The sequence below is a fragment of the Crossiella cryophila genome (genome assembly GCF_014204915.1).
GTDB lineage: Bacteria > Actinomycetota > Actinomycetes > Mycobacteriales > Pseudonocardiaceae > Crossiella > Crossiella cryophila.
In genome coordinates this window covers 1,531,763-1,759,204 of sequence record NZ_JACHMH010000001.1, presented here as the reverse complement: position 1 = coordinate 1,759,204, position 227,442 = coordinate 1,531,763, and the positions used below count along the sequence as shown (strand labels likewise).

At 71.0% G+C, this 227,442-nt stretch carries 204 protein-coding genes, 1 tRNA gene and 4 riboswitches (2 of these 209 only partly in view); of the genes, 92 read left to right on the top strand and 113 right to left on the bottom strand.

From position 1 onward, the window contains the following. Positions 1 to 178 carry the beginning of an ABC transporter ATP-binding protein gene (locus tag HNR67_RS08295; protein ID WP_185001489.1) on the bottom strand. Its footprint begins 701 nt before the window's first position, so 178 of the gene's 879 nt are visible here — the first part of the coding sequence; its start codon is at positions 176 to 178; the stop codon falls past the left edge of the window. Between the two features lie 69 nt (positions 179 to 247). Here HNR67_RS08295 and HNR67_RS08290 point away from each other — a divergent pair, with 69 nt between their 5' ends. Both HNR67_RS08290 and HNR67_RS08285 read left to right on the top strand, forming a co-directional pair. Further along, on the top strand, positions 248 to 1,150 hold the full coding sequence (locus HNR67_RS08290) for an arginase family protein (RefSeq protein WP_185001488.1): 903 nt from the start codon (positions 248 to 250) through the stop codon (positions 1,148 to 1,150). 53 nt (positions 1,151 to 1,203) lie between these two features. Then, a complete protein-coding gene (locus HNR67_RS08285; protein WP_185001487.1) occupies positions 1,204 to 2,490 on the top strand; it encodes a hypothetical protein in 1,287 nt (428 codons plus the stop codon). On the opposite strand, the gene HNR67_RS08280 is transcribed toward HNR67_RS08285, so the two are convergent. Beyond that, a complete protein-coding gene (locus HNR67_RS08280) occupies positions 2,433 to 3,794 on the bottom strand; it encodes an MFS transporter (RefSeq protein ID WP_312986769.1) in 1,362 nt (453 codons plus the stop codon). The two genes, HNR67_RS08285 and HNR67_RS08280, sit on opposite strands and share 58 nt — an antisense overlap. Before the next feature lie 64 nt (positions 3,795 to 3,858). Continuing rightward, positions 3,859 to 4,512, bottom strand: a complete 654-nt coding sequence (pdxH, locus tag HNR67_RS08275; RefSeq protein ID WP_185001486.1) for a pyridoxamine 5'-phosphate oxidase — start codon at positions 4,510 to 4,512, stop codon at positions 3,859 to 3,861. Positions 4,513 to 4,607: 95 nt separating this feature from the next. Between pdxH and HNR67_RS08270 the strand changes: the two genes are divergently transcribed. From HNR67_RS08270 to sepH, 3 genes are all read left to right on the top strand, one after another. Then, on the top strand, positions 4,608 to 5,810 hold the full coding sequence (locus tag HNR67_RS08270; protein WP_246492478.1) for a citrate synthase 2: 1,203 nt from the start codon (positions 4,608 to 4,610) through the stop codon (positions 5,808 to 5,810). 104 nt (positions 5,811 to 5,914) lie between these two features. Then, a complete protein-coding gene (gene serC, locus HNR67_RS08265) occupies positions 5,915 to 7,051 on the top strand; it encodes a phosphoserine transaminase (protein WP_185001485.1) in 1,137 nt (378 codons plus the stop codon). Between the two features lie 169 nt (positions 7,052 to 7,220). Continuing rightward, entirely contained in the window at positions 7,221 to 8,192 is a 972-nt protein-coding gene (sepH, locus tag HNR67_RS08260) for a septation protein SepH (protein ID WP_185001484.1), read from the top strand. Positions 8,193 to 8,311: 119 nt separating this feature from the next. Here the strand turns inward: sepH and HNR67_RS08255 are convergent, their stop codons facing one another. Next, on the bottom strand, positions 8,312 to 8,893 hold the full coding sequence (locus HNR67_RS08255) for a DUF2537 domain-containing protein (RefSeq protein ID WP_185001483.1): 582 nt from the start codon (positions 8,891 to 8,893) through the stop codon (positions 8,312 to 8,314). Positions 8,894 to 8,904: 11 nt separating this feature from the next. Next, the gene (locus tag HNR67_RS08250) at positions 8,905 to 9,723 is read right to left on the bottom strand and encodes a TrmH family RNA methyltransferase (protein WP_185001482.1); all 819 of its coding nucleotides are present in this window, start codon (positions 9,721 to 9,723) and stop codon (positions 8,905 to 8,907) included. Between the two features lie 215 nt (positions 9,724 to 9,938). Here HNR67_RS08250 and HNR67_RS08245 point away from each other — a divergent pair, with 215 nt between their 5' ends. Continuing rightward, positions 9,939 to 11,438, top strand: coding sequence for a glutamate-cysteine ligase family protein (locus tag HNR67_RS08245; RefSeq protein ID WP_185001481.1), 1,500 nt, complete (start codon positions 9,939 to 9,941; stop codon positions 11,436 to 11,438). A gap of 61 nt (positions 11,439 to 11,499) precedes the next feature. Here the strand turns inward: HNR67_RS08245 and HNR67_RS08240 are convergent, their stop codons facing one another. Further along, entirely contained in the window at positions 11,500 to 13,107 is a 1,608-nt protein-coding gene (locus HNR67_RS08240; RefSeq protein ID WP_185001480.1) for an ABC-F family ATP-binding cassette domain-containing protein, read from the bottom strand. A 46-nt stretch (positions 13,108 to 13,153) separates the two neighbouring features. Further along, complete coding sequence (locus HNR67_RS08235) at positions 13,154 to 14,290, bottom strand: hypothetical protein (RefSeq protein WP_185001479.1); 1,137 nt, start codon at positions 14,288 to 14,290, stop codon at positions 13,154 to 13,156. An 82-nt stretch (positions 14,291 to 14,372) separates the two neighbouring features. On the opposite strand from HNR67_RS08235, the gene HNR67_RS08230 reads away from it, so the two are divergent. The 6 genes from HNR67_RS08230 to HNR67_RS08205 are packed head-to-tail and all read left to right on the top strand — an operon-like array spanning position 14,373 to position 19,851. Further along, positions 14,373 to 15,050 carry a hypothetical protein gene (locus HNR67_RS08230; RefSeq protein WP_185001478.1) on the top strand — a complete coding sequence of 226 codons (678 nt, stop codon included), beginning with the start codon at positions 14,373 to 14,375 and terminating at the stop codon, positions 15,048 to 15,050. After that, the gene (locus tag HNR67_RS08225; protein ID WP_185001477.1) at positions 15,047 to 16,018 is read left to right on the top strand and encodes a heme/hemin ABC transporter substrate-binding protein; all 972 of its coding nucleotides are present in this window, start codon (positions 15,047 to 15,049) and stop codon (positions 16,016 to 16,018) included. Before HNR67_RS08230 ends, HNR67_RS08225 begins: the two co-directional genes overlap by 4 nt. Then, positions 16,018 to 17,049 (top strand): FecCD family ABC transporter permease, encoded by a 1,032-nt coding sequence (locus tag HNR67_RS08220; protein ID WP_185001476.1) that lies wholly within the window; start codon positions 16,018 to 16,020, stop codon positions 17,047 to 17,049. The genes HNR67_RS08225 and HNR67_RS08220 overlap by 1 nt, the downstream gene beginning before the upstream one ends. Next, positions 17,046 to 17,858, top strand: coding sequence for a heme ABC transporter ATP-binding protein (locus HNR67_RS08215; RefSeq protein WP_185001475.1), 813 nt, complete (start codon positions 17,046 to 17,048; stop codon positions 17,856 to 17,858). The genes HNR67_RS08220 and HNR67_RS08215 overlap by 4 nt, the downstream gene beginning before the upstream one ends. Positions 17,859 to 17,872: 14 nt before the next feature. Further along, positions 17,873 to 19,351 (top strand): beta-propeller fold lactonase family protein, encoded by a 1,479-nt coding sequence (locus HNR67_RS08210; protein ID WP_185001474.1) that lies wholly within the window; start codon positions 17,873 to 17,875, stop codon positions 19,349 to 19,351. Next, on the top strand, positions 19,348 to 19,851 hold the full coding sequence (locus HNR67_RS08205; RefSeq protein ID WP_185001473.1) for a hypothetical protein: 504 nt from the start codon (positions 19,348 to 19,350) through the stop codon (positions 19,849 to 19,851). Before HNR67_RS08210 ends, HNR67_RS08205 begins: the two co-directional genes overlap by 4 nt. A 529-nt stretch (positions 19,852 to 20,380) precedes the next feature. Here HNR67_RS08205 and HNR67_RS08200 read toward each other — a convergent pair. Then, complete coding sequence (locus tag HNR67_RS08200) at positions 20,381 to 21,049, bottom strand: hypothetical protein (protein ID WP_185001472.1); 669 nt, start codon at positions 21,047 to 21,049, stop codon at positions 20,381 to 20,383. 73 nt (positions 21,050 to 21,122) lie between these two features. On the opposite strand from HNR67_RS08200, the gene HNR67_RS08195 reads away from it, so the two are divergent. Beyond that, on the top strand, positions 21,123 to 21,983 hold the full coding sequence (locus tag HNR67_RS08195) for a helix-turn-helix transcriptional regulator (RefSeq protein WP_312986763.1): 861 nt from the start codon (positions 21,123 to 21,125) through the stop codon (positions 21,981 to 21,983). A 5-nt stretch (positions 21,984 to 21,988) separates the two neighbouring features. Here the strand turns inward: HNR67_RS08195 and HNR67_RS08190 are convergent, their stop codons facing one another. Genes HNR67_RS08190 through HNR67_RS08180 form a run of 3 tightly spaced genes read right to left on the bottom strand, consistent with a single transcriptional unit; the run spans position 21,989 to position 24,764 of the window. Beyond that, positions 21,989 to 22,762, bottom strand: coding sequence for an ABC transporter ATP-binding protein (locus tag HNR67_RS08190; protein WP_185001470.1), 774 nt, complete (start codon positions 22,760 to 22,762; stop codon positions 21,989 to 21,991). Continuing rightward, a complete protein-coding gene (locus HNR67_RS08185; protein WP_312986762.1) occupies positions 22,759 to 23,790 on the bottom strand; it encodes a FecCD family ABC transporter permease in 1,032 nt (343 codons plus the stop codon). Before HNR67_RS08185 ends, HNR67_RS08190 begins: the two co-directional genes overlap by 4 nt. Then, on the bottom strand, positions 23,787 to 24,764 hold the full coding sequence (locus HNR67_RS08180) for an ABC transporter substrate-binding protein (protein ID WP_185001469.1): 978 nt from the start codon (positions 24,762 to 24,764) through the stop codon (positions 23,787 to 23,789). The genes HNR67_RS08185 and HNR67_RS08180 overlap by 4 nt, the downstream gene beginning before the upstream one ends. A 28-nt stretch (positions 24,765 to 24,792) precedes the next feature. Then, a riboswitch (cobalamin riboswitch) is annotated at positions 24,793 to 24,904 on the bottom strand. Positions 24,905 to 25,044: 140 nt separating this feature from the next. On the opposite strand from HNR67_RS08180, the gene HNR67_RS08175 reads away from it, so the two are divergent. Next, a complete protein-coding gene (locus HNR67_RS08175; RefSeq protein WP_185001468.1) occupies positions 25,045 to 25,668 on the top strand; it encodes a superoxide dismutase in 624 nt (207 codons plus the stop codon). 167 nt (positions 25,669 to 25,835) lie between these two features. Here HNR67_RS08175 and HNR67_RS08170 read toward each other — a convergent pair whose 3' ends face one another. Further along, entirely contained in the window at positions 25,836 to 27,185 is a 1,350-nt protein-coding gene (locus tag HNR67_RS08170) for an MFS transporter (protein ID WP_407645120.1), read from the bottom strand. A 3-nt stretch (positions 27,186 to 27,188) separates the two neighbouring features. Next, entirely contained in the window at positions 27,189 to 27,620 is a 432-nt protein-coding gene (locus HNR67_RS08165) for a MarR family winged helix-turn-helix transcriptional regulator (protein WP_312986759.1), read from the bottom strand. A 184-nt stretch (positions 27,621 to 27,804) separates the two neighbouring features. Here HNR67_RS08165 and HNR67_RS08160 point away from each other — a divergent pair, with 184 nt between their 5' ends. Next, positions 27,805 to 30,471: a ricin-type beta-trefoil lectin domain protein gene (locus tag HNR67_RS08160; RefSeq protein ID WP_185001465.1), complete on the top strand. Its 2,667-nt coding sequence runs from the start codon at positions 27,805 to 27,807 to the stop codon at positions 30,469 to 30,471. On the opposite strand, the gene HNR67_RS08155 is transcribed toward HNR67_RS08160, so the two are convergent. Continuing rightward, entirely contained in the window at positions 30,468 to 31,925 is a 1,458-nt protein-coding gene (locus HNR67_RS08155; RefSeq protein ID WP_185001464.1) for an NCS2 family permease, read from the bottom strand. The two genes, HNR67_RS08160 and HNR67_RS08155, sit on opposite strands and share 4 nt — an antisense overlap. A 54-nt stretch (positions 31,926 to 31,979) precedes the next feature. On the opposite strand from HNR67_RS08155, the gene HNR67_RS08150 reads away from it, so the two are divergent. After that, positions 31,980 to 32,261, top strand: coding sequence for a DUF2530 domain-containing protein (locus HNR67_RS08150; protein ID WP_185001463.1), 282 nt, complete (start codon positions 31,980 to 31,982; stop codon positions 32,259 to 32,261). Positions 32,262 to 32,296: 35 nt separating this feature from the next. Here the strand turns inward: HNR67_RS08150 and HNR67_RS08145 are convergent, their stop codons facing one another. Then, on the bottom strand, positions 32,297 to 35,227 hold the full coding sequence (locus HNR67_RS08145; protein ID WP_185001462.1) for a sacsin N-terminal ATP-binding-like domain-containing protein: 2,931 nt from the start codon (positions 35,225 to 35,227) through the stop codon (positions 32,297 to 32,299). Beyond that, entirely contained in the window at positions 35,224 to 36,129 is a 906-nt protein-coding gene (locus HNR67_RS08140; RefSeq protein WP_407645119.1) for a DUF3027 domain-containing protein, read from the bottom strand. Before HNR67_RS08140 ends, HNR67_RS08145 begins: the two co-directional genes overlap by 4 nt. Before the next feature lie 56 nt (positions 36,130 to 36,185). Here HNR67_RS08140 and HNR67_RS08135 point away from each other — a divergent pair, with 56 nt between their 5' ends. The 3 genes from HNR67_RS08135 to HNR67_RS08125 all read left to right on the top strand — a co-directional run bounded on the left by HNR67_RS08135 (position 36,186) and on the right by HNR67_RS08125 (position 39,252). Beyond that, positions 36,186 to 36,971 carry a glutaminyl-peptide cyclotransferase gene (locus HNR67_RS08135; protein ID WP_185001460.1) on the top strand — a complete coding sequence of 262 codons (786 nt, stop codon included), beginning with the start codon at positions 36,186 to 36,188 and terminating at the stop codon, positions 36,969 to 36,971. Between the two features lie 7 nt (positions 36,972 to 36,978). Next, complete coding sequence (locus HNR67_RS08130) at positions 36,979 to 38,595, top strand: MFS transporter (protein WP_185001459.1); 1,617 nt, start codon at positions 36,979 to 36,981, stop codon at positions 38,593 to 38,595. Between the two features lie 174 nt (positions 38,596 to 38,769). Beyond that, entirely contained in the window at positions 38,770 to 39,252 is a 483-nt protein-coding gene (locus HNR67_RS08125; protein ID WP_185001458.1) for a DUF2771 family protein, read from the top strand. Between the two features lie 24 nt (positions 39,253 to 39,276). Here the strand turns inward: HNR67_RS08125 and HNR67_RS45570 are convergent, their stop codons facing one another. Next, entirely contained in the window at positions 39,277 to 39,666 is a 390-nt protein-coding gene (locus HNR67_RS45570) for a cold-shock protein (protein WP_185001457.1), read from the bottom strand. Between the two features lie 238 nt (positions 39,667 to 39,904). Beyond that, complete coding sequence (locus HNR67_RS08115) at positions 39,905 to 40,603, bottom strand: HAD family hydrolase (protein ID WP_312986756.1); 699 nt, start codon at positions 40,601 to 40,603, stop codon at positions 39,905 to 39,907. Between the two features lie 83 nt (positions 40,604 to 40,686). On the opposite strand from HNR67_RS08115, the gene HNR67_RS08110 reads away from it, so the two are divergent. Together HNR67_RS08110 and HNR67_RS08105 are read left to right on the top strand one after the other, a co-directional pair. After that, a complete protein-coding gene (locus HNR67_RS08110) occupies positions 40,687 to 41,289 on the top strand; it encodes a TetR/AcrR family transcriptional regulator (protein WP_312986754.1) in 603 nt (200 codons plus the stop codon). Between the two features lie 3 nt (positions 41,290 to 41,292). Next, the gene (locus HNR67_RS08105) at positions 41,293 to 42,237 is read left to right on the top strand and encodes a R2-like ligand-binding oxidase (RefSeq protein WP_185001456.1); all 945 of its coding nucleotides are present in this window, start codon (positions 41,293 to 41,295) and stop codon (positions 42,235 to 42,237) included. Here the strand turns inward: HNR67_RS08105 and HNR67_RS08100 are convergent. Beyond that, positions 42,221 to 43,069 carry a helix-turn-helix domain-containing protein gene (locus tag HNR67_RS08100; protein WP_185001455.1) on the bottom strand — a complete coding sequence of 283 codons (849 nt, stop codon included), beginning with the start codon at positions 43,067 to 43,069 and terminating at the stop codon, positions 42,221 to 42,223. The two genes, HNR67_RS08105 and HNR67_RS08100, sit on opposite strands and share 17 nt — an antisense overlap. Before the next feature lie 102 nt (positions 43,070 to 43,171). Between HNR67_RS08100 and HNR67_RS08095 the strand changes: the two genes are divergently transcribed. Next, the gene (locus HNR67_RS08095; RefSeq protein WP_185001454.1) at positions 43,172 to 43,642 is read left to right on the top strand and encodes an SRPBCC family protein; all 471 of its coding nucleotides are present in this window, start codon (positions 43,172 to 43,174) and stop codon (positions 43,640 to 43,642) included. Positions 43,643 to 43,660: 18 nt separating this feature from the next. Here the strand turns inward: HNR67_RS08095 and HNR67_RS08090 are convergent, their stop codons facing one another. Together HNR67_RS08090 and HNR67_RS08085 are read right to left on the bottom strand one after the other, a co-directional pair. Continuing rightward, positions 43,661 to 44,035, bottom strand: coding sequence for a hypothetical protein (locus HNR67_RS08090; protein ID WP_185001453.1), 375 nt, complete (start codon positions 44,033 to 44,035; stop codon positions 43,661 to 43,663). A gap of 101 nt (positions 44,036 to 44,136) precedes the next feature. Continuing rightward, positions 44,137 to 45,138, bottom strand: coding sequence for a Gfo/Idh/MocA family protein (locus HNR67_RS08085; RefSeq protein ID WP_185001452.1), 1,002 nt, complete (start codon positions 45,136 to 45,138; stop codon positions 44,137 to 44,139). Between the two features lie 32 nt (positions 45,139 to 45,170). Between HNR67_RS08085 and HNR67_RS08080 the strand changes: the two genes are divergently transcribed. Together HNR67_RS08080 and HNR67_RS08075 are read left to right on the top strand one after the other, a co-directional pair. Continuing rightward, the gene (locus HNR67_RS08080; RefSeq protein WP_185001451.1) at positions 45,171 to 45,941 is read left to right on the top strand and encodes a PhzF family phenazine biosynthesis protein; all 771 of its coding nucleotides are present in this window, start codon (positions 45,171 to 45,173) and stop codon (positions 45,939 to 45,941) included. Positions 45,942 to 46,008: 67 nt separating this feature from the next. Beyond that, positions 46,009 to 46,407, top strand: a complete 399-nt coding sequence (locus HNR67_RS08075; protein WP_185001450.1) for an SSI family serine proteinase inhibitor — start codon at positions 46,009 to 46,011, stop codon at positions 46,405 to 46,407. Here HNR67_RS08075 and HNR67_RS08070 read toward each other — a convergent pair. After that, the gene (locus tag HNR67_RS08070) at positions 46,404 to 48,032 is read right to left on the bottom strand and encodes an AMP-binding protein (RefSeq protein WP_312986750.1); all 1,629 of its coding nucleotides are present in this window, start codon (positions 48,030 to 48,032) and stop codon (positions 46,404 to 46,406) included. The two genes, HNR67_RS08075 and HNR67_RS08070, sit on opposite strands and share 4 nt — an antisense overlap. A gap of 134 nt (positions 48,033 to 48,166) precedes the next feature. Between HNR67_RS08070 and HNR67_RS08065 the strand changes: the two genes are divergently transcribed. Then, the gene (locus tag HNR67_RS08065; RefSeq protein WP_185001448.1) at positions 48,167 to 48,349 is read left to right on the top strand and encodes a hypothetical protein; all 183 of its coding nucleotides are present in this window, start codon (positions 48,167 to 48,169) and stop codon (positions 48,347 to 48,349) included. A 2-nt stretch (positions 48,350 to 48,351) separates the two neighbouring features. Here HNR67_RS08065 and HNR67_RS08060 read toward each other — a convergent pair whose 3' ends face one another. Genes HNR67_RS08060 through HNR67_RS08050 form a run of 3 tightly spaced genes read right to left on the bottom strand, consistent with a single transcriptional unit; the run spans position 48,352 to position 50,442 of the window. Next, positions 48,352 to 49,107, bottom strand: a complete 756-nt coding sequence (locus HNR67_RS08060; RefSeq protein ID WP_185001447.1) for a maleylpyruvate isomerase family mycothiol-dependent enzyme — start codon at positions 49,105 to 49,107, stop codon at positions 48,352 to 48,354. A gap of 26 nt (positions 49,108 to 49,133) precedes the next feature. Then, positions 49,134 to 49,904, bottom strand: coding sequence for an HAD-IIA family hydrolase (locus tag HNR67_RS08055; protein WP_185010328.1), 771 nt, complete (start codon positions 49,902 to 49,904; stop codon positions 49,134 to 49,136). Positions 49,905 to 49,953: 49 nt separating this feature from the next. Continuing rightward, entirely contained in the window at positions 49,954 to 50,442 is a 489-nt protein-coding gene (locus HNR67_RS08050; RefSeq protein ID WP_185001446.1) for a MarR family winged helix-turn-helix transcriptional regulator, read from the bottom strand. 179 nt (positions 50,443 to 50,621) lie between these two features. Here HNR67_RS08050 and moaA point away from each other — a divergent pair, with 179 nt between their 5' ends. Further along, positions 50,622 to 51,665: a GTP 3',8-cyclase MoaA gene (gene moaA, locus HNR67_RS08045; protein WP_185010326.1), complete on the top strand. Its 1,044-nt coding sequence runs from the start codon at positions 50,622 to 50,624 to the stop codon at positions 51,663 to 51,665. Between the two features lie 11 nt (positions 51,666 to 51,676). Continuing rightward, positions 51,677 to 51,922 carry a MoaD/ThiS family protein gene (locus HNR67_RS08040; RefSeq protein WP_312986749.1) on the top strand — a complete coding sequence of 82 codons (246 nt, stop codon included), beginning with the start codon at positions 51,677 to 51,679 and terminating at the stop codon, positions 51,920 to 51,922. Positions 51,923 to 51,957: 35 nt separating this feature from the next. On the opposite strand, the gene HNR67_RS08035 is transcribed toward HNR67_RS08040, so the two are convergent. Next, positions 51,958 to 54,942, bottom strand: coding sequence for an AfsR/SARP family transcriptional regulator (locus HNR67_RS08035; protein WP_185001444.1), 2,985 nt, complete (start codon positions 54,940 to 54,942; stop codon positions 51,958 to 51,960). Continuing rightward, positions 54,932 to 58,144, bottom strand: coding sequence for an AfsR/SARP family transcriptional regulator (locus HNR67_RS08030; protein WP_185001443.1), 3,213 nt, complete (start codon positions 58,142 to 58,144; stop codon positions 54,932 to 54,934). Before HNR67_RS08030 ends, HNR67_RS08035 begins: the two co-directional genes overlap by 11 nt. 133 nt (positions 58,145 to 58,277) lie before the next feature. Here HNR67_RS08030 and HNR67_RS08025 point away from each other — a divergent pair, with 133 nt between their 5' ends. Then, positions 58,278 to 59,144 (top strand): phosphatidylinositol-specific phospholipase C/glycerophosphodiester phosphodiesterase family protein, encoded by an 867-nt coding sequence (locus tag HNR67_RS08025; protein WP_407645118.1) that lies wholly within the window; start codon positions 58,278 to 58,280, stop codon positions 59,142 to 59,144. A gap of 237 nt (positions 59,145 to 59,381) precedes the next feature. Continuing rightward, a riboswitch (cyclic di-AMP (ydaO/yuaA leader) is annotated at positions 59,382 to 59,521 on the top strand. A 19-nt stretch (positions 59,522 to 59,540) separates the two neighbouring features. After that, positions 59,541 to 60,209: a LysM peptidoglycan-binding domain-containing protein gene (locus tag HNR67_RS08020; RefSeq protein ID WP_185010324.1), complete on the top strand. Its 669-nt coding sequence runs from the start codon at positions 59,541 to 59,543 to the stop codon at positions 60,207 to 60,209. 73 nt (positions 60,210 to 60,282) lie between these two features. Here the strand turns inward: HNR67_RS08020 and HNR67_RS08015 are convergent, their stop codons facing one another. From HNR67_RS08015 to HNR67_RS08000, 4 genes are all read right to left on the bottom strand, one after another. Continuing rightward, complete coding sequence (locus HNR67_RS08015; RefSeq protein WP_185001441.1) at positions 60,283 to 61,230, bottom strand: molybdenum cofactor biosynthesis protein MoaE; 948 nt, start codon at positions 61,228 to 61,230, stop codon at positions 60,283 to 60,285. Beyond that, positions 61,209 to 61,694, bottom strand: coding sequence for a cyclic pyranopterin monophosphate synthase MoaC (gene moaC / locus HNR67_RS08010; RefSeq protein WP_185001440.1), 486 nt, complete (start codon positions 61,692 to 61,694; stop codon positions 61,209 to 61,211). Before moaC ends, HNR67_RS08015 begins: the two co-directional genes overlap by 22 nt. A 26-nt stretch (positions 61,695 to 61,720) precedes the next feature. Beyond that, positions 61,721 to 63,115: an NAD-dependent malic enzyme gene (locus HNR67_RS08005; RefSeq protein ID WP_185001439.1), complete on the bottom strand. Its 1,395-nt coding sequence runs from the start codon at positions 63,113 to 63,115 to the stop codon at positions 61,721 to 61,723. A gap of 114 nt (positions 63,116 to 63,229) precedes the next feature. Further along, entirely contained in the window at positions 63,230 to 63,415 is a 186-nt protein-coding gene (locus tag HNR67_RS08000; RefSeq protein ID WP_247761532.1) for a hypothetical protein, read from the bottom strand. Between the two features lie 72 nt (positions 63,416 to 63,487). Between HNR67_RS08000 and HNR67_RS07995 the strand changes: the two genes are divergently transcribed. Continuing rightward, the gene (locus HNR67_RS07995) at positions 63,488 to 65,743 is read left to right on the top strand and encodes a helicase-associated domain-containing protein (RefSeq protein WP_185001437.1); all 2,256 of its coding nucleotides are present in this window, start codon (positions 63,488 to 63,490) and stop codon (positions 65,741 to 65,743) included. A 289-nt stretch (positions 65,744 to 66,032) separates the two neighbouring features. Then, entirely contained in the window at positions 66,033 to 66,776 is a 744-nt protein-coding gene (locus tag HNR67_RS07990; RefSeq protein ID WP_185001436.1) for a hypothetical protein, read from the top strand. Positions 66,777 to 66,840: 64 nt separating this feature from the next. Here the strand turns inward: HNR67_RS07990 and HNR67_RS07985 are convergent, their stop codons facing one another. The 4 genes from HNR67_RS07985 to HNR67_RS07970 are packed head-to-tail and all read right to left on the bottom strand — an operon-like array spanning position 66,841 to position 71,795. Further along, positions 66,841 to 67,446, bottom strand: a complete 606-nt coding sequence (locus HNR67_RS07985) for a GTP-binding protein (protein WP_185001435.1) — start codon at positions 67,444 to 67,446, stop codon at positions 66,841 to 66,843. Then, complete coding sequence (locus HNR67_RS07980) at positions 67,427 to 68,032, bottom strand: DUF742 domain-containing protein (protein ID WP_246492477.1); 606 nt, start codon at positions 68,030 to 68,032, stop codon at positions 67,427 to 67,429. Before HNR67_RS07980 ends, HNR67_RS07985 begins: the two co-directional genes overlap by 20 nt. A 24-nt stretch (positions 68,033 to 68,056) precedes the next feature. After that, on the bottom strand, positions 68,057 to 68,479 hold the full coding sequence (locus HNR67_RS07975) for a roadblock/LC7 domain-containing protein (protein ID WP_185001434.1): 423 nt from the start codon (positions 68,477 to 68,479) through the stop codon (positions 68,057 to 68,059). A 37-nt stretch (positions 68,480 to 68,516) separates the two neighbouring features. Continuing rightward, positions 68,517 to 71,795 carry a nitrate- and nitrite sensing domain-containing protein gene (locus HNR67_RS07970; protein WP_312986740.1) on the bottom strand — a complete coding sequence of 1,093 codons (3,279 nt, stop codon included), beginning with the start codon at positions 71,793 to 71,795 and terminating at the stop codon, positions 68,517 to 68,519. Positions 71,796 to 72,311: 516 nt separating this feature from the next. On the opposite strand from HNR67_RS07970, the gene HNR67_RS07965 reads away from it, so the two are divergent. Further along, positions 72,312 to 73,295, top strand: a complete 984-nt coding sequence (locus HNR67_RS07965; RefSeq protein WP_185001433.1) for an ABC transporter substrate-binding protein — start codon at positions 72,312 to 72,314, stop codon at positions 73,293 to 73,295. A gap of 9 nt (positions 73,296 to 73,304) precedes the next feature. Here HNR67_RS07965 and HNR67_RS07960 read toward each other — a convergent pair whose 3' ends face one another. From HNR67_RS07960 to HNR67_RS07940, 5 genes are all read right to left on the bottom strand, one after another. Next, positions 73,305 to 74,795, bottom strand: coding sequence for a tripartite tricarboxylate transporter permease (locus HNR67_RS07960; protein ID WP_185010319.1), 1,491 nt, complete (start codon positions 74,793 to 74,795; stop codon positions 73,305 to 73,307). 50 nt (positions 74,796 to 74,845) lie between these two features. Then, positions 74,846 to 75,811, bottom strand: a complete 966-nt coding sequence (locus HNR67_RS07955) for a Bug family tripartite tricarboxylate transporter substrate binding protein (protein ID WP_185001432.1) — start codon at positions 75,809 to 75,811, stop codon at positions 74,846 to 74,848. Between the two features lie 80 nt (positions 75,812 to 75,891). Beyond that, positions 75,892 to 77,406: a tripartite tricarboxylate transporter permease gene (locus tag HNR67_RS07950; RefSeq protein ID WP_185001431.1), complete on the bottom strand. Its 1,515-nt coding sequence runs from the start codon at positions 77,404 to 77,406 to the stop codon at positions 75,892 to 75,894. Continuing rightward, positions 77,403 to 77,945 carry a tripartite tricarboxylate transporter TctB family protein gene (locus HNR67_RS07945; RefSeq protein ID WP_185001430.1) on the bottom strand — a complete coding sequence of 181 codons (543 nt, stop codon included), beginning with the start codon at positions 77,943 to 77,945 and terminating at the stop codon, positions 77,403 to 77,405. Before HNR67_RS07945 ends, HNR67_RS07950 begins: the two co-directional genes overlap by 4 nt. Further along, positions 77,942 to 78,937, bottom strand: coding sequence for a Bug family tripartite tricarboxylate transporter substrate binding protein (locus HNR67_RS07940; protein WP_185001429.1), 996 nt, complete (start codon positions 78,935 to 78,937; stop codon positions 77,942 to 77,944). The genes HNR67_RS07945 and HNR67_RS07940 overlap by 4 nt, the downstream gene beginning before the upstream one ends. Positions 78,938 to 79,189: 252 nt before the next feature. On the opposite strand from HNR67_RS07940, the gene HNR67_RS07935 reads away from it, so the two are divergent. Continuing rightward, positions 79,190 to 80,851 carry a DNA repair helicase XPB gene (locus tag HNR67_RS07935; RefSeq protein WP_185001428.1) on the top strand — a complete coding sequence of 554 codons (1,662 nt, stop codon included), beginning with the start codon at positions 79,190 to 79,192 and terminating at the stop codon, positions 80,849 to 80,851. On the opposite strand, the gene HNR67_RS07930 is transcribed toward HNR67_RS07935, so the two are convergent. After that, a complete protein-coding gene (locus HNR67_RS07930) occupies positions 80,844 to 81,506 on the bottom strand; it encodes a glycoside hydrolase family 75 protein (protein WP_185001427.1) in 663 nt (220 codons plus the stop codon). The genes HNR67_RS07935 and HNR67_RS07930 overlap by 8 nt on opposite strands. Positions 81,507 to 81,697: 191 nt before the next feature. Here HNR67_RS07930 and HNR67_RS07925 point away from each other — a divergent pair, with 191 nt between their 5' ends. Then, positions 81,698 to 83,347, top strand: a complete 1,650-nt coding sequence (locus HNR67_RS07925; protein WP_185001426.1) for an integrase — start codon at positions 81,698 to 81,700, stop codon at positions 83,345 to 83,347. Here the strand turns inward: HNR67_RS07925 and HNR67_RS07920 are convergent. Beyond that, positions 83,344 to 84,348 (bottom strand): alpha/beta hydrolase family protein, encoded by a 1,005-nt coding sequence (locus HNR67_RS07920; RefSeq protein WP_185001425.1) that lies wholly within the window; start codon positions 84,346 to 84,348, stop codon positions 83,344 to 83,346. The genes HNR67_RS07925 and HNR67_RS07920 overlap by 4 nt on opposite strands. Positions 84,349 to 84,404: 56 nt before the next feature. On the opposite strand from HNR67_RS07920, the gene HNR67_RS07915 reads away from it, so the two are divergent. Further along, positions 84,405 to 85,265, top strand: a complete 861-nt coding sequence (locus tag HNR67_RS07915; protein ID WP_185001424.1) for a PaaX family transcriptional regulator C-terminal domain-containing protein — start codon at positions 84,405 to 84,407, stop codon at positions 85,263 to 85,265. Here the strand turns inward: HNR67_RS07915 and HNR67_RS07910 are convergent. Then, complete coding sequence (locus HNR67_RS07910; RefSeq protein ID WP_185001423.1) at positions 85,234 to 86,343, bottom strand: CapA family protein; 1,110 nt, start codon at positions 86,341 to 86,343, stop codon at positions 85,234 to 85,236. The two genes, HNR67_RS07915 and HNR67_RS07910, sit on opposite strands and share 32 nt — an antisense overlap. 98 nt (positions 86,344 to 86,441) lie before the next feature. Here HNR67_RS07910 and HNR67_RS07905 point away from each other — a divergent pair, with 98 nt between their 5' ends. Then, positions 86,442 to 86,672, top strand: a complete 231-nt coding sequence (locus HNR67_RS07905) for a PspC domain-containing protein (RefSeq protein ID WP_185001422.1) — start codon at positions 86,442 to 86,444, stop codon at positions 86,670 to 86,672. On the opposite strand, the gene HNR67_RS07900 is transcribed toward HNR67_RS07905, so the two are convergent. The 10 genes from HNR67_RS07900 to HNR67_RS07855 all read right to left on the bottom strand — a co-directional run bounded on the left by HNR67_RS07900 (position 86,673) and on the right by HNR67_RS07855 (position 97,791). Continuing rightward, entirely contained in the window at positions 86,673 to 88,262 is a 1,590-nt protein-coding gene (locus HNR67_RS07900; RefSeq protein WP_185001421.1) for a beta-N-acetylhexosaminidase, read from the bottom strand. Continuing rightward, the gene (locus HNR67_RS07895; protein ID WP_185001420.1) at positions 88,259 to 89,101 is read right to left on the bottom strand and encodes a carbohydrate ABC transporter permease; all 843 of its coding nucleotides are present in this window, start codon (positions 89,099 to 89,101) and stop codon (positions 88,259 to 88,261) included. The genes HNR67_RS07900 and HNR67_RS07895 overlap by 4 nt, the downstream gene beginning before the upstream one ends. Beyond that, entirely contained in the window at positions 89,098 to 90,048 is a 951-nt protein-coding gene (locus HNR67_RS07890; protein ID WP_312989541.1) for a carbohydrate ABC transporter permease, read from the bottom strand. Before HNR67_RS07890 ends, HNR67_RS07895 begins: the two co-directional genes overlap by 4 nt. A 20-nt stretch (positions 90,049 to 90,068) precedes the next feature. After that, positions 90,069 to 91,358, bottom strand: a complete 1,290-nt coding sequence (locus HNR67_RS07885) for an extracellular solute-binding protein (protein WP_185001418.1) — start codon at positions 91,356 to 91,358, stop codon at positions 90,069 to 90,071. Positions 91,359 to 91,551: 193 nt separating this feature from the next. Beyond that, positions 91,552 to 92,223, bottom strand: coding sequence for a copper homeostasis protein CutC (locus HNR67_RS07880; protein ID WP_407645116.1), 672 nt, complete (start codon positions 92,221 to 92,223; stop codon positions 91,552 to 91,554). Positions 92,224 to 92,267: 44 nt separating this feature from the next. After that, on the bottom strand, positions 92,268 to 92,909 hold the full coding sequence (locus HNR67_RS46135; RefSeq protein WP_185001417.1) for a TNT domain-containing protein: 642 nt from the start codon (positions 92,907 to 92,909) through the stop codon (positions 92,268 to 92,270). Between the two features lie 860 nt (positions 92,910 to 93,769). After that, positions 93,770 to 95,392, bottom strand: a complete 1,623-nt coding sequence (gene groL, locus HNR67_RS07870; protein WP_185001416.1) for a chaperonin GroEL — start codon at positions 95,390 to 95,392, stop codon at positions 93,770 to 93,772. A gap of 201 nt (positions 95,393 to 95,593) precedes the next feature. After that, positions 95,594 to 96,790 carry a protein kinase domain-containing protein gene (locus tag HNR67_RS07865; RefSeq protein WP_185001415.1) on the bottom strand — a complete coding sequence of 399 codons (1,197 nt, stop codon included), beginning with the start codon at positions 96,788 to 96,790 and terminating at the stop codon, positions 95,594 to 95,596. A gap of 28 nt (positions 96,791 to 96,818) precedes the next feature. Continuing rightward, positions 96,819 to 97,025: a cold-shock protein gene (locus HNR67_RS07860; protein WP_185001414.1), complete on the bottom strand. Its 207-nt coding sequence runs from the start codon at positions 97,023 to 97,025 to the stop codon at positions 96,819 to 96,821. A gap of 82 nt (positions 97,026 to 97,107) precedes the next feature. After that, positions 97,108 to 97,791, bottom strand: coding sequence for a TIGR00266 family protein (locus HNR67_RS07855; RefSeq protein ID WP_185001413.1), 684 nt, complete (start codon positions 97,789 to 97,791; stop codon positions 97,108 to 97,110). A gap of 93 nt (positions 97,792 to 97,884) precedes the next feature. Between HNR67_RS07855 and moeA the strand changes: the two genes are divergently transcribed. From moeA to HNR67_RS07825, 6 genes are all read left to right on the top strand, one after another. Next, positions 97,885 to 99,081 (top strand): molybdopterin molybdotransferase MoeA, encoded by a 1,197-nt coding sequence (moeA, locus tag HNR67_RS07850; RefSeq protein ID WP_185010315.1) that lies wholly within the window; start codon positions 97,885 to 97,887, stop codon positions 99,079 to 99,081. A 55-nt stretch (positions 99,082 to 99,136) separates the two neighbouring features. Beyond that, complete coding sequence (locus HNR67_RS07845) at positions 99,137 to 101,020, top strand: M48 family metallopeptidase (RefSeq protein WP_185001412.1); 1,884 nt, start codon at positions 99,137 to 99,139, stop codon at positions 101,018 to 101,020. Positions 101,021 to 101,122: 102 nt separating this feature from the next. Further along, on the top strand, positions 101,123 to 103,039 hold the full coding sequence (locus tag HNR67_RS07840; RefSeq protein WP_221489805.1) for a M48 family metallopeptidase: 1,917 nt from the start codon (positions 101,123 to 101,125) through the stop codon (positions 103,037 to 103,039). A gap of 61 nt (positions 103,040 to 103,100) precedes the next feature. Then, positions 103,101 to 103,814, top strand: a complete 714-nt coding sequence (locus tag HNR67_RS07835; RefSeq protein ID WP_185001410.1) for a phosphatidylserine decarboxylase — start codon at positions 103,101 to 103,103, stop codon at positions 103,812 to 103,814. Position 103,815: 1 nt separating this feature from the next. Next, positions 103,816 to 104,787 carry a CDP-diacylglycerol--serine O-phosphatidyltransferase gene (gene pssA / locus HNR67_RS07830; protein ID WP_185001409.1) on the top strand — a complete coding sequence of 324 codons (972 nt, stop codon included), beginning with the start codon at positions 103,816 to 103,818 and terminating at the stop codon, positions 104,785 to 104,787. A gap of 10 nt (positions 104,788 to 104,797) precedes the next feature. Beyond that, a complete protein-coding gene (locus HNR67_RS07825) occupies positions 104,798 to 107,020 on the top strand; it encodes an AAA family ATPase (RefSeq protein ID WP_185001408.1) in 2,223 nt (740 codons plus the stop codon). 21 nt (positions 107,021 to 107,041) lie between these two features. Here HNR67_RS07825 and HNR67_RS07820 read toward each other — a convergent pair whose 3' ends face one another. Together HNR67_RS07820 and HNR67_RS07815 are read right to left on the bottom strand one after the other, a co-directional pair. Beyond that, positions 107,042 to 107,683, bottom strand: a complete 642-nt coding sequence (locus tag HNR67_RS07820) for a LytR C-terminal domain-containing protein (RefSeq protein ID WP_185001407.1) — start codon at positions 107,681 to 107,683, stop codon at positions 107,042 to 107,044. A gap of 46 nt (positions 107,684 to 107,729) precedes the next feature. Beyond that, positions 107,730 to 108,062 carry a DUF3263 domain-containing protein gene (locus HNR67_RS07815; RefSeq protein WP_185010313.1) on the bottom strand — a complete coding sequence of 111 codons (333 nt, stop codon included), beginning with the start codon at positions 108,060 to 108,062 and terminating at the stop codon, positions 107,730 to 107,732. Positions 108,063 to 108,184: 122 nt separating this feature from the next. Between HNR67_RS07815 and HNR67_RS07810 the strand changes: the two genes are divergently transcribed. The 6 genes from HNR67_RS07810 to thiD all read left to right on the top strand — a co-directional run bounded on the left by HNR67_RS07810 (position 108,185) and on the right by thiD (position 114,567). Then, the gene (locus tag HNR67_RS07810; RefSeq protein WP_185001406.1) at positions 108,185 to 108,757 is read left to right on the top strand and encodes a peptide deformylase; all 573 of its coding nucleotides are present in this window, start codon (positions 108,185 to 108,187) and stop codon (positions 108,755 to 108,757) included. A gap of 1 nt (position 108,758) precedes the next feature. Then, positions 108,759 to 109,985 (top strand): hypothetical protein, encoded by a 1,227-nt coding sequence (locus tag HNR67_RS07805; RefSeq protein WP_185001405.1) that lies wholly within the window; start codon positions 108,759 to 108,761, stop codon positions 109,983 to 109,985. Positions 109,986 to 109,989: 4 nt separating this feature from the next. Continuing rightward, positions 109,990 to 110,970, top strand: coding sequence for a hypothetical protein (locus tag HNR67_RS07800; RefSeq protein ID WP_185001404.1), 981 nt, complete (start codon positions 109,990 to 109,992; stop codon positions 110,968 to 110,970). Positions 110,971 to 110,992: 22 nt separating this feature from the next. Then, the gene (locus HNR67_RS07795; RefSeq protein ID WP_185001403.1) at positions 110,993 to 111,922 is read left to right on the top strand and encodes a YncE family protein; all 930 of its coding nucleotides are present in this window, start codon (positions 110,993 to 110,995) and stop codon (positions 111,920 to 111,922) included. Positions 111,923 to 111,946: 24 nt separating this feature from the next. Further along, positions 111,947 to 112,078, top strand: a riboswitch (TPP riboswitch). Next, positions 112,070 to 113,722, top strand: a complete 1,653-nt coding sequence (gene thiC / locus HNR67_RS07790; RefSeq protein WP_185001402.1) for a phosphomethylpyrimidine synthase ThiC — start codon at positions 112,070 to 112,072, stop codon at positions 113,720 to 113,722. (Overlaps the previous riboswitch by 9 nt.) Then, complete coding sequence (gene thiD, locus HNR67_RS07785) at positions 113,719 to 114,567, top strand: bifunctional hydroxymethylpyrimidine kinase/phosphomethylpyrimidine kinase (protein WP_185001401.1); 849 nt, start codon at positions 113,719 to 113,721, stop codon at positions 114,565 to 114,567. Before thiC ends, thiD begins: the two co-directional genes overlap by 4 nt. A gap of 54 nt (positions 114,568 to 114,621) precedes the next feature. Here thiD and thiG read toward each other — a convergent pair whose 3' ends face one another. The 3 genes from thiG to thiO form a co-directional block, all read right to left on the bottom strand. Further along, on the bottom strand, positions 114,622 to 115,383 hold the full coding sequence (thiG, locus tag HNR67_RS07780) for a thiazole synthase (RefSeq protein WP_185001400.1): 762 nt from the start codon (positions 115,381 to 115,383) through the stop codon (positions 114,622 to 114,624). After that, complete coding sequence (thiS, locus tag HNR67_RS07775; protein WP_185001399.1) at positions 115,384 to 115,584, bottom strand: sulfur carrier protein ThiS; 201 nt, start codon at positions 115,582 to 115,584, stop codon at positions 115,384 to 115,386. Beyond that, positions 115,581 to 116,681, bottom strand: a complete 1,101-nt coding sequence (gene thiO / locus HNR67_RS07770; protein ID WP_185001398.1) for a glycine oxidase ThiO — start codon at positions 116,679 to 116,681, stop codon at positions 115,581 to 115,583. Before thiO ends, thiS begins: the two co-directional genes overlap by 4 nt. Then, positions 116,676 to 116,787, bottom strand: a riboswitch (TPP riboswitch). (Overlaps the previous gene by 6 nt.) Before the next feature lie 45 nt (positions 116,788 to 116,832). Between thiO and thiE the strand changes: the two genes are divergently transcribed. After that, a complete protein-coding gene (gene thiE, locus HNR67_RS07765) occupies positions 116,833 to 117,486 on the top strand; it encodes a thiamine phosphate synthase (protein ID WP_185001397.1) in 654 nt (217 codons plus the stop codon). 115 nt (positions 117,487 to 117,601) lie between these two features. On the opposite strand, the gene HNR67_RS07760 is transcribed toward thiE, so the two are convergent. From HNR67_RS07760 to HNR67_RS07740, 5 genes are all read right to left on the bottom strand, one after another. Further along, positions 117,602 to 118,786, bottom strand: coding sequence for a S1 family peptidase (locus tag HNR67_RS07760; RefSeq protein WP_185001396.1), 1,185 nt, complete (start codon positions 118,784 to 118,786; stop codon positions 117,602 to 117,604). A 205-nt stretch (positions 118,787 to 118,991) separates the two neighbouring features. Next, a complete protein-coding gene (locus HNR67_RS07755; RefSeq protein WP_185001395.1) occupies positions 118,992 to 120,116 on the bottom strand; it encodes a S1 family peptidase in 1,125 nt (374 codons plus the stop codon). 356 nt (positions 120,117 to 120,472) lie between these two features. Next, positions 120,473 to 121,393, bottom strand: a complete 921-nt coding sequence (locus tag HNR67_RS07750; protein ID WP_185001394.1) for a hypothetical protein — start codon at positions 121,391 to 121,393, stop codon at positions 120,473 to 120,475. Between the two features lie 124 nt (positions 121,394 to 121,517). Further along, complete coding sequence (locus HNR67_RS07745; RefSeq protein ID WP_185001393.1) at positions 121,518 to 122,984, bottom strand: MFS transporter; 1,467 nt, start codon at positions 122,982 to 122,984, stop codon at positions 121,518 to 121,520. A 44-nt stretch (positions 122,985 to 123,028) separates the two neighbouring features. Further along, complete coding sequence (locus tag HNR67_RS07740; RefSeq protein WP_185001392.1) at positions 123,029 to 123,781, bottom strand: GntR family transcriptional regulator; 753 nt, start codon at positions 123,779 to 123,781, stop codon at positions 123,029 to 123,031. 224 nt (positions 123,782 to 124,005) lie between these two features. On the opposite strand from HNR67_RS07740, the gene HNR67_RS07735 reads away from it, so the two are divergent. From HNR67_RS07735 to HNR67_RS07715, 5 genes are read left to right on the top strand one after another with little or no spacing between them, the layout of a single operon-like run. Next, positions 124,006 to 125,286, top strand: coding sequence for an extracellular solute-binding protein (locus tag HNR67_RS07735; RefSeq protein WP_185001391.1), 1,281 nt, complete (start codon positions 124,006 to 124,008; stop codon positions 125,284 to 125,286). Positions 125,287 to 125,290: 4 nt separating this feature from the next. Further along, positions 125,291 to 126,274 carry a carbohydrate ABC transporter permease gene (locus tag HNR67_RS07730; protein ID WP_185001390.1) on the top strand — a complete coding sequence of 328 codons (984 nt, stop codon included), beginning with the start codon at positions 125,291 to 125,293 and terminating at the stop codon, positions 126,272 to 126,274. Continuing rightward, positions 126,271 to 127,104, top strand: a complete 834-nt coding sequence (locus tag HNR67_RS07725; protein WP_312986716.1) for a carbohydrate ABC transporter permease — start codon at positions 126,271 to 126,273, stop codon at positions 127,102 to 127,104. The genes HNR67_RS07730 and HNR67_RS07725 overlap by 4 nt, the downstream gene beginning before the upstream one ends. A gap of 6 nt (positions 127,105 to 127,110) precedes the next feature. Next, the gene (locus HNR67_RS07720) at positions 127,111 to 128,562 is read left to right on the top strand and encodes a glycoside hydrolase family 3 N-terminal domain-containing protein (protein ID WP_185001389.1); all 1,452 of its coding nucleotides are present in this window, start codon (positions 127,111 to 127,113) and stop codon (positions 128,560 to 128,562) included. Then, entirely contained in the window at positions 128,559 to 129,614 is a 1,056-nt protein-coding gene (locus HNR67_RS07715) for an SIS domain-containing protein (protein ID WP_185001388.1), read from the top strand. Before HNR67_RS07720 ends, HNR67_RS07715 begins: the two co-directional genes overlap by 4 nt. A 288-nt stretch (positions 129,615 to 129,902) precedes the next feature. Here the strand turns inward: HNR67_RS07715 and nagA are convergent, their stop codons facing one another. Beyond that, complete coding sequence (gene nagA / locus HNR67_RS07710) at positions 129,903 to 131,093, bottom strand: N-acetylglucosamine-6-phosphate deacetylase (RefSeq protein ID WP_185001387.1); 1,191 nt, start codon at positions 131,091 to 131,093, stop codon at positions 129,903 to 129,905. Positions 131,094 to 131,329: 236 nt separating this feature from the next. On the opposite strand from nagA, the gene HNR67_RS07705 reads away from it, so the two are divergent. Next, complete coding sequence (locus HNR67_RS07705) at positions 131,330 to 132,004, top strand: FadR/GntR family transcriptional regulator (RefSeq protein WP_185001386.1); 675 nt, start codon at positions 131,330 to 131,332, stop codon at positions 132,002 to 132,004. Here the strand turns inward: HNR67_RS07705 and HNR67_RS07700 are convergent. From HNR67_RS07700 to HNR67_RS07660, 9 genes are read right to left on the bottom strand one after another with little or no spacing between them, the layout of a single operon-like run. Then, a complete protein-coding gene (locus HNR67_RS07700) occupies positions 131,954 to 132,847 on the bottom strand; it encodes an amidohydrolase family protein (RefSeq protein WP_185001385.1) in 894 nt (297 codons plus the stop codon). The genes HNR67_RS07705 and HNR67_RS07700 overlap by 51 nt on opposite strands. Further along, positions 132,844 to 133,839 (bottom strand): aldo/keto reductase, encoded by a 996-nt coding sequence (locus HNR67_RS07695; RefSeq protein ID WP_185001384.1) that lies wholly within the window; start codon positions 133,837 to 133,839, stop codon positions 132,844 to 132,846. Before HNR67_RS07695 ends, HNR67_RS07700 begins: the two co-directional genes overlap by 4 nt. Then, entirely contained in the window at positions 133,836 to 134,144 is a 309-nt protein-coding gene (locus HNR67_RS07690; protein ID WP_185001383.1) for an L-rhamnose mutarotase, read from the bottom strand. The genes HNR67_RS07695 and HNR67_RS07690 overlap by 4 nt, the downstream gene beginning before the upstream one ends. Further along, positions 134,144 to 135,139 (bottom strand): ABC transporter permease, encoded by a 996-nt coding sequence (locus HNR67_RS07685; protein ID WP_185001382.1) that lies wholly within the window; start codon positions 135,137 to 135,139, stop codon positions 134,144 to 134,146. The genes HNR67_RS07690 and HNR67_RS07685 overlap by 1 nt, the downstream gene beginning before the upstream one ends. Then, positions 135,129 to 136,643, bottom strand: coding sequence for a sugar ABC transporter ATP-binding protein (locus tag HNR67_RS07680; RefSeq protein WP_185001381.1), 1,515 nt, complete (start codon positions 136,641 to 136,643; stop codon positions 135,129 to 135,131). Before HNR67_RS07680 ends, HNR67_RS07685 begins: the two co-directional genes overlap by 11 nt. Further along, on the bottom strand, positions 136,640 to 137,677 hold the full coding sequence (locus HNR67_RS07675) for a sugar ABC transporter substrate-binding protein (protein WP_185001380.1): 1,038 nt from the start codon (positions 137,675 to 137,677) through the stop codon (positions 136,640 to 136,642). The genes HNR67_RS07680 and HNR67_RS07675 overlap by 4 nt, the downstream gene beginning before the upstream one ends. A gap of 34 nt (positions 137,678 to 137,711) precedes the next feature. Further along, on the bottom strand, positions 137,712 to 138,467 hold the full coding sequence (locus HNR67_RS07670; RefSeq protein ID WP_185001379.1) for an SDR family NAD(P)-dependent oxidoreductase: 756 nt from the start codon (positions 138,465 to 138,467) through the stop codon (positions 137,712 to 137,714). After that, on the bottom strand, positions 138,464 to 139,765 hold the full coding sequence (locus HNR67_RS07665; protein WP_185001378.1) for an enolase C-terminal domain-like protein: 1,302 nt from the start codon (positions 139,763 to 139,765) through the stop codon (positions 138,464 to 138,466). Before HNR67_RS07665 ends, HNR67_RS07670 begins: the two co-directional genes overlap by 4 nt. Position 139,766: 1 nt before the next feature. After that, complete coding sequence (locus HNR67_RS07660) at positions 139,767 to 140,633, bottom strand: fumarylacetoacetate hydrolase family protein (protein WP_185001377.1); 867 nt, start codon at positions 140,631 to 140,633, stop codon at positions 139,767 to 139,769. A gap of 118 nt (positions 140,634 to 140,751) precedes the next feature. Between HNR67_RS07660 and HNR67_RS07655 the strand changes: the two genes are divergently transcribed. Next, on the top strand, positions 140,752 to 143,784 hold the full coding sequence (locus tag HNR67_RS07655; RefSeq protein ID WP_185001376.1) for a S8 family peptidase: 3,033 nt from the start codon (positions 140,752 to 140,754) through the stop codon (positions 143,782 to 143,784). On the opposite strand, the gene HNR67_RS07650 is transcribed toward HNR67_RS07655, so the two are convergent. Beyond that, positions 143,776 to 144,378, bottom strand: coding sequence for an HAD family hydrolase (locus tag HNR67_RS07650; protein ID WP_185001375.1), 603 nt, complete (start codon positions 144,376 to 144,378; stop codon positions 143,776 to 143,778). The two genes, HNR67_RS07655 and HNR67_RS07650, sit on opposite strands and share 9 nt — an antisense overlap. A gap of 117 nt (positions 144,379 to 144,495) precedes the next feature. Here HNR67_RS07650 and HNR67_RS07645 point away from each other — a divergent pair, with 117 nt between their 5' ends. Next, positions 144,496 to 145,458 carry an N-acetylglucosamine kinase gene (locus tag HNR67_RS07645; RefSeq protein WP_185010308.1) on the top strand — a complete coding sequence of 321 codons (963 nt, stop codon included), beginning with the start codon at positions 144,496 to 144,498 and terminating at the stop codon, positions 145,456 to 145,458. Here HNR67_RS07645 and HNR67_RS07640 read toward each other — a convergent pair. Next, on the bottom strand, positions 145,445 to 146,122 hold the full coding sequence (locus HNR67_RS07640) for a DUF3159 domain-containing protein (protein ID WP_185001374.1): 678 nt from the start codon (positions 146,120 to 146,122) through the stop codon (positions 145,445 to 145,447). The genes HNR67_RS07645 and HNR67_RS07640 overlap by 14 nt on opposite strands. A gap of 191 nt (positions 146,123 to 146,313) precedes the next feature. Here HNR67_RS07640 and HNR67_RS07635 point away from each other — a divergent pair, with 191 nt between their 5' ends. From HNR67_RS07635 to HNR67_RS07610, 6 genes are read left to right on the top strand one after another with little or no spacing between them, the layout of a single operon-like run. After that, positions 146,314 to 147,585 carry an ROK family transcriptional regulator gene (locus HNR67_RS07635; protein ID WP_185001373.1) on the top strand — a complete coding sequence of 424 codons (1,272 nt, stop codon included), beginning with the start codon at positions 146,314 to 146,316 and terminating at the stop codon, positions 147,583 to 147,585. A gap of 16 nt (positions 147,586 to 147,601) precedes the next feature. Then, complete coding sequence (locus HNR67_RS07630; RefSeq protein WP_185001372.1) at positions 147,602 to 148,942, top strand: extracellular solute-binding protein; 1,341 nt, start codon at positions 147,602 to 147,604, stop codon at positions 148,940 to 148,942. 4 nt (positions 148,943 to 148,946) lie between these two features. After that, complete coding sequence (locus HNR67_RS07625) at positions 148,947 to 149,930, top strand: carbohydrate ABC transporter permease (RefSeq protein WP_185001371.1); 984 nt, start codon at positions 148,947 to 148,949, stop codon at positions 149,928 to 149,930. After that, positions 149,930 to 150,826: a carbohydrate ABC transporter permease gene (locus HNR67_RS07620; protein WP_185001370.1), complete on the top strand. Its 897-nt coding sequence runs from the start codon at positions 149,930 to 149,932 to the stop codon at positions 150,824 to 150,826. The genes HNR67_RS07625 and HNR67_RS07620 overlap by 1 nt, the downstream gene beginning before the upstream one ends. A 2-nt stretch (positions 150,827 to 150,828) precedes the next feature. Next, the gene (locus tag HNR67_RS07615) at positions 150,829 to 152,094 is read left to right on the top strand and encodes a 6-phospho-beta-glucosidase (protein ID WP_185001369.1); all 1,266 of its coding nucleotides are present in this window, start codon (positions 150,829 to 150,831) and stop codon (positions 152,092 to 152,094) included. Continuing rightward, on the top strand, positions 152,091 to 153,146 hold the full coding sequence (locus HNR67_RS07610) for an N-acetylglucosamine kinase (protein ID WP_185001368.1): 1,056 nt from the start codon (positions 152,091 to 152,093) through the stop codon (positions 153,144 to 153,146). The genes HNR67_RS07615 and HNR67_RS07610 overlap by 4 nt, the downstream gene beginning before the upstream one ends. Positions 153,147 to 153,192: 46 nt before the next feature. Here HNR67_RS07610 and HNR67_RS07605 read toward each other — a convergent pair whose 3' ends face one another. Continuing rightward, a complete protein-coding gene (locus HNR67_RS07605; RefSeq protein WP_185001367.1) occupies positions 153,193 to 154,083 on the bottom strand; it encodes a hypothetical protein in 891 nt (296 codons plus the stop codon). A gap of 145 nt (positions 154,084 to 154,228) precedes the next feature. Between HNR67_RS07605 and HNR67_RS07600 the strand changes: the two genes are divergently transcribed. Continuing rightward, positions 154,229 to 155,029 (top strand): SGNH/GDSL hydrolase family protein, encoded by an 801-nt coding sequence (locus tag HNR67_RS07600; RefSeq protein WP_185001366.1) that lies wholly within the window; start codon positions 154,229 to 154,231, stop codon positions 155,027 to 155,029. Positions 155,030 to 155,479: 450 nt separating this feature from the next. Here HNR67_RS07600 and HNR67_RS07595 read toward each other — a convergent pair whose 3' ends face one another. Together HNR67_RS07595 and HNR67_RS07590 are read right to left on the bottom strand one after the other, a co-directional pair. Next, complete coding sequence (locus HNR67_RS07595; protein ID WP_185001365.1) at positions 155,480 to 158,290, bottom strand: AfsR/SARP family transcriptional regulator; 2,811 nt, start codon at positions 158,288 to 158,290, stop codon at positions 155,480 to 155,482. Continuing rightward, positions 158,287 to 161,106, bottom strand: coding sequence for an AfsR/SARP family transcriptional regulator (locus HNR67_RS07590; protein ID WP_185001364.1), 2,820 nt, complete (start codon positions 161,104 to 161,106; stop codon positions 158,287 to 158,289). The genes HNR67_RS07595 and HNR67_RS07590 overlap by 4 nt, the downstream gene beginning before the upstream one ends. Positions 161,107 to 161,256: 150 nt before the next feature. On the opposite strand from HNR67_RS07590, the gene HNR67_RS07585 reads away from it, so the two are divergent. Next, the gene (locus HNR67_RS07585; RefSeq protein ID WP_185001363.1) at positions 161,257 to 162,348 is read left to right on the top strand and encodes an ADP-ribosylglycohydrolase family protein; all 1,092 of its coding nucleotides are present in this window, start codon (positions 161,257 to 161,259) and stop codon (positions 162,346 to 162,348) included. Position 162,349: 1 nt separating this feature from the next. Here the strand turns inward: HNR67_RS07585 and HNR67_RS07580 are convergent, their stop codons facing one another. The 4 genes from HNR67_RS07580 to HNR67_RS07565 all read right to left on the bottom strand — a co-directional run bounded on the left by HNR67_RS07580 (position 162,350) and on the right by HNR67_RS07565 (position 168,678). Further along, entirely contained in the window at positions 162,350 to 163,987 is a 1,638-nt protein-coding gene (locus HNR67_RS07580; RefSeq protein WP_185001362.1) for a hypothetical protein, read from the bottom strand. 111 nt (positions 163,988 to 164,098) lie between these two features. Beyond that, positions 164,099 to 166,552 (bottom strand): family 20 glycosylhydrolase, encoded by a 2,454-nt coding sequence (locus HNR67_RS07575; RefSeq protein ID WP_185001361.1) that lies wholly within the window; start codon positions 166,550 to 166,552, stop codon positions 164,099 to 164,101. Between the two features lie 140 nt (positions 166,553 to 166,692). Continuing rightward, positions 166,693 to 167,718 (bottom strand): L-glyceraldehyde 3-phosphate reductase, encoded by a 1,026-nt coding sequence (gene mgrA, locus HNR67_RS07570; protein ID WP_185010307.1) that lies wholly within the window; start codon positions 167,716 to 167,718, stop codon positions 166,693 to 166,695. Between the two features lie 729 nt (positions 167,719 to 168,447). Further along, entirely contained in the window at positions 168,448 to 168,678 is a 231-nt protein-coding gene (locus HNR67_RS07565; protein ID WP_185001360.1) for a hypothetical protein, read from the bottom strand. 481 nt (positions 168,679 to 169,159) lie between these two features. Between HNR67_RS07565 and HNR67_RS07560 the strand changes: the two genes are divergently transcribed. Next, positions 169,160 to 169,960 carry an FHA domain-containing protein gene (locus HNR67_RS07560; RefSeq protein ID WP_185001359.1) on the top strand — a complete coding sequence of 267 codons (801 nt, stop codon included), beginning with the start codon at positions 169,160 to 169,162 and terminating at the stop codon, positions 169,958 to 169,960. A gap of 12 nt (positions 169,961 to 169,972) precedes the next feature. Beyond that, entirely contained in the window at positions 169,973 to 170,332 is a 360-nt protein-coding gene (locus tag HNR67_RS07555) for a hypothetical protein (RefSeq protein WP_185001358.1), read from the top strand. An 11-nt stretch (positions 170,333 to 170,343) separates the two neighbouring features. Here the strand turns inward: HNR67_RS07555 and HNR67_RS07550 are convergent. Further along, positions 170,344 to 170,416, bottom strand: a tRNA-Thr gene (locus HNR67_RS07550). A 176-nt stretch (positions 170,417 to 170,592) separates the two neighbouring features. Between HNR67_RS07550 and HNR67_RS07545 the strand changes: the two genes are divergently transcribed. From HNR67_RS07545 to HNR67_RS07530, 4 genes are all read left to right on the top strand, one after another. Further along, positions 170,593 to 172,020 (top strand): alpha,alpha-trehalose-phosphate synthase (UDP-forming), encoded by a 1,428-nt coding sequence (locus HNR67_RS07545; protein WP_185010305.1) that lies wholly within the window; start codon positions 170,593 to 170,595, stop codon positions 172,018 to 172,020. A 70-nt stretch (positions 172,021 to 172,090) separates the two neighbouring features. Continuing rightward, positions 172,091 to 174,619 (top strand): trehalose-phosphatase, encoded by a 2,529-nt coding sequence (otsB, locus tag HNR67_RS07540; protein ID WP_185001357.1) that lies wholly within the window; start codon positions 172,091 to 172,093, stop codon positions 174,617 to 174,619. A gap of 75 nt (positions 174,620 to 174,694) precedes the next feature. Next, positions 174,695 to 175,603 (top strand): PD-(D/E)XK nuclease domain-containing protein, encoded by a 909-nt coding sequence (locus HNR67_RS07535; protein WP_185001356.1) that lies wholly within the window; start codon positions 174,695 to 174,697, stop codon positions 175,601 to 175,603. 53 nt (positions 175,604 to 175,656) lie between these two features. Then, on the top strand, positions 175,657 to 177,120 hold the full coding sequence (locus HNR67_RS07530) for an alpha/beta hydrolase (protein WP_185001355.1): 1,464 nt from the start codon (positions 175,657 to 175,659) through the stop codon (positions 177,118 to 177,120). Here the strand turns inward: HNR67_RS07530 and HNR67_RS07525 are convergent. Continuing rightward, on the bottom strand, positions 177,104 to 177,727 hold the full coding sequence (locus tag HNR67_RS07525; RefSeq protein ID WP_185001354.1) for a TetR/AcrR family transcriptional regulator: 624 nt from the start codon (positions 177,725 to 177,727) through the stop codon (positions 177,104 to 177,106). The two genes, HNR67_RS07530 and HNR67_RS07525, sit on opposite strands and share 17 nt — an antisense overlap. Positions 177,728 to 177,875: 148 nt before the next feature. Between HNR67_RS07525 and HNR67_RS07520 the strand changes: the two genes are divergently transcribed. Then, a complete protein-coding gene (locus HNR67_RS07520; RefSeq protein WP_185001353.1) occupies positions 177,876 to 179,096 on the top strand; it encodes a pentapeptide repeat-containing protein in 1,221 nt (406 codons plus the stop codon). On the opposite strand, the gene HNR67_RS07515 is transcribed toward HNR67_RS07520, so the two are convergent. Together HNR67_RS07515 and HNR67_RS07510 are read right to left on the bottom strand one after the other, a co-directional pair. Further along, the gene (locus tag HNR67_RS07515; RefSeq protein WP_185001352.1) at positions 179,062 to 180,162 is read right to left on the bottom strand and encodes a LacI family DNA-binding transcriptional regulator; all 1,101 of its coding nucleotides are present in this window, start codon (positions 180,160 to 180,162) and stop codon (positions 179,062 to 179,064) included. The two genes, HNR67_RS07520 and HNR67_RS07515, sit on opposite strands and share 35 nt — an antisense overlap. A gap of 123 nt (positions 180,163 to 180,285) precedes the next feature. Continuing rightward, a complete protein-coding gene (locus tag HNR67_RS07510) occupies positions 180,286 to 181,344 on the bottom strand; it encodes a LacI family DNA-binding transcriptional regulator (protein WP_185001351.1) in 1,059 nt (352 codons plus the stop codon). A 191-nt stretch (positions 181,345 to 181,535) separates the two neighbouring features. On the opposite strand from HNR67_RS07510, the gene HNR67_RS07505 reads away from it, so the two are divergent. The 7 genes from HNR67_RS07505 to HNR67_RS07475 all read left to right on the top strand — a co-directional run bounded on the left by HNR67_RS07505 (position 181,536) and on the right by HNR67_RS07475 (position 188,639). Further along, positions 181,536 to 182,795 (top strand): extracellular solute-binding protein, encoded by a 1,260-nt coding sequence (locus tag HNR67_RS07505; RefSeq protein WP_185001350.1) that lies wholly within the window; start codon positions 181,536 to 181,538, stop codon positions 182,793 to 182,795. A gap of 71 nt (positions 182,796 to 182,866) precedes the next feature. Then, positions 182,867 to 183,748 carry a carbohydrate ABC transporter permease gene (locus tag HNR67_RS07500; RefSeq protein ID WP_185010303.1) on the top strand — a complete coding sequence of 294 codons (882 nt, stop codon included), beginning with the start codon at positions 182,867 to 182,869 and terminating at the stop codon, positions 183,746 to 183,748. Next, on the top strand, positions 183,748 to 184,605 hold the full coding sequence (locus HNR67_RS07495) for a sugar ABC transporter permease (RefSeq protein ID WP_185001349.1): 858 nt from the start codon (positions 183,748 to 183,750) through the stop codon (positions 184,603 to 184,605). The genes HNR67_RS07500 and HNR67_RS07495 overlap by 1 nt, the downstream gene beginning before the upstream one ends. 122 nt (positions 184,606 to 184,727) lie before the next feature. Further along, positions 184,728 to 185,837 (top strand): ABC transporter ATP-binding protein, encoded by a 1,110-nt coding sequence (locus HNR67_RS07490; protein ID WP_185001348.1) that lies wholly within the window; start codon positions 184,728 to 184,730, stop codon positions 185,835 to 185,837. 164 nt (positions 185,838 to 186,001) lie between these two features. Then, positions 186,002 to 186,952 carry a metal ABC transporter solute-binding protein, Zn/Mn family gene (locus HNR67_RS07485; protein WP_185001347.1) on the top strand — a complete coding sequence of 317 codons (951 nt, stop codon included), beginning with the start codon at positions 186,002 to 186,004 and terminating at the stop codon, positions 186,950 to 186,952. Next, complete coding sequence (locus HNR67_RS07480) at positions 186,949 to 187,773, top strand: metal ABC transporter ATP-binding protein (protein ID WP_312986695.1); 825 nt, start codon at positions 186,949 to 186,951, stop codon at positions 187,771 to 187,773. The genes HNR67_RS07485 and HNR67_RS07480 overlap by 4 nt, the downstream gene beginning before the upstream one ends. Further along, positions 187,770 to 188,639 (top strand): metal ABC transporter permease, encoded by an 870-nt coding sequence (locus tag HNR67_RS07475; RefSeq protein ID WP_185001345.1) that lies wholly within the window; start codon positions 187,770 to 187,772, stop codon positions 188,637 to 188,639. Before HNR67_RS07480 ends, HNR67_RS07475 begins: the two co-directional genes overlap by 4 nt. On the opposite strand, the gene HNR67_RS07470 is transcribed toward HNR67_RS07475, so the two are convergent. The 3 genes from HNR67_RS07470 to HNR67_RS45565 form a co-directional block, all read right to left on the bottom strand. Further along, a complete protein-coding gene (locus tag HNR67_RS07470) occupies positions 188,603 to 189,136 on the bottom strand; it encodes a hypothetical protein (RefSeq protein ID WP_185001344.1) in 534 nt (177 codons plus the stop codon). The two genes, HNR67_RS07475 and HNR67_RS07470, sit on opposite strands and share 37 nt — an antisense overlap. Before the next feature lie 9 nt (positions 189,137 to 189,145). After that, positions 189,146 to 189,769 carry an alpha/beta hydrolase family protein gene (locus tag HNR67_RS07465; RefSeq protein WP_185001343.1) on the bottom strand — a complete coding sequence of 208 codons (624 nt, stop codon included), beginning with the start codon at positions 189,767 to 189,769 and terminating at the stop codon, positions 189,146 to 189,148. Between the two features lie 71 nt (positions 189,770 to 189,840). Continuing rightward, positions 189,841 to 191,172 (bottom strand): alginate O-acetyltransferase AlgX-related protein, encoded by a 1,332-nt coding sequence (locus tag HNR67_RS45565; protein WP_185001342.1) that lies wholly within the window; start codon positions 191,170 to 191,172, stop codon positions 189,841 to 189,843. A 108-nt stretch (positions 191,173 to 191,280) separates the two neighbouring features. Between HNR67_RS45565 and HNR67_RS07455 the strand changes: the two genes are divergently transcribed. Together HNR67_RS07455 and HNR67_RS07450 are read left to right on the top strand one after the other, a co-directional pair. After that, complete coding sequence (locus tag HNR67_RS07455; protein WP_185001341.1) at positions 191,281 to 191,844, top strand: GNAT family N-acetyltransferase; 564 nt, start codon at positions 191,281 to 191,283, stop codon at positions 191,842 to 191,844. Beyond that, positions 191,822 to 193,300, top strand: coding sequence for an SAM-dependent DNA methyltransferase (locus HNR67_RS07450; protein WP_185001340.1), 1,479 nt, complete (start codon positions 191,822 to 191,824; stop codon positions 193,298 to 193,300). The genes HNR67_RS07455 and HNR67_RS07450 overlap by 23 nt, the downstream gene beginning before the upstream one ends. Here HNR67_RS07450 and HNR67_RS07445 read toward each other — a convergent pair. From HNR67_RS07445 to HNR67_RS07420, 6 genes are all read right to left on the bottom strand, one after another. Further along, a complete protein-coding gene (locus HNR67_RS07445; RefSeq protein WP_221489799.1) occupies positions 193,290 to 196,040 on the bottom strand; it encodes an SGNH hydrolase domain-containing protein in 2,751 nt (916 codons plus the stop codon). The two genes, HNR67_RS07450 and HNR67_RS07445, sit on opposite strands and share 11 nt — an antisense overlap. Beyond that, positions 196,040 to 197,749, bottom strand: coding sequence for a glycosyltransferase family 2 protein (locus tag HNR67_RS07440; protein ID WP_185001338.1), 1,710 nt, complete (start codon positions 197,747 to 197,749; stop codon positions 196,040 to 196,042). Before HNR67_RS07440 ends, HNR67_RS07445 begins: the two co-directional genes overlap by 1 nt. A gap of 150 nt (positions 197,750 to 197,899) precedes the next feature. Beyond that, entirely contained in the window at positions 197,900 to 199,336 is a 1,437-nt protein-coding gene (locus HNR67_RS07435; RefSeq protein WP_185001337.1) for an MBOAT family O-acyltransferase, read from the bottom strand. A gap of 59 nt (positions 199,337 to 199,395) precedes the next feature. Further along, positions 199,396 to 200,361, bottom strand: coding sequence for a 23S rRNA (guanosine(2251)-2'-O)-methyltransferase RlmB (rlmB, locus tag HNR67_RS07430; RefSeq protein ID WP_185001336.1), 966 nt, complete (start codon positions 200,359 to 200,361; stop codon positions 199,396 to 199,398). Positions 200,362 to 200,365: 4 nt separating this feature from the next. After that, positions 200,366 to 201,757: a cysteine--tRNA ligase gene (gene cysS, locus HNR67_RS07425; protein WP_185001335.1), complete on the bottom strand. Its 1,392-nt coding sequence runs from the start codon at positions 201,755 to 201,757 to the stop codon at positions 200,366 to 200,368. Between the two features lie 83 nt (positions 201,758 to 201,840). Then, positions 201,841 to 202,512 (bottom strand): HAD family hydrolase, encoded by a 672-nt coding sequence (locus HNR67_RS07420; protein ID WP_185001334.1) that lies wholly within the window; start codon positions 202,510 to 202,512, stop codon positions 201,841 to 201,843. Between the two features lie 102 nt (positions 202,513 to 202,614). Here HNR67_RS07420 and HNR67_RS07415 point away from each other — a divergent pair, with 102 nt between their 5' ends. Next, on the top strand, positions 202,615 to 202,755 hold the full coding sequence (locus HNR67_RS07415) for a hypothetical protein (protein WP_185001333.1): 141 nt from the start codon (positions 202,615 to 202,617) through the stop codon (positions 202,753 to 202,755). Here the strand turns inward: HNR67_RS07415 and HNR67_RS07410 are convergent. From HNR67_RS07410 to HNR67_RS45560, 3 genes are all read right to left on the bottom strand, one after another. Beyond that, on the bottom strand, positions 202,745 to 204,019 hold the full coding sequence (locus HNR67_RS07410) for an MFS transporter (protein WP_246492474.1): 1,275 nt from the start codon (positions 204,017 to 204,019) through the stop codon (positions 202,745 to 202,747). The two genes, HNR67_RS07415 and HNR67_RS07410, sit on opposite strands and share 11 nt — an antisense overlap. Positions 204,020 to 204,434: 415 nt before the next feature. Beyond that, entirely contained in the window at positions 204,435 to 204,575 is a 141-nt protein-coding gene (locus HNR67_RS07405) for a hypothetical protein (RefSeq protein WP_185001331.1), read from the bottom strand. A 301-nt stretch (positions 204,576 to 204,876) separates the two neighbouring features. Continuing rightward, positions 204,877 to 205,002, bottom strand: coding sequence for a hypothetical protein (locus HNR67_RS45560; RefSeq protein ID WP_281403229.1), 126 nt, complete (start codon positions 205,000 to 205,002; stop codon positions 204,877 to 204,879). Between the two features lie 84 nt (positions 205,003 to 205,086). Here HNR67_RS45560 and HNR67_RS07400 point away from each other — a divergent pair, with 84 nt between their 5' ends. Then, entirely contained in the window at positions 205,087 to 205,782 is a 696-nt protein-coding gene (locus HNR67_RS07400; protein WP_312986689.1) for an HAD family hydrolase, read from the top strand. Positions 205,783 to 206,591: 809 nt separating this feature from the next. On the opposite strand, the gene ispF is transcribed toward HNR67_RS07400, so the two are convergent. The 3 genes from ispF to HNR67_RS07385 are packed head-to-tail and all read right to left on the bottom strand — an operon-like array spanning position 206,592 to position 208,292. Then, positions 206,592 to 207,062 carry a 2-C-methyl-D-erythritol 2,4-cyclodiphosphate synthase gene (ispF, locus tag HNR67_RS07395; RefSeq protein ID WP_185010299.1) on the bottom strand — a complete coding sequence of 157 codons (471 nt, stop codon included), beginning with the start codon at positions 207,060 to 207,062 and terminating at the stop codon, positions 206,592 to 206,594. After that, positions 207,062 to 207,775 carry a 2-C-methyl-D-erythritol 4-phosphate cytidylyltransferase gene (gene ispD, locus HNR67_RS07390; protein WP_185001330.1) on the bottom strand — a complete coding sequence of 238 codons (714 nt, stop codon included), beginning with the start codon at positions 207,773 to 207,775 and terminating at the stop codon, positions 207,062 to 207,064. Before ispD ends, ispF begins: the two co-directional genes overlap by 1 nt. Before the next feature lie 28 nt (positions 207,776 to 207,803). Next, positions 207,804 to 208,292, bottom strand: a complete 489-nt coding sequence (locus HNR67_RS07385) for a CarD family transcriptional regulator (RefSeq protein WP_065915127.1) — start codon at positions 208,290 to 208,292, stop codon at positions 207,804 to 207,806. A gap of 343 nt (positions 208,293 to 208,635) precedes the next feature. Between HNR67_RS07385 and HNR67_RS07380 the strand changes: the two genes are divergently transcribed. Together HNR67_RS07380 and radA are read left to right on the top strand one after the other, a co-directional pair. Continuing rightward, positions 208,636 to 209,355: a copper chaperone PCu(A)C gene (locus tag HNR67_RS07380; RefSeq protein ID WP_185001329.1), complete on the top strand. Its 720-nt coding sequence runs from the start codon at positions 208,636 to 208,638 to the stop codon at positions 209,353 to 209,355. Positions 209,356 to 209,393: 38 nt separating this feature from the next. Next, complete coding sequence (gene radA, locus HNR67_RS07375; protein ID WP_185001328.1) at positions 209,394 to 210,770, top strand: DNA repair protein RadA; 1,377 nt, start codon at positions 209,394 to 209,396, stop codon at positions 210,768 to 210,770. Between the two features lie 184 nt (positions 210,771 to 210,954). Here the strand turns inward: radA and HNR67_RS07370 are convergent, their stop codons facing one another. After that, positions 210,955 to 212,142: a hypothetical protein gene (locus HNR67_RS07370; RefSeq protein ID WP_185001327.1), complete on the bottom strand. Its 1,188-nt coding sequence runs from the start codon at positions 212,140 to 212,142 to the stop codon at positions 210,955 to 210,957. Continuing rightward, positions 212,139 to 212,732 (bottom strand): RNA polymerase sigma factor, encoded by a 594-nt coding sequence (locus HNR67_RS07365; RefSeq protein ID WP_185001326.1) that lies wholly within the window; start codon positions 212,730 to 212,732, stop codon positions 212,139 to 212,141. Before HNR67_RS07365 ends, HNR67_RS07370 begins: the two co-directional genes overlap by 4 nt. A gap of 96 nt (positions 212,733 to 212,828) precedes the next feature. Here HNR67_RS07365 and disA point away from each other — a divergent pair, with 96 nt between their 5' ends. Then, a complete protein-coding gene (gene disA / locus HNR67_RS07360) occupies positions 212,829 to 213,908 on the top strand; it encodes a DNA integrity scanning diadenylate cyclase DisA (RefSeq protein ID WP_312986684.1) in 1,080 nt (359 codons plus the stop codon). Here disA and HNR67_RS07355 read toward each other — a convergent pair whose 3' ends face one another. Next, positions 213,909 to 214,607, bottom strand: a complete 699-nt coding sequence (locus HNR67_RS07355) for a hypothetical protein (RefSeq protein WP_185001325.1) — start codon at positions 214,605 to 214,607, stop codon at positions 213,909 to 213,911. A 207-nt stretch (positions 214,608 to 214,814) separates the two neighbouring features. Between HNR67_RS07355 and HNR67_RS07350 the strand changes: the two genes are divergently transcribed. Continuing rightward, positions 214,815 to 215,306, top strand: a complete 492-nt coding sequence (locus tag HNR67_RS07350; protein WP_185001324.1) for a beta-class carbonic anhydrase — start codon at positions 214,815 to 214,817, stop codon at positions 215,304 to 215,306. On the opposite strand, the gene HNR67_RS07345 is transcribed toward HNR67_RS07350, so the two are convergent. After that, entirely contained in the window at positions 215,303 to 216,721 is a 1,419-nt protein-coding gene (locus tag HNR67_RS07345) for a short-chain fatty acid transporter (RefSeq protein WP_185001323.1), read from the bottom strand. The two genes, HNR67_RS07350 and HNR67_RS07345, sit on opposite strands and share 4 nt — an antisense overlap. A gap of 42 nt (positions 216,722 to 216,763) precedes the next feature. Between HNR67_RS07345 and HNR67_RS07340 the strand changes: the two genes are divergently transcribed. Next, positions 216,764 to 217,651 (top strand): HhH-GPD family protein, encoded by an 888-nt coding sequence (locus tag HNR67_RS07340; protein ID WP_185001322.1) that lies wholly within the window; start codon positions 216,764 to 216,766, stop codon positions 217,649 to 217,651. Here the strand turns inward: HNR67_RS07340 and HNR67_RS07335 are convergent. The 3 genes from HNR67_RS07335 to HNR67_RS07325 are packed head-to-tail and all read right to left on the bottom strand — an operon-like array spanning position 217,648 to position 219,217. Further along, a complete protein-coding gene (locus tag HNR67_RS07335; protein WP_185001321.1) occupies positions 217,648 to 218,613 on the bottom strand; it encodes a sensor histidine kinase in 966 nt (321 codons plus the stop codon). The two genes, HNR67_RS07340 and HNR67_RS07335, sit on opposite strands and share 4 nt — an antisense overlap. Then, positions 218,610 to 218,792 carry a response regulator gene (locus HNR67_RS46610; RefSeq protein ID WP_407645115.1) on the bottom strand — a complete coding sequence of 61 codons (183 nt, stop codon included), beginning with the start codon at positions 218,790 to 218,792 and terminating at the stop codon, positions 218,610 to 218,612. Before HNR67_RS46610 ends, HNR67_RS07335 begins: the two co-directional genes overlap by 4 nt. Before the next feature lie 53 nt (positions 218,793 to 218,845). Continuing rightward, positions 218,846 to 219,217, bottom strand: a complete 372-nt coding sequence (locus tag HNR67_RS07325; RefSeq protein WP_185001320.1) for a DoxX family protein — start codon at positions 219,215 to 219,217, stop codon at positions 218,846 to 218,848. 85 nt (positions 219,218 to 219,302) lie between these two features. On the opposite strand from HNR67_RS07325, the gene HNR67_RS07320 reads away from it, so the two are divergent. Then, positions 219,303 to 219,830 (top strand): 2'-5' RNA ligase family protein, encoded by a 528-nt coding sequence (locus HNR67_RS07320; protein ID WP_312986680.1) that lies wholly within the window; start codon positions 219,303 to 219,305, stop codon positions 219,828 to 219,830. On the opposite strand, the gene HNR67_RS07315 is transcribed toward HNR67_RS07320, so the two are convergent. Further along, positions 219,827 to 220,597: an alpha/beta fold hydrolase gene (locus HNR67_RS07315; protein ID WP_185001318.1), complete on the bottom strand. Its 771-nt coding sequence runs from the start codon at positions 220,595 to 220,597 to the stop codon at positions 219,827 to 219,829. The genes HNR67_RS07320 and HNR67_RS07315 overlap by 4 nt on opposite strands. A 23-nt stretch (positions 220,598 to 220,620) precedes the next feature. Here HNR67_RS07315 and HNR67_RS07310 point away from each other — a divergent pair, with 23 nt between their 5' ends. Beyond that, positions 220,621 to 220,935, top strand: coding sequence for an antibiotic biosynthesis monooxygenase family protein (locus tag HNR67_RS07310; protein WP_185001317.1), 315 nt, complete (start codon positions 220,621 to 220,623; stop codon positions 220,933 to 220,935). Beyond that, positions 220,910 to 221,743 (top strand): SIR2 family NAD-dependent protein deacylase, encoded by an 834-nt coding sequence (locus tag HNR67_RS07305; RefSeq protein WP_312986678.1) that lies wholly within the window; start codon positions 220,910 to 220,912, stop codon positions 221,741 to 221,743. The genes HNR67_RS07310 and HNR67_RS07305 overlap by 26 nt, the downstream gene beginning before the upstream one ends. Here HNR67_RS07305 and HNR67_RS07300 read toward each other — a convergent pair. Together HNR67_RS07300 and HNR67_RS07295 are read right to left on the bottom strand one after the other, a co-directional pair. Continuing rightward, positions 221,740 to 222,828, bottom strand: a complete 1,089-nt coding sequence (locus HNR67_RS07300) for an endonuclease/exonuclease/phosphatase family protein (protein ID WP_185001316.1) — start codon at positions 222,826 to 222,828, stop codon at positions 221,740 to 221,742. The genes HNR67_RS07305 and HNR67_RS07300 overlap by 4 nt on opposite strands. Positions 222,829 to 222,901: 73 nt before the next feature. Further along, positions 222,902 to 225,457 carry an ATP-dependent Clp protease ATP-binding subunit gene (locus HNR67_RS07295; protein ID WP_185001315.1) on the bottom strand — a complete coding sequence of 852 codons (2,556 nt, stop codon included), beginning with the start codon at positions 225,455 to 225,457 and terminating at the stop codon, positions 222,902 to 222,904. A 281-nt stretch (positions 225,458 to 225,738) separates the two neighbouring features. Here HNR67_RS07295 and HNR67_RS07290 point away from each other — a divergent pair, with 281 nt between their 5' ends. After that, on the top strand, positions 225,739 to 226,566 hold the full coding sequence (locus tag HNR67_RS07290) for a (2Fe-2S)-binding protein (RefSeq protein ID WP_185001314.1): 828 nt from the start codon (positions 225,739 to 225,741) through the stop codon (positions 226,564 to 226,566). A 20-nt stretch (positions 226,567 to 226,586) separates the two neighbouring features. On the opposite strand, the gene HNR67_RS07285 is transcribed toward HNR67_RS07290, so the two are convergent. Beyond that, positions 226,587 to 227,405, bottom strand: coding sequence for an ABC transporter ATP-binding protein (locus tag HNR67_RS07285; RefSeq protein WP_185001313.1), 819 nt, complete (start codon positions 227,403 to 227,405; stop codon positions 226,587 to 226,589). After that, a protein-coding gene (locus HNR67_RS07280; protein ID WP_185001312.1) for a FecCD family ABC transporter permease crosses the window boundary here: on the bottom strand, positions 227,402 to 227,442 show its 3' end. 1,042 nt of this gene lie beyond the right edge of the window; only the last 41 of its 1,083 coding nucleotides appear in the window; the start codon falls outside the window, past its right edge; the stop codon is at positions 227,402 to 227,404. The genes HNR67_RS07285 and HNR67_RS07280 overlap by 4 nt, the downstream gene beginning before the upstream one ends.

Here is a 227,442-nt window from a genome sequence, read left to right as displayed (position 1 = left end):
CCATGGCCCGGCCGGCGTTGGGCACGGTGAGTCCGGTGACCATCCGCAGGGTGGTCGACTTGCCCGCCCCGTTGGGCCCCAGGAAGGCCGTCACGGTGCCGGGCTGGAGTTCGAAACTCACCTGATCGACAACCGTACGTCCCTCATAGGCCTTGGTCAGGCCCCACGCAGTGAGCACCGGCCCACCGTAGCCGCCCCGGCACAACTCGGTGGGCTGATTCCACCGTGTCGGGTATGAGTAGGTCCTATGCGGACCATCGCGGTGCTGGACGCGCCGTCCAACCTGGGCCTGCGCCCGCCCGCGCCGGGTGCGGTGCCCGGCTGCGCGAAGGCGCCCGGCGCCCTGCGCGACGCGGGCCTGCTGAGCAGGATCAACGCCAGGGACGCCGGTTGCCTGGTGGCCCCGCGCTACGACCGGGGCGACTGGCGGGAAGGCGACGGGGTCTTCCACGCGCGGCAGATCGGTGACTACGCGCGCAAGCTGGCCGACCGGGTCGACGCCATCCACGAACGGGGTGAGCTGGCGCTGCTGCTCGGCGGCGAGTGCTCGATCGCGCTCGGCCCGATGCTGGCGCTGCGAAGGCGATCCGGCCGGTTCGGACTGGCCTATGTGGACGGTCACTCGGACTTCCGGCACCCCGGCAACTCCGACCGGGTCGGCGCGGCAGGCGGTGAGGCGCTGGCCCTGGTCACCGGTCGCGGGCAGGCCGACCTGACCGATCTGGACGGACTGCGCCCACTGGTGGCCGACGCGGACGCGGTGCTGCTGGGCATGGGCCCGGAGGACGAGTCCGATGTCACTGAACTGTCCACAACGGACATCGGGGTGCGTACCGCCAAGGACATCAGGGCACTGGGCGCGACCGAGGTGGCGGCCTGGACCAGTGACCGCTTCGCCGGGCTGGACGGGTTCTGGATCCACCTGGACGTGGACACCCTGGACGCGAGCCTGATGCCCGCGGTGGACTCGCCCAACCCGGCCGGGCTGACCGCGCGGGAGCTGACCGAACTGCTCGCCGGACTGCTGCACGCGCCGGGCTGCCTCGGCCTGGACCTGGGCATCTACGACCCTGACCTGGACCCCGACGGCCGCTGCGCCGCGCTGCTCACCGACATCCTGGCGCGGGCACTGGCTTCCCCGACCGGCTGAACCTGGCCTGGCCCACTGGGCGCGGACCGGGTGATCGCGCCACTGTGGCCCGCATGGGGCAAGAGCGCTACCGCCGGGTGGACTGGGCCGTCGCCGGGCTGTGCGTGCTCAGCGCGACCGCGTTCGTGCTGCTCTCGGTGTTCGATCCCGGCCACGAACTGGCGCCGAGGGTGCTCACCGCGCTGCTCTGCCTGACCGGGGTGGTGGTGCTGCTGGTCCGGCCGTTCGGGCGGCAGGCCTGGCGGTACTGGGTGTGCTCGGCCTCCTTCAGCCTGTTCTGCCTGGCCGGGCTGATCGTGGTGTGGGACCAGGTGCACGAGGAGGACAAGCACGTGGTGATCGGCCAGGTGGTCCGCTCCACCGAGGAGACCACGGCCTACCTGGCAGGCGAGCTGCCGCCGGGCAACACCACCGCACAGATCCCCACCGGGGTCTACCTGGAGTCGATCCGGTTCGCCGCCAGCAACGAGGTGCAGGTCAGCGGGTACGTCTGGCAGCGCTACCCGGACAGCCTGCCGCCGGGGCTGACCCGCGGCGTGGTGCTGCCGGAGGCCGATGACTCCTACCCGACCAAGCAGGCATACCGGCACCGGGACGGCGACGCCGAGGTGATCGGCTGGTACTTCAAGACCGCGTTCGTGCAGAAGTTCGACTACTCCCGCTACCCGCTGGACCGCCAGGACGTGTGGATCCGGATGTGGCACCCGGACTTCAACCGGGGCGTGCTGCTGGTGCCGGACTTCCGCGCCTACCCGCAGCCCTGGCACCCCGAGCGCATGCACGGCCTCGACCCGCAGTTCGTCACCGCGCGCTGGCAGCCGCAGTCCACCGCGTTCAGCTTCTCCAAGCACAGCTACACCACCAACTTCGGCCTCGGCCGCTACACCGACCGGCCGCCGTTCCCGGAGCTGTACTTCAACCTGCTGGTCAACCGCCAGTTCCACGGGCCGCTGTTCGAGACGCTGGTGCCGATCGGGTTCATCGCGGTGCTGGTCTTCGCCGCGTTGTTCATCACCACCAACGGCGATGAGCTGCGGCGCACCTTCGTCGGGTTCACCAGCTTCGGCGTGATCAGCTTCGCGGTGAGCATGGTGCTGGTGGTCGCGGTGCGGCAGAACGCGATCCGGGAGGCCACCGCCGCACCCGGCATCGTGTACCTGGAATATTTTTCCTTCGGGCTCTACCTGGTGGTGCTGATCAGCGCGATCAACGCGTTGCTGGTCACCGCGCGCACCCCGATCGCACTGATCCGCTGGCGGGACAACCTGGCGCCCCGGCTGCTCTACTGGCCGTTGCTGCTTGGCTTCTCCTTGGCCACCACACTGTCCACATTGGGCTGATCAACGGTCGGCGCCCGGTAGCGCCAGATCACCGGGATGCACAGCACCGCGATCACCGTCAGCACGATCACCAGCACCCCGCCGCCGGAGACCGCGATCGCGGTGCCGAAGGCCGCGCCGGCGGTGCCGTGCGCCAGGTCGGCGAACCGCGGTCCGCCGGCCACCACCACGGTGAACACGCCCTGGGTCCGGCCACGCATGTCGTCGGTGACCGCCTGCTGCAGCATCGCGCCGCGGAAGATCATGCTGACCACGTCGGCCGCGCCACCAAGCGCCAGGAACAGCACCGCCACCCACAGCTCGGTGGCCAGGCCGAGCCCGATGATGGCCAGCCCCCAGCCGATGATCGCGAAGGTCAGCGCCACACCGTGCCGGGAGACCCGCGAACTCCAGCCGGAGAACAGGCCGAACAGCCCGGCGCCCAGCGGCATCGCCGCGTACAGCCAGCCCAGCGCGAAACCGCCGCCCTCGGGATCGCCAAAGGTGCGCACCGCCATCTCCGGGTACAGCGCCCTCGGCATGCCCGCGACCATGGCGATGATGTCGAGCAGGAAGGAGGCCAGCAGCACCTTCTGGCCGATCAGGTTGCGGAAACCGTCGAGCACATCGCCAAGGCCGGCCCGGCGCGCCGGACCGTTCAGCGGCGGCATCGGCGGCAGCTTCCAGACCGCCCAGAGCGTGGCGCACAACGCGATCGCGTCGATCAGGTACAAAGTGGACAGTCCGAGCACCGCGATCAGCGAGCCGGCGGCCAGCGGCCCGAACACCGCGGCGAACATGAACACGGTGGAGCCCAGCGCCTGCGCGGCGGGCAGCTGGTCCAGCGGCACCAGCCGGGCGATGGCGGCACTGCGCGCGGGCATGTTCATCGCGAAGAACGCCTGCTGCACCGCGAACAGCCCGAGCACCGCCCACACCGAGCCGATGCCGGTGATCGCCTGCACCCACAGCAGCACCGAGGTGATCGCCACGCCGGTGTTGGTGACCAGCAACAGTTTCCGCCGGTCCACGGTGTCCGCGACGGCGCCGCCCCAGATGCCGAAGATGATCAGTGGCACCACACCGAAAAGACCGGCCAGTCCGACATAGGCGGACGAGCCGGTCAGGTCGTACAGCTGCTTGGGCACGGCGACGGTGGTGAGCTGGGAGCCGATCACGGTGATCGTGCTGGACAGCCACAACCGCCGGTACGCGGTGTGCTTCAGCGGTCTGGTGTCCAGCAGGACGCGCCCCAGCCTGGCCCGGAGGCCAGGACTGGGGGGCTTGTCAGTGTCGACGCGCACGGCGTCGGGGTCCCCAGTCACCCATCGGATGTTAGGCCGTTAGCTTGGCTAAGGGAATGCGTTTGTCAGCAGGTGGACACGGCGCTCACGGCGCCAGGCGTTCCACCTGCCAGCCGTCCCGGCTGGCCCGGAAGCGCAGCCGGTCGTGCATCCGGTCCGGGCGGCCCTGCCAGAACTCGACCATCTCCGGCCGGATCCGCCAGCCACCCCAGTGCGGGGGCACCGGGATCCGCTCGGACTCGGCGAAGCGGCGCTTGGCCATGTTCAGCGCCGACTCCAGTACGTGCCGGTCGTTGATCACCCGCGACTGCGGGGAGGCCCACGCGCCGAGCTGGGAACCGCGTGGCCGGGAGTTCCAGTACTCGGCGGTCTCCGCGGCGTTCACCTTCTCCACCGCGCCGCGCACCGTGGCCTGCCGCTGCATCGCGAACCAGGGAAAAGTCGCGGAGGCAAACCGGGTGGCCAGCAAGTCGTGACTCTTCGTGGAGGTGTAGTTGGTGAAGAACACCAATCCGCGTGCATCAAGTCCCTTGGTCAACACGGTGCGTGAGGACGGTCGGCCCTCGGTGTCCGATGTCGCCAGGATCATCGCGTTCGGTTCGGGCAGTCCCGCGCCTACCGCGTCGTTCAGCCACAACTGGAGCTGCTCGTGCCAGGTACCGGCGAGCGAGGTCTCGTCCAAGGCTCCTGCCTCGTACGACACTCTCATCGCCGGGAGTGTGATGTTGGCGTCCGGCATGTCGAACTCCTCCCCGACGGGGCACCCCGCGTAGCACCGTGACAGCGGACCGTACGGCGAAATCCACAAATGCGAAACCGCCTGAGTGGTGATGGATGCCACCACAGGAGGTGATTGCCGACACCGCGCGCACGCGGAAGGGTGGCGCCAACGCGCAGGGAGAGGGGCACACCGTGGTGCAGAACCTGGCAGCCGACCAGACCTTCCGGCCCGGTCTCGAGGGCGTGATCGCCTTCCAGACCGAGATCGCCGAGCCGGACCGGGACGGCGGCGCGCTGCGCTACCGCGGGGTGGACATCGAGGACCTGGCCGGGACGGTCACCTTCGGCAACGTGTGGGCACTGCTGGTGGACGGCCGCTTCGGCCGCGGCCTGCCGCCTGCCGAGCCGTTCCCGATCCCGGTGCACACCGGCGACGTCCGGGTGGACGTGCAGGCCGCGCTGGCCATGCTGGCCCCGATCTGGGGCTACCAGCCGCTGCTGGACATCACCGACGAGCAGGCGCGGGAGAACGCCGCGCGGGCCTCGGTGATGGCGCTGTCCTACGTGGCCCAGTCCGCCCGCGGCATCGGGGTGGCCGCGGTGCCGCAGTCCCGGATCGACGAGTGCTCCTCGGTCACCGAGCGGTTCATGACCCGCTGGCGCGGCGAGCCCGACCCCAGGCACGTGCAGGCGGTGGACGCCTACTGGGTCTCCGCGGCCGAGCACGGCCTCAACGCCTCCACCTTCACCGCGCGGGTGATCGCCTCCACCGGCGCGGACGTGGCGGCCTGCATGTCCGGCGCGATCGGCGCCATGTCCGGCCCACTGCACGGCGGCGCGCCGGCCAGGGTGCTGCCGATGATCGAGGCGGTGGAGCGCACCGGCGACGCGCGCAAGTTCGTGGCCGGGATCCTGGACCGCAAGGAACGGCTGATGGGCTTCGGGCACCGGGTCTACCGGGCCGAGGACCCGCGCGCCAGGGTGTTGCGCCGGACCTGCCAGGAGCTGGGCGCGGCACGCTACGAGGTGGCCGCCGCACTGGAGCAGGCCGCGCTGGCCGAACTGCGCGAGCGCCGCCCGGACCGGGCGATCGAGACCAACGTGGAGTTCTGGGCCGCGGTGATCCTGGACTTCGCGCAGGTACCGCCGCACATGATGCCCGCGATGTTCACCTGCGCCAGGACCGCCGGCTGGTGCGCGCACATCCTGGAGCAGAAGCGCACCGGGCGACTGGTCCGGCCCTCGGCCCAGTACCTCGGGCCGGGGCCGCGCACGCCTGCCGAAGTCGAGGGCTGGGACACGATTCAGGCTGGGTGAGCTGGGGCACCCACTGGTAACTCCTAGGCCATCCGGCTGCAACACTGGGCGCCTCCGGCAACGGCGCCGGCGCTGTTGACAACCGCGAAGCGAAAGGCGCCGTGATGACCCAGACGGCCGACCTGACCACCCTCCAGCTCCCGGCGGAGCTGCGTCCCAGTGACGGCCGCTTCGGCTGCGGGCCGTCCAAGATCCGTCCGGAGCAGCTGGCCCGGCTGGCCGCCGAGGGTGGCGCGCTGCTGGGCACCTCGCACCGGCAGAAGCCGGTCAAGCAGCTCGTCGGCCGGGTCCGCGCCGGGCTGTCCGAACTGTTCGCGCTGCCCGAGGGCTACGAGGTGGTGCTCGGCAACGGCGGCACCACCGCCTTCTGGGACGCGGCCACCTTCGGCCTGATCCGCGAGCGTTCGCTGCACCTGACCTACGGCGAGTTCTCCGCCAAGTTCGCCAAGGCGGCCAAGAGCGCGCCGTTCCTCGGCGACCCGATCGTGGTCAAGGCCGAGCCGGGCGACGCCCCCACCCCGGTGGGCTCGCCCGAGGTGGACCTGATCGGCTGGGCGCACAACGAGACCTCCACCGGCGTGATGGTGCCGGTCAACCGGCCCGCCGACGCCGGGGACGCCCTGGTGGCCATCGACGCGACCTCGGGCGCGGGCGGCCTGCCGGTGCGCGCCGAGGAGTTCGACGTCTACTACTTCGCGCCGCAGAAGAGCTTCGCCTCCGACGGCGGCCTGTGGCTGGCGCTGCTGAGCCCGGCCGCGATCGCGCGGGTGGAGGAGATCGGCGCCAGCGACCGCTGGGTGCCGGAGTTCCTGTCCCTGCCGACCGCGCTGGACAACTCGCGCAAGGACCAGACCTACAACACCCCCTCGGTGGCCACCCTGTTCCTGCTGGCCGACCAGATCGACTGGATGCTCGGCAACGGCGGGCTGGACTGGGTCACCGCGCGCACCGCCGACTCCTCCTCGCGGCTGTACGACTGGGCCGAGCAGAGCGAGTACGCCACCCCGTTCGTCACCGATCCGGCCAAGCGCTCGCACGTGGTCGGCACCATCGACTTCGCCGATTCGGTGGACGCGGCGGCGGTGGCCAAGGTGCTCCGGGCCAACGGCGTGGTGGACGTGGAGCCGTACCGCAAGCTCGGCCGTAATCAACTCCGCGTAGCCATGTTCCCGGCCATCGAGCCGGACGATGTGACGAAGCTCACACAGTCTGTGGACTGGGTGGTCGGACAGCTCGGCTGACCCCGTCACCTCCCGCGAAGTGACACCACTGTGATTTGCGGGTGCGAGCCTGTGCCCCGATCAGGCAAGATCGGGTGCAGATAGTCGTGGTGTCGGCGCGCCTGCCCCGTCAAGCAGGCTCGCCGACATACCGTGTCCGCTAGCGAGGTGAAGTTTCCGGGAGGCCGTCATGCGAGCGCTGCGAGTAGTCGGGCTCGACGAGGACGCGCAGGTGCTTGTCCTCGAAGACGAGCGCGGCGAACGCTTCTCGCTGCCGGCTGACGAGCGGCTCAAGGCCGCCGCCCGAGGCGACATCACCCGGCTGGGCCAGGCGCAGATCGAGCTGGAAAGCCAGATGCGTCCGCGCGAGATCCAGGCCCGCATCCGCGGTGGCGAATCGGTGGAGCAGGTGGCCGCCGCATCCGGACTGCCCGCCCAGCGGGTGGAGCGCTACGCCTACCCGGTGCTGCTGGAGCGGTCCCGCACCGCGGAGCTGGCCCAGCGCGCGCACCCGGTGCGCGAGGACGGCCCGGACGTCTCCACCCTCGGCGAGGTCGTTGCGCACGGTTTCGGCCTGCGCGGCCAGGACTACTCGGTGGCGCACTGGGACTCCTGGCGCGGCGAGGACGGCAAGTGGGTCATCCAGCTGCGCTGGCGGGCCGGTCGTTCGGACAACCGGGCGCACTGGATCTTCCACCCCGGCGCGCACGGCGGCACCATCACGCCGCTGGACGAGCACGCCGCCGACCTGATCGACCCGACCCCCGGCCGTCCGCTCCGCACCGTGCGCGCGATCACCCCGCTCGCGCAGCAGGCACTGGAGCTGGACGGCGACACCAAGATCCTGCCGGTGATCGACGAGTCCATGCCGCCGCCACCCCCCGTGGCGGAACCCCGGCAGGCCCCGGCGAGCAACGGTCAGCGTTACCAGCCAGAGCCGCTCCCGGAGGAGCTGGCCCAGCAGGCCGACGCGCCCCTGATCGAACCGACCGAGCCGGTGCAGGCGGAAGAGGTCGAGAAGACAGAGGCGGCAGAGGGCGACCTGGGCACGCACGCCCCGGCGAGGCGGACCGAACCCGCGGGCAAGCGCGGTCGGAAGAACCACCCGATCGTGCCTTCCTGGGAGGACGTCTTACTCGGCGTGCGTTCCCAGCGGGGTTAGAGGAGCGCACGTGGCGTTGACAAGGGAAGAGCGGCGACCGCGGACCACCTGCAGGGGTCCACTGCCTCGGTGACAGCGAGGAGCAGGTGCGCTCTTCCCTTTTGCCGGTCCAGGGGCCGTCACGGTCCCAGCAGACTCAGCAACAGGGCCAGCCACGCCACGCCGATCCCGGTGACCACGCCGTAGGACACCCAGCGCCACACCGGGGTGCGCCGCGCCAGCCAGACCGAGGGCGCCAGGCCACCCGCGATCACCACGTTCGCCCCCACGGCGAGCAGCGGGCTGGCCTGGCTCAGCCCCTGGGACAGCGCGACGATCGAGACCACCACGATCGCGGCCACGAACACGCTCACCGTCAGCCCGGTCGCCCACGGGGTCGGTTCCACCGGCTCCGCCGGGCGCACCGGCAGCGGTGGCGGCGGCAGGATCTCCTCGGTCTCCCCGGTCACCGGGTCGACATAGCGCACCGGGGTGTCCAGCGCGCAGGCCAGCCGCCAGGCCAGATGCCGTCCGCGCTGGTAGACGGCCTCACCGGCGCCCTCGGAGAGTTCCACCGCCTCGGCCACCTCGGCCCACTCGTGCAGTGCCTCGGCCAGGCCCGCCGGCAACGTCAGCGTGCCGAGGTCGACCTCGAGCGGCTCCCCGTCCTGGCCGAGTGGGCGCAGGAGAACGGCGCGGGCTTCGCGAGCGTGCAGTTCCACGTCGCCGGAGCCTAGTGGTCCGGGTCAAGGGCTTGGGTGACCTCGTAGAAGGCCACGGCCGCCGCGGTGGCCACGTTGAGCGAGTCCACGCCCGGCGCCATCGGGATGCGCACCGGCAGGTCGGCGGCGGTGATGGCCTCCTCGGTCAGGCCGGGGCCCTCCGAGCCGAGCAGCAGCGCGACCTTGCCGACCCCGGCCACCGCGGTCCGCAGCGACCGGGAATCGGCCCTCGGGGTGAGGGCGGCGATCCGGAAGCCGTTGTCGCGCAGGGTTTTCAGGCCGTCCGGCCAGGGTTCGACGGTGCTGAACGGGACCCGGAGCACGTGGCCCATGGAGACCCGGACGCTGCGCCGGTACAGCGGATCGGAGCAGCCGGGCCCGAGCAGCACGCCGTCCACACCGAGCGCGGCGGCGTTGCGGAAGATCGATCCCAGGTTCTCGTGGTCGCCGACGCCCTCCAGCACCGCAAGGCAGCGGGACCGGGCGGCCAGGTCGGCCGGCGCGGGCATGGGCGCGCGGTCCGCGCTGGCCAGCACACCGCGGTTGAGGTGGAAGCCGACCACCTCGGCCATGATCTCCGCGCTGGTGACATAGGCCGGGACGTCGACGGATTCCAGCTGGTCGGCCAGGGCCTCGATCCGGCGCTGGACGCCCAGCAGGGCGCGCACCGGGTAGGGCGAGGCGAGCAGGCGCTCGACCACCACCACGCCCTCGGCCAGCACCAGGCCGCGCCCGCCGGGACGGTCCGGCCGCCGGTCGGCGGTAGACAGGTCGCGGAAGTCGGCGAGACGCTCATCGGCCGGGTCGTCGATCTGGATCACCTGCACCACCCGATCAGTGTGCCATCCCACGATTCGAGAGAGACTGTCCAGTAACGTAGATCCGGAAGCAACGCGCTGACCTGCATGTTGTTGCTGTTGGTTAAGACGATGTAACAGAGAGCACCGGTTTGGCGGCTGGCCAGCCCGGGAAACGCTGTGCCACGGTGGGCGTTCGCTACGCCGCTGGTGTGCCCGGCCAACCAGCCGACCGATTGGGAGGCGGCATGGGAAGGGACGTGACCAACCGGACTTTCACCAGGGAGGATCGTCAGCGATACCGGGACAAGGTCCAGCGCTGCCTGGACGCACTCGCCCGGATGCTCGCCGAGAACCACTTCTCCTTTCCCCGGCAACAGATGGGGCTGGAGATCGAGTTGAATCTCGTCGACGAGACGCTGAAGCCTGCCATGGCGAACACGGTGGTCCTGGAGAAGATCTCCGACCCTGCTTTCCAGACCGAACTAGGCCAGTACAACATCGAGATCAACGTCGCGCCGCGGCCGCTGGCCGGGGACGAGGCGCTTGAGCTTGAGGAGGAGCTACGCCAGCAGCTCGACGCCGCCGACGGCAAGGCCCATGACGCGGGCGCCGCGCTGGCCATGATCGGCATGCTGCCGACGCTGCGCCGGGAGCACTTCGACCCGAGGTGGCTCTCCACCAGTCCGCGCTACTCCCTGCTGAACGCGCAGATCTTCGGCGCGCGCGGCGAGGAGATGCTGCTGGACATGGAGGGCGCGCCGATGCCCGGCAAGGGACCCGAGCGGCTGCGCAGCTACACCGACTCGATCCTGCCGGAGTCCTCCTGCACCTCGGTGCAGTTGCACCTGCAGGTGGAGCCGAACGATTTCGCCGCGCACTGGAACGCCGCGCAGACCCTGGCCGGGGTGCAGGTCGCGCTGGCCGCGAACTCGCCGTTCCTGCTGGGCAAGGCGCTCTGGCACGAGACCCGGATCCCGATGTTCGAGCAGGCCACCGACACCAGGCCGCAGGAGCTGAAGAACCAGGGCGTGCGGCCACGGGTGTGGTTCGGCGAACGCTGGATCACCTCGATCTTCGACCTGTTCGAGGAGAACGTCCGCTACTTCCCGGCGCTGCTGCCCGAGACCGAGCCGGAAGACCCGCTGGAGGCGCTGGCGGCCGGGCGGGCGCCGAAGCTCTCCGAACTGCGGCTGCACAACGGCACCATCTGGCGGTGGAACCGGCCGGTCTACGACATCGTGGACGGGGTGCCGCACCTGCGGGTGGAGAACCGGGTGCTGCCCGCGGGCCCGACCGTGCTGGACGTGCTGGCCAACGCGGCCTTCTTCTACGGCGCGCAGCGGGCGCTGACCGAGCAGGACCGCCCGGTGTGGACCCAGATGTCCTTCCAGGCGGCCGAGGAGAACCTCTACAGCGGCGCCCGGCACGGGATGAACGCGCAGCTGTACTGGCCGGGCATCGGCTGGATCCCGCCGGATGAGCTGGTGCTGCGGCGGCTGCTGCCGATGGCGCACGAGGGACTTCGGCTGTGCGGGGTCTCCGACGCGGCCCGCGAGCGCTACCTCGGGGTGATCGAAGAGCGGTGCGTGGCACGGCGCACCGGGTCGACCTGGCAGCGGGAGACGGTGGCCCGGCTGGAGAGCCGGGGCCTGGACCGGGACGCGGCGCTGACCGGGATGTTGCGGCGATACCTGGAACTGATGCACTCCGGCGAGCCGGTGCACACCTGGCCGGTCGGGGGCTGAGAGCCAATTAACGAGGTCGGGAGCGGGTGCCAGTCGGGGGTGCCCGCTCTCGGCCGCCGGCTCAGAGCGTGCCGACGTCCAGGGTGAAGCCCACCTTGACCGCCTTGGCCAGCCTGCGGTCGTGGGTGATCAGGATCAGCGTGCCGGGGTAGTCGGCCAGTGCCTGTTCGAGCTGCTCGATCGCGGGCAGGTCCAGGTGGTTGGTCGGCTCGTCCAGCACCAGGCAGGTGGTGCCCTTCGCCTGCAGGATCGCGAGTCCGGCCCTGGTGCGCTCACCGGGGGAGAGCGTGCGGGCCGGGCGCAGCACCACCTCCGCGCCGACCCGGAACTTGGCCAGCAGGGTGCGGGTCCGCTCGGCCTCGAAGCCGGTGGCGGCCATGACCACGTCCAGCGCGGTGTCCTCGGTGTCGAAGGTGTGCCGGAGCTGGTCCACCTCGCCGACCACCACGTTGGTCCCGGTGAGCACCTGCCCGGCCAGCAACGGGATCCGGCCGAGCAGCGCGCCGACGAGGGTGGACTTGCCGGCGCCGTTGGGGCCGGTGATCCGCCAGCGTTCGCCGCCGCCGATGGTCAGGTCGACCGGGCCCAGCCGGACGTCACCGCGCTCGACCACCGCGCCGCGCAACGCGAAGGCGATCTCGCTGCCGCGCCCGGCCGAGGGCAGGGTGAGGCGCAGTTCCCACGGTTCGCGGGGCTCCTCGACCTCCTCCATCCTGGCCAGTTCGCGTTGTGCCAGGGTGGCCCGGATGCCGGTGTTCTCCGCGCCCTGCCGTTTGGCGTTGCGGATCAACGGATCCGTCTCCTGCTTGGACCGGCGCACGCCCGCCCTGGACCACTCCTTGATCTGGCGGGAGCGCTGGGTGAGCGAGGCGCGTTTGTCGGCGTAGGCGGCGTAGGCCTCGCGGGCGTGCCGGGCGATGGTCTCCTGCTCGTCCAGGTAGGCCTGCCAGCCGCCGCCGAAGACGCTGAGCTGGTGGCTGAACTCGTCGATCGTGGCCACCGAGGTGACCGTGCGGGCCAGGAACTCGCGGTCGTGGCTGACCAGCACGATGCCCGCCCGGCTGGCGCGCACCCGGTTCTCCAGCAGGTCCAGTCCGGCGGTGTCCAGGTCGTTGGTGGGCTCGTCGAGCAGCAGCACGTCCGCGCGCACCAGCAGCACCGAGGCCAGCCGCAGCCGGGCCGCCTGACCGCCGGAGAGTTCGCCCGCGCCGCGATCGGTGAGCAGGTCGGCTGGCAGGCCGAGCTGCTCGCACACCACGGCGGCACGCTCGTCGAAGTCGGCCGCGCCCACCGCGGTCCAGTGGTCAAGGGCCGCGGCGTAGGCATCGCCCGCGTCCGGCTCGGTGGCCAGCGCCTCGGCGGTGCGTTCCAGCCCGGCCTCGGCCTGGGCCACGCCGGTGCGCCGGGCCAGGTGGTCGCGCAGGGACTCGCCGGGCCGCAGGTCGGTTTCCTGGGTCAGGTAGGCCAGCACCGCGCCCGCCCGCCGGGTGACCGCGCCCGACTCGGGCGGCAGTTCACCGGCGAGCACCCGCAGCAGGGTGGACTTGCCCACCCCGTTGGGTGCGCTCAGGCCGATCCGGTCACCGGGTGAGACATCAAGATCGACCTCCGAGAGCACGGTCCGCGGACCAAAGGACACTGTGACTTTCCGCGCGAGCAGAATGGACACGCCGTTGACGGTCGCAGCCGGGCCCGCGCGGCCGCAACCGAATTAGTCAGTCCACAGTGGAGCGTCGACGCCCGGCGTAGAGCGCGAAGGCGCCACCGGCGAGCAGGGCCAGGCCGCCGAGGGTGATCGGCAGGATCGGCCCGGCGCCGGTGTTGGCCAGCCCCCCGGACCGGCCACCTCCCCCACCACCGCCGCCGGTGCCGCCCCCGCCGCCACCCGTGCCCCCGCCGGGCTGTTCACCACCGCCACCGCCGGGCGGCGGCGTGGTGGTGGTCGTGGGCGGCGGGTTTCCGTTGCCGCCGAAGGTGATCGGCAGGATCGCGTCCTGACTGCGGTCCGCGCCCAGGGTGTGGTCGGCGCGGCTGACGATCGCGCACTTGAGCACGTTGCAGTCGGTGTACTCGTCCTTGGCGGTCACGGTCAGCTCGACCGAGAAGCTGCCGCCGGGGCCGTAGGGCTTGGCCAGGTCCTTGCCGTAGGGCGGCGGGTTGCTGGAGATCCAGGCCGAGTTGCCGTTCTTGCCGGAGAGGTCCGCGCCGCCGAGGCAGGGGGTCGGCATCTTGCCGGAGCCGTTGTCCACGCAGACCGCGACGTAGATGCCCTTGGCCTCGTTGTAGCCGGATCCGGTCACGGTGACCTTCTCCCCGGCGGCGTTGAGGCCCTGGGTCTTGGACGCGGCCAGCTTCGGCGCGGCCGCCGCCTCGGCCTGCGGCGCGTCGATACGCGGCGCGGCGGGCGGCGCGCTGGTGGCAGTGCCGGGCGTGGAGGTGACCGGAGTGCTGGTCGCCGGGGGTGTGGCCGGGGTGCTGGTGGCTGGCGGGTTCCCGCCAAAGCCGAGCGGCAGCGGGGCCACCCCGGCCACGCTGACCCGCAGTTCGACCGGGCCGCCAGCGGGCGCGAAGGCCGGGCTGACCAGCAGTTCGGTGGCGAATCCGCCGTCGGGCGCGGTGGTGATGGCGGCCGGACCGGCCGGGTCGGCGGTGCTGCCGGACCAGGCGCCAAGGGCCAGGGTGGCGTTGGCGGCGAAGCCGGTGCCGCGCACCACGATCCGCTCCCCCGCCGGGTCCAGGCCACTGGACCGATCGGCGGAGAGTTGCGGAACCTGTTGGGCCACAGCGGTTCCCGGCAGGGCGAAGATCAGCCCCAGCAGCAGCGCCGCGGTCAGCCGGACCGTTCGCATCATCCGTTCACCCCATCAACAAAACGACCTACTTAGGTTAGGCTAACAATAGATAGGTAAGTCTCACCTGGCTAGTGGGGGCGGAATGACCGAGCAGACCACCCCGCCGAGCGGCTACGTGCCGCCGTCGGCGGTGACCGTGAGCCGGGTACCCGGCGCGGGAGCCGTCACCGAGGGCGCGGCAGGCACCACGGTCACCGGCGGCTACGGCCAGCAGCTGACCGTGTCCAAGACCAAGGGCCTGGACGAGACGGGCGCGAACGTCACCGTCACCGGCCAGGGCTACCGGGTGGACAAGGGCATCTACGTGGCCTTCTGCGTGGACAACGGGCCGGGCAAGCAGCCGGGTCCGTGCGGTGGCGGCGCGGACATGAGCGGGGCCGGCGGCTCGTCCAAGTGGATCTCCAACAACCCGCCGTCCTACGGCAAGGACCTGGCCAAGCCGTTCGGCCCGGACGGCACCTTCACCGCGGAGCTGAAGATCAGCCCGGTGCTCTCGGCCGAGCCGAGGATCGACTGCCGGGACAGCGGGGTGAAGTGCGCACTGGTCAGCCGGACCGACCACACCCGCACCGCCGACCGCACCCAGGACGTGGTGGTGCCGGTGAAGTTCGGCCCAGAACCCGTCGCGGCGGCCGAGACCTCCGCCACCCCGCAGGGCAGCTCGACCACGCCGATCGTGCTGGTCGGCCTCGGCGTGGTGGTGGCACTGGTCGCCGTGGTGCTGGTGATCCGGGTGCTGCGCAGGCGGTCCGCCGCATGAGCCGCCGATTACTGGCCGGTGCGCTCGTACTCGCGCTGGCCGGCTGCGCCGCGCCCGCACCGCAGGCGAGCACCCCGACCAGCGCGGGCGCGACCGAGGTCAACGCGCAACGGATCAAACCCCTGGCCACGCCGACCCCCGCGCTGCCGGTCACGGTGGACTCGGTGGACGGGCGCCGGATCACCGTCACCGACGTCTCCCGGATCATCCCCCTGGCCGGGTCGATCTCCGAGGTGGTGTTCACCCTCGGACTCGGCGCGAACGTGGTCGGGCGGGACGTGGCGGCCACCTTCGAGCCCGCGCGGGCGCTGCCGGTGGTGACCTCCGGGCACGACGTGTCCGCGGAGAGCACGTTGTCCTTGCGCCCCACCGTGATCCTCACCGAACCCGGGGTCGGACCGCCCGAGGCGCTCAGCCAGCTGCGCGATTCCGGGGTGCCGGTGGTGGTGCTGCCCGAGGCCAAGCGGATGGCCGACACCTACACCCGGATCGAGGCCGTCGCCGCCGCGCTCGGCGTGCCAGGCGCGGGCCGGGAACTGGCCGAGCGGACCAAGGGCGAGGTCGACGCCGCACGGGCCACACTGCCGCAGGGGCAACGGAAAGCGCGGGTGGCGTTCCTGTACCTGCGCGGGCAGGCCGCGGTCTACCTGTTGGGCGGCAAGGGATCCGGCGCGGACTCGATCATCGACGCGGCCGGCGCCAGTGACGTCGGCATGGAACTCGGACTCGGACCGTTCACCCCGCTGACCGCCGAAGCGCTGGTCAAGGCGCAACCGGACGTGTTCCTGGTGATGAGCAAGGGCCTGGACTCGGTGCAGGGGGTGGACGGGCTGCTCAAGCTGCCCGGCGTCGCGCAGACCCCGGCCGCGGCCAATCGCCGGGTGGTGGCCATCGAGGACGGCGTGCTGCTCAACTTCGGGCCGCGCACCGCACTGGTGGTCACCGCGCTGGCCGAGGGTCTGCGCTGATGCGCGCACGTCGCCTGGCGCTCGTACTGGGTCTGGGGATCGCACTCGTGCTGCTCTGCCTGCTGGGCGCGGGCATCGGCGCGTTCCCCAGTCCGGTGGCCGATGTGCTCGCCTCGATCGCGCACCGCCTCGGCCTGGCCGAGGCGCCAACCGGCGCCGGCTACCTGGACGCGGTGCTCTGGCAGATCCGCTTCCCCCGGGTGCTGCTCGGCGTGCTGGTCGGGGCCTCGCTGGCCTGTGCGGGCGCGGTGATGCAGGGCGTGTTCGGCAACCCGCTGGCCGAGCCCGCGGTGGTCGGCGTGTCCGGCGGCGCGGCCATGGCGGCCAGTGCGGTGACCGTGCTCGGCGTGACCGCGCTGGGCGCCTGGACACTGCCCGCGGCCGCCTTCATCGGCGGGCTGGTCACGGTGGCCGCGGTGTACCTGGTCGCGCGCTCCGGCGGGCGGACCGAGGTGGTCACCCTGGTGCTGACCGGGATCGCGGTCAACGCGGCCACCGGCGCGGTGATCAACCTGCTGCTCACCTATTCCAACGACGCCCAGCTGCGCTCGGTGGTGTTCTGGATGATGGGCAGCCTGGCCCAGACCACCTGGCCCAAGGTGTTCGCGGTGCTGCCCTGCGCGATCCTCGGTCTGCTGCTCGCACCGCTGTTCGCCCGCCAGCTGGACCTGCTCGCACTCGGCGAACGCCCGGCCCGGCACCTGGGTGTGCACATCGAACGGCTGCGCGGCACGCTGATGTTCGTCGTGGCCCTGCTGACCTCGGCCGCGGTCGCGGTGGCAGGCATGATCGGGTTCGTCGGACTCGTGGTGCCGCACGTGGTCCGCATGGTCATCGGGCCGGGACACCGGTTCCTGATCCCGGTCAGCGCACTCGGCGGCGCGGTGGTCGTGGTGGCCGCGGACCTGGTGGCGCGCACCGTGATGGCGCCGGTGGAACTGCCGATCGGGGCACTGACCGCGCTGGTCGGCGGGCCGTTCTTCTTCTGGCTGCTGCGCCGCACCAGGGCCAGTCAGGGCGGGTGGGCATGAGACTCGAACTCCCCGCGCCCGCGCCGCCGGGCACCGTGGTCGCCGAGGCGGTCGCGATCGACGTGCACCTTGGCGGACAACAGATCCTGCACCGGGTGGGCCTGGCCGCACGCACCGGCGAGGTGCTCGCGCTGCTGGGCCCCAACGGCGCGGGCAAGTCCACCCTGCTGGCCGCGCTCGCCGGAGATGTCACGCCGACCGCCGGACAGGTGCTGGTGCACGGCAAACCCCTTGCCGGGTACCGGCCGAGGGAGCTGGCGGTGCGCCGGGCCGTGCTGCCGCAACAGGTGCTGCTGTCCTTCCCGTTCACCGTGGCCGAGGTGGTCGAGATGGGCCGCGCGCCCTGGGCGGGCACCCCGGCGGCCGAGCAGGACGAGGAGGCGATCGCGGAAGCCATGCGGGAGACCGAGGTCACCGAGTTCGCGCACCGCCGCTTCCCCTCGCTCTCCGGCGGCGAACGGGCCAGGGTGGCGCTGGCCAGGGTGCTGGCCCAGCGGACCGGCCTGCTGCTGCTGGACGAACCCACCGCCGCCCTCGACCTGCGGCACCAGGAAGCCGTGCTGCGCATCGCGAAACGCCGGGCCGAGGCCGGGGACGCGGTGGTCGTGGTGCTGCACGACCTCGGCCTGGCCGCGGCCTACGCGGACCGGGTCGCACTGCTGGCCGGTGGCGAACTCGCCGCCGCGGGCAGCCCGGCCGAGGTGCTCACCGGCGAGCTGCTGAGCCGGGTCTACCGGCACGAGGTCGAGGTGCTGGCCCATCCACGAACCGGGGCGCCGCTGGTGCTGCCCCGCCGCGACCCTGACTGAGCTGGGAGACCGTCATGTTCCACCGACTCCCCGCGGCCCTGCTGGCCGCGGGCGCGATCCTGATCGCCGCCGCGCCGCTCGCGCACGCGGCCGACCCGGTGCGGCACGAGAAGGCCGCCACGGTGGCCGTGCCAGGGATCAACTCCTTCGCGGCACTGGGCGGCGAGACCTGGTTCACCAGCACCCGTAGCAACACCGCGGGCGCACTCGGCGGCAACCACCAGATCCTCGGCAGCACAGCGAAACTCGGCAACCTGACCGCCCAGCTCACCGCGAACACCCGCACCAGGACCGTGTTCGCGGTCAACCGAGGGGTGATCGACAAGAAGCCCTCGGTCTCGGTGATCGACGCGGTCAGCAGGCAGGTCACCGCGACCATCCCGGTCGGCGCCGGTCCCAACGGCATCGGCGTGGACGAGGACAGCGGACTGGTGTTCGTGGCCGAGGGCGGCGCGGCCGTGGTCTCGGTGCTCGATCCCGTGCAGCAGAAGGTGATCGCCTCGGTGCCGGTCGGCTCCGGACCGGACCAGGTGGTGGTGCACCAGGGCCGGGCCTACGTGGCCAACCTGGACGACAACACGGTCTCGGTGCTGGACACCAAGGCGCACAAGGTGATCGCCACCATCCCGGTCGGCGCGAACCCGCGCGGACTGGCCCTGGACCCGGTGCTGCACCGGCTGTACACGGTGAACCAGGCCAACGGCACCGTCACCACCATCGACACCCGCACCGCCCAGGTACTCGGCGAGCCCTTCGCCGCCGGCGCGGGCGCGGGCCGGGCCGCGGTCGATCCGGCCACCGGGTTCCTCTACACCTCGCAGGCCGAACTCGGCCAGGTCGCGGTACTGGATCCCGTGCGACGCAAGACGATCGGCACCCTGGAGGTGGCCGCCCCCGGCTCCATCGGGGTCAACGCGAACACCGGCGCGGTGTACGTGGCCGACGGCGCCAACATCCAGGTCTTCGCCCGATTCGCCGCACCGGTACTGCTCACCGAACCCACCAGCGTCGAGGTCGCCGCGGGCAGTCCGGCGCGGTTCAGCGCGAGCGCCAGGGGCGCGGTGAGCACCCGCTGGCAGGAGAGCATCGACGGCGGCCGCAGCTGGACCGACCTGCGCGAGACCGGCGAGGCGCTGACCGTGACCGCGGAGATCCGGTTGTCCGGCAGGCAGTTCCGCGCCATGTTCACCAACCCCACCGGCAGCACAACCACTGCCGCCGCCGTCCTCACCGTGCCCAGCGGCCAACCCACGACCACCAGCACCCCACCCCCCACCGGCACCACCACACCGGTCACCACGACTCCCCCCACGACGACGACCACCACCCCGGCCGTCGCACCGCCACCGGCACCCACCCAGCCGCCCACCCCGCGGCTGGCCAACACCGGCGCGGAACCGATCTTCCCGCTACTGACCGGGCTGGCCCTCCTGACGGCCGGCACCGCCCTGCTGCTGTTCCACCACCGAACCAAGAAGAGGGAAACAGCATGAACAACAAGGTGAAGGCCGCTCTCGTCTCCGTCGGCGCGATCGCCGGTGTGCTGACCATGACCGGCCAGGCCCTCGCGGCCCCCGACTCGGCCAGCCGCAACGGCCGCACCATCACCGCCTCCGAGGCCACCGCGATCGCGGTCAACGGCCAGGAGATCACCGTCACCGGCACCGGCTACCACACCGACAAGGGCTACTACGTAGCGCTGTGCAAGGTCCCCGCGGACCTCAGCTACGGCGTCAAGCCCGGCCCCTGCCAGGGCGGCGACGGCCAGGGCGGCACCGGCATCGGACCGTCGGCCTGGGTGACCAACACCCCCCTCGGCGGCAACACCTACCCCATCGCCGCCAACGGCTCCTTCACCGCCAAGATCTACCTCAAGGAGAACACCGGCGGCCTGAACTGCGCCGTGGAAACCTGCGCCATCATCACCCGCCGCGACCACTGGCAGGCCAGCGACCGCAGCTTCGACGTCTTCATCCCGGTCGCCTTCAGCTAAAACAGCCAACACCCCGTACAACAACGGCCAACACGCCGTACCAGAACGGCCAACACTCCGGCAGGTGTTTCCAGACCCTGCCGGAGTGTTGGCCGTTATGGGACGGTGTGTTGGCCGAAGTGGGACGGTGTGTTGGCCGTTGTGGGCGGGCGAAGCCCGGAGAACAGGCGGCCGGGGTGGCTTTTCAAACATCTGCCGAGCGGTTCCCCATCCCCGTCAGCCTGGAGAGGACACACCGCATCCCGGGCAAGCGGCCCGCAACCTGCGAAACCCTAGCCACCCAACCGTGACCGGCCGCTTGCCCGGGATGTGGTTTGGTATCGGAAGGCTGACGGGGATGGGGAACCGCACCTGAGCACTGTTCTCTGCCTTTGATCTTCTCCCCCCATCCTTTGATTTCTGCCCGTCCGGCGAGGACGCCCTTGATCTTGACCTTCGCTCGTGCACCAACCCGCCCACACCGGCCAACACTCCGTACAACAACGGCCAACACGCCGTACCAGAACGGCCAACACGCCGAGGAAGAGGATCAAGTACTGAGGCGGTCCTCGTCAGTGCGGCGGGGGCAGCTGCGGCAGGCGGCCTCATCCGGGGCAGTCCAGAACAGGCAGCAGTGGTTGCGCAGGTAGGTCAGGCCGTGGGGGCCGGGGAGCAGGCGGCCGGTTGGGGCCAGCCACGGGAGGGTGGCACACAACTGTTGGTGGGCAAGGGAAAGTCGGGCCGGATCGGCGCCACCGCGGGCGGCGCGGGCGAAGGCGGTGCCGATGCCGAAGCCGATCTGGCCGAGCATGGTCGGGCGGGCGCAGCCGCGTACGGCGGCCAGGTGTCCGGCCACTCGGAACAGATGCCCCTCGAAGATCCCCTCGACCAACTCCGCCAGACCGACCGGCGACGGCGCGCCCGGCAGGTGCAGGGTGTGCCAGCCATGCCCGCCATCACCACCCAGCCGGACCCGGTCCGGGTGCCACCAGCCCAGCCCCAGCGCCCAGGGCAGCACCGTGGCCTGGCCGATCTTGATCGCGTACACCGACATCGCGGTGCGCGCGGCCGCCGCCTCGACCCGGTGCGCGGTCGCGGCCATCTCCGCCGCGACCAGCCCCAACGCCACCTCCGGCTCGGCCGCGACCCGGGCGCAGGACAATGCCTCCGGCGGGGCCGGGTCGCAGCGGATGCGGATCTCCGGGCAGGCGGCTGCCATCACTCCTTCGTGGCCGGAGGCGGTGTGCGAGACTTCTGCACTGATATCAGCACCGTCATCTGGAGTTGTGTTAGTGCCCACTTCACCCACCGTCGCCAACTGGGAACTCGGTCTCCGGCTGCGCGAGCACCGGGAACTGACCGGTCTCACCGCGGTCGCCGCGGCCAAGGCCGCCCGGCTCACCCAGCCCTACGTCTCCGGGGTCGAGGGCGGGAAGCTGAAGATCACCGACGTGCGGTTGAAGGCGCTGGCCAAGGCCTACCGGCTCAGCGAGGAGTCCTACGCCGGGCTGATCGAGCTGCGTTCGGCCGCCGAGCAGCGGTCCTGGTGGCAGGGCTACGGCGGGCTGTTCAACGACGACACGCTGCGCTTCTTCGGCTACGAACACGGCGCGGCCGCGATCCGCTCCTATGACGGCGGACTGATCCCGGCCCTGCTGCAGACCGAGGACTACGCCCGCGCGGTGATCCGCGGCGCCGGGCCGAACATCCGGATGGCCGACGTCGAGCGGGTCCTGGAGGCCCGGCTGATCCGCCAGCACCGGCTGGACGGCCCCGACCCGTTGCGGCTGACCGCGGTGGTCACCGAGGCCGTGCTGCACCAGCAGGTCGGCGGCCGCGCGGTGCTGGCCGCGCAACTGCGGCACCTGGCCGCGATGGTGGAGCAGCGTCCGTCCACTGTGGACATCCGGCTGGTGCCGTTCACCGCGGAGGCATTCCACGCCCTCGGCGGCGGCGGGTTCCACCTGCTGGAGTTCCCCGGCCCGCGACTGCCCGCGCTGCTGTGGCAGGAGACGGTGACCGCGACCTCGCTCCTCGACCACCCGGTGCGGTTGCGCGAGTTCGACTCCGCCTTCGACCAGGCCCTGGAACGCGCGCTGAGCACAACGGACTCGCTGCGCCTGATCCGCCAGTTCGCCAAGGAACTTGGTTAGGCAGCTCATACCGTGCCCGCTATGTCCACTGTGGACCGTCCGTCGGCCAGCTCCCTGAGCTGACCGCGCACGCCGAAAACCCCGGCGAGCAGGTCCGCGGTGAGCACCCGCACTGGCGGTCCGGCGGTGACCACCCTGCCCTCCTCGAGCACCACCAGGCGGTCGCAGTGTTCCACCGCCAGCCGCAGGTCGTGCAGGGTGAGCAGCACGGACAGGCCCTCGCCCGCGCGGGCGCGCAGCAGTTCCAGCACGGCGAGCTGGTGCCGCAGGTCGAGGTGGTTGGTCGGCTCGTCCAGCACCAGGATCCGGGGCTGCTGGGCGAGTGCGCGGGCGATGGAGACGCGTTGCCGTTCACCACCGGAGAGGGTGCGGACATCCCGGTCCCGCAAGGCTTCCAGGTCGGCCAGCTTGATCGCCTCGCCGACCGCGGCGTGGTCATCGGCCCGCAGCGATTCCAGCCAGCCGCGGTGGCAGGTGCGGCCCTGGGTGACCACCTCGGTCACGGTCAGCGCGGCCGCGTGCTCGGATTCCTGGGTGGTCGCGGCCAGTGTCCTGGCCAGTTCCCGCCGTCCGAACCCGGCGACCGGCCGCTCGTCCACCAGCACCGCGCCGCCGGCCGGGGCCAGTGCCCGGTACAGCGTGCGCAGCAGCGAGGTCTTGCCGGAACCGTTGGGCCCCACCAGTCCCAGCACCTCACCGGCACCCAGTTCGAGGTCCACGCCGTCCACCACGATGCGGCCGCCAAGGGCCACCCGCACGCCTTCGGTGCGCACGCTCATGCCGCCCTCCCCCGCCGCCGGTAGAGCATCACCAGGAACACCACCCCGCCCACCGAGGAGGTGACCGCGCCGACCGGGATCTCCAGCGGCGCGATCACCACCCTGGCCAGCAGGTCCGCCGCGACCAGGAACACCCCGCCGAGCAGCGCGGCCACCGGCAGCAGCCGCCGGGCGTCCGCGCCCACCAGGAACGCGGCCGCCTGCGGGATGATCAGTCCGACGAAGGCGATGCCGCCTGCCACCGTGACCGAGGTACCCGCCAGCAGCGCGACCCCGATCAGGGCCAGCAGCCGCAGTTTCTTCGGGTCAACGCCGAGTGCGGCGGCCCCGTCATCGCCCGCGGAGAGCAGGTTGAGCCAGCGCCCGACCGCCATGCCCGCGGCCAGTGCCAGCACGAGCACCACGCCCGGCACGACCATGCTCTCCCAGCGGGCGTCGCCGAGCCCGCCGCTGAGCCAGAACAACACCTGCTTGGCCTGATCGCCCTTGGCCGCCAGGAAGATCACCATCAGGATGCCCGCACCGAAGATCTGCGCCACGCCGAGTCCGCCGAGCACCAGCGCGGTCACCGAGCCGAACCGCCCGGCCACCGTGAGCACCAGCAGCAACGCCACCAGCGCGCCAAGGAAGGCCGCGATCGGCACGGTGGCCGCGCCGAGCACGCCGGCGCCGATGCCCAGCACCAGCACCACGGCCACGAAGAACCCGGCCCCGGAGTTGACGCCCAGCAGGTACGGGTCAGCGAGCGGGTTGCGGGTGACCACCTGGGCCACCGCCCCGGCCAGCGCGAGCGCCGCGCCGACCAGCACCGCGAGCACCACCCTTGGCAGCCGGGACTCGCGGATGATGGTGGCCCGCACCGGGGTCCAGTCGACCTCGACCAGGCCGGGCGCGGCCCAGTGCAGCAGGATCCGCCAGACCTGCCCGACCGGCACCGCCACCGACCCGAAGGACAGGGCCAGGCTGGCGGCGCCGAGCAGGGTCAGGAAGCCGAGCAGCAGGGTCAGGCCGAGGGGGAACCTGGTCACTTGGCCAGGTCCGGGTGCAGCCCGGCGGTGAGCGTGCGCAGCGCCGGGGGCAGCCGGATGCCTTCGATCAGGTCGGGCAGGGTGAGCGTGACGAACCGCTTGTTCCGCACCGCCGGGGTGGCCGAGGCCAGCGGATGAGCTTCGAGGAAGCGGCGTTTGGCGTCCACGCCGCCGTTGTCGCCGAGGTAGTCCACCAGCACGATCACCTCGGGCGCGCGTTCGCCGACCTGTTCCCAGCTGGCGTCGCCGAAGACCTTGGGCACGTCGGCGAAGATGTTGCGGCCACCCGCCCGCTTGGCCAGGTCGTTGCCCAGCCCGCGCCCGCCGACGGTGAACGGGGCCTGTTCGCCGCTGTCGTAGAAGAACACCGGCACCGCGGGCCTGTTCGCGGCGGCGACCTTGGCGGTCACCTCGTCCACCGCCCTGGTGGTCTCCCCGATCAGCTTCGCGGCCGCCTCGGTCGCGCCGAGTACCCGGCCGAGCACGCCGAGGTCATCGGTGTAGGTGCCGATACCCGCGGTGGCGTCCGGGCAGTTCTCCGAGAGCAGGAAGGTGCGGATCCCCTTGGCCTCCAGGGCGTCCCGGCCGCGGCCGTCCTTCTCGGCGAAGGCGCTGGCGTAGCCGCCGACCACCAGGTCCGGCTCGGTGCCCAGGAGCTGTTCCAGGGTCGGGTACTTCTGCGAGATGGTCTTGACCTTGGCGTACTCGGTGGCGATGGCCGCAGGCACGTCCGGGGTGTCCGGGTAGGCGGTGCCCACGATCCGGTCGGTCACGCCAAGGGCCACCAGCACCTCGGTGGCGTGCTGGTTCATGCTCAGGATCCGCTTGGGCGTCCCGTCGAACTTCTGCGTCCGGCCGCAGTTGACGATCTCCTGTGCGGCCGCGGCCGGGGTTTGCGGCGTGGCCGCCGGACTCCCACAAGCCGAGAACGAGAGCGTGAGCACGCACACAGCGGCGAGCAACGACTTCTTCATGGACACCTTCCGCGAGCCTCGACGGAGTTCGGTGATCGCACCCTCGGCAGGTACTCGGGCTCACCGCGTGAAGCGGCCCACCGTTGCGGGTCAGCGCCGGATTTCGACCGGCTTCCCCTGCCTGAGGGCGAACATTCGGACTACTGCCGCTGATGCTCACCCGGCAGGACAAGCCAGGTCAAACCGCTGACCCCAACTCGTGACCATGGCTTGTTGCAAGTAGGTTGTAGTTGCACAGCACTCTCATGAACTGACTGCCATTCACATGGGGAGGCTCTTGATGGGCGCCTACGTCCTGCCCGATCTGGACTACGACTACTCCGCGCTCGCGCCGGCGATCAGCGGCGAGATCAACGAGCTGCACCACTCGAAGCACCACGCCGCCTACGTCAAGGGCACCAACGACACCCTGGACAAGATCGCCGAGGCCCGGGACAAGGGCGACTTCGGTTCGATCGTGGGCCTGGAGCACACCCTGGCCTTCAACCTGGCCGGGCACGCCATGCACGTGGTGTGGTGGAAGATCCTCTCGCCCAACGGCGGGGACAAGCCCACCGGCGAACTCGCCGCCGCAATCGATGAGGAGTTCGGCTCCTTCGACAAGCTGCGGGCCCAGCTCAACGCCGTCTCCACCACTATCCAGGGCTCCGGCTGGGGCGTGCTGGCCTGGGACCCGATCGGTCAGCGGCTGATCACCCAGCAGCTCAAGGACCACCACTCCAACCTGTCGATCGCCACCACCCCCCTGGTGGTCTTCGACGTGTGGGAGCACGCGTACTACCTGCAGTACCGCAACGTGAAGGCCGACTACATCAACGCCCTGTGGAACATCGTGGACTGGGCCGAGGTCGGCAAGCGCTTCGAGGACGCCCGCGCAGGCAAGAACGGCCTGCTGCTGCCCTGATCGCAGCCCCCAGAACTTCGGCGGTGGATGCTCCGACAAGTTGACGTCGCCGAAAGAGTGAGGCCCCGGACTCCTTGCGGAGCCGGGGCCTCACTCTGTTCCCGAACTGACTGCCGCTCCCACCACGAAGCGGACAAGACTTAGGTTAGGCTTACTTCACTCCCGAGTCAAGCCCGACGGCCTGCCCGAAAGCGTGACCATCGGCCGACCGGCCGCCGGATACCGCCGCGACCTGCGAGAACGGCTCCGCACACGATTGCGGCCAGCAGGGACACGATCCCGCCCACCAGCAGCGGCGCCTGGCCCCCGTACTCCTGCGCGACCCACCCCATCACCGGACTGCCCAGTGGGGTGCCACCCAGGAAGACCAGCATGTACAGGCCCATCACCCGCCCACGCATGTCCGGCCGGACGGCCAGCTGGACGGTGGAGTTGGCCGTGGTTGTGAACGTCATCACGGCGATGCCGGTGGGGATCAGCATCAGCCCCAGCGCGGTGAAGGTGGGCATCAGCCCGACCACGATCTCCAGGATCCCGAAGACGATCGCGCCGCCGATCATCACCCGCAGCCGCGGCTTGCCCTTGGTGCTGCGCCGGGCGGCCAGCAGCGCGCCGAGGAAGGTGCCCGCCGCCAGCAGGGTGGAGAGCAGGCCGTAGCCGTCGGCGTCGCGCTGGAAGACGTTGCGCGCCACCACCGCCAGCGTGGTGCTGAAGTTGAGGCCGAAGGTGCTGACGAAGAACACCAGCACCATCACCACGACCAGGTCCTTGCGGCCGCGCACGTAGCGCAGGCCCTCGCGCAGCTGGCCCTTGGCGCGGGGCACCGGCGGGCTGCGGTGCAGCTGGGCCGGGTTCATCAGGAACAGGCCGAGGATGACCGCGACGAAGGTGGCCGCGTTGAGCAGGAACACCCAGCCGGTGCCGATCAGGGTGATCAGCACGCCGGCGATGGCCGGGCCGGTGATCCGGGCCATGTTGAAGTTCATCGAGTTCAGCGCGACCGCGTTGGTCACCTGGTCCTTGCCGACCATCTCCACCACGAAGGACTGCCGCACCGGCGTCTCCACCGCGGTGAAACAGCCCAGCGCCAGGCAGAGCGCGTAGACGTGCCAGAGCTGCGCGGCGCCGGTGACCACCAGCAGGCCCAGTGCCAGCGCGCACAGGCCCATCGCGGTCTGCAGGCCGATCAGCAGCTTGCGCTTGTCCATCCGGTCGGCGAGCACGCCAGCCCACAGCGAGAGCACCAGGGTGGGCGCGAACTGCAGGGCGGCCGCGATGCCGAGCGCGACCGCGCTGCCGTGCGAGAGATCCAGGACCAGCCAGTCCTGGGCGACCCGCTGCATCCAGACGCCGATCAGCGAAACACTCGCGCCTGCGACGAAGTAGCGGTAGTTGCGGGTGCGCAGGGAGGCGAACATGCCCTTGCGCCGTACCGGGGATGGACTGCTACGCGGGGGTGGGGAGTCGTTGGGCGAACGGTCTAACTGTTCCGGCTCACGTTCCGCGTAGGTCGTCACTCGTTACTGCCCCGCCATCCTGTCTATGATCTCGGCGGCACGGGCCAATACTTCCCGGTCCGAGTCGTCGAGCTCGGCCAACTGCTTGTCCAGCCAGCGTTCCCGCGCCTGCACATCGGCCCGGATGAACGCCCGCCCCTGATCGCTGATCTCCACGATCGCCTGCCTGCCGTCCGTGGGATGCGGACGCCGGGTGGCGAAACGGTGGTCCTCCAGCGCGGCGATGACCCTCGTCATCGAGGGGGGCTGCACGCCCTCCTTGGCCGCCAGCTCACCAGGGGTCAGCGGTCCGCACTTGAACAGGCAGGACAACGCCGACAGCTGGGTCAGGGTGACCGTGGAGTCGGTGCGCTGGGCGCGGAGCCTGCGGTTGAGCCGCACGACGGACAGCCGCAACCGGCTGGCGAGGGTGGGCTCTGTCTCGAACTCCGACACATCCTTAGCATACCTCACGACTTTCGCCCGCGGCTGTGCTGTTTGACCTACGCCACAAGACGCCTGGTTGCGGCCATTCGGCTCTACCCAGAACGGCAATCGCATCGTCAACTGGAGGACGGGCAGCAGGCCCGTCGGGGGGAACGCGCGCCCAATCCACTCCGTAACGAGAGGTGTATTCGGCGTGCGCAGAATCCTGCCTGGGCTGGTGCTGTCCGTACTACTGGCCGGGACGGCCGTGGCCGCCCCACCGCATGATCACGCCGCCCACGGTCACGACCACGGCACGCACAGCCATGGCCTGCCGCCTGGAGCCAGCCCGGACCGGGAGACCCCGGAGTACCTCTACGAGCAGGAACGCAAGGTCCTCGGCGAGCAGCACGCGCGCGAGCACCTGGATGCGCGCAAGCGCTCGCTGCGAGAGGGGCGCAAGGCCGACCCGCACGCCAAGTTCGCGCCGGGTGAGACACCGCCGCCACCTGGCCCCGCGCACGAGGTGGGCCGGTTCGAGACCAGTGGCGCGGCCCAGCCCTCGCCGGACTACGGCGTGCACGTGGCGGTGCTGCCCACCGGCAAGGTGCTCTCCTTCAGCTTCGACGAGGTCACCAAGAACCCGCAGGAGGAGACCGCCCCGACCTACACCGTCGGCCCGCGCAACCGCGGCCGCGCCTACCTCTGGGACCCGAACGCCGGCACCGGGGCGAACGCGTGGAAGTCGGTGCCGCCGCCGATGATCGACATGCCGGACGGCACCGGCCAGGCCAGGCCCGCGCCGCTGTTCTGCACCGGGATGGCCTTCCTGCCCAACGGGAACCTGGCCGTCTTCGGCGGCAACCTGGCCAGGAACGGCCAGCTCTCCGGGGCCCGGCTGGTGTTCACCTTCAACCCGTGGACCGAGACCTGGCACCGGCAGCAGGACCTCTCCGTCGGCCGCTGGTACCCGACCTCCTTCCTCACCCCGGACGGCCGGGTCGGCAGCGTCTCCGGCGAGGACGAGAACGGCTGGCTCACCGCCAAGACCGAGCTGTTCCCGGCCCGCAACACCGCGATTCCCGGTGTCACCCAACGGAACGCGACGAACCTGCCCAGCGAGGTCGCGCCGATGCAGGTCTTCACCTGGGACTACCCGCACGCCTTCACCATGGCCGACGGCTCGACCTACCTGCTCGGCCGCGGCGCCGACCAGCAGCAGCGGATCAACACCACCTCCTGGTCGATCCAGCGGCTGGCCGACCGGCCGGACGGCGCGGTCCGGCGCTACGCCGGGGCGGTGGCGCTGCCGGGTGGCACGAACGGCCCGACCCAGGCGCTGGTGGCCGGTGGCAACGCCGGTGATCCCAGGGCACTGCGGCTGGACTCGGCCACCGGGCAGTGGAGCACCGACAGCACCAGGGCGTTCAGCCGCAACAACGACAACCTGGTGCTGCTGCCCGACGGCGGCGTGCTCTCGGTCAACGGCGAGACCGGCGGCGCGCTGCGCGACTACGGCGCCGGATACAAGGTGGCCGAAGGGGATCAGCGCTACCGGCAGGTGGAGCTGTACGACCCGGCGGCCAAGAGCTGGCGGCTCGGCCCGTCCTCGGCGATGCTGCGCGGCTACCACTCCAACGCGGTGCTGCTGGCCGACGGCCGGGTGCTGGTCACCGGGGACGAGTTCCAGCAGATGACCCGCGACCCGGACAAGAACGACAACCTGCTCGGCTCGATCGAGGTCTACCAGCCGCCGAACCTCTTCCGCGGCCCGCGCCCGTCGATCACGCACGCGCCGGAGGTGTTGCAGTACGGGCAGTCCTTCACCGTGGACTACCAGGGCGAGGCCCCGGCCACCCGCGCGGTGCTGGTCGCCCCCAGCGCCTCCACGCACTCGCTCAACACCACCCAGCGCCACGTGGAACTGACCGTTGAGTCCACTGTGGACGGTAAGCTGACACTGCGCGCCCCGGCCGACGCGGCGGCCGCGTTGCCCGGTTACCACATGCTTTTCCTGCTCACCGCCACCGGCGCGCCCAGTGTGTCGGTGCCGGTCCGGTTCGACCCGCAGGCCCAGCGCCGGGCCACCTTCACCGACGCGCCGGTCACCACCGACCAGCCAGGCGAGCGGTGCGTCGACGCCGCGGGCGCCCGCAACGCCCCCGGCACCAAGGTGCAGATCTGGGACTGCAACGGCAGCAACGCCCAGCGGGTCACCCTGCGCGCCGACGGCAGGCTGGCCATCGCCAGCGGCGGCTGCGTGGACTACGGCGACGACCAGCCCGCGGCAGGCCGGGTGGTCACCATCCAGAACTGCGGCGGCGACGGCCAGGTCTTCACCTACGACACCGCCAAACGCGCCCTGCTGGCACCGAACAACCTGGTGCTGGACGTCTTCGGCAACCGCAGCGACGCCGGGGCCGAACTGGGCCTGTGGCATCCGCTGAACAACCCCAACCAGACCTGGACCCCGGCCAACGGCCCGCGCCCGGACAACTCCCTGCTGCACACCGACCTGGACGGCGCCCGTTGCCTGGACGCCGCCGGCGGCTCATCGGCCCCCGGCACCAAGATCCAGCTCTACGACTGCAACGGCAGCCCGGCCCAGCGCTTCACCCACCGCCCGGACGGCCGGATGGCCATCGCCAGCGGCGGCTGCCTGGACCACGGCCCGGACAACCCGCCTGCCCCGCACCTGGTGACCGTGCAGCCCTGCGGGGGCGACGGGCAGATCTGGAGCTACAACCCGGCGACCAGGGTGCTGCGCGCTGGCAGCAACGGGCTCGCGGTGGACGTGGGCAACTTCAACCCCAACAACGGGGCGGACATCGTCGTCTACCACGTGCACCGCGGGCTGAACCAGTTCTGGGGGATCGGCTAGACGAACAGCCCACGCAGCGGGCCGATGCCGAAGTAGAGCAGGAAGGCCGCCGCCACCACCCACATCAGCGGGTGGATGGTGCGGGCCTTGCCGGTGGCCACCTTGAGCGCGACGTAGCTGACGAACCCGGCGCCGATGCCGTTGGCGATGGAGTAGGTGAACGGCATGACCACGATGGTCAGGAAGGCCGGCAGGGCGATGGTGAAGTCGGTGAAGTCGATGTCGGTGATCTGGGTCATCATCAGCGCGCCGACGATCACCAGCGCCGGGGCCGCCGCCTCCACCGGCACCACCTGGTAGAGCGGGGTGAAGAACATGGCGGCCAGGAACAGCAGGCCGGTGACCACGTTGGCCAGGCCGGTGCGGGCGCCCTCGGCGATGCCCGCCGCGGACTCCAGGTAGACGGTGTTGGAGGAGCTGGAGGCGACGCCGCCGGCCACCGCGGCCACGCCGTCGACGAAGAGGGCCTTGCTGGTGTTGGGCAGCTGGCCGTTCTTGTCCACCAGACCGGCCTCCTTGCCGAGGCCGGTCATGGTGCCGATGGTGTCGAAGAAGTCGGTCAGCACCAGGGTGAAGACCAGCATCGCGGCGGCCAGCGCGGGCAGCCGGGTCCAGGCGCCGAAGGAGACCTCGCCGACCAGGGACAGGTCGGGCAGGCTGAAGAAGCTCTCCGGCAGCGCGGGGTAACCCAGGTTCCAGCCGCGCGGGTTGACGCCCTTGGACGGGCCCGCGTTGACCAGGGCCTCGATCACGATGGCCAGCACGGTGCTGCCCAGCACGCCGATCAGGATGGCGCCGCGGACCTTGCGCGCCACCAGGATCCCGGTGAGCACCAGGCCGACCACGAACACCAGGGTGGGCCAGGAGGCGATCGAGCCGCCGATGCCGAGACCGACCGGCACGGTGGTGCCTGCGGCGTCCGGGATGCGGCGCACGAAGCCCGCGTCGACCAGGCCGATCAGGCAGATGAACAGGCCGATGCCGACCGCGATGGCCGCCTTCAGCGGTGGTGGCACCGAGTTGAACACCGCGGTGCGGAACCCGGTGACCACCAGCAGCAGCACCACCAGGCCGTTGACCACGATCAGGCCCATCGCCTCCGGCCAGGTGACCTGCGGCGCGATGGTGACCGCGACCAGGCTGTTGATGCCGAGGCCGGTGGCGATGGCGAACGGGTAGTTCGCGATCAGCCCGAACAGGATGGTCATCACCCCGGCGACCAGCGCGGTGACCGCGGCCACCTGCGGCACCGGCAGGATCTCGCCGAGCACGTCCTTCTTGGCCGCGGCGTCCTGGGCCGAGAAGCTGCCCAGGATCAGCGGGTTGAGCACCACGATGTAGGCCATGGTCACGAAGGTGACCAGGCCGCCGCGGACCTCCCTGCTGACCGAGGAACCGCGCTCGGAGATCTTGAAGAACCGGTCCAGACCGGACGGCACCCACGTCTTGGCCATCGCGGCTCCTCCCTGCTGCCAACGTCGATCGTTTCGGCAGGTAGCCTGCCTGACGTGGCCGAGAGAAGCGAACCCAGCCCGGTTACGAACAGGCAAACCCCACCGCCGCCGCCGGCCCTGCCGCGTGGTCTGACCGACGCGGTGCCCGCGGTCTCGGTCGGCACCGGGATCTTCTTCGCCGCGTTCGTGGTGCTGCTGCTGGTGCGCGGCACCGAGTCGGTGTGGACCTGGACCTGCCTGGTGGGCGGGTTGCTCGGGTTCACCGGCCTGGCCGTGATCGCCTGGCAGCGGGCCGCGGCCCGGCGTGGGTCGCGCACGGCGCAGACCGGGGTCTAGGGCGTCGCCACCGGGTTGGCGGCGACGCCGTCGGCTCAGCGCAACAGGGTGGGCGCGGTCGGATCGGCGAGCAGGGCGGCCAGCAGGTGCCGGTCCTCCCAGCGGTCCAGGGTCCAGGCCAGCGCGCGGGCCAGGCCCTGCGGGTCCTCGGTGGTGTGCAGTTCGCCGTCCGGGTCCAGCCACCAGGGCACGGTGTGCCGGACCTCGTCGAGGAGCACCACGAGTTCCTCGTGCACGTGCAGGTCGCCGTCCGGGTAGTCCAGGCCGAGCAGGTCGCAGGACTCGACCACGCCGTCCAGTTCCGCCCACGGCTGCACCCGGCTGTCGCTGACCACCTCGTCGCCGTCGGAGGTCGGCAGGTCCAGCAGGTCGGCCAGCGGGGACGCCTCGCCGCCCGCGACCACCTCGGCCGGGTCCAGCACGGCCAGCCACCACGGACCGTCCAGCACCAGTGCCCGCTCGGTGGCCACCACGGTCCCGGCCAGGGAGCGGACCGCGGCAGGCGGGTCCACCTCGGCCGGATCGACCCGGCCCTGGCTGACCGCGTCGGCCAGCGCCTCGTGCGCGCGCAGCACCACGCCCTCGCGCACCAGGCGGTCCGGATCGGCCAGCCGGGCCAGCACGTCGATGGCATCGTCCACATCGGACACTTCCACCGAATCGCGGACCCCGAGCAGGGCCAGCAGCTCATCGCTGAGGCCCTCGGCCGGCACCACCTCGTACAGGCCGTTCAGCTCGTCCACGTCGGCCCGCCGCCAGTCCCGCGGCGGGCGGCCGCCGATCAGCGCGAACCGGGACAGCCACCACGCGGTGTGCCCGTCCCGCAGCCGGAGTGCCTGCCAGGCAAGCGGATCCGCGGCGAGCAGCCGCAGCGCCTCGGGCCAGTGCTCCTCGGCGACCAGGTCCAGATCGCCGACCGCGATGATCTGCCGGGGGCCTTCACCGGCCGGGTGCGCGGCGGCGAGTTCGTCCCACCACTCCTGCTCGTCCGGCAGGTCGTGCTCGGGCCCGGTCGGGTTCTCGTCGACGATGATCGGGAAGGAGTCGAGCACGCCGATCGCGGTGAGCAGACTCGGCGCCCAGCGCTGCGCGACCTCGGCGGCGACCACGTCCAGCGGACTGTCCTGCGCGAGCACCGCGCGCAGCGGCGAGCCCGGCAGCAGCAGTTCGTCCGCGCGACGCGGGTCGCCGTGCTCGTCCGGCAGGGCCAGCGCGGACAGCCAGGGCGCCTCGCCCCTGCGCAGTCCGGCCAGGTCCACCAGCCGCAGCACCACCTCGGTCAGCGCGGCGGTGTCCAGCCCGGCTTCCAGGTCCTCGACACTGCGTTCCACCGCCGGCCGCAGCTCGTCCAGGAGTTCGGCCGCGCCGACCTGCCGGGCGCCAAGGCGTTCCAGCAGCCGGTGCGCCGCGTCCGGGTGCACCACCCGCAGGCCGATGTCCACTGTGGACATCGCGGTGAGGATGTCCGCGGCCACCTCGGGCAGCAGCACCCCGCGCGGGCCGGTCACGGTGCGGCCGTCCACCAGCGGCACCGGCAGCGCGCCGAGTTCCTCGCGGGCGGTGGAGTCGACCTCGGCCACCGGCGCGAGCGCGGTGTAGAGCCGGTGCCACCACTCGGGCGCGCGATCCACCCCGGCCACGGTGGCGACCACCTCGGGCAGCCGGATCCGCCGCACGCCGACGGCCTGCAACGCACGCAGGTGCTCGGCCTCGGCCAGTTCGGCTGGCAGCAACCCGCCGAGCGAGGGCCCGAGCAGTTCGACCAGTTCCGGCGCGGCCACGTCCAGCAGGCAGGCCTGCCGCGGCGAGAGCACGGTGTCCTCGTCCGCGCCGACCAGCCATTCGGCGTTGCTCAGCGCGGTGAGCACCAGCTCACGCAGCTTCTCGTCGACCTCGGAGAGCGGGAACTCCGGCAGCGGCACCAGCGCGGTCCGGCTGTTGGCTGGCAGCGCGAGCAGCAGCTGCGGGTAACAGGCGGCCGCGGCCCGCAGCACCGCGTCCGCGGCCGGGCTCGGCGCCAGCCGCCGCCGGGAGGGCTCGATCGGCAGCCCGGCGAACAACCGCGCGGGCAGCGAGAGCCGTTCGTCGGTGGGGGTCGGCGCGTAGAGCACGTCGGACCCGGCCGGTCGCGGCTGACCGGACTCGTCCAGCCGGACCGCCCAGCACACCGTCCACCCGGTCCGCCGCCGCGCCTCCACACCCAGCCCGAGCAGGACCTCCTCGCCGAGCTGCCCGGATTCCCGGTGCAGCGCCCAGCGCTTCGGGCCGTCGGGGGTGTGCAGCTCGGTGGTGCCGTCGGGGTGGTCGGTGCGGGTCCAGACCTGGTCGGCGACCTCGATCCGGCTCAGTCCGGGCAGGGCGAGCAGCAGGTCCTCGGCCTGACCGGCCAGCTGGTCCAGTAACGCCTGACCATCCACATCGGACAGTGGCAGGCGCACCTCGGTGTCGAAGCCGGATGGCAGCGGCGAGGGATCCACCGGCCAGGGCAGCCGGAGCACCGGCACCGCGTTGTCCCGGTCGGCGAGTTCGGCGGCCAGCTCGGGCAGCGCCTGGACCGCGGTCAGCGTGTCCGCGGCGGAGAACCGCACACCACCGGCTGCCGAGCGCACGCTCGGCTCGGTGCTGACCGCCAGCACCGCGGCGAACCCGACGCCGAACTGCCCGACGCCACCGGAGCGTTTGGCCGAGGCCCGCAGCGAGGCCAGCGCGGCCACGCCCTCGGCGTCCAGCGGGGCGCCGGTGTTGGCCACCCGGAGTTCGCCATCGGCCACGGTGGCGCGCAGGATGCCGCCCGCACCGGCGGCGTCGGCGGCGTTCTGCGCGAGTTCGACGAAGAGCCGGTCGCGGTAACCGCCGTAGCGCAGGTCGTCCTCGGCGTTGGCGTCCTCGCGGAACCGGGTCGGCGAGGACGCCCAGGCGGCCAGGGTCGCCTGGCGCAGCTCGTCGGCGCGGAAGAGTTCGTTCACTCCCGTGCTTCGTTCGCGGCGGCGTCGGCCTCGGTCTCGACCACAGCGGTCTCGACCACAGCTGCCTCGGCCTCGGCGGTCTCGGTCTCCGCGACGGGCTCGGGGGCAGGCACGGTCAGCACGGTGTGCTCGACCTCGAGCATCGAGTCGTCGTAGACCACCTCGGCCACCGGCACCAGCGGCGTGGTGTCCACCTCGGCCTCGGAGTGCGCGCCACAGCCGTACTCCGCGTGCACCACCCGGCCGTCGGCAGGCGCGTACTCGTTCCCGCACACCCCGAAGGCCGCTCGCAGTGCCCCGGCCAGCGGCAGGAAGAACCCGCAGCCCGCGCAGGAGCCCGGCGCGCTGCGCGCCATATCGCTGCCGGGACCGAAGTCGCCGCCGGTCCAGCGCTCGGCCGCCTCGGCGCGTCCCTCCCAGGACAGCACCCGCATCCGGCCGAGGCCGATCTCCTTGGCGGCTTCCTCCACCGCGGAGTCGTCGCTGGCCAGGAAGCCCGGCACCAGCCGGGGGTCGTCCGGGGCGGTGGGCAGCAGGTCGCCGACACCGAGGTCGCCCGCCTTGACCCGCTGGTTCCACGGCACCCAGTCCGGCGCGACCAGGGCCTGCGGGCCGGGCAGCAGCACGACCTCGCTGACCGTGACCGGCTCCTCGCCACCGGCCTGGGAGACGGTGACCGCCCACCGCCAGCCGCTGTAGCCGGGGTGCGCGGCCTCGAAGAAGTGGGTGACCGCAGCCGGGTCCTCGACCGAGATGCCGACGTGCCCGCCGACCTCCTCGCCCTCGGCTGCCTCCTCGGCCGCGGCCTGCGCCAGCGGAACCGCGTTCACCAGGGCGGTGCTCTCCGGCGTGCCGTCGATCGAGTCGGTCCGGTGCTCGGCTGGAGTGGAGGTTGGGGTCACATAGCAGATTGTGCCGCATCTCGGCAGGCGCCGATGCGGCATGCCACCCTGAAGCAGTGCGAGTGCTTGCGGTGCTGTGCGGGGTCCTGGTGTTTTCCGGCTGTTCCGCGGTGAGCCAGGCCGACGCGCCGCTGCCCCAACCGGAAAAACTTCGGGTGGAACTGCTGGAAACCCGGCCGCACGATCCGGGCGCGTTCACCCAGGGCCTGGAGCTGGCCGACGGCGCGCTGTACGAGGGCACCGGCCGGGAGGGCTACTCCACCCTGCGCCGGGTGGACCCGGTCACCGGCGTGGTCCAGCAGCGCGCTGACCTGCCTGCCGACCACTTCGGCGAGGGCATCACGGTGATCGGCGACAAGATCTGGCAGCTCACCTGGCAGCAGGGCCTGGCGCTGCGCTGGGACCGGCAGACCCTGACCCAGACCGGCCAGGCCAGCTACGAGGGCGAGGGCTGGGGCCTCTGCCACGACGGCAACCGCCTTGTCATGAGCAACGGCTCGGACCAGCTGACCTTCCGCGATCCCGGCAGCTTCGCGGTCACCGGCTCGGTCACCGTGCGTCGTGCCGGGGCCGCGGTCGGCAACCTCAACGAGCTGGAGTGCGTCAACGGCGTGGTCTGGGCGAACGTGTGGCAAACCGACGAGATCCTGCGGATCGACCCCGCCAGCGGGGCGGTGACCGGCACAGTGGATGCCAGTGGGCTGCTCCGGCCGGAGCAGAAGGAGGGGGCTGACGTGCTCAACGGCATCGCGGCCATCCCGGGCACGGACGAGTTCCTGGTCACGGGCAAGCTGTGGCCTGCGTTGTTCCGGGTCAAGTTCGTTCCGGTACGGCAGGATTAGGAGTGTGATGCGACCCGGACCCGACGAGCCGACCCGCAACGGCAGTCGCGGGCGCACGCGCGGCTACGAACCACCGGCCGCCGGCGACTCCGGCGGCCGGAGCTATCCGTGGCAGGACGACCCGGACTACCAGGGCGAGCGCCGCACCGAGCCGGTGCGCCGCCGCACGCCCCCACCGCCGCCGCCACCCCCGCGCTCGACCCGGCCGCACCGGCCGCCGCCCTCGCCGTACTACCCGGACGAGCAGTACGAGGAGCCCACCGCGCCGCAGCCGCAGCCGGAGGGCCCGACGCCGCCGAAGAAGATCACCGTCACCAGGGTGATGATGTGGCGCAGCAAGCACCTGACCCAGCAGGCGGTGCGTGCCTTCCGCCGCGGGGTGCACGCCGACGGGGCCCGCGAGTCCGGCCTGTCCGCGCTGACCTACGCCACCATGCTCAACTACGCCGTGGACGCCGCCATCGCGGTGGCCATGGCCAACACGCTGTTCTTCTCCGCGGCGAGCGCGGAGAGCAAGGGCAAGGTCGCGCTCTACCTGTTGATCACGGTGGCCCCGTTCGCGCTGGTCGCCCCGGTGGTCGGTCCGCTGCTGGACCGGTTGCAGCAGGGCAGGCGACTGGCTCTGGGTGTCTCCTTCGCCGGCCGGATCGCGCTGGCCGCGGTGATGGCGCTCAACTTCGACAGCTGGGCGCTCTACCCGGCCGCACTGGGCTGCATGGTGCTGTCCAGATCCTTCGGCGTGCTCAAGGCCGCGGTGACACCCAGGGTGTTGCCGGATGAGCTGGACCTGGTCAAGACCAACTCCCGGCTCACCGTGTTCGGCCTGGTCGCCAGCGTGGCCTTCGGCGGTATCGCGGCCGGGCTGGGCCAGCTCTTCGGCCCGCAGGGCGCGCTCTGGTTCACCGCGGCGATCTGCGCGGTCGGCGTCTGGTCCTGCGTGCGCATCCCGGCCTGGGTGGAGGTCACCGAGGGCGAGGTGCCGGCCACGGTCGGCGCACACCCCAAGCGGGCGCGGCAGCCGATGGGCCGGGTGCTGGTGGTCACGCTGTGGGCCAACGCCACCATCCGGGTGCTGACCGGGTTCCTGATGCTCTTCGCCGCCTTCGCGGTCAAGGCGCAGACCCAGGGCGAGCCGGTGATGCAGTTGCTGCTGCTGGGCATCATCGGCGCGGCAGCAGGCATCGGGAACTTCCTGGGCAGCGCGGTGGGCGCCCGGCTGAGCTTCACCAAGCCGGACCAGTTGCTGCTGGTGTGCGTGGGTTCCACGCTGGCCGCCACCGTGGTGGCCGCGGTCTTCGGCGGGCTGACCACGGCGGCCATCGTCGGCCTGGTCGGCGCGACCGCCTCGGCACTGGCCAAGGTCTGCCTGGACGCGGTGGTGCAGCGGGACATGCCGGAGGAGTCGCGGGCCTCGGCCTTCGGCCGCTCCGAGACCGTGCTGCAGCTGGCCTGGACCCTGGGCGGCGCGGTCGGCCTGCTGCTGCCGCCGGAGTACTGGCTCGGCTTCACCGTGGTCTCGGTGCTGCTGGCGGTCGGCTTCACCCAGACCCTGCTGGCCGGTCGCGGCTCCTCGCTGATCCCCGGCTTCGGAGGCGATCGGCCGCTGCGTCCGGCGACCACATAGGGCCTGTGTGCGCGGCCTCGTCTGCGAGAGTCGTGATCGAGGTGGTTCCTGGTGGCGCGGCCGGGCCGCCCTCATACCGGGCGTATTCGGGTGGTCCGGCCGTGCCGCCAGGGGCCGCCTCGGCGCGGCTATCGCGGGCGAGGCCTCGCACACCGGCCCTATAGTCTCGGGTTCGTGCGTAGAGGACTGTCGTTGCTGCTCGTCACCGCCGGGGCGCTGGGCGTGGCCGCCTGTGCCGGCCCCGTTGGGCCGCCGGAGGTGACCTTCTTCGCCTCCGGCAAGTCGGTCGCGGCCAAGCCCACGCAGTACTGCGACGTGAAGGTGGAGAACTGCCAGGCCGATTCGAAGGCCGCGGCCGTGCTGCGGGTGCCCAAGGGCCAGGAGGTCACCATCTCGGTGGACCCGCGGATCGGCCAGACGCCCTGGCAGGTGGTCTTCCGCTACCGGCAGCCGGACAACGGGCGGATCGACGGGCGCAGCGAGGTGTTCGCGCCGAACAAGCAGCTCGCGTACACGCTGAAGCTGCCGGAGGCGACCTCGCAGCTGGAGACGATCGAGGTGCACCAGTTCGGCGCGGCGATCAGCGCCAACACCGAGGGCGGCGTGAGTTTCGGGACGCGGGGCACGTGGGTTGTCTCGGTGGACGACCGCGGCTAGAGGCCGCGGCCGCCCCAACCAAGATCAGTTCGGGTCCAGCTCCCTGGCCACCGCGCGCACGACGTCGGCGATCCGCTTGGTCACCTTGCGGTCGGGGTAGCGGTTGCGGCGCAGGTCCGGCTGCACGGTGGACTCCAGCACCTTGATCATGTCCTCGATCAGGCCGTGCAATTCCTCGGCCGGGCGGCGGCGGGCCTCGACCACCGAGGGCACCGGGTCGACCAGCCGGACGGAGAGCGCCTGCGGGCCCCGGCGGCCGTCAGCCACGCCGAACTCCACCCGCATGCCGGGCTTGAGCGCGGATACCCCCTCGGGTAGGGCGGAGGCGCGCACGTACACGTCCTCCCCACCGTCCTGGGTCACGAAGCCGAAGCCCTTCTCCGCGTCGTACCACTTGACCCTGCCGCTCGGCACTGTCCTCACCGTTTCCCTAAGTCACGACAAACGCGCCTCAAGAAACCGAGAGGCGCGTGTTCTCCAGAGTAGCCGAGTCAGTCGCGCTACCCGTTGTCCCCGCGTGAACGTCTAAGCTTCCAGCGTGGCCGTGACCGCCCCGAAGATCAAGCTGATACCGGTAGCCATCGTGGTTTTCGCGATCGGGCTGCTCGCCGTGGTCAGCACGTTCGGCCTGTTCGCCAGCGGCCGGACGGAGCTACCCCTGTGGTTGAACCTGGCCTGTCTGCTGCTGCCGATCGGCCTCGCGCTCGGCGTTTTCGCGGTGTTCCGGCAGTCCCGCAAGGACCGCGGCTGAGCCGGCGAGCCACCTAGGGAACTCGGTCAGCGAGTCCAGCACCAGGTCCGCGCCCGCCGCCAGCAGCTCCCGCGCGGTGCACGGCCCGCTGGGCACCGCCACCGAGAACGCGCCTGCCGCCTTGGCCCCGTTGACATCGCCGATGTGGTCGCCCACGTAGACCTTGGCCCCGAACCGGCGTAACGCCACCGCCTTCTCGGTCGACCACAGCTCGCCGACCAGGTGATCCACTTCCCAGCCCAGCGCGTCCAGGTGCAGCTGCGCGTTGGGCCCGTACTTGCCGGTCACCACCACCGCGGCGCCGCCGGCGGCACGCACCGCGGCCAGGGACTCGGCCGCGCCGGGCAGCCCGACGGTGCGCGGGATGACGATTTCCGGGTAGAGCGCGCGGAACTCCCTGACCCCGGCGAGGACCTGCTCCTCATCAAGGCCGCAGCCGCGGAAGTAGCCGTCCAGCGGCGGGCCGAGGTTGCTCGCGAACAGCTCCCCGTCGACCGGGAAACCGGTGCGCCTGCGCACCTCGTCCATGGCCAGCACCATGCCTGGCCGAGGGTCGATCAGCGTCATGTCCAGGTCGAAACCCACGGTCGGCGCACTCACGGCTCCTACCGTACGTCGCTTGACAACTGATTTAGCCCTGTCCACCCACTTGACACCGAGCGCCTTCGTGTCAAACTCAGACCGTGGCTCAGATCACACCTTTCAGCGCCAGGGTCAAGGCATCACTGCGCGAGACGCTGCTGGACGCGGCGGGTGACCTGCTCGCCGAGGGCGGCTACCAGGGCCTGCGGATGGCCGATGTGGCCACCGCGGCCGGGGTGAGCAGGCAGACCGTCTACAACGAGTTCGGCAACAAGGACGCGCTGGTGCAGGCGGTCGCGCTGCGGCTGACCGCGCAGTTCCTGGCCGGCACCGCGGACCGGCTGGACCGCGAGGAGAACCTGCTCGACGGCATCCGGGCGGCCACGAGCTACATCCTCGTGCACGCCGCGGAGAACCGGCTGATCGGCGCGATGCTCACCGGCGCGGACGCGCAGGACATGCTGCCGTTCCTGACCACCCGCGGCGCCCCGGTGCTGACCTCGGCCGCCGAACTGGTCTGCCGGCACACCCGCGCCCGGCTGCCCGGACTGCCCGCGCCACTGGCCGAGCTGTACGCGGAGACCGCGGTGCGGCTGACCGTGAGCCACCTGCTGCTGCCCTCCGGCGAACCCGGCCACGCCGCCGAGGCGGTGGCCACCGTCGCCGCGGCGATGCTCGGTCCCTATCTGTCCACAAAGGAGTGAGACGTGACGCGACAGGGTTTCCACTCACTACGTCAGGGCGGGCTCAACTGGGATTCCTTCCCACTGCGCCTGTTCGTCAAGGGCAACGCCCGGTTCTGGAACCCGGCGGACATCGACTTCGGCCAGGACGCCCTGGACTGGGCGGCGATGGGCGAGGACCAGCGCACCAGCGGCACCTACCTGACCGCGATGTTCATCGCCGGTGAGGAGGCGGTGACCGAGGACATCCAGCCGTTCATCAGGGCGATGGCCGCCGAGGGCCGGATCGCCGACGAGATGTACCTGACCCAGTTCGCCTTCGAGGAGGCCAAGCACACCGAGGTGTTCCGGCGCTGGCTGGACGCGGTGGGCCTGACCGAGGACCTGCACCGCTACGTGGACGGCAACCCCGGCTACCGGGCGATCTTCTACGACGCGCTGCCTGCCGCGCTGAGCGCGGTGGCCGAGGATCCCAGTCCGGCCAACCAGATCCGGGCCAGCGTCACCTACAACCACGTGGTCGAGGGCACCCTGGCGCTGACCGGCTACCACGCCTGGAACAAGGTCTGCCAGGAGAACGGGATCCTGCCTGGCATGCAGGAGCTGATCCGCAAGATCGGCGACGACGAGCGGCGGCACATGGCCTGGGGCACCTTCACCTGCCGTCGGCACGTGGCCGCGGACGACCGCAACTGGGACCTGGTGCAGCAGGTGATGGGCGAGCTGCTGCCGCACGCGCTGGCCTCCATCCAGTGGGTGCAGGACCAGTTCGAGACCCAGCCGTACGACTTCGACGTGGACGAATTCGTGGCCTACGCGGCCAACCGGGCGCAGCGGCGGCTGGGTGCGATCGAGTCCGCCCGAGGCGTGCCGGTGGCGAAGATCGATCTGGACTACTCGCCGGAGGAGCTGGAGGAGAAGTTCGGCGAGGAGGACGCGGCCGCGCTGGCGGTCACCGGCGCGAGCTGACCTCGTGCGCGAGCAGGGCCAGCGCGCTGCGCGCCGCCTCGTCGTGAGCGGTGTTCACCACCAGCGTCTGGTTCCACTCGCCGACCGGGATCAGGGTTTGCTGGAGCACGGTGAACGAGCCGACCAGCGGATGCCGCAGCCGGTACACCGCGCCGTTGCAGGCCGCGACCTCGTTGCTGGCCCACAGGGTGGCGAACTCGGTGCTGCGGGTGGACAGCTCGCCGATCAGCCCGGTCAGCCGCGGGTCGTCGGGGTAGCGGCCTGCCCGCAGTCGCAGGGTGGCCACCAGCGCCAGCGCCTTCTCCGCCCAGCTGACGTACAGCTCGCGGGTGTGCGGGTCCAGGAACACCTGGCGGGCCAGGTTCGGCCGCCGGTCCGGGCGCAGCGGCGCGGTGAAGTCCAGGTGCCCGGCGAAGAGCGCGTGCCCCATCGGGTTCCAGGCCAGCAGGTCCGAGGCCCGGCCGATGACCAGCGCCGGGGTGTCGCCGAGCGCGGTCAGCAGCTCCAGGGTGCCTGCCGAGGCGTGTTCCACCGGCGGCCTGCGCACCCGCGGCCCGCGCTGCCCGGGGCCCGCCAGGTCGCGCAGGTGCTGGTGCTCGTCGGAGTCCAGCAGCAGCGCCCTGGCCAGCGCGTCGATCACCTCGGGCGAGGCGTTGCGGGACTGGCCCTGTTCCAGCCGCACGTAGTAGGAGGTGCTCACCCCGGCCAGCTGGGCCAGCTCCTCCCGGCGCAGTCCGGGCACCCGGCGCCGGTCACCTGGCAGCAGGCCCACGTCCTGCGGTCGCAGCCGGGCCCGGCGGGCCTGCAGGAAATCGGCGAGTCCGGAGTCCATGCCCTCGAGTATCCGGGTGATCGCCTGCCCGAGGGTGACACTGCCAGTGGTAGGACAACGCCGGGCTGGCTAACCCGGCGCCCGGTCCCCGAGGGTGGCGGCATGATCTCCCTCGACGAACTGACCTTCACCCGCCGGGCCTGGCTGCCCGCCACCCCCGCCGCGCTGTACGACCTGGTCAGCGACGTCTCCATGATCGGCACCTGGAGCCCGATCGCGATCGGCGCCGACTACGACGAGGGCGCGGGGCCGCGGCCGGGCGCCTGGTTCTCCGGGCGCAACCAGCACGGTGAGCGGTCCTGGCAGTCCCGCTCGCAGGTGCAGACCGCCGAACCGGGCGCCGAGTTCGCCTTCGTGGTCGGCGGACTGGCGGACGGCCTGGTGCGCTGGCGGTGGACCTTCACCGCGGACGGGCCGGGCACCGTGGTCGCCCAGCACTGGCAGGTGCTGCGGATGGACGAGCGCTTCGGCGACACCCGGGAGGCGGTGCTCGGCCTCCGCGAGGTGATGGCGGACAGCGCGGAGAGCACGCTGCTGGCGCTGTCCCGCTGGGTCAGCGAGCAGGCCGCCTGAGAACTTGAGTTGTCAGGGTCAACGGGCGGCCCCGTTGTGGATCTCGCGCCGGGGCGCGGGCGGGCGGAAGCCCTCCCCGAGTGGGGTGGTCACGGCCAGCAGGGCGGCCATGGCCGCGGCCGTCGGGCTTTCCCGCGCCTCGGTGCCCAGCGCGTGGTAGGCGGCCTGCGCCGAGACGAAGGTGGCCTGTAGCCCCTGGATCATCTCGTCAAGGTGCTGGCACACCGTGATGTACTCGTCCTCGCTGATGTCCTGGGCGTCCACCCAGGTGAGCGCGGTGTCCTTCAGGTCGTCGGCGACCCGCTGGAGCAGGTCCGCCGTGCGCATCACGTCGTGCACAAGGCCACGGCCGTTGGCGCGCGGCAGACCGTCCGCGCCAATGGCGTGATCCATCCGGAGCGCCGCCTCGACGAGGTCTTGCGAGTGGACGAGGGCGTCTAGTGATCTCCGTTCCACCCGTTGGCTATCGGCCGGGCACCCAGAGACCTGAAGCGTCAGGGGGCAGAACTCGTCTTGCTGGCCGGGTGCGCGACCCCCATCCGGCCCAGTGCCGCACACAGGGTGCGCATGACGTTCACCGTGTCGGCCCAAGCCATCTCCGGACTTTCCACCTCTCCGGCGGTGATCTGCTCCACCACTTCCCGCGCCTGGTAGGTGTAACCCGATCCCCACAGCTGCGCGCGGAAGGTCTCCGGGTCGGCGCCGTCGCGGTGCAGGGTCATCCGGGTCGGCGCGTAGAACGGCGAGCCCAGCTCGATCCGCCCGGTGGTGCCGATCACCTCGGCGGTGATCGGGGTCCGCGCGCGCAGCGAGGTGCTCAGCAACGCCTGCGCGCCATCGGGATAACCCAGCAGCAGCGCGGCCTCGGCGTCCACCCCGGTGCCGGCGCGGGAACCGTGCACGTGCACCGCGCTGGGCACGCCGAGCACCATGTGCGCGAAGGAGACCGGGTACACGCCAAGGTCCAGCAGCGCGCCGCCGCCCAGGCCGGGATTCCACAGCCGGTGCGCGGGGTCGTAGGGCACCTGCACGCCGAAGTCCGCGCGCACCAACCGGATCTCGCCGATCGCGTCATCGGCCAGCAGCGCGCGCAGCCTGCGGATCAACGGGATGAACCGGGTCCACATGGCCTCCATCAGGAACAGCCCGCGTTCCTCGGCCAGCGCGATCAGTTCCTCGGTCTGCGCCACGGTGACGGTGAACGCCTTCTCGCACAACACGTTCTTGCCTGCCCGCAGCGCGGCCGAGGCCACCTCGTGGTGCTCGCTGTGCGGGGTGGCCACGTACACCACGTCCACATCCGGATCGGCCAGCAGCTCGCGGTAGTCGCCGTAGGCCTGGGGGATGCCGAAGCCAGCGGCGAACTCCCTGGCCCGCTCCAGGGACCGGGAGGACACCGCGTGCACCTCGATCCCCGGCACCAGCAACAGATCCGCGGTCACCGTGGACGCGATGCCGCCGGTGGCCACCACGCCCCAGCGCAGATTCTCGGTCACATGCCCGGACGCTACCCGGTACGTTGGCGGTCGTGGAGATCTTTGTGGTGGACGCCTTCACCGACACCGCCTTCGGGGGAAACCCGGCCGGGGTGGTGCTTCTGACGGAACCGCGTTCCGCCGAATGGATGCAGTCGGTGGCCGCGGAGATGAAGCACGCGGAGACCGCCTTCGTCGATCCCACGGCGCAGGGCGCGAAACCGTTGCGCTGGTTCACCCCCACCACCGAGGTCGACCTGTGCGGGCACGCCACCCTGGCCACCGCGCACGTGCTCGGCGGCGCGCAGCGGTTCAGCACCCGCAGCGGCGAGCTGAGCTGCACGCCTGCCGAGGACGGTTCGATCACCATGGACTTCCCGGCCGACCAGCCGCAGCCGATCGAACCCGGCCCCGACCTGCTGGCCGGGCTGCCAGGGGTGACCATCCTGGCCACCGCGCAGGCGGTCAGCGACATCCTGGTCGAGGTGGCCTCGGCCGCCGAAGTCCGTGCGCTCGTGCCCGACCTGGCCGCGATCGGCCGCATCCCGAACCGCGGCGTGATCGTCACCGCGCCCGGCGACCGGCCGGGCCTGGACGTGGTCAGCCGCTGCTTCTACCCGGTCTTCGGCATCCCGGAGGACCCGGTGACCGGCTCCGCGCACTGCACCCTGGCCAGCTGGTGGGCGCCCCGGCTCGGCGACGGCCCGCTGACCGCGGAACAGGCCTCGCCACGCGGCGGGATCGTGCGGATGACCTTGCGCGGCAACCGGGTCAGCCTGTCCGGACGCGCTGTGACCGTCCTCAAGGGACAGTTGCTCGTCTGAGTGAACCTGGCCGCGCCAAGTGGTGAAGAACCGGCCGGTAGGTTTGATCTAGGGGTATGCCGGAAGCATGGCTGCTCAACGTGTACTGACGCTGGCGTTCTCCGTGCTGGCGGTTGTCCTGCTCGGGGCCGGACCGGCCGCCGCGGTCAGCCAGGAAACCGTGCTGACCGCGACCACCGCCGACGGCGAGACCGGCACCCCACCCGGCAAGGTCGCCACGCTCACCTGCGAGCCGACCGGCGGCACGCACCAGCAGCGGGCCAAGGCGTGCGCGCAACTGGTCGCCGCCCATGGCCAGGTGGCGAACCTGGCCGGTGACCCGGATTCCCAGGTGTGCACCATGGACTACCGGCCGGTCACGGTGACGCTCAAGGGAATCTGGCAGGGCCAGCCGCTGGCCTATCAGAAGACCTACGGCAACGGCTGCGTGCTGCGCGGCATGACCGGGGACGTGTTCGCGCTCTAGTCGTTACGCCCCAACAACTCCACCGACTTCTCCCGCATCTCCACCTTGCGGATCTTGCCGGTGACCGTCATCGGGAACTCGTCCACCACGTGCAGGTAGCGCGGGATCTTGTAGTGCGCGAGCCGCCCGGTGCAGAACTCCCGGACCGCCTGTGCGGTCAGGGTTTCCGCGCCGGGCCGCAACCGCACCCAGGCCATGAGTTCCTCGCCGTACTTGGCGTCGGGCACCCCGATCACCTGTGCGTCAAGGACATCCGGGTGGGTGTAGAGGAATTCCTCGATCTCCCTGGGATAGATGTTCTCGCCGCCGCGGATCACCATGTCCTTGATCCGCCCGGTGATCGAGACGTACCCGTCGGCGTCCATCACCGCCAGATCGCCGGTGTGCATCCAGCGTGCCGGGTCGATCGCCTCGGCGGTCTTGTCCGGCTGCGCCCAGTAACCGAGCATCACCGAGTAACCGCGGGTGCACAGCTCACCGGGGTTGCCGCGAGGCACGGTCAGGCCGGTCTCCGGGTCCACGATCTTGACCTCGACGTGCGGGTGCACCCGGCCCACGGTGGCCACCCGGCGTTCGATGGAGTCATCGGCCCTGGTCTGGGTGGACACCGGGGAGGTCTCGGTCATGCCGTAGCAGATGGTCACCTCGCGCATGCCCATCCGCTCGATGACCTGCTTCATCACCTCCACCGGACACGGTGACCCGGCCATGATCCCGGTGCGCAGGCTGCTGAGGTCGTAGCCGTCGAAGTCCTCGTCGGCGAGTTCGGCGATGAACATGGTCGGCACCCCGTACAGCGAGGTGCACCGCTCCTCCTGCACCGCGGCCAGGGTGGCCTTGGGCTCGAAGGCGGGTGCCGGGATCACCACGCAGGCCCCGTGCGAGGTGGCGCCCAGGTTGCCCATCACCATGCCGAAGCAGTGGTAGAAGGGCACCGGCAGGCAGACCCGGTCGATCTCGGTGTACCCGCACAGCTCGCCGACGAAGAAGCCGTTGTTGAGGATGTTGTGGTGCGAGAGGGTCGCGCCCTTGGGGAAGCCGGTGGTGCCCGAGGTGTACTGGATGTTGATCGGATCGTCCGCGGACAGCCCGCCCTGCACCGCGGCCAGCCCGGCCGGATCGCCCTCCCGCCCGGCCGCGACCAGCGCGTCCCAGTCCGCCCCGCCCAGCAGCAGCACGTCGAGCAGGCCGGGGCAGTCCGGCCGGACCTGCTCGATCATCCCGGCGTAGTCGGAGGTCTTGAACGCCGCGGCCGCCACCAGGGTGCGCACCCCGGACTGGTTGAGCACGAACTCCAGCTCGTGCACCCGGTAGGCCGGGTTGATGTTCACCAGCACCGCGCCGATCTTGGCCGTGGCGTACTGCACCAGCACCCACTCGGCGCAGTTCGGCGCCCAGATCCCGACCCGGTCGCCCTTGGCCACGCCGAGCCCGAGCAGGCCCAGCGCCACCGCCTCGACGTCGGCGGCCAGCTCGCGGTAGCTCCAGCGCCGCCCGGTGACCCGCTCCACCAGCGCGTCCCGGTCGCCGAAGCGGGCCACGGTGGCGTCGAAGTTGTCGCCGATGGTGTCGCCCAGCAGCGGGACTTCCGAAACCCCGGAGGCGTAACTAGCAACCCCAGGCACCACGACACCTCCGCGACTCCGGCGACCAGACCACCCCATCCTCACGTCCCCGGCCGCCCCCGTCGACCCGGCGCCGCCCCGGAAATCCGGCCGGTAGAGTCCACAACGGCGAACCGAGGTGGGACAGTGGGGGCATGAGCGAGTTCATCGTGCTGGGCATCGGGGCCTTCGGCGGTATCGCGCTGCTGGCCATCGCACTCATCCGCCGTGGCGCGCGCCCGGCCGTGAGCCCGTCGGGCGGCCCGGCCAACGATCGCCCGCAGAGCAAGACCGAGGCCGAGCTTGGCGGGTACCGGGAGTACATCGGCGGGCCCTGACCTCAGCTGAAGTCGACCCAGTTCACGAACATCAGGGCCAGTTCCCGGTCACCGGTGATGCTGACCTCCGCCACCGTCAGCCGGTTCCACAGCAGCAGGTCCAGCTCCCCGGCCGTGGCGGCGATCAGCACCGCCGGTTCGCCGCCGGGTTCGGCCAGCAGCCGCGGGCCGTCCTGGTCCGCGCGGAAGTCCCAGGTCCGGTCCAGGTCGGTGGCGTGCAACCGGATCAGCCCGGTGGACTCCGCCCAGCTCGCCTCCTGGGCAGGCAGCATCCGGAGGGCGAACTCGGCGATCCCGGCCACGCCCAGCTCGGCTGGCACCGGGGCCGCCGTGCCGACCGCGTTCTCCGCGTCCCAGCGGTGCGTCAGCAGCTCGTGCGCCACCCACCCGGCCACCTCGGCCACCGGCGCCCGCTCCTCGTCCCGCCACCAGCACCAGGCCACCGCCTCGGGCGAGGTGGTCCGCAGCACCTCGACCAGGGCCGCGCTCCGGGCCTCCCACCAGCCGAGCAGGTCGGCGCCGGGGGTGGCCATGGCCTGCACGACCTCCTCCTCCGGCTCCAGCCCGCCCTCGGCCAGCGCGTGCGTCCACCACACGCACACCTCGCCGGCGTGGGTCAGCAGCTCGGTCACCGTCCAGCCGGGGCAGGAGGGCACCGGCAGGTCCAGCACATCGGGGCGACGCACCGCGGCGGTGATCGCGGCGATCTGGGCCGCGGCCACCGCCGGGTAGTCGATCATGGTCAGCTCGGAGGTCATCGGGCGAGATTAGCCAGGCCCCGCGGTCAGACTCCGTCGGGGAACGGGTTGTTCGCGTTGCCGACCAGGTCCGCGATGGAGTCGATCACCCTGGTGGGCCGGAACGGGAACCGGTCCGCGGTGTCCACGGTGGAGATGCCGGAGAGCACCAGGATGGTGTGCAGCCCGGCTTCCAGGCCGGAGCGCACATCGGTGTCCATCCGGTCGCCGATCATCAGCGCGCGTTCGGAGTGCGCGCCGATGGAACGCAGTGCGGAGCGCATCATCAGCGGGTTCGGCTTGCCCACGAAGTAGGGCGCGCGGCCGGTGGCCCGCTCGATCAGCGCGGCCACCGACCCGGTCGCGGGCAGCACGCCCTCCCGGCTCGGGCCGGTCTCGTCCGGGTTGGTCGCGATGAACCTGGCGCCTGCCTCGACCAGCCGGATGGCCTTGGTGATGGCCTCGAAGCTGTAGGTGCGGGTCTCGCCGAGCACCACGTAGTCCGGATCGCGGTCGGTGAGCACGTAGCCGATGGAGTGCAGCGCGGTGGTCAGCCCGGCCTCGCCGATGACGTAGGCCGAGCCGTTGGGGCGCTGGGAGTCCAGGAACTTGGCGGTGGCCAGCGCGGAGGTCCAGATGGCCGCCTCCGGCACGTCCAGCCCGGTGCGCTGCAGCCGGGCCCGCAGGTCACGCGGGGTGTAGATGGAGTTGTTGGTGAGCACCAGGAACCCGATGTCGTGCGCGCGGAGTTCGGCGAGGAACTCATCGGCGCCGGGGATCAGGTGCTCCTCGTGCACGAGCACGCCGTCCATGTCCATCAGGTAGTTCCAGCGCGAGGTCTCGGTCACGGCCGCCATGATCCCCCACTCAGGACAGGTTGTGCAGCCTGGCGATCTGGGCGCGCATCAGGTCGATGGAGTCGCGGGTGTACCGGACGATCACCTCGACCTCCTCCGGCCGGTAGCGGCCGACGATCTCGGTCACGCCCTCGATCAGGCCGTGGAAGATGTGGTCGTAGCGGCCTTCGTTGCAGGTGGTGACCTCGACCAGCACCTTGCGCCGGTCGTGCGGGTCGCGCACCCTGCGGACGAAACCACCGCGTTCCAGCCGGTCGATCACGCCGGTGACCGCGCCGGTGGACAGGCCGGAGAGTTCGGCGATCCGGCCCGCGGTGAGCGGGCCCGGCGAGTGCATGGCCAGGTCAAGGCACTTGTGGTCGGTGCCGGACAGGCCCATCCGCTCGGCGGCGGCCGCGTGGAAGGCGAGGGTGACCGCGCTCAGCTCGCGCCCCAGCTCGCCAAGGGTGACGGCCGCCGCGCTGCGGCCCTCGGTCGTCGTGGCGCTCTCACTGCTCATGCCCGTTCCCACCTCTACTCCCGGCTACAGAGGTACCTCTATAACTAAGAGACTTAGCAAATGGCTCAGTTCTCAGTCGACACAGACTAGACGCTGATGTGTTGGTCAGTCGTCAACCGCGAATCGGACAGTCAGGGGGAACGATTACGCTCGGAGGGGTGACAGCGGTGCATCTCGGGATGCCCTCGATAACGACCGGTCCGCCAGCGGGGCCCGCCGGCCGGCCGGACACGCCCGTCCTGCTGGACTCCTACGGCCGGATCGCCACCGACCTGCGGGTGTCGGTGACCGACCGGTGCAACCTGCGCTGCACCTACTGCATGCCTGCCGAGGGCCTGAACTGGCTGGCCAAGTCGGCGCTGCTGGACACCGGCGAGCTGATCCGGCTGATCGAGATCGCGGTGCTCAAGCTCGGCGTGACCGAGTTGCGCTTCACCGGCGGCGAGCCACTGCTGCGCAAGGACCTGGAAGAGGTGCTGGCCGCCTCAGCCGCGCTGAGCCCGCGCCCACTGCTCTCGCTGACCACCAACGGGATCGGCCTGGAACGGCGGGCCGAGGCACTGGCCGCGGCCGGGGTGGACCGGGTGAACGTGTCCCTGGACACCATCCAGCGGGACCGCTACGCCGAGCTGACCAGACGGGACCGGCTGCCGGACGTGCTGGCCGGGCTGCGCGCGGCCAGGGCGGCCGGACTGGCGCCGGTGAAGGTCAACGCGGTGCTGATGCGCGGGGTGAACGAGGACGAGGCCGTCCCGCTGCTGGAGTTCTGCCTGGACGGCGGCTACGAGCTGCGGTTCATCGAGCAGATGCCGCTGGACCCGCAGCACGGCTGGGACCGGGCGGAGATGGTCAGCGGACCGGAGATCCTGGCCGCCCTGCGCACGAAGTTCACCCTGACCCCGCACACCGCCGAACGCGGCGCGGCCCCGGCCGAACGCTGGCAGGTCGACGGCGGACCGGCCACCGTCGGCGTGATCGCCTCGGTCTCCCAGCCGTTCTGCTCGGCCTGCGACCGGACCCGGCTCACCGCCGACGGCCAGCTCCGCTCCTGCCTGTTCGGCCAGGACGAGACCGACCTGCGCGGGCCGATGCGGGCAGGCGCGACCGATGAGCAGCTCGCCGAGCGCTGGCGGGCCGCGATGTGGGCCAAGCCCGCCGGGCACGGCATCAACGAGGTCGGGTTCGCCCAGCCGGCGCGCCCGATGAGTGCGATCGGAGGCTGAAGGTGGCATCGGTGACCGTGCGCTATTTCGCCGGGGCGCGGGCCGCGGCCGGGGTGCCGGACGAGGCGGTGGAGCTGAGCGGCGTCTCCACCGTGGCGGACGTGCTGGACCTGGTCCGCGGCAGGCACACCGGCAAGCTGACCGAGGTACTGCCGGCGTGCAGCTTCCTGCTCAACGGGGTGGCCGTGCGCGACCAGGAGACCGTGGTGCCGGATGCCGCGGAACTCGACGTGCTGCCGCCGTTCGCCGGCGGCTGAGCCGCCCCATGGATACCGGCGGCTGACACACCTCTCTATATAGAGGTCACCGGAAGCTCGCCCAGCAGCCGCTGGACCCGCTCCTCCTCCAGCCGGAACCCACCGCGGGCAGCGGCCGCCGCCGCACCACGCAACCGGTCCCTGGCCTGGTGCAGCCGCCCCAGTCCCGCGTACACGGTGCCCTGCCCGGCCAGCGCGTTGATCTCACCCAGCAGGTACCCGGCCAGGGTGGCGATCCGCAGTGCCTCGGTGTGGTGCCGCTCGGCCTCCCTCGGCCGGTCCAGCGCGGCGCAGCAGGCGGCGCGGGTGTTGTAGGCGTCGGCCTCGGCCCGGCGGTCGTGCATGGTGGCGGCCAGCTCACAGGCCTGCTCGGCCAGCGGCAACGCCTCCTCGGCCCGGTCGGCGGCCAGCAGCGCGGCGGCCAGGGCGTCCACCGGATCGGCGTTGTCCTGGCCGAGGGCCTGGTAGATCTCCCTGGACCGGCGGGCCAGGTTGATCGCCAGCACCGGGTTGCCACGCAGCCGTTCGGCCACCGCGAGGTTGCCAAGGCAGAGCGCCTCCCCGAACGCGATGCCCTGCTCCTGGCAGATCGCCAGCGCCTCGTGCGCCAGCCTGAGCCCGGCGGCCAGATCACCGCGGTACATCCGCACCGCGGCCAGGTTGAGCAGCACCTTGGCCCGGTTGCCGCCCTCGGGCCGGTGCCGGTGCAGCACCCGCTCGTAGCAGTCGGCGGCCGCGGCCAGCCTGCCCATCTCCATGTAGACGATGCCCAGGTGCAGCAACGCGTCCGATTCGACCTCGGGCGCGGCATCGGTGTGCGCCAGGGTCTCGATCGCCTCCCGGTGGTACCGCAGCGCCTGCTCGAAATCCCCCAGCCCCCACAGCGCGGTGCCCACGCTGTCCAGCATCGCGCCCACCATCGCCAGGTCCCCGACCTCGCGCGCCGCGGCCAGCGCCGCCCGAGCCGCCTCGATCCACTCGGTGCGGTGCAGCCGGAAGTAGAAGTAACCGCCCAGCACCCGCACCAACGGCCAGGACCGTTGATGCAGCCCCAGTCCCGGCGCCGCCCGCACCGCGGCGACCAGGTTCGGCAACTCCGCGTCCAGCCAGGCCACCGCCGCGGCCCGCTCGGCGAACGGCGGCACCGGCGGCAGGTCAGGGGCCGAGGGCAACGGCACATCCGGCGTGAGCAGCGCGACCGCCTGCCGGGTGGTGGCCAGGTAGTACTCGTACAACCGCCCCAGCGCCGCCGCCCGCTCCCCGGCAGGCTCCTCCACCTCGGCCCGTTCCCTGGCATAAAGCCGGATCAGGTCATGAAAGCCAAACCGATCCGCCCCGACGGGCTCCAGCAAACTCATCCCGGCCAGCCCAGCCAGCGCCGCCGCCGACTCCCCCGCCACCAACGCGGCCGCCGCCGCCACGGTGAAATCCGCCCCCGGCACCAGCGCGAGCCGCCGGAACACGGTCCGCGCGGCCGGGTCCAGCGCCCGGTAGGAGGAGTCGAACGCGCTGTGCACCGCGGTCGCCCCGTCCCCGTCGATGGCCAGCTCCGCCAACCGGTTCCCGGCCCGCAACAGGGCCACGTACCCGGCCACATCCGGCGCGGGCTGGGCAGCCAGGTTGGCCGCCGCCACCCGCAACGCCAACGGCAACCGCGCGCACACCGCCGCCAGCTCCCCCAGTGCGGCGTCATCGCTGCCGAGCACCCGCCGCAACAACTCCACCGACTCACCCTCGGCCAGCGACCCCAGCGAGATCCGCCGCACCGCCTGCTCCCCCAGCCGCTCCGGCAACCCCCGCCGACTGGTGATCAACACCCCGCACCCGGGATCCCCCGGCAGCAACACCGCGAGCTGATCCACCTCGGCCACGTTGTCCAGCACCACCAGCACCCGCCGCCCGGCCAGCAACCGCCGGTACAACGCCGACTGCTCGTCCACCGCCGAGGGCACCTCCTCCGGCGCCACCCCCAACCCACGCAGGAACCGGGTCAACACCTGCCCCGCGGTCGCCGCGGGCTCCGCCGAATACCCCCGCAGATTGGCAAAAAGCTGCCCATCCGAAAACCGCCCCCGCAACCGATGCCCCACCCGCACCGCCAGCGCCGTCTTCCCCACCCCCGGCGCCCCACTCACCGCCACCACAGCCCCGGACCCCAGCAACGAACCCAACTCCGCCACCAGCTCACCCCGCCCGACAAAGTCCCCCACCACCGCGGGCAGTTCGGCGGGCACCCGCGCGGCCCGAGCCACCGGCACCACCGGCACCCGCAACCCCGGATCAGCCCGCAACACCAATGCCTGCATCCGCCGCAACCCAGGCCCCGGCCCGGCATCCAGCTCCCGCCGCAACACCAGCTCCGCCTGCCGGTACCCGGCCAGCGCCTCGGCCTGCCGCCCATCCCGGTAGCGGGCCAGCATCAACAACTCCGCGAACCGCTCCCGCAACGGATACTCGGCGGTCAACGCGATCAACCGACTGATCACCTCACCGTGCCGCCCCAGCTCCAGCGCCACCTCGATCCACCGCTCCAACAACGCCAACCGGGCCTCGGTCAGCAAAGCGACCTCACTCCGGTGCAACGCGGCCGACGGCACATCCCCCAGCACCGGCCCCCGCACCAGCCCGACGGCCTCCCCAAGCAACATCGCCTCCGCGGCCACATCCCCCGCCGCCCGCGACTGCTCGGCCCGCCGCACCAACCGCCGAAACCGGAACAAGTCCAACTGCTCCGGCTCCACATCCAGCAGGTACCCGTGCCCAGTGGTCCGCAACTGCCCCGGATCCCCCAGCATCTGCCGCACCCGGGTGACATAGGTGTGCAGGGACCCCCGCGGCCGCACCGGCGTCGGCCCGTCCCAGAGGTTCCCGATCAGCTCCTCGGCACTGACCGGCTCATTGGCATGCAACAACAAACTCGCCAGCAACACCCGATGCTTGGCCGCCCCGACCGGCACCACGGCCCGGCGCACCCACACCTCCAACGGCCCGAGCACCCGGAACTCCGTCTCAGCCCGCATCGCCGTCCCTCACCCCGAGCAGCAGCCCCCGGACATTCTCGGCGTCGGGCACGCCCATGTCGACGAAGAGGCCGAGCGCCCGCTCCCACGCCCGCCGCGCCAAACCGGGTTCGCCCTGTCGGTGGTGCACGTGCCCGGCCAGCAGGTGCGCGGCGGCTTCGCCAGGGCGGTGACCGGTGCCGTCCAGCGTGTGGATGGCCCGCCGCACGAGTTCCCCGGCCTCCTCGGCGAGCCCCTCGGCCAACCGGGCCTCGGCCATCGCGGTCAACGCGTGTCCCGCCTCCAGGGTGTGGCCGTGCCGAGAGGCAAGCACCAGTGCCCGGCCGCCGTAGTCCATCGCCTCCACCGGCCGCCCCAGGCGCCGGAGCGCGGCGCTCATCACCACCATCGCCTCGATCTCGCCAAAGCCATAGCCGATCAGGGTGGACTGGCGGAATGCCTCGGTGCACGCCTCCCAAGCCTCGCTGTTCCGCCCAGCTCGCAGGTGGATCCGCCCGGTCGTGGTCATGGCGTCGATCTCCGCCCGCCGGTCGCCGGACTCCTGGGCGGTCTGACACGCGCGGGCCGCCAGGGCGGCGGCCTCGTCGAGCTGTCCCAGCGCACAGTGGATCGCCGCCAGGTGCTCGAAGCAGTCAGGTTCGGTTCGCCCCAGTTCGGCGTTGATGGCCACGGCCCGCCCGCTCCACTCCAGTGCGACGGCGTAGTCACCGGCGGCCAGGCGGTTGTAGGTCAGGTTGGTCGCGCACAGTCCCTCACCGAAGCGGGATTCGATCCGGCGGCACAGTTCGATGGCCTCCAGCATCAGTCGCCGGGCCTGGCCGAGGTCTCCGCTCCGGCCCTTGGCCGTGCCGAGGTTCATCAGGGCCTGGGCGGTCTGCTTGGCCGATCCCGCATCCCGCCAGTGCGCCAGCGCCAGCGCGACCGCGGATTCCGCATCGCGCACGTGGCCCGTCTCCAGAGCCACGATCCCGAGGTGCAGCCGGACCCCGGCCAGCACCTCGCCCCCCGCAGCGGCGGAACCGAGCAGTTCCTGCGCCCGGCCGTAGGACTGCCGGGCCCGTTCGTAGTCGCCGACGCTCCAGAACGCGGTGCCCACACCGTCCAACATGGACGCGACCATCAAGGTGTTGCCACTGTGCTCGGCGGCGCGGAGGGCTGCCTCCGCCACGAGGAGCCACTCGGCGCGATGGTCGTAGAAGTAGAAGTAGTTCCGCAGTGCCCGCACCAAGGACCACGAGATCCACGGGCGGTCGGACTCCCCCGCCGCCTGGATGACCGCGAGGATCAAGCCCCGCTCGGTGTCCAGCCAGGCCACGGCCTGGTCGATGTCCGCGAACCGCTCGATCCCACGAGTCCCCGGCCGGTCCAGTTCCGCGGACAACGGCTCCGGCATGATCAGCTCAGCCGCGTCGTGAGCGGCCCCGAGGATGTAGTCGTCGAGCCGGGCCACCGCGGTTCCGCCCGGCTCCGCCTTTTCTCTGGCGTACAGGCGGATCAGGTCGTGGTAGCCGTAGCGGTCCGGACTGGTCGCCTGGAGCAGGCTCACGGTGACCAGACTGGTGAGGACCTCGCGGGTCCGATCGACGGGCCAGTCGAGCATGACCGCGGCGGCCCGGAGGCTCAGGTCGGTACCGGGGGCCAGGGCGAGGGTGCGGAAGGCGTACTGACTGTCCGGGGCCAGTTCCGTGTAGGACAGGTCGAAGGTCAGGCGGACCGCGGCTGCGCCATCGCCGTCGACCGCGAGCTTGGCCAGCCGGTCTCCTTGCCGCAGCTGGTCCAGGTAGTCGCCGACCTGGTGGCCGAGCAGGTTCGCCGCGGCCACCCGCAGGGCAAGGGGCAGGTGGGCGCAGGTCTCCGCCAGGGCCGCCACCGACTCCGGTTCGGCTCGTACCGCCTCCTGGCCCAGGATGCTGCGCAGCAGGTCCACTGATTCGGCCGGGTCGAGCATGCCGACCGGGATCGAGTGCGGGAACTCGGTGCGGCTGGTCACGAGCACCGCGCAGCCGGGGGACTCGGGCAGCAGCGGGGCGATCTGGGCCGGGTCGGCCGCGTTGTCCAGCAGCACCAGCACCTTGCGGTCGGCCAGCAGGCGGCGGTACAGCGCGGTCTGCGCCTCGACCCGGATCGGCACCTGTTCCGGCCGGACGCCCAACGCGCGCAGGAACCTGGCCAGGATCTGCTCCGGGGCCAGCGCGGGTTCGGGGGCGTAGCCACGCAGGTTCACGTGCAGCTGGCCGTCCGGGTAGTGCTCGCGCAGGCGGTGCCCGGTGTGCACGGCCAGTGCGGTCTTGCCCACGCCCGGCGGGCCGGACAGGGCGGCCAGACCGGAGCCGGTGAGGGCGGCGCCGATCTGTTCGGCCAGGGCGGTCCGGCCGATGAAGTCGGGGATGTCGGCGGGGAGTTGGGCCGGTACCGGGCCGGGTGGCGCGGGCCTGCGCTTCGCGCGCCTATAGAGAGAGGTGTCCGCGCGCAGGATCGCCTCGTGCAGGGCACGCAGCGCGGCGCCGGGCCGCACCCCCAGTTCCGCCTTCAGCAGTGCGCTGATCCGGCCGAAGGCACGCAGGGCCTCGGCCTGCCTGCCGTCGCGGACCTGGGCGAGCAGCAGCTGTTCCCAGAAGCGTTCGCGCAGCGGGTGCTGGGTGGTCAGCTCGGTCAGTTCGCCGATCAGCTCGCGCTGCCTGCCCAGGTCCAGGTCCAGCTCGATCCGGCGCTCCAGCAGCACCAGGCGCTGTTCGCTCAGCCGGGCCGCGTCGGTCCGGCGCAACGGTTCCGACCGGATGTCCGACAGGACCGGGCCGCGCCACAGCTCCAGTGCCTCGGCCAGGCAGGCGCGCTCGGAATCGGCGTCCTCGGCGGCGCGGGCCCGTTCCGCGCCGGTGATCAGGCCACGCAGGCGGAACAGGTCCAGCTGCTCCGGGGTCAGGTCGACCCGGTAGCCGCGTTCGGTGGTGGTGATCAGGTCCGGCCCCGGCAGGGCCTGGCGCAGGCGGCGCACATAGGTATGGAGTGCGGCGCGCGGGTTGGCGGGCGGCGCGAACTCCCACAGCGTGCCGGTCAGCTCCTCGAACCGGACCTCATCGCCTGCCTGCAACAGCAACGCGGCCAGCAGCACCCGCTGCTTGGCCGCGCCGATCACCAGTGGCGCGCTGCCGACCCGGACCTCCAGCGGTCCGAGCACCCGAAACTCGATCTCCGGTCCCATGCGGTCCCCCTGCCCCGGCCGATGGTCGCACGGCCGGATGTCCCTGGCACGGCAATCAACCGGCCGGTCCCCGTTCACCAGCCGGTCGTTCGTCCGCTTTACTTTCCGCCCCACACTCACTCGGGAGGTTCGTGTGCGGATCGGATTGCGGGCGGGACTGGCGCTCCTGGCGGTGGCCGGGCTGCTGGGCGGGTCGGTGGCGCAGGCCGGGGCGGCGGGGCGGGTCAAGCCCCTCGCACAGGCGCACGCGCACAACGACTACGAGCACGGGCGGCCGTTGCTGGACGCGCTGGAGCACGGGTTCACCAGTGTCGAGGCGGACATCTACCTGGTGGACGGGGCGCTGCTGGTCGGGCACGACCCCGGGGACCTGCGGCCGGAGCGGACCCTGCAGGCGCTGTACCTGGAGCCGTTGCGGAAGCGGGCATTGGCCAATGGCGGCCGCGTTTATCCGGGGCGGAGTGGGTTGTTCCAGCTGCTGGTGGACATCAAGACCAACGGGGTGGCGGTGTACGCGGAGCTGGACCGGGTGCTGCGATCGCCGCGGTACTCCTGGCTGTTCAGCCGGTACCTGCACGGGTTCGTGCTGCGCGGAGCTGTGACCGCGGTCATCTCCGGCGATCGCCCGCGCGCCGTTATGGCTGGTCAGCGGGATCGACTGGCCTTCTATGACGGACGCCTCACCGATCCGAACGACCTCGGACCCGGTGCGGATCCGAAGCTGGCGCCGCTGGTGTCCGACAACTGGACGAAGTTGTTCGCCTGGCAGGGTGTGGGCGAGATGCCGGCCGCCGAGCGGGCCAAGCTGCGGGAACTGGTCCAGCGGGTGCACGCGGGCGGGCAGCGGCTCCGATTCTGGGCGACCCCGGACGCGGCGGGCCCGGCCCGTGCGGCGCTCTGGCGGGAGCTGGCGGCGGCCGGGGTGGATCACCTCAATACCGATGATCTTGCGGGACTCTCCGCGTTCCTACGGGGTCACTCGGGTGCCGCTACGGGGTGAGCCACGCCTCACCGACGGTGATTGATCTCGGTAAGGACACGGCGCGGTAACGGCGGGCTGACCTGGCGCGACACCCGACATCGCAGAACTTCGCCAAACGTTACAGTGACTACGGTCACAGTCCAGAAGGTTTGGCGGACCCCTGCTGGGTTACGTACGGTCGCTTCTCGGTCGGCCCCGAACCGGCCAGCACGACGGGAACCTGTAGCGCCAAGCCCTGTCCAAGCGGGTTCCCGACCAAACCCCGAGCGAAACTGCAACTGGACAGGGACGGGGGAACCACCTTCCGGACGAGCACTCAGCGTCCTTGGGGTGAAGCCGGTGCGAGCCGGCCGGGCCAGCACGATCGGTCCGAACCCGACAGCTCACCTCGTAGGCGCGGTTGGCGAGAGGGAAATGGCTTCTTACCGAGGCAAGCACCGCAAGCAGTCCAACATCACCCGCACCGTGGCCCGCGTTGTCGTGGCCGGTGCCGTCGTGGCCGCCCCGATGGCCGTGGCTGGTACCGCAAGCGCTGCGAGTGGCGTGAACTGGGACGCTATCGCTCAGTGCGAGAGCGGCGGCCGGTGGAACATCGCCACTGGTAACGGCTACTACGGTGGTCTCCAGTTCGACCGTGGCACCTGGCTCTCCAACGGTGGCGGCCAGTACGCGCCGTACGCCCACCAGGCTTCCAAGGCCCAGCAGATCGCGGTCGCCGAGCGCCTGTTCGCGGCTCGTGGCACCAGCCCGTGGCCGCACTGTGGCAAGCGCGCCGGCGTCAAGGGCAACGTGGCCAAGCCGGCCCCGAAGCCCGCTGCTGTCAAGCCGGTCGTGAAGAAGCAGGCTGCTCCCAAGCCTGTCGCGGTCAAGCCGGTCATCAAGCCGGCCGCGCCGGTGCAGTCCGCTCCGGTCGCCACCGAGCGCAACGGTGCTGACTACACCGTCGTCGCGGGTGACACGCTGTCCACCATCGCGCAGAAGCTGCAGGTGAACGGTGGCTGGAAGGCGCTGTTCGAGCGCAACAAGGACATCGTCAAGAACGCTGACCTGATCTTCCCGGGCCAGCAGCTCGACGTGAAGTGAGTCTGGCGACTCGCTAGGCACGCTCCGCGAAACCCCCGGTCGTTCACGTGGCGACCGGGGGTTTCGTGTTCGTTCAGGGGCAGTTGACCCATTCCTCGGCGCCGTCGGTGAAGAGCTGGCGCTTCCAGATGGGCAGGCGGCGCTTGACCTCGTCGACCAGGTCGGCGCAGGCGGCGAATGCCTCCTTGCGGTGTTCGCCGGCCACCGCGCAGGCCAGTGCGGCGTCGCCGATCTTGAGCTGGCCGATCCGGTGGCTGACCGCGATGGCCCTGACGCCCTGGTGCCGGAGCGCGATCTCGGCGGCGACCTCGGCGATGACCTCGGCCGCGCTGGGGTGGCCGGTGTACTCCAGCTCGGTCACGCCGCGGCCCTCGTCGTGGTCGCGGACCACACCGGCGAAGGTGACCACCGCGCCCGCGGCGGGGTGGGTCACCAGGCGGGCGTGTTCTTCCACGTCAACGGGGTCCTCGGTGACCTCGGCGCGCAGCACCGCGGCCGCCGGACCCGCCTGCGGGAGCCCGCCGGGGGTGTGATCGCCGCCGCGAAGCTGGCTCACCGCGTGGTCCAGCACGCCCTCGAGTACCCCCAGACCGTCCCGCACACCGCCCGTGGAGCCCGGAAGGTTCACCACGAGGGTCCGACCGGCCACCCCGGCCAGCCCGCGCGAGAGAGCCGCTGTGGGGACCGCGGGCGCTCCGGCGGCCCTGATCGCGTCCGCCAGGCCGGGCACCTCGTAGTCGAGCACCGCCCTGGTGGCCTCCGGCGTGCGGTCGGTCGGGCTGATGCCGGTGCCGCCGGTGGTGATCACCACGTCGACCCGTTCGGTGACCGCCTTGCGCAGGGCCTGGCCCACCGGATCGCCGTCGGGCACCACGTCGGCCTCGGGCACCCAGAAGCCGCGCTCGCGCAGCCAGGTCACGATGACCGGGCCGGTGCGGTCGGCGTACACCCCGCTGCTGGCCCGATTGGAGGCGGTGATCACCCTGGCGCTGCGCGGGTTCACGGCTGCGGTCTCGTCCATAGTCCCGTCTTCCCACCCTCCTTGCGGTCAACCCGCACGGCGTCGAGCACCGCGGCCGGGTCCACCGCCTTGACCATGTCGTGCAGGGTGAGCCCGGCGACGGCCACCGCGGTGAGCGCCTCCATCTCCACCCCGGTGCGATCGGTGGTGCGCACCGTCGCGGTGATCACCACCTCGGCTTCGCCCAGCGCCAGGTCGAGCCTGACCCCGGACAGCGCGATCGGGTGGCACAGCGGCACCAGGTCCGGGGTGCGCTTGGCGCCCATGATCCCGGCGATCCGCGCGGTCGCCAGCGCGTCGCCCTTGGGCAGTCCGTCCCGGCGCAGCAGCTCGACCACCTCGGCGGTGGTGCGCAGCACGCCGGAGGCCACCGCGACCCTGCTGGTGATCTCCTTGCCGGAGACGTCCACCATCCGGGCCGCCCCGGCCGCATCGACGTGGGTCAGCTCACCGCGTTCGCTCACAAGCGAATGCTAGGCCGTTGACCGGTTCAGCCCGCCACGGCCGATCCGGCTGCCTTGCGCACGGCCTCGGCCACCGCGGGCGCGACGGTGGTGTCGAAGACGCTGGGCACGATGAAGGAGGCGTTGACCCGCTCCGGCGCGACCACGTCGGCGATCGCACCGGCCGCGGCCACCAGCATCTCGTCGGTGATGGTCTTGGCGTTGGCGTCGAGCAGACCGCGGAAGACGCCGGGGAAGGCCAGCACGTTGTTGATCTGGTTCGGGTAGTCGCTGCGGCCGGTGGCGACCACGGCGGCGTGCTGCTGGGCTTCGAGGGGGTCGATCTCCGGGTCCGGGTTGGCCAGTGCGAACACGATGGCGTCGGAGGCCATGGTGGCCACCTGCTCGGCGCCGAACAGGTTGGGCGCGCTGACCCCGATGAACACGTCCGCGCCGACCAGCGCGTCGTGCAGGCTGCCGGTGACCTGGCCGGAGTTGGTGTTGTCGGCCACCCACTGCAGGTTGGGGTCCATGCCCTCGCGGCCGGGGTGCACGATGCCGTCCACGTCCACCGCGATGATGTCGCCCGGCTTCTGCTTGAGCAGCAACCGGATGATGGCCGAACCGGCCGCGCCGACCCCGCAGACCGCGATCTTGGTGTCGGAGATCTCCTTGCCGACCACGCGCAACGCGTTGCGCAGCGCGGCGAGCACCACGATCGCGGTGCCGTGCTGGTCGTCGTGGAAGACCGGGATGTTCAGCTTCTCGCGCAGCCGGGCCTCGATCTCGAAGCAGCGCGGCGCGGCGATGTCCTCCAGGTTGATGCCGCCGTAGACCGGGGCGATCAGCTCCACCGCGCGGATGATCTCCTCGGTGTCCTGGGTGTCCAGGCAGACCGGCCAGGCGTCCACGCCGGCGAACTTCTTGAACAGCACCGCCTTGCCCTCCATCACCGGCAGCGCTGCCTCCGGGCCGAGGTTGCCGAGGCCCAGCACGGCGGAGCCGTCGGTGACCACGGCGACGGTGTTGCGCTTGATGGTCAGCCGGCGCGCGTCCTCGGGGTTGGCCGCGATGGCCTGGCAGACCCTGGCCACCCCGGGGGTGTAGGCGCGGGAGAGGTCGTCCCGGTTGCGCAGCGGGATCTTGGAGGCGATCTCCAGCTTGCCGCCGAGGTGGATCAGGAAGGTCCGGTCGGAGATCTTGCGGACCTTCACCCCCGGCAGCAGCGCCAGCGCGTCGGTGATGTCGGTGACGTGGTTGGCGCCGATGGCGTTGCAGGTGATGTCGACGATGACCCGGTCGTTGTGCGACTCGACCACGTCGAAGGCGGTGATCACGCCACCCACCCGGCCGACCGCACTGGCCATGTCGCCGGCCGCGCTCGCCGACGGCGGCGCCTCAAGGCGGACGGTGATCGAGTACCCAGGACCAGGAACCGGCATTGGTGGCCTCCAAGACAACGCTTTCAACCGATGAGCGTAGTCCCGGGTTACTTAAAGTACGCACGCGGCTCGGAAAGGCTGAATTCGTTCCGAGCCGCGTGAACTACGGCACAGCTACTTGTTGATCACCGTGGTCGGGTGGCTGTAGGGCACCGACTCGAACGGGAAGCTCACCTCGCCGAACGGCGACTGCGCGCCCTGGAGGTGGCTGACGAGCTCGCTGACCGCGTGCTCCTTCTCGGAGGGACCCTCCGGCCAGGTGGGTTCGATCCGATCCGCGTGGCGCTCGGCCTTGGACACGTCATCCTCCTCTGTCGTCGTACGCGCCATAGTGTGCCCGACGATCCGGTCCGGGCAGATACCGTGGAGGGGATGTCCGGTCCTTCACTCGCCGCGTGGCTGCGCGCGCAGGACGAGACGAGGCTCGCGGCCCTGCTGCGCGCCCGCCCCGACCTGGCCACGCCCTCCCCCGGCGACACCAGTGTGCTGGCCACCCGCGCCGGCATCCGTGCCTCCATCGCCAGGGCCTGCGAGGACCTGGACTCCTTCACGCTGACCGTGCTGGAGGCGTTGCTGCTGGCCGGGGCCGACCTCGGGCCGCGGCCGCTGACCGAGGTGTCCGCGCTGCTCGGCAAGGGTGTGCCGGTCAGGGCGGCCAAGGCCGCGGTGGAGCTGTTGCGCTCCCGCGCGCTGGCCTGGGGGCCGGATGCCGCGCTGTGCGTGCCGCCTGCGGCCACCGAGGCGGTGACACTGTTCCCGGCCGGGCTGGGGCGGCCGGACCCGCAGCTGGACGAGGTGGACCTGCCCGCGCTGCTGGACCGGCTGGACGAGGGCGAGCGCAAGCTGCTGGAGACCCTGGCCAGTGGTCAGCCGACCGGGCGAACCAAGGACGCCGGGGTGGTGGTGCCGCTGGAGCGGGCCCGCAACCCGGTGCAGAAGCTGCTCGCCCGCGGCCTGTTGCTGCGCAGGGACGCCGAGACCGTGGAGCTGCCAAGGCAGGTCGGGCTGGCGCTGCGCGGGGACCGGGCCTTCCGCGCCGTAGAGGTGACCGAACCGCGGCTGGACACCGGCGGGTACCCGCTGTCCACGGTGGACTCGACCGCGGCCGGGGCGGCCATGGAGCTGGGCCGCCAGGTCGAGGCGCTGATCGGGTTCTGGAGCGAGGAGCCACCGCCGGTGCTGCGCTCCGGCGGGCTGGGCGTGCGCGAGCTGCGCAGGCTGGCCAAGGAGATCGAGGTCGAGGAGCGCAGGGCGGGGCTGCTGGCCGAACTGGTGGTCGGCGCCGGCCTGGTCGGCGACAGCGAGGGCAACGAGCCGGAGTGGGTGCCCACCACGCTGGCCGACACCTGGCTGGTCGGCACGCCCGAGCACCGCTGGGCCACGCTGGCCCAGACCTGGCTGGACCTGCCGAGGCTGCCCGGCCTCTACGGCCGCCGGGACGAGAAGGACCGGCCGCTGGGCGTGCTCAGCGAGGAGCTGCGCCGCCCGGTCGCGCCGAGGGAACGGCGGCGGGTGCTGGACCTGCTGGCCGACCTGCCGCCGGGCGCCACCGTCAAGGACGTCCGGCAGCTGGCCGCGGTGCTGGCCTGGCGGGCGCCCCGGCGTGGCGGCAGGCTGCGTGACGACCTGGTCGAGTGGACCGTCGGCGAGGGCACCGCGCTGGGCGTGATCGCGCTGGACGCGCTGGCCGGACCGGGCCGCACGCTGCTGACCGAGGGGCCCATCGCGGCCGCCAAGGCGATGGCCGAGGCACTGCCCGCGCCGGTGGACCACGTGCTGGTGCAGGCCGACCTGACCGTGGTCGCGCCGGGACCGCTGGAAGCCGATCTGGCCGCGGACATCGCGCTGGTCGCCGATGTGGAGTCGGCTGGCGGGGCCACGGTGTACCGGGTCACCGAGGCCACCGCGCGGCGGGCGCTGGACGCCGGGCGGAGCGCGGCCGACCTGCACGAGTTGTTCCGCAGTCGCTCGCGCACCCCGGTGCCGCAGTCGCTGACCTACCTGATCGACGACGTGGCCAGGCGGCACGGGCGGCTGCGCGGTGGCGCGGCCGGGTCCTTCCTGCGCTGCGACGACCCGGTGCTGGTGGCCGAGGTGCTGGCCAGCGCGGCGGCCGAGCGGCTGGACCTGCGCCGGATCGCACCCACGGTGCTGGTCAGTCCGATGAGCCTGGCCGAAGTGCTGGACGGACTGCGTGCCGCCGGGTTCGCCCCGGCCGCGGAGGGCCCGGACGGACAGGTGCTCGACCTGCGCCCGGCCGGCCGCCGGATCACCGCCCGGACCAGGCACAACCGCCGTCCGATGCTGCCCGGCGGGCCCAGTGAGGACCAGCTGCTGGCGGTCATCGCGCAGATGAAGGCGGGGGACGCCGCGGCCGCCACACCACGGGGTGCCACAATCTCCCCGACGGACAGCGCGACCACCCTGGCCCTGCTGCGTGCGGCAGCCGAGGCGGGCCGCAGCGTCTGGCTCGGTTTTGTGGACAACCACGGGGTGGCCAGCCAGCGGGTGGTGAACCCGGTGAGCGTGGCAGGCGGGATGCTCGAGGGCTTCGATCAGGCCCATGGCGCGCTGCGCCGTTTCCCGGTGCACCGGATCACCTCGGTGGCCGTGGTCGAGGACGTCTGATCTCGCTGCGCGCTTCACCCACCCCTACGGCGGTCGCCGATCATGGTGGCCGACCCAAGATCGAATACGGAACGACGTTGAACTGAATCGTTCCCCCCTGCGAATACGTGCCCAGCGCAGGCACAACGGTCCTCTGTGGACGATCCACTCGACGGGGCGCGCGGACCACCCGTTGTAGTGGCCTTTTCCGGCCTAGCGTTCTCGCAGCGGAGGTTGCCACCTGCACCGGCCACCTCCGAACCGGCGGTCTTTCGGACCGTTTCACGAACGACTGCGGAGGAGGAATGGCATGACCATTTCCCGACTGGCCCTGCGCTCGGCGGCGGGCTTCACGGCGGTATCGCTCGGCCTGCTCGCCTGTGCCGGCCTGGCCAGCGCCGGCGACAAGCCCCAGGTGAACGTCCGGCCCAACGCCGGGATCTCGATCACCGGGCTGAGCCTCGGGGTGGGCGTGGGCAGCGTCAACCTGGGCGTCAACGCCGATGTGAACGTCAGCATCAACGCCGGAGTCGGCCTGGACGTCAGCGACGGCATCGACCTCAACGCCACGGTGGACGCCGACGCCGGAGTCGGCCTGGGCGTCAACGCCCTGGACGGCGCGGTGGACGCCGACGTGGACGTGAACGCCGACATCGGGGTGGACGCGAACGTGGGCATCGGCGACGGGATCCGCAAGGCGGCCACGGCCAAGATCGCGCAGCGGCAGGCCAAGCTCAAGATCAAGGCGACCCCGAGGGACGCCGGTCCGCAGGTGGCGGTCAAACCGACCGGGAGCGTGAGCATCACCGGCCTGAGCCTTGGCGCCGGGGTCGGCAGCATCAACGCGGTGGTGACCGGCAACGCCAACGTGGACCTGAACTGCGCAGCAGGCGCCGGGGTCAACGGCGGGGTCACGGTCAACGCGAGCTGTGCGGGCAACGTCGGCGCGGGCGTCGGCCTGGTGGTCGGCGGCAACGGGGAGGGCCGCAAGTCCAAGGCGGAGGACATCCGCGCCGCGGCCAAGGCGAAGATCGCCGAACGAGCCGCTCGCTAGTCACGCGGTAGCCCGAAGTGCCCCGGCTGCTCCAGCCGGGGCCTTCGTGCTGTCACGGGCCTGATCAGCCCGCGCGAACCGCCATCCACTGCCGCATGGCGTGCTCCACGAGCTGGATCAGCGCCTGCTTGGTGGACTCCCGGCTGCGGGCGTCGCAGGTGATGATCGGCACGCCCTCCTCGATGGTGAGGGCCTCGCGCACGTCCTCGACGCGGTGGTGCAGCGTGCCGTCGAAGCAGTTGATCGCCACGACGTAGGGCAGTTGCCGGTCGTCGAAGAAGTCGATCGAGGCGAAGGCGTCGGCCAGCCTGCGGGTGTCGACCAGCACCACCGCGCCGATGGCGCCGCGGACCAGGTCGTCCCACATGAACCAGAACCGGTGCTGGCCGGGGGTGCCGAACAGGTAGAGGATGAGGTCGCTGTCCAGTGAGACACGACCGAAGTCCATCGCCACCGTGGTGGTGACCTTGTTGGGCGTGGCGCTGAGGTCGTCGACCCCGACACTGGCCTCGGTCATCACCGCTTCGGTGGTCAGCGGCACGATCTCGGACACCGCGCCGACGAATGTCGTCTTCCCGACGCCGAACCCGCCGGCCACCACGATCTTGGCCGAGGTGGTGGCCCGCCGGGTGTCCGGCGTGTTGCGGGGATTAGAGCCTGCGGAGGCCACTGAGCACCCTTTCCAGGAACGCAAGCGACGGCCGGTCCCCCATTACCAAGCCGCCCTGGTGAATCGTGACAAGCCCGAGCCCCGCCATGTCGCCGATGAGCACCCGCACGACGCCAAGGGGCAGGCGGAGGTGCGCGGCCACCTCGGCGACCGATCGGGCGTCCAGGCAGAGCCCGCAGATGGAGCGGTGTTCGGGCAGCACCGCGGCGTCCCGGCCGTGGTCACTGGTGGACACCAGCGCCTCGATGGCCAGGTCGTAGTCGGGGCGGGTACGCCCGCCGGTCCGGGTGTAGGGGCGCACCAGCGAACCGGTCTCGGTGAAGGGGTCCGGCTCGGCCGAGGCGGCCCCCGGCGCGGCCTGCTGGGGAATGGGGGAGTCCTCGACCATCCCGCCGCCGAACAGGTCAGCGCCAGGGCCGCCGAAGAGGCCCGAACCCATCCCGTCCAGCCCGCCGCGCGGCGACAGCGTGTCCGGGTGCTCGCCCCGAAGCTCGCCGTCGTCGTCCGGCTCGTTGTATCCGAAGCCGCCCAGCGCCCACTCCTTGTAGTCGAAACGGTCGCCAGTGAAGCCTGAACCTGTGGTCATCGCTGTGTCACCCCCATCGCTTCATTATCTGCGCACCACGCCATGCAGCTGGGCGCGCAGTTCGGGGGTGAGCTGTTGGCCGACCCGCTCCACGAGCAAGGTCATCTCGTACGCCACCAGGCCGATGTCGCAGTTCGGCGCGGCGAGCACGGAGAGGCAGGACCCGTCGCTGATCGACATCAGGAACAGGTAACCCCGCTCCATCTCGACCACCGTCTGGGCCACCTCACCGGCCTCGAAGCACCTCGCGGCCCCCGCGGTCAGGCTGATCAGGCCGGAGGAGACCGCGGAGAGCTGTTCGGCCCGGTCCCTGGGCAGCCCCTCCGATCCGGCGAGCATCAGACCGTCGGCGGAGACCACGACCGCGTGAGCGACACCGGGCACCCGGCGCACGAAGTCAGTGATCAACCAACCGAAGCTGCCTGGCTGTTGGACTGACTCGGTCACGCGGATTCCTCCTCAAGGGCCGTCACGGCTGGCTCGTTCACGGCTGCTCCTCGTTCCTCGCCTGCCCGTTGGAGCGGGTCTCGTCATCGTTCGGCGCCGACTCGTTCGTCAGGACGTCGATCCTGCTGTGTCGTCCCCGGCGGATTCCCTGCTGGAAACTTGACATCCTCCCACGAACATTGTCCGCGGAGCGACCGGATGCCGGCGCCTTCGACGGCAGCTGCTGACGAGGCGCCGCCGAACCCGGTACCAGGTGGGCCTTGGGCACCCGCTTGGGCAGGCCGGCCGTGGTCTGCGCGGACAGCGAGTTGGCGCTGCTCAGCACCGCCTGCGCGGCCTGCCAGCCGTCATCGCCTGGCGAGTGCCAGTCGGTGGCGGGCCGGTGCGCGGTCACCGTCTCATCCTGGAGGCGCGCGGCCGGACGTTCAACCGCCGGGCGTCGCTGCGGGGCAGCGGCCTGGACCGGTTCCGCCTTCGCCACCGGCACCGCGGGCTGCGGCGCCGAACGCTCCACCGGACGTTCCGGCTCCACCGGCCGCTGCGGCTCGGGCGCCTTGACCTGCTCGGTCTTGGGCTCGGGCGCGGGCAGCCGGACCTGCTCGGTCTTGGGCTCCGGCCGGGCCTCCGGCGCGGGTGGCACCGGCTGCTTCTTGACCGGCGGGACCGGACCGAGGCCCAGGTCGCCGCGGTCGGAGCCGAGGTAGGGGGCTGCCCCGCCGACCGGCTCGCTGTCCACGGCCTGGAACCACTGGGAGAGCACCGCTTCGTAGATCGGCAGCCGTTCGGTTGGCGCGTCCAGGTCGTACTCGACGCCCTTGGGCCGCTCCCCCGTCCCGTTCAGCGCGCCGTAGGCAGGCGGCGTGACCGACGCCCTCGGCACGATCGGGTTGCTGCGCCCGGCCTGGGTCCGCTCGGCGAGCGGGTCCGGCTCGGGCTCCGGAGCGGGCTCCGGTTCGGGCTGCGGCGCGGGCGGGACCACCGGCTGGAAGATGTCCCTCGGCGCGGACAGCTCCGGCGGGGCCGCCGGATCCTGCTCGCCCCGGCTGGTGAACACCTGCACGGTCAGGTCCGTGTGCTCGGCTGGCTCCTCCGCCACCGGTGCGCTGATCTCGGCGGGCAGCTCCGGCTCGGCCACCGGTGGGATCGGCGGCAACGAGGGCTGGCTCTGCTCCACCGGATCGTTGGCCGCGGTGAACAGCGAACGGTGCTCGCCGGTGTTGATCACCGACGCGGCGGTCTGCTGGTAGGGCGAGAGCACCGGCGGCTGCGAACCCGTGTGCGACTGGGTGAACAGCGATCCGGCCGAGGTGCGGCTCGCGGCAGGCGAGCTGAGCGGCTGGATCAGTTCGGCGGGGACCACCACGAGCGCGGTGGTGCCGCCCTCGATGTCCTCGTTGTTGCGCAGGCGGACCCGGATGTCGTGCCGCTGGGCCAGCCGACCGACCACGAACAGGCCCATCCGGCGGGAGACCGCGACGTCGACCTCCGGCGGGTCGGCCAGCCGCTGGTTGTAGTCGTTGATCTCCTGCTCGGGCATGCCGACACCGCGGTCGCTGATCTCGATAGCCAGCTCACCCTTGCGGGTCCGCGCGGTGCGCACGGTGACCTTGGTGTTCGGGTCGGAGAACGCGGTGGCGTTGTCCAGCAGCTCGGCCACCAGGTGCACCACGTCGTTGACCGCGCGGCCCATCACCGCGAGGTCGGGGACCGCGGTGACCTGCACCCTGGCGTACTGCTCGACCTCGGACACGGCCGCGCCGACCACCTCGGCCACCGGCACCGGGCGGGTGAGCCGCCTGGTGAGGTCGGTGCCCGCGAGGACCAGCAGGTTCTCGCTGTTGCGGCGCATCCGAGTGGCCAGGTGGTCCAACTCGAACAGGCTGGAGAGCTGGTCCGGGTCCTGCTCGTCCTGCTCCAGCCGGTCGATCAGGCTGAGCTGGCGTTCCACCAGGGCCTGGGAGCGGCGGGAGAGGTTGACGAACATCGCGTTCACGTTGTCCCGCAGCAGGGCCTGTTCGGCCGCCAGCCGGACCGCCTCGCCGTGTACCGCGTCGAAGGACCGGGCGACCTGCCCGACCTCCTCGCGGGTGTGCACGGGCACCGGTTCGATGGCGGTCTTGGCCGCCTCGGCCGGGTCCGGCGCGGCCAGGATCCGCTCGACCGCCTCCGGCAGCTTGCGGTCGGCCACCTCCAGCGCCGTGCGGCGCAGGATGCGCAGCGGGCGCAGCAGCGAGTAGGCCACCAGCATCGCCAGGAACACCGCCAGCGCGAGCGCGGCGAGCACCAGGATGGAACGGGTGGTCGCGGAGGCGCGCACATCGGCGGCCGCGGCGGCGGTGTCCGCCTTGAGCTGCTCGATGAGCGAGTTCTCCACCCGCTGGGTCAGGTTGATGGTCAGCGTCGCCGCCATGTCCCAGCGGTCGGTCTGCAGGCTGGCGAAGGCCGCGGCAGCCGGGGTCTGGGCCGAGTTGGCGACCTGGAGCACCGCCTCCTGCATGTCGTTGGCCACGTCGACGATCAGACCGGTGACGGTGTCGTCGTACTGCCTGCGCTGCTCGGGCGTGGCCGACTTGCGGAAGTCGTTGCGCGCGGCCTCCAGTTCGGCGTCCGCGGCCAGGATCTGCCTGGTCTGGTTCTGCTCGAACTTCTTCTGCTGGAGGATGTCCAGCAAAATCGCGCGCTTACGGGAGACCTGCTCCTTGGCCCGGCCGAGGGCGACCGCGGCCAGCTGCAGCCGGATCAGGTCCGGCTGGTCGGCCTGGGTGCCCGCGATCTCACCCAGGTCCAGCAGGGCCTGGATCGACTCGGTGTAGTTACGCAGGATCTCGGTCTCGGGGTACGCGGTGAGCCCGGCCACCTGACGGAGCCGGTTCAGTCGCTCGAGCTGCTGTACGACGGTGATGTAGGAGCGCCGGGTGGTCTCATCCAGTGAGGGCCCGACCTCGTTGAGCTGGTTGCGCAGCACCTCGGTGGCGTCGATGACGCGCTTGCGCTGGCGATCCAGCACCGGGGACTGGTCGTTCCGCTCGTCGTTGGACGAGGCCACGAACCGGACCGTGAGGTCCCGCTCGCGCTGCATCTGGTGCACCAGCGTGGACACACTGCCCTGCAACTGGGCCTGTGTCGCCAACCTGGCCAGCCGGCCTGCCTGGTCGATCTCGTTGGTCACCTGGACGCCACCCAGCACGAGGGCGACCACCGTCGGGATGAGGAGAACAGCGAGCAGCTTGCTCCGCAGTCGCCAGTTGCGCAGGCGCCAGCGGGCCGTGCCCGCCTCCTGGACCGACCTGGACTGCAACGGTTTGCCCGTGCTCACCGGTGTGGAGTCCGGTGTCGCGGTTCCCCGCTCCTGCGTGGCCCCGTTACTCTTCGAAGCCGCCTCATCACCCTTTTCGGGGGTCTCCGAGCGCGGGGCTTCCCCCGCGCCACGCTGGCTGGGACCTTTCTCTCGACGGGCCACCCTGGGCTTCCTCTTCCAGCAGCAGTGTCCCGGTCCCTCCCCGGACCGAGGTTGGACTCGCGAATCGGGCCGAATTGCAGCACAGCTCTTACTCGGGACGCCAGGGGGGTTGGCGCCGAGCACACGCGTGGCAGAGCTGAACCACCAGCGGCTAGGCCGGAGAGCCTAGTGGGAATCCCCCACAGCGCGAAAGGGCAAGATTGCGGAACGTGTCCAAAGCTCTATCTGAAGTCCTGCTTGTGGGTGGCGCTTACCTCGATAGCATCGTCTTCCGGCACACTGCGACACTGCGCACAGACAGAGCGTGCGCCGCGGTGTAGGTCAGCCGTGGTGGTATGCGGCACGAAGGCAGGACGGCGAGAGGCTCTCCCGATGGCGAACAAGACGCTGCGACGTGGCGTGGCAGTGGCGCTGAGCACGGCGATGGTGGCGGTGACGGCGAGCTGCTCGCTGTTCGGGGACGGCGGCGCCGGCGCCAGGCCGACGCTGGAGAAGACCAACCTGCGGGTGGGCATCCTGCCGCTGGTGGACGTGGCCCCGCTGTACATGGCCAAGGAGGACGGCAAGTTCGCCGCCGCGGGCCTGAACATCGACGCGATCCCGCAGGACAACGAGAAGCAGGCGATGGAATCCCTGCGCAACGGGACCATCGACATCGCCTTCGCCAGCCACGTGACCTTCTTCAAGGCCGCCTCCGAGGGCACCGACCTGCAGTTGCAGGGCGAGGCGTACCAGGCTGGCACCAACACCATGGCGCTGGTCACGCTGAAGAACTCCAACTTCACCGCGCTCAACCGCGGCGTGAGCAAGCCGACCATCGGTGTGGACGCGCTGGACAGCATCGGCGCGCTGACCACCAAGAGCGTGATGAACGCGGCAGGCGCGCCGAACTTCACCCTCAAGCCGATGGACTTCAGCAAGATGGAGGCGGAACTCACCTCCAAGCAGATCGAGGCCGCCTGGATGGTCGAGCCGCACATCACCCGGATCCAGAAGGCCATCGGCGCGGTCGTGCTCAGCGACACCGCCCGCGGCGGCACCCTGGACTTCCCGATGTCGGGCTACGCCGCGATCCGCAAGTCCGCCGAGGAGAGCCCCAAGACCTTCGCCGCCTTCCGCAAGGTGCTCGCCGAGGCCCAGCTGCTCGGCACCAACCACCTGAAGGTGCAGGAGGTGCTGGTCAAGTACGCCGAGCTGGACAACCTGACCGCGGCCCTGGTGGCGGTTGGCACCTACCCGGTGTCGATCAACCCGGTCCGGCTGCAGCGGGTCGCGGACATGATGGAGAGCACCCGGATGCTCAACACCCGGCTCGACGTGCTCCAGCTGCTGCCGCCCTCCAGCCCGGTCAACTGACCGGCCTGTTCAGCTGACCGGAGCGGCGGAGCGGGCACGCACCGTCCGCAGGCCGCGCAGCACCAGCGGGACCAGCAGGCTCAGCACCGCCAGCCCGAGCACCACCTTGGCGAACGGGCTGGCCACGAGCACCCCCGGATCGCCCTGGCTGACCTGCAGCGCCTTGCGCAGGTTCTCCTCCGCGATCGGGCCGAGCACCAGGCCGAGGATGGCGGGCAGCACCGGCCAGCCGTAGCGGCGCATGGCCAGCCCGGCGATGCCAAGGGCCAGCAGCACCAGCAATCCCGAGTACTGCTGGCTGCCCGCGTACGCCCCGAGCGAGGCGCAGACCAAGATGCCCGCATAAAGATATGGGCGCGGAATCCGCAGAATTTTCACCCAAATGCCGACCAGCGGCAGATTTAGCACCAGCAACATCACGTTGCCCAGATAGAGCGAGGCGATCAACGTCCAGACCAGCAGCGGCTGGGTCTGGAACAGCAGCGGGCCCGGTTCGATGCTGTAGCTGCCGAAGGCGGCCAGCATCACCGCGGCCGTGGCCGAGGTGGGCAGGCCAAGGGTGAGCAGCGGCACCAGCATCCCGGCCGCGCCCGCGTTGTTCGCCGCCTCCGGCCCGGCCACCCCCTCGATCGCGCCCTTGCCGAACTCCTCAGGGTGCTTGGCCAGCTTCTTCTCCACCGCGTAGGAGAGGAAGGTGGAGATCACCGGGCCGCCCGCGGGCACCGCGCCGAGCGGGAAGCCCAGGGCCGCACCACGCAGCCAGGGCTTCCAGGACCGCTTGAGGTCCTCCTTGGGCAGCCACCAGACCCGGCTGACCGGGATCACCTCCGGCGTGCCGTGGCGCAGCCTGGAGGCGGTGTAGAGGGCCTCCCCGACCGCGAACAGGCCGACCGCGGCGATCACCAGGTCGACCCCGTTGGCCAGCTCGCCAACGCCCATGGTGAAGCGCTCCTGGCTGGACATCGGGTCCAGGCCGACCAGTCCGAGGGCCAGGCCCAGCGCCAGTGCGGCGAAGCCACGGACCGCGCTGCCGCCGAGCATGGTGGCCACCGTGCAGAAGGCGAGCATGGTCAGCGCGAAGTAGTCCGCCGAGGTCAGGTGCACCGCCCAGTCGGCGACCTGCGGGGCGAGCAGGGCCAGCAGCACGGTGCCGATGGTGCCTGCCACGAACGAGCCGAGGGCGGCGGTGGCCAGCGCCTGCGCCCCCCGGCCCGCCCTGGCCATCTTGTTGCCCTCCAGCGCGGTGATCACCGAGGCCGACTCGCCGGGGGTGTTGAGCAGGATGGACGTGGTGGACCCGCCGTACATCCCGCCGTAGAGCACCCCGGCGAACAGGATCAGCGCGGCCGCGGCAGGCACCGAGTAGGTGATCGGCAGCAGCAGGGCGACGGTCATCGCGGGGCCGATCCCCGGCAGCACCCCGACCAGGGTGCCCAGCAGCACCCCGAGCAGGGCGAAGAGCAGGTTCTCCGGGGTGACCGCGGCGGCGAACCCCTGCATGACGTAGTCGAACGTGCTCAATGCCCCGCCTCTGCCTCAAGGTGTGCCGGTCAGACCAGCCCGATCTCGGTGAGCACCTTCTTCGCCGCCGCGCTCTCCGACTCGATGTAGGTGTCGAACTCGGGACCGGCCAGGAAGGCATCCTCCCAGTCCTTGTCCCGCAACATCTGCTGCCAGCCCGCGCTCTCCTTGAGCCGGGTCAGCATGCCGACCAGCTCCTGCCGGGAGCCGTCGCCGAGGTCGGGGGTGCCCACGATCCCGCGCCAGTTGACGTAGGAGATCGGCACACCCTGTTCCTTCAACGTTTTCACTTCCGGCAGCAGTTTTGACCGCCGTTCACCGGAGACCGCGAGCGCGCGCAGGTTTCCGGCTTTCACCTGTTCGGCGTATTCCGAGACACCGGAGATGCCCGCCTTCGCCTCACCGGAGAGCAGCTTGGCCACCGACTCGCCACCGCCGCCCTGGTTCGGCAGGAAGTTGACCACCTTGGGGTCGATGCCGACCTCGTCCGCGATCAGCCCGGCCAGGATGTGGTCGACGTCGGCCACCACACCGCCGGTGACCACGGTGCCCTTGCTGTCCTGCTTCCAGCCGGTGAGGAAGTCCTGCAGGTTGGTGTACGGCGACTTGGCAGGCACCACCAGCGCCATGCTCTCGCTGGTGAGCCGGGCCAGCGGGGTGGTGTGCTTGAGCGTCTTGGCCGACTTGGAGTTGATCACGCTGGCGACCATGACCTTGCCCATCACCATGAGCACCTTGTCGTTGCGCTCGCCGGTGAGCTGGTTCAGCCCGGTGATGCCGTTGGCCCCGGCCACGTTGAACACCTCGGTGCCGGTGGCCAGGTTGTCCCGTTGCAGCACGTTGCGCACTGCCTCGGCGGTCTGGTGCCAGCCACCGCCTGCCTTGGCAGGCACCATCAGGCGCAGCTTCTCCACCGGCGCACCGGGCCCGGCGGGGCCGCCGCCACCGCAGCCCGCGAGCAGTCCGGTGGCGAGCAGCACCGCGGTCGCGGCCATCGTTCCTCGTTGAACACGCATGGCGAGCAACCAACCACAAACAGCGATTGCGTAACAGGACGTTGGAAAAGAACCAACTTTCAATATCTCGATGGGGATTCAGCCGGACTCGACCGGTTCTTGAGCGCCGCCCTGGCCCGCAGCACCAGCGGCAGACCGACCGCGAGCACCGCCGCGCCGAGCACCACGATGGAGAACGGGGTGTGCACCAGCGCACCGACGTCACCCTGGCTGATCTGCAACGCCTTGCGCAGGTTGGTCTCGGCCACCGGGCCAAGGATCAGCCCGAGCACGGCGGGCGCGACCGGCCAGCCGTAGCGCCGCATGACAAAACCGAGCAGGCCGATCCCGGCGAGCACGATCAGGCCCTGCCAGGCGCTGCTGGCCGCGTAGGCGCCCAGCGAGGCGCACAGCAGGATGCCCGCGTACAGGTAGGGCCGCGGAACTCGCAAGATCTTCACCCACAGCCCGGCCAGCGGCAGGTTCAGCACCAGCAGCATCACGTTGCCCACGTACAGCGAGGCGATCAGCGTCCACACCAGCACCGGCTCGGTCTCGAACAGCAGCGGACCGGGCTGAATATTGTAGCTGGTGAAGGCGGCCAGCATGATCGCCGCGGTGGCCGAGGTGGGCAGGCCGAGGGTGAGCAGCGGGACCAGCACGCCGGCCGCGGCCGCGTTGTTGGCCGCCTCGGGTCCGGCCACGCCCTCGATCGCGCCCTTGCCGAACTCCTCGGGCCTCTTGGCCAGCTTCTTCTCCACCGCGTAGGAGAGGAAGGTGGTGACATCGGCGCCGCCTGCCGGGACCGCGCCGATCGGGAAGCCGATCGCGGTGCCGCGCAGCCAGGGCCACCAGGACCGCTTGAGGTCCTCCTTGGGCAGCCACCACACCTTGTTCACCGGGATCACCTCGGGCACCCCGTGCCGCATCCGGGAGGCCACGTAGAGCGCCTCACCGACGGCGAAGAGGCCAACTGCGGCGACCACCACCGGCACGCCGCGGGACAGCTCGTCCACGCCGAAGTCGAACCGGCTCTGCCCGGTCAGCGATTCGGTGCCGATCAGCCCGAGGAACAGGCCGAGCGCCAGCGAGCCGACGCCGCGCAGCGGGGAGGCGCCGAGCATGGCCGAGACGGTGCAGAAGGCCAGCACGGTCAGCGCGAAGTAGTCCGCCGAGGTCAGCTTGATCGCCCACTCGGCGATCTGCGGGGCCAGCAGGGACAGCAGCAGGGTGCCGATGGTGCCCGCGACGAAGGAGCCGATGGCCGCGGTGGCCAGCGCCTGGGCGCCACGCCCCGCCCTGGCCATCTTGTTGCCCTCCAGCGCGGTGATGATGGAGGCGGACTCGCCGGGGGTGTTGAGCAGGATCGAGGTGGTCGACCCGCCGTACATGCCGCCGTAGTAGATCCCGGCGAACATGATCAGCGCCCCGGCCGGCGGGACCAGGTAGGTGATGGGCAGCAGCAGCGCCACCGTCATCGCCGGGCCGATCCCGGGCAGCACGCCGACCAGCGTGCCCAGCAGCACCCCGAGCAGGGCGAAGAGCAGGTTCTCCAGCGCCAGCGCGCTCTCGAACCCCTGGATCAGCGCGCTCACCCGACCAGCCCCTGCAACGGCCCGCCCGGCAGGTAGGCGCCGAGCCCGAAGACGAAGATCGCCCACAGCGCCAGCGCCAGGCCCAGCGCGCTGACCACGATCACCCACCAGCGGCGGGCGCCCAGGATCACCGCGGTGCCCGCGAAGAGCAGCGCGGCGGCCAGCGGCCAGCCGATCGGCTCGATCAGCACCGCGTGCCCGGCGAACAGGCCGACCAGCAGCAGCACCGCGCGCTTGTCGCTGCGCTGGCTGAGGTCGATGTCCTCGCCCTCCTCGGGCGGGGCGTCCTGGCCGCGCAGCACCTGCACGGTCAGCAGCACCGCGACGCCGAGCAGCAGCCCGCCGATGAGGTAGGGGAACAGCCGGGGCCCGGCCACCGCGGCGGCGGGCGGCACCATGATCGTCGGGGTCTCGATCAGCACGTACACCCCGAGCCCGCCGAGCAGCGCGGTCAGCAGCAGCTCGCCGCTGACGCGGGCTCGGCCGCCCCGGGATCCGGGACGGCCGAGCGCGGGACTTTCCTCAGTGCCAGCGGTCACTTCACCGCGCCGATCTCGGCGAGCATCTTCTTGACCCGCGCCTCGTCCTCTTCGATGAACTTGGTGAAGTCCGCGCCGGTGGCCCAGGCGTCCTCCCAGTCCTTGGCCTTGAGCGTCTGCTTCCAGGCCTCGCTGTTGCGCATCTTGGTGACCATGTCCACCAGCGTCTGCCTGGCGCTGTCGGACAGGCCGGGGCGGGCGACCACGCCACGCCAGTTCAGGTAGGAGATCGGCACGCCCTGCTCACGCAGCGTCTTGGCGTCCGGCAGCAGGGTCGAGCGCCGGTCCCCGCTGACCGCGATCGCGCGCAGCTTGCCGGACTTGACGTGCTCGGAGAACTCCGAGACACCGGAGATGCCCGCCTTGACCTCGCCGGAGAGCAGCTTGGCCACCGCCTCGCCACCGCCGGAATTGGCCACGTAATTCACCTGTCCGGGGTCGATGCCGACCTCGTCGGCGACCAGTCCGGCCAGGATCTGGTCCGCGCCGCCCGCCGAGCCACCGGTGATCACGGTGCCCTTGGGGTTCTGCTTCCAGGTGGTCAGGAACTGCTCCAGGTTGACCTCGGCCTGGGTGGCCGGGATCACGATGACCAGCGCCTCGCCGGTGAGCTTGGCGATCGGGGTGGTGTCCTTGAGCGTCTTGTCGGACTTGGCGTTGAGGATGCCGCCGACCATGACCTGGCCCATCACCATCAGCAGCTTGTCGTCCTTCTCCCCGGCCAGCTGCTTGAGGCCGGTGACGCCGCCCGCGCCCTCCACGTTGAACACCTGCGCGCCGGTGGCCAGCTTCTCCTTGAGCAGGGTGTCCTGCATGGCCTGCGCGGACTGGTGCCAGCCGCCGCCTGCCTTGGCCGGCGCCATCAGTCGTAGCCCGGTGACCGGCTGGTTCGCTCCACCACTCGAGCCGCCGGTACATCCGGTGAGCAGGGTGGCGACCACGGTCACGACACCGGCGGCGACTACGCGCCGTCGCGGGATCTGGCGAAGCATCAGAGGTCCTTCCTCCATGGAGGGAAGTTGCATGGTTGGAAGTGCGGTTCAGATACCCAGTGATGTTCTGGCTACGAACGGCGAGCATTCCAGCACACCCGCGCCCTATACCACTACCGCCGAACGCGAGGAAGTATCAGAACTTCTCTGATGCAATGCCCGTTCAACCAGCCAGAACGCACCAGCCCACCGGGGTCACTACCCTGGGAAGGCACACCCGCCCTCCGCCGAGGCCCAGGAGCCCGATACCCCGTGACCGACGGACCCCTCATCGTCCAGTCCGACAAGACCCTGCTGCTCGAGGTCGACCACGAGCTGGCCGACGAGGCACGCATCGCGATCGCGCCCTTCGCCGAGCTGGAGCGCGCGCCCGAGCACGTGCACACCTACCGCGTGACCCCGCTGGCGCTGTGGAACGCGCGCGCGGCCGGGCACGACGCCGAGCAGGTGGTGGACGCGCTGGTCCGCTACTCGCGCTACTCGGTGCCGCAGCCGCTGCTGGTGGACGTGGTGGACACCATGGGCCGCTTCGGACGGTTGCAGCTGACCAACCACCCCGCGCACGGCCTTGTGATGTCCACTGTGGACCGCGCCGTGCTGGAGGAGGTGATGCGCAACAAGAAGATCGCGCCGATGCTGGGCGAGCGGCTGGACCCGGACACCGTGGTGGTGCACGCCAGCGAGCGCGGCCACCTCAAGCAGCTGCTGCTCAAGGCGGGCTGGCCGGCCGAGGACCTGGCCGGTTACGTCGACGGCGAGGCGCACCCGATCGCGCTGGCCGAGGACGGCTGGACGCTGCGCGACTACCAGCGGCACGCCGCGCAGGCGTTCTGGGCCGGTGGCTCCGGCGTGATCGTGCTGCCCTGCGGCGCGGGCAAGACCCTGGTCGGCGCGGCCGCGATGGCCGAGGCGCAGGCGACCACGCTGATCCTGGTGACCAACACGGTGGCCGGCCGGCAGTGGAAGCGGGAACTGGTCGCGCGCACCTCGCTGACCGAGGACGAGATCGGCGAGTACTCCGGCGAGCGCAAGGAGATCCGCCCGGTCACCATCGCCACCTACCAGGTGATCACCCGCAAGACCAAGGGCGAGTACCGGCACCTGGAGCTGTTCGACTCCAGGGACTGGGGCCTGATCGTCTACGACGAGGTGCACCTGCTGCCCGCCCCGGTGTTCCGGATGACCGCGGACCTGCAGTCCCGCCGCCGCCTGGGCCTGACCGCCACCCTGGTGCGCGAGGACGGCCGGGAGGGCGATGTGTTCTCGCTGATCGGCCCGAAGCGCTACGACGCGCCGTGGCGGGACATCGAGGCCCAGGGCTGGATCGCGCCCGCGGAGTGCGTCGAGGTCCGGGTCACCATGACCGAGAACGAGCGCCTGCAGTACGCCACCGCCGAGCCGGAGGAGCGCTACAAGATGTGCTCCACCGCCCGCACCAAGGCCCCGGTGGTCCGCGCCATCCTGGACCGCCACCCGGACGAGCCGACCCTGGTCATCGGCGCCTACCTGGACCAGCTCGACGAGCTGGGCGAGGCCCTCAACGCCCCCGTCATCCAGGGCTCCACCCGCAACAAGGAGCGCGAGGCCCTCTTCGACGCCTTCCGCCGAGGCGAGATCCGGACCCTGGTGGTCTCCAAGGTGGCCAACTTCTCCATCGACCTGCCAGAGGCATCGGTGGCGGTGCAGGTCTCCGGCACCTTCGGCTCCCGCCAGGAAGAGGCCCAGCGGCTGGGCAGGTTGTTGCGCCCCAAGGGCGACGGCCGCCAGGCGCACTTCTACTCGGTGGTGGCAAGGGACAGCCTGGACACCGACTACGCCGCGCACCGGCAGCGGTTCCTGGCCGAGCAGGGCTACGCGTACAAGATCGTGGACGCGGACGACCTGCTCGGCCCGGCACTACCGGAGATCAGCTGACCAACGCGGCCGCGGCCTGCTGACCAAGGCGGACCGCGGTCGCGTTGTTCTGGATGGGCACCGACTTGACCCCGGGGAACACCACGAAGTCGACCACGGCCCCACTGACTCCCCCGGTACTCGGATGCGGGTTGATCCCCAGCAACTGCGCCATCCGGTAGGAGGCCTCACCGATGATCGCGCTCGGCCCGAGGTCCCCCACCACCCCGTAGACCACCTTGTCCCGGTAGACCGCGGCCGCGACCGTGCCGCCGGTGATGCCGGAGTTGCGGTAGTTCCAGGTCGAGCTGGCCAACGGCAACACGATGAAGGGCAACGTCTCGGCGTTGAGCGGCTTGCCGTCTGACTGGGGGAACGCGGTGGCGTTCTGCCAGTAGGGATCGGTGCTGGGGTTGCACTTGGCGGTGCGCTGCCCGTCGCAGTCGATGTCCAGATCGGCCCGCCAGTGCACGGCGGTGCGGGTGGCGCAGACCGGGACGGTGCGGGCACCACCGGCGTCGTGCGCGTACTTGCCGTTGGAGACCTGCTTGGTACAGGCGGCCACGGCGGCCTTGAGCTGGGCGGCGGTGGGTGGGGCGGCGGTGGTGGCCGCGTGAGCGGGGGCGGCCGGGATGAGGGCGAGCACGGCGGCTAGGGCGAGCAGGGCTGTGCGCATGATGACCTCCAGCACTGGCAGGGACTGGCAATCACTAACCACTTCAGCGCACAGATGGTTGCTTGTTGACAGGCGGGCACGCAACAGCCCGGCATCAGCTTTGGTGAACCCAAAAAAAAACCGGGGGGCCTGGCCATTTCGGCGAGGACCCCCCGTGGGTGACTCCCACTATACCCGCTAACCTCAATCCCGTGCAACCGGCAAACCCCGAATACGCCCAGCACGTGCTCGCCCGCCTCACCGACTTCTGTCAAGTCGATGGCGTGCTGTGGACCAGAAGACTGTGGGACATCGGATCGATCTTGACACTGGAGGAGCTGTGGGAATCAGTGAGCTGGCAGTCCCGGAAGGTCATTTCCGGCAGCGCCATTGATTGGCAGCGACATCAGCTCGCCCGCCTGCTTGGGCCGGACCTCGGGATGGGTGACAAGGCACTGCGCCGGGAGATGGTCCAGCTGCTCGACTCGGACACCCTGACCGACCCCAGCCCCGGACACCGGCGACTTCGGGAGCTGATCGATCACGCGCGCGACGGCTACCTGGACCGATGGGCTGACCGGGTGGCCGAGGGCGCACAGGTGAAGCCCGAGCGCCTGGCCCGCACGCTCGCCGCGCATCTGCTGGACCTCGGCTATACCGCACAGTTCCTAGGCACCCAGTGGCTGTCCGGGTTGCGTTCGAAAAATACCCACACAGAGGCGATTATTGCCAGCGCGGCTGGCCTTGCCCGAATCCCGCCACGAAACTTTCATGTTCTGTTGCTACTCAACTCAATACCCAACCGGTCGAGCGCGGAAAATACCCCTGACTGGCTGAATAATTCAGAAGTCATCAACTGGCTCAAGCGTGAAGGACATTCCACGAGCGGGGTTCGAGCACAGGGCGGTTTCCTCTACCGGATCTCCGCACAAGATCACCACGGCGCCGCGGACAAGGCGCGACAGCTGTTCGAACGCATTGTCGCGCGCTCGCGCTTCTCCCGCCGGTACCGAGGCCAGGTCACCGCCTCCCCGACGCTGTGGGTCAGCGGCCATCCCGAGCCCCTTCCCCTGGTAGGGCCCGCCCGGCACGCGGATGTGCTCTCGCTCGCGCACCAGGGCCAGCTATACGACGTCGCGCGGCCACGCAACCCCGTGGACGACGCCCTGGAACTGGCCTCGCCGGTGAACCAGACCGGCGCCCCTGGCACCGCGCTGGCCGGGGCGTGGGCGGCGATCGAGTCGCTGCTCTGCCATCCGGGCGATCCCATCCCCGCGGGTGAACGCAGCGGCAAAGCCGTGGCCGCGGACCGCCTCGCCGCGATCGTGGCCTGCTCCTGGCCACGCGCGGAGTTGACCACCCTGGTGCGCAGGCATGGCCGCAAGGACGAGATGGACGAGTTGTCCGAGCGTCGGGATGTCTGCACCACCAGCAGGGCGCAGGCCCTGGTCCTGTTCGACGAGATCACCAGGAACGGCGTGGCCAACCTGCGCTTCCATGGGCGCACGCGACACGGTGACCAGGTCGCGGCGCAGCGGTTGGCGGCATGTGTGGCCGAGCCGAAGCGGGTGGTCGGGGAACTGACAGCCGCAGTGCGGATCACGCTCCGGCGGCTCTACCGGGCACGCAACATCGTGCTGCACGGCGGCTCGACCTCAAGCGTCACGCTGGACGCCACCCTGCGCACGGCCGCGCCATTGCTGGGTGCCGGGCTGGACCGGATCGCGCACGCCTACTTTGGCGAGGGGTTGGGCCCGCTGGAGCTTGCCGCGCGGGCGGAACTGGCCAAGACGCTGGTCGGCGAGAACACCGGTCTGACGCTGGTGGACCTGCTCCGGAAGCGGGGAGCGGCGGCGGCCTAGCCCAGGGCGTGCAGGAACTGTTGCTGGTCGGTCAGGTGGCCGGTGGCGAAGAGGGCCCTGGGGGCGAACAGGGCGGTGAGGGTGAGTTGGAGGTCTGAGCGTTCGATGTTGTCCTTGACCAGGGAGTGGGCCGCGTCGGGGTAGTGCCGGACGGTGAGGGCGCCTGCTTCGGACAGGGCGGCGCGGTAGGCGCGTTCGGTGTCCGCGGTGTCCACGTTGCGGTCGTGGCCCGCCAGGGTGAGCAGGACCGGGATGCCGCGCAGGGCGGGCAGGTCCGCGGTGGCGTCGGCGGTGTGGTTTCTGGTGATGAAGCGCCAGTGGTCGGGGGTCAGGGGGTTCGGGTCGTCGCCCATTGCCTTGACGTATTCCTGGTGGCTCGCCTGCCTGGTCAGCAGGTTTCGGATGGTGTCGCTGCGGGTGATCTCGGCTTCGATCCTGGTCTGGGTGGCGCCCTCGGCGCGCAGGGTGGCGAGCAGGTGGTGGCGGCCCTGCTGGAGCCAGTTGATCGCGGGTGAGACGGCCAGCACGAAGCGCAGCCGGGTCTGGGCGGCGATCTTGGGCAGCACCCAGCCCGCCTGACTGGCGCCCCACAGGCCGATCCGGTCGGCGTCGATGTCCGGGCGGGCGCGGGCCCAGGCGATGGCGACGAGGGCCTCGGTGGCCCGGTCGTCCATGGACTGGTCCAGCCAGTTGCCGGGTGCGCCTGCCACGCCGGGTTTGTGCCAGGACAGGGTGGCGTAGCCGGCCTTGGCGTTGGCCTCCCAGATCGGCCGGTAGTCACCGTCATGGGTGGCCTCGACCGGGCCGTCGCCGTGCAGGTGCACCACCAGGCCGTGCCGCTGGCGGCCGTCCCGTGGTCTGGCCAGCACGCCGTGCAGCCGGTGGCCGTCCTGCTCGATGGTGACCTGCTGCTCGTGCAGGTCGTAGGAGTGCTGCCACAGCAGCAGCCCACCCAGCCCCAGGGCCACCACCAGGACCGTGATCAGCACTTTGACACCCATGAGCGCGAAACTATCACTGACGGAACGGTCGTTGTAGATATGATAGTTTTACCGTCATGCAGGTGACCACCAGACTGCTGGTGCACGCGTTGATCCGGGTGGACGGCACGGTTGGCGCCGATGAGCTGTACCGGGTGGCCGAGCTGTTCGGGATGAGCGAGCAGCAAGTCCGGCTGTGCGTGAAACGCCTGGTCACCGAGGGCCGGTTCACCCACGAGGGCCGGGGGCGCAAGGCCGTGCTGCACGCCGCCGCGGACACCCTGCGCGAACTCGCCCCCGAACTCGACTTCCTGCAACTCGCCTACCGCCAGGACACCGGCCTCGCGCCCTGGGACGGGCGCTGGCACCTGGCCGCCTTCGCGGTGCCCGAATCGGCCCGCCCGGCCAGGGACGCACTGCGCGAGTGCCTGCGCCACCTCGGCGGCGCACCCCTGCAGGGCGGCCTGTACGTCTGCGCCAACGCCTGGGAGCCCTACCTGCGGGAGGCGGCGGCCGAACTCGGCGTGCCGGACGCACTCACCCTGTGCACCACGACCGACCTGTGCCGGGGCGGGCTCACCGACCCGGTCGAACTCGCCGCCGCCCTCTGGCCGCAGGAGGAGATCGCCGAGGGCTACCGCGTGCTCAGCCGGATCGCCGAGCCCCGGCTGGCCCGGCTCACCGGAACCACCGCGCTCTCCCCGGACGAACTCCTGGTCATCGCGATCGAACTGGCGGCCGAACTCACCAGGGTGATGGAGCCGGATCCGTTGCTGCCACTGGAACTGCTGCCCCGGCCGTGGCCCGGCACGCGGGCGCGGGAGCTGTTCGCCCGGTGCTGGACGGCGCTGCGGGAGGGGGAGGCCGGCGGGACGCCACCGATCCTGTTCCGCCGGTACGCGGGGGCTAGCTTCCCACCGGCAGGTCCGCCGGGGTGATGCCCGCGCTGCGCACGATCCGGTCGATCCGCTTGGCTGCCTCGTTCTCCCCCGGCTTCAGCGTGCGCAGCCGGATCGGCGGGCCCAGGTCCACCAGCGTCGGCAGGTAGTCGGCGGTGACCTGCCAGCCGCTGTTGGACTGGGCGAAGCGGAAGCGGGCCAGCACGCCCTCCTCGGTGACGCCGCGGGGTTCCTCGTGCTTGGCGATGTGGTTGCCCAGGCCGTAGGCGACCCACTTGCCCGCGACCTTGGCGATGGGCTGCACGACGTGTGCGTGGTGGCCGATGATCAGGTCGATGGCCGGGTCGTCGAGGAGTTTGGCGGCCAGTTGTTTCTGCTCGGTGGTGGGGTCGTGGCGGTACTCGATGCCCCAGTGCAGGCTGGCCAGGACGACCTCGGCGCCCGCGGCCTTGGTGGCGCGGGCGGCTTTGAGCACCGACTCGGCGGAGATCTGGTTGGACAGCCAGGGTTTGTCGGCGGGGAGTTTGAGGCCGTTGAAGCCGAAGGTGTGCGAGATGTGGCCGACCTTGACGCCGTTGACCTCGTAGATCACCGGTTTGGCCGCCTCGGGGGCGGTGCGGGCCGAGCCGGTGTGCTTCAGGCCGGCCGCGTCCAGGGCGTCCAGGGTGCGTTTCACGCCGTCGAGGCCCTGGTCCAGGGTGTGGTTGGAGGCGGTGGAGCAGGTGTCGTAGCCGGTGGCCTTCAGCGCGGTGACCACCTCGGGCGGGGCGTTGAAGCTGGGGTAGCCCTTGAACGGGCCACCGGGGGCGGCGATGGGGACTTCCAGGTGGCAGATGGCCAGGTCGGCGCCGCTGATCGCGGTTTTCACGCCCGCGAACAGCTTGGTGTAGTCGCGGGTGCCGTTGCCGTCGCTGGTGGCCTGGGTGGTCAGGGCCGGGTGGATCAGCACGTCGCCGGTGGCCGCGATGGTGAAGGCGCGGGGCGGCGGGGCGGCGGCCTGGGCCGCGGAGCTGGTCGGCGCTGCGGTGGTCGGGCCGGGCGGGGGCGCCGCGTCGCTGCCGCAGGCGGTCAGGACCAGGGTGGCCGCCGCGAGGGCGGCGGTCAGGGGTCCGCGCATTTCACGACGCTAGCCCCTGACCGCATCCGGGCTGGTTCCGGGGCGGGCTCGGGGGTCTCCCTGATCCGCCGGAACGCTCCGCGGGCGAACCTTGAGTCATGTTCGACAACACGACCTACAGCGAGACGGGACAGCCCGTGAAGAAGCTGCGCCGGAGCCGGACCGACAAGATGCTCGCCGGTGTCTGCGGCGGTATCGGCAAGCTGCTGGGCATCGACGCGGCGATCATCCGCATCGTGCTGGTGGCCGCCACCCTGCTGGGCTTCGGCACCGGCGCCGTCATCTACCTCATCTGCTGGATCGTCATGCCGGAAGAGACCGCCGCCTGATCACCTCGGCCAGCCCTGCTCATCGGGCCGGCGCTGCCAGGGTCGAGGGCCGTCGAGGGGTCGGTACTCGACGCCGAGCGCGTCCAGCCTGGGCAGGTGGTGCTCGGTGAGGCGGCGCAGGAACCCCGGTTCGTCGCGGGCCTCGGGGCTCCACACCACCTCGGCGAACGCGGCCAGCCTGGGGAAGGCCGCGTAGTCCAGCCGCCGGGGCGAGTCCAGGTGCTCGGTCCACAACTGGGCCTGTGCGCCCAGCACGTGCGCGGCCGCGTCCGGGTCCAGCCCGGCCGGGACCGGCTCGTAGCCGTAGACATCGGTGACCGTGCGGACGAACCCGACCGGGATCGGCTCCTCCGGGTGGTCGGACTGCCGGTGGTCCAGGTACACCTTCTGCTCCGGGCACATCACCACGTCGTGCCCGGCCTTGGCCGCCGTGGCACCGGCCTGTTCGCCGCGCCAGGAGGCCACCACCAGACCGGTCGGCACCTCGCCGACCTCGGTGATCTCGTCCCAGCCGAACGCCTTGCGGCCGTGGTCGGCCAGGTGCTCGGCCAGCTGACGCAGGAACCAGCCGTGCAGGCCGGCCTCATCGGCCAGGCCCAGCTCGGCGATCCGGCGCTGTGCCTGCGGGCTGCGCCGCCACTGCACCAGCGGCACCTCGTCGCCGCCGATGCCGATCACCTCGGCCGGGAAGACCTCGACCACCTCGTCGAGCACGTGCCGGAAGAACTGGACCGTCTCGTCGCGGACGTTGAGCACGTTGTCGTTGATGCCCCACCGGGTCCACACCCCGATCGGCTGATCCAGGTTGCCGAGTTCCGGGTGGGCCGCGATGGCCGCCTGGGTGTGGCCGGGCACGTCGATCTCCGGCACCACCGTGATGCCGAGTCCGGCCGCGTGGCCGACGATCTCGCGCAGGTCGTCCTTGGTGTAGAAGCCGCCGTGCGGACGGGCGTCGTAGTTGCCGCGCTGCCACGGCCCGACGCCGGAACGCTCCCGCCAGCCGCCGACCTCGGTCAGCCGCGGGTAGCGCTCGATCTCCATCCGCCAGCCCTGGTCATCGGTGAGATGCAGGTGCAGCACGGAGAACTTGTGCGCGGCGAGCAGGTCGAGGAAGCGCAGCACGCCGTCCTTGGGCAGGAAATGCCTTGCCACGTCGAGCAGACAGCCGCGCCAGCCGAACCGGGGCCGGTCCCGCAGCCTGCCGTTGGGCAGTAACCACTGTCCTTTGTGGACATTGGAACGACGGAACGCGGCCGGGCCGAAGAGCTGGCGCAGGGTCTGCGCGGCATGCCGGGCGCCGGGCAGCGCGCCGGTGCGCACGTCCACCGCGGTCCCGGTGATGTCGAGGGTGTACTCCTCCACGTCGAGCCGCTCGTCCAGCCCGAACCGGATCTCCGGACCGTTCAGCTCGGCCGAGTCCAGCGGGAAACCCGTTGCCGCGCCGAGGTTGTGCCGCAGCCAGTTCGCCGCGGTGGCCAGTGCCGGATCGGCCCTGATCGCGGTGCCGGGGCGCAGCTCGAACTCGCCGGGGGCGCGGGTGGACTCGAGCGGGCGGGGCAGCAGCACGTCGAAGGACGGGGTCACGCTCATCCCTTCACCGCCCCGGCCAGGCCGGAGACGAGCCGTCGTTGCACGAAGATGAAGAAGATCAGCACCGGGATGGTCATCAGGGTGGAGCCCGCCATGATCGCGCCCCAGTCGTTCTGATCCGGCTTGAAGAAGGTGAGGATGGCCAGCGGCAGCGTCTGGTTCTCCTCGGCGGAGATGATGAAGGTCTTGGCGAAGAGGAAGTCGTTCCAGGCGTGGATGAACGACAGCACGCTGGTGGCCACCAGACCTGGCGCCACCAGGGGAAAGAGCACCTGCCAGGTGAACCGGAACCGGCTGGCCCCGTCCAGGGTGGCCGCCTCCTCCAGCTCCACCGGCACCGCGGCCACGAAGCCGCGCAGCATCCAGATCGCGAACGGCAGGCCGAAGGCCAGGTGCACCAGCATCAGCGAGCCGAGGTGGTTGAGCCCGAAGGCCGGGGCCACGTCGCCGACCTGGCGCATCAGGAAGAACAGCGGCACGGTCAGCGCCTCGACCGGCACCAGCTGCGCGACCAGCAGCATCACCAGCAGCGTGGTGCGGCCCTTGAAGCGGAAGCGGGTCAGCGCGGTGGCGGCCAGGAAGGAGCACAGCAGCGCCACGGTGACCACCACCAGCGCGACCACCACGCTGTTGAGGAAGTAGCGGCCGAAGTTCTCCACGGTGAGGACCTTGGTGAAGCTCTCCAGGCTGGGCGCGAAGGTCCACGGGCGTGGCGAGGTGGAGAGCACCTCGCTGGCCGGTTTGAGCGCGGAGAGCACCATCCAGTACAGCGGGAAGGCCACCACCAGCGCGATCAGCACGGTGACGATCTCGGCCACCGTGCGGCCTGGTCGTTTCACAGCTCCTCCCCGCTCCTGCGCAGCGCGCGCAGGTAGAGCACGATGACGCCGAGCAGCAGCACGGTCATCACCACGCCGATCGCCGAGCCGAGGCCGTATTCGCTGGCGGCGAAGGCTTTCTGGTAGGCGTAGACGTTGAGCACCAGGTTCTGCCCGGCCACTCCGCCGCCGCCGGTCATCACGTAGATCTGGGTGAAGATCTTGAAGTCCCAGATGATCGACTGGATGGTCACGATGATCAGCAGCGGCCGCAGCAGCGGCAGGATCACGCTGGTCATGGTGCGCACGGTGGACGCACCGTCCAGCGCCGCGGCCTCCAGCACCTCACCGGGGATCGCCTTGATCCCGGCGTAGAGGGTGACCATGACGAACGGGAACGAGCACCACACCACCTGGGCGGAGACCAGGCCGAAGGCCACGTACTTGTCGTAGGTCCAGGAGTAGCTGGCGAACCCGTCCAGGCCGACCCCGGTCAGGATCTCGTTGACCAGCCCGAAATCGGTGTCGAAGAGGAAGAGCCAGACCGTGGATCCGGCCACCGCGGGGGTGGACCAGGCGCCGATCGCGGCCAGGAACAGGATCATCCTCGGCACCGCGCGCACCCTGGTGGCCAGCAGCGCCAGCGCGGCGCCGACCAGCAGCGTGGCCACCACGCAGAACCCGGCGAAGAGCACGGTCTGCAGCAGCACCTGCCAGAACTGCGGATCACCCAGCAGCGTCTGGTAGTTGCCGAGGCCGAGGAACTCCAGCGCGGCGCCGCCGCTGGCCTGTTCCTGGCCGTAGTCGAACAGCGAGATCAGCACCAGCTGGTAGATCGGGTAGCCGAGCAGCCCGCCCAGTACCAGCAGGGTGGGCAGCAGGTAGCCGATCGCGGCCCGGCCGTCCCGTTTTCCCTTGCGCCGCGCAGGTTTCCCCGCGGCCCCCGGTGGCGGGGCGGCTGCCGTCACCGGGGTCAGGGTGCCTTGGCTCACGAAGTGAAGGCCGTGTTCATCAGCTTGGCCGCCTCGGCGGTGGCGTCGTCGACGGTCTTCGCCTTGGTGACCACCTGCTGGATCATGTTGGGCAGCACGGTCTGCGCGTCGATCTTGGCCCAGGCCGGGGTGACCGGGACGAAGCGGGTGCCCGCCTCAAGGGTGGCGATGAACGGCTTGGTGAACTGGTCGTTGCCGGAGACCTCGCGCTGCACGTCGGTGAAGGTCGGCAGGTTGCCCATCGCGGTGTACATCTGGCGCTGGTACTTCTTGCCGGCCAGCAGCTGCAGGAAGTCCTTGGCCAGGGTGCGCCGCTCGGTGGAGCGGGTGATGCCGAGCAGGTTGCCGCCGGCGAAGGCGGGCGCGATCGACCCCGCGGTCTCGCCGGGCAGCGGGACCACGGCGAACTTGCCCTTCACCGCACCGGCCTCCACCGCCTTGCGGTTGAAGTCGCCGCCGATGGTCATCGCGGCCTTGCCGGCGACGAATGCCTGCACGCTGGCGTCGCCGCCGTTGGGCGCGCACGCCGAGGGCGGGCAGATGTCCTCGCCGATCAGCTCGGCGTAGCGGCCCAGTCCGGCCCGGCTCTGCGCGCTGTCGATCGAGGAGGCGAACTTGCCGCCGTCGGCCTTGGCCAGGTCGCCACCGGCGGACCAGACGAAGGGCAGCATGCCGTAGGTGTACTTGCCGCCGACGGAGATGCCGTACAGCTCGGGCTTGGCCTTGCGGATCTGCCGGGCCAGCGGGGCCAGCTCGGCCAGGGTCTTGGGCGGTTGCAGGCCCAGCTCGGTGAAGACGTCGGTGCGGTAGTAGAGCGCGCGCACGCCGACGAACCAGGGCACGCCGTAGGTCTTGCCCTCGACCTTGCCGGTCTCCAGGATCTTGGGCGCCAGATCGGCCGCCTCCGACCAGCCGCCGAGGTCGCCGGAGAGGTCGGCGAAGCCACCGGCGGCGACGTAGTTGGCCAGGTCGGTGTTGCCGAACTCGGCCACGTCCGGGGCACTCTTGGCGTCGCTGAAGGCCGCCTTGAAGCGTTCGGCCCTACTGTTGACCTGGATGTACTGCACGTCGACGGTGACACCGGCGTGGGAGGCGGTGAACTCCTTGATGGCCTCGTTGACCACCGCTTCCTTGGGCGCGCGGTTGACCTCGTCGAAGAGCCAGACCCGCAGGGTGCCGTCCTTGGTGTCCTTCGCCGAATTGGTCGGACCGGACTGCACCGGTGCACAGCCGACCGTGGCCAACCCGACCAGCGCGGCCACCGCCGCAAGCCGTCTGATCGTCATGAAGACCTCCACACCTAGCGATGTTGCAAAATGCGCAATGGTCATTTCGCATAAAGCAACGCGTTGCGGGCGATGGTATGGCCCGAAACAGGCTCGAACAAGGGTCTAGACCATCCCAATTGCCCCGGAACAGCAGCGCGCCCGCGGGACGAGGGTTCGTCCCACGGGCGCGCGTGGTGGTCGCGGTGGCGGCTCAGCCGTTGACCAGCCCCCGCCACCCGGCGACCGCGGTGGCGTCCACCGGACTGTCCCAGCCCCCGGCGCGAGCGGGCCCGCCGACGTGGAAGTGACTGACCCCGGCGGCCAGCAGTTCCGGCACGTGCTGTTGCTTCAACCCGCCGCCGACCAGCAGGGCCAGTCCGTCGGCCGCCTGCCGCTCGGCCAGCTCACGCAGCAGCGGCAACCCGTCGGTCACACCGGCCGGCGCGCCCGCGGCCAGCACGGTGTCGCAACCCAGCCCCGCGACCACGGCCCAGGCCGCCACCGAGTCCGCCGCGTTGTCCAATGCCCGGTGGAAGGTCCAGGCCGCCCCGGCCAGCTCGCCCAGCAATGCCTGGCAGGCAGCCAGGTCCACCGCGCCCTCGGCGTCGAGGAACCCGAGCACGAACTCCGTCGCCCCCGCCGCGCGCAGTTCCGCCGCGTCCCGGCGCAGCCGGTCCAGATCGGCGGGCGCGTACCCGGCGGCGTCCCGCAGCATGACCCGCACCGGCAGGTCGGTGGCCGCGAGCACCGAGCGCACGGTGGCCGCGCTGGGCGTGAGTCCCCCGGCGTCCATCCCGGAGACCAGCTCCAGCCGATCGGCCCCACCCGCCTGCGCGGCCTCGGCGTCCCGGGCGTCCAGCGCGATGACCTCCAGCAACGTCATGCCGGACAGCCTAACGTGGTCTAGACCTTCTGCGGATCGACCGTTCAGCGGCGAGCGAGGTATCCCTTGTCGACCAGCCAGGCCACGTTGAGGAAGCCCTCCCCCGGCACCAGCGCCCGGTCCAGCTTGATCTGGCTCCCCCGCCCCCGCTGCTCAAACCACGGCGCGATGGTCCCCTGCCACACCTGGAACTCCTTGAGCACCTGGTAGGTGCGGTAGTTGCACCGGTGAGCGGCGTCGAAGGTGAACAAACTCTGCGGCGGCAACGCCCGCTGGCTGTAGTGCGCACCCAATGGCGCCAGGAACTGCCCGCCCTCACTGCCGAAGCGGTCCAGCTTGTAACCGGGGAGCAGCCGGTGCACCCGCTTGATCGGGGTGCCGTCCGAGCGGAGCAGGAACCCGTCCTGCGGCGGGTACTTCCAACTGGTGGCGGCGGCATCCCAGTACTTGGCGAGGAACCCGGCCGAGTCGAGCTTCCCGAACCGTTGGTAGCCGGCGACCAGCCTGCCCACGGGGTGCTCGGTGACGCGGGGCAGGGTTTCCGGGCCGAGGCGGTTGTCGCCCTGGTAGGTGCCCGCGCAGGCGAGCGGCGCGTCGGCGAGGGCCGGGGAGGCGGCGCCCAGGAGAACGGTGAGGCTGGCGAGCAGGGCGGTGAGGAAGATGGCGAGCAGTCGACGACCCCGCACAGGCGCTCCTTCGGGAAGGTGATCACGACGGTGGTCATCCTGGCGGGGCGGGGGTGGCGCGGGGGTAGCTGAGGTCACACGGAGAGGGAAGACCACTCGGGCGGGGGAACGACGCCGTCAGGCGAGGGGCAGGCAAGGGGTGGGGTTGGGGGTTGGGGGTTGGGGTGAAAACCCCACAACGAGGGCTCTCGCGTGTTCTCCGTATGGCCTGGAGCTTGCTGACCACACCTCGCCGAGTGGCCCCTGCAACCTGCCGCCGCGTGCCCACGAATCCGCAACGGGGGCCACTCGGCGAGGTGTGGTTGGCTTGCGGAAGGCCATGCGGAGAACACGCGAGCCCTCGGAGCCACGCTGGAACCGGCCCCGGCAACACAAACCCCGCCCCGCAACCTGCTCATCCCGGTTCTTGATCTGTCCACCCCCTCCGGCGGTCTGCCCGGCCAGCGAGGCCATCCTTTTTTGATCTTGATCTCTGCTCTAAAACCAAAGTCAAGATCAAGAGCGTCCTCGCCGGACGGGCAGAAATCAAAGGATGGGGGGGAAAGTCAAAGACAAGAGCAGAGAAGAAGAGCAGTGCTCGTACGGTTCCCCCATCCCCGTCAGCCCTCCGATACCAAACCACATCCCGGGCACGCAGACCGTTGCGGTTGAGAGGCTAGGGCGGCGGCAGGTTGCGGTCTGCGCGCCCGGGATGTGGTGTGTCCTCTCCAGGCTGACGGGGATGGGGGAACCGCTCGGGGTGTGTTGAAAAGCCACCCCGGCTGTCAGCTTGTCCTGGGCATAAGCAAGCCCCCGGTCACAGTGCAGGTGGACCGGGGGCTTGCTGGTGTTCAGTTGTTCAACTGCTTAGCGAGGCTGGATCAGAAGTCCATTTCGCCGCCGCCGGGGGCGGCGGGGGCTGCGGCGTTCTTTTCCGGCTTCTCGGCGACGACGGCCTCGGTGGTCAGGAACAGACCAGCGATGGACGCGGCGTTCTGCAGGGCGGAGCGGGTGACCTTGGCCGGGTCGATGATGCCGGCCTTGATCAGGTCCTTGTACTCGCCAGTGGCGGCGTCCAGACCCTCGCCCGGCTTCAGGCCCTTGACCTTCTCCACCACGACGCCACCCTCGAGGCCGGCGTTGATGGCGATCTGCTTCAGCGGAGCCTCGACCGCGACGCGGACGATGTTCGCGCCGGTCGCCTCGTCGCCCTCAAGCCCGAGGCCCGCGAAGGCGGTCTCGGCGGCCTGGAGCAGCGCGACGCCGCCACCGGCGACGATGCCCTCTTCCACGGCGGCCTTGGCATTGCGGACGGCGTCCTCGATGCGGTGCTTGCGCTCCTTGAGCTCGACCTCGGTGGCCGCGCCCGCCTTGATGACCGCAACGCCGCCGGCCAGCTTGGCCAGGCGCTCCTGCAGCTTCTCGCGGTCGTAGTCGGAGTCGCTCTTCTCGATCTCGGCGCGGATCTGGTTGACCCGGCCCTGGATCGCGTCGGCGTCGCCGCCGCCCTCGACGATGGTGGTCTCGTCACGGGTGACGACCACCTTGCGGGCCTTGCCCAGCAGCGAGATGTCGGCGTTGTCGAGCTTGAGGCCGACGTCCTCGCTGATGACCTGGCCGCCGGTCAGGGTGGCCATGTCCTGCAGCATCGCCTTGCGGCGGTCGCCGAAGCCCGGGGCCTTGACGGCGACGGACTTGAAGGTGCCGCGGATCTTGTTGACGACCAGGGTGGCCAGGGCCTCGCCCTCGACGTCCTCGGAGATGATGACCAGCGGCTTGCCGGTCCCCATGACCTTCTCCAGCAGCGGGAGCAGGTCCTTCACCGAGGCGATCTTCGAGCCGTAGAGCAGGATGTAGGGGTCCTCCAGGACCGCTTCCTGACGCTCGGTGTCGGTGACGAAGTAGCCGGAGGTGTAGCCCTTGTCGAAGCGCATGCCCTCGGTCAGCTCAAGCTCGAGCCCGAGGGTGTTGCTCTCCTCGACGGTGATGACACCTTCCTTGCCGACCTTGTCCATCGCCTCGGCGATCAGCTCGCCGATGGTGGTGTCGGCCGCGGAGATGGACGCGGTGGCCGCGATCTGCTCCTTGGTCTCGACCTCCTTGGCGGTCTTCAGCAGCGCCTCGGCGACGGCCTCGACGGCCTTCTCGATGCCGCGCTTGAGCGACATCGGGTTGGCGCCGGCCGCCACGTTGCGCAGGCCCTCGCGAACCAGGGCCTGGGCGAGCACGGTGGCGGTGGTGGTGCCGTCACCGGCGACGTCGTCGGTCTTCTTCGCTACTTCCTTGACCAGCTCGGCCCCGATCTTCTCCCACGGGTCCTCGAGCTCGATCTCCTTCGCGATGGAAACACCATCGTTGGTGATCGTCGGCGCGCCCCACTTCTTTTCGAGCACGACGTTGCGGCCCTTGGGGCCGAGGGTCACCTTGACGGCATCGGCGAGGGTGTTCATGCCGCGCTCGAGTCCTCGGCGGGCGTCCTCGTCGAACGCGATCATCTTGGCCATTGCGGTGTGGTCCTCCGGTAGTGGATGACACGATGCACGGCCAGGCTCGGTGCCCGCGACGGACGACCTGACGGCAGCGCCCCAGTGGTGGGGATGCCGACGGCCTCACCGTCCCGACCTGGCACTCACTGTCGGCGAGTGCCAAGTTCGTGTTTAGCACTCGGCCGGAGCGAGTGCAAGCCGCCGGGCTGTTCGCCCAGCTCAGGCAACCGCGAGGACGATCACAACGACGACCACGATCAGCGCGGCCACCGCCAGCACCGGGATCAGCCAGCGTCCGCCGACCTCCCGGGAGCTGCTGTTGCCGAAGGCGGTCGGCGCCACCGCCATCGGCGGCCGCAGCCGCACCGGCTCGGCTGGCTGGCCGGGCGGCCGGTAGCCCGGCTGCGGCACGGCGTAGGCCGGCGGCGGCTGCACCGGGTTGGGCCCGGTGGGCGGGTGCGCGGGCTGCTGCTGCACCGGGACCGGCCCGGTCGGCGGCCGCAGCGCCTGGTGCGCACCGGTCGGCGTGGCCTGCTGCGGAACACTGCCAGGGGCCCTGACCTGCGGCGGGGTGCTCTGCTGGGCCACCGCGGCGAGCGCGCCGCGGGCGGCGGAGATCAGTTCCCGGCAGTTGGCGAAGCGCTTGGCCGGGTCCTTGGACATGCCGCGCCGCACCACCGCGTCGATCGCCGGCGGCAGCACGACCAGCCCGGTCACCGCGGGCACCTCGGTGGCCAGGTGGCCCTGGATCACCTCGGGCACCTTGCCCTGGTAGGGCGGGCGGCCGGTCAGGCAGGCGAAGAGCACGCAGGCCAGCGAGTAGGCGTCGGTGCGCGGGTCGACCGGCTCGCCGCGCAGGTGCTCCGGCGCGGCGTAGGTCGGCGAGCCGAGGAAGTCCCCGCCCCTGGTCCGGTGGCCGGTGGCGCCACGCCGGGTCAGCCCGAAGTCGGCCAGGTAGACGTGCTCACCGGAGGACTCACGGGTGGTGACCAGCACGTTGGCCGGCTTGATGTCCAGGTGCACCAGGCCCTTGCCGTGCAGGTTGTCCAGTGCCTCGGCGACCTGCTGCAGCAACGTCAGCGCGCGGACCGGCGCGATCGGGCCGTCCTTGATCAGGCTGGCCAGGTCGGCGCCGTCGACGAAGCGCATGGCGATGTAGAGGAAGCCGTCGGTCTCGCCGAAGTCGTACAGCGGCACCACGTGCGAGTGGTCGATGGCCGAGGTGTTGCGCGCCTCGTCCACGAACCGCTCGCGGAACTCCGCGTCCACGGTCAGGTGGTCGGCGATCACCTTGAGCGCGACCTTGCGCCCGAGCCGCACATCGGTGGCCCGGTACATGGTGCTCATGCCACCGCGGCCGATGACTCCGTCGATGCGGTAATGGCCGAGACGGCGTCCGGTGAGGTCTTCCGACACAGGGCGCAGCCTAGCCGCTGGCCCCGAGCTACGTGGCCTTGCGTACCTCTTCGGCCTGCTGCCTGCCGTCGCGTCCGGCTTTGACCTCGAACTCGACCCGGTCACCCTCGTTGAGGGACCGGTAGCCGTCCATCTGGATGGCGGAGTAGTGCACGAAGACGTCGGCTCCGCCGTCGGTGGCGATGAAGCCGTAGCCCTTCTCCGCGTTGAACCACTTGACCGTGCCTAAAGCCACGAGATCCTCCCGGCCACCACGCGCTGAACCCTGTCAACGCTACCGGAGCGCGGCCGCGGGCGTCAGCGGCAGAACAACCGGCTCAGCCGCGGGAAACCGTTGCGGCAGCACGCAACCAGCTCGCCAGCCCACGTGGGTCGCGGCTCTGCGCGAGCACCTCGCCGGGGCCGGCGAAGTCGAACACCAGGCCCTCGCCGGTGCGGATGGACTGGCTGCCGTTGTGCGTGGCCGCGCGCAGCCGGACCTGCACGGTGTCGGCGTAGGCCAGCACGTGCCCTGGATCCATGGTGACCAGCTCGCCCGCCTTGAGCGTGACCACGTCCAGCGCGCCGCAGGCGGCCAGCACCAGCGGGCCCTGGCCGAGGACGTGGGTGAGGAAACCGCCCTCGCCGCCGAAGAGCGCCTGCAGGCCGGGCCATTCCGGGTCGAACTGCACGGTGGCCGGGGCGGCCAGCCACGCGGTGCGGCTCAGGCACCAGCCGGTCTTGCCGTCCAGCTCCAGCACGTGCAGGTCGCCGGGCAGGCTCGGCGCGAGATCGACCCAGCCGCCCTGGGCGGGCGCGGTGTAGAGCGCCACCGCCGGGCCCTCGGTCCCGAGCGCGGCCCTGGTCAGCGATTTCAGGAAACCGCCCTGGGCGCGGGCGTCGATCGCCATGCCGTAGCTGGTCGCCACCATCCGGCCCGGTTCGGCGAGCACGACCTCGCCTGGGGCCAGCAGCAGCCGGGCGACGCCGAAATACGGAGTGTGACGAGTACGGACCTGCACGAGATCCGAGTTTGGCACGAACAGACCCCGGGCGGCTCGCCGGATGGAGATCCGGGAGGTAAGGATGAGCACGTGAGCACGTCATCCGCAGCCCTGGTCGAGGTCGAGGCGCACAAGGCCAGGGTCTGCTCGCTGCTGGGCACCACCCCGGTGGAGCGCCGGGGGCTGGCCGACTGCCTCGACCTGGTGCTGGCCGAGGAACTGCTGTCCCCGGTGGCGCTGCCGCCCTTCGACAACTCGGCCATGGACGGCTACGCCGTGCACTCCGGCGAGCTGGCCGGGGCCAGTCCGGAGGCGCCGGTGGAGCTGCTGGTCGCCGAGGACATCCCGGCCGGGCGCACCGACGAGCTGTCCCTGCTCGGCGGCACCGCGCACCGGATCATGACCGGCGCGCCGGTGCCCACCGGCGCGGACGCGGTGGTGCAGGTGGAGTGGACCGACGGCGGCATGCCGAGGGTCCGGGTGCACCGCGAGGTCAAGGCGGGCATGAACATCCGCCGCGGTGGCGAGGACGTGCTGGCGGGCACCAGGGTGCTGGCCGCGGGCTCGGTGCTGGGCGCGGCCGAACTGGGGCTGGCCGCCGCGGTCGGGGTGTCCGCGCTGCCGGTGTTCCGGCCGCCGAGGGTGCTGGTGCTCTCCACCGGTTCAGAGCTGGTGGAGCCGGGCCGGGCGCTGCGGCACGGCGAGATCTACGAGTCCAACGGGATCATGCTGGCCACCGCGGTGCGCCAGGCGGGCGGGCAGCCGGAGCTGCTCCGGTTCGTGCCCGATGACGTGGACGCCTTCCACGCCGCGCTCGCCCCGCACCTGTCCACGGTGGACCTGGTGCTGACCTCCGGCGGGGTCAGCGCGGGCGCCTACGAGGTGGTCAAGGACGCGCTGAGCGGGCACGGGGTGGAGTTCACCAAGGTGGCCATGCAGCCCGGCATGCCGCAGGGCGCGGGCTGGTACCGCGGCGTGCCGGTGGTCTCGCTGCCGGGCAACCCGGTGAGCGCGCTGGTCTCCTTCGAGGTGTTCCTGCGGCCCGCGCTGCTGGCCGCCCGCGGCGCGGTGGACACCGAACGGCCGCGGCTGACCGCCCGGCTGGTCGAGGGGCTGCGGGCACCCGCCGGACGTCGGCAGTTCCGCCGCGGCCGCTACGACGCCACCACCGGCCTGGTGGCCATGGCCGGTGGTCCCGGCTCGCACCTGCTCTCGGCGATGGCGCAGGCCAACTGCCTGATCGATGTGCCGGAGGAGGTCACCGAACTGGCCGCGGGCGACCCGGTGACCGTGCTGCTCACCAGATAAAGGACTACTAACGCCGGGGTTGTCCCCCGAAAGGGTGAGGGCCAGACTCCGCCGGGTGCATGCTGCTTTTCGAGCCGGACTGTCGGTGACGCTGCTGCTGGCGTTCCCGTTCGTCGTCGTGGGCGTGGGTGCCGGTGGGGTCGCGGCGGGAGCCGCCGTGGGCGGGCGGCCCGGCGCGCAGATCGCGCTGCTCGGCCTGGGTGTGCTCATCGCACTGGGCTTCGCGCTGGTCAGCGCGTTGAGCACCCGGCTGACCGCGCCGAGCGGGCCGAAGCTGACCCGGCGGGACCAGCCAGAGCTGTGGCGCACCGTGGAAGACCTGGCCGAGCTGGCAGGCACCCGGCCGCCGGATGAGATCACGCTGGTCGGCGAGGTCAACGCGGCCGTGCGGGAGGACAGCAGGCTGCTCGGCCTGCGCTCGGGCAGGCGCCATCTGCTGATCGGCCTGCCGCTGCTGGCCGGGCTCACCGTGGCCGAACTGCGCGCGGTGCTCGCGCACGAACTGGGCCACTACGGCCGGGGGCACACCCGGCTGGCCGCGGTCACCTACCGCGGCGCGGAGACCCTGGCGCGCACCGTCGACCGGCTGGACCGCGGCCCGGTGCGCTGGGTGCTCGACGGCTACGCCCGGCTGTACGCGCTGGTGGCCAAGGCAGCCAACCGCGCCCAGGAGTTGCAGGCCGACCAGGTCATGGTGGCCACCGCGGGCCGGGAGGCCGCGGCCAACGCGTTGCGCGCGGTCAGCACGCTCGGCCCGGCCTGGGCGGCGTTCAACCGCCGCTACGCCCGGCTGGCCATCGAGACCGACCGCACCCCGGACCTGCTGCTGGGCTTCCACGCCTTCCTGGTGCACCCGGCGCAGCGCGACTGGCTGGGCGAGCTGGTCGAACAGGTGCTGGACAACGAGCCCGAGTCGGCCTTCGACAGCCACCCCTCGCTGCGCCGCAGGCTGGCCGCCATCGCCTCCGCCGAGGAGGAGGCATACGACTCCGACGCCCGCCCGGCCTGGGCGCTGCTCAGTGAACCGCGCAGCACCGTGCCCACCCTGGAGTCCGCGCTGATCGCCCGCGACCTGGGGCCGAGGGCCAGCTGGACCGACATCGTGCGGCTGGCCGGGGCGGCCGACGCCCGGCACGGGGCCGGGCTGCTGGCCAAGGCAGTGGTGGACAGCGGTCAGGGCCGCACCGGCGCGATCGGCGAGGTGGTGCAGGCACTGCGCCGGGGCCGGGTCGAGGAGCTGGCCGAGCCGGTGCGCTGGCCGGGCGCCACCGATGAGGAGGTGGTCTCCGAACTGCTGGCCGATGTGGTGGTCACCGCGTTGATCGAGTCCGGCCGGGCCTATCACGACCTGGACTGGGGCGGGCCCTGGCAGGTGCGGCTGGCCGACGGCCGCCGCTTCGACGCGACCAGGCTGACCGGCCCGGCGGTGGCCGACCGGAACCTGGTGGACGCGCTGGGCCGCAACCTGCAGGCCCTGGGCGTGCCGCCGCAGTTCGTCTGCCCGCTGGACCCGGAGGACGAGGCCGAGGACGCCGAACCGGCGCTGGTCGGCGTGTTCAGCTCGCTGCAGCTCGGCCGCGCACCCAAGGACCTGCTGGTCTACGCCAGTGGCCTGCTGGTGCTGCCGCTGTCCCGCTGGGTCTGGTTCAAACGCGGGTTCGCCGGGCTGATCGGCGGCTCGGAACGGATGGAGCGCAAGCGGATCGCGCTGCTCACCGAACGCGGCTACCCGGCCCTGTGCGAAGCCAGGGGCGCGGACTGGATCTCGCTGGACGAGGTCTCCGGCGGTTCCTTCAGCACCAAACGCACCGTCGGTTACCTCAACATCGAGTTCGCCCAGGGCGCCCCGCTGAAGTTCGCGATCACCAACTTCACCGAGGACTACGGCGACGCGCACGCGGGCCTGCGGGCGTTCTTCCAGGCCAAGGCCGCTGTGTAGCGGGACTTGCCCAGCGCGGCGGCTGGGCGGCACACTGCCCCAGCCAGTACATCGGGGGCTGGCGAACTCCCTGTCACCCCTGCCCGCTCCCGGAGGTCTCAGGTGCGTGTGCCCATGCGCGCCGCGGCGGCGCTCGTGCTGTTGGTCGGCTTCTTCGTCCTGGTCCTCGCGCTGACCGTCGGTCTGGCCGCGTTCGCGATCTGGCTCTTCGCCGGTGGTCACGGACCGGCCGGGATCAAGGTCGGCTTCGCCGCGGCCGCGGTGGCCATCGCGGTCGGCGCGGCCGTGCGCACCGTGCTCAAGGTGAAGGTCGAGCCCTATGGCGCCCAGCTGCCGCGCGCGGACTACCCGGAGCTGTGGCGCACCGTGGACGAGCTGGCGGTGGCCGCGGACACCCGTGGCCCGGACGACATCCGGCTGGTGCCCGAGGTCAACGCCGCGGTCTGGGAGGACAGCAGGCTGCTCGGCCTGAAGTCCGGCACCAGGTACCTGATGATCGGCCTGCCGCTGCTGGCCGGGCTGAACGTGGCCGAGCTGCGCGCGGTGCTCGCGCACGAGCTGGGCCACTACAGCCACGGGCACACCAAGCTGTCCGCGCTGACCTACCGGGCCACCGGCGCGCTGGAGCGGACCGTCGAGGAACTCGGCAACGGCCCGGTGCGCTGGGTGCTCGCCGGTTACTCCCGGCTCTACGCGATGGTCGCCGGGGCCTCCAACCGGGCGCAGGAACTCCAGGCCGACGCGGCCTCGGTGACCGCGGCAGGCAAGGGCGCCACCGCCAGCGCGCTGCGCAGGCTGCCGGTGCTGGACGTGGCCTGGGCGGGCTACCAGGAGGACTACGTGTCCATGGCCCCGCCGGTCGGACGCACGCCGGAGCTGCTCGCCGGGTTCCACGCCTACCTCGGCAACGAGCACCGCAAGCAGCTGATCGCCGAGTTCCAGGACAAGCTCATCGACGCCGAGTCCAGCTCGGTCTTCGACAGCCACCCACCGGTGCGGGTCCGGGTGGCCGCGCTGGCCAAGCTGCCGGACGTGCCGCCGATGACCGACGTCCGGCCGGCCTGGGCACTGCTCGGCGCGGCCGAGCGGGTGCCGGTGCTGGAACAGGAGCTGCTGGCCGAGCACCTCGGCCCGAGGGCGAGCTGGCCGGAGATCGTCGAGCTGGCCGGGACCAAGCACGTCACCGGCAACGCCGGGGTGCTGGCCAAGGTCGCCACCGACGGCGGGTTCACCACCTCCGGCGCGCTGGGCGAACTGCTCGACGTGGTGCAGCGCGGACAGGGCGCGCAGCTGGTCGACCCGCTGCTCGGCCAGGGCCTCCCGCCTGGTCAGCGACCGGAGGCGGCCCGGCGCACGCTGATCCAGCTGCTCGGCGACACCGCGCTGACGCTGCTGGTCCGGCAGGGCAAGGCAGGCTTCGAGCTGGACTGGGGCAGCCAGTGGGTGGTCCGGCACGCCGACGGGACCGAGCTGGAGGTGCACGAGCGGATCGTCACCGCGCTGGCCGAGGACGACCTGGCCGGGCTGCGGGACTGGCTGACCGGGCTGGGCGTGCCGCTGACCGAGGCGGTGGCGCAGGTCGACTTCGAGCTGCGCGTCAAGGTGCTCGGGCTGTTCACCGCGGTCAAGTCCGGCGACGGCCGGTTCGACCTGTTCGTCTGCGACGACGGCCTGCTGCTGGTGCCGCTGGAACGGGCAGGCGCGCTCACCCGCGGCCTGACCGACGCGCTGGGCCGGGGCGGCCGGCAGGAGTCCGAGCGGCTGGCCGCGCTGCTCGCCGAGGACATCAGCGAGCTGCGGGAACGGCCGGACAGCCGGTGGATCGGCATCGAGGACATCCTCAGCGGCAAACTCGGCCCCCGGCCCTGGGGCTGGACGGTGGATCTGAAGCTGACCGGTGGCGAGCTGAGTGTGCGCAGCACCACCGACACCAACGACCACGGCGAGCCTTACGAGGGGCTGGGCGCGCTGCTGGCCAACCGGGCACAGGTCGCCGGAGCGGCCGCCGGGACGCCGTAAATGTCGGTTCGGCTACCGTTTGGCGTCCCCAGCCCACCGACACCAGGACGAGCCGACACCGATGACTGACGATTCGCGACCCCGCTCCGGCACGATCGCCCACTTCCTTGATCTGGCCAAGAGCACGGTCCCGCCGATGCACCCGGGTGGCAGGCCGTTCGTGGCAGGCGCGTTCCTCGCCTCGCTGCTGCTGCGCCGGTTCTCCCGCAAGGCGGGGGTGCTCGGCATGATCGTCACGGCCTGGGTGGCCTGGTTCTTCCGCGAGCCCAAGCGGGTCGCCCCGGCGCGTACCGACGTGGTCACCGCGGCCGCGGACGGCACCGTGTACCTGGTCGACACCGCGGTGCCCCCGGCCGAGCTGGACTGGGGCAGTGAGCCGGTGCAGCGGGTCAGCGTGTTCCTGTCCATCTTCGACGTGCACGTGCAGCGCGCGCCGGTGGCAGGCGAGATCCTGCAGGTGGCCTACCGGCCCGGCAAGTTCCTCTCCGCCGACCTGGACAAGGCCAGCGAGGACAACGAGCGCAACTCGCTGCTGATCCGCACCGACGCCGGCGCCGAGGTCGTGGTGGTGCAGATCGCCGGACTGGTCGCGCGCCGGATCCTGTGCCAGGTCAACGCGGGTCAGCGGGTCGAGGTCGGCGAGACCTACGGCCTGATCCGGTTCGGCTCCCGGGTGGATGTCTACCTGCCCAAGGGCAGCAAGGTGCTCGTCGCCCAGGGCCAGCGCACCATCGGCGGGGAGACGGTACTGGCCGAGCTTCCCGCGGGCGCCTGAGATGCCCGCGCGCACCGCACCCGGGGTGCGGCTACTACCCAACGCGATCACCGTGCTGGCGCTGTGCGCCGGGCTGTCCGCGGTGCAGTTCGCGCTGCAGAAGCAGTTCCACTTCGCGGTGATCGCCATTGGCGCGGCCGCGATCCTGGACAGCCTGGACGGCCGCCTGGCCCGGATGCTGGACGCCACCTCCAAGATGGGCGCCGAGCTGGACTCGCTGGCCGATGCCATCTCCTTCGGCGTCGCGCCCGCGCTGGTGCTCTTCGTCTGGGGCTTCGAGGGCAACCCGACCGGCTGGACCGCGGCCCTGGTCTACGTGGTGTGCATGGTGCTGCGGCTGGCCAGGTTCAACACCCTGCTCGATGACACCGAGCAGCCGCCGTTCACCAAGGAGTTCTTCGTCGGCGTGCCGGCTCCGGCCGGCGCGCTGGTGGCGATGCTGCCGCTGGTGGTCTCGCTGGAGACCTACAAGGGCTGGTGGACCCACCCGGTCGCGCTCTACATCTGGATGGTCTTCATCGCGGGCCTGCTGATCAGCCGGGTGCCCACGCTCTCGCTGAAGACGGTCAAGGTCTCGCCGAAGGCCATCGCGCCGCTGCTGGCGCTGGTCTGCATCGCCGCCGCGATCGTGATCAACTACCCGTTCCTGCTGCTCGCGGTGGCCGCGATCGTGTACCTGGCGCACGTGCCGTACGCGATCTACCGCTACCACTGGCTGGCCGGTCACCCCGAGGCCTGGGACGTCCCGGCCAAGGAGCGGCGGGCCATCCGGCTCAGCAGCAGGCGGCTGGGCCTGCGCCCGCCGCTGCGCCGCCGGGTGGCTGGTGCGGCGGCCAAGGCGGTCCGGCGCGGCAGGCGCAATGCCGACGGCGAGCTGCTGACCCCGGATCGCCCGGACGGGCAGCGCGGCAACTGGCGACAGCTCGGGTTGCGCCGCACCGAACGCCGACGCCGGGACTCGCGGCCCGACTAGTGTCGTCAGCGTGATCACGCTGACCGTTCGGCACTCCCCGTCGGCCCTGGACACCCGCCGTGGCGTGGTGCGCCTGCACCCGGAGGTGCTGGACGCGCTCGGGCTGCGGGCCTGGGACGCGGTCCGGCTCACCGGCACCAGGGTGACCGCGGCGCTGGCCGCGGCCGCCGACGCGGGCGTGCCGACCGGCGTGCTGCTCACCGACGACATCACCATGTCCAACCTGGGCCTGACCGAGGGCTCGGAGGTGGTGGTGGCGCCGGTGCAGGTGGCCGCGGCCCGCTCGGTCACCGTGTCCGGGTCCCGGCTGGCCAGCACCGGGGTCGCGCCGGAGACGGTGCGGCTGGCGCTGATCGGCAAGGTCATCACCACCGGCGACGCGGTGTCGCTGCTGCCCCAGGACCTGGCCCCGCCGCCCGAGGCCGACGTCAGCACCGCCCGCCGGAAGCTGTCCCTGGCGATCGGGCTGACCTGGACCAACGAACTGCTCACCATCACCGCCACCGAACCCGACGGCGTGGTCGCGGTGCAGCCCTCCACCGTGGTCAGCTGGCGGGACGGCGCCCGCACCGGCGAACCACCCGCCGCGGCCCGGCCCGTGCTGCCCGCGCCGGTGGCCATCGCGCCGCCCGTGCCCGCCGCGCCGCCGGTGCCGGTGGCCGACCTGGTGGGTGCGCAGGACGCGGCCCGGCGGCTCACCGAATGGCTCGAACTCTCCTTCCGCCGCCCCGAACTGCTCGCTCGGCTCGGTGCCTCCGCCCGGCTCGGTGTGCTGGTCAGCGGGCCGGAAGGGGTCGGCAAGTCCACCCTGGTGCGCTCGGTGGCCGCCGCGGTGGAAGCCGAGGTGATCGAACTGATCGCGCCGAGTGCCGCCGCCCTGGAACCGGCCGCGGCCAGTCAGCGCGCGCACGACGCGATCAGCGCCGCGGTGGCCAAGGCCCGGCGCAGCACCCCGTGCGTGCTGCTCATCGCCGACATCGAGGCGCTGCTGCCTGCCAACGACCCGCCGCCGCTGGCCACCGTGGTGCTTGACGCGCTGCACGCCGCGGTGGACACCCCCGGCCTGGCCATCGTGGCCACCACCGCCTCGCCCGAGGGCACCCACCCCAAGCTGCGCGATCCCGACCTGGTCGACCGCGAGCTGACCGTGCCGCCGCCGGATGCCCGCACCCGCACCGAACTGCTGCGCGTGCTGCTCCGCGAGGCCCCGCTGGAGGACGGCGTCGACCTGGCCGTGGTCGCCGAACGCACCCCCGGTTTCGTGGTCGCCGACCTGGTCGCGCTGCGCCGGGACGCCGCGGTCCGGGCCGCGCTGCGGCAGCGGGAGACCGCCGAACCGCGGATCGGCCAGGAGGACCTGCTCGGCGCGGCGCAGACCGTGCGGCCGATCTCCATGTCCGCCTCCGACGCCCTGGCCACCGGCGGGCTGACCCTGGACGACGTCGGCGACATGACCGAGGTCAAGCAGGCGCTCACCGAATCGGTGCTGTGGCCGCTGCAGTACCCGGACTCCTTCGCCCGGCTCGGCGTGCAGCCCCCGCGCGGGGTGCTGCTCTACGGGCCGCCAGGGTGTGGCAAGACCTTCCTGGTGCGTGCGCTGGCCGGGTCAGGGCGGGTCAACGTCATGTCGGTCAAGGGCGCCGAGCTGATGGACAAGTGGGTCGGCGAGTCCGAACGCGCGGTCCGCGAACTGTTCCGCCGGGCCGCCGACGCCGCACCCACCCTGCTGTTCCTGGACGAGGTGGACGCGCTCGCGCCACGCCGCGGCCAGTCCTCGGACTCCGGGGTCGGCGACCGGGTGGTGGCCGCGCTGCTCACCGAACTCGACGGGGTCGAACCACTCAACGACGTGGTGATCATCGGCGCCACCAACCGGCCCGAACTCGTCGATCCGGCCCTGCTGCGGCCCGGCCGGCTGGAGCGCCTGGTCTACGTGCCGCCGCCGGACGCCGAAGCGCGCACCGAGATCCTCAAGTCGGCGGCCCGGCACACCCCGCTGACCGCCGAGGTCGACCTGAGCGCGCTGGCGCTGGAGCTGGACGGCTATTCCGCCGCCGACTGCGCCGCGCTGATCAGGGAGGCCGCGCTGACCGCGATGCGCGAGTCCCTGGACGCCGCCGAGGTCACCCCGGCGCACCTGGACAGCGCGCGCAAGGCGGTCCGCCCGTCCCTGGACCCGGTGCAGCTGGCCAACCTGGCCGCCTACGCCGACCGGCACCGCCAGGGCGGCTGAGCCGCGACCCGAGGGCGGCGGCTACTTGGCGTTGCCGCCGTCCTTGCCACCGCTACCCGCCTTGTACTCCCTGGTCACGATCATGATCAGGCCCGGCTTGGCGTCCTTGAGGCCATCGAACCGCGCCTCGGCCCGGATGCCGAAGTTCCTGGCCAGCGCCTTGGCCGCGGCTTCCTCGTCGGTGCCCGGCCGGTAGTAGACCGTGGTGGTCGGGATGATCCCGGAGGAGTAGTTGCCGACCTCGTCGACCGGATAGCCGGCGTTGCGCAGGTCCGTGGCGGCGTGATCGGCCAGGTTCTTGATGTTGGAGTTGTTGTAGACCCGGACCGCGGCCTTCGGCTGGGCCGGCGGCGGCTGCGCGCTGGTCACCGGCGGCGGCTGGGCCGAGGTGCTGGGCGGCGGCTCGCTGCTCGGCGTGGTGCTGGGCGGCGGCTCGGCGGAGCTGCTGGTCGGCGGCGCCGGTTCGCTGGAGGTGGTCGGCTGGGTCGGTTCGGCCGAGGTGGTGCTGGACGGCCCGGGTTGAGCGCCGTTCTGCGGATCCTCGGAGCCGTTGGCGAACAGGGTCACCACGCCCAGCACAAGTGCCACCGCCGCGACGCCTAGGGCCGCCAGCCCCGCGACCCGCAGTGGGCGGGATGCGCTGGACGGCTCCACCGAGCTCATGCATTGCCTCCGAGAACGCTGACTTCAGCAGTGGCGGAAAGATCTATCAGATCGGTTCGATGCCCAGCCGCCGAGCGGCCCTGGTGCGCTGCCTGCTGGCGCGCAACCGGCGCAGGCGCTTGATCAGCATCGGGTCGGCAGCCAGTGCGGCCGGTTTGTCGATCAGCGCGTTGAGCACCTGGTAGTAACGGGTGGCGGACATGTCGAAGATCTCGCGGATGGCCTGTTCCTTGGCGCCCGCGTACTTCCACCACTGACGCTCGAAGGCGAGCACCTCGTGGTCCCGCTCGGTCAGCCCGTCGGCAGGCGGCCGCCCGGCCTTCGCCGCCGGGTCGTTGTCCTGGTCACAGGACCGCGCCCTGACCTCTGCGGCGTCCATCCGGCTCCGATCGGCGAATCCCACGGCTGTCATTTCCGGTTAACTCATTACACCACGTAACCCTGACACAGGCTGGGGCACAGCCCGGCGCGTCCGACCGACACGCCGATAGGCTTTCCGGCATGGCCGTGCACCCCATCGTCATCGCCGGTAACCCCGTGCTGCACAACCCGACGCGCCCTGTCGAGCAGTTCGACGACGCGCTGCGCACCCTGATCGCCGACATGTACGAGACCATGGCCGCCTCCAACGGCGTCGGTCTCGCGGCCAACCAGATCGGGGTCGACCAGCGCCTGTTCGTCTACAACTGCCATGACGACGAGGGCAACTGGTTCAAGGGCGTCGTGGTCAACCCGGTGCTGGAGACCAGCGAGATCCCCGAGGGCATGCCCGATGAGGAAGACGACATCGAGGGCTGCCTGTCCGCCCCCGGCGAGGCATTCCCCACCGGCCGCGCCGACTGGGCCAAGGTCACCGGCTTCGACGGCGACGGCAACCCGATCGAGGTCGAGGGCAAGGGCTTCTTCGCCCGCTGCCTGCAACACGAGACCGACCACCTGGACGGCTACCTGTACCTGGACCGGCTGACCGGCAGGCACAAGCGCGCCGCGAAGAAGGCCCTCAAGGCCAACGGCTGGGGCGTGGACGGGCTGAGCTGGATGCCGGGCGAGGTCGAGGACCCGTTCGGGCACTGAGGTGGACTCCTTACCCTGCGGGCACATCGCCGTCGCGGCACAGCGCCGGATGTGCCCGCACCTGAACGCCGAGCACGACCAGGTCTACTACCGGCTGCTGACCGGGCGCGGGATGGACTACGACCTGGTGTGCCAGGACTGCGCCGGGCAGGCGGACCCGGCGGCCACGCTGACCGAGGTCTGCCTCGGCTGCGCGGAGGCGGTCGACGAGGACTGGTCCGACGTGCTCGGCTGGCGCGGCGAGCCGGAGATCCGGCTGCGCGATGCCGAGCTGACCGGCACCTGGACCAGCCGGGCGAGCGCGGCGGAACCGCTGAACCCGCGCTGTCTGGCCCCGCTGCCGGATGGCTGGCTGGCGCTGACCGCGCATGGCCTGGTCCACCTCGGCGCGACGGCCGACCGACCGGTAGCGGCCCGGATCGAACTGCCCGCCGAGACACCGCGGCAGTACCTCGACCGGGTCCACGGACCGGCGCTGCACACCGGGCCGGACGGGCGCTTCGCCGCGGTCGTCACCGACTACGGCCGGTACGGGACCGTGCTGGACCTGCGCACCGGCCGGGCGGTGCGGTCCCTGGACCGTGGTGCCTACCACGAGGAGACCACCCCCTTCCCGTTCGCCTTCCTGGACGCGGCCAGGGTGGTCACCGCCACCGGCTGGAACCGGCTGGAGATCATCGACCTCGGCACCGGCCAGTCGCTGGGCGGCGACGAACCCGCGTCCTACTTCCGCGGCGCCCTGACCCCCAACCCGTCGAGCACCCGGGTGCTCGACGACGGCTGGGTGTGGAGCCCGGTCGGCATGCCGCGAGCACTCGACGTCGGGGCCCTGCTGCGCGGCGAGGAGCACGAGGACCGGCTCACCTTCCGGGCCTACGCCTGGGACCAGCCGGTGGCCTGGGTGGATGAGGACGTCGTCGCGATTCAGCGCATTGGCCAGGACGACGAGGCGATGATCGACGGGGTGGAGCTGTACGACGCCCGGCGGGTCGTGCGGACCGGGATGTTCGCCGGTCCGGCCGGGCCGATGTGGGGCTTCGGCGGCCTGCTGCACGTCAGCGCGGCCGAGGGCTTCGAGGTCTGGGACCCCGTCGAGGGCGCCAGGGTCGGGCTGGTCGAGGGGTTCCGGCCGCAGGCGCACAACCCGGTGACCGGGGCGTTCGCCGAGCTGCGGGACGGCGTGCTGCGCACCGTGGCGGATATTCGCTGGCCCGCTGTCGGAGGATGAACGGGTGGACTACGCGATCCGGCACACCAACCGGCGACTGGCGCCATTGCCGGATGGCTGGCTGACCATCAACGAGGCCAACGACCACCTGGTCCGGCTGCGGGAGGACGGCACCGCGGAGGTGGTCGCCGACTTCGTGTCCTGGGAGCACACCGCGGAGCCACAGACCTTCATGGGCCGGGAGCGGGGCTTCGGGTTGCACACCTCGGCGGACGGCCGGTTCGCGGCGGTGACCGACGACTACGGCTGGCACGGGTCGCTGGTGGATCTGACGGCGGGGCACGAGGTGTTCGCGTTGTCCCGCGGCGAGGACTGGGACGTGCAGACCGTGCCGTTCGGGGTGGCCTTCCTGCCGGGGGACGTGCTCATCGCGCAGACCGACTGGAACCGCATCGACGCGTTCGCGCTGCCGAGCGGGGAACTGCTGACCGAGCGCGAGATCACCACCGAGTGGCCAAGGGACGGACCCGAGCCGGAGAACCACATCAGCGACTTCCACGGGTCGCTGCACCCCAGCCCGTCCGGGCGGTGGCTGCTGACCAACGGCTGGGTGTGGCACCCGTTCCCGCTGCCCGCGCTGATCGATGTGACGGCCTGGCTGGGTGGGCACACCCACGCGCCTGAGCGGTACCGCGGGCTGGACTACGCCGACGGCCTGTGGGACATGCCGGTGGCCTGGCTGGACGACGACACCGTCGCACTGCAACGCCTCAACCACCACGGCACCGCGACGCTGACCACCGAGCTGTACGACGCGCCCTCCGGTGAGAAGACCGGCGAGCTGCGCGGACTGGACGGGCCGATGTGGGCCTACCAGGGGAAACTGCATGTCAGCGGCACCGACGGGCTGGAGACCTGGGATCCGGCGACGGGGCAGCGGGTCGGGCTGGTGGCGGGCGTCCGGCCCACCGCGCACAACCCGGCGACCGGCGCGTTCGCCGAGCTGCGGGACGGCGTGCTGCACACCGTGGCGAATATTCACTAGCTCCCCCCGAGACCATCAGGACATGACTCTGGGGGAGAGCGCATACGCGACCCGGCACACCCGCAGGCGGCTGGCGCCGTTGCCGGATGGCTGGCTGACCATCAACGAGAGCAACGACCGCCTGATCCGGCTGTCCGGGTCCGGCGCGGCGGAGGTGGTCGCCGACTTCGGGTCCTGGGAGATCGACCCGGCGGACGAGACCGCCGCCCACGGCCGTGAGCGGGGTGTCGGGTTGCACACCTCGGCGGACGGGCGGTTCGCGGCGGTGACCGACGACTACGGCTGGCACGCGTCGGTGGTGGATCTGGCCGCTGGACGCGAGGTGTTCACGCTGCGCAGGGGCGAGGGCTGGGACTCCTGGACGGTGCCGTTCGGGGTGGCCTTCCTGCCGGGGAACTCGCTCATCGCGCAGACCGACTGGAACCGGATCGACGCGTTCAACCTGCCCAGCGGTGAACTGCTGACCGGGGACGAGCCCGGCTCGGACGGGGAAAGGCGGGACCGCAGCTTCGAGTACCTCGGCGCCCTGCACGCCAGTCCCACCGGGCGCTGGCTGATCGTCGACGGCTGGTTCTGGCATCCCGACACCTGGGACGTGCCGGTGGCGTGGCTGGATGAGGACACCGTGGCCGTCCAATGGCTGAACAGCCACAGCACCGCGGCGACGTTCACCGATCTGTTCCACGCGCCCACCGGGGAGCAGACCAAGCGGCTGTACGGGCTGCAGGGGCCGATGTGGGGCCACCAGGGCAAGTTGTACGTCAGCGGGTCGGCTGGACTGGAGACCTGGCACCCGGAATCCGGGCGGATCGAGGGCCTGGTGGCGGGCATCCGGCCCACCGCGCACAACCCGGCGACCGGCGGGTTCGCCGAGCTGGTCGACGGGACCCTGCGCACATTTCACCCGGCGAGCGGTGTGGTCAGCACGCCGATCGCTCACTATGGTGCCTAGAGGGCCCGTGCGGCCCACCACCACAACAAAACACGCGGGAGCTCGTACCGAAACGGGCTGAGAGGGCAGCTAGGTGTCGGCTTTTCGACCCTGGGGCTGTCGACCGCCTGAACCTGACCGGGTAATGCCGGCGTAGGGAGCTTTGCCATGACGGCACTTGCCGATCGGAATGTCCGTCCGACCGTCACCACCGGCCCGATCGAGGGGTCGAGCAAGGTCTACGTCGAGGGACCGGATGGGATCCAGGTGCCGTTCCGGCGCGTGGGGCTGTCCAACGGCGAACACCTCGACGTGTACGACACCTCCGGCCCGTACACCGACAGCACTGCCGCGATCGACGTGCACAGCGGACTGCCGAAGCTGCGCGCGGACTGGGTGGCCGCGCGGGAGCCGGTCAACGGCGCGGTGTCCCAGCTCGCCTACGCCAAGGCGGGCATCATCACCCCGGAGATGCAGTACATCGCCGTGCGCGAGGGCGTCGATGTGGAGCTGGTGCGCAGCGAGGTCGCCATCGGCCGGGCGGTCATCCCGCTCAACCGGTGCCACCCCGAGGCGGAGCCGATGATCATCGGGAAGAAGTTCCTGGTGAAGATCAACGCCAACATCGGCAACTCGGCCGTGTCCTCCTCCATCGAGGACGAGGTGGAGAAGATGGTGTGGGCGACCCGCTGGGGCGCCGACACCGTGATGGACCTCTCCACCGGCAAGCGGATCCACGAGACCCGTGAGTGGATCATGCGCAACTCGCCGGTGCCGATCGGCACGGTGCCGATCTACCAGGCCCTGGAAAAGGTCAACGGGGATCCGGCGCGGCTGTCCTGGGAGGTCTACCGGGACACCGTGATCGAGCAGTGCGAGCAGGGCGTGGACTACATGACCGTGCACGCGGGCGTGTTGCTGCGCTACGTGCCGCTGACCGCCAAGCGGGTCACCGGCATCGTCTCCCGGGGCGGGTCGATCATGGCCGCCTGGTGCCTCGCGCACCACAAGGAGAGCTTCCTCTACACCCACTTCGAGGAGCTGTGCCAGATCCTGCGGGCCTACGACGTCACCTTCTCCCTTGGTGACGGCCTGCGGCCGGGCTCGATCGCCGATGCCAACGACGAGGCCCAGTTCGCCGAGCTGCGCACGCTGGGCGAGCTGACCCACATCGCCCGCTCGCACGACGTGCAGGTGATGATCGAGGGTCCTGGGCACGTGCCGATGCACAAGATCAAGGAGAACGTGCGGCTGGAGGAGGAGCTGTGCGGTGAGGCGCCGTTCTACACCCTCGGCCCGCTGGCCACCGACATCGCGCCCGGCTACGACCACATCACCTCGGCCATCGGCGCGGCGCAGATCGCCTGGCACGGCACCGCGATGCTCTGCTACGTCACGCCCAAGGAGCACCTGGGCCTGCCCAACCGGGACGACGTGAAGGTCGGCGTGATCACCTACAAGATCGCCGCGCACTCCGCCGACCTGGCCAAGGGACACCCGAGGGCGCAGGAACGCGATGACGCGCTGTCCCAGGCGCGGTTCGAGTTCCGCTGGGTGGACCAGTTCAACCTGTCGCTGGACCCGGACACCGCCCGGTCCTTCCACGACGAGACCCTGCCAGCCGATGGGGCCAAGACCGCGCACTTCTGCTCGATGTGCGGGCCGAAGTTCTGCTCCATGAAGATCACTCAGGACGTGCGCAAGTACGCTGAGGAGCACGGACTTTCCTCAGTTGAGGCGATCGAGGCGGGTATGCGGGAGAAATCGGGCGAGTTTTCCGAGCAGGGCAACAAGGTCTACCTGCCTGTGGTGGACCGTTGACGGAACAGCACGCAGGAGCGCCGACCCCGCCGCGGGCACTGACCATCGCCGGTTCGGATTCCGGCGGCGGGGCCGGACTCCAGGCCGACCTGCGCACCTTCCTCGGGTGCGGGGTGCACGGCATGACCGCGATCACCGCGATCACCGTGCAGAACTCGCTCGGGGTGACCGGGATCGTGGAGATCCCGCCGGAGACGGTGGCCGCCCAGATCGAGGTGGTGGCCACCGATATCGGGGTGCAGGCGGCGAAAACGGGCATGCTGGCCAACGCGGAGATCATCACCGCCATCGCCAAGGCCTGCGACACGGTCGGCATCGGCCGGGACGGCCGCTCGCCGTTCGTGGTCGACCCGGTGGCCGCCTCCATGCACGGCGATCCGCTGTTGCGGGACAACGCGCTGGAGGCGTTCAAGCGGGAGCTGTTCCCGCGGGCCACGCTGGTCACGCCGAACCTGGACGAGGTGCGGCTGCTGACCGGGATCGACGTCAAGCACCGGGACGAACTCCGGGACGCCGCGGTGGCCATGCACGCCTACGGTCCACAGTGGACACTCATCAAGAGCGGCCACCTCAGCAGCGATCCGCAGTGCGTCGACCTGTTGTACGACGGGAAGACGTTCCTGGAGCTGCCCGGTCCGCGCTACGACACCGTGCACACCCACGGCGGTGGCGACACCCTGGCCTCGGCGATCACCTCGGCGCTGGCCAAGGGCTGGGACCTGGTGGAGGCGGTGCGCTTCGGCAAACGCTATGTGCGGGAAGCGGTCCGGCAGTCCTACCCGCTGGGCGGGGGCGTCGGTCCGGTGTCCGGGATGTGGCGGATCAGGGACCTCGACGAGGTCTAGTACGCGCGAAACGGGGAGGACGACGACCGTCGTCTTCCCCGTTGGTGCACCTGGTCAGGCCTCGAGGTCCGGGCTGGAGGCGTGTGCCCAGAACCGCTGTGGGATGCGCCCGGCCCGCCTGGCCAGCCGACCGCCCTCGACCGCGGCGCGCATGGCCGCGGCCATCAGTTCCGGGTGCCGGGCGCGGTTGACCGCGGTGGCCAGCAAGACCGCCGAGCAGCCCAGTTCCATGGCCAGTGCGGCGTCGGAGGCGGTGCCGATCCCGGCGTCCAGGATCACCGGCACACCCGCCCTGGAGACGATCAGTTCGATGTTGTGCGGGTTGCGGATGCCGAGGCCGGTGCCGATCGGGGAGCCCAGCGGCATCACGGCCGCGCAGCCGATGTCCTCGAGTTTGCGGGCCAGCACCGGGTCGTCGTTGGTGTAGGGCAACACGATGAAGCCGTCGGCCACGAGTTGCTCGCAGGCCTCCAGCAGTTCGATCGGGTCCGGCAGCAGGGTCTGGTCGTCGGCGACCACCTCGACCTTGACCCAGCGGGTCTCCAGGGCCTCCCTGGCCAGCCGCGCGGTGAGCACCGCCTCGGCCGCGCTCTTACAGCCCGCGGTGTTGGGCAGTGGGCGGATGCCCAGGCGCCGCAACAACTCCAGCACGCCGGTGCCGCCCTCGCTGTCCAGCCTGCGCATGGCCACCGTGGTCAGCTCCGTGCCGGAGGTCACCAGGGCCTGCTCCAGGATGGACAGGTTCTGCGCGCCGCCGGTGCCCATCACCAGTCTTGAGCCGAACTCGTGTTCGGCGATCACCAGCTGGTCGTCCACTCAACCTCCCTGTACCGCAGTGAGCACTTCCACGACCGAACCCTCGCGCAACCTGGTCTCCGCCCAGCTCGCGCGGGGCACCACGGCGCCGTCGAGGGCGACCGCGATTCCCGTGCTGGGTGCGGCCAACAGGGTCAGCACCTCGGCCACCGTGGCGCTCTCGGCCAGCTGGTGGTCGTTGCCGTTGACCCGTACCTTCATCTGCTCCTCCCGGGGTCGGCTGCCTTCGCTTCGGGGGTGATCTCCTTGTCCGCCAACAGGTCCAGCACGACCTCGGCGGTGACCGGGGCGAGCAGCACGCCGTTGCGGTGATGCCCGGCCGCCACCAGCAGGCCGGGTTCCAGCCAGCCGAGCAGCGGCAGGTTGTCCATGCTGCCCGGCCGCAGGCCCGCGGCGGTCTCGACCAGCGCGTACTCGGCGATGGACGGCATGAGTTCCTCGGCGTGCAGCAGCAGATCACGCACGCCACCGGCCACCACGTCGGTGTCGAATCCGGCCTCGTACTGGGTCGCGCCGAGCACCAGACCGTTGTCCGGCCGGGGAACCAGGTAGATCGGCTTGCCACGCACCGAGCCGCGCACGGTGCGGGTGGGCGGCGGCAGCGCGCCGCGGCGGTGCCGCAGCCGCAGGATCTCGCCCTTCACCGGGCGGATCAGCCCGGCCAGCCCGGGGTGGAGCCGGGCGCTCCAGGCGCCGGCCGCGAGCACCGTCACCTCACTGTCCAAAATAGACCCGTTGTCCAGCAGCACCTTGCCGGGTAAGGTCTCCGCGGCCGCAACCGCGATGAACTCGACGCCATTGGCCGCGCAGGCCGCGCGCAGTGCGGCCAGGAACAGCCGGTTGTCCACGGACAGGTCGCCGGGCACGTTCAGCCCGCCGCGCACGGCCGGGCCGAGCGAGGGTTCCAGCCCGCGCAGTTCCCTGCCGGTGAGCTGGTGCACCTCCCGGCCCAGCGAGGTCAGGTACTCGGCCAGCCTGGCCAGCTCGTCCCGGTCGGCCGCGTCCACCCCGACGGCCAGGGTGCCCGCGGTGTGCAGGCCGGGATCCCGGCCTGCCTCGGCCTGTAGCCGGGCGGCGAATTCCGGCCAGCGGCGCAGCGAGGCCGCGCCCAGCGCGAGCACGTCCTCCTCCCCCGGCCAGGCCTCGGTGACCGGGGCGAGCATGCCGCCGGCCACCCAGGAGGAGCCGGAACCCGGCGCCGGATCGACCACCCTGACCCGGAATCCGGCCGCGGCGGCTCGCCAGGCGATGGACAGACCGATGACGCCGCCACCCACGACGACGACTGCCTTCGACACGAATCTCACGCTCCCTGCGCCGGCATGACCCGGATCAGGTTCGACGGTCGGAGTCAGCGGACTCCCTCTCAGCCCAGTGCTCTCCCGGGCTCCCGTGCGGACCGATTTCCACCGTAGCAGCCGGGACTGAGGGCGCATAGGCTCGCATACCGTGCCCGGACTCGACGGAGATCAGATTCGCCAGCGGCTGCGTGCGGCGCGGCTGTACCTGTGCACCGACGGCCGTCGCGAACGCGGCGACCTGCCTGCCTTCCTGGACGCCGCGCTGGCCGGTGGGGTGGACATCGTGCAGTTGCGGGAGAAGGGACTGGAGGCCGCCGAGGAGTTGCGGCTGCTGGAGGTCTTCGCCGCCGCCTGCGCCAAGCACGATGTGCTGCTCGCGGTGAACGACCGGGCCGATGTGGCGCTGGCCGCAGGGGCCGATGTGCTGCACCTCGGCCAGGACGACCTGCCGGTGCCACTGGCCAGGCGGATCGTCGGCGAGCAGGTGGTGATCGGCCGCTCCACGCACGACCCCGCGCAGGCCGACGCGGCGGCGATCGAGCCGGGCGTGGACTACTTCTGCACCGGCCCGTGCTGGCCGACCCCGACCAAACCCGGTCGTCCAGCGCCGGGCCTGGACCTGGTGCGACACACCGCGGCCGCCGGGCACGAGCGGCCCTGGTTCGCCATCGGCGGCATCGACGAGACCCGGCTGCCCGAGGTCCTGGACGCCGGGGCGGACCGGATCGTGGTGGTCCGGGTGCTCACCGAGGCGGCGGACCCGGAGGCCGCGGCCGCCCGGTTGAAGGCCCGGCTCGGCTGAGCGCCGACCTGACGACCGCGGCGTTCCCGCCGGAAAGGCGGGAACGCCGCTGTCGTCTTACCAACCCGGTGCGGTGCGGTCGGGGGGCTGACAACACACCGCGCGCCGGGAAGCCTCAGCCGGTGGCCAGGGTCAGCCGGTAGACCTTGAGCGCCTCGTTGACCGGCTGGTACCAGGACACCGACTCCTCACCACGCTTGGCAAGGCAGCTCTCGTTGCGGCCGTCACCGTTGGCGTCGTAGAGCTTGGCGCCGCTGGTGATGCCCTGGGCCTGGTCGCCGGAGACGTTGGACCCGCCGGAGTCGCCCGGCTCGACGCAGGCGTTGTGCTGCACCAGGCCGCGCACGGTGATCGCGGAGCCGTCGATCTGACCGTACTTGACAGTAACATTGCGCGCGGTGACCACGCCGCAGGTCCACCTACTCGTGGAACCGGACTTGCACAGGCTCGCGCCGACCGCGGCCTCGGTGGACCCCTTGATCGTCACCGCCCCGCCGTCGTGCGTGCTGACCTGGGGCAGCAGCGTCCAGCCGGACGCCGGGTCCACGGTCACCTCGGCGAAGTCGTTCTGGTCCTTCCAGTTGACCCGGCTGAAGTCGCCGATCTTGACGTTGCCCAGCGCGTTGACCAGGCTGCCGCCGTCCGCGCAGTGCCCGGCGGTGAGCAGCCGGGGCTGACCGTCGGCGGTGGTCGCGGTGAACCCGGCCGAGCAGCGCCCACCGGCCGCGCCGCTCATGTAGATCGCGCCGCCGCCGGAAAGGTCGCCGGTCGGGGTGGCCGCGGCGGCGCTCTCCACCACCCGCACGCCCTGGGTGCCCGAGGCGAAGCGCTCGGCGGCGGCCCGGCCGCCGGGGGTCGCGGTGAGCACGAGCCGGTTGCCGGGCTCGTCCACGTAGAAGCTGGTGACCTCGCGCGGGGCCTGCCGGGCGTCCAGGACGGCCTTGGCCTGCTCCAGCTCGGCCAGCGAGTGGCGGTGCAGGCGGGCGGTGGCGCCGGTGGCACGCACGGCGGCCAGCGCGGCGGGCTCGGTCACGCCGACGACCGCGGTGCCGGTGCCGGGGTCGAACCAGGAGCCGGCGAACCGGGCGCCGAGGCGGTCCCGGAGTCCGGCGGCGATCCGCCCGGCCAGCCGCTCCCGGTGCAGGCGCTCGCCTGCCTGCGCGGGGCTGAGGCCGAGATCGCGGCCCATCGCCGCGGTCAGGTCGCCGGGCAGGGCCGAGGCGGACTGCGCACCGATCGTGAGCAGGCCACCGGCCAGCAGGGCCACCGCGGCCAGACTAGTTACGGAACGTCGCTTCATCCGAACGCCCTTCCCTCTATCGGGCCACTTGACTAGGCCAGACGGGGGAAAGTTAGCGACGGATTGTGAGTTTGCCCAGGGTCGAATGACCGTGTTTCGAAGAATTCGAAGTGAAAGGCGCCCGCGGGGCAGGGATCCCGCGGGCGCCTTCCGGCGGGTGCGAGTGGGTCGGCTTGCAGGGCGCCGGCCCACCTCACCCTTACGGTCAGCTCGTGACGAGCCGGAGCCCGTACGCGCTGAGGATCTCGTTCACCGGCTGGAAGAAGGTGGTGCCGCCGGAGGAGCAGTTGCCCGAGCCACCCGAGGTCACACCCTGGGCGTTGGTGCCGCTGAGCCACGAGCCACCGGAGTCACCCGGCTCGGCGCAGGCGTTGGTGCGGGTCATGCCGGTCACCGCGCCCTGGGGGTAGCGCACGGTCTGGTTCTTGGCCTGGACGGTGCCGCAGCGCCAGCCGGTGGTGGAGCCGGAGCGGCAGATGGCCGCGCCGACCGCGGACTCGGCCGAGCCGGTGACCCGGACGGTGGTCGTGCCGCTGTAGCGGTTCACCACGCCCCGCGGGGTCCAGTTCGCGTTGGTGGCCACCCAGGCGAAGTCGCCGTTGCCCGGGAAGGTCGAGCCGCGGTAGGTGCCCTGGGCGACCCGGTTGAAGCCCTGGGTCGCGGTGCCCGGCCGGCCGCAGTGCCCGGCGGTGACGAAGCCGCCCTGCACCGAGAAGCCGATCGAGCAGCGGCCGCCGCCCATGTAGTAGGCGTCGCCACCACGCACGTCATACAGCGGGGTGGGGGCCTCGTCGGTCTCCACGACCTTGATCGCGGAGGCGTCCGGCAGCGTGGCCAGGTGCGCACGGGCGGCCTGCGTCGCGCCGGGCTGCACGTTGACCACCACGTTGTTGTTCTTGACGTCGACGTACCAGCCGGTCACCCCGGCCGGGGCCTTGGCCTCGGCCGCGTCCAGCGCGGACTTCACGCCGTCCAGGGCGGCCACGCCGCGGGCGACGACCTTGGCGGTGGCACCGGCGGCCTCGACCGCGGCGGCCTTGGCCGCGTCGGTCACGCTGACCACCAGCTTGGCGCTGCCCGCGTCGAAGTGCGCGCCGGCGAACGCGGCGCCGACGGCCTCGCGCACCGAGTTCTCGATCTGTGCTGCCTTGTTCTCGCTGTTCACCCGGTCAACCGCCTGTTCGGCGGTCAGACCGAGGTCACGCTGCATGGCCTGCAGCATCTCGGGGGAGGCGAAACCCTCCGCCGCGGCGGGCAGGGTGCCCACGACGACCGCTCCGGTGGCCAGCAACGCCACGCCGGCGGCGCGTGCTGCGACTGCGATCTTCATTCGTAGCCCTCTCGTGTTGGTGAGACACCGGGCCGTCGTTGGCAGGGGGTGCAAGGGCGACGGCCCGTGGGGGGTCGAACTCAACGAGCGTGGGGCCACCGGCGGGACGCCATCGGTTGCATGACCGGGAACGAGTGGTCCATCGGACCGTCCTCTCCGCCAGTGACCATTAGTGACTGTGCGTCATCGCGAATCACTTTTGGGGGACGTTAAAGACACAGACCTACCCGAGGCATCCGCCGAAAGGAGGAACACGTGTCGGCTCTGGGCCATACGTGGGCGTGTCGTGTCACATCACGACCTCGGTAGTGGGCGACATGCAGTAACGAGACTGGGCCGTTCTGACCAACGGATGATCAGGGCGTGGTCCGCGTGGGCTGCGTGCCCGTGGTGGAGCGCGCCGCGCTGCTCGGCGGCGGGGGCGAGGTCGTCGTGGGGGGAGAGCCGGACGTCGTGCTCGGCGGCGGGGACGAGGTGCTGGTCGGCGGAACCTGGCTGGAACTGGTCGGAGGCTCGGACGTCGTGGTGCTCTCGGTAGTGGAGACGGAGCTGGACGGCGTTGGGTTGCCCGGGGTCGGCGTCGGTTTCCGGTCACCCGGTCCGAACAGCTCGCCGACGGTGGTCCGGCCGCCGTTGTCCTTGCCGGACAGCGGCGAGCCGGTGGCCAGCTCTATGGCCAGCACGGCGCCCATGCCAAGGGCGAAGACCAGCGCGGTCACCGCGGCCACCACCTGCCAGCGGCGGAACCAGGGCCGCCGCTCCGGCTCGGGGGCGGCCTCGCGCTCGTCGACGGCGGGGTCGGGCCTGCGCAGGACGACGGTCTCGGCGTCCGGGTCGACGCCGGGGCCGGACTTGGGCAGGTGCACGGTCTCGCCCTGCGGACCGGGCTGGGCCAGGTGGGCGGTCGCCGCGGGTGAGCCGGGCTTGGCCAGCAGGACGGTCTCCGCGTCCAGGCCGGGCTTGGCCGGGGGCGTGACCTCGGCCGGGCCCTCCCGGTCGGTTCGCTCGGCGGCCTGGGCGGCCAGTGCGGCGGTGGCCAGCGCGGTGGGTGCGGCCGCGGTGCGCAGGGCCTTGGCCGCGGCCCGGCTGCGTTCGAGGGAGTGCTGGTACAGCGCACTGCCCACGGTGCTCACCACACTGGCCACCGCGGCCCCGATGATGGTGCCCGCCACCCCGAGTTGCGCACCCAGCGCGGCCGCGGTCACCGCCGCGAGCGCGCCTGCGATCACCTGGGTGAAGGTGACATCCGGACGGTTCCGCTTCTCCTCGCCGCTCATCTTTCCCTTGCGCCTAGCTGTTCCCGGTTACTTCCTTCCAACGTTGACGACGGGCCGGACACTCCTTGGGTTGCCACATGGTGAGGACAGACACAATGTCCTTAATGGACAGTCCACAGTAGAATCACGCGTTTTGTGACGCGGTGTTGGCATGCGTTGGCGGAGCGTCCACCCCGCAGCTGAGGCAGTCCGCGGGCTTCTCCGCCGCCAGCACCCGGTTGTCGATGCCGATGGCGAAGAGGCCACCGGCCGCGCACAGTCCGGCGCAGACCAGCAGCACGACCTGCCAGCCGGCGGTGAGCGCGGCCGGGTCGGCGTACTCGGTGCCGTGCAGCCCGGCCAGCGCGGGCAGCACCGCGACCGCGAGCAGGCCGCCGGTGCGGGCCACCGCGTTGTTCACCCCGGAGGCCGCTCCGGCGTGCGCGTCCGGCGCGGCGGCCAGCACGGTCGCGGTCACCGGGGCCACCGCCAGTGCCAGTCCGATGCCGAAGAGCAGCACCCCCGGCAGCACCCCGAAGACGTAGCTCGCACCTGGCACGACCAGCCGCAACAGCAGGATGCCCGCCGCCACCAGCAGTGGTCCGATGATCAGTTGCAGGCGGGGGCCGAAGCGCTGGGCCAGCCTGCCGGAGCGGGCGGAGAAGACCAGCATGATCAGCGAGATGGGCAGTCCGGCCAGGCCGGCCGCGGTCGGGCTGTAGTGCAGGGAGACCTGGAGCTGGAGCACCAGCAGCATCATCACCCCGCCCAGCGCCGCGTAGACCAGGAAGGTCAGGCCGTTGGCCAGCACGAACGTCCGGTTGGCGAACATCGCGGGCGGGACCAGCGGGTGCCTGCCGCGGACCTGCAGCAGCACGAAGACCGTCATCCCGGTCAGGCCGACGAGCAGGCAGCCGAGCACCAGCGGATCGGTCAGGCCCCTGGCCGGACCCTCCACCAGGGCCGCGGTGATCCCGGCCAGGCCGAGCGCGCCAATGGCCGAGCCGAGGAAGTCCACTCGTTCGTGTTCACCCGAAGAGGACTCCGGCACGTACTTGACCGCCAGCCAGACGCAGGCCGCGGCCAGTGGCAGGTTGATCAGGAAGGCCAGCCGCCAGGACCCGGCCTGCACCAGCAGCCCGCCCAGCAGCGGTCCGAACACCGCGGCCAGCCCGCCCAGCCCGGACCAGGCGCCGATCGCCCTGGCCCGCAGCTCACGCGGGAAGCTGGCCTGCAGGATGGCCAGCGAACCGGGCGTGAGCAGCGCTCCCCCGACCCCCTGCAACACCCTGGCCAGCACCAACAGCTCAGTGTTGACCGCGACCCCGCACAGCAGCGAGGCCAGTCCGAACCAGACCACGCCGATCAGGAACACCCGGCGGCGGCCGTAGCGGTCGCCCAGCGCGCCCGCGATGAGGATCAGCGCGGCCAGTGCCAGCAGGTAGCCGTCCAGGATCCACTGCAGCCCGGACACCGAGGCCCCGAACTCGCGGCCGATCGCGGGCAGGGCCACGTTGACGATGGTGCCGTCCAGCATCGCCATCCCCGAGCCGAGGATGGTGGTGGCCAGGACAGCGCGGGCCTGCCTGCTGTTCCATTCCATGCCCGGCATTGTGCGCCCGAAGTGGCCCTTGACCGCACAATGCCGGCCCCGGCTCAGCCGGGAGGGTTCAAACGGGCGACGAACTTGTACCGGTCGCCCCGGTAGATCGAGCGCACCCACTCCACCGGCTTGTTGTCGGTGTCGAAGGAGTGCCGGGACAGCAGCAGCATCGGCAGCCCGATGTCGGCGCCGAGCAGCTCCGCCTCCTCCGGGGTGGCCAGCGCGGTCTCGATGGTCTCGTCCGCGTGCCCCATCTCCACCCCGAACCGCTCGCGCAGCACCTGGTACAGCGACCCACCAGCGCCGATGTAGCGCCGCAGCCCGCGGAACCGGCCCAGTGCGAGGTGGGTCAGCTCGATGGCCATCGGCTCGCCGTCGGCCAGCCGCAGCCGCCGCAGCCGGAGCACCTTGGCCCCCGGCCGCACGCCCAGCATCCGGGCCAGTTCGGCCTCGGCAGGCTGTTCGCTGGCCTCCAGCAGCCTGGAGGCCGGCTGGCGGCCCTGGGCCCGCATGTCCTCGGTGTACGAGCTGAGTTGCAGTCGTTGCGCGACCTTGGGCGCGGCCGCGAAGGTGCCTTTGCCCTGCACCCGGAGCAGCCTGCCCTCCACGGTCAGCTCGGCAAGCGCTTGCCGAACCGTCGTGCGGGACACGTCGAAGTCCGCGGCCAGCGAGCGCTCGGTCGGGATCGGCGAACCCGGCGGCAGCGACCGCAGCAGGTCGAGCAGGTGTCGCTTCAGTCCCCAGTACTTCGGCTCCCGCTGGGTGCGCGGGTTCACGCCCGCCTCAGCCGACGTCACGTCCAGCATGTCCTCCTCCTCGGCATTGGCGCCCCCATACCTTTCTAGTGGTCCAAGCATGCCCTTAGCCCGGATAACGAGGCCGCTCAGCCCTCGGAACGTCTTTACAACGTCTTCGCAACTGTCTTGACAGGACATGTGGTCCGGACCACTCTTCAGCGCATTGGTCTACACCACTTCAGCGCGCCCGGCCAGCGTGACACGGTACGGCCGGGCTCAGAAGGGCGGCGATGGTGAAGCGCTGGACAAAGGTAGCTGTGAGTGCTGTGGCAGCGGCACTCACGGTGTCTGGTTGTGCCGGTTCGGGTGGCAACTCGGGCCAGGGGGGTAGCAAGGAACTCGTCGTGTGGCTGATGAGCGGCTCCGCGCCGACAGCCCTGACGGATGAGCTGCACAAGGAGTTCGAGGCGGCCCACCCGGGCGTCAAGGTGAAGTACGAGGTCCAGCAGTGGACCGGCATCCAGGACAAGCTGAACACCGCACTGGCCGGCACCACTCCGCCGGACGTGCTCGAGATCGGCAACACCCAGTCCCCGAAGTTCGCCGAGCAGAAGGTGCTCACCGACCTGACCGCGAACTCCGCGGACCTGGGCGGGGCGAACTGGGGCGCGGGCCTGAAGGCCTCCGGCGCCTGGGACGGCAAGCAGTACGCGGTGCCGTTCTACGCGGCCAACCGGCTGGTGCTCTACCGCAAGGACCTGTTCGAGAAGGCGGGCATCACCACGCCGCCGACCACGCAGGCCGAGTGGCTGACCGCGATCGAGAAGCTCAAGGCGGCGAACAAGGACGACCCGGAGTTCCAGCCGCTCTACCTGGCCGGGCAGAACTGGTACACCCTGCTCTCCTTCATCTGGGACGAGGGCGGTGACGTGGCCAAGCAGGACGGCACCAAGTTCACCGCCACGCTGAACACCCCCGAGGCCAAGGCCGGGCTGGAGTTCTACAAGAAGCTGGTGGACGTCTCCGGCACCAAGGCGCCCAAGGACGCCGACGAGGAGAAGCCCCCGCAGGCCGGTGTGTACGGCAAGGGCAAGGTCGGCATGATCGTCGGCCTGCCGTGGGAGGTCGCCACCGCGGCCAAGGAGAACCCCGAGATCAAGAACCTGACCAGCGGTTTCGCCATCCCTGGCAAGAAGGCCGGCAGCACCGCGCCGGTGTTCCAGGGCGGGTCCAACCTGGCCGTCCCGGCCGGCAGCAAGAACGCCGACCTGGCCAAGGACTACCTGAAGCTGCTGGCCACCGAGAAGTACCAGCAGCAGCTGGTCGGGGCAGGCATGATCCCCGGCTCGTCCAAGAACACCAGTGCGCTGGACAAGGACCCGGTCTCGGCCGCCATGGCCAAGGGCGCGCTCTCCGGCAAGGCCGTGCCGGCCAGCCCGAACTGGGGCTCGGTCGAGGCAGGCGCCAACCCGATCAAGACCATGCTGACCGCGTACCTGACCGGGGTGAAGAGCCTGGACCAGGCCACCGCGGACGCGAACACGGCGATCCAGCAGGCGCTCGCGGGCAAGTAGCTCGATGACCGCGACAGTGGACACCACGGTGCCGGCGGGGGCGACCCCGCCGGCACCGTCTGCGGATGGACCCGGTCGGCGTGCGCGCCGGCGACCTCTCGGCGACGCCCTGTTGCCCTACCTGCTGATCGCGCCCGCGATCATCGCGCTGCTGGCCCTGCTGGGCTGGCCGGCGATCCAGGTCATCCTGATCAGCTTCCGCAAGCTCGACCTCGGCGAACTGGTCCGCGGCGAGATCGTCTGGAACGGCTTCGACAACTACGCGGAGATCCTCGGCGACCCCGAGTTCTGGGTGATCACCCTGCGCACGATGCTGTTCACCGCGGCCTGCGTGGTGGGCACCGTCGGGGTCGGCCTGCTGATCGCGCTGCTGATGCGCCAGATCGGGCCGGTGGTCCGGCTGGTGCTGCAGATCAGCCTGGTGCTGGCCTGGGCGATGCCCATCCTGGCCGCCACCACGGTGTTCCAGTGGATCTTCGACCAGAACTTCGGCATCCTGAACAAAACCCTGGTGCTGATCGGCTTCGACTCCTTCCAGGGCTTCTCCTGGTTCTCCACCGGGGCCTCCACGCTGACCGTGATCGCGCTGCTGATCATCTGGCAGGGGGTGCCGTTCATCGCCTTCACCCTGTACGCGGGCCTGCTCTCGGTGCCCGGCGACCTGTACGAGGCGGCTGGCATCGACGGCGCCTCGGGCTGGCAGGGCTTCCGCGCGGTCACCTGGCCGGCGCTGGCGCCGATGGTCGGCCTGGCCACCTTCCAGTCGATCCTGTGGGACTTCAAGGTCTTCACCCAGGTGTGGGCCATCCGGCAGGGCGGCCCGGACGGGGAGAGCACCACGCTGTCGGTGCTGCAGTACATCAAGGGCATCTCCGGCAGCCACTTCGGCGTGGCCGCCGCGGTCGCGGTGCTGATGATCCTGGTGCTGACCGTGCTGGTCGGGCAGTACATGCGACTGCTCATCCGGCGTCAGGAGGGTGCGCTGTGAGGACCAAGAACCGGGCGCAGCGGACACTGCTGACCGGGGTCGCGCTGCTGCTGGCCGGGCTGTTCTTCTTCCCGACCTACTGGATGATCAACTCATCCCTGCGGCCGTCGAACGCGAACCTGACCACCGAGTACGACCTGTTCCCGACCTCGATCACCTTCGACAACTTCGTCACCGCGGTGACCAGGCCGGGCTTCACCAACTTCCTCACCAACAGCCTGATCGTGGCCGTCGGCGCCATGCTGTGCGCGGTGGCCGCCGGCATCCTGGCCGCGATCCCGTTGTGCCGCCTGCGCTTCCGCGGCAGGCGCGGGTTCGTGCTGCTGGTGCTCATCGCCCAGCTGGCGCCGCTGGAGGCGCTGCTGATCCCGATGTACCTGCTGATGCGCGATGTCGGCCTGCTCAACATGCTGCCCGCGCTGCTGCTGGTCAACGTGGCCACCACGCTGCCGTTCACCATCTGGACGCTGCGCGGGTTCGTCAACGGCATCCCGGTCGACCTGGAGGAGGCGGCCATGGTGGACGGCTGCTCCCGCTGGGGCGCCTTCCGCCGGGTCACCCTGCCGCTGCTGGGCCCGGCGCTGGTGAGCACCTCGGTGTTCTCCTTCATCACCGCCTGGAACGAGTTCCTCTTCGCCCTGGTGCTGATGCGGGACCAGAGCAACCAGACGCTGCCGGTGTGGCTGTCCACGTTCAGCACGGTCTTCGGCACCGACTGGGGCGGCACCATGGCCGCCTCGGTGGTGTTCGCGCTGCCCGTGCTCATCTACTTCCTGATCGTCCAGCGCAACCTGGTCGCCGGGAACACCGCCGGCGCCGTGAAGGGATAGTCCACAGTGGATGGTCTGCGACGCTTGGCCGACGCCGTGCTGCTGCCGGGTTTCGTCGGCACGAGCGCGCCGGACTGGGTACGCCGCCGGGTCGCTGACGGCCTCGGCGGCGTGCTGCTGTTCGGGCGCAACGTGGTCGATGACGAGCAGGTGGGCGCGCTGACCGCGCAGCTGCGGGCCGAGCGGCCCGAGCTGGTGGTGGCCATCGACGAGGAGAGCGGCGACGTGACCCGGCTGGACGCCGCGCGCGGCTCCGCGCTGCCGGGTCCGCACGCACTGGGCGCCATCGGCGACCTGGCGCTGACCAGGGAGGTCGGCGCGGCCCTCGGCGCCAGGCTGGCCGCCTGCGGGGTGACCCTGGACCTGGCCCCGTGCGCGGACCTGACCCTGGCCGCGGAAGACCCGATCATCGGCGTGCGCGCCTTCGGCAGCGAGCCGGTGGCCGCGGCCGGGCAGGTGGCCGCGTTCATCGCGGGCATCCAGGAGTCCGGGGTGGCCGCCTGCGCCAAGCACTTCCCCGGCCACGGCGCCTCCACCGCGGACTCGCACCGGGAACTGCCGGTGCTGGACCGGACCGAGGAACAGCTGCGCACGGTCGAGCTGGTGCCCTTCCAGGCCGCGATCGCCGCCGGGGTGCGCTCGGTGATGACCGGTCACCTGGTCATCCCCGGCTGGGGCGAGTCGCCAGCCACGCTGAACCGGTACGCGATCACCGAGGTGCTGCGCGGTGAACTGGGCTTCACCGGCGCGGTGGTCACCGACGCGCTGGAGATGAACGCGGTCTCCGGCACCGCCGGGATCAGCGACGGCGCGGTGCAGGCACTGCGCGCGGGCGCGGACCTGCTCTGCATCGGCGGCGAGCTGGCCGACGCCGAGGTGGTGGACCGGCTGGCCGAGGCGATCGTGGCCGCGGTCCACAGTGGACGGCTCAGCGAGGAACGGCTCACCGAGGCCGCCACGCTGGCCGCCTCGCTCGGCGGCCCGGTCACCGGTGGTCCGGTCGCCGACAGCGACCTGGGCCTGCGTGCCGCGCGGCGGGCGATCGAGGTCCGCGGCAACCTCAAGCTGGCCGGTCCGCCGCTGGTGGTGGACCTGGAGGTGGACCCGAGCATCGCGGTCGGCGCGGTGCCCTGGGGCCTCGGCCCGCACCTGAGCGAGCTGCTGCCGGGCACCCGGGTGCTGCGGCGCGGGCCGGACGGCAAGAAGGAAATCCTCGATTCAGTGAATGGTTCCCCGGTGGTTGTTGTCACCAGGGACGCGCACCGGCACTCTGAAGTGCGGCGACTCGTCGTCGAACTTGTTAGCATTGGTCTAGACCTGGTGCATGTCGAAACCGGCGTGCCAGGTCCCGACCTGGGCAGTGTCGCCCGTATCGACACCCACGGCAGCGCGTTCGTGTGCCTGCGCGCCGCCGCCGAACTGCTCGCCGATCACACGGCGAGGGAGGACAGGCGATGACATCGACTACGGCCGAGACCGTGCCCGGCGCGCACATGGCCGCCGAGATCGCGGCCCAGCCAGGGGTGTTCCGCGGTCTGCTGGCCCACCGGGCCGAGATCGCCGCGGTGGCGGCACAGATCGCGCGGCGCCGCCCGCGGTTCGTGCTCTTCGCCGCGCGCGGCTCCAGCGACCACGGCGCGCTGTACGCCAAGTACCTCACCGAGGTGCTGCTGCAGCTCCCGGCCGGCCTGGTGTCCCCGTCCACCACCACGCTCTACGGCGCCCAGCCCGACCTCACCGACGTGCTGTGGGTGTCGGTGAGCCAGAGCGGCGGCTCCCCCGACCTGGTCGAGGCCACCGAGTCGGCGCGTAAGCGCGGTGCGCTCACCGTGGCCGTGACCAACACCCCGGACTCGCCGCTGAACCAGGTCACCGAACTGTCGGTGGACATCGGCGCGGGCAAGGAACTGGCGGTGGCCGCCACCAAGACCTACAGCGCCACCCTGCTCGCCCTGTACCTGCTCATCGACGCCGTCCGCGGCGGCACCGCCGAACACGCGGCCAACATCGGCGACCTGGCCGACTCGGCCCTGACCCTGGCCGAACCCGCGGTCGCCGAGGCAGTGCAGCGCTACCGCTTCGCCAACCGCGTGGTCACCACCGGCCGCGGCTACTCCTCGGCCACCGCCGCCGAGGCCGCCCTCAAACTCGCCGAGACCAGCTACCTGTCCGCGCGGGCCTACAGCGGCGCCGACCTGCTGCACGGCCCGGTCGCCGCGGTGGACAGCGAGACCGCGGTGCTGGCCATCACCAGCGCGGGCAAAGGCGGCGCGGCCATGCGCGAGGTGCTGGAGGTCGTGCAGGGCCGGGGCGCGGACATCTGCGCGGTCGGCTCGGCGGCGGACGAGGTCGCGGCGGCGTTCCGGATCGGGGTGCCTGCCACGGCGGAGGAGCTGTCGCCGGTGCTGGAGATCCTGCCGGTGCAGCGGCTCGCGCTGGGGCTGGCGCTGGCGCGGGGTGGGGATCCGGACAACCCGCGTGGGTTGAACAAGGTCACCAAGACTCGCTGAACACCCGCGAACGCGGCGCATCCCAGGGATTGGGGTGCGCCGCGTTCGTGGTTGTTGCCCCGCCCCTGATCCACGCCGACGTGCGGACCTTCACCGCTGGCCGCCTGGCCGGATACCGTTCCTGGGCAACGCATCTGCACGGTCCCCAGGCCGTCGCGGTGCACGCGGAGCCGTCCCGGGAGTCGCTCGGACCGGCGGTGGCGGGGCCGGAAAGAAGCGAGAGCCCCTGCCCGGGTTGCGGTGCAGAGGCCCTCGTGTTCTCTCTCGCCCCCACCCTGGAGTGGGAGATCAGTTGCCCGCGGCCGGCAGGCGGGTGACGGTGCTGCGGGCGGATTCCTCGGCGTCGAAGACGAGTTCGCCCTCGACCCAGACCTTGCGCGGGTGCAGGTCGGCGTCCCAGAGCACCAGGTCGGCTCGGGCGCCGGGGGTCAGGCGGCCCAGGGTGGGTTCGCCGAGGACGTCGGCTGGGACGGTGGTGGCCGCGTGCAGGGCGATGCCGGGGTGGATGCCGAGGCCGACCATGTTGCGGACCGCGCGGTCCAGGGTGAGGGCGCTGCCCGCGATGGTGCCGGTTGGGGAGCGGGGGACGCCTTCCTCGGTGAGCAGGACGTCCTCGCCGCCGAGCTGGTAGCGGCCGGGGGGCATGCCTGCGGCGGCCACCGCGTCGGTGACCAGGGCGACGCGGCCGGGGGCGGCGTTGAAGACGAGTTGGCAGATGTCGCCGTCGACGTGGGCCAGGTCGGCGATCAGGCCCAGGGTGTAGCGCTGGTCGACCAGGCCGATGCCGGGGACGCCGGGTTCGCGGTGGCCCAGTGGGCGTTGCGCGTTGAACAGGTGGGTGATCATGCGGGCGCCCAGATCCGCTGCCTGGCGGGTTTGTTCGCCGGTGGCGTCGGTGTGGCCGACGGCGACCAGGACGCCTGCCTCGGTCAGCCTGCGGACGGCCTCGAAGCCGCCGGGCTGTTCGGGGGCCAGGGTGACCAGGCGCAGCGCGGCATGGATCGCGGGGTCGGCCAGGATGCGTTCGATCCGGTCCGGGCTGGGCGGTTCCATCAGGTCGGGGTTGTGCACGCCGTGCCGCAGCGGGGACAGGAACGGGCCCTCGAAGTGCAGGCCGAGCGGGCGGGCGCCGGCGCCCGGTGGCAGGGCGGCCGCGGCGGCCAGGACCTGGTGCGCCTGGCGCAGGATCTCCGGCACCGGGGCGGTGATCAGGGTGGGCAGGAACCGGGTCACGCCGGTGCGCGGCAGTGCGGCGGAGACCGCGGCCATGCCCTCGGCGTCCACGTCGGCGAAGTCCACCCCGACCGCGCCGTTGATCTGCACGTCCACCAGGCCGGGGCTCAGCAGGCCCTCGGGTTCCCCTTGGTAGCCGGGGTTGTCCGCGACCTCGATGATCTCGCCGTCGCGGATGCGTAGCGTCACCGGACCGGAGATGGTGTTGCCCAACAGCGCCTTCGGGGCAGCAACTACGGCGTCCAATGACCCTCCAATGGTTTAGACCATTATGACGGTAACCCGGAGTGTGCGCATTCGTCCAGCTACGAAGGGCGGAAGGCCCCCGGACACGACAGAGCCCGCCTCACCGAGGGGGCGGGGTGAGGCGGGCAGCGCTCAGATTACGCCAAATGGAGCAATGCGCAACCGAGCCCGTCCGATGCCGCATACTGGGAGGAAACATCCGAGGTGTGTACCGGCTCGCGAAACGGGGGGGGGCAGTGGCCGTCACCGATGACGCCATTTTGCGCGTCAAGGAAATGATCGTCTCCGGCGAGCTGAAGCCGGGTGACCGGCTGCCGAGGGAGGCCGATCTGGCCGAGCGACTAGGCCTGTCCCGGAACTCGCTGCGCGAGGCGGTCAAGGCGTTGTCGCTGGTCCGGGTGCTGGATGTGCGGCAGGGCGATGGCACCTACGTGTCCAGCCTGCGTGCGGACGAGCTGCTCGGCGCGCTCAGCTTCGTGCTGGACCTGCACCGTGGCGAGGAATCCGTGCTGGAGGTGCTGGAGGTCCGCCGGGTGCTCGAACCGGCCTGCGCGGCCATCGCGGCGGTGCGCATCGACGACAAGGACATCGCCGCGCTGCGCGAGCTGTGCGAGGAGACCGAACGCTCCGACTCGGTGGAACGCCTGGTCGAGCTGGACCTGGAGTTCCACCGCCGGATCGCCCAGGCAGCCGGGAACGCCTACCTGGCCCAGCTGCTGGACACCCTGGCCGGCCCCACCGTGCGGGCCCGGATCTGGCGCGGCATCGCCCAGGGCGGGGCGGTGGACCGGACCGTGGCCGAGCACCGGGCGATCGTGGACGCGCTGGCCGCGCACGAGCCGGAGCTGGCCCGCTCCTGGTCAACCGTGCACGTTGCCGGTGTCGAGCAGTGGTTGCGCAACCTCGGATGACTGCTCGATCGCGTACACCCGGCGGGCGGTGTCGCCGAACACGGCGGCCCGTTCCTCCGGCGTGAGCCGATCGGTCAGTACCTCGGCTGTTTCCAGCACGGTGGCGTACGGCGCGGCCAGCAGGCAGACCGGCCAGTCCGAGCCGAACATCACTCGTTCGGGGCCAAAGGCGGCCAGCACCACCTCGGTGTAGGGGCGCAGCTGTTCGACCGTCCACTGTGCCCAGTCGGCCTCGGTGACGAGTCCGGACAGCTTGCAGGTCACGTTCGGCAACGCGGCCAGCGCGCGGAGATCACTCGCCCACGGCTCCAGCTCGCCACTGGCGATGGGCGGCTTGGAGCAGTGGTCGAGCACGAAGGACAGCTCCGGCAACGCCTGGACGGTCTCGATGGCCGCGGGTAGCTGGTGCGGCAGGGTGAGCAGGTCGTAGGAGAGTCCGGCGGCGGCCACCGCGGCCAGGCCGCGGCGCACCTCGGGACGGCACAGCCAGCGCGGGTCGGCCTCGCCCTGCACCTGGTGCCGGATGCCGCGCAGCCACCGGCCGCCGTGGCCTTCGCGCAGGCCCGCCAGGGTGTCGGCGATGTCCGGGGCGGTCAGGTCGGTCCAGCCGACCACCGCGGCCACGATCTCGGATGCCTCGGCGAAGACCAGGAACTCCGGGGTCTCCTCGGCCACCGTGACCGTCTGCACCAGCACGGTGGCCCCGACCCCGGTGGCCGCGGTGACGTGGTGCAGGTCGGGCAGGATGAAACTGCGGTCCAGCGGGGCCATCTCCGGCCCGGTGATCCAGTCCTGGGCCCGCACGGAGAGGTCCCACAGGTGCTGGTGCGCGTCGATCCTCATGCCTGCTCGCCGGGGCCGGAGACGTCGGCGGCCAGCAGGTCGCGCTCGCGCAGCTCGGCCCACAGCGCGGGCGGCACCGGATTCGCCACCAGCTCGGCGTTCTGGCTCATCTGTGCGCCGGTGCGGGCCCCGATCACCACCGAGGCGATGGCCGGGTGGCCGAAGGCGAACTGGATGGCGGCCTGCGGCAACGTGACGCCGTGCCGCTCGCACACCGCGGCGATCGCGCGGGCCCGGTCCACCAGCTCCGGCGGCGCGTCGGCGTAGTTGTACTTGGCGCCAACGGGAATCTCGTGCCGGGACAGCAGGCCCGAGTTGAACACGCCAGCGGCCAGCACGGACACCTTGTGCTCCAGGCACAACGGCAGGAACTCGGCCGCGGCCGGCTGCTCCAGCAGCGAGTAGCGACCGGCCAGCATCACCACGTCGATCTCGGTCTCCCGGATGAACCTGGCAGGCATCTCCCACTGGTTCATGCCGACGCCGATCGCGCCGATCACGCCCTGGTCACGCAGTTCGGCCAGGGCGGGGAAGCCCTTTCCGGCCGCCTCCGCCCAATGGTCGTCGGGATCGTGCAGCAGCACCACGTCGACCCGGTCCAGGCCCAGCCGGTCCAAAGAGGACTCCAGCGAGCGGCGCACGCCGTCCGCGCTGAAGTCCCAGACCCGCCGGTGGCTGGCCAGCACGTCGAAGCCGTTGGCCAGGTCGTCCCCGCCGCCGTCGTACTCGGCCAGGATCCGGCCGACCTTGGTGGAGAGGGTGAAATCGACCCGTGGTTGCTCGGCCAGCACCGCGCCCAGCCTGCGTTCGGACAGGCCGAGGCCGTAGTGCGGCGCGGTGTCGAAGTAACGCACCCCGGCGGCCCAGGCGGCGCGGACCGCGTCGTGCGCGTCCACGTCCGGCACCGGCCGGTAGAGATTCCCGATCGGCGCCGCGCCGAAGCCCAGCGCGGTCACCGGCACGGTGGTTCGACCGAGGGTGGCGGTCCTCACGGCAGCTCCCAGACGAGTCGGATGTCGGGCTCGGCGCCCGAGTAATCGTCGGACACCTCGAGCAGTCCGGCCATCCGGGCCTGCCAGGGCAGGTTGGCCGGGTGCTCCCGCAGGTGCGCGCGCATGGCCTCGTAGTCATCGCAGTCCACCAGGTGGAACAGGTCCAGCCCACTGCGCCAGATCCGCCACGAGCGGACCCCGGCCTCGCGCAGCGCGGTGTCCAGCTCGGCCGGGATGATCGCGTGCACCCGCTCGTACTCGGCCTCCATGCCCGGTTTGAGCCGGGTGTGCAGCACCGTCTCCATCAGGTCTGCGCCTTCCCGCTGGTGACCCTGGCCAGCATCAGCGCGCCGAGGATGACCGCGCCGTAGACCGCCTGGATCCAGAACGAGGGCACCTGGGCCGCGGTGAGCAGGTTGTCCACCACACCCAGCAGCAGCACGCCGGTGAGCGCGCCGAACAGGGTGCCCTTGCCACCGTCGAGGGAGATGCCGCCGATGACCGCGGCGGCGAACACGGTGAAGATCATCCGGTCGCCCTGGCCCGCGCTGAGCGCGCCGACGTAACCGGTCTGGATGAGCCCGCCGATCGCGGCCAGCACGCCGGCCACGATGAACACCGACCAGGCGATCCGGTCCACCCGGATACCGGCGGCGCGGGCGGCCTGGGCGTTGCCGCCGATGGCGTAGAGCGCGCGGCCGATCCGGTGGTAGCGCAACAGGAAGCCGGCCACCAGGTAGGCCACCCCGGCCAGCCACACCGAGATCGGCAGGCCGAGGAAGGTGTTGGTGGCCAGTGCGAAGAAGGCGTCCGGCATCTGGAAGAGGGTCTTGCCCTCGGTGGAGCCGACCAGCAGGCCACGCAGGATGATCAGCATCGCCAGGGTCACGATGAACGCGTTGAGCTGGAGCTTGACCACCAGGAACCCGTTGAACAGCCCCACGATCGCACCCACCACCAGCACGGCCAGGATGGCCAGCCAGGACGGCAGCGGGCTGTCAAACCAGCCGATGCCGCTGGCCGCCGGGATGGCCAGCAGCGCGCCGATCGCGGGCGCGATGCCCACGGTGGACTCCAGGGACAGGTCGAACTTGCCGGTCAGCAGCACCAGGGTCTCGCCAAGCACGACCAGGGCCAGTGCGGCCGAGGCGCCGAGCACGGCGACCAGGTTGTCGGTGCTGAGGAACCGGTCGTTGACCAGTCCGCCGATCAGCACCACCACCGCGAGTGCGGGCAGCAGGGCCAGATCGCGCAGCCTTGCCAGGCGGATCCGTTGGGGGGCGGCGGTTTCAGTCGCCATCGAGTTCTACTCCTTCGATGGAAGCCACGAGTTCGCCGTCGGCCCAGCCAGCCGGGTGTTCGGCGGCCAGGATTCCGGCGCGCATGACCAGCACCCGGTCGCACGGGCGCAGGTCGTCCAGCTCGTCGCTGACGATCAGCACCGCCTTGCCCTCGGCGCGGACCCGGTCGGCCACGGCCAGCAGGGCCTGTTTGGACTTCACGTCCACCCCGGCGGTCGGGTTGATCATGATGAGCACATCGGGGTCGTTGGCCAGCGCACGGGCCATCACGACCTTCTGCTGGTTGCCGCCGGAGAGGTCGCTGACCGGCTGGTCCGCGTCCTTGGCGACCACGCCGTACTCGGCGATCGCGGTGGTGCCCTTGCCGCGCACGGCTTTCGGCGCGGCGAACCCGGCCGGACCGAGCCGGTCGAGCACGCTCATGGTGGCGTTGTCGCCGATGGACATGCCCAGCACCAGGCCCTGGTCGTGCCGGGACCTCGGCACGCAGCCGATCCCGGCGTGCAGTGCGGCCAGCACGTCGCCCGGTTTGAGCGGCACACCGCCGACCTCGACCGCGCCCGCGTCCGGTTTCCGCAGCCCGTAAACGGTTTCCGCGACCTGGTGCTTGCCGGAGGCATTGCTGCCGGCCAGGCCGAGCACCTCGCCGCGGCGCAGCCGGAAGGAGACGTCGGCGAAGCCCGCGCCGCTGAGCCCACGCACCGAGAGTGCGACGGAGGCGTTGTCCGGCAACGGTTCCCGCTCGGCCCCGTCGGCCACCGCGAGACCGCCGGACTCACCGGTCATGGCGTCCACCAGCTGACTCCGGGAGAGGTCGCCGACCGGGGCGGTGACGATGTGCCTGGCATCGCGCAGCACGGTCACCGCCTGGCAGACCTCGTACACCTCTTGCAGGTGGTGGGAGATGAACAGGAAGGTGACCCCGGCGGACTGGAGCTGGTGCATGCGCTCGAAGAGCCGGGCGATGGCGTGGCTGTCCAGTTGCGCGGTGGGTTCGTCCAGGATGATGAACCGGGCGCCGTAGGAGAGCGCGCGGGCGATCTCCACCAGCTGCCGCTGTTCCACGTCCAGCTCACCGGCCAGCGCGTCCACCGAGACGTCCACGCCCCAGGCGGCGAGCAGTTCGGCGGCCTCCCTGCGCAGCGCGGACCAGCGGATCACGCCGCGGCGGCTGGGCTGCCGGTTGAGGAAGAGGTTCTCCGCCACGGTGAGTTCCGGGATGACCGTGGAGTGCTGGTACACGCAGGCCACCCGCTGCCGCCAGGCCTCCCGGTCGGCCACCGGCGGGGCCGGTTCGCCGTTGAAGGAGACCGTCCCACTGTCCGGTTTGGACAGTCCAGTGAGGACGGACACCAGGGTCGACTTGCCTGCCCCGTTGCGCCCCACCAGGGCGTGCGACTCACCGGGGCGGACGGTGATGCCAACGTCGTGGAGCGCGGTGGTGGGGCCGAAGCGCCGGGTGATCCCCAGCGCTTCGACCACCGGCGCGGCGGGTGCGCTCACAGCTGGTTGCCCCACAGCGCCTTGTCGTCCACGTTCGCCTTGGTCACCAGCGGCGCGGGCAGCTGGTCCTCCAGGATGCCGGGCCGGACCTCGACGATGGTGCTGCCGTGGTCGGTCGGACCGGCCTTGAAGGTCTCGCCCGCCATCGCCTTCTTGATCCAGTACATGCCGTACTTGGCGTAGGCGTCCGCGGGCTGGGACACGGTGGCGTCGATCTCGCCCTTGCGGATGGCCTCGAACTCCTGCGGGATGCCGTCGTTGCTGACCGCGACCACGTGCCGGGGGTCACCGACCGGGTGCAGCAGGTCCTTGCGCCGCAACGCCTGCAGGGTCGGCGCCAGGTACACGCCACCGGCCTGCATGTAGACACCCTTGACGTCCGGGTTGGCGGTGAGCAGCGACTCCAGGCCGGAGGATGCCTTCTCCGCCTTCCACTCCGCGGGCAGGTCCAGGATCTGGATGCCGGGGAACTTGCCGGTCATGCACTCGCGGAAGGCCTCGGAGCGGTCCCGGCCGTTGACCGAGGCGAGGTCGCCCTGGATCTGCACGACCTTGCCCTGCTTGACCTTCTCGCCGATGTGCTCGCACGCCTTGGTGCCGTAGGCGCGGTTGTCCGCGCGCACCACCATGGCCACCTTGCCGCTTTCCGGGGCCACGTCCACCGCGACCACCGGCACGCCCTTGCGGTCGGCCTGGGCGAGTCCGGCGACCACCGCGGCGGAGTCCAGCGGGGTGACCACCAGGCCCTTGACGCCCTGGTTGAGCAGGTTGGTCATATCGGTGATCAGCTTGGCCGGATCGCTGTTGGCGTTGACCGTCGGCAGCGCCTGGACCCCGGCCTCGGTGGCCATCTTGGGCACGTAGTTGTTGTATGCCTGCCAGAACGGCGAGGTCAGCAGTGGCACGGTGGCGCCGACCTGGCCGGTGCCGCCGGAGTTCTGCTGCCCGCCGGGGCTGTTCGTGGTGCCACAGCCCGCGAGCACGGTGGTGAGCACGACGGCGGTGGCCGCGAGGTTGCGGACGTGGGAACGCACCACGGTCCTCCTTGACTCGGTGGTGGAGATGATCTCAACTGGGCTGCGGCCGCAGCCGCAACCCGTGCATCCCGCCGTCCACGGCGAGCACGGTGCCGACGGTGGCACCCGAGGCGGGTCCGGCGAGGTAGGCGATGGCGTTGGCCACCTCGTCGGCGGAGACCAGGCGGCCGGTGGGCTGGCGCGCCGAGAGCGCGGCGCGCTCGGCGGCCGGATCGGGCGCGGCGTCGAGCAGGCGGCCCACCCAGGGGGTGTCCACGGTGCCCGGCGCCACGCAGTTGACCCGGATGCCCTCGCGCACGTGGTCGGCGGCCATGGCCAGGGTGAGTCCGTAGACCGCGCCCTTGCTGGCCGAGTACAGCGCGCGCTGGGGCAGTCCGGCCCAGGCGGCGATGGAGCAGGTGTTCACGATCGCGGCCGCTGGCGAGCGGCGCAGGTAGGGCAGCGCGGCCCGGCTGACCCTGGCCATGCCGACCACGTTGATGTCCAGCACCCTGGCCCATTCCTCGTCCGGGTTGGCGCCCACATCGCCCTGGGCGCCGATGCCGGCGTTGTTGACCAGGATGTCGATCCGGCCGAACTCGGCGAAGACCGCGTCCACGGCGGCCACCACGGTGGCGTCGTCGGCCACGTCGCAGCGCACGCCGACCAGTGGTTCCGGGACCTCGGGGTTGAGGTCGAGGCAGGCGACCTTCGCCCCGCGCGCGGACAGCGTTTGCGCGGTGGCCAGGCCGATGCCGGAGGCGCCGCCGGTGATCACGGCGACCAATCCGTCGAACTCGGTGCTCATCGGGACAACTCCGTCCACTCAGGACCGTCCGGGTAGCGGAATCCGTGCAGGGTGGCGGGTTTCATCTCGGCGGAGAAACCCGGGGTGGTGGGGGTGCGGTAGCGGCCGTCGCGCACGATCGCCGGGTCGGTGAAGTGCTCGTGCAGGTGGTCCACCCATTCGATCACCCGCCCGTCCAGAGATCCCGAGACGGCAACGTAGTCGAACATCGCCAGGTGCTGCACCAGCTCGCACAGTCCGACCCCGCCGGCGTGCGGGCAGACCGGCACGCCGAACTTGGCCGCGAGCAGCAGGATGGCCAGGTTCTCGTTGACCCCGCCGACCCTGGCCGCGTCCAGTTGCAGCACGTCGATGGCCCCGGCGGAGAGCAGCTGCTTGAACATCACCCGGTTGTGCACGTGCTCGCCGGTGGCCACCTTGATCGGCCTGATCGCCTCGGCGATGGCCCGGTGGCCGAGCACGTCGTCCGGGGAGGTGGGCTCCTCGATCCAGTACGGCCGGTAGGGGGCCAGCGCCTGCATCCAGGCGACCGCGTCGGCCACGTCCCAGCGCTGGTTGGCGTCCACCGCGATCGGGTAGTCCGGGCCGACCACCTCGCGGGCCAGCTTCATCCGGCGCACGTCGTCGTCCAGGTTGCCGCCGACCTTGAGCTTGATCATCCCGAAGCCGTCCTGCACGGCCTCGCGGGTGAGCCGGGTGAGCTTCTCGTCGCTGTAGCCGAGCCAGCCGGGCGAGGTGGTGTAGGCCGGGTAGCCCTCGGCCAGCAGCTTCTCGATCCGCTCCGCCTTGCCGGCCTGGCCCGCGCGCAGGATCTCCAGCGCCTGGTCCGGGGTGAGCACGTCGGTGAGGTAGCGGAAGTCGACCAGGCTGACGATCTCCTCCGGGGTCAGCTCGGCCAGGAAGCGCCACAGCGGTAACCCGGCGGCGCGGGCGGCCAGGTCCCAGGCGGCGTTGACCACCGCGCCGACCGCCATGTGCACCACGCCCTTCTCCGGGCCCAGCCAGCGCAGCTGCGAGTCGCCGATCAGCCGCCGGGACAGCGCGCCCAGCTCGGCCGCGGTGGTCGGCGCGGGCGAGCCGACCAGGTGCGGGGACAGCGCCTGGATCGCGGCGGCCTGCACGTCGTTGCCGCGGCCGATGGTGAAGGCGAAGCCCTGGCCGACGGCGCCGTCCTCGGTGCGCAGCACCACGTAGGCCGCGGAGTAGTCGGGATCGGGGTTCATCGCGTCCGAGCCGTCCAGCTCGAGCGAGGTGGGGAAGCGGACGTCGAGCACGTCCACCGCGGTGATCAGGGACATGTCAGGCCTGCCCGAAGGTCTGCCGCTGACGGCCGAGGCCCTCGATCTCCAGCTCCACCACATCGCCCGCGCGCAGGTACGGCTTGGGCTCGGCCTGGCCGAGGGCCACGCCGGCCGGGGTGCCGGTGTTGATCAGGTCGCCGGGCCGCAGCACCAGGAACTGGCTCAGGTAGCGGATGCACTCGGCCACCGAGAAGATCATGTTCTTGGTGCTGCCGTCCTGCCGGGCCACGCCGTTGACCGAGAGCTTCAGCGACAGCGACTGCACGTCGCCGACCTCGCTCGCGGGCACCAGGTACGGGCCGAGCGGGTTGAAGGTCTCGCAGGACTTGCCCTTGTCCCAGGTGCCGCCGCGCTCCAGCTGGAACTCGCGTTCGGAGACATCGTGCGAGACCGCGTACCCGGCCACGCAGGCGAGTGCGCTTTCGTGGTCCTCCAGGTACCGGGCGGTCCTGCCGATGATCACACCGAGCTCGACCTCCCAGTCCGTCTTGACCGAGCGGCGCGGCACCAGCACCTCGTCGTACGGTCCGACCAAGGTGTCCGGAGCCTTCATGAACATCACCGGCTCGGCCGGCAGCTCGGCCCCGGTCTCCTCGGCGTGGTCGCGGTAGTTGAGGCCAATGCAGACGATCTTGCCGGGCTGCGCGATGGGCGCCCCGACCCGCAGGCCGGAGCCGTCGCCGGGATCGGCCAGCACCGGCAGCTCGCCGGCGGCCAGCGCCGCGGCGGTGCGGGCCAGCCCGTCGGCGGCGAGGAAGGCGCCGGTGATGTCGGCGGTCAGCGGGCGCAGGTCATGGAGCGTGCCGTCGCCGGCACGCACCGCGGGCGCCTCGCTGCCAGGGTCGCCAAGCCGCAAGAGCTGCACGGTGTCACTCCTCGTCGTCTCCGGAGCCATCCCCAGACATCGGATGTATATCGCCAACTTAGCCGAGTGTCTAGTGCCCCTGGCAACCCTCACGTCGGATGAACGGTAAACACCTCGGATGAATACGCGCAGTCTTGCCCTGCTCAGCCTCGCCGCGCTGCTCTGCGCCGGTGGCGCGGTGCCAGCGGGGGCGCTGGAAGAGCCACTGCTCGCGCCCGGCCTGGGCACACCGCGGGTGGGAGCGCTGCCACGAATGTCCGCCACCACGCTAGCTGGCAGGTCCGGCCCGGTCACCGCCTTCGTGGAACTGAGCGGGGCCCGCGCCGGAGAGCAGGTGGTCAACCGGCTGCGGGCCAGGGACGCCCGGTCCCGGCTGCTGCGCCGGACCACCGCGGTGGCCGGGCTGCTGGTCCGGGCGGAGGCCACGGCCCTGCGTGAACTGGCGGGCGCGCCCGAGGTGCGCTCGGTGCGCCCGGCCACCCGGCACTTCCGCACCAACGCGGGCGCGGGCCCGCTGACCGGCGCGGTGGCCGCCTGGCAGCGCCTGGGCGCCCTCGGCGCGGGCGTGCGGATCGGCATCGTGGACGACGGCATCGACTACACCCACGCCGACTTCGGCGGCACCGGTTCCTTCGCCGCGCTGGACCCGGTCAAGGCGGATCCCCGGTTCTTCCCGACCGCCAAGGTGATCGGCGGCGTGGACCTGGCCGGGGACGCCTACGACCCGGTCCGCGGCGTGCCGCCCAAGCCCGATGACAACCCGCTCTCCTGCGGCGGCCACGGCACGCACGTGGCGGGCAGTGCGGCCGGGTTCGGCGTGCGCCAGGACGGCACGCCGGTCACCGAGTACCGGGACCTGGACGTCAGCGGCCTGCGGATCGGACCGGGCGCGGCGCCGCTGGCCAAGCTGTACGCGATCAAGGTCTTCGGCTGCGCGGGTGGCACCGACCTGGTCACCGCGGCCCTGGACCGGGCCCTTGACCCCAACGGCGACGGCGACCCCGCCGACCGGCTCGACGTGGTGAACCTGTCCCTGGGCAGCGATTTCGGCGATCCGGACAGCCCGGAGGCGCTGTTCACCCGCAAGCTCACCGAGCACGGCGCGCTGGTGGTGGCCTCGGCGGGCAACGGCGGCGACCTCTACGGGGCCAGCGGCTCCCCCGGCAACACCCCCGAGGCGCTCACCGTGGCCAACAGCCGGGACGCCTACCTGCTGCGCGACGCGGCCACCGTGCTGGGCCCGCAACCACTGGCGGGCCAGCGGGCCGGGCAGTTCAGCCTCAGCTACCCCGGCTACGCCAAGCTCGACCTGACCCGCCAGGTGGTGCCGCTGCCGGAGAACCTGGACGGCTGCCGCGAGTACTCCGCCGCGGAGACCGCCGCGGTGCGGGACAAGCTGGTCTGGCTGGACTGGGACGAGGACACCTCCCGCCGCGCCTGCGGTTCCCCGGCCAGGGCCACCTGGGCGCACGCCGCGGGCGCGGCCGGGGTGCTGCTGTCCTCCACCGTGGACGATTTCACCGCCGGGATCAGCGGCGTGCCGGAGATCCCGGTGTTCCAGTTCACCGCGACCAGCGGCGCCGGACTGGCCGAGGCGGCCAAGGCCGGGGCACTGCGGGTGCGGCTCTCCGGCGAGGGGCGCAACGCGATCCCGGCCAGCAAGCCCGAGCTGACCGACACGATCAGCCCGTCCTCCGCGCGTGGCGTGCACTTCCCCGCGGTGAAGCCGGATCTGGCCGCGCCGGGCGAGACCATCGCCTCGGCGGCCAGTGGCACCGGCAGCGGGATCTCGGTGCAGACCGGCACCTCGATGGCCGCCCCGCACGTGGCCGGACTGGCCGCGCTGCTGCGACAGCGGCGGCCGGACTGGACCCCGGCGGAGGTCAAGGCGGCGCTGATGAACACCGCGGGCGCGGACATCCGGCACAAGGCCGCGGTGACCGGCCCGCGGCGCAGTGGCGCTGGCCGGGTGCAGGCGGTGGCCGCACTGGAAACCGAACTGCTCGCCTACGCCGCCGAAGCCCCCGAGGCGGTCAGCGTCACCTTTGGCGCGGTGCCCGCGGAGAAACCGGTCTCCTTGTCCCGCAACGTGATCATCCGCAGCAAGGGCGCGGCCCGCACGGTGCGCACCGGGTACGCCGCGGCCACCACCATGCCCGGCGCGCGAATCCGGGTGGAACCGGCGTCGGTGACCGTCCCGGCGGGCGGATCGGCGCAGGTCAAGATCACCCTGGACGTCGAGCCCGCGGTGCTGCGGCGCACCCCCGACCCGACCGTCCCGCTCACCCAGGACAACCTGCCCCGGCAGTTCCTGCCCGACGTCTCCGGCCGCCTGCTGCTCACCCCCGACTCCGGCCCCGCCCTGCGGGTGCCGGTGCACGCCGCGCCAAAACCGGTGGCGCACAACGGCCTCGAACTGCTGCGCAGTGGGGACCGGCGGCTGCTGCGGTTCACCGGCGACGGGCTCAACCAGGGCGCTGGCAGCCTCGGCTACCGCTCGCTGGCCAGTGTGTTCGAACTGCACGGCAGCTCCGACGGCGAACTCCGGCACGTCGGCGCCACCAGCACCGCGCCACTGGAAGGCGCCCGCGGGATGCTCGGCTTCGGCCTGGCCGCCAAACGGGACTGGGCGCTGCTCGGCGGCACGGTCACGCCGTACGTGGAGATCAGCACCACCGGCGACGCCCGGCCCGAGTACCGGGTCCTGGCCACCAGGGTGCCCGGCACCGATCTGCTGGTCGCCCGCACCGACGACCTGACCCTGCCCGAGGGCCCGCTGACCGTGGATGTCCAACCGCTGAACGGACTCGGCGGCGACACCGACGCGAACCTCTACGACAGCAACGTGATCGTGCTGCCGGTGTCCCTGCTCGCCCTCGGCATCCAGCCCGAGGCCAACTCCGCGCCGCTGACCTACGTCGCGGGCGTGCAGGGGCCGTGGGGCGACGGCGAGATCAGCACCCCGATGGCCTTCGACCCGTTGCAGCCCAAGGTGTTCACCAAGGGCTCCGGCAAGCCCTCACTGGTCTACGCCGCCCAGCCCGGCAACAGCCTGATCCTGCAACAACACGGCGTCGGCTGGCCGGACCTGCTGGTACTGCAACACCACAACGGCAGTGGCGCACGGGCGCGGGTGCTGCCGTCAGCGTGAGCGGTGCGGGCGGATGTCCACCGCGCGCATGCCCGCCCGCCCGGCCGCGTACAGCCCGCTCTCGGTGTCCTCGAACACCAGGCAGCGGGCGGGCACCGCGCCGAGCACGGTGGCGGCCAGCAGGAACAGGTCGGGGGCCGGTTTGCCGCGCATGACCTGCTCCCTGGTGATCAGCACGTCGAACAGCCCGCGCAGGCCGGTGGCCAGCAGGATGGCCTGCGCGGTGCCCCGGCTGCTGCTGGTGGTCACCGCGGTGGGCACCCGGCCCTGCGCCCAGCGGGCCATCGCGACCACCCTCGGCACCTCCCGCACCTGCGCCAGCCTGCCCAGCACCGCGCGCTGGATCTCCTGCTGCAGCCCGCGCACCGGCAGGTCCTTCGGCAGCAGGCCCCGGTGCACCAGTCGCGCCGCCCAGTCGGTGAACGCGATCCCCTCCGGTTCACCGGCCGTGGCGGGCACACTCAACCCGTGCCGAGCGAAGACCTCCCGCAACGCGGCCCGGTGCACCGCGTGCGAGTCGACCAGCGTGCCGTCCAGATCGAAGACCAGCGCGTCGAACGAGCGGTGCCCCGGTAGTAGCGGTGGCACGTCCATGTGGAACACGGCAGCCGCCCCCTGTTCCTCCCCAGAACTTTTAGTTAATTCTTGTCCAGTTTGCCACTGATCCGGAAAACTATCTACAACTCCAGCCATCGAATCGAGCGGGTGACGATGAACTTCCTCGGCGTGGACACCGGCGCGACCACCACCCGGGCGTTGCTGATCTCCGACACCGGCGCGCACCTGGGCACGGGGCGGGCCGAGGGCGGCAACCCCAACGCGCACCCGCCGGGGGTGGCCGCGGCCAGGATCGCGCAGGCCGTCGGCCAGGCACTCGGCGGCGGCGATCCGGCCGGGGTGGGCGGACTGGTGGTGGGCCTGGCCGGGGTGGCCAAGATGGCCGACCCCTCGGTGCGCGCGCTGTTCGACGCCGCGCTCAGGGCCACCGGACTGACCTGTGAGATCCGCGTGGTGGCCGACTGCGAGGCGGCCTTCGCCACCGCCGCGGCCACCGGCGAGGGCACCGTGCTGGTCGCGGGCACCGGCTCGATCGCGGCCCGGATCTCCGGCCACCGGATGGTGGCCACGGCGGGCGGTTTCGGCTGGCTGCTGGGTGATGAGGGCTCGGCCTACTGGCTGGGCCGGGAGGCGGTGCGGGCCACGCTGCGCCGGGTGGAGGCGCATGAGGACCTCGGTCCGCTGGGCGAGGCGGTGTTCGCGCACGCCGGGCTGACCCCGGATCCGGACCAGGTGCGGGCCCGGCGGGCACTGATCACCGCGGTGAACGCGGAGTCACCGATCCGGCTGGCCGGCTTCGCCCCATTGGTCACCAGCACCGCCAGAGCGGACCAGTCCGCCGCGGACATCGTGGAACGCGGCGCCCAGCACCTCACCGGGATCGCACTGGCCACCCGCACCGCCGAGGACACTTCTCCGGTGGTGCTCACCGGCAGCCTGGTCACCGCGGACACCCCGGTCGGCGACCGGGTCCGGGCCGAGCTGACCCGGCGTACCGGCGGTCCGGTCCGGGTGGCCGCGGACGGCACCATCGGCGCGGCCTGGCTGGCGGCGCTGGCGGTGATCACCGACCCGGCGGCCGCGCAGGCCCTGCACGCCAAGCTCAGCCAGGCGTGACCTGCTGCTCCGGCGTCCGGGGATGCCGGATGCCGGGGTGGCCGGCGGGCAGCACCCGGAACAGCACCCAGCCGCTGACCGCCACGCACAGCGCCACCAGCGGCCAGCTCAGCGCCACCCTGGACACCCCGAGCGCGATCACCGCGTCGATCCACCACAGCGAGCTGAACACCACGATCCGCACCAGGTACTGGCCGACCCACACCCAGCTGGCCAGCCGGTAGGCGCGCAGCAGCTCGGGGTCGCGGCGCCAGCGGGTGCGCTGGCCGAGCGCGGTGCCGACCACCACGCCCAGCAGTGGCCAGCCGATCACGATGCTGACCAGCCAGGCCAGTGCGCTCGCCACGTTGGAGAGCAGCTGGACCAGGAAGAAGTCCGCGGCCCGGCCGGTGTAGAGGGCGACCAGCGCGGCCGCGCACACCCCGAGCATGCCCAGCAGCACCGCGCGCGGCCGGTCGCCCTTGCTCAGCCGGTAACCGGCGATGGCCAGCCCGACGACCAGCGCGACCGCCGAGCCGATCCAGATCGATTCGTCGAAGAGCAGCCAGCCCACCACGAACGCCAGTGGCGGCAGGGTGGCGTCGACCGCGCCGCCCCGGCCGCCGAGCAGGGCACCGAGGGACTCCTGGCCTGCGGCCGGACGGGAATCGGCGGAGGGTTCCACGGGTACCAGCCTGCCTCATCCAGCGCCCAGATCCCACCAAGAAGTGAGGCGAACCTAAGCCGATCCAGGTGGCGGCGGATGTTGCCTGTTTCGGTAAGGAACGTTACAAACGGATGCCAACCGTTGACCGGGGTGAGGGCGGTCACTACGGTGACCCGAAATCGTCTGGAAAGTTAACAGACAGGAGGGTCATGCGAGCCGGTAGCCCGCGACTGCTGCGTGAGATCAACGATCGCGCGGCCATTGACGCGTTGCTGCGGCACGGCGCCCTCACCCGGTCCGAGCTGGAAGCCCAGATCGGGCTGTCGAAACCGGCTACCGCGGCACTGCTGACGAGACTGGAGACCGAGGGCGCCGTGGTGCGCGCCGGGCTCCGCGGCGGCGGCCGGGGGCCACGGGCCCAGCTCTGGACCGTCAACGGCACGCTGGCCAGCGTGGCCGCGGTGGACCTCACCCCGCGCGGGGTGGACATCGCCATCGCCGACATCACCGGCCTGCTGCTGGCCGAGCACCACACCGCGCTGCCAAGGGGCGGCCACGAGGCGGTGCTGGCCTCCTTCCAGCTCGCCCTGGCCGCCGCGGCCAGCCGGGCCGGGGTGGACCCGAACGGGCTCTGCCAGGTGGTCATCGGCGCGCCCGGCGGGGTCAACCCGGTCACCGGGCACCTCGGCTTCGCCCCGCACCTGCGCACCTGGGAGGGCTTCGACGTGCCAGGCACGCTCACCGAGCTGCTCGCGGTGCCGGTGACGGTGGAGAACGACGTGAACCTGGTCGCGCTGGAGGAGATGACCTCCGGCCGGGCCGGGGACGTGCAGGACTTCGTGCTGATCTGGATCAGCGCCGGACTCGGCTCCGCGGTGGTGATCAACCGGCGCCTGCTGCGCGGGGCCACCGGTGGCGCCGGTGAGATCGACTCCATGCGGGTGCCGGACCGGGCCGCCGCGGACACCGGTGTGGACCGCGGCGGCATCCGGCTCGGCGACCTGCTGGCCACCGGCTCGGTGGTCAAACTGGCCAGGGCACACGGTTTCAGCGCCCGCAGCGGCGCGATCGCACTGCGCAAGGCGGTGGACGCGGGCCCCGAGGGCCAGGCGTTCCTGCTCGACCTGGCCCGCCGCATCGCCACCGGGGTGGCCGGGGTGGTGAGCGTGGTCGACCCGCAGCTGGTGCTGCTGGCCGGGGAGACCGCGCAGGCGGGCGGCGAGGCGTTCAGCGCCATGGTCGCCGCCGAACTGCACCAGCTGGTCACCCCACGAACTCCGGTGCGCACCTCCCTGGTCACCGGGAAACCGGTGCGCTCCGGCGCACTGCACGCGGCGCTCGCCCTGGCGAGGGAAGAGGTATTCGGACTCGTCGCCGCCACAGCCGATCCGTTTCGCGGGCTGAAAAAGCCCGCCGGTGCAGCACCGGGCCCCCGACGGCCTCCGCTGCGCGCTCGACACATTTCCCCGACCGCACACTGAAAATCCAGGAGTTCGCATGCGCAAGACCTCTCGCGCGGTCCTGCTCAGCGCCACAGCCGCGGCAGCCGCGCTGCTCGTCTCGGCCTGTTCCGGCGGAGGCGGCACCCAGGGCACGCCCGGCGGCGCGCCCGGCAAGGACGACAAGCTCTCGCTCACCGTCTACAGCAACTTCGAGGGCCGCGAGTACAAGGCGGTCACCGAGGCGCTGAACCGGATCAAGACCCGGTTCCCCAACTTCGAGGTCAAGCACGAGGGCACCCAGGACGACGAGAAGATCACCGGCGCGATCCGCGGCGGCAACCCGCCGGACGTGGCGATCTCCTTCTTCACCGACAACCTGGGCCAGTTCTGCTCCTCGGGCAGCTTCCAGAACCTGCAGCCCTACATCGACCGGGACAAGGCCGACCTCAACGTCATCCCCAAGGCCGTCCGGGACTACACCGAGTACAAGGGCAACCGGTGCTCGATGCCGATGCTCACCGACATCTACGGCTTCTACTTCAACAAGGACATGTTCGCCAAGGCGGGCATCACCGAGCCGCCGAAGACCACCGACGCGCTGCTCGAGGCGACCAAGAAGCTGACCGAGTTCAACCCGGACGGCTCGATCAAGGTCGCCGGCTTCATGCCGCTGATCCCGCACTACCGCAACCAGGCGCAGAACTGGACGCCGATGTTCGGCGCCCGCTACCTGGGCACGGACGGCAAGTCCAACCTGGCCAACAGCCCGGAGTGGAAGGAACTCTTCGAGTTCCAGAAGAAGCTGGTCGACTTCTACGGCTACGACAAGATCGAGAAGTTCCGGGCCGGTCTCGGCCAGGAGTACTCCGCCGACCACGCCTTCCAAAAGGGCAAGCTGGCGATGATGATCGACGGTGAGTACCGCACCGCGTTCCTGGCCAACGAGGCCAAGGAGATCAGCTACGGCACCGCGCCCGCGCCGGTCTCGCCGAGCAAGCCGGAGCTGTACGGCGGCGGTTTCGCCACCGGCACCATCATCGGCATCCCCAAGGGCGTGAAGAACCCGGGCGCCTCCTGGGAGCTGGTCAAGCAGATGTCGCTGGACACCGACACCCTGGTGCAGCTGTCCAACGCGATCAAGAACATCCCCACCACCGAGGCCTCGATGAAGGACCCGAAGCTGGAGATGACCCCGCAGTTCAAGACCTTCATCGACATCTTCGGCTCCGGCAAGCTGTGGTCCAACCCGGCCACCCCGATCGGCGACGCGCACCTCAAGGCGGTCAACGACTTCGCCGAGAAGTGGCAGGCGGGCAAGGTCACCGATCTGCCGGGCGAGCTGAAGAAGGTCGACGCCCAGGTGGACGACGCCCTGGCACAGAAGGCCGGTAAGTAGTTCCATGACCGCCACGCTTGAGCGCGCGAGCGCCGCGCGGCCTGCCCCCAACCAGGGGCGGGCCGCGCGGCGGCGCCGGAACTTCCTGACCGTCCTGGGCTTCATGTCCCCGGCGATCATCGGGTTCGCGGTGTTCTTCGGCTACCCGCTGATCGCCACCATCTACTTCTCCTTCACCAGCTACGACCTGATCAACGCACCGGAGTGGCTGGGCTTCGGCAACTACATCCGGATGTTCACCAGCGAGCCGCTGGTGCTCACCGCGATGTACAACACGGCGTGGCTGGTGGTCGTGCTGACCACCTGCCGGGTGTTGTTCGCCCTCGGCGTGGCCATGGTGATCTCGCGGCTCAAGAGCGGGGTCGGTCTGGTCCGCACGCTCTGCTACCTGCCCTCGCTGGCGCCGCCGGTGGCGGCCACGATCACCTTCGCCTTCCTGTTCAACCCGGAGTTCGGGCCGGTCAACAAGTTCCTGCGGTTCCTGGGCATCGACGGCGGACTGTGGTTCTCCGACCCGGACATGGCCAAGCCCGCGCTGACCATCCTGGCCCTGTGGGGCTCCGGCGAGCTGATGATCATCCTGCTGGCCGCGCTGCTGGACGTGCCGCAGGAGCAGTACGAGGCGGCCGAGATCGACGGCGCGGGGCCGGTGCGCAAGTTCCTGCACATCACCCTGCCGACCATCGCGCCGGTGCTGATGTTCAGCATCGTCAACTCGGTGATCTTCGCGCTGCAGTTCTTCACCCAGGCCGTGGTGGCCGGTTCGGTGGCCTCCGGTTCGGCCGAGGTCGCGGGCAACGCCAAGGACATCGGCTTCCCGCAGAACTCCACCCTGACCTTCCCAGTCTGGCTCTACGTCCAGGGCTTCCGCTACTTCAACATGGGTTACGCGGCGGCCATGGCGGTCCTGTTGTTCATCGTCTCCTTCATCTTCACCGCACTGCTGGTGCGGCAGATGCGTCGAGCCTCGCACGTCGAGGAGGGCTAATGACCACCGCGACCGCCACCCGGCCGGCGCACCGCCGGGGACGCAGGCCAGTCAAGCGAAACCCCAACGGGTCCTGGCAGAAAACGCTCTACTGGGTCGCCACGCACAGCATCGGTCTCGCGCTGGCGCTGGCCTTCTCGCTGCCGATCCTGTTCGTCTTCCTGACCGCGGTGATGTCGGACAGCCAGGCGCTGTCCTCCAGCCTGTGGCCGGAGTCCTGGCACTTCGAGAACTTCTTCCGGGTCTTCGACAAGGTGCCGCTGCTGCAGTACACGGTCAACAGCCTGATGTACTCGCTGCTGGCCACCGCTGGCATGCTGATCTCGGCGATCCCGGCCGCCTACGCGCTGGCCAGGCTGAAGTGGAAGGGCCGCAACACGGTCTTCCTGCTGGTGGTCGCCGCGATGATGCTGCCGCCGCAGGTGGTGGCGGTGCCGCTGTACGACATGTGGGTCAAGGCCGGGCTGACCGGCACGCTGTGGCCGCTGATCGTGCCGTATTTCCTCTTCGACGCCTTCAGCGTGTTCCTGCTGCGCCAGTTCTTCCTCACCATCCCGCAGGACTACATCGACGCGGCCAAGATCGACGGCTGCAACGAGTTCACCGCGGTGTGGCGGGTGCTCATCCCCATGTCCCGGCCGGGCATCGCGGCCACCGGGCTGTTCTGCTTCCTCTACACCTGGAACGACTTCTTCGGCCCGCTGATCTACACCGGCGAGAACAAGGACAACTGGCCGTTGTCCCTCTCGCTCGCCTCGTTCCGGGGCCAGCACGCCGTGGAGTGGAACCTGATGATGGCCGCCACCGCGATGATCATGGTCCCGGCCATCGTGTTGTTCCTGTTCGCGCAGAAGTCCTTCGTCCGAGGGATCACCTTCACCGGAGTTAAGGGTTAACGATGAAGCTCACCGTCGTCGGAGGCGGCTCCACCTACACCCCTGAGCTGATCGACGGCATCGCCGGGCGCAGAACGAGCCTGGCGGTGGACGAGATCGTGCTGGTCGACCCGGACGAGCACCGGCTCTCGGTCATCGGCGAGTTCAGCCAGCGGTTGCTCGATCACGCGGGTCACCCGGCCCGGGTCCGCACCACCACGGACCTGGAGTCCGGGGCCGAGGGCGCGGCGGCGGTATTGCTGCAGCTGCGCGTCGGCGGGCAGGCCGCCCGCCGCTCGGATGAGACCTTCCCGCTGGAATGCGGCTGCGTCGGTCAGGAGACCACCGGCGCCGGTGGGCTGGCCAAGGCGCTGCGCACGGTGCCGGTGGTGCTCGACATCGCCGAGCGGGTGCGGAAGGTGACGGGTCCGGACACCTGGATCGTCAACTTCACCAACCCGGTCGGCATCGTCACCAGGGCACTGGTGCAGTCCGGTTTCCGGGCGGTGGGCCTGTGCAACGTGGCCATCGGCTTCCAGCGCTATGTCGGCAAGCTGCTCGGCGCGGCCCCGGAACAGGTGCGGCTTGGCCACGTCGGCCTCAACCACCTGACCTGGGAACGCCAGGTGCTGGTGGACGGCGTGGACGTGCTGCCGCGGCTGCTCTCGGAGTTCGGCGAGGACGTGGCCGCGCACATCGGGCTGCCCGCCGAGCTGATGCGCAGGCTGGGCGTGGTGCCCTCGTACTACCTGAAGTACTTCTACAGCCACGACGAGGTGGTCGCGACCCAGCGCACCGAACCGCCGAGGGCGGAGGTGGTGAGCCTGGTGGAGAAGGAACTCATGGGTGTCTACGCCGACCCGGCCGTGGTCACCAAGCCCGAGGCGCTCTCCCAGCGCGGCGGCGCCTACTACTCCGAGGCCGCCGTCCAGCTCGTGCACGCCCTCACCGGCGGCGAGCAGGGCGAGGAACACGTGGTCAACGTGCAGAACAACGGCACCCTGCCGTTCCTGCCCGACGACGCGGTGATCGAGGTTCCGTCCATTGTGGACAGCAACGGGGCGGTCCCGCTGCCGGTGGCCCCGGTGGAACCGGCCTTCGCCGGCCTGATCAGCCACGTCACCGGCTACGAGTACCTGGCACTGGAGGCCGCGCTGCACGGTGGCCGGGACCGGGTGGCCAACGCACTGCTGGCGCACCCGCTGATCGGGCAGTGGAGCATCGCGGAGAAGCTGGCCGACCAGCTCGTCGCGGAGAACGCCGACCTGCTGCCCTGGGCGAAGGCATGAGCGAGAGACCCGAGATCAGTGATCTCGTCCTGGCCATCGACGGTGGCAACAGCAAGACCGACGTGATGCTGGTGACCCGGGACGGCCAGGTGCTGTCCCGGGTCCGCGGGCCCGGCTCACCGCCGCAGACCGTTGGCATGCAACGCGGTCTGGACACCTTCGAGCGCCTGATCACCGAGGCCGCCCGGCAGGCGGGCTACAGCGGTGAAGCGCCCTTCGCCGCGCACACCTCGGCCTACCTGGCAGGCGCCGACCTGCCGAAGGAAGAGCAGTTCCTGCAGGAGGCGATCACCGCACGGGGCTGGTCGGCCACCACCATGGTGGCCAACGACACCTTCGCGCTGCTGCGCGCTGGCAGCCCGACCGGCGCGGGGGTGGCGGTGGTCTGCGGCGCTGGCATCAACGCCGTCGGGGTGGCCCCGGACGGCCGGGTGCACCGCTTCCCGGCGCTGGGCCGCATCTCCGGTGACTGGGGCGGCGGCGCGCACCTGGGCAGCGAGGCACTGTGGCTGGCGGTGCGGGCCGAGGACGGCCGGGGCCTGCCGACCGAGCTGCTGCCCGCGGTGCTGGCGCACTTCGCGGTGGGCAGCATGCTGGAGCTGATCGAGCGGCTGCACTTCGGCGAACTCTCCGAGGACGTGCTGCACGAGCTGTGCCCGCTGCTGTTCCGGGTGGCCGCGGCCGGCGACGCGGTGGCCGCCGAGGTGGTGGACCGCCTCGCCGAGGAGGTCAGCCTGCTGGCCACGGTGAGCCTGCAAAGCCTTGGCCTGACCGGGGAACCGGTGGACGTGGTGCTCGGCGGCGGGGTGCTCACCGGCGTGGGCGCCACCGTGATCGACGAGGTGGCCCGCCGCTGCAAGGCGGTGGCCCCGCTGGCCACGGTCAGCGTGGTCGAGGTCATCCCGGTGGTCGGGGCGGCACTGGCCGGCCTGGACGCGCTGGGCGCCGACCGGGCGGCGGAAATCCGGCTGCGTGAGTCCTTCCTGGCCCCCGCCACCGATGAGAGCGCTCCAATCGCCGACGGCGACGCCGGGGAACCGGCCGCCGTGTGATGCCGGGTGGTCCCGTCCTGCCCTGGTCGGGACCACCCGGTTTCCCTCAACGCCGGACAACTCTGAGGTAGCCGCCGGCGTTCTCATCGTCGGTGCCCAGCAACAGCTCGGCGCACGAGCTGCTCACACAGGTCACCGCCTCGATCTTGTGTCCCGCATAGGTGCCAAGGCTCTTGGGCTGCTTGGCCACCTCCAGCCGGACCCCGTCCTTGTCGAGTGAAACCCGACCCGCCGAGTACAACGCGGAGTCGAACGGCCCGTCGTCCCCCGGGTCCGAGGCCGAGGAGATGAGCAGCTCCCCGTTGGCCAGGACCGCCAGGTCGGACACGTGCCGCACCTTCGCCTTCGGATAGGGCACCCGGATCTCCGCGCTGCGCTTGGGCCCGAAGGTCAGCTTGGCCAGATCGAACTCGGCCGCGTACAACGTGGCCGGCCTGCTGTCCTGCCCACGATCGGCCCACAGCGCGACGGTCCGCCCACTGACCGAGGCCAGCTGGAAGCTCTCGTAGTCATCCCCCGGCTGCCCCGTGGGCACCTGGAAGGTCCGCAGCACAACGGCTTCACCGCCGCTGACCCGGATCTGGAAGCCCTTGCCCGCGCTGCCCAGCACCAGGAACTCACCGCGCCGCCCCGGCACCGGCTCGATCGATTCCAGGTCGACCGGCAACTCACCCTGCCAGGCCAGCGGCTCGACCTTGGGCGCCTTGCCCGGACTCTGCCGCACCCTGGCGATCCGGTTCTGCCCCGGCTTCTTGTTGTCCCGCACGATCAACGAGTCGATCCGGCCATCCTCGCGGTCCACCACGACCGCGCCACTGACCCCGGACAGGATGTCCACCCCGACCCGCTGCCACGGATCAGCCGGTGCCGCCTGCGCGGCCGGAACCGCGGTGAGCACCCCCAGCACTGCCAACGTCCCGATCACAACCTGGCGCATGCGCCGAAGTCTCATCAGACCCCGCCGCGCCAGGTTCATCCCTTCAGCCCGACCAGCCACAAAACCGGGTATGTTACCGATCGGTAACTGACGCTACCGTAACTGACGGTAGCGTAGGTCGGCTTCGGCTTGTCATGCTGCCAGGATGCACACGCCGCGAGAAGGGGAGGCCGCACCGCGCCTCTGGGGGTCCTACGTCGCCTTGGGCGACAGCTTCACCGAGGGCATGGACGACCCATGGCCCGACGGCAGTTTCCGTGGCTGGGCAGACCGTTTGGCCGCGCACCTGGCCCGCGCCCGACCCCAGCTCCGCTACGCGAACCTCGCGATCCGGGGCAAACTGCTCGGCCAGATCATCGACGAACAACTGCCTGCCGCGATAGACCTGAGTCCGGACCTGGTCACGTTCTGTGCAGGCGGCAACGACATCCTCCGCCCCAGCAGCGACCCGGACGCCCTGGCCGCCCAGTTCGAGGAAGCCACCGCCGAACTCCGCGCCACCGGCGCCGACGTGGTCATCTGCACCGGCTTCGACACCAAAGAAGTCCCGATAATGCGCCGGGTAAGAGGCAAGGTCGCCACCTACAACGCCCACCTGAGGGCGATCGCCGACAAACACAACTGCCACGTGGTCGACCTCTGGTCCATGGCAGTCCTCCAAGACCCCCGAGCCTGGAGCGAAGACCGCCTACACCTCTCCCCAGAAGGCCACGAACGAGTAGCCCTACGGGCGTGCGTCGAGCTGGGCATCCCCGTGACAGCGGACTGGTCAGAACCCTGGCCCGAAGCCCCACCCGCAGATTGGCTGACCTTGCGGCGGGCAGACCTGAAGTGGGCCAAGCAGCACTTCGTTCCCTGGCTTGGCCGCCGTCTGACCGGCAAGTCCTCCGCCGATGGCATCGAACCCAAGCGCCCACAACTAGCGGAACTCTGCGAGAAGCCCTGACCACCACCCACTTGTTGCGAAAGAGGCGTGGCGCGCAGCGACACGGCGGGCCCTTAACCAGCAGCGCGGTACCGATTTTTCGCGTTGCCTTGTCGTGGTCTCGACGCATCCGAAGCTTGCTTCGCGTGCGGCGAGGCCACGACGAGGCGACTTAGAGCGAAAAATCCAGCGCGCGGAGCGCGCCAATAAAACACAGCACACCCGGCATCCGGGGACGCGGATGCCGGGTGTGACGAGTGGGCGGTGAACCTCCCCCAGAAGGCTCCCCCAGTACCGCCGTGCCGGTGGTGCAGCGCGAACCAACCACCGACAGGACTAAGATTTCATGGTCCGCTTGACGGAGCCTAACCGCGAACTAAACGAGATCAGCGGGGCTTGGCGGGTAGCCTCCAGTGTGCCGCCTGAGACGCCGGTGTACCAGGCTTTTGTCGCAGTTGGCGACAAATTGACTCAGCCGAGTTTGGCCAGCCGGTCGCGCAGCACTTCCAGTTCGGGCAGCCGCAGCACCTCGTACAACTCCAGCGAGCGCTGCCAGACCACCCTGGCTCCGGTGGGGTCGCCGCGGGAGATGAGCACCTCGCCGAACTCCATCAGCATCCGGGCTTCCTGCGGCTTGGAGCCGGCGGCCTCGGCGGCGGCCACCGCGTCCCGGTAGTACCGCTCGGCCTCGTCCAGCCTGCCCAGGTCCCGGCTGACATCGCCCATGCCGCCGAGCACGATGGCCATCCGGTCGTTGTTGTTGGAGTCGCGGTAGATGTCCAGTGCCTCGCGCAGGTGCACCAGGGCCTGTTCGTGGTCCTGGTGCCGGATGGCGATCTCGGCCATGTTGGTCAGCGCGATGGGCAGCACGAAGAAGTTGCCGATCCGCCTGCTCAGCTCGATGGCCCGGCGGCAGGACTCGACCGCCTCGTCCTTGCGGCCGGTCTCGTACAGGTACTGGGTCATGTTGCTGGACAGCAACGCCAGCGAGGCCAGGTCGCCGATCTCCTCGGCGATCCGGTACGCGGTGGAGTCGTGGTGCAGGGACAGCTCGGGCAGCCCGCGGCGGCCGTGGATCATGCCAAGGGCGGTGTGGATGCGGACCTCGCCCCACCGGTTGCCGAGCAGCCTGGCGGCCTCCAGGCCGATCAGGTTGACCTTGACCGCGTCCTCCCACGGGAAGCGCGCGTCCAGGTACGGGTTGAGCATGGTCGGCAGCTGCCAGGCTGCCTCGTGCTGGCCGGACTCGTCGGCGAGCACGACCACCGAGGTCAGGTTGGCCCACTCGGCGTCGAAGAAGGCCAGTGCCTGCTGCCGGTCGTTGAGCGTTGGCTGACGCACGTGCGGCCGGGTCAGGCCGGGGCGCAGGTCGTCCAGGATGGGCCGCATCAGCCGCCGGGCCCGGTCGGCCACGACCAGGTAGTAGTCGAGCAGGCCGCGCAGCGCGCCCTCGCGTTCCTTCTCCTCGGTCTCGTTGCGGAACAACGCCCGCGCGTACAGGCGCATCAGGTCGTGCATGGAGAAGCGGTCGACCTCGTGTTCGATCACCAGGTGCGCGGCGGCCAGCGCGCGCAGCGACCGGCGGGCCTGGGCCACCCCGACCTCGGCCATGGTGGCCATCAGGTAGGGCGAGACGTCCCGGCCGGGGTGGCCGCCGAGCAGCCGGAACACGGTGGCGTGCGGTGGCGGCAGGTCCCGGTAGGACAGGTCGAAGGCGCCGCGCACCGAGGTGTCGGTCTCCTCGACGTCCAGCGCGGCCAGCCGTTCGTGCTCGTCGGCGAGTTCCTCGACCAGGTCGCCGACCTCGCGTTCGGGGTTGACCGCGAGCCGGGCGGCGGCGATGCGCAGCGCCAGCGGCAGGTTGCCGCACAGCTCGGCCAGCCGCCGGACCTGGGCCAGGTCGTGCTCGGAGTGCCGTTCGCCGGCCACCCGGTTGATCAGCTGCACGGTGTCGGCCATGGACAGCGTGTCCAGCGGCAGCACCCTGGCCCCGTTGGTCACCACCAGTCCGTCCAGCCGCCGCCTGCTGGTGACCACGGTGAACGCGCCGCTGGTCGGCAGCAGCGGGCGGACCTGGTCGGAGTCGTGCGCGTCGTCGAGCAGCACCAGCATCCGCCGCCCGGCGATGGTGGAGCGGTACAGCGCCAGCCGCTCGTCGAACTCCGCGGGCACCGATTCCGGCCGCACGCCCAGGGCGACCAGGAAGTGCCGCAGCACCTCGGCCGGGTCCACCGGGGCGTGTTCGGGGTCGAAACCACGCAGCGAGGCGTAGAGCTGGCCGTCCGGGAACTCCGCGGCGGCCCGCTGCGCCCAGGTCAGCGCGAGCGCGCTCTTGCCAACGCCAGCGGTGCCCGCCAGCACCGCGATCCGCGGGCCGTCGGCCATTCCGACCAGGCGGTTCAGCCAGGCCAGTTCGGCACTGCGGCCGGTGAACCCGGCGGGCGCCGGCGGCAGCTGCACGGGCACGCTGGGCAGCGCCGAGGGCGGGGCGAGCGCGCGCTGCTGGCTGGCCGGGTCGGGGGCGAGTTCGTCGGTGAGCACCTGGCGGTGCAGTTCCTGCAGGGTCGGGCCGGGGTCGATGCCCAGCTCGTCGACCAGCCGGACCCGGAAGGACTGGTAGGAGCCGAGCGCGTCGGCCCGCCGCCCGCTGCGGTAGAGCGCGAGCACCAGCTGGCCGACCAGCCGCTCCCGGAACGGCTGTTCGGCGACCAGCCGCTGCAGTTCCACCACGACCTCGCCGTGCCTGCCGAGGTCGAGTTCGGCCTGGATCCACTCCTCCACCGCGACCAGCCGCAGCTCCTCCAACTCGGGCGCGACATCGCGCAGCACCTGGGAGGAGGGCACATCGCTGAGGACTGGTCCGCGCCAGAGCCGGACCGCCTCGCTGAGCAGTTCGCGCCGGTGCGCGGCTGGTTCGCCGCGGGCGGCGGTGATCAGCGCGCGGGCCCGGTGCAGGTCGACCAGCCGGGGGTCGGCGCGCAGCAGGTAGCCGGAGGCGTGCGTGATCAGGGTGACCGAACCGGCCGGGTCGGCCTCGGTGAGCACCCGGCGCAGCCGGGAGACGTGCCCGTGCACCACGGTGCGCGCGGTCGGCGGCGGCTCGTCCTCCCACAGCGTGGCCTGGATCCGGTCGTGCCCGACGACCTGGTTGACCTCCAGCGCGAGCAGTGCCAGCAGGCAGCGCGCACCGGCCCTGCCCATCGGCAGCGGGGTGCCGCCGACCACCAGCTCGACCGGCCCGAGCACGCGGAACTCCAACGGCGGCAACAACTCCTGGTTCACGGGCGGCCCTCCAGCACGGCCAGCCTGGCGCGCACGGTCTCGGCCTCACCGCGGTCGAAGGCGTCCAGGATCTCCAGTGCCCGCCGCCACTGCGCGGCCGCGGCCGGGCCGTCCCCGGTGGCACTGGCGACATCGCCGAGGCCACGCCGGGCGAAGGCCTCGGTCCGGTTCATGCCGTGGCTGATGGCCAGGGCGAGCGCGCGCCGGTTGGCCGCGGCCGCGCCCTCCACCTCACCGCGGGCCAGCAGGGCCCGCGCGAGATTGTTCAGCGCGGTGGCCAGGAAGTTGTCGTCACCGATCTCCTCGTCGATGGCCACCGCGCGCTGGAAATAGGTCTCGGCGCGTTCCGGCCTGCCGGAGTCCAGGGCCAGCACGCCCAGGGTGTTGTTGATCGCGGACTCGGCGTGCCGGTCGCCGATCTCCTGGTTGTGCCGGATCGCCTCGGCGGCGGCGATCTCGGCCTCGGGCGCGCGGCGCAGCCAGGCCAGCGCGCCTGCCACGTTGGTGGCTGCCCTGGCGGCGGCGTGCCGGTCCCCGGCCTGGGTGGCCGCGGCCAGCGAGTCCCGGTAGTAGCGCAGCGACTCCTCCCGGCGGCCGAGCCGGTGGGTGGCCGCGCCGAGGCCGTTGAGCATCATCGCCACTCCGGCGCCCTCGCCCGCCGCGGTGGCCGCGGCAAGGCCCAGCTCGTTCACGCTGATCCAGTCCTCCACGCGGTTGCGCACCGCCAGGTAGATGGAAACGGGTCGGGCCAGCAGCCAGGTCTCCCTGGGGAAGCCTTCCTCCCTGGCCAGCCGGATGACCGCGACGGCGTTGGCGCGCTCGGTCTCGAACCAGCGCAGGGCTTCCTCCGCGCTCCAGTCCGGCACGGGATCGGCCTCGCCGCCCGGTGGCAGGCCAAAACCGTGGGTAGATGGACTGAACTTCACCGCGGCGTGCGCGCACCAGCGCCAGTAGTAGTGAATGAGCCTGCGCTGGGCCGCCCGCCTCGCGGTTTCACCCAGTTCGGTGCGGGCCAGTTCGCGGGCGTGCAGCCGGATCAGGTCGTGCAGGGCGAAGCGGTCCCGGCGTGGTTCGGCCAGCAGGTGCGCGGCGGTGAGCCCGCGCAGCGCCCGCCGGGCCGCGGCCGGGGTGGTGCCGGCCAGCGCGGCGACCAGGTCGGGGGTGAGGCTGGGGCCGGGGTGCAGGCCGAGCAGCCGGAACACCGCGGCGGGTTCGGGCGCGAGGTCCCGGTAGGAGATGTCGAAGGCGCCGCGCACCGAGGAGCCGTCCTCCTCCAGTCCGGCCAGCCGGTGCTGCTCATCACGCAGTTCGGCGGCCAGCTTGCCGGGGTTGCCCGCCGCGGCCAGCCGGGCGGCCACCACCCGCAGCGCCAGCGGCAGGTCCCCGCACAGCGCGGCCAGCTCGTCCAGCACCGCGGGGTCGGCCGTACGGGCCTCGCTGGCCAGCAGTGCGACGCCGACCGCGCGGGGCAGCGTGCCCAGGGTGTGGATGCCCGCGCCGTGGCTGACCACCAGGCCGTCCAGCCGCCGCCTGCTGGTGATCAGGGCCAGCGAGCCGCCGCCGGGCGGCAGCAGCGGGCGGACCTGCTCGGAGTCGCGGGCGTCGTCCAGCAGCACCAGCACCCGGCGGCCGGCCAGCATCGAGCGGTACAGCGCCAGCCGTTCGTCGAAGGGCACCGGCACCGCCTCCGCGGCCAGCCCCAGCTCCAGCAGGAACTGCCGGAGCAGCTCGGCCGGGTCGGCAGGCGGGTGCTCGGGGTCGAAGCCACGCAGCGCGCCGAAGAGCACTCCGTCGGCGAAATGCGCTGCGGAACGGCGGGCCCAGGTCAGCGCGAGCGCGCTCTTGCCGATGCCGCCCGCCCCGGCCAGCACCCCGACCGCGGACTCGCCTGCCTGTTCGGCCCGGCTCAGCAGCCCGTCCAGCCAGGACTGCTCCGCGGTGCGGCCGGTGAACCCGGCGGCGGGGGCGGGCAGTTCGGTGGGCGCGGGCGGTGCGCTGGCCTCGCACTCCGGCTGGGCGGCGCACAGCGCTGGATCGTCGGTGCGCACCCGGTCGATCAGGTCGCGCAGCTCCGGCCGCGGGTCGAGGCCGAGCTTGGCGGAGAGGCGTTCCCGGTAGTCCTCGTAGGTGCGCAGCGCCTCGGTGCGGCGGCCGCAGCGGTAGAGCGCGAGCACCGCGTACTCGGCCAGCCGTTCCCGCAGCGGCTCGTCGGCGTGCAGTCGCTGGATCCGCGGCAGCAGCTCCTCGTGCCTGCCGAGGGCGAGCTGGGCGGCGAAGTACTCCTCGGTGACGGTCAGCCGCAGCTCGGTCAGCTCCGGCCGCACCTCCCCTTCCAGCACCGGCGAGCCCAGTCCGCTCAGCGGCTCGCCCCGCCAGAGGTCGAGCACCTGGCCGAGCAGCTCGGCACGCGGGCCTGGTGGCAGGTCGCGGGCGGCCGCGGCCAGCCGGCGCGCCCGGTGCGCGTCGATCAGATCGGGATCCATCCGGAGCAGGTAGCCGGGCGCCCTAGTGTCCAAGGACACAGGCAGCGCCAGCTCGGTGAAGAGTTTGCGCAACCGGGAGACGTAGCCCTGCACGATGGTGCGCGCGGTCGCCGGGGGCCGTCCGGCCCACAGCACCTCGGTGATTCGTTCCGCGCTGACCACCTGTCCCGGCTCTGTCACCAGCGCCGCGAGCAGGCAGCGCACGCCCGCACCGCCCACCGGCACCGATTCCCCGTCCACCACGAGTTCCACCGGCCCGAGCAGGCGGAACCCGACGCGGTTGATCGTCGACCCTGGCAAGCAGGTCTCCGCCACCTTGTCTTCGCGCCGCACGGTGGGCACGTTACGACCTTTCGCCATCCCCTGGGTAAGTAGCGGTACCGCATTCCGTAGTAGTACGGACGACCCGGACGGGGGATCGCTCGTTAGGGTTTCCACAGAGACATTCACCAGAGTCATCCACCCGAGGACGCCGGAGGCGAAGTGCCCGCAGATCCGACGGCGCTCCTGGACCGGGGGGCCGGCTGCCTGCTCGGCGGCGCGGTCGGCGACGCCCTCGGCGCCCCGGTGGAGTTCCTGGCCCGGCCGGAGATCCGCCGCGAGTTCGGTCCCTCGGGCATCACCGACCCGCCGCGACCTGCGCTGATCACCGACGACACCCAGTTGACCCTGTTCACCGCCGAGGGCTACCTGCACGCCTGGGTGCGGGGCAAGCACCGCGGTGTGTGGGGGCCGACCGAGACGGTGTGGCAGAGCTACCGGCGCTGGCTGACCACCCAGCAGCTGGACGGCCCGGCCCCGCTGGCCCGCGGCCTGCTCGCGGACAAGCGGATGTACGCCAGCCGGGCGCCGGGGGTGACCTGCCTGCGGGTGCTGCAGTCGGCCACCCTGCCCAACACCACCAGCGACTCCCGCGGCTGCGGCGGAGTGGCCCGCGCCGCGCCCGCCGGGTTCGCCCCCACCCCGCAGACCGCCTACCAGCTGGGCTGCGAGTTCGCCGCGCTCACCCACGGTCACCCCTCGGGCTGGGCCCCGGCGGGCGCACTGGCCCTGATCGTGCATCTGGTGGCGGTGCGTCAACGCCCATTGGGGGACGCGGTGGACCAGGCCACCGGCCGGGCGCTGCGCGATGACCAGGAGACCGGACTGGCGCTGGCCGCGGCGGCCGCGCTGGCCGCCGCCGACTCCTCGGCCGCCCGCCGGGTGCGCGAGGCCCGTGCCTTCGGCAGGCCGGTGCCCGCGGGTGGTCCGTCGGCGAACTCGGTGGAGAGCCTGGGCGCGGGCTGGGTGGGTCCGGAGGCGCTGGCCATCGCGGTCTACGCCGCGCTGACCCACCGCAGGGCCGAGCAGTTCCCTGACGCGCTGCGGCTGGCCGCCAACCACTCCGGCGACAGCGATTCCACCGCGGCGATCACCGGCAACATCCTGGGCGCGCTGCACGGCACCGCGGTGCTGCCACGGGAGTGGCTGGGCATGCTGGAGCTGTCCGACGTGATCGAGCAGACCGGCCGCGATCTGGCCGCATCCTGTGCCGGGCTGCCCTTCGACGAGGAGCACTACCTGCTGCCGGAGTGAGTCACCTCTTCCGCGGCGGGACCTTGACCTCACGCAGCTTGTCGTACTGGGTCACGCAGGCATCGGCAGGCACGTACGGCGAGCAGCGGCCGTCCGGCATCCGGTTGACCTGGGCCACCCAGGCCAGGAAGCCGACCGAATCGTCGTTGCGCGGCATGTGCCGGTCCGCGATGGCCGACCCGGCCGAGCCGAGCAGCAGCAGCATCGCGGCCAGCAGGCCGATCCGGGCGGGCAGGCCGACCTTGCCGGACAGTGCGAACCGCGGCCGGGGCACGCCGAAGCGTTCCACCGCCAGGAACACCGCGTAGCCGGTGAGCACCAGCAGGCAGTAGAGGATCTCGGCCACCGTGCGCGGGTAGAGCTGCACGGCGTTCTCGGCGTACATCCGGCTGGCGAAGTAGAAGCGCAGCAACCAGGTGCCTGCCAGGCAGGCCACCACCGCGATCACCACGGTCCGGCGCAGCCCGAGGCCCAGCGCCACCGCGAGGCCGATGACCAGCACGATGGTGAACAGGCCGACGCCGCCGAGTTCGCCAAGCGGCGGCCAGACCCCGACCGGGCCCGGCAGGTCGGTGCGCCACATGGAGAAGTAGGCCGGGTCGGTGAAGACGTCGAAGTAGAAGTACTGGTCCTTGGTGCTGCCGGCGCCGCGCAGCAGGCCGTACAGGTGCCTGATGCTGACCAGCGCGAACACCGCGGTGGTGACCGCGACCAGGGCAACCCCCTTGCGCGGGGCCGCCTTCCACGGGAAGACCAGCAGCAGTGCGAGCACCGCGCCCGGCGCGGACCAGACGTACCAGCCGGAGTAGAGCAGGAACAGCAGCCCGAACCCGACGCCGAAGGCCGCACCGCCCAGCAGCAGCTTGCGGTAGCTGGCCTGGTCGGCCCGGCGGACCGTCTGCAGGAAGCGGACCAGCACCGGGATGAACACGACCAGCGCCAGGTTGGCGTAGGGCTTGTGCGGGTCGATCAGCGGCAGCGTGGAGACCACGCCGATGCCCAGTGCCCAGCCGGGCCGCAGCACCAGCCGCCAGGCCAGGTAGGCCAGCGGCGCGAACAGCGCGACGCCGATGATCTGCACGTCCTGCAACGCGAACCCGGCCGGTTCGCCGGTCAGCCAGGTCCAGCCCGCGAGGGCGTAGACCGACAGCGGCGGGTAGTTGCTCGGCATCGACTCGCCGCGGAGCAGGCCCTCGGCCCAGCGGATCAGCACGCCGGAGTCGCCGTGGTTGGCGTGCAGTGCCCAGGAGGTGCCGCGCAGCGCGACCAGCACGCCGCCCGCGACCAGGCCACCGGCCAGGCCGGAGATGGCGGCGGTGGCCAGCCTGCCGGCCAGCGCCACCCCGGCGCCCTGGCGGATCCGCGCGGCCAGCAGCACCACGGCGATGAGCACCAGGCCGAGCAGCACGAACCGGAACTGGAGTCCGGCCAGGCCGCTGACCTGGCCGAGCCGGTCCAGCGGATCGACGTCGATGGTGCCGCTCCAGGCCAGGAAAATCGCCAGCGCGACAAAGGCGACGACAATCTCCAGTAGTGGCGCTATCCACCTGGAAGTGGAGCGATTACCGGGCGTCACCGGAGTGCTTTCGAGCGTGACGGTCTGGTTGTCGAGCGGCCGCTCGACCGTATGGCTGGACACAGCTTTCCCCCAAAAGAAAGTCCAGGCCAGGCTACAGGACCTTTGTGGTTAACCACCACTGATGAATGGGAAACCACAACTCGGGAAAAAGTTGCCTCGGAAATCTGATCGTTATAGATCGAGAATGTCGTTGCCCAGTTCGGTGTAACCCCAAGGCCCCTGACCGGGTGACCCCTGCCAGCCGTGCCGGATGCGCCCGTTGTCGGCCCGCACGAAGAACACCGACCGGCCGACGTGGTCCAGGTGCACGCCCGGATCGCCGGTGAGGTCCCCGCTCAGCTCGGCCTGGTCCCACGGGCCGAGGCCGGGCCGGGTCTGCCAGCCGTGCAGCAGCCTGCCGTTGTCCCGGCGCACGAAGTAGGTGAGCCGCCCGGCCACGTCCAGCAGCACCGCCGGATCACCGGCGACCGCCGAGCCGAGCTGGGTGAACTCCCACGGTCCGTTGCCGGGGGTGCGCTGCCAGCCGTGCAGCAGCTGACCGTCGGCACGACGGGCCAGGAAGCAGAGTTTTCCGCTGGTGTCCAAGGCGATGCCGGGATCGCCCGCCACGTCGGTGCCCATCTCGGCGAAGTCCCATGACCCGCCGACCAGGGCCGCGGTCCGCCAGCCGTGCAGCAGTTTCCCGTTGCTGCGCCTGGCGAAGAAGACCAGCCGTCCCTGCACGTCCAGTGCGAGCGCGGCATCCCCGGCCGCCGAGGCGTTGCCCACCTCGGTCAGCTCGAACGGCCCGCCGGAACCGGCCACCCGTTCCCGGCCGAAGAGCAGGCCGCCGTTGCTGCGCCTGGCCAGGAAGCAGAGCCGCCCGGCCGCGTCCAGCACCATGCCGGGCGAGCCGGTGAGCCCGCTGCCGAGTTCGTCGTACTCCCACGGTCCGGTGCCGGGGCTGTACTGGCAGCCGTGTTCCAGGGTGCCGTTGCGGGTGCGGGCCAGGTAGCGCAGCCGCCCGTTGATGTCCCGGACGGTGACCGGGTTGCCGACCACGCCGCCGCCCTTGACCCCGCCGACGGTGTCCCGCCGCCACGGCCCGTTGCCGGGGGTGTACTGCCAGCCGTGCTCGATCTTCCCGTCCACCCTGGTGGCGAAGAAGGTCATCTTCTCGTAGCCGTCCCTGGCCACGCCCGGTCCCGGCCCGGTGGGCAGGGTGGGCACGTGCCGGTAGCCGGGCGCGCGGCCCAGGCCGTAGACGGCGCCGCGCAGGTCGGTCCAGCGCGCCTGCGGCCGCGGCGAGCCCCAGGCGAGCTGGCCAACCGCACGGTAGGTCTCGAACAACCCGGCCGCGGTGGCCTCGTTGCTCTCGTGCAGCTCGATGGGCGGGTCGTTGAACTGGGAGAGCCGGATGCCGAGCAGCTTGGGGTGGTCGTCCGGCAGGTCCTCGGCGCCCTGGAAATCGCCGACCCGCAGGGTTTCGTAGATCCGCCTGGCATCGGACTTGGGCCGTTGCGTGCCATCGGGATTGCGGCCGCCGACGTGGTAGAGGAAGTCGTCGTGGCAGTTGACCAGGCCGTGCCCTCGGGCGACGAACTGGCTGACCGTGACCGAGCCGCCGTGGGTGGAGTTCCAGTGCTCCACCACGATCTCCGGGTCCAGCTTGACCACCTTGGGGAAGGTGCGCTGCATGTCGTTCCAGACCCGCATCTTCTTGCCGTGCCGGCGAATCACCTCATGGGCGTCCATGATGAACCCGGTGAAGGTGTCCCAGCCGTTGGCCTGCGGGCCGTGCCTGCGGCGGCCGTACTCGGCCAGCTGCGGGTAGTCGTCGATCGGGCCCCAGTGCGGGTACTCGTCCGCGCCCAGGTGCCACCAGGGACCGTCGAAGAGTCCGATGTGGTCCTCGATCAGCCCGAGCGCCCAGGCACGGGCCGCGTCGTTGCTGAGGTCCAGTGCGTTGGGCCGCCGGTTGCCGTTCTGCTCGCGCAGCTGGAACTCCGGGCGGGCGGGCAGCACCTGGTCCATGTGCCCCGGCATGTTGAGCTGCGGCACGATCGTGACGTGGTACCGCTGGCCCAGCTCATTGATCTTGATCAGCTCGTCGCGGGTGCTGCCGACCCCGTCGACGTAGATCAGCAGCTCGTTGAACTTCTGGTAGGACAGATCGCGGATCTGGTTCTCCCACCAGGACAACCCGAAATGCTTGGTGGCGTTGTTGATCAGCATCGCGCGCATCGGGTAGCGCGGCCAGTCCCGCACCCGCCCACCGGGCAGGTTGGTGGAGCCGCGTAAGAGCTGCACGGCGGTGCGCCCGCCCCAGTACACCCCGGCCGGTTGCGGCGCGCTGATCCGCAGCACCGCGCCGACGGCGAGTTCGTAGCCCTCCGCGCCGAGCCGGGGATCGTTGCCGCCCAGGGTGAGCAGCAGATCGCCGGGCACCGCGTTCTGCGGCGGCCCCTGGTGCACGCCGATCTCGGGCACCAGCAGCGCCGCGGTCAGATCGGCGGCGAGCGTGCGCGCGTCGGCCAGCAGCCGATCGGCGTGCGCCGCGTCCACCACGATCCGGCTGCCGGGCCGGAAGGTGAAGGCGTCGCCACCCGCCGACCATTCCTGTACTCCGGGAAGCGTGACCACCATGTCGTTTTCCCCCCGACCCCAGATCGGCTTTTGGCCGAACCTAGTGGGCCGGGCGGCCGGGAGAATCCGCCGTCAGAGCGAGATCACGCCGGAGAATGACCGCCGAAGGTCGGCGATCATGTCCCCGGCGTGCTCAATGCTCAGCTGTCCGAGGACCCGGCCCACAGGTTGATCCCGGAGTCCACCGCGTACTTGTCGATCTCCACCAGCTCGTCCGCGCTGAAGTCCAGGTGCCCGGTGGCGGCCAGGTTCGCCTCCAGCTGGGCGACCGAACTGGCCCCGATCAGCGCCGAGGTGACCCGGCTGTCCCGCAACGTCCAGGAGATCGCCAGCTGGGCCAGCGACTGCCCGCGCCGCTGCGCGATCTCGTTGAGCGCGCGCACCCGCCCGAGGTTCTCCTCGGTGAGCAGATCGGTGGACAGCGACCCGGCCCGGCTGGCCCGGGACCCCTCGGGCACGCCGCCGAGGTAGCGGTCGGTCAGCAGGCCCTGCCCCAGCGGCGAGAACGCGATGCAGCCCGCGCCGACCTCTTCCAGCACGTCGAGCAGTTCCGGCTCGATCCACCGGTTGAGCATCGAGTAGGAGGGCTGGTGGATCAGCAACGGCACCCCCATCTCGCGCAGCAGCGCGGCGGCGGCGCGGGTGCGCTCGGCGGAGTAGGAGGAGATGCCCGCGTAGAGCGCCCGCCCGCTGTTCACCGCGGCCGCCAGCGCGCCCATGGTCTCTTCCAGCGGGGTCTCCGGGTCGACCCGGTGGGAGTAGAAGATGTCGACGTAGTCCAGGCCCATCCGCTCCAGCGACTGGTCCAGCGAGGCGAGCAGGTACTTGCGGGAGCCCCAGTTGCCGTAGGGCCCCGGCCACATGTCGTACCCGGCCTTGGTGGAGATGACCAGCTCGTCCCGGTAGGGGTGCAGGTCGTCGGCGAGCATCCGCCCGAAGTTCTCCTCGGCCGCGCCGTAGGGCGGGCCGTAGTTGTTGGCCAGGTCGAAGTGGGTCACCCCGAGGTCGAAGGCCCGGCGCACGATGGCCCGCCCGGTCTCGTACGGGCGGTCACCGCCGAAGTTCTGCCACAGTCCCAGCGAGACCGCGGGCAGCTGGAGCCCACTGCGCCCGGAGCGCCGGTAGCTGATCTGGTCATAACGCGCGGAGTCGGCCAGGTAGGACACGCTGCTCCCAGTGGTGTGCGTCGCGGTCACGCGGTCGACGGCCCGCGCTAGATAGGTTGGACGCCCAACTAAACCATGCTGAGCCATCCGGAGCAGCCCCCCGAGCGCGGACGAGCGCGGACCCCCTGCCCGTCTGGGCGCTCTTTAGTGGCCAGTCTTCGATATTTTTCATAACGACCTGGCACCCTGCCATTGACTTACCGGAAAATTACCAAGGGTCAACGCATACCAATCCGCAGGTGGACTGGAGACGCACCACAGGTGCACCCGACGGAGAGGCACGCCACACCACAGGATTACCGGCCGCATGCTCACAGTGGGTAACCTAAGCTGGCCGCAAGGTCGCATTTGAGACACAGATGGAGCACAAGCCACCGCCGGGTCGGCACCGTCAGTGCAGCTCAGCAACCGTCAATCAGGTGGCCGCTCCCGGCCATCCAGGGCCGCCTATCTCAATAAGACCTTAAAACTTCAGGCGTCCAACCGCTTACAGTGAATGCCCCACGCCAGTCTTCCGAGGTAAACGGGCGGCACTCGGACACAAACAGTGACCACACAGTCCGAAGCCCTCGCCCGTCAGGTTGACTACATCGCGGAAAATCAGAGACACTGGTGCCACCTACAACTGGGGTGTTGCAGGTCACAAACGGTGACGGTAATTGTTCCGGTCACAAAGGTGTGCGGAGCCGACCGGTGGTGCAACACCGGCCGACTCCGCACGGGAATGGATCAGTGACTGTGGTCCGCTTGCAGAGCGACCAGCCACAGCCCGATCCGGAGCACGGTGAGAAGCGTCTGGATCGCCAACCAGCGGCTCAGGCGCTTCTCGCATGCTCGGCACCCGAGGTCGCCGCTGATCGCCGATCGACCCTCGCCGAACAGGTGGACCCGAATGCGGTCCCCGAGTTCGGCAAGGAAGCTGCCGAGACGACGCCAGGCTCCTCGTTTGAAGTTGTCCATCGGGCGGTTTCTCCTGATGGTCGTGGCCCGGTCGGATCCGGACTCCCGAATTAGGGGAACCCTGGAGTCTCGGAACGCCTGCCCACCGGCTCATCCAGATAGTCCCCCATCTCTGGATCGATCACCAAACCGCCACGAGGCAACCAGGGCCGATTTAGCTCACACTCCGAACCGGAACTTTCACCGAACGAAGTTCCAGCAGCTCAGAACCTCCATTGGTCGACTACCAGACCAATGAGGACGCGGGTCGAAACAGGTCAGCCTAACCTGACCTATTGCCGCCGAAGCGATATTTGCGAGCAGCACTGCCGGGAATGTTGTTCAGCGCAAAACAATTCCGCGACCGCCATTGGTCTGGACAATCGGCGCACCAGCCGCGGCCCGAGTCGTCCCCTTTGGGCAGTCGGCGCACCTGGATGGCGGTATCACCTGGTCAGCCGGATCCGGACCCTGTGTGCACCTCTTGTTCGGGGGAGGACACATGGTCGATCCAGCCGCCCACGAACCCCGGTTCACCGTGGTCTCCCGGGGCACCATGCACCGGTTCGTCTTCGTGGTGCCGCCAGGGCGGTCCGCGGTGGGCCGGACCGGGGACATCGCGCTGCCCAGTGACGCGGTCAGCCGCAGGCACGCCACCCTGGACCGGGCAGGGGACGAGGTCTACGTCAGCGATCTCGGGTCCACCAACGGGACCTGGCTCAACGGGCAGCGGCTGCACGGGCCGCGCCCGTTGCGCGACGGCGACCTGCTCCGGCTGGGTGGGCTGGAGCTGCGGTACTCCGCGCCCAGCGGGCCCAGTCAGTACTACCCGAGGGACAGCTACCGGGTGCAGGACGTGCACGGCGGGGCGATCAACATCGGGCCCGGCGAGCAGCACGTGGCCGGGCGGGACCAGTACGACAACCGCTCGTACAACCGCTCCTACGACCAGCGGCGCTACGACCAGCGCCGGTACGAGGAAGCGCACATCAACATCGACACCGACCCGATGACCGCGCTCACCGAGGGCGCTGGGGTTGGCCGGCTGATCATGGCGCTGGGACTGGTGATCGCGCTGGCCGGGTTCGCGCTGTTCGCCTGGACGATCTTCTCCGGCATGTCCGGGATCTCCGGTGGCAGGCCGATCGACCCGTTCGGCATGAAGTTCTACGGCCTGCCCGCGGTGCCGCTGGGCTTCGGCGCCTTCGCCGCGGGCGGCATCATCGCCTCCATCGGCGGCGCGATGGCCAAGTCCGCCCGCCGCCGCCGGGATCGCGCCGAGCGCCGGCGCAACCGCTACTGATCCGGAGGGACCATGCGCGACAGTTACGACATCAGGGGTGTGCACGGCACCAACGTCAACATCGGCCCCGGCCAGCAGTACGTGGCAGGCCGCGACCAGCACATCGGCTCCAGCCACGAATTGCTCACCGAGATCCAGTCCCTGCGCCGGGCCCTGGACGACCTCCGGCTGACCGGCGCCGAACGCCGCGAGGCCGACCGCGCGCTGGACGAGGTGGCCCAGGAACTCCAGTCCCCGCAACCGGATCGCAGCCGCATCGCCACCCAGACCAACCGGCTGACCACACTGCTGCAGCGCGCTGGCGCCCTGGCCACCGCGGGCGCGGCCCTGCTCACGCCATTGGGGGCGCTGACGGCCTGGCTGGGGTTCTGAGAAGTACGGGGAGCCGGTGACGGGACTTGAACCCGTAACCTTCCGCTTACAAGGCGGGTGCTCTGCCAATTGAGCTACACCGGCACGGCACTCCGGCGAGTGCCGGGAACATCGTATGCGGCGATGCTCGAACCGCATAACAACCGCCCGATTGCGCACTGTGACAGCCGTTACGCCAACAGGTAGCTCTCGGAGGTTGTGGATAACCTCGGGTCACGGATCCCTGTCGACTTGAGGAGGCGGACCCGGTGGGTACCACGATGGACTCGACGGCTGACTTCATCGTGATCGCAAACCGCCTACCCGTCGACCTGGAGCGGCTGGACGACGGCACCGAGCGGTGGAAGCGCAGTCCCGGTGGCCTGGTGTCCTCGCTCGAACCCTTCCTGCGCTCGCGCAGCGGCGCCTGGGTCGGCTGGCCAGGCGTGGCCGACGCCCAGGTCGAGCCGTTCGAGGAGACCGGGGTGCAACTGCACCCGGTGCAGTTGAGCGCGCAGGAGGTGCGCGACTACTACGAGGGCTTCTCCAACGGCACGTTGTGGCCGCTCTACCACGACGTGGTGGCCCCGCCGGCCTACCACCGCAAGTGGTGGGACGCCTACGTCAAGGTCAACCAGCGCTTCGCCGACGCCACCGCGAAGATCGCCGCCGAGGGCGCGACCGTGTGGGTGCAGGACTACCAGCTGCAGCTGGTGCCGGCGATGCTGCGAGAGCAGCGGCCCGACCTCCGGATCGGGTTCTTCCTGCACATCCCGTTCCCGCCGGTGGAGCTGTTCATGCAGCTGCCCTGGCGCGGGGAGATCATCCGCGGGCTGCTCGGCGCGGATCTGGTCGGATTCCACCGACCGGGTGGCGCGCAGAACTTCCTCTGGCTGGCCCGCAGGCTGCTCGGCCTGGAGCCGACCAGGGGCGCGGTGGGTGTGCGCACCCGGCCCGGCCTGGTGCCGGTGGGTGACCGGCTGGTGCGGGTGGGCGCGTTCCCGATCTCCATCGACTCCGCAGGGCTGGACACCCTGGCCCGTACCCGCGAGGTGCAGGCGCGGGCCGCGGAGATCCGCCGTGAGCTGGGCAATCCGCAGAAGATCCTGCTCGGCGTTGACCGGCTGGACTACACCAAGGGCATCGACGTCCGGCTGCGCGCGCTGCACGAGCTGCTCGCCGAGGAGCGGATCAACTCACAGGACGTGACCATGATCCAGCTCGCCACCCCCAGCCGGGAGCGGGTCGAGCACTACCAGCAGATGCGCGAGGACATCGAACGCGGCGTCGGGCGGATCAACGGCGAGTTCGCCAGGGTGGGTCACCCGGCCGTGCACTATTTGCACCAGTCGGTGGACCGCAAGGAGCTGGCCGCCTTCTTCTGTGCCGCTGATGTGATGGTGGTGACACCGGTTCGAGATGGTATGAACCTCGTCTGCAAGGAGTATGTGGCCTGCCGACACGACCTCGGTGGAACACTTGTCCTGAGTGAGTTCGCCGGAGCCGCCGCCGAACTCACGAGCGCTTTTCTCGTCAATCCGCATGATCTGGACGGCGTGAAGAACGCTTTGCAGGCTGCCCTCACCGTTGATCCGGCCGAGGGCCGCCGTAGGATGCGCGCGCTGCGCCGCCAGGTCCTCACCCACGACGTCGACCGCTGGGCTCGATCGTTCCTGGAAGCCCTGGGCACGCAGAGCAACGCAACATAGGTGGCGCCCATCCCCCGGGGCGCGCCCACATAGTTCTCAACCGCCCCGAACGCCACGTAGGAGGAAGGCGTTGACCGCCGAGACCCTCCCCATCGAGTTGCGGCGCGCGATCATTCAGCTGGCTCGTACTCCGAGGCTGCTGGTCGCCTGCGACTACGACGGGACCCTGGCCCCGATCGTCGCCGATCCCGAACGTGCCCGGCCGCTGCCGGAATCGGTGAACGCGCTGCGATCGCTGGCCGCCCTGCCCGCCACCACGATCGCGGTCATCTCCGGACGCGCGCTGCGCGACCTTGCCACCCTGTCCAGACTGCCTGCCGAGGTCCACCTGGTGGGCTCGCACGGCTCCGAGTTCGACGTCGGCTTCGTGCACGAACTCGACGCCGCCGCCAAGGACCGGCTCACCAGGGTCCGCCGGGCCATCGAGGAGATCGTCACCGACGCTCCCGGCGTGCACCTGGAGTTCAAGCCCGCCTCGGTGGCGGTGCACTCCCGGCGTGCCGAGCCCGAGATCGGCGAGCGCGTCTTCGAGGCCGTCCGCCAGGGCCCGTGCACCTGGCCGGACATCCAGGTCACCGAGGGCAAGGCGGTGATCGAGCTGGCGGTGATCCAGACCGACAAGGGCCACGCCCTGGACGTGCTGCGGCACCAGGTCGCCGCCTCGGCCGCGTTCTTCATCGGCGACGACGTCACCGACGAGAAGGCCTTCGTCCGGCTCACCGGCCCCGACCTCGGCATCAAGGTGGGCGAGGGGGAGACCGCCGCGGAGTACCGGATCCCGGACACCGCCGAGGTCGCCCTGGTGCTGGCCTTCCTGCTGGAGGAGCGCCGCCACTGGCTCTACGGCGAGCAGGCGGTGCCGATCGAGCGGCTGACCATGCTGGCCAACGAACGCTCGGTCGCCCTGGTCACCCCGGACGCCCGGCTGACCTGGCTGTGCCACCCCGAGCCGGACTCGGCCGCGATCTTCGCCGACCTGCTCGGCGGCCCGTCCGCCGGTCACTTCTCGATCAAGCCCGAGCGCAACGGCCTGCCACTGGGCCAGCGCTACGTGCCGGGCACGATGACCGTGGAAACCCGCTGGTCGAAGCTGCTGGTCACCGACTACCTGGACCACTACGCGCCCGCTCAGCGCACCGACCTGGTGCGGGTGATCTCCGGCAACACCACCGCGCTGGTCACCTTCGCGCCGCGGCCGGAGTTCGGCCAGGTCCCGGTGTCGCTGGTGGCCGAGGACGACGGGCTGCGGGTGCTGGGCACCTCCGACCCGATCGTGCTGCGCTCCCCCGGCGTGCACTGGCAGATCACCAGCGACGGCCAGCACGACACCGCGCAGGCCATCGTCGCGGTGCACCCCGGCTCGCCGGTGGTGCTCGAACTCCGCTGCGGCACCGACGACCTCGCGGCCGCGGCGACCCCGGAGGCCGAGCGGCGCGGCCGCGCGGACTCCTACTGGACCGAGTGGCTGGCCGGACTGGACCTGCCCGGCACCCAGCGCGACCTGGTCGCCCGCTCCGCCCTGACGCTGCGCGGTCTGCAGCACGGCGAGACCGGCGCGTTCCTGGCCGCGGCCACCTCCTCACTGCCGGAGGAGATCGGCGGCGTCCGCAACTGGGACTACCGCTACTGCTGGGTGCGGGACGCTGCGCTGTCCGCGCAGGCACTGGTGTCGGTGGGCTCGCTGGCCGAGGCCGAGGCGTACCTGGGCTGGCTGCACACCGTGCTGGGCACGCTGGCCAGCCCGGAGCGGCTGCACCCGCTCTACACCCTGCACGGCACCACGCTGGGCCCGGAGGCCGTGCTGGACACCCTGCCCGGCTACGCGGGCTCCCGCCCGGTGCGGGTGGGCAACCTGGCCAACCAGCAGGTCCAGCTCGACGTGTTCGGCCCGGTGGTCGACCTGGTCAAGAAGCTGACCGAAGCCAGGGGCAAGCTCACCGACGAGGACTGGCGCATGGTGCAGGCGATGGCCGAGGCGGTCACCCGCCGCTGGCACGAGCCCGACCACGGCATCTGGGAGGAGCGGGCCGCACCCCGGCACCGCGTGTACTCCAAGGTCATGTGCTGGGTCACCCTGGACCGGGCGCTCGCCCTCGGCGAGAGCTTCGGCCGCGAGGTCGACCCGGAATTGGCCACCCTGCGCGAGACCATCGCCGCTGACGTGCTGGAGCACGGCTGGAACGACGAGGTCCAGTCCTTCACCACGGCCTACGACGGCACCGACCTGGACGCGGCCACCCTGCACATCGGGTTGTCCGGCCTGATCGACCCGGCGGATGAGCGCTTCCAGGCCACGGTCACCGCGACCGAGGCCGAACTGCGCTCCGGCGTCACCGTCTACCGCTACCACCGCGACGACGGCCTGCCCGGCACCGAGGGCGGCTGGCACCTGTGTGCGGCCTGGATGATCGAGGCGTACCTGCTCACCGGCCGCCGCACCGAGGCCGAGGAGCTGTTCCAGCAGATGGTGGACTGCGCCGGGCCGACCGGCCTGCTGCCGGAGGAGTACGACCCGGTGGCCGAGCGCTCGCTGGGCAACCACCCGCAGGCGTACTCGCACCTGGGCCTGATCCGCTGCGCCCAGTTGCTCGACGCCTGAGTAGGCAGTGGCGTTCCCGCAGGTCCTGCGGGAACGCCACGCTCGGCTGTCGGGATCCGCGACTACAATCCGCACATGTCAGTGCAGGTTCGGGCGCCCCGGCTCGAAGCACTCATCGCCCAGGTCACGGCACTCGACGAACTCGCGCAGCGAGTACAGGTCGACGACTTCGCCGCCGGTAGATCGGCGGCTGCGGAACTATCCGCCGCCTACGACATCTGGTTCACCGATTGCCTGCCGCTGCTTCCCAGCGACCTGTGCAAGAAGTTCCGCTTCGAGTACGAGGGAAACGTGGCCGCGCTGCGGTACCGGATCAGACACTTCCTACATGAGCCGGTTCGTCCTCGCCCGAAGCTCTTCGGTGGCGGCAACGGAAAACCGAGTGAATTCACCGGGATTCTGGGCTATTGGCAGCACCCATACAACGATCGCTTCAAAGGGCCGATCGGCACCCAGCGCAAGCTGCTGATGGAGGCGCTCTCCCGCCTCAACTCCGCAGCGGTGACACCGGCACCTACGCCGACCCGGGTAGACACGTTCGACCTGCTGGAACGGCTCACGCGCCGCATGCCGGAGATGTACGCGGTGCTGGCGAACTGCGGCCACGGGCAGACCGCGGTCAGGATCCAGAACGAATACGACGTGCAGCGAGTCCTGCACGCGGTCGCGATGCTGCACTTTGACGATGTCCGGGTGGAGGAACCCACACCTTCTGTCGCCAGCGGCTCGTCCCGGCTCGACTTCCTGCTGAAAGACGAGCGGGTGGCGGTCGAGACCAAGTACATGCGACCGGACCTCACCACGAAGAGAGTCCGGGAACAGCTGGCAAACGACATCCTGTACTTTCGCGCACATCCGGACGTGGACGCGCTTTTCATCTACATCTACGACCCGAAACGCCGGATCACCAACCCCCGCGGGTTCGAACGCGACCTCGCCGAACTCAGCGAGTCGCTGCGGATCCGGGTCGTGGTCGCCACCTGAAACCCTTCTTACGGCCGACGGCAAAAACTAGGCCGTCCCGTAATTTCGGAAGCATGCGTACCAGCCGTGCCGCGTTCGTGGCATCCCTGACGGCGCTCCTGGCGCTTTCCCTGTCCCCGCCGCTGACCGCGGCGCCGCAGAGTCCACAGTGGACGGACTGCGACGGGAACCCGGCCACCCCACTGGACTGCGCCACCCTGCGTGCCCCGCTGGACTACCGGTCTCCGGGCGGCAAGACCGTGGACCTGGCGATCTCCCGGATCAAGGCCGCCGATCCGGCCAAGCGGCGCGGGGTGTTGCTGGTCAACCCGGGTGGGCCTGGTGGCAGTGGACTGGACATGCCGTTGGGGGTGGCGCAGACCTTCCCCAAGGACGTGCTCGACCGGTACGACCTGATCGGGTTCGACCCCCGGTTCGTCGGCAGGAGCAGTCCGCTCTCCTGCGGGTTCACCGGGACCGTGTTCGACGCGTTGTGGCCGCGGTTGCCTGGGCCCGGCGGGTTCGCGGCCGAGGCGCGGGAGGCCAGGAAGGTCGCCGAGCAGTGCCAGCGGGCGGCCGGGGACCTGTTGCCCTTCGCCTCCACCCGCAATGCCGCACGGGATCTGGACGTCATCCGGGCCGGGCTCGGCGAGGCGCGGATCAGCTTCTACGGCGGGTCCTACGGCACCTACCTGGGCGCGGTCTACGGCCAGCTCTTCCCGGACCGGGTGGACCGGATGGTGCTGGACGGGGCGATCGACCCGGCCAAGGTCTGGCACGGGATGAACCGGGGCTGGGGTCCGGCCGCGGAGACCGCGTTCGCGGACTGGGTGGACTGGGCCGCCGGCCAGGACGCCACCTATCACTTCGGCGCGACCGTGGCGGCGGTGCGCGCGCACTACGCGAAGCTGGAGCGGGCGCTGGACGAGCGGCCGGTGCGGTACGGGCAGCTCCAGCTGGACGGCAACACCCTGCGCGAGGTCAGCAGGCTGGTGCTGTACAACGACCACAGCGATCCGGTGCTCGCCGGACTGGTCGCCGATCTGGCCGACGGGCAGCTGAGTGACCCTGCGGTGCGTGGCTTCCTGGACGCGGTGCTGGCCACCTTCCCCGCGGACAACTTCGTCTCGGTCTTCCTCGCCGTGCAGTGCACCGACGCGGACTGGGACCGGAACCCGGCCAGGTACGCGGTGGAATCGGCGGTGGACGCCAAGCGGTACCCGTTCTTCGGCGCGGCCGCGGCCGGGATCGGGCCGTGCGCGTACTGGCCGCACCGGCCGCTGGAGCCGACCACCCGGATCAGGGCGGCCAGGCACAGCTCGCTGGTGGTCGGGGCCACCGGGGACTCGGCCACCCCGTACTCCGGGGCGGTCAGCATGCGCCGGATGCTCGGTGAGCAGGCCCGGCTGGTGACCCTGACCGATGCCCGCATGCACGGCCTCTACGCCCGCTACGGCAACGCCTGCGTGGACGGCGAGGTGACCCGCTACCTGCTCGGCGGCGCACTGCCCGCCAAGGACGTCACCTGTCGGAAGTAGGGCCGAGCACCAGGTCCAGCCCGGCCTCGAACAGCTCCGCGTCGTCGAGGCCGGGCAGCACCGACAGCACCGCGTGCAGGGCCGGGTGCGTTTCCGGCGGGAAGTCCGCCGCGGTCGGCAGCACAACGGGGTTGGTGGCCAGCCGGGAGGTGCTGTTGGTGGCGCTGCCCAGGGCCAGCCAGCTCGCCGCCATGGCCCGCAGCAGCGCCTCCCTCGGGGCCAGCCCGAGGTGCAGCAGCACGCCGAAGGCGGCCTCGTTCAGCCGCAGGTTGTACTCGGTCGGCCTGCCCAGCCGCAGCACCAGCTGCAGTACGCAGGGATGGGCCAGCATGACCGCCCGGTGCGCCCGCAGGTTCTGCTTCAGCCCGGCGATCCCGTCCTCGATCCCGGGCAGCGGGATGCCCGCGACCAGCTCCGCGTAGGCCGCGGTGAACAGCTCGTCCTTGCCGGCGAAGTAGGTGTAGATCGCCATCGGCTTGGCGCCCAGCGCGGTGGCCAGGGCGCGGATGGTGAGGCCGTCCACACCCTCGGCGTCCATCAGCTCGATGGCCTTGGTCAGCACCAGCGACCGGTTCAGCCTGCCCCGTGTGCGCGGCGCCTGAGTCATAGCGGCAAGGATAACCGGCTGGATTTACGAAGGCGCACGTTGACAATTCGACAGCATCGGCCGAATTGTGAGTTCATTCTCTCGGCCGTCCGGGTGGAAAAACATCCTTCACCAGGAGGAACGGCAGATCGGGAGAGACAATCTGGACATGGAGCCCTGGCTGTGGATCGGCGGTGGCGCGGCGGGTCTGGTGACCGCGACCGTGCTGCTGATCGTGCGCGCCCGGCGGGCGGACAAGGACAAGCAGAGCGTCATGCTCGGCGCCACCATCGCCGGTGCGATCGGCGTGCTCGGGCTGGCCGTCGGCTGGCTGCTCAGCTCCGATCCGGGGGCAGGGCGGGCCGAGGCGCTCAAGACCGGCGGGGTGGCCTCCGGCGCGCTGATCGCGCTGTACGCGTTGTGGCTCAACGACCGGCGGCGGCGGACCGAGGAGGACCGGCGGGAGATCGAGCGGGACCGGCAGACCGTGGAGGTCGCCCGCCAGGAACTGGAACGCGTGCGGGCCGTGCACGACCGGGAGCGGGTGGCCGACGAGCGCTTCGCCCGCTCGGTGGAGCTGCTCGGGCACGAGGCCGACCAGGTTCGGGTGGGCGCGCTGCACGCGCTGGTCGGCCTGGCCCGTGCGCATCCCGGCCGCACCCAGACCGTGGTGGACGTGCTCTGCTCCTACCTGCGCCGTCCGTTCCAGCACAAGCGGTACGGGGCCCTGCGGGACCAGCTCGCCGGCGATGACATCCAGCCGATCAAGGAGCCCAAGAAACTGCCGGGGGTCGAGGACGACCAGACCAGGGCGGATGACCGGGAGCGCCAGGTCAGGCTGGCCGCGCAACGGCTGATCGCGGAGATCCTGCGCAACGCCCCGGAAGAGGTGGTGTGCAGCCTGGACCTCACCGGTGCGGTGCTGGAGAACTTCGCGCTGACCAAATGCCGGGTGGAGACCTTCAGCGCCACCGACGCGGAGATGTACGCCGGATTCACCCTGGACGCGGTCACCTTCATCGGCACCGTCGAGCTGACCGGCAGTCACTTCTACGGAAAGGCGAGTTTCAGCACCTCGGAGTTCCACGGCGAGGTGCAGGCCGCCGAAACGCAATTCCACGATGACGCGATCTTCAGCTTCATCAAGGCGTTCAAATACGTCAACCTGGAAAGCGCGGTGTTCAAACGCGCCGCACTGTTCGACGAATCGACCATCGAGACGCTGAACCTGGACCTGGCCGACATCGGCGAGGTGCTTGGCATGCAGAACGTCGAGCTGACCAACCCCGAGGACCGGCTTCGGCTGCCCCGGGGCTGGCGCGCGGTGCTGGACCGCAAGGGCAAGGTGCTCGAGGTCAGGGGCCGTACCACTGCTGAGCGGCTGGCTTAGGCGCGCCCGAGCTGGTGCCCACGATCAGTTCGGTGTCCAGGGTGACCGTGCGCGGCCTGCCGGGGTCCACCGTGTCCAGCAGCAACCGGCCCGCGGCCCTGCCCTTCTCCAGCACCGGCTGGCGGACCGTGGTCAGTCCGAGGCGCTCGGCCTCCGGGATGCCGTCGAAACCGGTCACGGTCAGGTCCTGCGGCACCCGCAGCCCACGCCGCTGCGCCTCGGCCAGCGCACCCAGTCCGAGGATGTCGGAGGTGCAGATGATCGCGGTGATCTCCGGATCGCGGTCGAGCAGCTGGGCGGCCGCGGTGGAGCCGGAGGCGATGGTGTGGTCGAAGCGCTCCACCACCGGCACGCCGGTCCAGTCCACGCCTGCCGAGGTGAACTCGGTGGCCAGCGCCTCCAGCCGGGCGCGCTGCACGTGGAAGTGCGCCTCGTGCTGGCGGTGCACCGGGACGAAGCTGTCGTTGCGATCGCGGGCCAGCCGCATGCAGATCACGCCGATCCGGCGGTGGCCCAGTTCGATCAGGTGCCTGGCCATCCGGCCCATCGCGCCGCGGTCGTCGATGCCGACCCGGTCCACGGTGCCGATCTCGGGCTGGTCGCAGACCACGGTGGGCACCGGGCGCTCCAGCACCGCGGCCAGGTGCGGGTCGTCATCGGGCACCGAGTAGACGACGAAGCCGTCCACCCCGGCCCGGTGCACCGCGGCCACGTCCTCGCGCTCGGGGCTCGCGGGCACCAGCATCAGCCCGGTGCCGGCGTCCTCGCAGGCCAGCGCCAGTCCTTCGAGGAAGGCGATGGCCGCTGGGTCGCGGAAGGCGTAGGAGAGGTTCTCGGTGAGCAGCAGCCCGACCGCGCCCGCCTTGCGGGTGCGCAGTGAGCGCGCCACCGGGTCCGGCCCCGGATAGCCCAGCCTGCGGGCTGTTTCCAGCACCCTGCGCCGCAGTTCCGGCGAGAGCTGGTCCGGCCGGTTGTAGGCGTTGGAGACCGTTGTGCGGGAGACCCCGAGTTCTGCTGCCAGCGACGCCAGTGTCGCGGGGCGCCGCGCGTTCAAAGACCGCGCCATGAAGTGACCGTAACGGTTCAGAACCACCTAGTGAAGCCTGGGTGACCAAGCTGTGTTCAGAGCCAGGAAAGACCAGCTCATTCGAGTGACCCCTGATCAGATTGGTTTAGACCATCTCAGAGGTCAGGACGGCGGCGCGGTCGACTCCCTGACCACCAGCTTCGGCCGGAACACCCGGCTGTAACTGCCGCCGCCACGCCGGATCGCCGGGTTGAGCCGCTGGACCAATTCGTCCACCGCGGCCCTGGCCATCTCCTCGATCGGCTGCGCGAGGGTGGTCAGCGCGGGCGAGCAGTAGGCGGCCAGGGGGATGTCGTCGAAGCCGACGATGGACAACTCGGCGGGCACGCTGAGTCCGCGCCGGTGCGCCTCGCGCATGGCGCCGAGGGCCATGTGGTCGGAGGAGCAGATCACCGCGCTGGGGCGCGGGCCGTCGAGCAGCGCGCTCATCGCGGTGGCGCCGCCGGCCGCGCCGTAGGGGGCGTGCGCGATCAGTCCGGGGTCGGCGGGCAGTCCGGCCTCCTCCAGGGCCGCGGACCAGCCCGCGCGCTTGAGCCGGGAGGGCAGTGAGCGGGCCGGGCCGCAGACGAAGCCGATCCGCCGGTGTCCGAGTTCGACCAGGTGCCGGGTGGCCAGGTAGCCGGCGACCTGTTCGTCCACGGTCACATCCGGCACGTCCAGCGCGGGCGCGCCGCCGTTGACGAAGACCATCTGCACGCCGTCGGCCAGCAGTTTCCCGTAGTAGCCCGCGCCGCCGTCCTCGGCGTTGGTGATCTCCGGGGAGACGAAGACCATGCCCTCGACGCCGCGGGCGAGCAGCATCCGGACATATTCCTCCTCGACCAGCTCCCGGCTCTCGCCGTTGTGGTCGGCGCCGTCGGCGCGCAGGCTGGCCGAGCGGGTGTTGCACAGCAGTGAGCCGTACCCGGCGCGCGCCGCCCTGGTCTCCAGCGCCTCGGCGAAGGCGGGGAAGACCGGGTTGGACAGCTCGGGCACGAGCAGGCCGATCACGCCGGTGCGTTGCAGCGCGCCCAGGCCGCGCGGGGTGTAGGGCAGGTCCGCGAGCACCCCGAGCACCCGTTGCCGGGTGGCCTCGTTGACCCCGGCCCGCCGGTTCAGCACCCGGCTGACCGTGGAGATGCTGACCCCGGCCGCACGCGCGATATCGGCAAGTCCCGTCACGAGCCGACAGCCTGCACGCCACAGCAAGTTTTTGCAATCACTGGTCCAAGTGGAGCTGTCAGCTACCCCCGTTACGGCTTGGTTACGCGTCAGACCTTGACCAAACCAGGGCATTGGGTATGAAATCCGCGTCAGCCTCAACGCAAAAGCTTGCAAAGATGCAGCGGGTACCGGAGGGAACGACAGCAACGATGCGACGCACTTCCCGAGGACAGGTTTCGAAGCTCGTCCAGGTCGCCACCCTTGGCCTGGCCGGCGCGCTGACCCTCACCGCCTGCGGTGGCGGCGGCGCGGCAGGCGACCCCAACAAGGTCGTCTACTGGGACACCAGCGGTCCCAACGAGTCCCCCGTGTTCAAGAAGATCGCGGAGGGCTGCGCCAGCAAGGACGGCTACCAGGTCTCGGTGGAGACGGTGGCCTTCGACCAGGCCCGCAGCAACTTCAAGACCAGCGCGCAGGGCGGCCAGGGCGCGGACGTGTTCCGGGCCGAGGTGGCCTGGGTGCCGGAGCTGGCCAACAACGGCCTGGTGGTCGACCTGACCGACACCGCGCTCGGCAAGGACACCGCGGACTTCCTCGAGGTGCCGCTGGGCTCGACCAAGTTCAACGGCAAGACCTACGGCGTCCCGCAGGTCACCGACGCGCTGGCGCTCTACTACAACAAGAAGGCGCTGGCCGAGGCCGGTGTCGCGGTGCCGACCACCTGGGACGAGGTCAAGGCCGCCGGCGCCAAGCTCGGCGAGAAGACGCTGTTCATCAACAACGACGGCTACTACGCGCTGCCGTTCATCTACAGCCAGGGCGGTGACCTGGTGGACACCGCGAACAAGAAGATCCTGGTCAACTCGCCGGAGTCGGTGAAGGGCCTGGAGACGGCCAAGGGCCTGCTCGACGCCAAGGCCGCGCAGACCGCGCAGGACCCGACCAACTCCAACACCAACATGAAGGCCGCCTTCTCCACCGGCGCGGTCGCCATGGTCATCGACGGCCCGTGGGCCGCGGTGGACCTGCTCAAGGGCGACGCGTTCAAGGATGCGGCCAACCTGGGCATCGCGCCGGTCCCCGGTGGTCCGGCCGGCAGCAGCTCCCCGGTCGGCGGGCACGACTACGTGGTTCGCCAGGGCAGCAAGGCCAAGGACAACGCGATCAAGCTGGTGCAGTGCATGTCCAGCACCGCCTCCCAGGTGAGCATCGCCAAGGAGCTGGGCCTGCTGCCCACCCGCAAGTCGGCGTACGAGTCCGCCGAGGTCAAGGCGCAGCCGGTGGTCGCGGGGTTCACCCCGGTGGTGCAGAAGGCGCACCCGCGCCCGTGGATCCCGCAGGGCGGCGAGCTGTTCGACCCGCTCAAGATCGCCTACGCGGACGTGCTCTCCGGCAAGAAGACGGCCAAGGCCGCCCTGGACGAGGTCGCCAAGACCTACAAGGACCAGGTCGTCAAGGACTACTCCTGAGCTGAGGGTCCTCGGGGAGAGATGAGTTAGTCGTGCGGAACTTCTTCGCCAGGCACTGGTACGCCTACGCGATGGTGCTGCCGGTCGTGGTGGTGATCGGGGTGCTCGTCCTGCTGCCACTGGCACAGGGCGTCTACTACAGCTTCACCAACATCAACGAAGCCACGATCGCCAACCCGATCCTGGACCGGCCCGCCACCTACGAGTGGGTCGGCCTGACCAACTACCTCAACGTGCTCTCCGGGGACCCCTCCTACGGGGACTTCTGGGCCGTGCTGGTGCGCACGCTGATCTGGACCTTCGCCAGCGTGTTCTGCCACTACGCGATCGGCCTCGGCCTGGCGGTGCTGCTCAACCGGCGCATCGCCGGGCGCGGGCTGTACCGGGTGCTGCTGATCCTGCCCTGGGCGGTGCCCGCCTTCATCAGCGCGTTCGCCTGGAAGTACATGTTCAACGCGCAGTACGGGATCATCAACCAGCTGCTCGGCGCGGTCGGGCTGCCGCAGCCGGTGTGGCTGGGCCAGTCCGATCTGGCCCTGGTCGCGGTGATCATCGTGAACGTCTGGCTGGGCGTGCCGTTCATGATGGTGGCCCTGCTCGGCGGGCTGCAGTCCATCCCAGGCGAGCTGTACGAGGCCGCCGAGATCGACGGCGCCTCCGCCTGGCAGCGCTTCCGCAACATCACGCTGCCCGGTCTGCGCTCGGTGTCCAGCACGGTGGTGCTGCTGGGCACGATCTGGACCTTCAACATGTTCGCGGTGATCTACCTGGTCACCGGCGGGATCAACCCGAACACCCGCATCCTGGTCATCTACGCCTTCGAGCGGTTCTTCTCCGGCGCCTCCAGGGACTACGCGATCGCCTCCACCTACGGCGTGCTGATCCTGTCGCTGCTGCTGGTGTTCGCCTCGGCGTACCGCAGGGCACTGCGCAAGCAAGGCGAGGTCTGGTGATGTCGACACAGCGCAAGCGCGGAGCGCGCTCCCCCCTGGCCAGTTTCGGACTGCACGCCACCCTGGTGCTCGCCTCGGCGATCGCGGTGTTCCCGGTGTTCTGGGTGCTGGTCACCTCGTTCAAACCGGACTCGCGCGCGGTGGAGCCCACTCCGAAGCTGATCAACGAGTTCACCACCGGCAACTACACCGACGTGCTCACCGGGGCCAAGGGCGACTTCCTGTCCTGGTTCGGCAACTCGGTGCTGATCGCCGCGCTGACCACGGTGATCGCGGTGTTCCTGTCCGCGACCACCGGGTACGCGGTCAGCCGGTTCCGCTTCCCCGGCTACCGGGCCACCATGCTGAGCTTCCTGCTCATCCAGATGTTCCCGTTCGCGGTGCTGATCGTGCCGCTCTACAACATCATGCTCAGCCTCGGCCTGCAGGGCAGCAGCCTCGGCCTGGTGCTGATCTACTGCACCACCGCGATCCCGTTCTGCGCCTACATGCTCAAGAGCTACTTCGACACCATCCCGGCCGATATCGACGAGGCCGGGCGAATCGACGGACTTTCGCACTTCGGCGTGTTCTGGCGACTGGTCATGCCGCTGGCCCGGCCGGGCCTGGCGGTGACCGCCTTCTACGCCTTCCTGACCGCCTGGGGCGAGGTCGCCTTCGCCTCGGCGTTCCTGTCCGCGGCCGATCAGAGCAAGACGCTGGCGGTCGGCCTGCAGGTGTTCGTGCAGCAGAACCGCACCGAGTGGGGCCATCTGGCCGCTGCATCGATCCTGGTCGCGATCCCCGCGGTGATCGTGTTCTACCTCGTCCAGCGATTCCTGGTAACCGGGCTCTCCGCGGGCGCGGTGAAGGGGTGAAACGGGCAGCGCATCCTGCAACTGTCTGTGGTCTTTACCAATTAGTGTCGCCCAGGGGGCTGACGTGAGACCGCTCACCAGCTAGTTTGGCGTCACCTGCATCACATCGAAAGGGACCACACATGGCCGAGGTCGCCTACGTCAACGCCTCGCGGGTCTACGCGGGCACTCCCCCGGTGCGAGCTGTGGACCAGCTCCAGCTGGACATTGCCGATGGCGAGTTCCTCGTGCTCGTGGGCCCCTCCGGCTCCGGCAAGTCCACCGCGCTGCGCATGCTCGCCGGACTGGAGGACGTCGACGAGGGCGCGATCCAGATCGGCGGCAAGGACGTCACCAACGTGCCGCCGAAGGGCCGCGACATCGCCATGGTGTTCCAGTCCTACGCGCTCTACCCGCACATGACCGTCGGGGAGAACATGGGCTTCGCGCTCAAGCTCCGCGGCGTGCCGAAGCCGCAGATCAAGGAGAAGGTCCTCGAGGCGGCCAAGATGCTCGACCTCGAGAAGTACCTCGAGCGTAAGCCGAAAGCGCTTTCCGGTGGTCAGCGCCAGCGGGTCGCGATGGGCCGGGCGATCGTGCGCGAGCCCAGCGTCTTCCTGATGGACGAGCCGCTGTCCAACCTGGACGCCAAGCTGCGGGTGGAGACCAGGGCGAACATCGCCACCCTCCAGCAGCGGCTCGGCACCACCACCATCTACGTGACCCACGACCAGGTCGAGGCGATGACCATGGGTCACCGGGTCGCGGTGCTCAAGGACGGTCTGCTGCAGCAGTGCGACACCCCGCGCGCGCTGTATGAGACCCCCGCCAACGCCTTCGTCGCCGGCTTCATCGGCTCGCCCGCGATGAACCTCAAGACGGTGCCGCTGACCAGCGGCGGAGCCCAGATCGACGGCTTCGAGGTGCCGCTGCCGCGGACCGTGCTGGACAAGGTCGGCTCGGCAGGCCTGACCGAGGTCACCTTCGGTGTCCGGCCGGAGTCGCTCAAGCTGGTCCCGTCCGAGGACGAGGGCATGAGCATGGTGGTCGAGCTGGTCGAGGAGCTGGGCGCGGACGCGATCCTCTACGGCAGCGTGCGCATCGGCGACCGCCCGGAGCGGTTCACCGTGCGTGTCGACGGCCGTACTCCCCCGGCGCTTGGCCAGACCGTGAAGGTCGGCCTGCGCGACCAGGGCGAGATCCACCTGTTCCACCCGGAGAGCGGCGACCGCCTCACGGCGACCACCGTCTGATCTGGTCTTACTCGCCGAACGGCGTGGTCGCGATGCATTCGTGACCACGCCGTTCCGCATATGAGGCACGCCTCGTTACCGGCACTCGCTCCGGCGGGTTAGGCTGAACTCGACAACGGTTTCCATTCTTATGAGTGCAGCCACCCCGTTCGGAGGAGGATCCGATGACCCCGCGTAACACCCGGCGGACGGGTGCGGTCGCCGCCCTCGCCGCGGCCGCGCTCACCCTGACCGCCTGCGGCGGCACCCCGGCCGCGAACAGCGGCAACCCGGCCCCGGCCGCGGACGGCAGGTTATCCGTGGTGGCCTCCACCAACGTCTGGGCCGATGTGGCCCGCGCGGTCGGCGGGGACGCGGTCTCGGTCAAGGCCGTGGTTGGCGCGACCGGCGACCCGCACTCCTACGAGTCCACCGCGGCCGACGCGGCCACCGTGCGCGGCGCCGCGCTGGTGGTGTTCAACGGCGGCCACTACGACGACTTCGTGCCGCAGATCATCAAGAACGAGACCGGCAAGCCCGTGGTCGAGGCGATGAAGGTCGCCGGCCAGGACGAGCACGCCAAGCCGGAGACCGCCGAGGCCGGGCACGAGCACGCCAACGAGCACCTCTGGTACGACCTGGACGTGGTCGAGGACGTGGCCAAGGCCATCGCCGCCAAGCTCGGCGAACTGAAGGCCGACGCCAAGGACAAGTTCACCGCCAACGCGCAGGCGTTCACCGCCAGGATCGACGCGCTGGAGCAGAAGGTGGACGCGATCAAGGCCGCGCACACCGGCGTGAAGGTCACCGCCACCGAGCCGATCGCGCACTACCTGCTGGATGAGGCCGGACTCGCCGATGTCACCCCGGCCCAGTTCAGCAAGGCGGTCGAGGAGGAGAATGACCCGCCTGCGGCCGCCATCGCGGAGATCCAGAAGCTGGTGACCGAGCGGACGGCCAGGGTGCTGGTGTACAACCCGCAGACCGAGTCACCGGTCACCAAGCAGGTCAAGGAGAACGCGGTCAAGGCGAACGTCGCGGTGGTCGAACTCACCGAGACGCTCCCGGAGGGCAAGGACTACACCCAGTGGATGGGCGAGCAGATCGACAAGTTGGCCGCGGCGCTGAAGCAGTGACCGCCGCGGTCCGCCTCCGGCAGGCCCGGCTCGCCTACGGCGACCGGGTGCTGTGGGACGGGCTGGACCTGGATGTGGCGCCGGGTGAGTTCCTGGCCGTGCTCGGCCCGAACGGCTCCGGCAAGACCAGCCTGCTGCGGGTGCTGCTGGGCATGCACCCGCTCTCCGGCGGCACCGCCGAGGTCGGCGGCGAGCCGGTCCGCCGGGGCAGCACCAAGATCGGCTACATCCCGCAGCAGCGCGCGGTGGACACCTCGCTCACCCTGCGCGGCCGGGACCTGGTCGGACTCGGCCTGGACGGCCACCGCTGGGGCCCGTTCGCGCTGCGTGCGCGGGCTGCCCGCCGGGACCGGATCGACGCCGCGCTGACCTCGGTGGGCGCGGCCGGATACGCCAAAGCCCCGGTCGGGCTGCTCTCCGGTGGCGAGCAGCAGCGGTTGCGGGTGGCCCAGGCCCTGGTCGGCGAGCCCGCGGTGCTGCTCTGCGACGAGCCGCTGCTCTCCCTGGACCTGGCGCACCAGCGGGTGGTCAGCGCGCTGATCGGCGAGCGGGCCCGGCAGAGCGGCGCGGCGGTGCTGTTCGTGACGCACGAGATCAACCCGGTGCTGGACCAGGTCGACCGGGTGTTGTACCTGGTGGACGGCCGGTTCCGGATCGGCCCGCCGGCCGAGGTGATGACCACCGAGACACTCAGCGAGCTGTACCGGACCCGGGTCGAGGTGCTCCGGCTGCGGGACCGGATCGTGGTGGTCGGCGCGGAGGCCGAGACCACCGCCGAGGACTGCAGGCACGTGCGCGAGCCCGCGGAGGAACTGCGATGAGCCTGGAGACCTTCTTCGCCAAGCTGTTCGACCTCCAGCTCACGCTGACCCTGCTCAACGAGGACTTCGTACAGAACGCGCTGCTCACCGGGCTGGTGCTGGGCCTGGTGTCCGGGGTGCTGGCGCCGATGGTGGTGGCCAGGAAGATGTCCTTCGCCGTGCACGGCACCGCCGAGCTGGCCTTCACCGGCGCGGCCGCGGCGCTGCTGCTGGGCCTGAGCGTGGGCACCGGGGCGCTGCTCGGTTCGGTGGTGGCCGCGCTGATGCTGGGCCTGCTCGGGCAGAAGGACACCGAGCGGGATTCGGTGATCGGCGCGGTGCTGTCCTTCGGACTGGGCCTCGGCGTGCTGTTGCTGGCGGTGAATCCGACCCGGACGAACAATAAATTCAGCCTGCTGATCGGGCAGATCGTGACCGTGGACTCGGGCGAACTCGCCCTGTTCGCGATCACCGCCGCGGTGGTGCTGCTGGTCTTCGCGCTGATCTACCGGCCGCTGCTGTTCGCCAGCGCCGACGAGCAGGTCGCGGCCGCCAGGGGTGTCCCGGTGCGGCTGCTGACCCCGCTGTTCGCGGTGCTCGTCGGCGTGGCGACCGCGCTGGGCGTGCAGACCGTCGGCGCGTTGCTGGTGCTGGCCCTGATGGTCACCCCCGGCGCGGCCGCCGCCCGGATCACCGCCCGGCCCGGCCTGGCGATCCTGCTCTCGGTGCTCTTCGCCGAGGTGGCGGCCATCGGCGGCATCCTGTTGTCACTGGCCCCAGGCGTCCCGGTCAGCGCGTTCATCACCGCGCTGAGCTTCCTGATCTACCTGATCTGCCGGGGGGTCGGCGGTTACCGGCTGAACCGGGCGAAGTCCGCCACGGTCTGAACCGCGGCCAGCCGCGCCGAGCTGTTGTGCGACACGCCGCCGAGGTTGACCACCGGCGCCCCGCTCTGCCGCGAACAGGTCTCGCTGTGCCGGAAGGCCACGTCCTGGTCGCCGGTGGCCGCGAACAGGGTCACCGGCACCCTGGGCCGCCACTGGCAGCTGGTGCCCTCCCTGGCCAGGATCGCCCGCAGTGCCGGTTCCGGGTTGCGCAGCCGGTCCAGGAACTCCGGCGTGAAGAACTCATCCAGCCTGCCCGGCAGCTTCGGGAACATCTCCTGGGGCGGGGTGTGCCCGTCGAACAACGCGGCCAGCTCCGGCTTCTGGAAGACCTTCGCCGGGTCGTCGTAGAGGTGGTGCAGCCGCTGCCAGGAGGTCACCGCGTACCCGAGGTAGGCCACTGAGTTCTTGACGTTGCCCGCCAGCGCGTCGGTCACCGCGGCCGGGAAGTCGTACGGCCCGCTGACCGCCGCGATCGCCCGCACCCCCAGCCCCGGCACCCGCCCCTGCTACAACGCCTGCCCGAAGGCCATCGCCCCCGACCCACCCTGGGAGAACCCGGTCACCAGCAACCGCCGGTCCACCGCGATCCCCTGCCGCCGCACCAGCGTCCGGGCCGCGCGCACCGCGTCGGCGCTCGCGGTGATCAGCGGGCCGTTCTGCATGTACGGGTGGTACCCCGCGCCCTGCCCCAGCCCCAGGTAGTCCGGCGCGACCGCCAGGTTCCCGGCCGAGGCGAACAGGTAGCTGGTCGCCCGGTCCCCGCTCTCGGCCCGCACCGATGCCTGCTCACCCCGGTAGACCTGGGTGCCGTGCAACCAGGTGACCGCGTTCAGCTCCCGCCCCGCTCCCCGCGGCACCGCCACCAGCCCGGTCGCCGTGGTGGGTTTCCCTTGCGCGTCAACGGTTTTGTACTCGATCCGGAACCCGTCCACCCCGCGGGTGGCCAGCGGCGAGGACAGGTTGAACCTGGCCAGGTACCCCGGCATCGCCGTCGCCTCGACCCCACCGACCGAGGTCGCCGACAACAGCGTCCCCCGGCCCGATTCGCCTGCCTGCGCCGCCATCGGCAGCCCGGCCAGCACGACCGCCGCGCCGACCGCGGCGACCGCCTTCACCCCAGTGATCTTCATACGCCCAGCCTGCCGGGCCACTCCGGCGCGCACACCAGGTCTGAGCCCCCGAACCGCCTGGGGACTTTCCCCTACCTGGGCCGGGGTTTTGCCGCCAGTTCCTTGCCGAAGGCGTCGATGAACTCGTTGCTGAGGAAGCCCGCGGTGCCGCTGGTGAGGTTGCGCTCGACGGCCTCGAAGACGACCACGTCGTTGTTGGCGGCCAGCCGGCCCGAGCGCGCCGGATCCTTGACCGCGTGGCCGTAGTGGTAGGCGGTGAAGTTGGCCAGCGCGGCGTGCAGGTACCGGCCGGTGGACTCCAGGAACGAGTCGCCGAAGATCATCACCTGGCCGCCGACCACACCGGGGATCTCCTTGGAGGTCACCCGCTCCGGCTCGGTGAACTTGCTGTCCAGCGACTTCACCCGGTCCTCGGCGCCGTCCGGGCGGATCTCGTACCGGAACCCGGCCACCTTGCCCCGCTTGCCGGACATCAGCGCCAGGTCGCCTGGCCCGCTGTAGGGCACGCCGAGCGAGATCGACCAGGGCTTGGTGACCCCTGGGTTGAGCCGCTCGCTGAGTGAGCGCACCGCGGAGACCGCGCCTTCGTCACTCCAGTGCGTGTCGTCCTTGTGGTAGACCGGCCGTCCCAGCCGCTGCTTGGTCTCGTTCAGGATGGGCCGCAGGTCCAGCACGCCGGGTTCGACGCTGAACCGGTTCCAGAACGCGGTGCCAGCCGCGTTCGCGCAGTCCTTGCCGCCGTAGGCCTCCGGCAGGTAGCCCGGCTCCATGGTGCTCTTGTCCGGCGGGATCATCAGGATGAAGGCCCGGCCGGAGGACTCCACCACCGCACGCAGCTTGCGCAGCCGGAGGAGCACCTCGTCCAGCGGCTTGTCCGGCACGCACTTGGCCTGCATGTCCAGGCCGAAGTAGAGCCAGTCGTCCTTGCCCTGGATGACCTTGGTGAAGCCGGGCAGCACCGTCTGCTGGTCCACCGGGACCGGCTGGTCCGGCGCGTTCGGCTGCGGCTGCGGCGAGCTGGTCTGGTTGCCCGGCACCGGGCCCTGCTGCTGGCCGCGGTCCAGTGGGGCGGACTCGCCGAAGAGCCCCTCGCTGATCCCGTCGGCGGCGCGCACCGCGTCCTGCCGGAAGACCAGGTGGTCGGTGGCCCACTGGGACAGGCCGGTGAAGAAGCCCCAGCCGTCGCCCAGGCTCGGGAACTCCGCCAGCGGCCGGTTCTCGAACGCCTCCGGCCGGGCGCCCAGCACCCAGACCAGCAGCGGGGTCAGGAAGAAGATCCCGGCCGTGGTCAGCGCGGTGCGCTGGCGGTGGCCGTGCCGCGGCCGGTGCAGCGCGTGCTCACGGGGCAGCAGCGCCTCGTGCACGCCGGGCAGCCGGTGCTGCGGGTTGTCCTGGACACTCACCCGACCACGGTAACCGGCGGGCACGGTCGGTGTTCGCCGATCCACCCGGCCCGGTGTCCGGCCGGAAAATAGGAGGCCACGACCGGTCGCCGGAGTTAGCCTCGGCCAATGCTGCGTGGCGAGAAGGTCGTGCTCCGGCCCTGCACCAAGGAAGACATCGCGGTGCTCTTCGCCGAGCAACGCGCGGACGTGCCCGGTTTCATGCTCAGTTCCTCCGCCCCCTGGTTCCCGGTGCCGATGGAGACGGTGCTGGCCAGCTGGGAGCCGGTGGATGACCACTGGTCCAAACCGCTGCCCAAGAGCGCGACGTTCGCGATCGAGGAGAACGGGGAGCTGGCCGGGTCGGTGACGTTGTGGGCGATCGACTACCACCACCGCAACGGCGAGATCGGCATCGGGCTGCGGTCGGACTTCCGCGGCCGCGGGCTGTCCACCGACGCGCTGCGGGTGGTCTGCCACTACGCCTTCTTCGTGCTCGGGCTGCACCGGGTCCGGCTGGTCACCGGGGTGCGCAACGTGCCGATGCAGAAGGCGGCGCTGGCCGCCGGGTTCACCGAGGAGGGACGGCACCGCGAGGCGTGGTGGGAAGGGGACGGTTTCGCCGACGACGTGCACTACGGTCTGCTTGACCGAGAATGGCGGACCCTTCTTGCCCAACAACGAGTTCGGTGACTTCCAGACCCCGCTGACGCTGGCTCGCGCGGTGGTGGCCACGCTGCCGCCGCGGGACTACCGCAAGGTGCTGGAACCGACCTGCGGCACCGGCAGTTTCCTGGCCGCCGCGGCCGAACTGGGTGTGCCGCAACGGATCGGGGTGGAGATCCAGCCCGCGCACGCCGAACTGGCCAGGGCGCACGGTGACATCCGCGAGCAGTGCGTGTTCGGCCTGGACCTGGGCGCCGACCTGCCCTGGGTGGCCGGGGGCGAACTGCTGGTGCTGGGCAATCCGCCCTGGGTGACCATGGCCGATCTGACCCGGTTCGGGTCGGCGAACGTGCCGGTCAAGGCCAACACCAGGAACCGGCCGGGGATGGCCGCGCGCACCGGTGAGTCCAACTTCGACGTGGCCGAGTACATCTGGCAGAAGCTGCTCGGCGAACTGCGCGCGCACCGGCCGACCATCGCGCTGCTGTGCAAGACCCAGGTGGCCCGCAACATCCTCGGGCACTGCGCCGAGCAGGAGATCCCGGTCGAGGCGGCCACCCTGCGGCTGATCGACTCGCACCGCTGGTTCGGGGCCAACGTGGACGCCGGTCTGCTCACCCTCCGGCTCGGTGACACGCCAGGCGAGTACACCTGCGCGCTCTACGATTCCCTCGACGCGGCAACGCCTTCCCGGCATTTCGGCCTGGTCCGCGGCAAGCTGGTGGCCGATGTCGAGGCGTACGACCGGACCGCCGAGGCGGACGGGGCCTGCCAGCTGGAGTGGCGGCAGGGGGTCAAGCACGACGCCACCGCGGTGATGGAGCTGACCGGTCCGGCGCCGATCGAGGACGAGCACCTCTACCCGCTGCTCAAGAGTTCGGACCTGGTGCACGGCAACACCACCACCGCCCGGCGCAGGCTGGTGCTGCCGCAGCGCAGCCTCGGCGAGGACACCGCCGCGCTGGCCGGCACCGCGCCGAAGCTGTGGCGCTACCTGCTCGCGCACGCCGAGGCGCTGGACAACCGGCGGTCGGCGATCTACCGCGCCCGGCCGCGGTTCAGCGTGTTCGGCATCGGCGAGTACACCTTCGCGCCGTACAAGGTGGCCATCTCCGGGATGTACAAGAAGGTGGAGTTCCGGCTGGTCGCGCCAATCGGGGACCGGCCGGTGCTGCTGGATGACACCTGCTACTTCCTCTCCTGCGCCGACCTGGCCGAGGCCGCGGTGCTGACCGCGTTGCTGCGCGGCCGGACCACCGCGACCCTGTTGTCCGCGCTGGTGTTCTGGGACGCCAAGCGCCCGATCACCAAGAAGCTGCTGCAGCGGATCGACCTGGCCACCCTGCTCGGCACGGCCGGGCACCGGGCGCTGGCCGAGGCCGCGGCCAAGCTGACCATCGACCTGCCCGAGCAGGTGAGTCCGGCCGCCGCCCGGCGGGCCATCAAGGCGCTGACGGCCCGCTGGCGCGCGCTCAGCCGGTAGCCACGGTCACCGAGTCGATCAGCATCGGCCGGCCGGAGGCGGTGGCGGCGTTGGGATCCCCGGCCAGGCGGCCGCCGATGGCCACGTTGAGGATCAGGAAGAACCCGTGGTCGGTGGCCTGCCGCCAGGCCGGTTCGCCCACCCGGTCGCGGGTGATCGCGAAGGTCTGCCGCCCGTCCAGGTACCAGCGGATCTCGCCCTTGGCCTGGTCCAGTTCGATCGCGTACCGGTGGAAGTCCCGCTGGCAGTCCACACACGGGGTTTCCCCGCTGCCCAGGCCCATCGGCTCCTGGCACGGGCCGCCGGGCATCGCGCCGCAGTGGAAGGTGCCGAACACCGACTCGCGGCCGTTCACCGACTCCAGCACGTCGATCTCGCCGACGCCCGGCCAGCCGGTGTTGTCCCGCCGCACCCCGTCGCCGAGCAGCCAGAACGCCGGCCAGTACCCGGCGCCGTCGGCCTTGCCCACCTCGGGCAGCTTGAGCACCGCCTCCACCCGGAGCAGGCCGCCGGCGGGCGCGCGGAAGTCGGTGCGCCGGGATTCCAGCCTGCCCGAAGTCCACTGGCCGTTGGCCCGGATCGGGGTGATGGCCAGCTGTCCCTTGCCGTTGTGCCGCACGTTGTCGGTCGAGTCGGTCATGGTCTCGATCTCGCCGGTGCCCCACTGCGGGGCCGGGCAGCCAGGGTGGCAGGTGCCGGTGGCGTGCTGCCAGCGCTGCGGATCGGGTGCGGAGCCCTCCGGGCCGTCGAAGTCCTCGCGGAAGACCTGCTGCCACACCGGCGGCAGAAGTCCTTGGCGCTGAAGGGTTTTCTCCACCCGGCGACCGAGTAGCGCGACCGCGGTGGCGGTCAGGTGCGAATCGTCCCGGTAGAGCAGCACGCCCTGGCGCACCGCAGGGCAGCTCTCGCCGGGGCACAGCACCGCGTTCATGTCCACTGTGGACAGTCCGGCCCGGTTGACCAGTGGATCGGGCCGCAACGCCTGGCTGCGCGGGAAATCGCAGGCCGTCGGGTCCGCGGACACGCAGGCCGGGATGTCCTTGCCGGGCAACGGGGTGTCCCGCAGGTAGACCAGTGGCGCGCCGGTGGCGGCCAGCCGGTCCAGGCTGCGCTGCCAGGCCGCGGCGAGCAGCTCCTGGTCCGCGGTGTACTGGTTGAGCGAGGCCAGGAAGACCAGTTTCGGCCTGGTCCCGGCGACCTGGTCGAGGGTGTCCTTCCGCCAGGTGTCGCATTCGGTGTAGGCCCGGCCCAGGGTCGGGTTGTACACGGTCAGCTCAGGCAGCGGACAGCCCTGCTTGACCCGCACCCGCACCGCCCAGCCCCGCCGCTCGGCCAGCTGCCGGATCGCCGGAAACCATTGACTGGCATGGGAATCGCCGATCAGCAGCACCTGCGGCGCGGCCGGATCGCCGAAGAGGCACTCCGGCCCGGTCAGCTCGGCCGGGAACAGCTCGCAGCCCGGCACCGGCGGCACGTCGGCGCGGGCCAGGTCCACCGGCGGGGTCAGCCCGGGGGCCGGGCCGGTGAGCAGGTCGGGGCCGTCGGCGGCGGCCAGTGGCAGGGTGGCGGCCAGCTCGGTGATCCCGCCGCCCATCATCCGCTGCGCCGCACTGCCGGTCACCAGTCCGGCGGCCACCGGCAGCAGCACCGCGGTCACCCCGATGGCCAGCCCGCGCACCGGCAGTGCCGAGATGGTCGGGGAGAACCGCACCGGCCGCTCCACCAGTCTCGCGGTCAGCCAGGCCGGTCCGGCCGCGGCCAGCACCAGCGCCAGCTTCACCGGCCAGGCCAGCTCTCCGGCGACCGCCTCGGCGAAGACCAGCACCGGCCAGTGCCACAGGTACCAGGAGAAGGACAGCCGCCCCATCGCACGCATCGGCCTGGTGCTCAGGAAACCACCGATCCCGTTGCCCTGGGCCATGATCACCGCGACCGTGCCCAGCACCGGCAGCAGCGCGGCGGAGCCGGGGAAGGCGGTCGCCGAGCTGAACAGCACGGTGGCCGCACCGATCGCGCCCGCGCCCAGCAGCCCGAGCACCCAGCGCGCCAGTCCCGGCAACCGCAGCCAGGGCAGCGCGATCGCGGCCAGCGCGCCGAGGCCGAACTCCCAGGCGCGGGTCGGCGAACCCAGGTAGGCCAGGGGTTCCGAACTCGCCGTCCAGCGCACCGACAGCAGGAACGAGCCGACCGTCAGCAGCCCGATCACCCCGGCGATCACCGGCACCGCCGGCCGCCCGAGTTTGCGGGCCAGCACGGCCAGGCCGAGCAGCAGCGGCGCCCAGACCAGGTAGAACTGCTCCTCCACGCCCAGCGACCAGAAGTGCAGCACCGGACTGTGGTCGCGGGCCGCGGCCAGGTAGTCGGTCTGGTTGGCCACGAACCGCCAGTTCGCCAGGTTCAGCGCGCCGAAGAGCACGTCGTAGGCGACGTCCTTGGCCCGCAACGGCGGCAGCAGCAGCCAGCTCAGCAGCGCCACCACGACCAGCACCACCCCGGCCGCGGGCAGGATCCGCCGGGCCCGGCGCGCGTAGAACTCCTTGAGCGAGAAGCCGCCCGCGGTGCTGATGTCGGCCAGCAGCAAGCCGGTGATCAGGAACCCGGAGATGACGAAGAAGACGTCCACGCCGACGAACCCGCCGCCGAAGAACGGCACGCTCGCGTGGAAACCCAGCACGGTCAGCACGGCCACCGCGCGCAGACCCTCGATATCGCCCCGGCGGCCAGGGTGGTAACCCGTCATCACAGGATCCCGTCCACCAGACCGGAGGCGAGCAGCCCGAACACGCCCAGTGCCACCGTGATCGCCAGCAGTTCCGGCCAGCTCCGGTGCGCGGCCGTTGCCGCCCAACGGTTCCCGGCCCCGATCGGCTGCCGGTCCGGACGCCACAGCGAGTTCGCCAGGTCCACCAGCAACGGCACGCTCAGGTAGCCCTGCACCAGCAGATACCCCGCCAGCGCCCAGTAGTTCGCGATCCCATAGGCGAAAACCCCGGCGGCGAAACCGATCCAGCCCGCCAGCGTGGTGATTCCCAGCCAGGTGAAGGCGATCAGGCTCACCCGGCGCGCGAGTCCGCCACGCCCCTGGCTCACCCCGGTCGGCACCCAGCTCGCGCCGCGTCCGCGCAGCGTGTGCCAGACCGCGGCCGCACTGGCGAACCCGACCAGCTGGTGCGCCCGGATCACCTGCATGCTCCACCGGGTGCGGGAGACCGCCGGGATCAGCACCAGCCAGGTCCACACCGGCAGCAGGAACGGCAGCATGTGCCAGGGCCGGACCTCGCCTGGGGTGAGGGCCAGCATGATCAGTGGCGGCAGCGGCGCGGCGAAGACGTTCACCGCGGTCAGCAGGTAGCTGACCACGCCGTTCCAGTACGACAGCAGCAACCGGCGACCGGCGCCGACCCGCACCACCTCGCGTGCGGTGAGCAGGTGCAGGTTGCCCATGGCCCAGCGGTACTGCTGACTGACGAAGGCCGGCACGGTATCCGGGGACAACCCCTTGGCCAGCAATAACGGCAGGTACTGGGTCCGGTAGCCGCGGCCGAGCAGGGCCAGTCCGGTGTACATGTCCTCGCTGTGGTCCAGCTTGGCGAACCCGCCGACCTCCTCGATCGCGGCCCGCCGGTACATCGCGTTGCTGCCACAGCAGATCGCCGCGTCATTGGCGTCCCGGGAGGGCTGGATCCAGCGGAAGAACCACTCCTGCGCCGCGCCCGCGGCCCGCTGCAGCCAGTTCATCGAGGCGTCGGTGGCGAAGCACTGCGGGGTCTGCACGATGCCCACTCCCGCGTCCTCGAAGTAGGGCGCCAGGTGCACCAGCAGATCCGGCCGAGGGCAGAAGTCCGCGTCCAGGATGACGATCAGCTCACCGGCGGAGACGGTCAGCGCGTGGTTGAGGTTGCCGGCCTTCTTCAGGTGCCCGCGATCGGGCCGCACCACGTAGTCGAACCCGAACTCCGCGGCCAGCTCGCGCACCTCCCGGCGCGCCCCGTCATCGAGCACCCAGATCCGCAGCCGCCCGTCCCAGCCCAGCCGGGACACGTGCTCGTAGGCGTTGCGCAGCACCGGGATCGGCTCACCACAGGTCGGCAGGTACACATCCACACTCTGCAGCACCGCGGGCCGCCACACCCGGACCAGCAGATCGTGCTGATCCCGGCTGACCCGGCGCGGATTGCCGTTGTCCAGCAACGACATCACCACTCCGGCGACGTTGAGCACGAGCACCCCGAGGAAGACCCACAGCCAGGGCGTGCGCACCGAGAACTGGAACAACGCGACCGCGGTGAAGACGAAGGAGAGCGAGGACAGCACCAGCACCCAGCGCCGCTGCGGCCCGAAGTACCCGTACACCTCCTCGTCACCTGGTGGCCGCGGCAGCAGCGCGGCGGGGTCGGGCGGTAGGTCGGCGATCGTGGTCGGAACGGGGACGAGCGTGCTGTGCGACATGGTCTCTTCCGAAGCGATGGCGGCGGGTCCGGTGGGACCCAGCTCCGAATGGTATAGACCATTGAACGATTCAGAAAAATTCCCAACGTTGCTCGTGGCAGAGGTCACCGGGGCGAAAAGCTCGCGGTGTTCTTGCTCACCGCGGCCGGATCAGAACTGGTAATACAGGAACGGGGAGAAGGTGCCGGTGGCGACCAGGATCGCGGAGTAGGCCAGGCCGACGGTCAGCACCGTGATGCGCAGCGCGGTGGCCTGCGGCGAGCGCGTCGACTCCAGGTACGGGCCCAGCGGGCGGGCCGGCAGGAAGACGATCACCAGGGCCAGCAGCAGGAGCAGCAGGCGCTGGTTGGTCAGGGCGGCGGCGACGCTGTCGGTGAGGCCGGTGAAGTCCGGCAGGAACATGTTGCCCAGCATGGCGAACGCCGCGCCCAGGGTGGTGGACTTGAAGAAGATCCAGCCGATGATCACCAGCAGCAGGGTGAGCGCGCGGCGGCCGAGCTGGTGGCCGACAGAGGCAGGCGGGCGGTCCCAGCGGCGGGCGCGTTCGATCACCAGCAGGATGCCGTGGTAGACGCCCCAGACCAGGTAGGTCCAGTTCGCGCCGTGCCAGAAACCGGTCAGCACGAACACGATCGCCAGGTTCCGGTAGGTGTGCGCGGTGCCGTGCCGGTTGCCGCCGAGCGGGATGTAGACGTAGTCGCGGAACCACCGGGACAGCGACATGTGCCAGCGCCGCCAGAACTCGGTCACGGTGACCGAGGAGTACGGGCGGGCGAAGTTCTCCGGCAGCCGGAAGCCGAGCATCCGGCCGAGGCCGATGGCCATGTCGGAGTAGCCGGAGAAGTCGAAGTAGAGCTGCAGGGTGAAGCCCAGCGCGCCCAGCCAGGCGACCGCGAAGGTCATCTTGTCCGGCGGGGTGGCGAAGCAGGCGTCCACCATCGGCGCCAGCGAGTCCGCGATCACGACCTTCTTGGTCAGGCCGAGGGCGAAGCGCGGGAAGCCGCTGGCGATGTCGTCCAGCCGGTGCGTGCGCAGCTGCGGGAGCTGCTCGGAGATCTCCCGGTAGCGCACGATCGGACCGGCCGCGAGCTGCGGGAACATCGCGATGTAGGTGATGAAGGAGACCGGGTCGCGCAGTGCCGGCCGCTCACCGCGGTAGATGTCCACCACGTAGGAGATGTGGTGGAAGGTGAAGAAGGAGATGCCGATGACCAGCGTCAGGTGGGTCACCGGGAAGTCGCCGCCGAACAGCCTGGCCAGGCTAGCCAGTTGCTCGGTGGCGAAGCCCAGGTACTTCCAGACCAGCAGGATCGCCAGGTCGAAGCCGACCACGCCGATCAGCAGGTACCGGCGCCGCTTGGCCACCGGCTCCGGCTCGTGCTCCTTGGGCTGCAGCCACGGCCCGGCCAGGAAGTTGACCACGATGCAGGCCAGCAGCAACAGCGTGGACGAGCCGGACCCGGTGGCGTAGAAGACCAGGCTGGCCACCGCGATCACGCCGTTGCGCCAGGTTCGCGGCAGCACGAGCAACGCCGCCAGGGTGAGCGGCATGAAGTACCACAGGAACAGCGGGCTGACGAAGGACATCTCTACCTCGGGTCACGGTGCAGCCCGCTGACCCTATCGGAGCAACCAGGTCCGGATGGTCAGATCCGGCTTGCCGCCCGGCGGCGACGGGCGACCTCGGCCAGCACCACTCCGGCGGCCACCGAGGCGTTGAGCGATTCCACGCCCGGCGCCATCGGGATGCCGATGGTGGCGTCGCAGTGCTTCTTCACCAGGTGGGACAGGCCGCGGCCCTCGGAGCCGACCACGACCACCAGCGGACCGGTGGCCAGTTCCAGCTCGTCGATGTTCATGGTGGCGTCGGCGTCCAGGCCGACCACCATCAGGCCCGCGGTGGCCCAGTCCTTGAGCGTGCGGTTGAGGTTGACCGCGATGGCCACCGGCAGCCGGGCCGCGGTGCCCGCGCTGGTGCGCCAGGCGACGGCGGTCATGCTCGCGCTGCGCCGCTGCGGCACCACCACGCCGTGCGCGCCGAAGGCGGCCGCGGAGCGGATCACCGCACCCAGGTTGCGCGGGTCGGTCACCCCGTCCAGGGCCACCAGCAGCGGCGGCACGCCGGAGTCGCGGCCGATCTGCAGCAGGTCGTCCGGGTGGCTGTAGCTGAACGGCGGGATCTGCAGGGACATGCCCTGGTGCATGGCGCCGCCGGTGAGCTTGTCCAGCTCCGGCCGGGAGACCTCCAGCACCGAGATGCCCCGGTCGGCGGCCATCCGCACCGCCTCGGTCACCCGCTCGTCGGTCTCGATGCCCAGCGCCACGTACAGCGCCGTGGACGGCACCCCCGCACGCAGGCACTCCACCACCGGGTTGCGCCCGGCCACGTACTCGGAGTTGGTCGCCTCGCCCTTGCGCCGCGCCCTGGCCTGCTCGGCCTTGGTCGCCGCGGCGGCCTTGCGCGCGGCGGGGTGGTGCTCGCGCTCGGTGGCTCGCGGCGTGGGTCCCTTGCCCTGCAAGCCCTTCTTCCGCTGGCCGCCGGAGCCGACAACGGCGCCCTTCTTCGAGCCAGCGTTGCGCATGGCACCCTTGCGCCTGGAGTTTCCGGCCATGTTCTCAGCAGTCCTTCAATGTCCATAGTGGACCGGAGGCGGTGTCCTCTACCGCCACTCCGGCCGCGAGCAGTCGGTCGCGCAGCAGGTCCGCCGTTGCGAAGTCCCTGCCGGCCCGTGCCTTCTGCCGCTCTTCCAACAGTCCCTCGACCAGCGTGGTCAGCGCGGTGCGGGAGCCTTCGTCCACAGTGGACTCGACCTCCCACTGCTCCGACAACGGGTCGAGGCCAAGCAGCCCGGTCATCGCGCGCACCGAGGCGGCGATCTCACGGGCCTTCTCATCGTCACCGGCGTCGAGCGCGGCGTTGCCGTCCCGGACGCTGGTGTGCACCGTGGCGATGGCCGACGGTGTGCCGAGGTCCTCGTCCATGGCCGCCACGAAATCGCCGGGCAGCCCTTCCTCCCCGACGCAGCCGGTGCGCTGCACCACCCGCCGCAGGAAGCCCTCGATCCGCCGGTACCCGGCCACCGCGTCGTGCAGGGCGTGCTCGGAGTACTCGATGGTGGACCGGTAGTGCGGGGTGACCAGGTAGTAGCGCAGCTCGGGCGCGCGCACCCGCTGCAGCATCTCCGGGATGGTCACCGTGTTGCCGAGCGACTTCGACATCTTCTCGCCGCTCATGGTCACCCAGGCGTTGTGCATCCAGTACTGGGCGAAGCCGTCCCCGGCCGCCCGCGACTGGGCCTGCTCGTTCTCGTGGTGCGGGAAGACCAGGTCCACCCCGCCGCCGTGGATGTCGAACTCCGGCCCGAGGTAGGCGGTGACCATGGCCGAGCACTCCAGGTGCCAGCCGGGACGGCCCCGGCCCCACGGCGTCGGCCAGGACGGCTCGCCGGGCTTGGCCGCCTTCCACAGCGTGAAGTCGCGCGGGTCGCGCTTGCCGGTGGCCGCGGACTCGCCCTGCTGCACCTCGTCCAGCTTCTGCCCGGACAGCGCGCCGTACTCGGGGAAGGAGGCCACAGCGAAGTACACGTCGCCGGCCGCCGCGTAGGCGTGGCCGCGCTCGATCAGCCGGTCCATCAGCTCGATCATCTGCGGCACGTGCCCGGTGGCCCTCGGCTCGACCGAGGCCGGCAGGCAGCCCAGCGCGTCGTAGGCGGAGATGAAGGCACGCTCGTGCGTGGCCGCCCACTCCCACCACGGCCTGCCGTGCTCGGCGGCCTTGGCCAGGATCTTGTCGTCGATGTCGGTGACATTGCGCACCAGCGTGACGTCGTCGCCATCGCGCGCCAGCCAGCGGCGCAGCACGTCGAAGTTCAGCCCGCTGCGCACGTGCCCGATGTGCGGCACGCCCTGCACCGTGGCCCCACAGACGTAGATCGACGCAGCCCCAGACCGGAGCGGGTGGAATTCCCGCATGCTCCTGGTAGCGGTGTCATGAAGTCGGAGAGCCACCCATCAAGGGTACGGGTTCGGCGAACGTGCTATTGACCAGCCCACCCACCGGGATTTCAGTTTCCACCACTCGGCGCTGTGGCCTACGCCGGAAGCAGGCCGTGCTCCCGCAGGACGGACCGCAGCGCGTCCGGGCGTTCGATGGTAGGCAGCGGCGGCACCAGCGCGAAGGCGCAGCCGATCGCCGTGGCCCCGCCGTCGGCCTCCTGGCTGTCGCCGATCATGAGCACCTCGGCCGGGTCCAGGCCGAGCCGGGCGCAGCCGGTGCGGAACAGCTCCGGGTCCGGCTTGACCCGCCCCTCCACGTAGGAGAGCACGTACTCATCGGGCAGGCCGGCCACCCCGTGCCGGTCGAAGACGGTGCGGATGTCCCAGGCGATGTTGCTCAGCACGCCGACCGGGTAACCGGCGGCCTTGAGTTCGCCCAGCACCGCGGCGGTGTCCGGGTATGCCTGCCAGGAGGCGGGCTCGAGCAGCCGGTCGTAGACCTTGCCGGCCAGCGCGGCGTCCGGCACCCCGATGTTGGCCAGCGCGGCCAGGTGCACCTCGCGGTGCAGGTCGGGGTCCAGGTCCCGGCGGTCCCACGCCTCGTGCAGCTCCGGCGGCAGGCCCTCGAGCCGTCCGGTGGGCGCGGTGAGCTGCCGCAGCAGGTCGGCGGCCGCGGCGTCGTCCATCAGGCCGTCCAGCCAGTTGTCGCCCAGTTCGAGCCGGAACAACGTGCCGGAGAAGTCGAAGAGCACCCCGCGAATGGTCACGGGCCCGACGTTAACCCAGAGACCCAACCGTGATCACACCTTCGTGGCGAAACGAACAGCGACGATGCGCGATCTCATGATCGAACCCAAGGAGGCCAACGGATGAACACCGTCCACAATGGACTACGCAGGCACCTGCTCGCCCTCGCCCTCGGCGCCCTGCTGGCCGCGGGCGCCACCCTGGCCTACCCGGCCGCCGCCGAACCCCAGCCGACGCCGGTGGCCGAACCACTCAGCCGGTGAGTTCCACGTCCCTGGTCTCCGGCAGCCCCAGCACGCACAGCAGGCTGAGCACCGCGGCCGCCGCGACGTAGATCCCGACCGCCCCCGGCCCGAAGTCCGCGGCCAGCGCCGCCGCCACGGTCGGCGCCAGCGCGCCACCGGCCACCCCACCGAGGTTGTAGGCGAAGGAGGACGCGGAGTAGCGGAACCTGGTGTCGAACAGCTCGGGCAGGAACGCGCCCAGCGGCCCGTAGACCAGGCCCATCGCACCCAGCGCCAGTGCCAGCGCCACCCCGGCCAGTACCACGCTGCCGCTGCCCAGCAGTGGGAAGAGCAACAGTCCGGCCAGCACCGAGAACGAGGTCCCGAAGATCAGCACCGGTTTGCGCCCATAGGCGTCGGCCGCCCTGGCGGAGACGATCGTGCCCAGGGCGAGGGCCCAGATGGTGATGATGGACAGGATCAGCATGGTGTTGCGCGAGTACCCGAGCACGGTGGTGCCGTAGGAGAGGCAGAACGTGGTCGCGGTGTAGAAGAGCACGTAACAGATGACGATCACGCCGCCACCCAGCACCAGCCGCCGCGGCGCCCGCCGGAACATCTCCACCAGCGGCATGGACGCCCGCTCCTGTTTGTCCACCAGCTCGGTGAACACCGGCGTCTCGGCGATCCGCAACCGCACGAACAACCCGACCACCACCAGCACCGCCGAGGCCAGGAACGGCACCCGCCAGCCCCACTCCCGGAACGCCGCGTCGTCCAGCAACGCCGAGAGCAGCAGGAACGACCCACTGGCCGCGAAGAACCCGACCGAGGGCCCCAGCTGCGGAAACGCCGCGTACCAGCCCCGCTTGCCCTTGGGCGCGTGCTCGGTGGCCAGCAACGCCGCCCCACCCCACTCCCCACCAAGCCCCAGCCCCTGCAGGAACCGGAACACCACCAGCAGCACCGGCGCCAGCACCCCGATCTCCGCCGCCCCCGGCAACAACCCGATCGCCACCGTCGCCAACCCCATCGTCAGCAACGACGCGACCAGCATCGACTTCCGCCCCACCCGGTCCCCGAAGTGCCCGAACAGCAACGAGCCCAGCGGCCTGGCCACGAAGGCCACCGCGAAGGTGGAGAACGCGGCCAGGGTGCCGACCACCGGGGAGAGGTCGGGGAAGAAGGTGGCGTTGAGCACCAGCGCGGCCGCGGTGCCGTAGATGTAGAAGTCGTAGAACTCGATCGCGGTGCCGATGAAACTGGCGAGGGCGATCCGGGTCATCCCGTTTGACCTGGGCATATACCGAGCCTGAGCCACCGGCTCGTGATCGTCAATCCTACGATCGATCATGTCAGGCCGTCCTCAGGCCGTCTGGAGTTCCGAGGCCGTCCCGGAGGCCGGATCGCCCGCCGGATCGAGCCCTGTGACCTCAAGGCGCGACGCCAAGCGGCGCGCGGCGGGTGGTCGCGCTGGCTCGCCGGGCGCACCCATCCGGGCACGGCCGCCATCCGCTCCGCTGCGGCGGCCGACCCGCCGCTGCGCCCGGCGACCCGGCACCTCCCGGCCGACACCAGCAGCCGCGCGCCGCCCAAAGAAGCCACTCGCGCGCTACTCCAGGCCGTGACGATCGCCGGGTGGTCATCTTGCCTGGCTGGTTCCGGCGATCGACGCCCGCCGACGCTGCGCGCCGACGGCCAATGATTCCCGTGGCCGGTCAGCACCAACGATGGCCGCCACACTCGCTGCCGCTGAAACCACCGAGCAGGTCCGGGAGATGGCTCAGCAACCAGGCCAGCAGGACAAGGCCGAAAAACCCGACCACGGCCAGGACGGCCAGCAGCAGGAGGTAGACCAACAGCGCCAGCCAACACGGCCACTCTTCGACGCTCGGGAGGCGGCGCCGAGGACGGCGATGCCGAGTTCCCTGGGCGGGTTTTCTGACCGTCACGCTGGCTTGATCGGTCCCCAGGGCTGGTTCGTGTCCCCCGTAGACATAACTGAGCCAGTTGGAGACTCAAGCGTTACCGCACCCCTCCCGTAAGGCGCAGAGGTCGGCACGGGGCTCAAACGATCAGGTCGTGCCAGGCCGTCTCCAGGCCGTCTGACGTCGATTTCGGCCGGAACACGATGGAACGCGACGCTGAAGAACCAGCAGGTCAGAGCCGGTTGTCTAGGCTATAGGCGCTGGTCGGCCAGAGGCGGGAGAAGTTGTCGTAGAACTCGATCGCGGTGCCGATGAAGCTGGCGAGGGCGATCCGGGTCATCCCGTTTGACCTGGTCACACGGGGCAGCCTGGTACCGGCGCGAGTGATCGTCAATCCTTCGATCGATCATGTCAGGCTGTCCGGGGCGGGGAGGCGATCGGCGTGACAACCCGGGTCGACGACGCCGACCAGCTGCACCGCGTCCTGCACACCGCCCAGGCCCTGTTGCTCGATTTCGACGGCCCGGTGTGCTCCGTCTTCTCCGGTTTCCCCGCGCCCGTGGTCGCCGACCAGCTCCGCGAACTGCTGGCAGCCGGTGGCCACACCGACCTACCCGCATCCGGCGATCCGTTCGACGTGCTACGCCACGCCGCCGTCCTCGGCCCCGAGGCGGCCCACCGCGTGGAGGCCGCGTTGCGCGCCCACGAGGCCAAGGCGACCGGCAACGCCGAGCCAACCCCAGGCGCCGTCGACCTCATCAGCGCCTGGAGACAGACCGGTCGCCCGCTCGCGATCGTCAGCAACAACTCGGCCGCAGCCATCGAGAGCTATCTCGGTCTGCATGGCCTGCACCGCGACATCGACGCCATTTCCGCACGTGCCCAGCCGGACCCGGCTCTGTTGAAGCCGAACCCGCACCTGGTCGACGCGGCCGCCGCGATGCTGGGCGTCCCGATCGGGGAGTGCGTGCTCGTCGGGGACTCGGTTACCGACATCGAGGCAGCCCACGCCGCTGGAGCCCGCACGATCGGCTATGCGAACAAGCCCGGCAAGGATGCCCGGCTCGCCAAGGCCGGAGCGGACGCGATCAGTGGCGCCATGTCCCAGATCGCCCGCTGCGTGGGCGTGGGCACGTGACCGGGCGACGCTGAAGAACCAGCAGGTCAGGGCCGATTGCCGAGGCTTTCTGAGCTGGTTGGTCCAGGGCGGGAGAAGTTGTTCTGGAACTCGATCTTGGTGCCAATGAGGCTGGCTGTTGATCGTCAACCCTTCGAGCGATCGAGCCGGGCCGTGCTGACCCTCCGTACCGGCGATCCTGAGGGCGAAGCCGAAAGCGTGGTGCTGAACACGCTCCGTGGTGAGCTGCACGAACGGGCAACAACCCTGGCACCCCAACAGACTTACCGGTCGGTAAGGCGTAATCACACGGACAGTAGTTCGATCAACACGGTGTGCCGATGGACACACCGAGAGAGCTAACAGTCCGATAAAGCCTTTGGATACAAGCTTCCCTGTTCAATCACGGAGCGAGACCGTCGATATCAGGGATGCTCCGAAAGAGTGGTGTGATCGGGGAAGGGGCGCGACATGGTGAACGCTCTGCTACCACTTTTCGTGATTTTGCCGGTTTTGCTGAGTGTTGTGGATCTTGTGTGGCACTCGAAGAAGCTGCGCGCGAATCTGGCTCGGCGGCAGGCTCGGAAGGCCACCAGGGAGATCAGGGAGCGTCGGCTACCGGCGCCACGTGCGTGCCGGGCGGCGGCGACCGCGCGGCGGATCCAGCAGGCCCGGCTGCCAGTCACCCGGTCCGGGGCCATCTTGATCACCACGCGGGCCGCGTCCGGGGTGTCCGCCGGGCTGTAGCGCCTTGAGAAAGGTCACATCGGGAGGAACACCCGGGAGTGCCGGGTAGTTCCTTTTGTGCTGTCCGGATCCGGACAGCCGGGTCAGGCGCGGTAGATGAGGGCGGTGGCCACCGCGGCGATGCCCTCGCCGCGGCCGGTCAGGCCCAGGCCGTCGGTGGTGGTGCCGGAGACCGCGACGTCGCCGCCGGCAGCCTCGGAGAGCACCTTCTGGGCCTCGTCCCTGCGCTTGCCGATGCGCGGGGCGTTGCCGATCACCTGCACCACCGCGTTGCCCAGCTGCCAGCCGTCCTCGGCCAGCAGGTCGCGGACGTGGGCGAGCAGTTCCACGCCGTGCGCGCCGGACCAGCGGGGGTCGCCGGTGCCGAAGACCGCGCCCAGGTCGCCCTTGCCCGCGGCGGAGAGCAGGGCGTCGCACAGGGCGTGTGAGGCCACGTCGCCGTCGGAGTGACCGGCGCAGCCGTCCACGCCCTCCCACAGCAGGCCAGCCATCCAGCAGTCGCGGCCGGGCTCGATCGGGTGCACATCGGTGCCGACTCCGACACGCGGCGGGATCACGCCTTGCCCTCCACAGCTTGGGTGCGCGCGGCCAGCAGGGCGTTGGCCACGGTGAGGTCGAACGGGGTGGTGACCTTCATCGCATCGGCGTGGCCGGGCACGGTGTGCACCGGGATGCCGATGCGCTCGACCAGGCCGGCGTCGTCGGTGGCGGCCACACCGTCGGCCAGCGCGGCCTCGTGGGCGCGGCGCAGCACGTCGACGGCGAAGCCTTGGGGGGTCTGCACGGCACGCAGGGTGGTCCGGTCGGGCGTGGCGCGAACCACACCTTCGGCATCGACCTGCTTGATCGTGTCGGCCACGGGAAGGGCCGGGATGACCGCCTTGGCGCCCGCTCGCACTGCTTCGACCACCGCGGCGGTCAACTCCGGCGGGGTGAAGGCGCGGGCCGCGTCGTGCACGAGCACGACCTCGGCGTCCGGGACGATCTCCAGCGCGGCGTCCAGGGCCAGCTTGACTGATTCGGAACGCTCGGCGCCTCCGACAACGACGTGCACCGCCGCACCGACAGAAGCCAGTGCGGCGGTCACGACGTCAACCTCGGAGCGTGGTGCGGCGACGACGACCTGCTGGACACAGCCCGAACGCCACAACCCACGTACCGCGTGTACCAATAACGGCTCGCCGCCGACTTCGACGAGGGCCTTCGGCACACCGGCACCGAGCCGCTCACCTCGCCCGGCAGCGGGCACGAGCGCGACAACACTCATGGCAGCGGCGGTGTCTTCTCTCGACTTGTCAGGAGGCGGTGGCGAGGACTTCGTCGAGGAGAACCTCGGCCTTGTCCTCGTCAGTGCCTTCGGCCAGGGCCAGCTCGCTCACCAGTATTTGCCGAGCCTTGGCCAACATGCGCTTCTCACCAGCGGACAGGCCGCGGTCCTTCTCCCGTCGCCAGAGATCGCGCACCACTTCGGCAACCTTGTTCACATCGCCGGAGGCGAGCTTCTCGAGGTTGGCCTTGTACCGCCGAGACCAGTTGGTGGGTTCTTCGGTGTGCGGAGCACGCAGCACCTCGAAGACCCGATCCAGACCTTCCTGACCGACAACATCCCGCACACCGACGATCTCGGCGTTGTCCGCGGGCACCCGGACGGTGAGGTCTCCTTGCGCGACCTTGAGGACGAGGTACTTCTTCTCCTCGCCCTTGATCACGCGGGTCTCAATTGCTTCGATGAGAGCGGCACCGTGGTGCGGGTAGACGACGGTCTCTCCGACCTTGAAAACCATGTGTCCTCTGCCCCTTTCGCTGCCCCCATCCTAACACGTCCGGCCATCTCCGCTCGACCCCCGTGCGATCTGTAAGCGCAGGTCAGCGGCCACGGGAGGGGTTGACAAACCAGAGCGGGACATGCTTCCCCCGGTCAGCGCAGGACAACGCCGGGTCCACAGTGGACTTTTGATCTCCGTGAAAGTCCGGGGCACGGCGAAATGGCCTACGCCGTATTGCGCGAACAGGTGATCATCAATACCCGCCACCTGGCACGGCCACCAGGTGCCACCCACGCGGGCGCGGGTGGTTAGGCTGCGGCCGAGGAGTTCACCAGGTACTCCAGGGAAGGATCGGCGCGCTGTGAGCCGTGTAGAGCAGAAGGCAGTCCGTGCCCGCCTGGTCCCGGCGGCGCTGGGTCTGGGTATCGCGCTGGCCGTGACCGGCTGTGGCGCCGGCATGAACTCGCAGACCTCGGTCCAGGTCGCCGCGGTGAACGGGGCGAGCGGCAAGGTCGGGGCCATCGAACTGCGTGATGGCCAGCTCGCCTTCCCCTCGGACAACCCCAAGAAGTACTACCCGGCCAAGAGCAACGCCTCCCTGGGCATCTCCCTGGTCAACAGCGGGACCAACGACGACAAGCTCGTCTCGGTCAGCTCCGAGGGCGCCGGTTCGGTCGAGATCAAGGGCGACGCCGCCATCCCGTCCGGTTTCGCCATCCGCGCGGAGCTGAACGAGCCCGAGCACGCCACCACCAGCGCGGCCACCACGAGCGCGGCGCCGACCAGCACCTCCGGCGCGCCCACCTCCTCCGCGGGCCGCCCCACCGGCTCCTCGGCCACCTCGACCTCGGCGGCCACCCCGCCCAGCTCCTCGGTGGACACCAAGCTCAAGGTCGGCACCGTGGTGATCACCGTGGTCGGCCTCAAGCACGACCTGTGGCCGGGCAAGACCATCCCGGTGGTGTTCACCTTCGCCAAGGCCGGTCAGGTCACCCTGCAGGTGCCGATCGCCGCGGACGAGGAACACCGCGAGGACCTGCCGCAGACCGGCGGCCACGGCGGTGGCGGTGGCGGTCACTGATCCGGTGACTGTCGGTCCGACCCCCTAGGTTCACCGGCGTGGCGAAGAACGTGCGGGTGACCCGTCCCGGCTACCGCTGTGCCGAATGCGGCAACGAGGTGGCCAAGTGGGTCGGCCGCTGCCCGGAATGCCAGGCCTGGGGCACGGTCGAGGAGAAGGGCGCGGTCAAACCCGCACTGGCCAAGATCACCGCGTCCCCGGTGTCCGCGCCCGCCAGGCCGATCGGCGAGGTCGACATCGAGGCCGCCCGCGCGGTCTCCACCGGCGTCGGCGAACTGGACCGGGTGCTCGGCGGCGGGGTCGTGCCGGGTGCGGTGATCCTGCTCGCGGGTGAGCCGGGCGTCGGCAAGTCCACGCTGCTGCTGGAGGTCGCGCACCGCTGGGCCGCCTCCACCGGCAACGGGCGCTCGCTCTACATCACCGGCGAGGAGTCCGCGGGCCAGGTACGGCTGCGCGCGGAGCGGACCGGGAACCTGCACGGCGAGATGTACCTGGCCGCCGAGGGCGAGCTGGGCGCGATCCTGGGCCACATCGAGACGGTGCGGCCGGGGCTGCTGATCGTGGACTCGGTGCAGACCATCCAGTCCGCCATGATCGACGGCGCGCCGGGCGGGGTCACCCAGGTGCGTGCGGTGGCCTCGGCGCTGATCGCGGTGGCCAAGGAGAACAACCTGCCGGTGCTGCTGGTCGGGCACGTCACCAAGGACGGTTCGATCGCCGGGCCGCGGATGCTGGAGCACCTGGTGGACGTGGTGCTGCACTTCGAGGGCGACCGGCATTCCACCCTGCGGCTGATCCGCGGGGTGAAGAACCGCTACGGCCCTGCCGACGAGGTGGGCTGCTTCGAGCTGCGTGACGACGGCATCGTCGGGGTGGCCGACCCGTCCGGGCTCTTCCTCAACCAGCGCGACGTCGGCGTGCCCGGCACCGCGATCACGGTGATCGTGGAGGGCAAGCGGCCGCTGCTGGGCGAGGTGCAGGCGCTGGTGGCCGCGACCAATCTGCCCGCGCCGCGGCGCGCGGTGAGCGGGCTGGACTCGGCCAGGGTGGCGATGGTGCTCGCGGTGCTGGAACGCCGCGGCCGGGTGCGCCTTGGCGACAAGGACGTGTTCACCGCGACCGTGGGCGGTATGCGGGTGCTGGAACCGGCGGCGGACCTGGCGGTGGCGCTGGCGGTGGCCTCGGCCGCGCGGGACATCGCGTTGCCCCCCACCATGATCGCGCTCGGTGAGGTCGGGCTGGCCGGTGAGGTGCGGCGGGTGGCCGGGGCCGGGCGGCGGCTGGCCGAGGCGGTCCGGATGGGCTTCACGCACGCGCTGGTGCCGCCGGACTCGGGCCCGTTGCCGCCGGAGATCAAGGCCACCGTGGTGCCCGATCTTGGCTCCGCACTGCGGGAACTGCGTTCCGAGGACTGAACGTGGAAAGGCCCGCACACCCCCGAGCGGTGTGCGGGCCCTCTTCCAGCAAGCACAGCCCGGACCCCGAATCCCGACTGGCCACAACACTTGATTTCGTGTCCACCAACTCGATGGCTGAGGAGTGAACGCGCTAACAATACCCCCTCCCCCCTGGGGTCTGTCACGCGCGGTCACCCAATGCTCACCGGGACGGCGCAACGCCCGCCTGAGCTGCGATCGCCGTGCTCACCGTGCTGTGCTCGATGACCGTGCCCCTCGGGTAGTACGCGCTGTCCTGACGCACCACCGTGCGCTCGCCGAGGAATCGGCCGCCGGACGGCTCGATGATGATCTCGGTGCCGACCCGGTCGTCCTCGACGCCGAGGGAGACGCCGTGCCTGCCGCCCAGATCCACCGCGTCGGCCTTGATCCTGATGCCGGGCACCAGGCGCAGGGCCGCGTAGACCCGGTTGCGGATCTCGGTGCGCAGCCTGCCGGTGCGCAGTGCGACGCGGGCGTTGTCCAGCGCCACCGACTCGCCGACACCGGCCGGATCGTGCGCGCGCAGCGCGGCGTAGAGCGCTTGTGGATCACTGGGCAGCGCGTTCTGCCAGCTCTGGGTGGGGTTGTGCCAGGCCCCGGCGCGGTCCCTGGCGTGCACGGCCTCGGGCGGCAGCACCGGGCAGGGCGGCTCGGCACAGCGGGTCAACTCACCCGCCTGGCTGAATTCCCCGCGCAGGGCCCGCTTCTCGGTGACCTGGCCGGGCGGGTCCAGCGGCAGTCCGGCGGCCCGGTACTCGGCCTCGGTGACGCCCAGCGTCCACTGCCGGTTGCCGGTCTGGCGTTCCCGGCTGACCCACTCCCCTGTCTCGTCGAAGGGGATCCAGGTCTCGCGGAGGGTTTCCTCCAGGTAGCTGTAGGTCTTGCCGTCGCGGTCCGCGCTGGCGGCGTCCCAGGACCGGGTCTGGACGTAGCGGAACTCGCCTGGCCGCAGCGGGCGGTCGCCGTCACCGGCGCGGGCGGCGGTGGCCAGCACGTCCCGGGCGTCGGCCGTCCCGCCGCCGGAGAAGGGCTGGGCCAGCAGCGCGCCGGTGGTGACCAGCGCGACCGCGGCGGCCGCGAGCAGCCAGCGCCGGGTGGCACGACGCGGCCGGGCCTGGGCCGGGATCAGCGGCGGGATCGCGGCCGGGAGCTGGGCGGGGATCGCAGCCGGAGCCGGGCTCTTGGCCGGGATCGCGGCTGGGAGCTGGGCCGGGGCCGGGAGCTGGGCCGCGGTTAGCAGCCGGGCGCGGGCGGCGGCCAGGGCTTCCGGGTCCGGGGACACCTCCGGGCGCAGCTCGGCCAGGGCGGTGTCGAGTTCGTCCTCGCTCCACACGCGGTGCTCGGTCATCGGGTGTCCTCCTCGCTGGGGTTGGGGGCGTGTGCGCGCAGGCCGCGGCGGACCCGGTGCAGCCGGGAACGCACGGTGCCGACCGGGATGTCCAGTGCCTCGGCCACCTCGGTGGAGTCCAGGCCGGCCCAGGAGGTCAGCAGCAGCACGTCCCGGTCGCCGGGGGCCAGTCCGGCCAGTGCCCCGGCCAGGCCGCGGGTGGCCGTTTCGGCGTCCACCCTGGCCGCGACGCGCCCGTCGTGACCGTCCTCGTGCGGCCGCACGGCGCCTGCCGCACGGGCGGTGGCCTGGTAGCCGCGGACCTCGGTGCGCAGGTGGCCGCGCAGCAGGTTGGTGGCGATCCCGTACAGCCAGGAGCGCACCGCGGCGCGGGCCGGGTCGTAGCTGTGCCGCCGTTGCAGCGCGACCAGGAAGGTCTCGCTGACCAGGTCATCGGCCGCGGTGGCACCCACCCGGCGGGCCAGGTAGCGGTGCAGCGCGGCGGCGTGCGCGTCGAACAGCAGCCCGAACACCACGGCCGGTTGCGGGCACGACAGGTCGGGGTGCTCGGCCTCGGCAGGGGGCGGCGCCCCGGCCCGGCGTTCGGTCATCGTCCTCACAACCTGTGTTGTCCGCCGGGAGTCGAGGCGTTCACGCGTTCGTGGCCGAACGTAGACTCCGGTGTCGGATCGGGCAGGAGGGGCATCGTGAGCGAGCGGACGCAGTCGGAGCTGGTGCGGGCTACCCTGGCCCGGCTCGCGCCCGGCACGGCGCTGCGGGACGGCCTTGAGCGGATCCTGCGCGGCCGCACCGGCGGGCTGATCGTGCTCGGCCACGACGAGGCGGTGGAGTCCATCTGCGACGGTGGCTTCCGGCTGGACGTGGAGTTCAGCGCCACCCGGTTACGCGAGCTGTCCAAAATGGACGGCGCGCTGGTGCTCTCCACCGACGCGGGCAAGATCCTGCGGGCCAACGTGCAGCTGGTGCCGGATCCGACCATCCCGACCGAGGAGTCCGGCACCCGGCACCGCACCGCCGAGCGCACCGCGATCCAGACCGGGCACCCGGTGGTCTCGGTGAGCCAGTCGATGAGCATCGTCAGCGTGTACGTGGACGGGCGCAGGCACGTGCTGACCGATTCGGCCACCATCCTGTCGCGGGCGAACCAGGCGCTGTCCACTTTGGAGCGGTACAAGGCCCGCCTTGACGAGGTGGCGCAGGCGCTGTCCGCGCTGGAGATCGAGGACTTCGTCACCCTCAAGGACGCGATGACCGTGGTGCAGCGGCTGGAGATGGTGCAGCGCATCGCGGATGAGATCGGCTGGCACGTGGTCGAACTGGGCGCGGACGGCCGGTTGATAGAGCTGCAGCTCGACGAGCTGGTCGGCGGGGTCGAACTGGACCGCGAGCTGGTTATCCGGGACTACCTGGTGGAGGAGCCGGGCGCGCCGAGCGCCAGCCAGGTGGTGGCCGCGCTGGACGCGCTGGACGGCACCGAACTGCTGGACGTGGCCGCGATCGCGGCCGCCTTCGGCTTCCCGGCCGGACCGGAGGCGCTGGACGGCCAGGTCAGCCCGCGCGGGTACCGGCTGCTGGCCAGGGTGCCGCGGCTGCCCGCGCCGGTGCAGCACCGGCTGGTGGAGCACTTCGGCTCGTTGCAGGCACTGCTCGCGGCCACCGCGGATGACCTGCAGACCGTGGACGGGGTCGGCGACACCAGGGCCCGGATGGTCCGCGAGGGACTGTCCCGGCTGGCCGAATCCTCGATCGTGGACCGCTACGGCTGATCAGCGCAGCCGGAACGGGGCCGGTGGACTGGCCAGCTCGTCGACCTTGGCCACCACGGTGTACTCCCCGGCGAGCAGCGCCTTGCGCTTGCCGGTGCAGTTGGGCGCCGAGGTGCGGCCGTGCCAGGCCAGCCGGAACACGGCCATGCCGCCGGGTTCCAGGGTGCGCAGGTCGGGGTTGCGGCCGGGGTAGCAGTCGTTGCTGGACCACAGCCGGGCGCCGTCCAGGCCGAAGACCAGGATCTCCTGCACCCGGGGATCCAGTTCGCGGGTGCACGGCACCGGGCCGGTGTTGGTCACCACCAGCCGGAACTCCGGTCGCTGACCCACCCGGTACTCGGGTGCGCCGACCTCGGCGGTGACCTTGGTGACCTGGTTCGGGCAGGGCTGCGGCGGCCCGGGTGGTGGCGGCGGTGGGGGTGGCGGCGGCGCCGGGGGCTGGTCAGGGGGTGGCGCGGGATTGCTCGGCGGCGGCAGCGCCGAGGCACTGCCCGGCGCACTCGTCCCGGTCGCGGCCAGACTGCGCGCGGCCGCGGCGGCCCGCAGCTCGGCCAGCTCGCGTTCGGTGTCCTCACTCCCGCCGAAGGCCAGGCCGACCGCCCACACCCCGAGGAGTAAGACCAGCACGAACGCGCCGAGTGCCACCGCGCGCCTGCGCCAGTACACCGACGACGGGTGAGGTCCCACCGGATCCAGCACATGCAGACGGTAACGCCCCGGTTGCTCCGAATGACGTAATTGGACCTTGGACCGTTCGGGCGTGTTGCGTGCGCAACCAAGAGTGGACCGGACGCGTGAGTTTCCTCAAACGAGTCTTGCCCTGTTCACATACTCGGGTTCTCATCAAGGGAGTAGGGCAACCCCCTCAGACACCCGGATGCGCTCGTGCCTTGAGGAGTGTGTGTCATGACCGCGATCGACGAACTGCTCCAGCGCAACGCCGTCGCAGGCGAGCTGGGTCACCCGGAGATCCCCTCTCCGAAGCCCTCGCTGCACCTGGCGATCGTCACCTGCATGGATGCCCGGATCAAGGTGTTCGACGTCTTCGGCCTCCGGCACGGCGAGGCGCACATCCTGCGCAACGCCGGCGGCGTGGTCACCGACGACATGATCCGCTCGCTGACCATCTCGCAGCGCAAGCTGGAGACCCAGGAGATCATCGTCATGCAGCACACCAGCTGCGGCCTGGCGACCTTCACCGAGGACGATTTCAAGGACGAGCTGGAACGCACCACCGGCCTGCGCCCACCGTGGGCGCTGGAGGCCTTCCGCGAGGTCAAGGACAGCGTCCGGCAGTCCGTGCAGCGGGTCCGGCGCAGCCCCTTCCTGCTGCACACCGACCAGGTCCGGGGCTTCGTCTACGACGTCTCCACCGCGCTGTTGCACGAGGTCATCTAGGGGAAGGACAACGTCCGCGCGAACAGGGTCACCACGATGAGCACGGTCGGGAAGCAGACCAGGAACATCGCGAAGGTGTAGCCCATGATGTCGCGGGCCTTGAGTCCGAGCACGGCCAGCGTCGGCAGCATCCAGAACGGCTGGAGCAGGTTGGCGCTGGCCTCCCCCAGGTCGTAGACCACCACCATCCAGCCCTGGTGCACCTGGAGCTGGTTGGCCGCGTCCAGCACGTACGGGGCCTCGATCACCCACTTGCTGCCGCCGCTGGGCACGAACACGCCCAGCACGCAGGAGTAGATGGCGATCAGCGCCGGGTAGAGCACCGGGTTGGAGATGTCCACCAGCCAGCCGGCGATGGTGGCGGACAGGCCGGTGAAGGCGATCATGCCGAAGATGCCGCCGTAGAGCGGGAACTGCAGCAGCACCCCGGCCGCGGCCGGCGCGCCCTCGCGCACCGCGGTGACCAGCCGGTGCGGCCGCCAGTGCAGGATCAGCGCGAGCAGCAGCAGGATCAGGTTGATGGTGTTGAGGTCCAGCGCGTTGAGCGGGCTGCCGGTGGCGTTGACGAAGTGCCGCACCAGGTACCAGGCGCCGATGGCGAAGATCAGCACCGAGAACACCGGGCTGCGCTCCAGCCAGTCCCCCGGCCTGCCCTTCGGCTCGGCCTCAAGCGGGCTGATCAGCGGTTTCAGCTCGATGCCCAGGTCGGCGGCGGTCTTGGCGCGCTCGCCGGATGGCGCGATCAGCGCGGCGGTGACCACCGCGACCACGAAGACGATCAACGTGGCCACGATGCCCTGCCACAGGAAGATGGTCTCGGTGAGCGGGATCAGCCCGGTGCCGCGGCCCGCCTTGATCACCTCCTGCACCGCCTTGGGGCTGGATTCCGCGCTGGCCACCTGCAGCGCGGCCGAGCCGGACAGGCCCTGCGCCCACACCGTGCCAAGGCCGAGGAAGGCCATCGCGCCCAGCGCCCGGTAGTCCACCCCGCGCACCAGCCGGGCGATCTCCTTGGCCAGGATCGCGGCGAAGATCAGGCTGAACGCCCAGTTCAGGTACGAGGTGATCATCGAGGCCGCGGCGGTGAAGGTGATCGCCGCCCTCGGCGTCCTCGGGATGGTGGCCAGCCAGGCGATCACCCTGGCCACCGGCCGGGCGGTGGCCAGCGCGTACCCGCCGATGATGATCATCGCCATCTGCAGGGTGAAGGTGACCAGGCTCCAGACGCCCTTGCCCCAGCCGTCGATGAGCGCGGTCGGCGACTGACCGGTGGCCAGGCCGAGCAACAGCACGATGACGGTGCCGACGAGCACGAAGCCGAAGGCGTCCGGCAGCCAGCGTTCGGTGAACGCGGTGAACCGCAACGCGATCCTGGCCAGCAGGTTGTCCGAGGGTGGGGCAGAGCGGGTGGCCATGTTTCCTCCGCGTCCGGGGCAGGTGCGAGGATTGTGCACGCTATGGCGACTGTTTCTTCCCTGGATCCCGGGGCCGTGCTCGGCTGGTTCGACCGGGTCGCCCGCGACCTGCCCTGGCGGGACCCGGACTGCACCGGCTGGGGTGTGCTGGTCAGCGAGGTCATGCTGCAACAGACCCCGGTGGCCAGGGTGGAGCCGATCTGGCTGGACTGGATGGCGCGCTGGCCGGTGCCCTCGGCGCTGGCCGCGGCCGGTCAGGGCGAGGTGCTGCGGGCCTGGGGCAAGCTGGGCTACCCGCGCCGGGCGCTGCGGCTGCACGCCGCGGCCACCGCGATCGCGGCCGAGCACGGCGATGTGGTGCCCTCGGACGTGGACACCCTGCTGGGCCTGCCGGGGATCGGCGCGTACACCGCGCGGGCGGTGGCCGCCTTCGCCTACGGCCAGCGTGTCCCGGTGGTGGACACCAACGTGCGCCGGGTGGTGGCCCGCGCGGTGCACGGGGCCGCGGACGCCGGACCGCCCTCGACCACCAGGGACCTGGCCGATGTCGAGGTGCTGCTGCCGCGCGAACCCGCGCGGGCGGCCCGGTACTCGGCGGCGCTGATGGAGCTGGGCGCGGTGGTCTGCGTTGCCCGGACCCCGCGCTGCGCGGACTGCCCGGTCTACGCCGACTGCGCCTGGCAGCGGGCCGGGCGACCGGCCTACGCGGGTCCGGCCAAGGTGGTGCAGAAGTTCGCCGGCACCGACCGGCAGGTGCGTGGGCGGCTGCTGGACGTGCTGCGCGGCGCGCCGGGGCCGGTGTCCAGGGCGGCGCTGGACGCGGCCTGGGACGAGCCTGGGCAGCGGGACCGGTGCCTGCACTCGCTACTGGTGGACGGTTTGGTCGAGCAGACCGACAACGGGATGTTCGCGCTGCCCGGCGAGGGCTAGAAGCGCACGTCCACGGTCAGGCCGCCGTCCGGGTTCGGGCTGGCGGTGATGGTGCCGTGGTGCGCGGTGACCACCGCCCGCGCGATGGCCAGGCCCAGCCCGTGCCCGGCCGCCCTGGTGCGCCCGGCGGAGCGGACGAACGGCTCGAAGAGCTGCCCGGCCAGTTCGGCCGGGATCAGCGGGCCGGTGTTGGTCACGGTGAGCCTGCCGTCGGCCACCGTGACGCCTGCCCGGCCGCCGGGCCGGTTGTGCCGGATCGCGTTGGCCAGCAGGTTGTTCACCAGCCGCAGCAGCAGCGTCGGCTCACCGGGGAAGGTGGTGGTGGACAGCTCCGCGGAGACGCTGACGCCGCCGGGGTCCAGGTTGGCCAGTGCCTGCGCGGTGATCACGGCCAGGTCGGTGGGCACCGGGTTGGTCAGGCCGTGCTCGGCGCGGGCCAGGTCCAGCAGCGCGTCCACCAGTTCGGTGCACCGCTTGTTCACGGTGAGCAGCTTGGCGGTCAGGTCCGGCAGGTCGCAGCGCTCCGGGTGCGCGGCGGCGACCTCCAGCAGGGTGCGGCTGGTGGCCAGCGGGGTGCGCAGCTCGTGCGCGATGTTGGCGGCGAAGCGGCGCTGCGCGACGGAGGCGGTTTCCAGGCGGGCCAGCAGGCCGTTGACGGTCCCGGCGAGGCGTTGCAGCTCGCCCGGCGGGCCGGGCAGCTCGATCCGGCTGTGCGGGTGCCCGGCCGCGATCCGCTCGGTCAGGCCGGTGAGCCTGCGGAGCGGGGCCAGCACCCGGCCCGCGACGAGCCAGCCGGTGCCGAGCGCGGCGACGAGCACCAGCAGCGTGACGGCGGCCAGCGGCAGCAGGCCCGGCGGCGTCGCGGACCCGGGCAGCCAGGCGCTGATCAGGAGGTGCAGCGCGAGGCCGGCCGGGATGGCGGTGCCCGCGTAGAGCAGCGTGATCCGGGTGCGGCTGGTCATGATCGGCCCCCGTCCGCGTCCAGGACCGGCGAACACCGGTCCTGGGCGCGGCACCGCGGAGCGCGAACCCTGGCCACCAGCTCGGGGAAGCAGAACGGCCTGGCCAGGTAGTTGTCAGCGCCCAGGTTGAAGCCGCCGACGAGGTCGGCGAGTGCGTCCTCGGCCACCGGAACCCGCATGGCCCCAGGGTCGCCGACCGGGTGTTTCCGCAGCGTCTCCGTTCAAGGGCGGGTCAGAGCGGGTACGGGCCGAACCGGCCCCAGGCGATGACCACGGCCAGCACCAGGAACACCGCGGCCGGCGCGAGCTGGCCGAACTCCTTGCGCCGGACGTGCGTGAGCACCGCGCCCAGCATGGTGATGGCCAGCCCGGTGGCGGCCAGCGGCACCAGCACCGGCGCGATGCCGGTGACCGCGGGCAGGATCAGGCCGAGTGCGCCGAGCACCTCGACCGCGCCGATGCCGCGGAAGGCCGGGTCGGAGTAGGACTCCGCCCAGGTCATCTTGTCGAGCAGTTTGTCGCGGCCCTGGCTGAGCTTGGCCGCGCCGGCGCCGAGCATGGCGGCGGCGAGCACGATCTGCAGGATCCACAGCACGGTGTTCATGACGGCTCCAGGTGGGCCAGATGGAATGTGCCGCGATCAGTGTGCTCCGAATTTCCTAGTAGGTCACGTGCGGCACGATGCGCGAGTGGCTGACGCTCTGGAGATGTTCTTCGACCCCGAGGCCGACACCGCGGTGCGCGGGCTGTGGCGCAGGCTGGAGCAGGCCGGGGCGCCCAGCCTGGCCACCCTGACCCACCGGCGGCACCAGCCGCACATCTCGCTGGCGGTGGCCGCGCAGATCCCGGCCAGGGCCAGGGCGGAGCTGCGCGCGGACCTGGCCCTGCTCGCCATGCCCGGTCTCTGGCTGCACAACGTCGGGGCCTTCGCCACCAGCGAGAACGTGCTGATGCTGGCCGCGGTGGTGGACGCGGAACTGCTCGCGGTGCACTCGGCCGTGCACGATGTGCTGGCCGGGCGGGTCAAGCACCCCTCGGCCTACTACCTGCCGGGGTCCTGGGTGCCGCACTGCACGCTGGCCCAGGGCGTGACCGGGGCCGAGCTGGCCGCCGGGTTCGCCGCGGTGCACCCGTATGAGCCGATCCGGGCGGGTGTGGCCGCGATCGGCGTGGTGGACACCCGCACCGGCGAGGTCGACGAACTGTGGTCGGCCTAGCGGCCCAGCACCTCGCTCAGGAATGCCTCCACCGCGCCCCGGTACAGCTCGGGGGCCTCGTAGTGCACGACGTGCCCGGCGCCCTCGGCCAGGAAGTAGCGGCCGTCCTGGGCCCGGCGGGCCACCTCGACGATCTGGCCGGGCGGCATGCCCGAGTACCCGGCCTCGATGGCCAGCAGCGGGCAGCGCACCGCCTCGACGAAGGACCAGTACTCGCGCTCGCCCCATTCGGCGGCGATCTCGTAGAGGTCCTCCAGGTCCGCGGTGAGCCGGTAGCCGTCCGGGGTCTCCTCGACGCATTCGATGAAGTAGTCGCCGACCTCGGTCCGGTCCGCGCCGAAGAACGCGCGCACCGCGGCCAGCGACGGGAACGGCACCGGCCAGGCCGCGAACCAGTCCCGCCAGTCCTCGACGCTCTTGCCGCGCTGGTCCGGGGCCATGTCCTCGGAGACCACCGCGCGCACCAGCTCCGGATGCCGGGCGGCCAGCGCCCAGGCGTGCAGGCCGCCCATGGAGTGGCCGATCACGATCGCGGGCCCCAGTTCCAGCTCGCGGATCCGCGCGGCCGCGTCGTCGGCGAAGGTCTCGGTGCGCCAGGGTTTGTCCCTGGTGGCGCGGCCGTGCGCGCGGGCGTCCAGGCCGACCACCCGGCCGTAGCGGCGCAGCCACTGGGCGGTGGACCACCAGGTGCTGGCCCGGCCCATCAGCCCGTGCAGCAACAGGATTCCCGGTCCCTCGCCACCGAAGTCGACCACTCCGTCACGCATGCCGGTCAGGCTAGGCTGGCCGCATGGCCGTTGTGAAGATCAATGCGATCGAGGTACCCGATGGCTCCGGCGCGGAGCTGGAGAAGCGGTTCGCCGCGCGTCTGGGCGCGGTGGAGGGCGAGCCGGGTTTCCTCGGTTTTGAGATGCTCCGCCCGAAGGCGGGCGAGGAGCGCTACTTCATCTACACCCGCTGGGAGACCGAGGAGCACTTCCAGGCCTGGCTGAACGGCTCGGCCAAGGCCGCGCACTCCGGTGAGCGGGCCAAGCCGGTCGGCACCGGGTCCAGCCTGCTGGAGTTCGAGGTCGTGCTCAGTGCCGGACCCCGCGTCCAGGACTGATCTCACCCGCGCCGCGGAGCTGCTGCGCGGTGCGGACGCGCTGCTGGTGTGCGCGGGCGCGGGCATGGGTGTGGACAGCGGCCTGCCGGACTTCCGCGGGGACGCGGGCTTCTGGCGGGCCTACCCGCCCTATGCCGCGCTCGGCCTGCGCTTCGAGCAGCTGGCCGATCCGGTGCACTTCGCCGAGGACCCGGCGCTGGCCTGGGGTTTCTACGGGCACCGGATCGCGCTGTACCGGGCCACCGTGCCGCACGCCGGATTCGCGCTGCTGCGGAAGTGGGGTGCGCGGCTGCCGCGCGGGCAGTGGGTGTTCACCTCCAACGTGGACGGCCAGTTCCAGCTGGCCGGGTTCGAGCAGGTGGCCGAATGCCACGGCTCGATCCACTGGCTGCAATGCGCAGGCGGCTGCTCGGATGACATCTGGCCGGCCACGGACCTCCAGGTCGAGGTCGATCCGGACACCATGCGGGCCGTCGGCGAGCTGCCGGGCTGTCCCGGCTGTGGTGGGCTGGCCCGGCCGAACATCCTGATGTTCGGCGACTACGACTGGGTCGGCGGGCGCAGCCAGGCCCAGCTCGAGGACTACACCCGCTGGCGGCGGGAACTGCGTGGCGCGAACCTGGTGGTGATCGAGATCGGCGCGGGCCAGGCCGTGCCCACCGTGCGGCGGCAGGCCGAACTGGCCAGCGCGGCGGGCGGCGGGCTGATCCGGATCAACCCTCGGGAGCCGGAGATCCGGCACGGGCGCGGTGTTTCGCTGCCGCTGACCTGCCTGGACGCCTTGCAGCAGTTGGACGGGCTGATCTAGGGACCGGCGCTGGGCACGGTGATGGTGGCCAGGATCGAGCGGTGGTCGCTGCCCGGGATCTCGAAGACGTCGAAGCGGTCCACCGGGCAGCGCTTGTCCACCAGCACGTGGTCCAGGGTCACCGGCGGCGGGATCAGCCCGGCGCCGACGCCCGGCCAGGTCGGGGTGAGTCCGGCGCCCGCCTGGTCGGCGGCGTCCAGGTAGCCCTGGCCGAGCAGGCGGCGCAGTGGCGAGTGGTCGAGGGTGGCGTTGAAGTCCCCGGCCAGCACCCTGGCCGGGCCCTCGGTACGCGGTTCGGGCAGCGTGCCCAGGTCCCGCAGCCACGGCTCGGCGCCCTCGGGGCCGACCGGGATGCGCGGGTGCACCGCCATGATCTCCAGGCTGCGCGGGCCCGGCAGGTTGACCAGCGCGGCCGGCTGGGCGAACGCGCCGGGCGCCGGCGGGCGGCCGAGCACGATCCGGGTCAGCGGATGCCGGGAGGCGATGCCGGTGCCCGCGGCCCCGTCGGCCGGTTCCAGCACCCGGAACGGCAGCTCCTGGTTGAGTCCGGCCCGCTCCAGCGCGGTCACCGACTCCGGGGTGAGTTCCTGCAGGCTGAGCACGTCGGCCTTGGTGTCGCGCACCAGGTTCACCACGAACGCCGGATCGGCCCGGCCGAAGAGCAGGTTCACCGAGAGCACCCTGACCTGCGCGCCGACCGCGATCGGCCGCGCCTTCACGAACGCCCTCGGCAGCACGATGAAGGCCAGCAGCGCCGTGCACAGCACCAGCACGATGGCCAGCAGCCAGCGCCGGAACAACAGGGTGAGCACCGCGAGCAGGGCCGCGGCCGGCAGCGCGTACGGGGTCAGCGCGATCGCGGCGGCCGCGTGCTTCTGCTGGTCGAAGCCGACCGCGCGCAGCCCGGTGAGCGCGATGACCGGCAGGGCCAGCAGCAACAGCGTCACCCCGGCGAACTTCCCGCCGCGCCGCCGCCGCTTCGGCTCCGGTGGCTCCGGCGGCCGGGGCGATGTGGGCCGAGCAGTCAACGGCGTCGTGTCTGCCTCGATCCGCGGATAGCTCACCCCACCAGAGTGCCTGATCATCCGCGCGAGGGTCGGCACAGACGAAAGGGGCAGGACACCGGTGGCGCCCTGCCCCTTCTGCTCGTGCCGTGGATCAGCCGTTGGTGCCGGTGCCCGCCTCGGGCTCGTCACCGCCGGCCGGACCGGCCAGGTCGACGGGCGGAGCGTCCGGCACGCGGGTCGGCTTGGCCTCACCGCGGAAGACGAACTTCACCTTGTCGTCCGGACCCTCGCCGTCCCAGCCCTCGACATCGCAGATGATGATCTGCCCAGGCTGGATCTCGCCGAAGAGGATCTTCTCCGAGAGCTGGTCCTCGATCTCCCGCTGGATCGTCCGGCGCAGCGGCCGCGCACCCAGCACCGGGTCGAACCCGCGCTTGGCCAGCAGCTTCTTCGCGTTCGGGGTCAGCTCCAGCGACATGTCCTTGTTGCGGAGCTGGGTTTCCACCCGGTTGATCATCAGGTCGACCATGCGGATGATCTGTTCCTCGGTGAGCTGGTGGAAGACGATGATGTCGTCGATCCGGTTGAGGAACTCGGGGCGGAAGTGCTTCTTCAGCTCGTCGTTGACCTTCTGCTTCATCCGGTCGTAGTTCGACCCCTCACCGGTCTTCGCGGTGAAGCCGAGGCCGACGGCCTTGGAGATGTCCTGGGTGCCGAGGTTCGAGGTGAAGATGATCACGGTGTTCTTGAAGTCCACCGTGCGGCCCTGACCATCGGTCAGGCGGCCGTCCTCGAGCACCTGGAGCAGCGTGTTGTAGACCTCCTGGTGCGCCTTCTCGATCTCGTCGAAGAGCACCACGGAGAACGGCTTGCGCCGCACCTTCTCGGTGAGCTGACCGCCCTCCTCGTAGCCGACGTACCCGGGGGGCGCGCCGAAGAGCCGCGAGGCGGTGTAGCGGTCGTGGAACTCGCCCATGTCGATCTGGATGAGCGCGTCGTCCTCGCCGAAGAGGAACTCGGCCAGCGCCTTGGACAGCTCGGTCTTACCCACACCGGACGGGCCGGCGAAGATGAACGAGCCGGAGGGGCGCTTCGGGTCCTTCAGACCGGCGCGGGTACGGCGGATCGCCTGCGAGACGGACTTGACCGCCTCGAACTGGCCGATGATCCGCTTGTGCAGCTCGTCTTCCATCCGGAGCAGACGCGAGGTCTCCTCCTCGGTGAGCTTGAAGACGGGGATGCCGGTCCAGTTCGCCAGCACTTCGGCGATCTGCTCCTCGTCGACCTCGGCGACGACGTCGAGGTCACCGGCCTTCCACTGCTTCTCCCGCTCGGCCTTCTGGCCCAGCAGCTGCTTCTCCGCGTCCCGGAGCTTGGCCGCGCGCTCGAAGTCCTGCGCGTCGATCGCGGATTCCTTGTCCCGGCGCACGTCGGCGATCTTCTCGTCGAACTCGCGCAGGTCCGGCGGCGCGGTCATCCGGCGGATGCGCATCCGGGCGCCGGCCTCGTCGATCAGGTCGATCGCCTTGTCCGGCAGGAAGCGGTCGTTGATGTACCGGTCGGCCAGGGTGGCGGCGGCGACCAGCGCGGAGTCGGTGATCGAGACCCGGTGGTGCGCCTCGTACCGGTCGCGGAGACCCTTGAGGATCTCGATGGTGTGCTCGAGCGAGGGCTCGCCGACCTGGATCGGCTGGAAGCGGCGCTCCAGCGCGGGGTCCTTCTCGACGTGCTTGCGGTACTCGTCCAGCGTGGTGGCGCCGATGGTCTGCAGCTCACCTCGGGCGAGCATCGGCTTCAGGATGCTGGCGGCGTCGATCGCGCCCTCAGCGGCGCCCGCGCCGACCAGGGTGTGGATCTCGTCGATGAACAGGATGATGTCGCCGCGGGTGCGGATCTCCTTGAGCACCTTCTTCAGGCGCTCCTCGAAGTCACCGCGGTAGCGGGAACCGGCCACCAGCGAGCCGAGGTCGAGGGTGTAGAGCTGCTTGTCCTTGAGCGTCTCGGGCACCTCGCCCTTGACGATCCGCTGGGCAAGGCCCTCCACGACCGCGGTCTTGCCGACGCCGGGCTCACCGATGAGCACCGGGTTGTTCTTGGTGCGCCGGGACAGCACCTGCATGACCCGCTCGATCTCCTTCTCGCGCCCGATGACCGGGTCGAGCTTGCCCTCGCGGGCGGAGGAGGTGAGATTGCGGCCGAACTGGTCGAGCACCAGCGAGGAGGAGGGAGTGCCCTCGCCCCTGCCACCGGACTCGGCGGGTTCCTTGCCCTGGTAGCCGGAGAGCAGCTGCAGCACCTGCTGCCGCACCCGGTTCAGGTCGGCGCCCAGCTTCACCAGGACCTGGGCGGCCACGCCCTCGCCCTCGCGGATCAGGCCGAGCAGGATGTGCTCGGTGCCGATGTAGTTGTGGCCGAGCTGAAGAGCCTCCCGCAGGGACAGCTCGAGGACCTTCTTCGCCCTCGGCGTGAACGGGATGTGCCCGCTCGGCGCCTGCTGGCCCTGACCGATGATCTCTTCGACCTGCTGGCGCACGCCCTCAAGGGCGATGCCCAGCGACTCCAGCGCCTTGGCGGCGACACCCTCACCTTCGTGGATCAAGCCCAGAAGGATGTGCTCGGTGCCAATGTAGTTGTGGTTCAACATCCTGGCTTCCTCCTGGGCCAGGACAACCACCCGCCTCGCGCGGTCGGTAAACCTTTCGAACATTCGCACTCCCTGACTGCTGCGCCGGCGGCCCTCGACCCCGCGTCTCACTCCCGGGTCGGCACCGTAGGGCCACTCTAGTAGGCCCGACTTCTTCCTTCTGTCCTCACACTCTCGCTACTGACTGACACAACGAGTGTGAGGTGGACACAATTCCACCGGATCGGCGGTGTCCGCTAAGCGCGAACAAACCACCTCCCGGCGACGAGATCACCCCGATGGCGGAATACCCGCTTACCCTAGGTTAGGTTAGGCAAGCCTGACCAACAACCGAGGAGCCGTGCGTGACCGTCCGTCTGGCGCGCAGCGCCCTGGCCGACTCACTGGCCAGCGCCGACACCTCGCGCGGACATGTGACCGTGCGCTTCGGGACCCCCGACGACTCCTGGCGGAACTGCGCCGGGCTGCTGGCCGATCCGGCCGCCTTCGACCGCTGGCGCAAGGACCTCGCCGAATGGCTCAACGACCGGCACGACGGAAATATTCCGGAACGCACCACCGCCGGTTACGTGCTGGCCTGGTACCTGCAGATCCCGGCCTACCTGGGCGCGATCCTGTTCCACACCGCCCGCCGGGTGCCGTGGCTGCGGCCTGCCGATCTTGCTTTCCGCCTTTCGGGTGATCGTCCGCACCCCGATGGGATCGCCCTGCTTTCTGCCGGTTTCGTCTGCCTGCCGGACGACCCGGCAGTGGGCACGCCGGAGGCCACCGTGGTCAGGGACGAGGCCGCGCTGGCCGGGGTGCTGCGGGCGCGCTACGCCGGACACGCCGGTGAGTTCGTCGCCGCCTACGGCCCGACCGTCCGGCTGGGCAGGCACATGCTCTGGGGCGCGGCCACCGACGCACTGGACAGCGCGCTGTGGAACACCGGCCGGATGTTCGGCGACGAGGGCGCGGGCGTGGCCCAGGCCGCGCTGGTGCTGCCGGCGCGGATCGAGCCGTTCACCTCGGCCTCCCGGCTCTACCCGGTGCACGGCGAGGGCAGGACGGTGTGGACCCGGCGCCGGGAGAGCTGCTGCTTCCACTTCGCCCTCGACGGCGGCACCCCCTGCGTGACCTGCCCCCGGGTCTCCGCGGCCGAGCGGGAGCAGCGGGTGCTGGAGCAGTCCTGACCTGACCCGGCCCCGCCGGGTCAGATCTTGTGCCTGCTGCCCACCGGCACCACCAGCGGGGTGCCCGCGATCGGGTCCTGGATGACCTTGGCGTCCAGCTCGAAGACCTCGCGCAGCAGGTCCTCGGTGAGCACCTCGGCGGACGGGCCCTGGGCGACGATCTTGCCCGCGCGCATGGCGACCAGGCGGTCGGCGTAGCGGGCGGCCAGGTTCAGGTCGTGCAGCACCATGATCACGGTGCGGCCCGCCTCGGTGTGCAGCCGCTGGACCAGGTCCAGCACGTCGACCTGGTGGGCCAGGTCCAGGTAGGTGGTCGGCTCGTCCAGCAGCAGCAGGTCGGTGCCCTGGGCCAGGGCCATGGAGATCCAGGCGCGCTGGCGCTGACCGCCGGAGAGCTGGTCAAGGGTGCGCTCGGCGAACTCCAGCATGCCGGTCATCCGCAGCGCCTCGGCCACGGTGTCCTCGTCATCGCTCGACCACTGCCGGTACCAGGACTGGTGCGGGTGCCGGCCACGGGCGACCAGGTCGGCGACGGTGAGGCCCTCCGGCGCGGTCGGGGTCTGCGGCAGCACGCCGAGCACCTTGGCGACCTCGCGGGTCGGGGTCTTGTCGATCCGCTTGCCGTCCAGCAGCACGTGCCCGCGCTGCGGGTTGATCAGCCTGCCCAGCGCACGCAGCAGGGTGGACTTGCCGCAGCCGTTGGGGCCGATCACCGCGGTGACGGTGCCGTCGAGCACCTCGAAGTCCAGTCCGTCGACGACCACGTTGTCGCCGTAGGCCAGGGTCAGCTCGCTGGCGGCCAGGCGGATCGCTGGGGCGGCTGTGGGCAGCGCGGTCATCCGCGTACCTCCCGATAACGTCGGACGAGCAGGAACA

Excerpts from the sequence above, each read along its gene's own strand:
- HNR67_RS08290 (WP_185001488.1), top strand. The coding sequence starts at position 248 with ATGCGGACCATCGCGGTGCTGGACGCGCCGTCCAACCTGGGCCTGCGC.
- HNR67_RS08285 (WP_185001487.1), top strand. The coding sequence starts at position 1,204 with ATGGGGCAAGAGCGCTACCGCCGGGTGGACTGGGCCGTCGCCGGGCTG.
- pdxH (WP_185001486.1), bottom strand. The coding sequence starts at position 4,512 with ATGCCGGACGCCAACATCACACTCCCGGCGATGAGAGTGTCGTACGAG.
- HNR67_RS08270 (WP_246492478.1), top strand. The coding sequence starts at position 4,608 with ATGCCACCACAGGAGGTGATTGCCGACACCGCGCGCACGCGGAAGGGT.
- serC (WP_185001485.1), top strand. The coding sequence starts at position 5,915 with ATGACCCAGACGGCCGACCTGACCACCCTCCAGCTCCCGGCGGAGCTG.
- sepH (WP_185001484.1), top strand. The coding sequence starts at position 7,221 with ATGCGAGCGCTGCGAGTAGTCGGGCTCGACGAGGACGCGCAGGTGCTT.
- HNR67_RS08245 (WP_185001481.1), top strand. The coding sequence starts at position 9,939 with ATGGGAAGGGACGTGACCAACCGGACTTTCACCAGGGAGGATCGTCAG.
- HNR67_RS08235 (WP_185001479.1), bottom strand. The coding sequence starts at position 14,290 with ATGATGCGAACGGTCCGGCTGACCGCGGCGCTGCTGCTGGGGCTGATC.
- HNR67_RS08230 (WP_185001478.1), top strand. The coding sequence starts at position 14,373 with ATGACCGAGCAGACCACCCCGCCGAGCGGCTACGTGCCGCCGTCGGCG.
- HNR67_RS08225 (WP_185001477.1), top strand. The coding sequence starts at position 15,047 with ATGAGCCGCCGATTACTGGCCGGTGCGCTCGTACTCGCGCTGGCCGGC.
- HNR67_RS08220 (WP_185001476.1), top strand. The coding sequence starts at position 16,018 with ATGCGCGCACGTCGCCTGGCGCTCGTACTGGGTCTGGGGATCGCACTC.
- HNR67_RS08215 (WP_185001475.1), top strand. The coding sequence starts at position 17,046 with ATGAGACTCGAACTCCCCGCGCCCGCGCCGCCGGGCACCGTGGTCGCC.
- HNR67_RS08210 (WP_185001474.1), top strand. The coding sequence starts at position 17,873 with ATGTTCCACCGACTCCCCGCGGCCCTGCTGGCCGCGGGCGCGATCCTG.
- HNR67_RS08205 (WP_185001473.1), top strand. The coding sequence starts at position 19,348 with ATGAACAACAAGGTGAAGGCCGCTCTCGTCTCCGTCGGCGCGATCGCC.
- HNR67_RS08200 (WP_185001472.1), bottom strand. The coding sequence starts at position 21,049 with ATGGCAGCCGCCTGCCCGGAGATCCGCATCCGCTGCGACCCGGCCCCG.
- HNR67_RS08190 (WP_185001470.1), bottom strand. The coding sequence starts at position 22,762 with ATGAGCGTGCGCACCGAAGGCGTGCGGGTGGCCCTTGGCGGCCGCATC.
- HNR67_RS08180 (WP_185001469.1), bottom strand. The coding sequence starts at position 24,764 with ATGAAGAAGTCGTTGCTCGCCGCTGTGTGCGTGCTCACGCTCTCGTTC.
- HNR67_RS08175 (WP_185001468.1), top strand. The coding sequence starts at position 25,045 with ATGGGCGCCTACGTCCTGCCCGATCTGGACTACGACTACTCCGCGCTC.
- HNR67_RS08155 (WP_185001464.1), bottom strand. The coding sequence starts at position 31,925 with ATGGCCAAGACGTGGGTGCCGTCCGGTCTGGACCGGTTCTTCAAGATC.
- HNR67_RS08130 (WP_185001459.1), top strand. The coding sequence starts at position 36,979 with ATGCGACCCGGACCCGACGAGCCGACCCGCAACGGCAGTCGCGGGCGC.
- HNR67_RS08100 (WP_185001455.1), bottom strand. The coding sequence starts at position 43,069 with ATGGACTCCGGACTCGCCGATTTCCTGCAGGCCCGCCGGGCCCGGCTG.
- HNR67_RS08095 (WP_185001454.1), top strand. The coding sequence starts at position 43,172 with ATGATCTCCCTCGACGAACTGACCTTCACCCGCCGGGCCTGGCTGCCC.
- HNR67_RS08090 (WP_185001453.1), bottom strand. The coding sequence starts at position 44,035 with ATGGATCACGCCATTGGCGCGGACGGTCTGCCGCGCGCCAACGGCCGT.
- HNR67_RS08075 (WP_185001450.1), top strand. The coding sequence starts at position 46,009 with ATGGCTGCTCAACGTGTACTGACGCTGGCGTTCTCCGTGCTGGCGGTT.
- HNR67_RS08065 (WP_185001448.1), top strand. The coding sequence starts at position 48,167 with ATGAGCGAGTTCATCGTGCTGGGCATCGGGGCCTTCGGCGGTATCGCG.
- HNR67_RS08060 (WP_185001447.1), bottom strand. The coding sequence starts at position 49,107 with ATGACCTCCGAGCTGACCATGATCGACTACCCGGCGGTGGCCGCGGCC.
- HNR67_RS08055 (WP_185010328.1), bottom strand. The coding sequence starts at position 49,904 with ATGGACATGGACGGCGTGCTCGTGCACGAGGAGCACCTGATCCCCGGC.
- HNR67_RS08050 (WP_185001446.1), bottom strand. The coding sequence starts at position 50,442 with ATGAGCAGTGAGAGCGCCACGACGACCGAGGGCCGCAGCGCGGCGGCC.
- moaA (WP_185010326.1), top strand. The coding sequence starts at position 50,622 with ATGCCCTCGATAACGACCGGTCCGCCAGCGGGGCCCGCCGGCCGGCCG.
- HNR67_RS08035 (WP_185001444.1), bottom strand. The coding sequence starts at position 54,942 with ATGCGGGCTGAGACGGAGTTCCGGGTGCTCGGGCCGTTGGAGGTGTGG.
- HNR67_RS08030 (WP_185001443.1), bottom strand. The coding sequence starts at position 58,144 with ATGGGACCGGAGATCGAGTTTCGGGTGCTCGGACCGCTGGAGGTCCGG.
- HNR67_RS08020 (WP_185010324.1), top strand. The coding sequence starts at position 59,541 with ATGGCTTCTTACCGAGGCAAGCACCGCAAGCAGTCCAACATCACCCGC.
- HNR67_RS08015 (WP_185001441.1), bottom strand. The coding sequence starts at position 61,230 with ATGGACGAGACCGCAGCCGTGAACCCGCGCAGCGCCAGGGTGATCACC.
- HNR67_RS08005 (WP_185001439.1), bottom strand. The coding sequence starts at position 63,115 with ATGCCGGTTCCTGGTCCTGGGTACTCGATCACCGTCCGCCTTGAGGCG.
- HNR67_RS07995 (WP_185001437.1), top strand. The coding sequence starts at position 63,488 with ATGTCCGGTCCTTCACTCGCCGCGTGGCTGCGCGCGCAGGACGAGACG.
- HNR67_RS07990 (WP_185001436.1), top strand. The coding sequence starts at position 66,033 with ATGACCATTTCCCGACTGGCCCTGCGCTCGGCGGCGGGCTTCACGGCG.
- HNR67_RS07980 (WP_246492477.1), bottom strand. The coding sequence starts at position 68,032 with ATGACCACAGGTTCAGGCTTCACTGGCGACCGTTTCGACTACAAGGAG.
- HNR67_RS07965 (WP_185001433.1), top strand. The coding sequence starts at position 72,312 with ATGGCGAACAAGACGCTGCGACGTGGCGTGGCAGTGGCGCTGAGCACG.
- HNR67_RS07960 (WP_185010319.1), bottom strand. The coding sequence starts at position 74,795 with ATGCAGGGGTTCGCCGCCGCGGTCACCCCGGAGAACCTGCTCTTCGCC.
- HNR67_RS07955 (WP_185001432.1), bottom strand. The coding sequence starts at position 75,811 with ATGGCCGCGACCGCGGTGCTGCTCGCCACCGGACTGCTCGCGGGCTGC.
- HNR67_RS07940 (WP_185001429.1), bottom strand. The coding sequence starts at position 78,937 with ATGCTTCGCCAGATCCCGCGACGGCGCGTAGTCGCCGCCGGTGTCGTG.
- HNR67_RS07930 (WP_185001427.1), bottom strand. The coding sequence starts at position 81,506 with ATGCGCACAGCCCTGCTCGCCCTAGCCGCCGTGCTCGCCCTCATCCCG.
- HNR67_RS07920 (WP_185001425.1), bottom strand. The coding sequence starts at position 84,348 with ATGGGTGTCAAAGTGCTGATCACGGTCCTGGTGGTGGCCCTGGGGCTG.
- HNR67_RS07915 (WP_185001424.1), top strand. The coding sequence starts at position 84,405 with ATGCAGGTGACCACCAGACTGCTGGTGCACGCGTTGATCCGGGTGGAC.
- HNR67_RS07910 (WP_185001423.1), bottom strand. The coding sequence starts at position 86,343 with ATGCGCGGACCCCTGACCGCCGCCCTCGCGGCGGCCACCCTGGTCCTG.
- HNR67_RS07905 (WP_185001422.1), top strand. The coding sequence starts at position 86,442 with ATGTTCGACAACACGACCTACAGCGAGACGGGACAGCCCGTGAAGAAG.
- HNR67_RS07900 (WP_185001421.1), bottom strand. The coding sequence starts at position 88,262 with ATGAGCGTGACCCCGTCCTTCGACGTGCTGCTGCCCCGCCCGCTCGAG.
- HNR67_RS07885 (WP_185001418.1), bottom strand. The coding sequence starts at position 91,358 with ATGACGATCAGACGGCTTGCGGCGGTGGCCGCGCTGGTCGGGTTGGCC.
- HNR67_RS07880 (WP_407645116.1), bottom strand. The coding sequence starts at position 92,223 with ATGACGTTGCTGGAGGTCATCGCGCTGGACGCCCGGGACGCCGAGGCC.
- groL (WP_185001416.1), bottom strand. The coding sequence starts at position 95,392 with ATGGCCAAGATGATCGCGTTCGACGAGGACGCCCGCCGAGGACTCGAG.
- HNR67_RS07835 (WP_185001410.1), top strand. The coding sequence starts at position 103,101 with ATGACTGACGATTCGCGACCCCGCTCCGGCACGATCGCCCACTTCCTT.
- pssA (WP_185001409.1), top strand. The coding sequence starts at position 103,816 with ATGCCCGCGCGCACCGCACCCGGGGTGCGGCTACTACCCAACGCGATC.
- HNR67_RS07820 (WP_185001407.1), bottom strand. The coding sequence starts at position 107,683 with ATGAGCTCGGTGGAGCCGTCCAGCGCATCCCGCCCACTGCGGGTCGCG.
- HNR67_RS07815 (WP_185010313.1), bottom strand. The coding sequence starts at position 108,062 with ATGGACGCCGCAGAGGTCAGGGCGCGGTCCTGTGACCAGGACAACGAC.
- HNR67_RS07810 (WP_185001406.1), top strand. The coding sequence starts at position 108,185 with ATGGCCGTGCACCCCATCGTCATCGCCGGTAACCCCGTGCTGCACAAC.
- HNR67_RS07795 (WP_185001403.1), top strand. The coding sequence starts at position 110,993 with ATGACTCTGGGGGAGAGCGCATACGCGACCCGGCACACCCGCAGGCGG.
- thiC (WP_185001402.1), top strand. The coding sequence starts at position 112,070 with ATGACGGCACTTGCCGATCGGAATGTCCGTCCGACCGTCACCACCGGC.
- thiS (WP_185001399.1), bottom strand. The coding sequence starts at position 115,584 with ATGAAGGTACGGGTCAACGGCAACGACCACCAGCTGGCCGAGAGCGCC.
- HNR67_RS07760 (WP_185001396.1), bottom strand. The coding sequence starts at position 118,786 with ATGAAGCGACGTTCCGTAACTAGTCTGGCCGCGGTGGCCCTGCTGGCC.
- HNR67_RS07755 (WP_185001395.1), bottom strand. The coding sequence starts at position 120,116 with ATGAAGATCGCAGTCGCAGCACGCGCCGCCGGCGTGGCGTTGCTGGCC.
- HNR67_RS07750 (WP_185001394.1), bottom strand. The coding sequence starts at position 121,393 with ATGAGCGGCGAGGAGAAGCGGAACCGTCCGGATGTCACCTTCACCCAG.
- HNR67_RS07745 (WP_185001393.1), bottom strand. The coding sequence starts at position 122,984 with ATGCCGGGCATGGAATGGAACAGCAGGCAGGCCCGCGCTGTCCTGGCC.
- HNR67_RS07740 (WP_185001392.1), bottom strand. The coding sequence starts at position 123,781 with ATGCTGGACGTGACGTCGGCTGAGGCGGGCGTGAACCCGCGCACCCAG.
- HNR67_RS07730 (WP_185001390.1), top strand. The coding sequence starts at position 125,291 with ATGACCGCGACAGTGGACACCACGGTGCCGGCGGGGGCGACCCCGCCG.
- HNR67_RS07715 (WP_185001388.1), top strand. The coding sequence starts at position 128,559 with ATGACATCGACTACGGCCGAGACCGTGCCCGGCGCGCACATGGCCGCC.
- HNR67_RS07700 (WP_185001385.1), bottom strand. The coding sequence starts at position 132,847 with ATGAGGATCGACGCGCACCAGCACCTGTGGGACCTCTCCGTGCGGGCC.
- HNR67_RS07690 (WP_185001383.1), bottom strand. The coding sequence starts at position 134,144 with ATGGAGACGGTGCTGCACACCCGGCTCAAACCGGGCATGGAGGCCGAG.
- HNR67_RS07685 (WP_185001382.1), bottom strand. The coding sequence starts at position 135,139 with ATGGCGACTGAAACCGCCGCCCCCCAACGGATCCGCCTGGCAAGGCTG.
- HNR67_RS07670 (WP_185001379.1), bottom strand. The coding sequence starts at position 138,467 with ATGAGCACCGAGTTCGACGGATTGGTCGCCGTGATCACCGGCGGCGCC.
- HNR67_RS07665 (WP_185001378.1), bottom strand. The coding sequence starts at position 139,765 with ATGTCCCTGATCACCGCGGTGGACGTGCTCGACGTCCGCTTCCCCACC.
- HNR67_RS07655 (WP_185001376.1), top strand. The coding sequence starts at position 140,752 with ATGAATACGCGCAGTCTTGCCCTGCTCAGCCTCGCCGCGCTGCTCTGC.
- HNR67_RS07650 (WP_185001375.1), bottom strand. The coding sequence starts at position 144,378 with ATGGACGTGCCACCGCTACTACCGGGGCACCGCTCGTTCGACGCGCTG.
- HNR67_RS07645 (WP_185010308.1), top strand. The coding sequence starts at position 144,496 with ATGAACTTCCTCGGCGTGGACACCGGCGCGACCACCACCCGGGCGTTG.
- HNR67_RS07635 (WP_185001373.1), top strand. The coding sequence starts at position 146,314 with ATGCGAGCCGGTAGCCCGCGACTGCTGCGTGAGATCAACGATCGCGCG.
- HNR67_RS07630 (WP_185001372.1), top strand. The coding sequence starts at position 147,602 with ATGCGCAAGACCTCTCGCGCGGTCCTGCTCAGCGCCACAGCCGCGGCA.
- HNR67_RS07625 (WP_185001371.1), top strand. The coding sequence starts at position 148,947 with ATGACCGCCACGCTTGAGCGCGCGAGCGCCGCGCGGCCTGCCCCCAAC.
- HNR67_RS07620 (WP_185001370.1), top strand. The coding sequence starts at position 149,930 with ATGACCACCGCGACCGCCACCCGGCCGGCGCACCGCCGGGGACGCAGG.
- HNR67_RS07615 (WP_185001369.1), top strand. The coding sequence starts at position 150,829 with ATGAAGCTCACCGTCGTCGGAGGCGGCTCCACCTACACCCCTGAGCTG.
- HNR67_RS07610 (WP_185001368.1), top strand. The coding sequence starts at position 152,091 with ATGAGCGAGAGACCCGAGATCAGTGATCTCGTCCTGGCCATCGACGGT.
- HNR67_RS07605 (WP_185001367.1), bottom strand. The coding sequence starts at position 154,083 with ATGCGCCAGGTTGTGATCGGGACGTTGGCAGTGCTGGGGGTGCTCACC.
- HNR67_RS07600 (WP_185001366.1), top strand. The coding sequence starts at position 154,229 with ATGCACACGCCGCGAGAAGGGGAGGCCGCACCGCGCCTCTGGGGGTCC.
- HNR67_RS07575 (WP_185001361.1), bottom strand. The coding sequence starts at position 166,552 with ATGGTGGTCACGCTTCCCGGAGTACAGGAATGGTCGGCGGGTGGCGAC.
- HNR67_RS07565 (WP_185001360.1), bottom strand. The coding sequence starts at position 168,678 with ATGGACAACTTCAAACGAGGAGCCTGGCGTCGTCTCGGCAGCTTCCTT.
- HNR67_RS07560 (WP_185001359.1), top strand. The coding sequence starts at position 169,160 with ATGGTCGATCCAGCCGCCCACGAACCCCGGTTCACCGTGGTCTCCCGG.
- HNR67_RS07555 (WP_185001358.1), top strand. The coding sequence starts at position 169,973 with ATGCGCGACAGTTACGACATCAGGGGTGTGCACGGCACCAACGTCAAC.
- HNR67_RS07545 (WP_185010305.1), top strand. The coding sequence starts at position 170,593 with ATGGACTCGACGGCTGACTTCATCGTGATCGCAAACCGCCTACCCGTC.
- HNR67_RS07535 (WP_185001356.1), top strand. The coding sequence starts at position 174,695 with ATGTCAGTGCAGGTTCGGGCGCCCCGGCTCGAAGCACTCATCGCCCAG.
- HNR67_RS07530 (WP_185001355.1), top strand. The coding sequence starts at position 175,657 with ATGCGTACCAGCCGTGCCGCGTTCGTGGCATCCCTGACGGCGCTCCTG.
- HNR67_RS07525 (WP_185001354.1), bottom strand. The coding sequence starts at position 177,727 with ATGACTCAGGCGCCGCGCACACGGGGCAGGCTGAACCGGTCGCTGGTG.
- HNR67_RS07520 (WP_185001353.1), top strand. The coding sequence starts at position 177,876 with ATGGAGCCCTGGCTGTGGATCGGCGGTGGCGCGGCGGGTCTGGTGACC.
- HNR67_RS07515 (WP_185001352.1), bottom strand. The coding sequence starts at position 180,162 with ATGGCGCGGTCTTTGAACGCGCGGCGCCCCGCGACACTGGCGTCGCTG.
- HNR67_RS07505 (WP_185001350.1), top strand. The coding sequence starts at position 181,536 with ATGCGACGCACTTCCCGAGGACAGGTTTCGAAGCTCGTCCAGGTCGCC.
- HNR67_RS07500 (WP_185010303.1), top strand. The coding sequence starts at position 182,867 with ATGGTGCTGCCGGTCGTGGTGGTGATCGGGGTGCTCGTCCTGCTGCCA.
- HNR67_RS07495 (WP_185001349.1), top strand. The coding sequence starts at position 183,748 with ATGTCGACACAGCGCAAGCGCGGAGCGCGCTCCCCCCTGGCCAGTTTC.
- HNR67_RS07490 (WP_185001348.1), top strand. The coding sequence starts at position 184,728 with ATGGCCGAGGTCGCCTACGTCAACGCCTCGCGGGTCTACGCGGGCACT.
- HNR67_RS07485 (WP_185001347.1), top strand. The coding sequence starts at position 186,002 with ATGACCCCGCGTAACACCCGGCGGACGGGTGCGGTCGCCGCCCTCGCC.
- HNR67_RS07475 (WP_185001345.1), top strand. The coding sequence starts at position 187,770 with ATGAGCCTGGAGACCTTCTTCGCCAAGCTGTTCGACCTCCAGCTCACG.
- HNR67_RS07465 (WP_185001343.1), bottom strand. The coding sequence starts at position 189,769 with ATGAAGATCACTGGGGTGAAGGCGGTCGCCGCGGTCGGCGCGGCGGTC.
- HNR67_RS07455 (WP_185001341.1), top strand. The coding sequence starts at position 191,281 with ATGCTGCGTGGCGAGAAGGTCGTGCTCCGGCCCTGCACCAAGGAAGAC.
- HNR67_RS07445 (WP_221489799.1), bottom strand. The coding sequence starts at position 196,040 with ATGACGGGTTACCACCCTGGCCGCCGGGGCGATATCGAGGGTCTGCGC.
- HNR67_RS07440 (WP_185001338.1), bottom strand. The coding sequence starts at position 197,749 with ATGTCGCACAGCACGCTCGTCCCCGTTCCGACCACGATCGCCGACCTA.
- HNR67_RS07435 (WP_185001337.1), bottom strand. The coding sequence starts at position 199,336 with ATGTCCTTCGTCAGCCCGCTGTTCCTGTGGTACTTCATGCCGCTCACC.
- rlmB (WP_185001336.1), bottom strand. The coding sequence starts at position 200,361 with ATGGCCGGAAACTCCAGGCGCAAGGGTGCCATGCGCAACGCTGGCTCG.
- HNR67_RS07415 (WP_185001333.1), top strand. The coding sequence starts at position 202,615 with ATGAACACCGTCCACAATGGACTACGCAGGCACCTGCTCGCCCTCGCC.
- HNR67_RS07410 (WP_246492474.1), bottom strand. The coding sequence starts at position 204,019 with ATGCCCAGGTCAAACGGGATGACCCGGATCGCCCTCGCCAGTTTCATC.
- ispD (WP_185001330.1), bottom strand. The coding sequence starts at position 207,775 with ATGAGTGTTGTCGCGCTCGTGCCCGCTGCCGGGCGAGGTGAGCGGCTC.
- HNR67_RS07385 (WP_065915127.1), bottom strand. The coding sequence starts at position 208,292 with ATGGTTTTCAAGGTCGGAGAGACCGTCGTCTACCCGCACCACGGTGCC.
- HNR67_RS07370 (WP_185001327.1), bottom strand. The coding sequence starts at position 212,142 with ATGACCGAGCACCGCGTGTGGAGCGAGGACGAACTCGACACCGCCCTG.
- HNR67_RS07365 (WP_185001326.1), bottom strand. The coding sequence starts at position 212,732 with ATGACCGAACGCCGGGCCGGGGCGCCGCCCCCTGCCGAGGCCGAGCAC.
- HNR67_RS07350 (WP_185001324.1), top strand. The coding sequence starts at position 214,815 with ATGACCGCGATCGACGAACTGCTCCAGCGCAACGCCGTCGCAGGCGAG.
- HNR67_RS07345 (WP_185001323.1), bottom strand. The coding sequence starts at position 216,721 with ATGGCCACCCGCTCTGCCCCACCCTCGGACAACCTGCTGGCCAGGATC.
- HNR67_RS07340 (WP_185001322.1), top strand. The coding sequence starts at position 216,764 with ATGGCGACTGTTTCTTCCCTGGATCCCGGGGCCGTGCTCGGCTGGTTC.
- HNR67_RS07335 (WP_185001321.1), bottom strand. The coding sequence starts at position 218,613 with ATGACCAGCCGCACCCGGATCACGCTGCTCTACGCGGGCACCGCCATC.
- HNR67_RS46610 (WP_407645115.1), bottom strand. The coding sequence starts at position 218,792 with ATGCGGGTTCCGGTGGCCGAGGACGCACTCGCCGACCTCGTCGGCGGC.
- HNR67_RS07325 (WP_185001320.1), bottom strand. The coding sequence starts at position 219,217 with ATGAACACCGTGCTGTGGATCCTGCAGATCGTGCTCGCCGCCGCCATG.
- HNR67_RS07315 (WP_185001318.1), bottom strand. The coding sequence starts at position 220,597 with ATGCGTGACGGAGTGGTCGACTTCGGTGGCGAGGGACCGGGAATCCTG.
- HNR67_RS07310 (WP_185001317.1), top strand. The coding sequence starts at position 220,621 with ATGGCCGTTGTGAAGATCAATGCGATCGAGGTACCCGATGGCTCCGGC.
- HNR67_RS07300 (WP_185001316.1), bottom strand. The coding sequence starts at position 222,828 with ATGATCAGGCACTCTGGTGGGGTGAGCTATCCGCGGATCGAGGCAGAC.
- HNR67_RS07295 (WP_185001315.1), bottom strand. The coding sequence starts at position 225,457 with ATGTTCGAAAGGTTTACCGACCGCGCGAGGCGGGTGGTTGTCCTGGCC.
- HNR67_RS07285 (WP_185001313.1), bottom strand. The coding sequence starts at position 227,405 with ATGACCGCGCTGCCCACAGCCGCCCCAGCGATCCGCCTGGCCGCCAGC.